This is a genomic window from Heyndrickxia sp. FSL K6-6286, assembly GCF_038630395.1.
Classification (GTDB): Bacteria; Bacillota; Bacilli; order Bacillales; family Bacillaceae_C; genus Heyndrickxia; species Heyndrickxia oleronia.
This window is the reverse complement of sequence record NZ_CP152029.1, coordinates 3,980,741-4,211,426: the sequence shown is the minus strand read 5'-3', so window position 1 is coordinate 4,211,426 and position 230,686 is coordinate 3,980,741. Positions and strand designations below refer to the sequence as shown.

The 230,686-nt window shown below is 37.4% G+C and carries 230 protein-coding genes, 15 tRNA genes, 3 rRNA genes, 2 pseudogenes and 4 other annotated features (2 of these 254 cut by a window edge); of the genes and pseudogenes, 201 read left to right on the top strand and 49 right to left on the bottom strand.

Annotated features, from left to right (window positions below; translation table 11 throughout):
* A protein-coding gene (gene hmpA, locus MHI39_RS21265) for an NO-inducible flavohemoprotein (protein WP_342540137.1) crosses the window boundary here: on the top strand, positions 1 to 673 show its 3' portion. 548 nt of this gene lie to the left of the window's left edge; 673 of the gene's 1,221 nt are visible here — the last part of the coding sequence; its start codon lies beyond the left edge, outside the window; the stop codon is at positions 671 to 673.
* Between the two features lie 226 nt (positions 674 to 899).
* Here the strand turns inward: hmpA and MHI39_RS21260 are convergent, their stop codons facing one another.
* The 3 genes from MHI39_RS21260 to MHI39_RS21250 all read right to left on the bottom strand — a co-directional run bounded on the left by MHI39_RS21260 (position 900) and on the right by MHI39_RS21250 (position 1,441).
* Positions 900 to 1,094 (bottom strand): hypothetical protein, encoded by a 195-nt coding sequence (locus tag MHI39_RS21260; RefSeq protein ID WP_078110555.1) that lies wholly within the window; start codon positions 1,092 to 1,094, stop codon positions 900 to 902.
* Positions 1,095 to 1,162: 68 nt separating this feature from the next.
* Positions 1,163 to 1,288, bottom strand: a complete 126-nt coding sequence (locus MHI39_RS21255; protein ID WP_078110554.1) for a YjcZ family sporulation protein — start codon at positions 1,286 to 1,288, stop codon at positions 1,163 to 1,165.
* 75 nt (positions 1,289 to 1,363) lie between these two features.
* A complete protein-coding gene (locus MHI39_RS21250; protein ID WP_209391946.1) occupies positions 1,364 to 1,441 on the bottom strand; it encodes a YjcZ family sporulation protein in 78 nt (25 codons plus the stop codon).
* Between the two features lie 847 nt (positions 1,442 to 2,288).
* Between MHI39_RS21250 and MHI39_RS21245 the strand changes: the two genes are divergently transcribed.
* The 5 genes from MHI39_RS21245 (at position 2,289) to MHI39_RS21225 (ending at position 6,794) form a co-directional block, all read left to right on the top strand.
* Complete coding sequence (locus MHI39_RS21245; protein WP_342540135.1) at positions 2,289 to 3,272, top strand: arsenic resistance protein; 984 nt, start codon at positions 2,289 to 2,291, stop codon at positions 3,270 to 3,272.
* Between the two features lie 282 nt (positions 3,273 to 3,554).
* Positions 3,555 to 3,995: an SRPBCC family protein gene (locus tag MHI39_RS21240; protein ID WP_058006571.1), complete on the top strand. Its 441-nt coding sequence runs from the start codon at positions 3,555 to 3,557 to the stop codon at positions 3,993 to 3,995.
* A 311-nt stretch (positions 3,996 to 4,306) separates the two neighbouring features.
* Complete coding sequence (locus MHI39_RS21235) at positions 4,307 to 6,037, top strand: LytS/YhcK type 5TM receptor domain-containing protein (protein WP_078110174.1); 1,731 nt, start codon at positions 4,307 to 4,309, stop codon at positions 6,035 to 6,037.
* A gap of 23 nt (positions 6,038 to 6,060) precedes the next feature.
* The gene (locus tag MHI39_RS21230; protein WP_342540134.1) at positions 6,061 to 6,504 is read left to right on the top strand and encodes a response regulator; all 444 of its coding nucleotides are present in this window, start codon (positions 6,061 to 6,063) and stop codon (positions 6,502 to 6,504) included.
* Positions 6,501 to 6,794, top strand: a complete 294-nt coding sequence (locus tag MHI39_RS21225) for a LytTR family DNA-binding domain-containing protein (protein ID WP_342540133.1) — start codon at positions 6,501 to 6,503, stop codon at positions 6,792 to 6,794. The genes MHI39_RS21230 and MHI39_RS21225 overlap by 4 nt, the downstream gene beginning before the upstream one ends.
* Before the next feature lie 81 nt (positions 6,795 to 6,875).
* On the opposite strand, the gene MHI39_RS21220 is transcribed toward MHI39_RS21225, so the two are convergent.
* On the bottom strand, positions 6,876 to 8,312 hold the full coding sequence (locus MHI39_RS21220) for a YfcC family protein (protein WP_236036693.1): 1,437 nt from the start codon (positions 8,310 to 8,312) through the stop codon (positions 6,876 to 6,878).
* Positions 8,313 to 9,430: 1,118 nt separating this feature from the next.
* Here MHI39_RS21220 and MHI39_RS21215 point away from each other — a divergent pair.
* A complete protein-coding gene (locus MHI39_RS21215) occupies positions 9,431 to 9,910 on the top strand; it encodes a GNAT family N-acetyltransferase (protein WP_058006576.1) in 480 nt (159 codons plus the stop codon).
* Between the two features lie 399 nt (positions 9,911 to 10,309).
* On the opposite strand, the gene MHI39_RS21210 is transcribed toward MHI39_RS21215, so the two are convergent.
* The gene (locus MHI39_RS21210) at positions 10,310 to 11,761 is read right to left on the bottom strand and encodes a PLP-dependent aminotransferase family protein (RefSeq protein ID WP_259547630.1); all 1,452 of its coding nucleotides are present in this window, start codon (positions 11,759 to 11,761) and stop codon (positions 10,310 to 10,312) included.
* 130 nt (positions 11,762 to 11,891) lie between these two features.
* On the opposite strand from MHI39_RS21210, the gene MHI39_RS21205 reads away from it, so the two are divergent.
* The 15 genes and pseudogenes from MHI39_RS21205 (at position 11,892) to MHI39_RS21135 (ending at position 23,922) form a co-directional block, all read left to right on the top strand.
* Entirely contained in the window at positions 11,892 to 12,509 is a 618-nt protein-coding gene (locus tag MHI39_RS21205) for a LysE/ArgO family amino acid transporter (protein WP_342540131.1), read from the top strand.
* Between the two features lie 178 nt (positions 12,510 to 12,687).
* Positions 12,688 to 13,602, top strand: coding sequence for a YafY family protein (locus tag MHI39_RS21200; RefSeq protein ID WP_342540130.1), 915 nt, complete (start codon positions 12,688 to 12,690; stop codon positions 13,600 to 13,602).
* A gap of 77 nt (positions 13,603 to 13,679) precedes the next feature.
* A complete protein-coding gene (locus MHI39_RS21195) occupies positions 13,680 to 14,180 on the top strand; it encodes a DinB family protein (RefSeq protein WP_342540129.1) in 501 nt (166 codons plus the stop codon).
* Between the two features lie 350 nt (positions 14,181 to 14,530).
* The gene (locus MHI39_RS21190; RefSeq protein ID WP_342540128.1) at positions 14,531 to 15,034 is read left to right on the top strand and encodes a nucleoside deaminase; all 504 of its coding nucleotides are present in this window, start codon (positions 14,531 to 14,533) and stop codon (positions 15,032 to 15,034) included.
* Between the two features lie 332 nt (positions 15,035 to 15,366).
* Positions 15,367 to 15,945, top strand: coding sequence for an rRNA adenine N-6-methyltransferase family protein (locus MHI39_RS21185; RefSeq protein WP_212944196.1), 579 nt, complete (start codon positions 15,367 to 15,369; stop codon positions 15,943 to 15,945).
* A 1-nt stretch (position 15,946) separates the two neighbouring features.
* Positions 15,947 to 16,264, top strand: a pseudogene (locus tag MHI39_RS21180) (response regulator); the annotation flags it as partial.
* 91 nt (positions 16,265 to 16,355) lie between these two features.
* A complete protein-coding gene (locus MHI39_RS21175) occupies positions 16,356 to 16,781 on the top strand; it encodes a hypothetical protein (protein ID WP_058006585.1) in 426 nt (141 codons plus the stop codon).
* Between the two features lie 160 nt (positions 16,782 to 16,941).
* Entirely contained in the window at positions 16,942 to 17,370 is a 429-nt protein-coding gene (locus tag MHI39_RS21170) for a MerR family transcriptional regulator (RefSeq protein ID WP_071977761.1), read from the top strand.
* 2 nt (positions 17,371 to 17,372) lie between these two features.
* Positions 17,373 to 17,717, top strand: coding sequence for a DUF4260 domain-containing protein (locus tag MHI39_RS21165; RefSeq protein WP_169793008.1), 345 nt, complete (start codon positions 17,373 to 17,375; stop codon positions 17,715 to 17,717).
* A gap of 239 nt (positions 17,718 to 17,956) precedes the next feature.
* Positions 17,957 to 18,421 (top strand): DinB family protein, encoded by a 465-nt coding sequence (locus MHI39_RS21160; RefSeq protein ID WP_259547615.1) that lies wholly within the window; start codon positions 17,957 to 17,959, stop codon positions 18,419 to 18,421.
* 1,298 nt (positions 18,422 to 19,719) lie between these two features.
* On the top strand, positions 19,720 to 20,274 hold the full coding sequence (locus MHI39_RS21155; RefSeq protein WP_071977763.1) for a cysteine hydrolase family protein: 555 nt from the start codon (positions 19,720 to 19,722) through the stop codon (positions 20,272 to 20,274).
* A 376-nt stretch (positions 20,275 to 20,650) separates the two neighbouring features.
* Positions 20,651 to 21,001 carry a metalloregulator ArsR/SmtB family transcription factor gene (locus MHI39_RS21150; RefSeq protein ID WP_278890841.1) on the top strand — a complete coding sequence of 117 codons (351 nt, stop codon included), beginning with the start codon at positions 20,651 to 20,653 and terminating at the stop codon, positions 20,999 to 21,001.
* A 26-nt stretch (positions 21,002 to 21,027) separates the two neighbouring features.
* Positions 21,028 to 22,026, top strand: coding sequence for an NADP-dependent oxidoreductase (locus tag MHI39_RS21145; RefSeq protein ID WP_259547611.1), 999 nt, complete (start codon positions 21,028 to 21,030; stop codon positions 22,024 to 22,026).
* A 218-nt stretch (positions 22,027 to 22,244) separates the two neighbouring features.
* Positions 22,245 to 22,691 carry a GNAT family N-acetyltransferase gene (locus MHI39_RS21140; RefSeq protein ID WP_235849813.1) on the top strand — a complete coding sequence of 149 codons (447 nt, stop codon included), beginning with the start codon at positions 22,245 to 22,247 and terminating at the stop codon, positions 22,689 to 22,691.
* 496 nt (positions 22,692 to 23,187) lie between these two features.
* Positions 23,188 to 23,922, top strand: coding sequence for an SDR family oxidoreductase (locus MHI39_RS21135; protein WP_259547605.1), 735 nt, complete (start codon positions 23,188 to 23,190; stop codon positions 23,920 to 23,922).
* Positions 23,923 to 24,109: 187 nt separating this feature from the next.
* On the opposite strand, the gene MHI39_RS21130 is transcribed toward MHI39_RS21135, so the two are convergent.
* On the bottom strand, positions 24,110 to 24,454 hold the full coding sequence (locus MHI39_RS21130; RefSeq protein WP_071977770.1) for a DUF3889 domain-containing protein: 345 nt from the start codon (positions 24,452 to 24,454) through the stop codon (positions 24,110 to 24,112).
* 568 nt (positions 24,455 to 25,022) lie between these two features.
* Positions 25,023 to 25,280, top strand: a binding site (T-box leader).
* A 53-nt stretch (positions 25,281 to 25,333) separates the two neighbouring features.
* On the opposite strand from MHI39_RS21130, the gene trpS reads away from it, so the two are divergent.
* The 14 genes from trpS to MHI39_RS21060 all read left to right on the top strand — a co-directional run bounded on the left by trpS (position 25,334) and on the right by MHI39_RS21060 (position 39,405).
* A complete protein-coding gene (gene trpS / locus MHI39_RS21125) occupies positions 25,334 to 26,341 on the top strand; it encodes a tryptophan--tRNA ligase (protein WP_259547602.1) in 1,008 nt (335 codons plus the stop codon).
* Between the two features lie 746 nt (positions 26,342 to 27,087).
* Positions 27,088 to 27,987 carry a PhzF family phenazine biosynthesis isomerase gene (locus MHI39_RS21120; protein WP_342540127.1) on the top strand — a complete coding sequence of 300 codons (900 nt, stop codon included), beginning with the start codon at positions 27,088 to 27,090 and terminating at the stop codon, positions 27,985 to 27,987.
* Between the two features lie 372 nt (positions 27,988 to 28,359).
* Positions 28,360 to 28,686, top strand: a complete 327-nt coding sequence (locus MHI39_RS21115; protein WP_342540126.1) for a GNAT family N-acetyltransferase — start codon at positions 28,360 to 28,362, stop codon at positions 28,684 to 28,686.
* Between the two features lie 375 nt (positions 28,687 to 29,061).
* Positions 29,062 to 29,676, top strand: a complete 615-nt coding sequence (locus MHI39_RS21110) for a cysteine peptidase family C39 domain-containing protein (RefSeq protein ID WP_071977569.1) — start codon at positions 29,062 to 29,064, stop codon at positions 29,674 to 29,676.
* 700 nt (positions 29,677 to 30,376) lie between these two features.
* A complete protein-coding gene (locus tag MHI39_RS21105) occupies positions 30,377 to 30,937 on the top strand; it encodes a GNAT family protein (RefSeq protein WP_216386037.1) in 561 nt (186 codons plus the stop codon).
* Positions 30,938 to 30,984: 47 nt separating this feature from the next.
* The gene (locus MHI39_RS21100; protein ID WP_342540125.1) at positions 30,985 to 31,245 is read left to right on the top strand and encodes a hypothetical protein; all 261 of its coding nucleotides are present in this window, start codon (positions 30,985 to 30,987) and stop codon (positions 31,243 to 31,245) included.
* A gap of 281 nt (positions 31,246 to 31,526) precedes the next feature.
* Complete coding sequence (locus MHI39_RS21095) at positions 31,527 to 31,889, top strand: iron chaperone (protein ID WP_071977573.1); 363 nt, start codon at positions 31,527 to 31,529, stop codon at positions 31,887 to 31,889.
* A 196-nt stretch (positions 31,890 to 32,085) separates the two neighbouring features.
* Positions 32,086 to 32,667, top strand: a complete 582-nt coding sequence (locus MHI39_RS21090) for an FAD-dependent oxidoreductase (RefSeq protein WP_342540123.1) — start codon at positions 32,086 to 32,088, stop codon at positions 32,665 to 32,667.
* A 353-nt stretch (positions 32,668 to 33,020) separates the two neighbouring features.
* Positions 33,021 to 34,088 carry a serine hydrolase domain-containing protein gene (locus MHI39_RS21085; protein ID WP_342540122.1) on the top strand — a complete coding sequence of 356 codons (1,068 nt, stop codon included), beginning with the start codon at positions 33,021 to 33,023 and terminating at the stop codon, positions 34,086 to 34,088.
* Positions 34,089 to 34,779: 691 nt separating this feature from the next.
* Positions 34,780 to 35,790 (top strand): DUF3231 family protein, encoded by a 1,011-nt coding sequence (locus MHI39_RS21080; RefSeq protein WP_216386039.1) that lies wholly within the window; start codon positions 34,780 to 34,782, stop codon positions 35,788 to 35,790.
* Between the two features lie 456 nt (positions 35,791 to 36,246).
* Complete coding sequence (locus MHI39_RS21075; protein WP_342540121.1) at positions 36,247 to 36,561, top strand: anthrone oxygenase family protein; 315 nt, start codon at positions 36,247 to 36,249, stop codon at positions 36,559 to 36,561.
* 514 nt (positions 36,562 to 37,075) lie between these two features.
* Positions 37,076 to 38,005: a DNA/RNA non-specific endonuclease gene (locus tag MHI39_RS21070; RefSeq protein WP_216386040.1), complete on the top strand. Its 930-nt coding sequence runs from the start codon at positions 37,076 to 37,078 to the stop codon at positions 38,003 to 38,005.
* Positions 38,006 to 38,392: 387 nt separating this feature from the next.
* The gene (locus tag MHI39_RS21065) at positions 38,393 to 38,536 is read left to right on the top strand and encodes a hypothetical protein (RefSeq protein ID WP_212944231.1); all 144 of its coding nucleotides are present in this window, start codon (positions 38,393 to 38,395) and stop codon (positions 38,534 to 38,536) included.
* A gap of 293 nt (positions 38,537 to 38,829) precedes the next feature.
* Positions 38,830 to 39,405 carry a nucleotidyltransferase family protein gene (locus MHI39_RS21060; RefSeq protein WP_251346054.1) on the top strand — a complete coding sequence of 192 codons (576 nt, stop codon included), beginning with the start codon at positions 38,830 to 38,832 and terminating at the stop codon, positions 39,403 to 39,405.
* A gap of 592 nt (positions 39,406 to 39,997) precedes the next feature.
* Here the strand turns inward: MHI39_RS21060 and MHI39_RS21055 are convergent.
* Entirely contained in the window at positions 39,998 to 40,432 is a 435-nt protein-coding gene (locus tag MHI39_RS21055) for an Lrp/AsnC family transcriptional regulator (RefSeq protein WP_058006238.1), read from the bottom strand.
* A 155-nt stretch (positions 40,433 to 40,587) separates the two neighbouring features.
* Here MHI39_RS21055 and MHI39_RS21050 point away from each other — a divergent pair, with 155 nt between their 5' ends.
* Together MHI39_RS21050 and MHI39_RS21045 are read left to right on the top strand one after the other, a co-directional pair.
* Positions 40,588 to 41,052 (top strand): VOC family protein, encoded by a 465-nt coding sequence (locus tag MHI39_RS21050; protein WP_078111158.1) that lies wholly within the window; start codon positions 40,588 to 40,590, stop codon positions 41,050 to 41,052.
* Positions 41,053 to 41,355: 303 nt separating this feature from the next.
* Entirely contained in the window at positions 41,356 to 41,784 is a 429-nt protein-coding gene (locus MHI39_RS21045; protein ID WP_209391808.1) for an NUDIX hydrolase, read from the top strand.
* 428 nt (positions 41,785 to 42,212) lie between these two features.
* Here MHI39_RS21045 and MHI39_RS21040 read toward each other — a convergent pair whose 3' ends face one another.
* Together MHI39_RS21040 and MHI39_RS21035 are read right to left on the bottom strand one after the other, a co-directional pair.
* Complete coding sequence (locus tag MHI39_RS21040) at positions 42,213 to 42,581, bottom strand: DoxX family protein (protein WP_058006236.1); 369 nt, start codon at positions 42,579 to 42,581, stop codon at positions 42,213 to 42,215.
* A 34-nt stretch (positions 42,582 to 42,615) separates the two neighbouring features.
* Positions 42,616 to 43,341 carry a metalloregulator ArsR/SmtB family transcription factor gene (locus tag MHI39_RS21035; RefSeq protein ID WP_078111157.1) on the bottom strand — a complete coding sequence of 242 codons (726 nt, stop codon included), beginning with the start codon at positions 43,339 to 43,341 and terminating at the stop codon, positions 42,616 to 42,618.
* 369 nt (positions 43,342 to 43,710) lie between these two features.
* On the opposite strand from MHI39_RS21035, the gene MHI39_RS21030 reads away from it, so the two are divergent.
* Positions 43,711 to 43,941, top strand: a complete 231-nt coding sequence (locus MHI39_RS21030) for a hypothetical protein (RefSeq protein WP_078111156.1) — start codon at positions 43,711 to 43,713, stop codon at positions 43,939 to 43,941.
* 249 nt (positions 43,942 to 44,190) lie between these two features.
* Here the strand turns inward: MHI39_RS21030 and MHI39_RS21025 are convergent, their stop codons facing one another.
* The 6 genes from MHI39_RS21025 to MHI39_RS21000 form a co-directional block, all read right to left on the bottom strand.
* Entirely contained in the window at positions 44,191 to 44,583 is a 393-nt protein-coding gene (locus MHI39_RS21025) for a hypothetical protein (RefSeq protein ID WP_342540118.1), read from the bottom strand.
* Between the two features lie 434 nt (positions 44,584 to 45,017).
* Positions 45,018 to 45,452, bottom strand: coding sequence for an EVE domain-containing protein (locus MHI39_RS21020; protein ID WP_342540117.1), 435 nt, complete (start codon positions 45,450 to 45,452; stop codon positions 45,018 to 45,020).
* A 5-nt stretch (positions 45,453 to 45,457) separates the two neighbouring features.
* The gene (locus MHI39_RS21015; RefSeq protein ID WP_058006232.1) at positions 45,458 to 45,850 is read right to left on the bottom strand and encodes a rhodanese-like domain-containing protein; all 393 of its coding nucleotides are present in this window, start codon (positions 45,848 to 45,850) and stop codon (positions 45,458 to 45,460) included.
* 18 nt (positions 45,851 to 45,868) lie between these two features.
* Positions 45,869 to 46,288, bottom strand: a complete 420-nt coding sequence (locus MHI39_RS21010; protein WP_078111153.1) for a MarR family transcriptional regulator — start codon at positions 46,286 to 46,288, stop codon at positions 45,869 to 45,871.
* A gap of 292 nt (positions 46,289 to 46,580) precedes the next feature.
* On the bottom strand, positions 46,581 to 47,666 hold the full coding sequence (locus MHI39_RS21005; RefSeq protein WP_058006230.1) for a nitronate monooxygenase: 1,086 nt from the start codon (positions 47,664 to 47,666) through the stop codon (positions 46,581 to 46,583).
* Between the two features lie 28 nt (positions 47,667 to 47,694).
* The gene (locus MHI39_RS21000; protein ID WP_251346049.1) at positions 47,695 to 48,084 is read right to left on the bottom strand and encodes a tautomerase family protein; all 390 of its coding nucleotides are present in this window, start codon (positions 48,082 to 48,084) and stop codon (positions 47,695 to 47,697) included.
* A gap of 181 nt (positions 48,085 to 48,265) precedes the next feature.
* On the opposite strand from MHI39_RS21000, the gene MHI39_RS20995 reads away from it, so the two are divergent.
* The 14 genes from MHI39_RS20995 (at position 48,266) to MHI39_RS20930 (ending at position 61,682) form a co-directional block, all read left to right on the top strand.
* The gene (locus tag MHI39_RS20995; RefSeq protein ID WP_078111151.1) at positions 48,266 to 49,126 is read left to right on the top strand and encodes a LysR family transcriptional regulator; all 861 of its coding nucleotides are present in this window, start codon (positions 48,266 to 48,268) and stop codon (positions 49,124 to 49,126) included.
* Between the two features lie 309 nt (positions 49,127 to 49,435).
* Positions 49,436 to 50,032 (top strand): hypothetical protein, encoded by a 597-nt coding sequence (locus MHI39_RS20990; protein ID WP_342540113.1) that lies wholly within the window; start codon positions 49,436 to 49,438, stop codon positions 50,030 to 50,032.
* A 299-nt stretch (positions 50,033 to 50,331) separates the two neighbouring features.
* Entirely contained in the window at positions 50,332 to 50,883 is a 552-nt protein-coding gene (locus MHI39_RS20985) for a GNAT family protein (RefSeq protein WP_342540112.1), read from the top strand.
* Between the two features lie 107 nt (positions 50,884 to 50,990).
* Positions 50,991 to 51,341, top strand: a complete 351-nt coding sequence (locus tag MHI39_RS20980) for a VOC family protein (RefSeq protein ID WP_058006223.1) — start codon at positions 50,991 to 50,993, stop codon at positions 51,339 to 51,341.
* A 410-nt stretch (positions 51,342 to 51,751) separates the two neighbouring features.
* Positions 51,752 to 52,297 carry a DUF1572 family protein gene (locus tag MHI39_RS20975; protein WP_342540110.1) on the top strand — a complete coding sequence of 182 codons (546 nt, stop codon included), beginning with the start codon at positions 51,752 to 51,754 and terminating at the stop codon, positions 52,295 to 52,297.
* A gap of 562 nt (positions 52,298 to 52,859) precedes the next feature.
* Positions 52,860 to 53,516: an HAD family hydrolase gene (locus MHI39_RS20970; RefSeq protein WP_071977598.1), complete on the top strand. Its 657-nt coding sequence runs from the start codon at positions 52,860 to 52,862 to the stop codon at positions 53,514 to 53,516.
* A gap of 168 nt (positions 53,517 to 53,684) precedes the next feature.
* Positions 53,685 to 54,221: a hypothetical protein gene (locus tag MHI39_RS20965; RefSeq protein ID WP_342540109.1), complete on the top strand. Its 537-nt coding sequence runs from the start codon at positions 53,685 to 53,687 to the stop codon at positions 54,219 to 54,221.
* A 250-nt stretch (positions 54,222 to 54,471) separates the two neighbouring features.
* The gene (locus MHI39_RS20960) at positions 54,472 to 55,242 is read left to right on the top strand and encodes a putative protein N(5)-glutamine methyltransferase (protein WP_342541473.1); all 771 of its coding nucleotides are present in this window, start codon (positions 54,472 to 54,474) and stop codon (positions 55,240 to 55,242) included.
* Between the two features lie 392 nt (positions 55,243 to 55,634).
* Positions 55,635 to 56,405: a prolipoprotein diacylglyceryl transferase gene (locus MHI39_RS20955; RefSeq protein WP_342540108.1), complete on the top strand. Its 771-nt coding sequence runs from the start codon at positions 55,635 to 55,637 to the stop codon at positions 56,403 to 56,405.
* Between the two features lie 598 nt (positions 56,406 to 57,003).
* Entirely contained in the window at positions 57,004 to 57,330 is a 327-nt protein-coding gene (locus MHI39_RS20950) for a metalloregulator ArsR/SmtB family transcription factor (RefSeq protein ID WP_058006218.1), read from the top strand.
* Entirely contained in the window at positions 57,317 to 58,015 is a 699-nt protein-coding gene (locus MHI39_RS20945; RefSeq protein ID WP_342540107.1) for an SRPBCC domain-containing protein, read from the top strand. Before MHI39_RS20950 ends, MHI39_RS20945 begins: the two co-directional genes overlap by 14 nt.
* A gap of 71 nt (positions 58,016 to 58,086) precedes the next feature.
* Positions 58,087 to 58,656, top strand: coding sequence for a hypothetical protein (locus MHI39_RS20940; protein WP_180211566.1), 570 nt, complete (start codon positions 58,087 to 58,089; stop codon positions 58,654 to 58,656).
* An 878-nt stretch (positions 58,657 to 59,534) separates the two neighbouring features.
* Positions 59,535 to 60,686 (top strand): cation:proton antiporter, encoded by a 1,152-nt coding sequence (locus tag MHI39_RS20935; RefSeq protein WP_058006215.1) that lies wholly within the window; start codon positions 59,535 to 59,537, stop codon positions 60,684 to 60,686.
* Between the two features lie 156 nt (positions 60,687 to 60,842).
* The gene (locus tag MHI39_RS20930) at positions 60,843 to 61,682 is read left to right on the top strand and encodes an alpha/beta fold hydrolase (RefSeq protein ID WP_180211567.1); all 840 of its coding nucleotides are present in this window, start codon (positions 60,843 to 60,845) and stop codon (positions 61,680 to 61,682) included.
* A 54-nt stretch (positions 61,683 to 61,736) separates the two neighbouring features.
* Here the strand turns inward: MHI39_RS20930 and MHI39_RS20925 are convergent, their stop codons facing one another.
* On the bottom strand, positions 61,737 to 61,895 hold the full coding sequence (locus tag MHI39_RS20925) for a hypothetical protein (protein WP_169793009.1): 159 nt from the start codon (positions 61,893 to 61,895) through the stop codon (positions 61,737 to 61,739).
* A gap of 353 nt (positions 61,896 to 62,248) precedes the next feature.
* On the opposite strand from MHI39_RS20925, the gene MHI39_RS20920 reads away from it, so the two are divergent.
* The 7 genes from MHI39_RS20920 to MHI39_RS20890 all read left to right on the top strand — a co-directional run bounded on the left by MHI39_RS20920 (position 62,249) and on the right by MHI39_RS20890 (position 68,084).
* The gene (locus tag MHI39_RS20920; protein WP_342540106.1) at positions 62,249 to 63,094 is read left to right on the top strand and encodes an AraC family transcriptional regulator; all 846 of its coding nucleotides are present in this window, start codon (positions 62,249 to 62,251) and stop codon (positions 63,092 to 63,094) included.
* 300 nt (positions 63,095 to 63,394) lie between these two features.
* Positions 63,395 to 64,423: an ROK family protein gene (locus tag MHI39_RS20915; protein WP_259547555.1), complete on the top strand. Its 1,029-nt coding sequence runs from the start codon at positions 63,395 to 63,397 to the stop codon at positions 64,421 to 64,423.
* A gap of 41 nt (positions 64,424 to 64,464) precedes the next feature.
* Entirely contained in the window at positions 64,465 to 65,691 is a 1,227-nt protein-coding gene (locus MHI39_RS20910) for an MFS transporter (protein ID WP_342540104.1), read from the top strand.
* A 109-nt stretch (positions 65,692 to 65,800) separates the two neighbouring features.
* The gene (locus MHI39_RS20905) at positions 65,801 to 66,604 is read left to right on the top strand and encodes an HAD-IIB family hydrolase (protein WP_342540103.1); all 804 of its coding nucleotides are present in this window, start codon (positions 65,801 to 65,803) and stop codon (positions 66,602 to 66,604) included.
* 51 nt (positions 66,605 to 66,655) lie between these two features.
* Entirely contained in the window at positions 66,656 to 67,231 is a 576-nt protein-coding gene (locus tag MHI39_RS20900; protein ID WP_278892013.1) for a sugar O-acetyltransferase, read from the top strand.
* On the top strand, positions 67,228 to 67,728 hold the full coding sequence (gene dfr, locus MHI39_RS20895) for a DfrD/DfrG/DfrK family trimethoprim-resistant dihydrofolate reductase (protein ID WP_342540102.1): 501 nt from the start codon (positions 67,228 to 67,230) through the stop codon (positions 67,726 to 67,728). The genes MHI39_RS20900 and dfr overlap by 4 nt, the downstream gene beginning before the upstream one ends.
* Before the next feature lie 176 nt (positions 67,729 to 67,904).
* Complete coding sequence (locus tag MHI39_RS20890; RefSeq protein WP_058006662.1) at positions 67,905 to 68,084, top strand: hypothetical protein; 180 nt, start codon at positions 67,905 to 67,907, stop codon at positions 68,082 to 68,084.
* A gap of 131 nt (positions 68,085 to 68,215) precedes the next feature.
* Here MHI39_RS20890 and MHI39_RS20885 read toward each other — a convergent pair whose 3' ends face one another.
* On the bottom strand, positions 68,216 to 68,764 hold the full coding sequence (locus tag MHI39_RS20885; RefSeq protein ID WP_259547546.1) for a copper amine oxidase N-terminal domain-containing protein: 549 nt from the start codon (positions 68,762 to 68,764) through the stop codon (positions 68,216 to 68,218).
* 527 nt (positions 68,765 to 69,291) lie between these two features.
* Between MHI39_RS20885 and MHI39_RS20880 the strand changes: the two genes are divergently transcribed.
* From MHI39_RS20880 to MHI39_RS20870, 3 genes are all read left to right on the top strand, one after another.
* Complete coding sequence (locus MHI39_RS20880) at positions 69,292 to 70,578, top strand: histidine--tRNA ligase (RefSeq protein WP_342540101.1); 1,287 nt, start codon at positions 69,292 to 69,294, stop codon at positions 70,576 to 70,578.
* A 119-nt stretch (positions 70,579 to 70,697) separates the two neighbouring features.
* Positions 70,698 to 71,900 carry a macrolide family glycosyltransferase gene (locus tag MHI39_RS20875; RefSeq protein ID WP_216386055.1) on the top strand — a complete coding sequence of 401 codons (1,203 nt, stop codon included), beginning with the start codon at positions 70,698 to 70,700 and terminating at the stop codon, positions 71,898 to 71,900.
* Between the two features lie 99 nt (positions 71,901 to 71,999).
* The gene (locus MHI39_RS20870) at positions 72,000 to 72,503 is read left to right on the top strand and encodes a GNAT family N-acetyltransferase (protein ID WP_278892017.1); all 504 of its coding nucleotides are present in this window, start codon (positions 72,000 to 72,002) and stop codon (positions 72,501 to 72,503) included.
* Between the two features lie 32 nt (positions 72,504 to 72,535).
* On the opposite strand, the gene MHI39_RS20865 is transcribed toward MHI39_RS20870, so the two are convergent.
* Positions 72,536 to 73,477, bottom strand: a complete 942-nt coding sequence (locus MHI39_RS20865; protein ID WP_342540100.1) for an EamA family transporter — start codon at positions 73,475 to 73,477, stop codon at positions 72,536 to 72,538.
* A gap of 116 nt (positions 73,478 to 73,593) precedes the next feature.
* Here MHI39_RS20865 and MHI39_RS20860 point away from each other — a divergent pair, with 116 nt between their 5' ends.
* The 20 genes from MHI39_RS20860 to MHI39_RS20765 all read left to right on the top strand — a co-directional run bounded on the left by MHI39_RS20860 (position 73,594) and on the right by MHI39_RS20765 (position 90,869).
* Positions 73,594 to 74,478 carry an AraC family transcriptional regulator gene (locus MHI39_RS20860; protein ID WP_342540099.1) on the top strand — a complete coding sequence of 295 codons (885 nt, stop codon included), beginning with the start codon at positions 73,594 to 73,596 and terminating at the stop codon, positions 74,476 to 74,478.
* A 221-nt stretch (positions 74,479 to 74,699) separates the two neighbouring features.
* Positions 74,700 to 75,236, top strand: a complete 537-nt coding sequence (locus MHI39_RS20855) for a sugar O-acetyltransferase (protein WP_342540098.1) — start codon at positions 74,700 to 74,702, stop codon at positions 75,234 to 75,236.
* A gap of 338 nt (positions 75,237 to 75,574) precedes the next feature.
* Positions 75,575 to 75,952 carry a GntR family transcriptional regulator gene (locus MHI39_RS20850; protein ID WP_058006655.1) on the top strand — a complete coding sequence of 126 codons (378 nt, stop codon included), beginning with the start codon at positions 75,575 to 75,577 and terminating at the stop codon, positions 75,950 to 75,952.
* A complete protein-coding gene (locus MHI39_RS20845; RefSeq protein ID WP_342540097.1) occupies positions 75,952 to 76,833 on the top strand; it encodes an ABC transporter ATP-binding protein in 882 nt (293 codons plus the stop codon). Before MHI39_RS20850 ends, MHI39_RS20845 begins: the two co-directional genes overlap by 1 nt.
* Positions 76,814 to 77,422 (top strand): ABC-2 transporter permease, encoded by a 609-nt coding sequence (locus tag MHI39_RS20840; protein ID WP_058006653.1) that lies wholly within the window; start codon positions 76,814 to 76,816, stop codon positions 77,420 to 77,422. Before MHI39_RS20845 ends, MHI39_RS20840 begins: the two co-directional genes overlap by 20 nt.
* A gap of 151 nt (positions 77,423 to 77,573) precedes the next feature.
* A complete protein-coding gene (locus MHI39_RS20835) occupies positions 77,574 to 77,876 on the top strand; it encodes a YfzA family protein (protein ID WP_058006652.1) in 303 nt (100 codons plus the stop codon).
* 93 nt (positions 77,877 to 77,969) lie between these two features.
* The gene (locus MHI39_RS20830) at positions 77,970 to 78,470 is read left to right on the top strand and encodes a DUF2798 domain-containing protein (protein WP_058006672.1); all 501 of its coding nucleotides are present in this window, start codon (positions 77,970 to 77,972) and stop codon (positions 78,468 to 78,470) included.
* 162 nt (positions 78,471 to 78,632) lie between these two features.
* A complete protein-coding gene (locus MHI39_RS20825; protein ID WP_342540096.1) occupies positions 78,633 to 79,736 on the top strand; it encodes a threonine synthase in 1,104 nt (367 codons plus the stop codon).
* An 8-nt stretch (positions 79,737 to 79,744) separates the two neighbouring features.
* Positions 79,745 to 79,867 carry a hypothetical protein gene (locus tag MHI39_RS20820; protein WP_257233915.1) on the top strand — a complete coding sequence of 41 codons (123 nt, stop codon included), beginning with the start codon at positions 79,745 to 79,747 and terminating at the stop codon, positions 79,865 to 79,867.
* Between the two features lie 140 nt (positions 79,868 to 80,007).
* Positions 80,008 to 81,021 (top strand): helix-turn-helix domain-containing protein, encoded by a 1,014-nt coding sequence (locus MHI39_RS20815; RefSeq protein ID WP_342540095.1) that lies wholly within the window; start codon positions 80,008 to 80,010, stop codon positions 81,019 to 81,021.
* Between the two features lie 68 nt (positions 81,022 to 81,089).
* Entirely contained in the window at positions 81,090 to 81,884 is a 795-nt protein-coding gene (locus MHI39_RS20810; RefSeq protein ID WP_058006649.1) for an SDR family oxidoreductase, read from the top strand.
* Positions 81,885 to 82,053: 169 nt separating this feature from the next.
* Complete coding sequence (locus MHI39_RS20805) at positions 82,054 to 82,356, top strand: metalloregulator ArsR/SmtB family transcription factor (RefSeq protein ID WP_058006671.1); 303 nt, start codon at positions 82,054 to 82,056, stop codon at positions 82,354 to 82,356.
* Positions 82,357 to 82,512: 156 nt separating this feature from the next.
* The gene (locus MHI39_RS20800) at positions 82,513 to 83,694 is read left to right on the top strand and encodes an MFS transporter (protein WP_342540094.1); all 1,182 of its coding nucleotides are present in this window, start codon (positions 82,513 to 82,515) and stop codon (positions 83,692 to 83,694) included.
* Positions 83,695 to 83,965: 271 nt separating this feature from the next.
* Complete coding sequence (locus tag MHI39_RS20795; RefSeq protein WP_071977621.1) at positions 83,966 to 84,496, top strand: GNAT family protein; 531 nt, start codon at positions 83,966 to 83,968, stop codon at positions 84,494 to 84,496.
* A gap of 219 nt (positions 84,497 to 84,715) precedes the next feature.
* Positions 84,716 to 85,036, top strand: a complete 321-nt coding sequence (locus tag MHI39_RS20790) for a PTS sugar transporter subunit IIB (protein ID WP_058005716.1) — start codon at positions 84,716 to 84,718, stop codon at positions 85,034 to 85,036.
* Complete coding sequence (locus MHI39_RS20785; RefSeq protein ID WP_212944331.1) at positions 85,036 to 85,356, top strand: PTS lactose/cellobiose transporter subunit IIA; 321 nt, start codon at positions 85,036 to 85,038, stop codon at positions 85,354 to 85,356. Before MHI39_RS20790 ends, MHI39_RS20785 begins: the two co-directional genes overlap by 1 nt.
* Before the next feature lie 12 nt (positions 85,357 to 85,368).
* Complete coding sequence (locus tag MHI39_RS20780) at positions 85,369 to 86,616, top strand: PTS transporter subunit EIIC (protein WP_342540093.1); 1,248 nt, start codon at positions 85,369 to 85,371, stop codon at positions 86,614 to 86,616.
* 5 nt (positions 86,617 to 86,621) lie between these two features.
* Entirely contained in the window at positions 86,622 to 88,073 is a 1,452-nt protein-coding gene (locus MHI39_RS20775) for a glycoside hydrolase family 1 protein (protein WP_342540092.1), read from the top strand.
* Between the two features lie 256 nt (positions 88,074 to 88,329).
* Positions 88,330 to 90,255 (top strand): PRD domain-containing protein, encoded by a 1,926-nt coding sequence (locus MHI39_RS20770; RefSeq protein WP_278892028.1) that lies wholly within the window; start codon positions 88,330 to 88,332, stop codon positions 90,253 to 90,255.
* Positions 90,256 to 90,557: 302 nt separating this feature from the next.
* A complete protein-coding gene (locus MHI39_RS20765; protein WP_342540091.1) occupies positions 90,558 to 90,869 on the top strand; it encodes a hypothetical protein in 312 nt (103 codons plus the stop codon).
* Between the two features lie 242 nt (positions 90,870 to 91,111).
* Here the strand turns inward: MHI39_RS20765 and MHI39_RS20760 are convergent, their stop codons facing one another.
* On the bottom strand, positions 91,112 to 92,713 hold the full coding sequence (locus MHI39_RS20760; protein WP_278892029.1) for an FMN-binding glutamate synthase family protein: 1,602 nt from the start codon (positions 92,711 to 92,713) through the stop codon (positions 91,112 to 91,114).
* 123 nt (positions 92,714 to 92,836) lie between these two features.
* Here MHI39_RS20760 and MHI39_RS20755 point away from each other — a divergent pair, with 123 nt between their 5' ends.
* The 3 genes from MHI39_RS20755 (at position 92,837) to MHI39_RS20745 (ending at position 96,174) form a co-directional block, all read left to right on the top strand.
* Complete coding sequence (locus MHI39_RS20755; protein ID WP_342540090.1) at positions 92,837 to 94,471, top strand: acetolactate synthase large subunit; 1,635 nt, start codon at positions 92,837 to 92,839, stop codon at positions 94,469 to 94,471.
* A gap of 33 nt (positions 94,472 to 94,504) precedes the next feature.
* A complete protein-coding gene (locus tag MHI39_RS20750; RefSeq protein WP_180211587.1) occupies positions 94,505 to 95,932 on the top strand; it encodes an aldehyde dehydrogenase family protein in 1,428 nt (475 codons plus the stop codon).
* 71 nt (positions 95,933 to 96,003) lie between these two features.
* Complete coding sequence (locus MHI39_RS20745; RefSeq protein WP_169846886.1) at positions 96,004 to 96,174, top strand: hypothetical protein; 171 nt, start codon at positions 96,004 to 96,006, stop codon at positions 96,172 to 96,174.
* Positions 96,175 to 96,488: 314 nt separating this feature from the next.
* On the opposite strand, the gene thrB is transcribed toward MHI39_RS20745, so the two are convergent.
* From thrB to MHI39_RS20730, 3 genes are read right to left on the bottom strand one after another with little or no spacing between them, the layout of a single operon-like run.
* The gene (thrB, locus tag MHI39_RS20740; protein WP_278892032.1) at positions 96,489 to 97,409 is read right to left on the bottom strand and encodes a homoserine kinase; all 921 of its coding nucleotides are present in this window, start codon (positions 97,407 to 97,409) and stop codon (positions 96,489 to 96,491) included.
* Positions 97,406 to 98,464, bottom strand: a complete 1,059-nt coding sequence (gene thrC / locus MHI39_RS20735; protein WP_278892034.1) for a threonine synthase — start codon at positions 98,462 to 98,464, stop codon at positions 97,406 to 97,408. The genes thrB and thrC overlap by 4 nt, the downstream gene beginning before the upstream one ends.
* On the bottom strand, positions 98,465 to 99,757 hold the full coding sequence (locus MHI39_RS20730) for a homoserine dehydrogenase (RefSeq protein ID WP_278892035.1): 1,293 nt from the start codon (positions 99,755 to 99,757) through the stop codon (positions 98,465 to 98,467).
* Between the two features lie 366 nt (positions 99,758 to 100,123).
* On the opposite strand from MHI39_RS20730, the gene ilvE reads away from it, so the two are divergent.
* From ilvE to MHI39_RS20680, 10 genes are all read left to right on the top strand, one after another.
* On the top strand, positions 100,124 to 101,026 hold the full coding sequence (gene ilvE, locus MHI39_RS20725; protein WP_278892036.1) for a branched-chain-amino-acid transaminase: 903 nt from the start codon (positions 100,124 to 100,126) through the stop codon (positions 101,024 to 101,026).
* Between the two features lie 25 nt (positions 101,027 to 101,051).
* Positions 101,052 to 102,755, top strand: a complete 1,704-nt coding sequence (gene ilvD / locus MHI39_RS20720) for a dihydroxy-acid dehydratase (protein WP_058005702.1) — start codon at positions 101,052 to 101,054, stop codon at positions 102,753 to 102,755.
* 437 nt (positions 102,756 to 103,192) lie between these two features.
* Positions 103,193 to 104,872, top strand: a complete 1,680-nt coding sequence (gene ilvB, locus MHI39_RS20715; RefSeq protein ID WP_278892041.1) for an acetolactate synthase large subunit — start codon at positions 103,193 to 103,195, stop codon at positions 104,870 to 104,872.
* Positions 104,869 to 105,390: an acetolactate synthase small subunit gene (gene ilvN, locus MHI39_RS20710; protein WP_058005701.1), complete on the top strand. Its 522-nt coding sequence runs from the start codon at positions 104,869 to 104,871 to the stop codon at positions 105,388 to 105,390. Before ilvB ends, ilvN begins: the two co-directional genes overlap by 4 nt.
* A gap of 26 nt (positions 105,391 to 105,416) precedes the next feature.
* On the top strand, positions 105,417 to 106,445 hold the full coding sequence (gene ilvC, locus MHI39_RS20705; RefSeq protein WP_058005700.1) for a ketol-acid reductoisomerase: 1,029 nt from the start codon (positions 105,417 to 105,419) through the stop codon (positions 106,443 to 106,445).
* A complete protein-coding gene (locus MHI39_RS20700) occupies positions 106,432 to 107,973 on the top strand; it encodes a 2-isopropylmalate synthase (protein ID WP_058005699.1) in 1,542 nt (513 codons plus the stop codon). The genes ilvC and MHI39_RS20700 overlap by 14 nt, the downstream gene beginning before the upstream one ends.
* A 52-nt stretch (positions 107,974 to 108,025) precedes the next feature.
* Complete coding sequence (leuB, locus tag MHI39_RS20695) at positions 108,026 to 109,141, top strand: 3-isopropylmalate dehydrogenase (RefSeq protein ID WP_058005698.1); 1,116 nt, start codon at positions 108,026 to 108,028, stop codon at positions 109,139 to 109,141.
* An 11-nt stretch (positions 109,142 to 109,152) separates the two neighbouring features.
* Positions 109,153 to 110,565: a 3-isopropylmalate dehydratase large subunit gene (leuC, locus tag MHI39_RS20690; RefSeq protein WP_058005697.1), complete on the top strand. Its 1,413-nt coding sequence runs from the start codon at positions 109,153 to 109,155 to the stop codon at positions 110,563 to 110,565.
* Positions 110,566 to 110,578: 13 nt separating this feature from the next.
* Positions 110,579 to 111,169, top strand: coding sequence for a 3-isopropylmalate dehydratase small subunit (gene leuD, locus MHI39_RS20685; protein ID WP_180211592.1), 591 nt, complete (start codon positions 110,579 to 110,581; stop codon positions 111,167 to 111,169).
* Between the two features lie 205 nt (positions 111,170 to 111,374).
* On the top strand, positions 111,375 to 112,526 hold the full coding sequence (locus MHI39_RS20680; RefSeq protein WP_278892037.1) for an HAD family hydrolase: 1,152 nt from the start codon (positions 111,375 to 111,377) through the stop codon (positions 112,524 to 112,526).
* Between the two features lie 56 nt (positions 112,527 to 112,582).
* On the opposite strand, the gene MHI39_RS20675 is transcribed toward MHI39_RS20680, so the two are convergent.
* Positions 112,583 to 112,951: a VOC family protein gene (locus MHI39_RS20675; protein ID WP_278892038.1), complete on the bottom strand. Its 369-nt coding sequence runs from the start codon at positions 112,949 to 112,951 to the stop codon at positions 112,583 to 112,585.
* 798 nt (positions 112,952 to 113,749) lie between these two features.
* Between MHI39_RS20675 and MHI39_RS20670 the strand changes: the two genes are divergently transcribed.
* Both MHI39_RS20670 and MHI39_RS20665 read left to right on the top strand, forming a co-directional pair.
* A complete protein-coding gene (locus MHI39_RS20670) occupies positions 113,750 to 114,922 on the top strand; it encodes an IS256 family transposase (protein ID WP_071976245.1) in 1,173 nt (390 codons plus the stop codon).
* 613 nt (positions 114,923 to 115,535) lie between these two features.
* Complete coding sequence (locus MHI39_RS20665; RefSeq protein WP_259547502.1) at positions 115,536 to 115,793, top strand: lipopolysaccharide assembly protein LapA domain-containing protein; 258 nt, start codon at positions 115,536 to 115,538, stop codon at positions 115,791 to 115,793.
* 201 nt (positions 115,794 to 115,994) lie between these two features.
* Here MHI39_RS20665 and MHI39_RS20660 read toward each other — a convergent pair whose 3' ends face one another.
* From MHI39_RS20660 to MHI39_RS20650, 3 genes are all read right to left on the bottom strand, one after another.
* A complete protein-coding gene (locus MHI39_RS20660; protein ID WP_259547498.1) occupies positions 115,995 to 116,486 on the bottom strand; it encodes a GNAT family N-acetyltransferase in 492 nt (163 codons plus the stop codon).
* 167 nt (positions 116,487 to 116,653) lie between these two features.
* Positions 116,654 to 118,279 carry a phosphoglycerate dehydrogenase gene (gene serA, locus MHI39_RS20655; protein WP_212944366.1) on the bottom strand — a complete coding sequence of 542 codons (1,626 nt, stop codon included), beginning with the start codon at positions 118,277 to 118,279 and terminating at the stop codon, positions 116,654 to 116,656.
* Positions 118,272 to 119,426: an alanine--glyoxylate aminotransferase family protein gene (locus tag MHI39_RS20650; protein ID WP_278892229.1), complete on the bottom strand. Its 1,155-nt coding sequence runs from the start codon at positions 119,424 to 119,426 to the stop codon at positions 118,272 to 118,274. The genes serA and MHI39_RS20650 overlap by 8 nt, the downstream gene beginning before the upstream one ends.
* 217 nt (positions 119,427 to 119,643) lie before the next feature.
* Positions 119,644 to 119,857 (bottom strand) — a binding site (T-box leader).
* A 198-nt stretch (positions 119,858 to 120,055) separates the two neighbouring features.
* On the opposite strand from MHI39_RS20650, the gene MHI39_RS20645 reads away from it, so the two are divergent.
* Together MHI39_RS20645 and MHI39_RS20640 are read left to right on the top strand one after the other, a co-directional pair.
* A complete protein-coding gene (locus tag MHI39_RS20645) occupies positions 120,056 to 120,730 on the top strand; it encodes a hypothetical protein (protein WP_259547494.1) in 675 nt (224 codons plus the stop codon).
* 373 nt (positions 120,731 to 121,103) lie between these two features.
* The gene (locus tag MHI39_RS20640; RefSeq protein WP_259547492.1) at positions 121,104 to 121,838 is read left to right on the top strand and encodes a hypothetical protein; all 735 of its coding nucleotides are present in this window, start codon (positions 121,104 to 121,106) and stop codon (positions 121,836 to 121,838) included.
* Between the two features lie 545 nt (positions 121,839 to 122,383).
* Here MHI39_RS20640 and MHI39_RS20635 read toward each other — a convergent pair.
* Positions 122,384 to 124,150, bottom strand: a complete 1,767-nt coding sequence (locus MHI39_RS20635) for a glycoside hydrolase family 13 protein (protein ID WP_278892228.1) — start codon at positions 124,148 to 124,150, stop codon at positions 122,384 to 122,386.
* 279 nt (positions 124,151 to 124,429) lie between these two features.
* Between MHI39_RS20635 and MHI39_RS20630 the strand changes: the two genes are divergently transcribed.
* From MHI39_RS20630 to MHI39_RS20605, 6 genes are all read left to right on the top strand, one after another.
* Positions 124,430 to 125,740 (top strand): maltose ABC transporter substrate-binding protein, encoded by a 1,311-nt coding sequence (locus MHI39_RS20630; protein ID WP_278892227.1) that lies wholly within the window; start codon positions 124,430 to 124,432, stop codon positions 125,738 to 125,740.
* A gap of 82 nt (positions 125,741 to 125,822) precedes the next feature.
* Positions 125,823 to 127,121: a sugar ABC transporter permease gene (locus MHI39_RS20625; RefSeq protein ID WP_342540089.1), complete on the top strand. Its 1,299-nt coding sequence runs from the start codon at positions 125,823 to 125,825 to the stop codon at positions 127,119 to 127,121.
* Positions 127,121 to 127,954: a sugar ABC transporter permease gene (locus tag MHI39_RS20620; protein ID WP_078109959.1), complete on the top strand. Its 834-nt coding sequence runs from the start codon at positions 127,121 to 127,123 to the stop codon at positions 127,952 to 127,954. The genes MHI39_RS20625 and MHI39_RS20620 overlap by 1 nt, the downstream gene beginning before the upstream one ends.
* A gap of 22 nt (positions 127,955 to 127,976) precedes the next feature.
* Positions 127,977 to 129,545 (top strand): alpha-amylase family glycosyl hydrolase, encoded by a 1,569-nt coding sequence (locus tag MHI39_RS20615; protein WP_278892225.1) that lies wholly within the window; start codon positions 127,977 to 127,979, stop codon positions 129,543 to 129,545.
* Positions 129,546 to 129,630: 85 nt separating this feature from the next.
* Positions 129,631 to 130,659: a Gfo/Idh/MocA family oxidoreductase gene (locus MHI39_RS20610; protein ID WP_058005683.1), complete on the top strand. Its 1,029-nt coding sequence runs from the start codon at positions 129,631 to 129,633 to the stop codon at positions 130,657 to 130,659.
* A gap of 53 nt (positions 130,660 to 130,712) precedes the next feature.
* Positions 130,713 to 131,681, top strand: coding sequence for a sugar phosphate isomerase/epimerase (locus MHI39_RS20605; RefSeq protein ID WP_058005682.1), 969 nt, complete (start codon positions 130,713 to 130,715; stop codon positions 131,679 to 131,681).
* Between the two features lie 94 nt (positions 131,682 to 131,775).
* Here MHI39_RS20605 and MHI39_RS20600 read toward each other — a convergent pair whose 3' ends face one another.
* Complete coding sequence (locus MHI39_RS20600) at positions 131,776 to 131,928, bottom strand: hypothetical protein (RefSeq protein WP_169792998.1); 153 nt, start codon at positions 131,926 to 131,928, stop codon at positions 131,776 to 131,778.
* A 358-nt stretch (positions 131,929 to 132,286) separates the two neighbouring features.
* Positions 132,287 to 132,540, top strand: a binding site (T-box leader).
* A gap of 42 nt (positions 132,541 to 132,582) precedes the next feature.
* Positions 132,583 to 132,834 (top strand) — a binding site (T-box leader).
* 116 nt (positions 132,835 to 132,950) lie between these two features.
* Between MHI39_RS20600 and trpE the strand changes: the two genes are divergently transcribed.
* From trpE to trpA, 7 genes are read left to right on the top strand one after another with little or no spacing between them, the layout of a single operon-like run.
* The gene (gene trpE, locus MHI39_RS20595) at positions 132,951 to 134,366 is read left to right on the top strand and encodes an anthranilate synthase component I (protein WP_342540088.1); all 1,416 of its coding nucleotides are present in this window, start codon (positions 132,951 to 132,953) and stop codon (positions 134,364 to 134,366) included.
* Complete coding sequence (locus tag MHI39_RS20590; RefSeq protein WP_278892223.1) at positions 134,341 to 134,940, top strand: aminodeoxychorismate/anthranilate synthase component II; 600 nt, start codon at positions 134,341 to 134,343, stop codon at positions 134,938 to 134,940. Before trpE ends, MHI39_RS20590 begins: the two co-directional genes overlap by 26 nt.
* Positions 134,924 to 135,949 (top strand): anthranilate phosphoribosyltransferase, encoded by a 1,026-nt coding sequence (gene trpD / locus MHI39_RS20585; protein ID WP_278892221.1) that lies wholly within the window; start codon positions 134,924 to 134,926, stop codon positions 135,947 to 135,949. Before MHI39_RS20590 ends, trpD begins: the two co-directional genes overlap by 17 nt.
* Complete coding sequence (trpC, locus tag MHI39_RS20580; RefSeq protein WP_058005678.1) at positions 135,950 to 136,723, top strand: indole-3-glycerol phosphate synthase TrpC; 774 nt, start codon at positions 135,950 to 135,952, stop codon at positions 136,721 to 136,723.
* Between the two features lie 59 nt (positions 136,724 to 136,782).
* Complete coding sequence (locus MHI39_RS20575; RefSeq protein WP_342541472.1) at positions 136,783 to 137,424, top strand: phosphoribosylanthranilate isomerase; 642 nt, start codon at positions 136,783 to 136,785, stop codon at positions 137,422 to 137,424.
* A complete protein-coding gene (gene trpB, locus MHI39_RS20570) occupies positions 137,399 to 138,595 on the top strand; it encodes a tryptophan synthase subunit beta (RefSeq protein WP_278892218.1) in 1,197 nt (398 codons plus the stop codon). Before MHI39_RS20575 ends, trpB begins: the two co-directional genes overlap by 26 nt.
* Positions 138,596 to 138,597: 2 nt before the next feature.
* Positions 138,598 to 139,395, top strand: a complete 798-nt coding sequence (trpA, locus tag MHI39_RS20565) for a tryptophan synthase subunit alpha (protein ID WP_278892217.1) — start codon at positions 138,598 to 138,600, stop codon at positions 139,393 to 139,395.
* Positions 139,396 to 139,541: 146 nt separating this feature from the next.
* On the opposite strand, the gene MHI39_RS20560 is transcribed toward trpA, so the two are convergent.
* The 4 genes from MHI39_RS20560 to MHI39_RS20545 form a co-directional block, all read right to left on the bottom strand.
* Positions 139,542 to 139,703, bottom strand: a complete 162-nt coding sequence (locus MHI39_RS20560) for a hypothetical protein (RefSeq protein ID WP_280619083.1) — start codon at positions 139,701 to 139,703, stop codon at positions 139,542 to 139,544.
* 13 nt (positions 139,704 to 139,716) lie between these two features.
* The gene (locus MHI39_RS20555; RefSeq protein WP_280619085.1) at positions 139,717 to 140,979 is read right to left on the bottom strand and encodes a helix-turn-helix transcriptional regulator; all 1,263 of its coding nucleotides are present in this window, start codon (positions 140,977 to 140,979) and stop codon (positions 139,717 to 139,719) included.
* A 423-nt stretch (positions 140,980 to 141,402) separates the two neighbouring features.
* The gene (locus MHI39_RS20550; protein WP_071977657.1) at positions 141,403 to 141,588 is read right to left on the bottom strand and encodes a YfhD family protein; all 186 of its coding nucleotides are present in this window, start codon (positions 141,586 to 141,588) and stop codon (positions 141,403 to 141,405) included.
* 78 nt (positions 141,589 to 141,666) lie between these two features.
* Complete coding sequence (locus tag MHI39_RS20545; protein ID WP_071977658.1) at positions 141,667 to 141,795, bottom strand: YfhE family protein; 129 nt, start codon at positions 141,793 to 141,795, stop codon at positions 141,667 to 141,669.
* A gap of 223 nt (positions 141,796 to 142,018) precedes the next feature.
* On the opposite strand from MHI39_RS20545, the gene recX reads away from it, so the two are divergent.
* Complete coding sequence (gene recX / locus MHI39_RS20540; protein WP_216386086.1) at positions 142,019 to 142,813, top strand: recombination regulator RecX; 795 nt, start codon at positions 142,019 to 142,021, stop codon at positions 142,811 to 142,813.
* A gap of 18 nt (positions 142,814 to 142,831) precedes the next feature.
* Entirely contained in the window at positions 142,832 to 143,155 is a 324-nt protein-coding gene (locus MHI39_RS20535; protein ID WP_058005671.1) for a YfhH family protein, read from the top strand.
* 55 nt (positions 143,156 to 143,210) lie between these two features.
* Here the strand turns inward: MHI39_RS20535 and MHI39_RS20530 are convergent, their stop codons facing one another.
* The gene (locus tag MHI39_RS20530; RefSeq protein ID WP_173720017.1) at positions 143,211 to 143,375 is read right to left on the bottom strand and encodes a small, acid-soluble spore protein K; all 165 of its coding nucleotides are present in this window, start codon (positions 143,373 to 143,375) and stop codon (positions 143,211 to 143,213) included.
* 115 nt (positions 143,376 to 143,490) lie between these two features.
* A complete protein-coding gene (locus MHI39_RS20525; RefSeq protein ID WP_342540087.1) occupies positions 143,491 to 144,474 on the bottom strand; it encodes a metal-dependent hydrolase in 984 nt (327 codons plus the stop codon).
* A 319-nt stretch (positions 144,475 to 144,793) separates the two neighbouring features.
* Here MHI39_RS20525 and mutY point away from each other — a divergent pair, with 319 nt between their 5' ends.
* Positions 144,794 to 145,885: an A/G-specific adenine glycosylase gene (gene mutY, locus MHI39_RS20520; protein WP_342540086.1), complete on the top strand. Its 1,092-nt coding sequence runs from the start codon at positions 144,794 to 144,796 to the stop codon at positions 145,883 to 145,885.
* A gap of 11 nt (positions 145,886 to 145,896) precedes the next feature.
* On the opposite strand, the gene MHI39_RS20515 is transcribed toward mutY, so the two are convergent.
* Together MHI39_RS20515 and gltB are read right to left on the bottom strand one after the other, a co-directional pair.
* Positions 145,897 to 147,345, bottom strand: coding sequence for a glutamate synthase subunit beta (locus MHI39_RS20515; RefSeq protein WP_342540085.1), 1,449 nt, complete (start codon positions 147,343 to 147,345; stop codon positions 145,897 to 145,899).
* Positions 147,346 to 147,381: 36 nt separating this feature from the next.
* Entirely contained in the window at positions 147,382 to 151,911 is a 4,530-nt protein-coding gene (gltB, locus tag MHI39_RS20510; RefSeq protein ID WP_342540084.1) for a glutamate synthase large subunit, read from the bottom strand.
* Positions 151,912 to 152,038: 127 nt separating this feature from the next.
* Between gltB and MHI39_RS20505 the strand changes: the two genes are divergently transcribed.
* The gene (locus tag MHI39_RS20505) at positions 152,039 to 152,944 is read left to right on the top strand and encodes a LysR family transcriptional regulator (protein ID WP_071975365.1); all 906 of its coding nucleotides are present in this window, start codon (positions 152,039 to 152,041) and stop codon (positions 152,942 to 152,944) included.
* On the opposite strand, the gene MHI39_RS20500 is transcribed toward MHI39_RS20505, so the two are convergent.
* Positions 152,850 to 153,119 carry a hypothetical protein gene (locus MHI39_RS20500; protein WP_342540083.1) on the bottom strand — a complete coding sequence of 90 codons (270 nt, stop codon included), beginning with the start codon at positions 153,117 to 153,119 and terminating at the stop codon, positions 152,850 to 152,852. The genes MHI39_RS20505 and MHI39_RS20500 overlap by 95 nt on opposite strands.
* Before the next feature lie 138 nt (positions 153,120 to 153,257).
* Here MHI39_RS20500 and fabL point away from each other — a divergent pair, with 138 nt between their 5' ends.
* From fabL to MHI39_RS20475, 5 genes are all read left to right on the top strand, one after another.
* Entirely contained in the window at positions 153,258 to 154,007 is a 750-nt protein-coding gene (fabL, locus tag MHI39_RS20495) for an enoyl-[acyl-carrier-protein] reductase FabL (protein WP_058005664.1), read from the top strand.
* 91 nt (positions 154,008 to 154,098) lie between these two features.
* Entirely contained in the window at positions 154,099 to 154,305 is a 207-nt protein-coding gene (locus MHI39_RS20490) for a gamma-type small acid-soluble spore protein (protein WP_342540082.1), read from the top strand.
* A gap of 159 nt (positions 154,306 to 154,464) precedes the next feature.
* Positions 154,465 to 154,731 (top strand): YgaB family protein, encoded by a 267-nt coding sequence (locus tag MHI39_RS20485; protein WP_342540081.1) that lies wholly within the window; start codon positions 154,465 to 154,467, stop codon positions 154,729 to 154,731.
* Between the two features lie 262 nt (positions 154,732 to 154,993).
* Positions 154,994 to 155,524 (top strand): DUF402 domain-containing protein, encoded by a 531-nt coding sequence (locus MHI39_RS20480; RefSeq protein WP_058005661.1) that lies wholly within the window; start codon positions 154,994 to 154,996, stop codon positions 155,522 to 155,524.
* Positions 155,525 to 155,900: 376 nt separating this feature from the next.
* On the top strand, positions 155,901 to 157,649 hold the full coding sequence (locus MHI39_RS20475; protein ID WP_342540080.1) for an ABC transporter ATP-binding protein: 1,749 nt from the start codon (positions 155,901 to 155,903) through the stop codon (positions 157,647 to 157,649).
* A 73-nt stretch (positions 157,650 to 157,722) separates the two neighbouring features.
* Here MHI39_RS20475 and MHI39_RS20470 read toward each other — a convergent pair whose 3' ends face one another.
* Positions 157,723 to 158,805, bottom strand: a complete 1,083-nt coding sequence (locus MHI39_RS20470; protein ID WP_212944405.1) for an aromatic acid exporter family protein — start codon at positions 158,803 to 158,805, stop codon at positions 157,723 to 157,725.
* 193 nt (positions 158,806 to 158,998) lie between these two features.
* A complete protein-coding gene (locus MHI39_RS20465) occupies positions 158,999 to 160,291 on the bottom strand; it encodes a glutamate-1-semialdehyde 2,1-aminomutase (protein WP_071975356.1) in 1,293 nt (430 codons plus the stop codon).
* 155 nt (positions 160,292 to 160,446) lie between these two features.
* On the opposite strand from MHI39_RS20465, the gene MHI39_RS20460 reads away from it, so the two are divergent.
* The 5 genes from MHI39_RS20460 to perR all read left to right on the top strand — a co-directional run bounded on the left by MHI39_RS20460 (position 160,447) and on the right by perR (position 163,817).
* Positions 160,447 to 160,866, top strand: coding sequence for a potassium channel family protein (locus MHI39_RS20460; protein WP_251340443.1), 420 nt, complete (start codon positions 160,447 to 160,449; stop codon positions 160,864 to 160,866).
* A gap of 81 nt (positions 160,867 to 160,947) precedes the next feature.
* A complete protein-coding gene (gene bcp / locus MHI39_RS20455; RefSeq protein WP_342540079.1) occupies positions 160,948 to 161,421 on the top strand; it encodes a thioredoxin-dependent thiol peroxidase in 474 nt (157 codons plus the stop codon).
* 220 nt (positions 161,422 to 161,641) lie between these two features.
* A complete protein-coding gene (locus tag MHI39_RS20450; RefSeq protein ID WP_342540078.1) occupies positions 161,642 to 162,592 on the top strand; it encodes a D-2-hydroxyacid dehydrogenase in 951 nt (316 codons plus the stop codon).
* 1 nt (position 162,593) lies between these two features.
* Entirely contained in the window at positions 162,594 to 163,145 is a 552-nt protein-coding gene (locus tag MHI39_RS20445; protein ID WP_342540077.1) for a cob(I)yrinic acid a,c-diamide adenosyltransferase, read from the top strand.
* Between the two features lie 234 nt (positions 163,146 to 163,379).
* On the top strand, positions 163,380 to 163,817 hold the full coding sequence (perR, locus tag MHI39_RS20440) for a peroxide-responsive transcriptional repressor PerR (protein WP_139254824.1): 438 nt from the start codon (positions 163,380 to 163,382) through the stop codon (positions 163,815 to 163,817).
* 37 nt (positions 163,818 to 163,854) lie between these two features.
* On the opposite strand, the gene MHI39_RS20435 is transcribed toward perR, so the two are convergent.
* Entirely contained in the window at positions 163,855 to 164,223 is a 369-nt protein-coding gene (locus tag MHI39_RS20435) for a YgzB family protein (protein ID WP_071975347.1), read from the bottom strand.
* 161 nt (positions 164,224 to 164,384) lie between these two features.
* Here MHI39_RS20435 and MHI39_RS20430 point away from each other — a divergent pair, with 161 nt between their 5' ends.
* The 21 genes from MHI39_RS20430 to MHI39_RS20330 all read left to right on the top strand — a co-directional run bounded on the left by MHI39_RS20430 (position 164,385) and on the right by MHI39_RS20330 (position 174,084).
* Positions 164,385 to 165,260, top strand: coding sequence for a nucleotidyltransferase-like protein (locus MHI39_RS20430; RefSeq protein WP_212944409.1), 876 nt, complete (start codon positions 164,385 to 164,387; stop codon positions 165,258 to 165,260).
* 238 nt (positions 165,261 to 165,498) lie between these two features.
* A 16S ribosomal RNA gene (locus MHI39_RS20425) occupies positions 165,499 to 167,051 on the top strand.
* A gap of 306 nt (positions 167,052 to 167,357) precedes the next feature.
* Positions 167,358 to 170,300: ribosomal RNA gene (locus tag MHI39_RS20420) — 23S ribosomal RNA — on the top strand.
* A gap of 144 nt (positions 170,301 to 170,444) precedes the next feature.
* A 5S ribosomal RNA gene (rrf, locus tag MHI39_RS20415) occupies positions 170,445 to 170,561 on the top strand.
* The 16S, 23S and 5S rRNA genes sit together here with 15 tRNA genes alongside, the layout of an rRNA operon.
* A gap of 7 nt (positions 170,562 to 170,568) precedes the next feature.
* Positions 170,569 to 170,643 (top strand) — tRNA-Asn (locus tag MHI39_RS20410).
* Positions 170,644 to 170,646: 3 nt separating this feature from the next.
* A tRNA-Ser gene (locus tag MHI39_RS20405) sits at positions 170,647 to 170,739 on the top strand.
* 11 nt (positions 170,740 to 170,750) lie between these two features.
* Positions 170,751 to 170,825, top strand: a tRNA-Glu gene (locus tag MHI39_RS20400).
* 21 nt (positions 170,826 to 170,846) lie between these two features.
* Positions 170,847 to 170,922: transfer RNA gene (locus MHI39_RS20395), tRNA-Val, on the top strand.
* Positions 170,923 to 171,072: 150 nt separating this feature from the next.
* Positions 171,073 to 171,146 (top strand) — tRNA-Met (locus MHI39_RS20390).
* Between the two features lie 37 nt (positions 171,147 to 171,183).
* Positions 171,184 to 171,260: transfer RNA gene (locus tag MHI39_RS20385), tRNA-Asp, on the top strand.
* Between the two features lie 21 nt (positions 171,261 to 171,281).
* A tRNA-Phe gene (locus tag MHI39_RS20380) sits at positions 171,282 to 171,357 on the top strand.
* 7 nt (positions 171,358 to 171,364) lie between these two features.
* A tRNA-Thr gene (locus MHI39_RS20375) sits at positions 171,365 to 171,440 on the top strand.
* Positions 171,441 to 171,453: 13 nt separating this feature from the next.
* Positions 171,454 to 171,538 (top strand) — tRNA-Tyr (locus MHI39_RS20370).
* A 10-nt stretch (positions 171,539 to 171,548) separates the two neighbouring features.
* Positions 171,549 to 171,622, top strand: a tRNA-Trp gene (locus MHI39_RS20365).
* Between the two features lie 2 nt (positions 171,623 to 171,624).
* Positions 171,625 to 171,700: transfer RNA gene (locus MHI39_RS20360), tRNA-His, on the top strand.
* Between the two features lie 37 nt (positions 171,701 to 171,737).
* A tRNA-Gln gene (locus tag MHI39_RS20355) sits at positions 171,738 to 171,809 on the top strand.
* A gap of 3 nt (positions 171,810 to 171,812) precedes the next feature.
* Positions 171,813 to 171,887: transfer RNA gene (locus MHI39_RS20350), tRNA-Gly, on the top strand.
* Positions 171,888 to 171,892: 5 nt separating this feature from the next.
* Positions 171,893 to 171,966: transfer RNA gene (locus MHI39_RS20345), tRNA-Cys, on the top strand.
* A gap of 6 nt (positions 171,967 to 171,972) precedes the next feature.
* Positions 171,973 to 172,054: transfer RNA gene (locus MHI39_RS20340), tRNA-Leu, on the top strand.
* Between the two features lie 158 nt (positions 172,055 to 172,212).
* Positions 172,213 to 173,178 (top strand): tyrosine-type recombinase/integrase, encoded by a 966-nt coding sequence (locus MHI39_RS20335; protein WP_342540076.1) that lies wholly within the window; start codon positions 172,213 to 172,215, stop codon positions 173,176 to 173,178.
* 159 nt (positions 173,179 to 173,337) lie between these two features.
* The gene (locus MHI39_RS20330) at positions 173,338 to 174,084 is read left to right on the top strand and encodes a helix-turn-helix domain-containing protein (protein ID WP_342540075.1); all 747 of its coding nucleotides are present in this window, start codon (positions 173,338 to 173,340) and stop codon (positions 174,082 to 174,084) included.
* Here the strand turns inward: MHI39_RS20330 and MHI39_RS20325 are convergent.
* Complete coding sequence (locus MHI39_RS20325) at positions 174,079 to 174,300, bottom strand: helix-turn-helix transcriptional regulator (protein WP_342540074.1); 222 nt, start codon at positions 174,298 to 174,300, stop codon at positions 174,079 to 174,081. The genes MHI39_RS20330 and MHI39_RS20325 overlap by 6 nt on opposite strands.
* A gap of 267 nt (positions 174,301 to 174,567) precedes the next feature.
* On the opposite strand from MHI39_RS20325, the gene MHI39_RS20320 reads away from it, so the two are divergent.
* From MHI39_RS20320 to MHI39_RS20310, 3 genes are read left to right on the top strand one after another with little or no spacing between them, the layout of a single operon-like run.
* Entirely contained in the window at positions 174,568 to 175,881 is a 1,314-nt protein-coding gene (locus tag MHI39_RS20320) for an FtsK/SpoIIIE domain-containing protein (protein ID WP_342540073.1), read from the top strand.
* Positions 175,817 to 176,407 (top strand): replication-relaxation family protein, encoded by a 591-nt coding sequence (locus tag MHI39_RS20315; protein ID WP_342540072.1) that lies wholly within the window; start codon positions 175,817 to 175,819, stop codon positions 176,405 to 176,407. Before MHI39_RS20320 ends, MHI39_RS20315 begins: the two co-directional genes overlap by 65 nt.
* 12 nt (positions 176,408 to 176,419) lie before the next feature.
* Positions 176,420 to 176,872, top strand: a complete 453-nt coding sequence (locus tag MHI39_RS20310) for a hypothetical protein (RefSeq protein WP_342540071.1) — start codon at positions 176,420 to 176,422, stop codon at positions 176,870 to 176,872.
* Positions 176,873 to 176,890: 18 nt separating this feature from the next.
* Here MHI39_RS20310 and MHI39_RS20305 read toward each other — a convergent pair whose 3' ends face one another.
* Entirely contained in the window at positions 176,891 to 177,124 is a 234-nt protein-coding gene (locus tag MHI39_RS20305; protein ID WP_342540070.1) for a helix-turn-helix transcriptional regulator, read from the bottom strand.
* A gap of 146 nt (positions 177,125 to 177,270) precedes the next feature.
* On the opposite strand from MHI39_RS20305, the gene MHI39_RS20300 reads away from it, so the two are divergent.
* The 12 genes from MHI39_RS20300 to MHI39_RS20245 all read left to right on the top strand — a co-directional run bounded on the left by MHI39_RS20300 (position 177,271) and on the right by MHI39_RS20245 (position 187,398).
* Positions 177,271 to 177,570, top strand: a complete 300-nt coding sequence (locus MHI39_RS20300; protein ID WP_216383857.1) for a hypothetical protein — start codon at positions 177,271 to 177,273, stop codon at positions 177,568 to 177,570.
* 73 nt (positions 177,571 to 177,643) lie between these two features.
* Positions 177,644 to 177,862, top strand: coding sequence for a hypothetical protein (locus tag MHI39_RS20295; protein ID WP_342540069.1), 219 nt, complete (start codon positions 177,644 to 177,646; stop codon positions 177,860 to 177,862).
* Between the two features lie 175 nt (positions 177,863 to 178,037).
* The gene (locus MHI39_RS20290; protein WP_342540068.1) at positions 178,038 to 179,192 is read left to right on the top strand and encodes an AimR family lysis-lysogeny pheromone receptor; all 1,155 of its coding nucleotides are present in this window, start codon (positions 178,038 to 178,040) and stop codon (positions 179,190 to 179,192) included.
* 13 nt (positions 179,193 to 179,205) lie between these two features.
* Entirely contained in the window at positions 179,206 to 179,352 is a 147-nt protein-coding gene (locus MHI39_RS20285) for a hypothetical protein (RefSeq protein ID WP_342540067.1), read from the top strand.
* A gap of 215 nt (positions 179,353 to 179,567) precedes the next feature.
* Positions 179,568 to 180,053, top strand: a complete 486-nt coding sequence (locus MHI39_RS20280) for a hypothetical protein (RefSeq protein ID WP_342540066.1) — start codon at positions 179,568 to 179,570, stop codon at positions 180,051 to 180,053.
* 211 nt (positions 180,054 to 180,264) lie between these two features.
* On the top strand, positions 180,265 to 181,764 hold the full coding sequence (locus MHI39_RS20275) for a ParB/RepB/Spo0J family partition protein (protein WP_342540065.1): 1,500 nt from the start codon (positions 180,265 to 180,267) through the stop codon (positions 181,762 to 181,764).
* A 172-nt stretch (positions 181,765 to 181,936) separates the two neighbouring features.
* On the top strand, positions 181,937 to 182,743 hold the full coding sequence (locus MHI39_RS20270) for a hypothetical protein (protein ID WP_342540064.1): 807 nt from the start codon (positions 181,937 to 181,939) through the stop codon (positions 182,741 to 182,743).
* Between the two features lie 717 nt (positions 182,744 to 183,460).
* Positions 183,461 to 184,480, top strand: a complete 1,020-nt coding sequence (locus tag MHI39_RS20265) for a hypothetical protein (RefSeq protein ID WP_342540063.1) — start codon at positions 183,461 to 183,463, stop codon at positions 184,478 to 184,480.
* Positions 184,477 to 184,713: a hypothetical protein gene (locus MHI39_RS20260; RefSeq protein WP_342540062.1), complete on the top strand. Its 237-nt coding sequence runs from the start codon at positions 184,477 to 184,479 to the stop codon at positions 184,711 to 184,713. The genes MHI39_RS20265 and MHI39_RS20260 overlap by 4 nt, the downstream gene beginning before the upstream one ends.
* A gap of 301 nt (positions 184,714 to 185,014) precedes the next feature.
* A complete protein-coding gene (locus tag MHI39_RS20255; RefSeq protein ID WP_342540061.1) occupies positions 185,015 to 185,938 on the top strand; it encodes a hypothetical protein in 924 nt (307 codons plus the stop codon).
* Between the two features lie 577 nt (positions 185,939 to 186,515).
* Positions 186,516 to 186,749: a hypothetical protein gene (locus MHI39_RS20250; RefSeq protein ID WP_257234373.1), complete on the top strand. Its 234-nt coding sequence runs from the start codon at positions 186,516 to 186,518 to the stop codon at positions 186,747 to 186,749.
* Positions 186,750 to 186,993: 244 nt separating this feature from the next.
* The gene (locus MHI39_RS20245) at positions 186,994 to 187,398 is read left to right on the top strand and encodes a helix-turn-helix domain-containing protein (protein WP_342540060.1); all 405 of its coding nucleotides are present in this window, start codon (positions 186,994 to 186,996) and stop codon (positions 187,396 to 187,398) included.
* A 530-nt stretch (positions 187,399 to 187,928) separates the two neighbouring features.
* Here the strand turns inward: MHI39_RS20245 and MHI39_RS20240 are convergent.
* On the bottom strand, positions 187,929 to 188,480 hold the full coding sequence (locus MHI39_RS20240; RefSeq protein ID WP_342540059.1) for a tyrosine-type recombinase/integrase: 552 nt from the start codon (positions 188,478 to 188,480) through the stop codon (positions 187,929 to 187,931).
* Between the two features lie 363 nt (positions 188,481 to 188,843).
* Here MHI39_RS20240 and MHI39_RS20235 point away from each other — a divergent pair, with 363 nt between their 5' ends.
* The 30 genes from MHI39_RS20235 to MHI39_RS20090 all read left to right on the top strand — a co-directional run bounded on the left by MHI39_RS20235 (position 188,844) and on the right by MHI39_RS20090 (position 208,992).
* Positions 188,844 to 189,047, top strand: a complete 204-nt coding sequence (locus tag MHI39_RS20235; RefSeq protein WP_342540058.1) for a hypothetical protein — start codon at positions 188,844 to 188,846, stop codon at positions 189,045 to 189,047.
* A gap of 102 nt (positions 189,048 to 189,149) precedes the next feature.
* Positions 189,150 to 190,853: a phage terminase large subunit gene (gene terL, locus MHI39_RS20230; RefSeq protein ID WP_342540057.1), complete on the top strand. Its 1,704-nt coding sequence runs from the start codon at positions 189,150 to 189,152 to the stop codon at positions 190,851 to 190,853.
* Positions 190,854 to 190,869: 16 nt separating this feature from the next.
* On the top strand, positions 190,870 to 192,339 hold the full coding sequence (locus MHI39_RS20225; RefSeq protein ID WP_342540056.1) for a phage portal protein: 1,470 nt from the start codon (positions 190,870 to 190,872) through the stop codon (positions 192,337 to 192,339).
* Positions 192,339 to 193,169, top strand: coding sequence for a phage minor capsid protein (locus tag MHI39_RS20220; protein WP_342540055.1), 831 nt, complete (start codon positions 192,339 to 192,341; stop codon positions 193,167 to 193,169). The genes MHI39_RS20225 and MHI39_RS20220 overlap by 1 nt, the downstream gene beginning before the upstream one ends.
* A gap of 75 nt (positions 193,170 to 193,244) precedes the next feature.
* Complete coding sequence (locus MHI39_RS20215; RefSeq protein ID WP_216383883.1) at positions 193,245 to 193,793, top strand: hypothetical protein; 549 nt, start codon at positions 193,245 to 193,247, stop codon at positions 193,791 to 193,793.
* 72 nt (positions 193,794 to 193,865) lie between these two features.
* Entirely contained in the window at positions 193,866 to 194,756 is an 891-nt protein-coding gene (locus tag MHI39_RS20210) for a major capsid protein (RefSeq protein ID WP_216383885.1), read from the top strand.
* 16 nt (positions 194,757 to 194,772) lie between these two features.
* Positions 194,773 to 194,970, top strand: coding sequence for a hypothetical protein (locus MHI39_RS20205; RefSeq protein WP_342540054.1), 198 nt, complete (start codon positions 194,773 to 194,775; stop codon positions 194,968 to 194,970).
* Between the two features lie 17 nt (positions 194,971 to 194,987).
* Positions 194,988 to 195,368 (top strand): hypothetical protein, encoded by a 381-nt coding sequence (locus MHI39_RS20200; RefSeq protein WP_259544473.1) that lies wholly within the window; start codon positions 194,988 to 194,990, stop codon positions 195,366 to 195,368.
* Entirely contained in the window at positions 195,368 to 195,682 is a 315-nt protein-coding gene (locus MHI39_RS20195; protein ID WP_180213897.1) for a hypothetical protein, read from the top strand. Before MHI39_RS20200 ends, MHI39_RS20195 begins: the two co-directional genes overlap by 1 nt.
* Positions 195,682 to 196,101, top strand: coding sequence for a hypothetical protein (locus tag MHI39_RS20190; RefSeq protein WP_180213896.1), 420 nt, complete (start codon positions 195,682 to 195,684; stop codon positions 196,099 to 196,101). The genes MHI39_RS20195 and MHI39_RS20190 overlap by 1 nt, the downstream gene beginning before the upstream one ends.
* A gap of 1 nt (position 196,102) precedes the next feature.
* Positions 196,103 to 196,594 carry a hypothetical protein gene (locus tag MHI39_RS20185; RefSeq protein WP_180213895.1) on the top strand — a complete coding sequence of 164 codons (492 nt, stop codon included), beginning with the start codon at positions 196,103 to 196,105 and terminating at the stop codon, positions 196,592 to 196,594.
* A 6-nt stretch (positions 196,595 to 196,600) separates the two neighbouring features.
* On the top strand, positions 196,601 to 197,665 hold the full coding sequence (locus MHI39_RS20180) for a phage tail sheath subtilisin-like domain-containing protein (protein ID WP_180213894.1): 1,065 nt from the start codon (positions 196,601 to 196,603) through the stop codon (positions 197,663 to 197,665).
* A 68-nt stretch (positions 197,666 to 197,733) separates the two neighbouring features.
* Entirely contained in the window at positions 197,734 to 198,120 is a 387-nt protein-coding gene (locus MHI39_RS20175; protein WP_342540053.1) for a phage tail tube protein, read from the top strand.
* A 59-nt stretch (positions 198,121 to 198,179) separates the two neighbouring features.
* Positions 198,180 to 198,545 carry a hypothetical protein gene (locus tag MHI39_RS20170; RefSeq protein WP_180213892.1) on the top strand — a complete coding sequence of 122 codons (366 nt, stop codon included), beginning with the start codon at positions 198,180 to 198,182 and terminating at the stop codon, positions 198,543 to 198,545.
* A 174-nt stretch (positions 198,546 to 198,719) separates the two neighbouring features.
* Complete coding sequence (locus MHI39_RS20165) at positions 198,720 to 200,642, top strand: phage tail tape measure protein (protein ID WP_342540052.1); 1,923 nt, start codon at positions 198,720 to 198,722, stop codon at positions 200,640 to 200,642.
* Positions 200,642 to 201,295, top strand: coding sequence for a LysM peptidoglycan-binding domain-containing protein (locus MHI39_RS20160; RefSeq protein WP_342540051.1), 654 nt, complete (start codon positions 200,642 to 200,644; stop codon positions 201,293 to 201,295). Before MHI39_RS20165 ends, MHI39_RS20160 begins: the two co-directional genes overlap by 1 nt.
* Positions 201,292 to 202,335: a hypothetical protein gene (locus MHI39_RS20155; protein WP_342540050.1), complete on the top strand. Its 1,044-nt coding sequence runs from the start codon at positions 201,292 to 201,294 to the stop codon at positions 202,333 to 202,335. Before MHI39_RS20160 ends, MHI39_RS20155 begins: the two co-directional genes overlap by 4 nt.
* Complete coding sequence (locus MHI39_RS20150; protein ID WP_342540049.1) at positions 202,332 to 202,742, top strand: DUF2577 family protein; 411 nt, start codon at positions 202,332 to 202,334, stop codon at positions 202,740 to 202,742. The genes MHI39_RS20155 and MHI39_RS20150 overlap by 4 nt, the downstream gene beginning before the upstream one ends.
* A complete protein-coding gene (locus MHI39_RS20145; protein WP_216383906.1) occupies positions 202,742 to 203,167 on the top strand; it encodes a DUF2634 domain-containing protein in 426 nt (141 codons plus the stop codon). The genes MHI39_RS20150 and MHI39_RS20145 overlap by 1 nt, the downstream gene beginning before the upstream one ends.
* Complete coding sequence (locus MHI39_RS20140; protein ID WP_342540048.1) at positions 203,167 to 204,213, top strand: baseplate J/gp47 family protein; 1,047 nt, start codon at positions 203,167 to 203,169, stop codon at positions 204,211 to 204,213. The genes MHI39_RS20145 and MHI39_RS20140 overlap by 1 nt, the downstream gene beginning before the upstream one ends.
* Positions 204,210 to 204,866, top strand: coding sequence for a putative phage tail protein (locus tag MHI39_RS20135; RefSeq protein WP_342540047.1), 657 nt, complete (start codon positions 204,210 to 204,212; stop codon positions 204,864 to 204,866). The genes MHI39_RS20140 and MHI39_RS20135 overlap by 4 nt, the downstream gene beginning before the upstream one ends.
* Complete coding sequence (locus MHI39_RS20130; protein ID WP_342540046.1) at positions 204,863 to 205,156, top strand: hypothetical protein; 294 nt, start codon at positions 204,863 to 204,865, stop codon at positions 205,154 to 205,156. The genes MHI39_RS20135 and MHI39_RS20130 overlap by 4 nt, the downstream gene beginning before the upstream one ends.
* A 2-nt stretch (positions 205,157 to 205,158) precedes the next feature.
* A complete protein-coding gene (locus MHI39_RS20125; RefSeq protein WP_342540045.1) occupies positions 205,159 to 205,725 on the top strand; it encodes a hypothetical protein in 567 nt (188 codons plus the stop codon).
* Positions 205,725 to 207,317 (top strand): hypothetical protein, encoded by a 1,593-nt coding sequence (locus tag MHI39_RS20120; RefSeq protein WP_342540044.1) that lies wholly within the window; start codon positions 205,725 to 205,727, stop codon positions 207,315 to 207,317. Before MHI39_RS20125 ends, MHI39_RS20120 begins: the two co-directional genes overlap by 1 nt.
* Positions 207,317 to 207,490: a hypothetical protein gene (locus MHI39_RS20115; RefSeq protein WP_342540043.1), complete on the top strand. Its 174-nt coding sequence runs from the start codon at positions 207,317 to 207,319 to the stop codon at positions 207,488 to 207,490. Before MHI39_RS20120 ends, MHI39_RS20115 begins: the two co-directional genes overlap by 1 nt.
* Positions 207,490 to 207,642 (top strand): hypothetical protein, encoded by a 153-nt coding sequence (locus MHI39_RS20110; RefSeq protein WP_342540042.1) that lies wholly within the window; start codon positions 207,490 to 207,492, stop codon positions 207,640 to 207,642. Before MHI39_RS20115 ends, MHI39_RS20110 begins: the two co-directional genes overlap by 1 nt.
* Positions 207,635 to 207,793 (top strand): hypothetical protein, encoded by a 159-nt coding sequence (locus MHI39_RS20105; protein WP_342540041.1) that lies wholly within the window; start codon positions 207,635 to 207,637, stop codon positions 207,791 to 207,793. The genes MHI39_RS20110 and MHI39_RS20105 overlap by 8 nt, the downstream gene beginning before the upstream one ends.
* 14 nt (positions 207,794 to 207,807) lie before the next feature.
* A complete protein-coding gene (locus MHI39_RS20100; RefSeq protein WP_180213915.1) occupies positions 207,808 to 208,047 on the top strand; it encodes a BhlA/UviB family holin-like peptide in 240 nt (79 codons plus the stop codon).
* Positions 208,044 to 208,775, top strand: coding sequence for an N-acetylmuramoyl-L-alanine amidase (locus MHI39_RS20095; protein ID WP_342540040.1), 732 nt, complete (start codon positions 208,044 to 208,046; stop codon positions 208,773 to 208,775). Before MHI39_RS20100 ends, MHI39_RS20095 begins: the two co-directional genes overlap by 4 nt.
* 16 nt (positions 208,776 to 208,791) lie before the next feature.
* Complete coding sequence (locus MHI39_RS20090; protein WP_180213913.1) at positions 208,792 to 208,992, top strand: holin; 201 nt, start codon at positions 208,792 to 208,794, stop codon at positions 208,990 to 208,992.
* 52 nt (positions 208,993 to 209,044) lie between these two features.
* On the opposite strand, the gene MHI39_RS20085 is transcribed toward MHI39_RS20090, so the two are convergent.
* Positions 209,045 to 209,305, bottom strand: coding sequence for a hypothetical protein (locus MHI39_RS20085; RefSeq protein WP_259544511.1), 261 nt, complete (start codon positions 209,303 to 209,305; stop codon positions 209,045 to 209,047).
* Between the two features lie 130 nt (positions 209,306 to 209,435).
* Between MHI39_RS20085 and MHI39_RS20080 the strand changes: the two genes are divergently transcribed.
* A complete protein-coding gene (locus tag MHI39_RS20080) occupies positions 209,436 to 209,870 on the top strand; it encodes a hypothetical protein (RefSeq protein ID WP_259544513.1) in 435 nt (144 codons plus the stop codon).
* Positions 209,871 to 210,552: 682 nt separating this feature from the next.
* Here the strand turns inward: MHI39_RS20080 and MHI39_RS20075 are convergent.
* The 3 genes from MHI39_RS20075 to MHI39_RS20065 form a co-directional block, all read right to left on the bottom strand.
* Positions 210,553 to 211,986: a transposase gene (locus MHI39_RS20075; RefSeq protein ID WP_342541471.1), complete on the bottom strand. Its 1,434-nt coding sequence runs from the start codon at positions 211,984 to 211,986 to the stop codon at positions 210,553 to 210,555.
* A 477-nt stretch (positions 211,987 to 212,463) separates the two neighbouring features.
* Positions 212,464 to 212,766 (bottom strand): hypothetical protein, encoded by a 303-nt coding sequence (locus MHI39_RS20070; RefSeq protein ID WP_342540039.1) that lies wholly within the window; start codon positions 212,764 to 212,766, stop codon positions 212,464 to 212,466.
* 232 nt (positions 212,767 to 212,998) lie between these two features.
* Positions 212,999 to 213,889, bottom strand: coding sequence for a helix-turn-helix domain-containing protein (locus MHI39_RS20065; RefSeq protein ID WP_342540038.1), 891 nt, complete (start codon positions 213,887 to 213,889; stop codon positions 212,999 to 213,001).
* A 116-nt stretch (positions 213,890 to 214,005) separates the two neighbouring features.
* Here MHI39_RS20065 and MHI39_RS20060 point away from each other — a divergent pair, with 116 nt between their 5' ends.
* The 3 genes from MHI39_RS20060 to MHI39_RS20050 all read left to right on the top strand — a co-directional run bounded on the left by MHI39_RS20060 (position 214,006) and on the right by MHI39_RS20050 (position 218,365).
* The gene (locus MHI39_RS20060) at positions 214,006 to 214,935 is read left to right on the top strand and encodes an amidohydrolase family protein (RefSeq protein WP_342540037.1); all 930 of its coding nucleotides are present in this window, start codon (positions 214,006 to 214,008) and stop codon (positions 214,933 to 214,935) included.
* A gap of 20 nt (positions 214,936 to 214,955) precedes the next feature.
* Positions 214,956 to 215,204 (top strand): amidohydrolase family protein, encoded by a 249-nt coding sequence (locus MHI39_RS20055; protein ID WP_342540036.1) that lies wholly within the window; start codon positions 214,956 to 214,958, stop codon positions 215,202 to 215,204.
* Positions 215,205 to 216,379: 1,175 nt separating this feature from the next.
* Positions 216,380 to 218,365 (top strand): S9 family peptidase, encoded by a 1,986-nt coding sequence (locus MHI39_RS20050; RefSeq protein ID WP_342541470.1) that lies wholly within the window; start codon positions 216,380 to 216,382, stop codon positions 218,363 to 218,365.
* 2,341 nt (positions 218,366 to 220,706) lie between these two features.
* Here the strand turns inward: MHI39_RS20050 and MHI39_RS20045 are convergent.
* Positions 220,707 to 221,579, bottom strand: a complete 873-nt coding sequence (locus MHI39_RS20045) for an NgoPII family restriction endonuclease (RefSeq protein ID WP_342540035.1) — start codon at positions 221,577 to 221,579, stop codon at positions 220,707 to 220,709.
* A gap of 106 nt (positions 221,580 to 221,685) precedes the next feature.
* Between MHI39_RS20045 and dcm the strand changes: the two genes are divergently transcribed.
* Positions 221,686 to 222,933: a DNA (cytosine-5-)-methyltransferase gene (gene dcm, locus MHI39_RS20040; protein WP_342540034.1), complete on the top strand. Its 1,248-nt coding sequence runs from the start codon at positions 221,686 to 221,688 to the stop codon at positions 222,931 to 222,933.
* 336 nt (positions 222,934 to 223,269) lie between these two features.
* Here the strand turns inward: dcm and MHI39_RS20035 are convergent.
* Positions 223,270 to 223,595 (bottom strand): annotated as a pseudogene (locus MHI39_RS20035) (IS3 family transposase); the annotation flags it as partial.
* A gap of 243 nt (positions 223,596 to 223,838) precedes the next feature.
* Between MHI39_RS20035 and MHI39_RS20030 the strand changes: the two are divergent.
* The 3 genes from MHI39_RS20030 to drmA all read left to right on the top strand — a co-directional run.
* Positions 223,839 to 225,620: an AIPR family protein gene (locus tag MHI39_RS20030; protein ID WP_342540033.1), complete on the top strand. Its 1,782-nt coding sequence runs from the start codon at positions 223,839 to 223,841 to the stop codon at positions 225,618 to 225,620.
* An 867-nt stretch (positions 225,621 to 226,487) separates the two neighbouring features.
* Entirely contained in the window at positions 226,488 to 228,761 is a 2,274-nt protein-coding gene (drmE, locus tag MHI39_RS20025; RefSeq protein ID WP_342540032.1) for a DISARM system-associated protein DrmE, read from the top strand.
* Between the two features lie 18 nt (positions 228,762 to 228,779).
* Positions 228,780 to 230,686, top strand: the 5' portion of a protein-coding gene (drmA, locus tag MHI39_RS20020) for a DISARM system helicase DrmA (protein WP_342540031.1). It continues 1,414 nt past the right edge of the window; only the first 1,907 of its 3,321 coding nucleotides appear in the window; it begins with the start codon at positions 228,780 to 228,782; the stop codon falls past the right edge of the window.

Here is a 230,686-nt window from a genome sequence, read left to right as displayed (position 1 = left end):
AACATATAAACCTGGGCAATATCTTACCATTAAGGCAAAAATTCCAAATGAAAAATATACTCATATTCGTCATTACAGCCTTTCTGAAGCTCCTAATACCAACTATTATCGTATTAGTGTGAAACGAGAGGATGAACATCCGAACACTCCTGAAGGAATTGTCTCGAATTATTTACATAAACAAATTAAAACCAACGACATCCTTCAGTTTTCTGCCCCGGCGGGAGATTTTGTTTTAGATAACAAAAGCACTCCTGTTGTTCTGATTAGTGGTGGTATTGGAATTACTCCCGCTCTTAGTATGTTAAATACTGCTGTAACGGAACAACCTAATCGTAAAATAATATTTTTACACGCAGCGCGGAATAGTAAGTATCATCCTTTTAAAGACCACATTCAGCAATTAGAAAACAATCATCCAAACTTAAAATCCTTAGTTTGTTATGATTCACCAACAAATGAGGATAAACAGGAGAAAAACTTTGATAAGGAAGGATATATTGATTTGGAATTTTTAAAATCTAATGTATCAGACAAAAATGCTGATTTTTATTTTTGTGGTTCTATTCCTTTTATGGATTCTGTTATTAAAATATTAAATGAATGGGGTATACCAGCGGAGCATATTCATTATGAATCCTTTAGTCCAGTGGCTATTTTGGGAGAGGACTAATTAAATATTTAAAGGTTGATTAGTGAGCATTTAAACTAAAGTTGTAAATCACTATTGATTAATTAAGGGAGACAGTCAATCTAACTCGTATTACCAACATCTTTGATAATAATAATGATTATTTTACTATTAGAATCTTATTGACGTGTAAAAGATACTAAGAATTAATGGAGAAAAATCCTGAAACAATGGCCCCTCTCGAATGAGAAGGGCTTTCGAGAATGATTTAAAAAATACGTCTTCTAAAGCGAAATGAAAAGACGAAAATAACTGCTGCAAATGGCATAAATCTTCTTCTGAAACCCGATATCAAGAAGAACCCTCCTGGAGGTGGATCCCCACCAATTACTCCTCGATATACTCTTCCGTCACGCATTCTTACTTCAACTGGTTCTCCTCGATATCTCATCATTGGATTCATTTTGTCACTTCCCTTTTTTTGTATTAAACAAAAGGACAGAGGCTTCTGTCCTTTAGTGGTGTGTTCACTTAATATGACCAATAAGAAGTACCTACAATGATAAGCAAAATAAACAATACAACGATTAATACGAAGGAACTGCCACCACCATATGAGGTTCCGCCATGACTATAACCACCTGCCCCACTCCACATATATACTCACCTCCATATAATAATTTAGAGTTCGTTCTTACATAAGAAGGGTTGTTATTAATCAAATAGAATCAATTAATAACCTCCTCCTACAAAAGAAGTTCCTACAATGATAAGCAAAATAAACAATACTACAATTAAAGCAAACCCCATTCCTGTGCCTCCCATATTCACACCTCCTGTTCATAAACTAGATACTATAATCTATCCACTATTACATTATGTAAATCCTAATATTATGGAATGGACAAACGTAATAAAAAGTAGAAAATCCATGTTTGTCTAATAGATTTAAATCCTATGGAAAAAAGCGTATGCAATAGACATACGCTTTTTTCCGGGAGGTGATCGTTATGGTGGTGGCTGCAGCTAATATATAAATTATGTAGAATTTAATAATCTGCTTGGACGAGTGTATTTGTATTTATAAATTGTAGATTAAACCTATCATTGTCCATAGTAAAAATACCTTCACAATAAAGTCAGACGAGCTAATCCTGGTATATTTATTTCGAGATATTAGTCGAAGTATTTTTGAAAAAATAGATAAACAGTGTGTATCCAATATAAAGTTATCTTATTGGAGAGTAGTAATAATGCAAGAAGTTTTGGTGATACTCCATTTATATTATTTGAGTCAGCATCGAAAACAATGCAAGGTGTTAGAGGAGGTTATTCAACAATGGATTTTCCCGCATTTAGTATAGACAATACTTTTGTTATTAGCATCGTTGAAAAACCTATGATAGAAAATAATTAAAAGATCCCATCTTCATTGAGACGGGTCTCTTAAACTAACAGGAAGGATTAGTTTAATGAGGATATAGATTTCTATGCAATAATTATAACCATTTCTTAGTATCATTTTAATAATATAGGCAAGCTGTTTTAGTGTGTTAGGTACAGTAACCACAGCATTTAGAAATTTCAAGGTATGGTAAACTAAATACACGAATAAAATGCTTTGTTAAAAGGGAATATCGGTAAGAGGGAGTATGCTGTGAAAATTACTAGGGAGACTTTAGAAAATAAGCAAATTTGGATATATGGGGGATCGCTAATTTTTGGAGGGATTATGGGAATCAACAAAGGTATAGGAACTAATTTAGAATGGATGATTTCGCCACTCATCGCTATTCTTATGTATGGAATGTTTGCTCAAATTCCATTTTTAAAATTGCGTGAGGCTATAGCAAATTTCAGATTTATTTCTGCATTATTAATAGGAAATTTTATAGCTGTTCCAATAGTTGTTTGGATTTTAACGGCAATGTTCCCTCAATCACCTCCAATTTTATTAGGGGTTTATTTAGTTTTACTTATTCCATGTATTGACTATGTAATTGTCTTTACTCAACTTGGGAAAGGGAATGAAAAATTAATCTTAGCATCTACACCTATCCTATTTGTCGTACAAATGATATTACTTCCTGTATATCTATGGATATTTATTGGTGAAGAGATGGCAGGAGTTTTTGAAGTAGCTCCATTTCTTGAAGCTTTTCTATTCTTAATAGTTGTTCCCTTAATATTTGCCGTAATTTCTCAAGTATGGGCGAAAAAAAAAGAAATTGGAGTGAAAGTACTAGAGTTTACAACTTGGTTCCCTGTTCCATTTATGGCTTTAGTATTAATTGTGGTCGTTTCCTCTCAAATTGGAAGGGTTTATAGTGATTGGGAATTAATTGTACGAGTCATTCCAATATATATTTTATTTTTAATCATTACACCATTTATATCTAGACTGATCGCCAATATATTTAGATTGGATAAAGGGGCAGGAAGAGCTTTAATATTTAGTACAGGGACTAGAAATTCGCTTGTAGTCCTTCCATTAGCATTAGCTTTACCCGAAAATTGGGCAACCCTAGCTGCTGCTGTGATTGTTACACAAACAATTATTGAATTAATAGGAGAATTAATCTATATAAGAGTTATTCCAAGGTTAATAATTAAAGACCATTCCGAATCTAAAATACAGTAGTTGTTGTGAGTAGTTTGATAGAGAGAACAATTAAAGCTGTATAAAGAAGAAAGGGTCAGCCAGTGAAGAAATGTACTTGGAGTACCGGGTGCATTCCTTTAATAAGGGATGCCCTTTTTGATTATAGGATAGATTAGTAGACGAGCGGTGTTTTCTTAAGTTCAATAATGGAAAAAGGAAGGCTAAATAACAATTAGATATATAAGTTTATGCATTTTTATGTAATAATTATTTTGTGAAATGTAAATTTACTATTTATACATAGTGAAAGTGGGGATCATAATGGCAACGGGAACACATACAGTAGACATTCCAGTAGATGTACAAGCAGTTTGGGATTATGTCAGTGATCTTGAAAAATGGGCGACGTCAGTGCCAGCCTATAAAGAACATAAACTCATCAATGACAAGCAATCTATCTGGACATTTGAAGGTAATGTGAAAGGTATTAAAAAAACAATACAAGCTCAGGTAGATATTACTGAATGGAATGAACCTTCAAATATTAAGTTTGAACTAAAAGGTTTATCAGATAATTTTACAGGAAGCGGTCAATTTACTGCAGAAGATGGTAATGGTAAAACAACAATGACTTGTACGGTGAACGTTCATGCAGGTGGATTAACGGGTGCAGTGTTAACACCAATTATTAAATGGGCTGTTCCAAAAGTAGCATCTCGTTTAACAGAATCTATCGCACGTAAAATAGTAGTATTCTCATAGTTTTCAAAGATTGAAAGCTGAATGATATTGGAGATTTCTTCTAAGTGACGAATGCTATAATAAAAAGTTTCAATAATTAGTGGAAAGGGGCTATCCAAAAGAGGATGGCTTCTTTTTTTAATCCATAATGGAAGCATTTCAAGAATAAGAAAGTGTTCTTTCGTTGAAAATCAATCTATCCTCAATCATTGAGAAGGTAAGAGGTGGTTCTGTTTATTGTTACATAAACGATTTTATTGCTAAGTTTCCTGTAAACCCTTACTATGAAAAAAGAAGTTTATTTAAGAGTGTAGAAGAAACGGAGATTTAACATGTGGGATTTATTATCACAAATGCTTTCACGAATGACGCTCATCATCACGATTGCTTTTCTCTTTACACGGCTGCCTATTTTTAGACAGATGATTTATCGGGATTTAAACATCAAAGGTAGCTTTGTTATGATTATGCTCTTTGGATTATTTGGTGTCATAGGAAATTATACAGCAATCGTCGTCAATCCAGATGCACATGTAATTTCTAACTTATGGAATCCTGAACTTCAAATGGATAATGCCATTGCCGATACACGTAATATAGGCATTATCATTGGTGGCCTGGTTGGAGGCCCAATTGTTGGACTTGGATCAGCATTAATTGCAGGTGGACATCGTTTATTTATGGGGGGATTTATTAGCAATGCCAGTTTTATTGCCTCACTTGTAGGTGGTGGATTAGCTGGACTTTTCGGCCGTAAACTACGTGGAATTGGCTTAATTCGACCTTTACCTATGTTTTTAATTGGTCTTTTGATCCTTATCATTCAAATTCTACTTATCCCATTGATTACTACCCAGCACATGACAGCTTTTCATTTAATTAGCTATACTGGAATTCCGATTATCGTCATCAATAGTATTGGTATCTGGATTTGTGCGATGATTTTTTATAGTGTGATTCAGGCTGAGGAACGAACACGTGCCAACCAAACGGCTACTGCACTATCCATTGCAGACCGGACACTTTCACTTTTCCGTCAAGGGTTAAACGAATCCACGGCATCAAAAGCCGCAAATGTCATCCAACAGTTAACCAATGTCGACCATGTAGCAATTACCCGTGGTATTAGAGAGCTAGCTCATACAGGTGGAAGCAGCAATCCATCTGAGCTTAAATATAGAGAGCAGGTCATTCAAACGGGGAAAATGAAAATCGTTCGATCCTATACGAATGCATTATATCCGCGAAATGCAAATAAGGCGGCGTTTATTGTATTACCATTACTTGTGAAAGATAAAACAATTGGGACGTTAACATTTTATTTTCGCCACCCATTTCTCATGACGTCTGTTGAACGTGAAATGGCAGAAGGACTTAGTAATTTATTTTCTAGTCAATTAGAGCTGGGAGAGGTTGAACGCTATAATCAGTTATTGCAAGATGCCGAAATAAAGGCGCTCCATGCTCAAATTCATCCTCATTTTTTATTCAATGCTCTAAATACAATTGTTGCGCTTTGCCGCATGGATCCTATGCTCGCTCGTAAATTGTTACTTCATTTATCTACCTTTTTAAGAAACAATTTGACAGGACTCACAGACCGTCTTGTACGTATCGAAAAAGAATTGGAAAATGTCCATGCCTATTTCGCATTAGAAGAAGCTCGATTTCCTGATAAATTTGAACTTAGCGTCGAGATGGATCCGAATCTCAGTCATGCTCTTATTCCACCATTTATTCTACAACCGCTTGTAGAAAACGCGATTACCCATGGTGAATTAAAGAACTTGGGGGAGATTGGCAAAATCCACATTAACATTAAGCAACGAACAGAAACGAAACTACAGTTAACGGTGATCGACAATGGAATTGGCGTGCCACCAGAAAGGCTCGTTGATTTAGGCCAGCGTGTTGTTAACTCCACCAAAAACGGAAGTGGGTCGGCACTCTTTAATATTAAGGAACGCCTAACCGCTTTATTTAGCCGGGATGCGACTTTTAACATGGAAAGCAAACAAGGGCAAGGAACTACCGTTTCAATTACATTACCGATACAATTTTAATTACATAGAGAGGTTAGGTAGATATGCTGTATGCGTTTATTGTAGAGGATGAACAATTTGCACGAGAGGAATTAAAATATTTATTAACTGAAACAGGTGATATAGAGATTATTGGCGAGTCCGAAACGATGCACGAAGCTCTATGGGATATTAATGAATGTCAACCTGATGTGGTGTTCCTTGACATCCAGCTGGCTAAAGGAAATGGAATGGAATTGGCGAAACAATTTAAACATATGAAAAAACAACCGATGATTGTATTTGCTACAGCTTATGATGCGTATGCACTTGATGCATTCGATTTGGATGCAATTGATTACATTGTTAAGCCAATTGATGGGGTGAGGCTTCGTAAAACGGTAGACAAATTACTAGTTCATGCACAGTTCCATCGTGGTAAACCGCAACAAGAGGATATACAGCCACAGGGAACAAAAACAATTCCAGTAAAAGACGACGTCGAATGATTATTGTACAAGTTGATGAGATTTATTATATAGGAACAGAAAATCGCCAAACGTATATTAAAACGGCCCAGCATAAATATGAAACAGATCTGTTACTTTATCAAATATTAGAAAAGCTAGGAGATGACTTTTTACAAGTGCATCGAGGGTATATTGTTAATTTAAAACAGGTTTCCGCTATTGAGCCATGGCTTAATCGTGCGTATAATTTAATTTTAAAAGATGGATCAAATGTACCTATCAGTCGCTCCTACGCGAAACATGTTAAACAAAAATTGGGAATTAAATAAGTTGATTGCGTCTTGCCTTCAAAAAATAAAAAATAGCATCCATTCTTTCATTAAAAGGATGGATGCTATTTCTGTAATTTATTAAGACCAGCCAATCATTTGGGCGATAACAAGTGTTACAACCGAAATTCCTGCCCAAATGAGGAACAATGGGAAGAAGAAACGAACCCATTTTTGCCATTGAACACCTGCAATCGCAAGTGCTGCCATGAAGTACCCACTTGTCGGATAAAATATATGGGTGAACCCATCACCAAGTTGATACGCTAGAACAGCAGTTTGTCTCGTCACACCAACCATATCAGCAAGTGGCGCCATTATTGGCATGGTTACAAGTGCTTGTCCACTACCAGACGAAATAATAAAGTTAATAAAAACCTGTACAACATACATACCAACTGCCGCTAATGCAGGTGGCAAATCACCAACGAGCGAACCAAGCGTATGAACCATCGTGTCCATAATGTTACCATCTTCTAGTACAACAGCAACTGCCCGAGCCAGCCCAACTATAAATGCTCCCATTAAAACATCTCTAAAACCTTGATTAAAGGCTTCACAAATTTCGCCTAATTTAAGACCGGCAATCATTCCGACGACAATTCCCATGATGATAAATAGTCCTGCCATTTCAACCATAAACCAACCTTTTGAAATGACACCATATACAAGAATGACGAAGAATACAAGCGCTACAACCGCTGCCCACTTTTGCCTTGCAGTGGCGGAAATAGCTTCAGCTTTTCCCACACTAGTATATAAAGCACGCTTTTCCACATCTTCCTCATATACTAGACTACGTGTTGGATCTTTTTTGATTTTCTTTGCATAACGGATAATGAATAAAATAGCTGCCGTAACTGTCACAATAAAAACGATTAAGCGTAATCCAAGTCCAGAGAAAACAGGCAATCCTGATAATTTTTGTCCAAGCCCTGTATTAATCGGATTTAGAACACCTGCTGTAAAACCAACAACAGTTCCACAAAGTGCAATAGCTGCTGCTGTAATTGAATCATAACCCAGTGCAATAATAAGAGGCATAATAACCGGAATGTAAACAAGTGATAATTCTGCTGTACCAATCAATGTTGCTATAACGGCAAACACGGTTGTTAAGACAGGAATGAGCATAATACTTTTATGCGAGAATTTCCGTGCCAGCTTATCAACAGCGACCTCAATGATTCCAGTACGTCTTAGAACCATAAACATCCCACCAATGATAAACGTGAAGAATACAACCTCACCTGCATCAATCAATCCCCGTGGAATCACCGTTAAAAAGTCTATAATCCCAACAGGTGTTTGTTCAACATGATGAAAGGAATTTGGGTCAATCGTTGTCCGACCTTCCGGACCTGGTACACGTTTAAATTCCCCCGCCGGAATGAAATAGGTGGTAATGGCGGCTAGCGCACTAAAAACAAATAAAATGACATAAATATGTGGCATCTCAAATTTTTTCTTTTTCTTTTTTGGCTCCTGTTCCGTGTTCAGTTGCTCTGTATTTAACATGTTACTCCCCCCGGAATGTGTATGATATTACCAAATAAGTGCAAAAAGTACTAAGTCAATCTTGGTATGTACACATTATAAAAAAGAAAACGCTATCTCGGACGTTTTTGTGACAAAGTGTTCACATATAAAACAAAAGGTACACATTCCGAAACGAACTGCACACTTTACTTGTCATTATGTGAATTTATTTGCACTTGGGAGATGAATGCAAATATTAGGATGAAAGTTTATATGGAGTTGTGAACGGGAACGGGTTCGGGGTAACGAAAGAGTGTGAATGGATCCGCAAAAGAAGAAAAATCGGGGGTTCCGGTAACTAATGTGAGCGAATGGATCCCCAAAGGGAGCAAAACCCGGGTTCAGGGTAACGAAAGAGAGGGAATGGTTCCCCAAAGGGAGCAAAACCAAGGTACAGGGTAACGAAAGAGAGAGAATGGTTCCCCAAAGGGTGCAAAACCCGGGTACAGGGTAACGAAAGAGAGAGAGGGAATGGTTCCCCAAAGGGAGCAAAACCCGAGTACACGGTAACCAAAGTGAGTGGATGGATCCCCAAATGGAGAAAAACATGACCACTGTAACGGGGATATATGAAAACAGAAGTGCAACTAAAAAAAACCTTAATCATTTTGTAAGTAAGGGCTAAAAACCTACTTTTAAGTCTACTTCGACTAAAGGGATAGATTACTTTAACAAGGCATTAACTAAAGAACAGATAAATAATATGAAGTAATTCGATGTACTGATTTAAGGAGGCTCAATTTATATGGTAAATTGGGGGCAAATTAGAGAAAAAGGTAAAAGGCGAATTGTCCTATTGTATGGAATCGTCTTATCAATACCGTTGATACTTGACTATTATATAGTTAAATATCTTCTTAAATCGTTCCGACTAGACTTTACTTTTGTTGAATTTTTGATTGTTTCGATCTTTTGTATTTTTTTAGGTTTCATACTTGCTTTACTTATTTGGCATAGGATGGAGAAAGATTGGTCTAACACCAATTCCTTTTTTAAGAAGCGGGGATAGATTTTTGCCAAGGTGGCAGGTTTTTTGAATAAAGACCTAGAAGAAGTAGTATTAGATGAAATAAATTAGTAGATATGGAGATAAAACTATGAGGATTCGTGAAATTAAAGAAAAGGACAATCAAACAATAGAAAAAATTATTAAGCGTTCTTTGGAATCATTTAACTTAAACATTCCAGGAACAGCCTATTTTGACCCTCAACTAAGCAATCTAACACAATTTTACAAGGAGCAATCAAATGCAAAGTATTGGGTTGCAGTGAATGAAAAGGATGAAGTGTTAGGCGGTGTGGGTATTGCTCCATTTGGACAGAAGACGGGAATTTGTGAGCTGCAAAAGCTTTACATTACCTCCGAAGCTCAAGGCATGGGTTTGTCGAAAGAGCTGATGAAAGTAGCACTCGACTTCGCTAAGGAACATTATACTCACTGTTATTTAGAAACATTGAAGAAACTACAAGTTGCCAATCTCCTTTATATCAAATTAGGTTTTCAACAACTTGAAAAGGCACTAGATGGTTCTGAGCATAGTGCTATGGACGCTTGGTATATAAAGGAATTATCGTAAACTAGTAGAATACATATATGATTTTGCAAGATTACTCTCCAGCTAAATAAAGATTTTTTTGATAGCTGTGGATGGAATATGAGATCTTGTAGCATTACATGGAAATGAGAAAAAACACGATTATAAAAGTAGAATTATAGATCAATTATAGGAGCACTCTTTTTATAAGGGATGCTCTTTTCTTAGGGGAAGTAAATGGACAAGGATTGAAACTTGTTCGAGATATAAAGGTTGTACAATTGATCTTGATTCAAATATTACCTGGCTTTTTACTACTATTCTATTTTTAGAGAAAAATAAAGTGATTATAAATATCAATATGGCAAGATTGTAAAGCTATTGAAGGTAAACAGCTCTTAATACTTAATCGCTAGCTAAAAAAGGCTTCAATAAAAGCCCTTATTTAGCTAGCATTTTTACAATCATAGATAAGCGTTTAAGACCATCGTGTATTTCTGGAAGCGGAGCAAATGAATAGGAAATTCGTAGATATTGTTCAGCATGATGATCATAAACATTTCCTGGGTTTAGTAAAATTCCTTCTGAGAGTGCGATTTCAAATAACTTTCTCATGGGAATTAACGGTAACAAACGCAACCATATGTAAAATCCTCCAGTGGGTTTTTGCCAAACGGCTAGATCGGAAAAATACTTGTTCAAAGTATCTAAAGTAAAATCTCTTCGAATTTTCAGTTGTTCTCTTACTTCATTTAAATGTTTAGAGTAGAATCCGCTTGAAAACCATTCTACAGCAGCCCACTGTGATAAAGAACTAGAACCGTAATCGGTTTGCATTTTAATATCTGCTAAATGCTCAACTACTGGTTCTGGACCAACAATCCATCCAATACGGAGACCAGGACTTAAAGATTTAGATAAACTTCCCAAATAAAGTACAAGGCCATTTTTGTCAAAAGACTTAATTGGTTTTGGTAAATGTTCATCAAACCATAGTTCTCGGTAGACATCATCTTCAATCAAAGGTAGTTGTTCTTGTTGACAAGTATCCAACAATTGTTTCCGCCTGTCCATAGTCATTAACGTACCCGTTGGATTATGAAATGAAGGAATGGTATAGAGTAAAGCAGCTTTTTGTTGTTTTTTATATTGTTTAACAAGCTTGGCTTGAATTCCTTCTTTATCCATAGGGATACCCATTAAACGCATACCTGCTGACTGGAAGACATTTAAAGAATGAAGATAGGATGGTTTTTCTGTTAATACGGTAGAACCCTTATGTAATAAACCAACACTGATAAGCTGTAGAGCTTGTAATGCACCGGATACAATTAAAATAGAAGAAGGAGAAGCATAAATCCCAATTGTCTTTAAATAGTTGGCTATCTGTTCTCTTAATGGCAGCAACCCCTTCGGTTCTTCATATCCATAAGAAATTTCTCTATTTGCCAATTGATGAAATATTTTTTTCATTGCCATGCTCGGAATAAGATTTGGTGATAATTCTCCAGTTCCAAGACGAATGATGTCAGGAATAAATTCAGCTTGATTTATTTCTTGAATCGTTGGCAAATTTGGCTTGTGAGTTCCTACCTTTACATATGAAGTCCAATCGGGAGGAGGCGTGGTTACTAATAAATTCCAAGTATTATTAACCACTCTGGTTCCACTGCCGCTTTTTCCTTCAATTAGTCCTTCAGCTATTAATTCATCATAGGCAGTTACAACTGTACTTCTATTTACTCCTAACTCTTTTGCTAAAGTACGTTGAGGAGGGAGCTTATATCCTATCGTCCATTCACCATTTGTTATTTTTTCCTTAATAAAATCAGTGATCTGCCTATGTAAAGGTACCGACGATGATTTATTTGGTTTCCAATCGGTTGTAAACATCAAAACGTTCTCCTCTTTTTGTTTCAATTATATAACTTGGTTGGTTTGGGTTCCATCCAATTGGTTGGAGACAAAGACAATATTTCAACTACAATTGACCTTGGAGCATAAATCGAAAGGGGAATTTTGTATGATAGAACCATTTATTCATGGGTTTATTCTTTCACTTGGATTAATTCTGCCACTTGGTGTCCAAAATATTTTTATTTTTAACCAGGGCGCTATGCAACCTCGATATATGAATGTATTACCAGTCGTTATAACAGCTTCTCTATGTGACACCCTATTAATTTTAGTATCTGTTTTAGGGGTTTCCTTACTGATTTTAGGTTCATTTTGGTTTAAAGTTATTTTAATTGGGGGAGGTGTTATTTTTTTAGTCTATATGGGATGGACTACATGGAATAGTAAACCAAATAATCAAAGAAATGCAGATGTAAATAGATTTTCTTTAAAGAAACAACTATTATTTGCGGCATCTGTTTCTTTATTAAACCCACATGCAATCATGGACACTGTGGGGGTAATAGGAACAAGCTCAATAAAATACCATGGAGTTGAAAAAGTAATATTTGCTTTTACCTGTATTATGGTTTCATGGCTTTGGTTTATTGGACTTTCACTACTTGGTAGAGTCATAGGGAAAATTGATAAATCTGGAACCTTTTTGTTGGCTCTGAATAAAATATCTGCCATTATCATGTGGGCGGCAGCAGTGTATCTTGTTTTTTCTTTAATTAAGATATAACGGTAAGGGTCATTCAACAGGATATTACGATAGATATTTTCCTACTTTAAAATAAAAGGGGATCATGTACGATAGTAGAAATAAAGTAAAGATATTAAAAATACAAGAGGAAATAAAATGTTCGGTCAGTGGTATGTCAATGGCCGCTTAATCAATGATTGTAGAAAGGAAATAAGAATTGAAATTAGAACGTTTGATATCTATCATATTCAAGCTCTTAAATAATGAAATTTTGTCAGCTTCAAGTTTAGCTGATGAATTCCAAGTATCAACGCGAACGATTTATAGAGATATTGAGGCGATTTGTGCGGCAGGAATACCAGTCGTTTCTTACCAAGGTACTAATGGGGGCTTCGGTATTATAGAAGGATACAAATTTGATAGGAGTTTAATAGGTTCCTATGACATATTGAACCTCGTCACTGTATTAAGTAGCTTGTCAAGTATTTTTGAAGATAAGGAAGTTGAACATACGATAGAAAGATTAAAAATGCTAGATACAAGTGGAAACAATAGAACTTTGTTAGTTGACTTAGATAGCCATAGAGCAGAACCGAATTCTTTAATGGATCTGCGAAAAGCTATTCATGAAAAAAGAGTAATTCGCTTTGATTATGTAAGTAATAAAAATGAATTTACATCACGTGAATTAGAACCTGTTCACCTTCATTATAAGTATCGCAACTGGTATTTATATGGGTATTGCAGAGAACGTCAGAATTATAGAGAATTTAGAGTATCACGTATGATGAGTATAATTTTGACGGAGAAAACGTTTTTTCAAACTCACGAAGGGAAAGAAGATTCAACTTATTTAGTTGACAATCTAGAAGGAGTTGAGGATGTAGTAATTTGGGTTAATTCTAATTCTTTAGCAGGAGTATTAGATCAATTCCAGAATTCTGCAAAAGTCATGAACAGTGATGGAAGTATGACAATTACATTATCTGTTTATCAACCTCTACATGCTAGATGGCTTAAATCAATTCTTTTAAGCTTTGGTAGTGGAGCTAAAGTTATAAAACCTGTGGAACTGCAATCAATTATAAAAGATGAGGCAAAAAAAATAATGAAAATTTATGAAGATATATGACAATCTGCTGTCATATATCTTTTTTTATAATACGAGTATCAAGTTTTGAAACCAAGAAGCTAAGGAGTAGATGTTAAATGAATCATGCAAAAAATATGTATAAGTACCATGTTTGGGCTAATAAGGTGTTATTAGAAAGAATAAAAGAACTACCAAACAATGTCTTATATGAAGAGGTAAGTAGTTCATATCCAAATATTGCTCAAACGTTTAGTCATATCTATGTGGTAGATGTTATGTGGTTACAAGTACTTAAAGGAATGGATATGCAAGAGGCGTTGGAAGCCTCTATGGTAATTCTAGAAAAGGCTAATTCCTATTCATTAGACGAGTTTGTTAAGTATTTTGAAGAACTCGCTTTACAGTACGAAGAATGGATGAATAGCCAAAATGATTTAGAACAAAAAATTAATTTGAACAATCCTTGGTCAGGAGCTAGAGAAACTGCATACTCAGAAATTTTATTTCATGTTGCTAACCATGGTACGTATCATCGAGGTAACATAACAACTATGTTAAGACAACTGGGATACGCTTCGACAATGAATGACTTCTGTTTATATTGGTATCAGAGTTAAGGCAAATTGTACTTCAAATGAAGGATAACTCATTTATGAGAATACAATAATTTAAGTCGATTCCTTAGTGTATAGGAATTCGACTTTTTTAGGTTGAAATTCGCTTGTTGTAAAGATTTCCGAGGTTCTGATGTTACCCCTAATATAAGTTAAACTTCCCCCTACATCACAAATATTTGTTAAAACTATGCCGAATATTTTTAACCTACTTAGAAGAAGTAAGAGTTGGAGATCTAGTGAGGATCAGCAGCTCTTTTTTTATTCATAGAAGCATTTTCTGAAAGAAGGAGATAAATCAATTATAGATAAATTATAAGTAATAGCTAAATTTGTGAGAGGTGAAACTCAATATGGATAAAGATAGATATTATTTAGAAATAGCACTTAAAGAGGCGGAGCAAGCTTTGAAGGGGAATACTTATCCAATTGGAGCTGTTATTGTTGATGAGAGTGATAATTTAATTGCAAAAGGGAGAAATCGCGTTCATTCAAATCAAGATGCGACAGCCCATGCAGAAATCGATGCTATTAGAAATGCTGGTCAAGCCATTTTAAATGCGAAAGTTAAACGAGAAAAATTTACAATATATACAACCTTAGAGCCATGTCCAATGTGCACAGGTGGTATATTGTTCGCAAATATAAAAAAAGTGGTATGGCTATTAAATGATGATTTAGGCTTTGGAGGGTACAGAAAAATAAAAGCAGCAAATGTCTTTGAAGAAAGATTTGATGAAGTCGATATAATTGAGGAACCTTTCGAGGACTTAAAAAAGAGACAAGTGGAGCTAATGGAAAAATGGGCAATCAATCCGAATAATGTAGTTCATTTAAGAAAGGCATTAAATAAGTAATTTATTATGGACTGCTTTGACAGTCCTTTTTGTTATCGTTCTTCAACTTGTTCGTTCAGAAGAATGTTATCATAGTCTCTTGAGATTTTTTTCAATTCTCTCAAATGTAAACAGTTATCTATTAGATTATGTATCCATATTTTCAAGGACAGTATCTCCCTTTATTTTGCTCATCTATTTTTTACAAGAAGATAGACTTTATTCATAAAAAAACTCATATTAGGCACTATGTTTTATCAAAAGTTAAGAATTCTTAAGGATTTTTACTCCTTTTTCTTCAGATTTGGATTTTAAAGTAGGATTATCAATTCAAATCAATGGAGTGATTATCAATGAAGCGATTGTTTTTCCTATTTCAATATATAGTTAATCCTAGAACAGTTGGTGCAATACTTCCTAGTTCCAAATTTCTTGGAGATAAAATGGTAGAAAGAATTAATTTTGCGAAAGCTAAATACATTATCGAGTATGGACCAGGTACCGGTGTATTCACAGAGGAGCTGCTCGAAAAGCGAAACCCAGAGACCATTATTGTATTGGTGGAATACAATAAGGAATTTTACTTACTTTTGAGAGAAAAGTTTAAAATGGAAAAGAACTTATTCATTATAAATGGTTCCGCAGAAGATATTCATAATTATTTAAAGGACTATCATATTCCTTATGCAGACTATGTTATTTCTGGTCTTCCTTTTGCAAGTTTGCCAAAAAACATTTCCCAAAAAATTTTAACAAATACCACTAAAATTTTAAAAAAGGATGGAGAATTCATTACTTTCCAATACACTAAATGTAAAAAGGCTTTTATTGAACAGTTTTTTACTAAAATTCATGTGAATAGAGAGATTAGAAATTTGCCACCAGCCTATGTCTTTAACTGTTCTAATCCACAAAAGAATATGGAGGGATAATATGGAGTCTAAAATTCTTATTGTTGATGATGACAAAGATATTAGAAATCTAATTTCCGTTTATTTAGAAAACGAAGGTATGCGCACTCAAAAGGTTGAAGATGCTATTGAAGCTCTAAAACTATTGGAAAAAAGAGAGTTTGATCTCATTATATTAGATATAATTATGCCGAACATGGATGGAATAGAAGCATGTATGAAGATTAGATAAGAAAGAAATATGCCCATTATTATGCTTTCGGCAAAATCGGAAGCTGTAGATAAAATTCAGGGACTAGCTTCTGGTGCAGACGATTACTTATCCAAACCATTTAATCCCTCCCCATAAGTGGAATGCTGGTGATTACTATGATAAAAAGAGATTTTAATGTTAAACTGTTAGGTATCTTTTTCGGAAATGAGTTGGATTTATGCAAGAATTTACGATTAAAGGCAATCAAGGGTTTATCCGAATGGAACTACAAAAGGCTAGTGATTTTCTACAGAATACAAACCAATGTGGTGGATATGATGCTGAAGGGATTGTTGAAATTAAGAGTGGAAATTATTATGTATTAGGCAAAACCTGGTTTACCACTAGTGAAGTCTATGAATTTTATAAGCAATTAGATCATTGTTATAGGAACCTTAAAGGGAAGGCTATTTTTTGGAATTATGAAGCTTCTCTCAAGATAGAAGTTATATTTTATCAACTTGGTCAGGTCGTTTTAAAGGGTTATTATAAAGAACAAGCATACTTAGATAATGAATTGCTATTTGAAATAGAAAGTGACCAAACTTTTTTACCACCAACAATAGAAGAACTTAAAAGGTTTGTTGAGCATTACGGTCATTAAAAGGGAACATCAAGCAGGGGCATTCCGTTAATAAGGAACGCTCTTTTTTTATTCAAGTAGAGGTAAGTTTAATAGGTAATTCATTTTAATGGGGATTTTTTTACTCTTGACCTTAGAGTTTACTCCAATGTTATGGTGTATGTACTGGAGGGTGGTTAATTTGCAAATCAAAGATTTTGCTAACAAATATTCTATTCAAGCTGATACAATTCGTTATTATGAAAAAGAGAACATATTGAAACCAAAAAGACGTGAAAATGGTTACCGGGAATATGATGAAGAATGTGAAAAACAGCTACAACTTATCATGGTATTAAAGCAATTAGGTTTTACAATAAAAGAGATTCAACAATTACTTATATTAAGAGACGAATCAATATCAACAGAATGTAACAATTCAACAGTATTGTTATTAAATCAAAAAATAATGAAACTTGAGGAAAAAATTCAGTTTTATCAACAAGCATTAAAAGTAGTGCAAACCGTTAAAGAACTAGTAAATGAGGAGAAATATTTAGAAAACAAAGAGGTTATCGAAGATTTGCTAGTAGAATTTTTCAAAAGTATTTATAAGAGGGGAATATCATGACTATTAATCAAATGGTTCGTATTGAAAACGGATTTGCCCTTGCCATTTCTTTTTATATTTATATACAGCTAGACTTTCCAATCTGGTTGTTTTTTGTACTTTTACTCGTTCCTGATATTACAATGATTGGTTATGCAATTAATAATAAAATAGGTGCAAATATTTATAATTTTGGACACAGTTTTATTTTACCCATACTTTTAGCATTAGGTTACTTATACTTTTCAAAGGATTATTTACTAATCATATCTATCATCTGGTTATCTCATATATTTATGGATCGACTATTTGGCTTTGGGTTGAAATATCAAGATTCTTTTAACAAAACACATATACAAAGGCTTTAATTGATTCGTACCTTGATAGAAAATTGTTTGTGTAATCTACATATTTGTTTATACCTAAAAGAGAGCGTTAATCGAAGATGAACTGCACCTTCAATTGTTAAATTAGTGACTAACAATTGGGATGCAGTTCAATGAAGGATTAATGCTTTTTTTTGTTGAATATATTTACCTGAGATTGATTGCGGGAGGAGGAAAATAGAAAAAAGCTTTTTCAATTTATTAAAAGTGAGGGGATGTATATGCCATCTAATTTTTTTGAAGGCGGGTTACATGGGGAAAATGCTCATGCTGATCCGTTGGAGGTGTTTGAGGGTTTACAGTGGGATACAGCTGGGGTAAAACCTGCAAACTGTCCATATTCAGTGTGGCAGGTTCTAAACCATATGATTTTTTGGCAAGATTTTTATCTTACCTACCTTAAGGGAAGTGTACCTGTTCATCCAGAACATGATGAAGACTCATGGCCCGTTGAGATAGCCCCGTCAAATGAAACCGAGTGGAGTGACGCTATTGTTCAATTTAGTAAGGGTCTACAGGAAGCTGAAAACGAAGCAAAAAAAGACTTAAATGAAATGAAGGATACGAAATTGAAAAGGACTCGTGGTGTCATTTTAGCCACGCTTATGACGCACAACAGTTATCATACCGGACAGGTAGCACTGATTCGGCGAATAATTGGAGCATGGCCACCTCCATCTTGGTGATACTTCGTTATAATTTTTAGGTTGAAAGTTAAACAGGGGACGCGTTTATCTAGAAACGTGTCTTTTTTATTTTGGCTTTTTTCTCATACATTTTTGTTATTTAAGAGTAAAGTTTGAATAAATGAGCGGTAATCTAACAGAGCGATTGATTACCGATAAGGAGGAAAAAGGGTGAGCTCGGTAACTAAAGGGAGTGATTGATTACCGAGAAGGAGGAAAAAGGTAGTGCCCGGTAACTAAAGAGGGTGTTTGATTACCGAGAAGGAGAAAAAAGGTAGTGCAGGGTAACAAAAGCGAGTGATTGATTACCTAGAAGGAGAAAAAAGGTAGTGCAGGGTAACAAAAGCGAGTGATTGATTACCGTGAAGGAGGAAAAAGGTAGTGCAGGGTAACAAAAGAGAGTGTTTGATTACCGATAAGGAGGAAAAAGGTTGTCTTCGGTAACCAAAGGGAGTGTTTGAATACCAATAAGGAGGAAAAAGGTTGTCTTCGGTAACCAAAGGGAGTGTTTGAATACCGATAAGGAGGAAAAAGGTAGTGCCCGGTAACTAAAGAGGGTGTTTGATTACCGAGAAGGAGAAAAAAGGTAGTGCAAGGTAACAAAAGCGAGTGATTGATTACCGAGAAAGAGGAAAAAGGTAGTGCAAGGTAACAAAAGCGAGCGATTGAATACCTAGAAGGAGAAAAAAGGTAGTGCAGGGTAACAAAAGCGAGTGATTGATTACTGAGAAGGAGGAAAAAGGTAGTGCAGGGTAACAAAAGCGAGTGATTGATTACCTAGAAGGAGGAAAAAGGTAGTGCCCGGTAACTAAAGAGGGTGTTTGATTACCGAGAAGGAGAAAAAAGGTAGTGCCCGGTAACCAAAGGGAGTGTTTGATTACCGATAAGGAGGAAAAAGGGAGTGGATAATTTTTTCATCATCTATTTTTCATTTTTAAAGTAAACGCTCCTATCCTATTAAAAAATAAGGAATTTATTTTTTATTTGTTAATAATTTAATGTAAATTATCAACTATATATATTATGATTAATTCGTTAGTACAAGGAAGTACCTTATTAAACGAACGAATAAGTTGAACTTTAAACACGATATGGCTGTGAGTATTGTAAATAAAGTAAAGCTTGAAACAGATCAGTGCAAGGAAAAAATATCTCCTTCAGTAGGATTCTTAAAACAGATCTAATTTCTAATATACTCTCTCAATAAGTAGAGGCCATATAATAAAACGTTAAAAATTATACAATGATTCAGTAGAAGGATCTTTCTTTGTAATGCAAAGAAGTTAGGGGGAATTAGTTTGGATAATAAAAATAATGCATTAGTAATTGTAGATGTACAAAGAGCTTTTGATGATAAAAAATGGGGAGAACGAAACAATCTAATGGCAGAGGAAAACATTTGTAGGATACTAGAATTATGGAGGAACAAAGGTTGGCAAGTAATACATATTCAACACAAGTCCGATAATCCTAATTCTGTTTTTCATCCGGACAATGAAGGATTTGCTATAAAAGAATTGGTTGCGCCTATTGAAGGAGAAGTTGTTATAAACAAGAAAGTTAATAGTAGTTTTATTGGTACAAATTTAGAAGAGTTTCTCCGATTAAATGATATTACGACAGTGGTAATAACTGGTTTGACTACCCCACACTGTGTATCTACAACTACAAGAATGAGTGGGAATTTAGGTTTTAATACATATCTTATTTCAGATGCAACAGCAGCGTTTGGTATTACCGACCAAAATGATAACTACTATGATGCCGAGACGATACATAATATCTCCCTAGCAACTTTAAATGAAGAATTTGCTACAATACTTACAACAGAGCAACTTTTAAATAGAGTGTAAGATGAGTAGTTCTTTGTTTAGGTAAGGTGAACTCATATTCCACAATCTGGCCATAACTGTAAATAAAATAGATAAATACCACCTGAATCGAAATATATTAACTATATGATTCAGGATTTTTCTTTTTAGAAGACCTCAAGAGTACTTATCTAGTGTTTATTCGAATGAACGGATCAAGTGGAAGACTAAAGCTGCTTTATTTCTTAGAACAATCATCACTTATAGGCCCATTTTTTAAGCAGTTCCCCTCTAAGTGTATTCGTCTTGATTTACTTTCTCAATATTGCACTTAACCTAACAATAGGATATTGTTGTATTCGGCTATATGGTTTATCAACTTAAACCAATAAACTAACTATTGGAGGTATTATACTGAATGAATAAACAGGACCAACTAAATGTGATCAAAGAGGATTTTATTAATTGTCAAAAAGTATTGTTGGCAATTGGTGACGAAACACGTCAGTCGATCCTGTTAGTTCTAATGGGGACGGATTGTCAAACAGGATTACGTGTAGGTGAAATCACTGAACAAACACATCTTTCTCGACCTGCTGTATCCCATCATCTTAAGGTTTTACGAGATGCCGGTATTGTTTTTATGCGTAAAGAGGGGACAAAGAACTTTTATTATATAAATGTACGTACAGAATTAAGTTTATTAAGAACACTTGTGTTGGATATTGATAAGTTCATGCAAAGCTTTTATGGAAATGATGGAATCTAAACACATATGATTTGGAGGTATAGCTTATGAGAGCAATGGTTATCGATAGGTATGGGAAATTTCCAATGAGATTGGCAGAAATGCCCACACCTGAAATTGGTGAATATGAGGTACTCGCAGAAATTCATGCAGCTAGTATTAATCCGATTGATTTTAAGCTGCGCGATGGGAAAGTAAAATTGCTAGTTAAATATAAAATGCCTCTAATCTTAGGGAATGACTTTTCTGGTGTCGTTGCAAAGGTTGGCGCCAAAGTCACTCGTTTTAAAGTCGGTGACGAAATATATGGCCGTCCACGTAAGAGTAAGATCGGTACTTTTGCTGAATATATCGCTATTCATGAAGATGATATCGCCTTAAAACCTAAAAATTTGAGCTTTGAGGAAGCAGCATCGATTCCATTGGTTGGACTAACCTCCTATCAAGCCCTAACAGACATTTTACAATTACAAAAAGGACAAAAAATCTTAATTCAAGCTGGGGCTGGTGGGGTTGGTACCTTTGCTATTCAACTGGCTAAATTAATGGGAGCCACTGTTGCGACGACTGCCAGTGAAGCAGGGGCTAATTTAGTAAAATCTCTTGGTGCAGATGAAATTATAAATTATAAGACGGAAAAATTTGAAGAGATACTGAAAAATTATGATGCCGTATTTGATACACTTGGGGGCGAGATACTCGAAAAGTCATTTGAAGTGATAAAAAGCGGAGGAAAAATTGTCTCCGTATCGGGATTACCGAATGCTCGCTTCGGTAAAGAATATGGTTCCGGATTTTTTAAAACTATGTTGTTTTCAATGGCAAGTCATAAATTGACTGCGCTTGAAAAAAAGTATAATGTTCAATATACGTTTTTGTTTATGAAACCAAGTGGAGAACAATTACGTATAATCGCAAACTTTATTGAGACTGGTAAAATAAAACCTATCATTGATAGAGTTTTTCCTTTTAAAGATGCTCAAAAAGCGATGGAATATGCGGAGTCAGGAAGGGCGAAAGGGAAAATAATATTAAAAATTAAATAGTTATGAAACGAAGCAAAAAAATGTGCTGAATAATGCTCCATAAAAAAAGCGTATTTTTTGTATGCTTCTACACAATAGAGTGTGAATATTCTAACTTAAACTATTGGGGCATTCCTTTAGTAAGGGATGCTCTTTCTTTATTAAAAGGAATGGGGCGATTTTGTTTAAGATAGATTGAATAAATAAGTTTAAGGAATATTTATAAAGGGGGATTTTACTTGGGTTTTGAGTACTTTATTCTTAATTCAATACCTGCAGTTGATGTTTTAAATGGAATTTTGGAATTACATAAAGATATATTCGGTACTTCTGACGATTTGATTAACAAAATGGCAAGCAAACCTCAATTATTAGTAATTACTGCAATGGATGGCAAAAAAGTTATTGGGTATAAGATTGGATATGCAATTGATAATAATAAATTTTATAGTTGGTTAGGTGGTGTGGATCCTAATTACAGAAAACATGGGATTGCTTCCATGCTAATGGAAAAGCAGCATCAATATTTAAAGGAAAATGGCTATAAGGTTGTTCAAACAAAAACAATGAATAAATGGCGTAATATGTTAATTTTAAACATTAAAAATGGTTTTGATGTAATAGATACTTATACGGATAAAAAAGGCTTACATAAAATTATACTTGAAAAAAATTTACTCAACTAAGATGGTTAGAGCTGAATAACAATAGTTAATCAGCTTTTTTTATGTGCTAAAGGGTTAGTTCATATATTTGCGGATTATTACTAATTTGACATGAATTTAATGCTTATAAAAAAATTACAATTCTCATTTAACTAATCGTTCGTAAACCAATTCTTTTCAAGAGAAGGTATAGTGGGTATTCAAACTATAATTTGGATACCCACTTTTTTTATTTAAGATATTGTCCCAAAAAATGCACCTAAAGCAACGGTTGCTAGGGTTAAAGATTCAGTGAAGATCCACAGCTCTTTTTCTTCTTCATTTAATTGGCTTTGATTCAGAAAGGGATCGAAGTGTTCACATAGGAATTTCATTTACAATTCGCTTAAATTATAATAAAGTTGTAATATTTAGAATAATCCTATTATCTTTCTACTAACAAATAGTCTAATTAAAGAAGGTAATGCTTAACGTCTATAATATCGTTTGTTTATAAATTGTGTGAGGAGTTTTGTAAATGCTTAAAAATAGCAAAATTATAGTAACTGGTGCGGCTTCTGGAATCGGAAAAGAAATTGTTAAGCAATGTTTAAATGAAGGTGCTGTAGTAATAGCATGTGATATTAATGAAGAATCTTTAAATGATATAAAACGATCAATAGATGTCCGAAATGTTTTGCATACATATCAGTTAGATGTAAGTAGGTACGAAGAGGTTTCTAGATTCTTCCAATATATAGAAACAGAACATCCAGAAATAAATGGGTTGGTTAATAACGCTGGAATTTATTTAGCCAAAAATATAGTGGACTATCAAATTGATGAAATTGATAAAGTCCTAGATATAAATGTAAAGGGATTCGTTTATTTTTCGCAAATGTTCGGCAAGAAATTGCTTCAAACTGAGCGGCAGGGGGTGATAGTAAATATGTCTTCAGTCTCAGGTATTGAAGGTAGCTCAGATGCGATATATGGGTTATCAAAAGCTGCCATACTGGGTTTAACTAAGAGCTGTGCAATGAACTTCTCACCGTACATCCGAGTGAATGCGGTTGCTCCTACGATGGTTAATACTCCAATGATGGGCGTCATTCCTGATTGGAGGAAGGAGGAATATATAAGTCACGAACTCATTCATACTCCTGTAATGCCTGAAGATGTTGCTGATACTGTCGTCTTCTTATTATCAGATAAGTCCAAGCATTATACAGGTGCAACATTTGATATTAATAATGGTTGTTATCTAAGATAAATCTAGTTTTTAACAACTCTGTTGTTGATTTTGAGAAAATTAAGCAACTATTTTAAACACCGTTCGAATTGCCAAACGATGATCTGCATTTATTGCAAAGAAATTAAATCATTTTACTATCATCACATATGAGGCCCCTTTTCTAGAACCAAACTAAAGGGGCAGGTTCACTCAACAAGCATTAGCTTTAACCTCTTGTTGTTTCTCTGAATTTAACATCAATTATTTGTTCCGTTTTACTATCAAATAAAATATCGACAAATACACCAAATTCTTTGTTGTTTTGCTTTAACCATAATTTGAATTTTTCTAAAGAGGTATCCCCTTTCTTGTCACTCCCAATATGAAGATAATCAATAATCTTTGCTTGAGGATACTTTTCTTTTGTCTTTTGTATAGCAATTTGGCCCCATTTAGCATAAGAGGGGATAGGTTTCTGTTGTGCATACGTTGTATTGATAAAATTGTTTAGAAAGAAATTATGAGAGCTAAAAATTACAGTTATGAATAAACAAATTAGCAGCTTTTTCAATAAACATCCTCCTTTGATCTTTTTTATCTTGGCTTTAATAAAAACAATTATGCGGAAAGAATGATCACTCCCAAACCTAAGATGGTTAGAGTTGAATAACAAGAGTAAATCAACTTTTTGGCTAGATGAATAATTTTCATTTTCTTGTATTCCACAATCGGGGAAGATTAGTTCAATAGGATTTACTTGAAAATTACAAATGTTACAATTTAGGATGTGTATCTCAATTGGATCGATTTTGTTTAGGAATGATAACATGGCTAAATTATCAAAGGCATACTTTTGCCTAATTGCAGTGTTCTTACAGGAATTATAGTTGTGAGTATGCTTCGTAACGGAGAAATAAATTGGGTAGTAACTGGTACTACATTTATCCTTTCTGTTTTAGTGTTTTTTGCTATATTGCTTACTCGTTTGGAACCCAAAAGAAAAGGCACTAAAAAAACACGGCGTTAGTTAAACAAGAATAAGCCCCTTTGAATTGAGATGGGACTTTTTTAGCTCTTTTTTCTAATTTGACTATTGAATAAATATGTTTATATAATATATACATTAAGATAATAAATACTAATGTCCTATGATGAGGAATAGTAATTAAATATAGCTTCAATACAGAGAGTTAGGGTAGTTGAGAACCTAGCAAGAAGAAATTTAATGAATGGACCTCGAAGGAACAAGGTGAAATCTTTAAAGAGAGTATCTAAGTGGTGGGCTGCACCTTATAGCAGATAGAGTATGTTAGTACTTGATGATGAGTGGTGTAATTTTGTCTATTAATTAATTACACAATTTAGGTGGCAACACGGAAATGATCTCCGTCCTATTAATTTAGGGCGGAGTTTTTTATTTTTTTAAAATAAATATGAAGGAGAGAGAACATTGAAAAAAGAAATTTTGTTAACAGGAGATCGACCTACAGGTAAACTTCATATTGGGCATTATATAGGTTCCTTGAAAAATCGAGTTAAATTACAAGACCAATACAATAGTTTTATAATGATTGCAGATCAACAAGCATTAACTGATAATGCAAGAAACCCTGAAAAAATTAGAAACAGCCTTACTGAAGTAGCGTTAGATTACTTATCAGTAGGTATCGATCCCTCTAAAGTAAATATCTTTATTCAGTCACAAATTCCAGAACTTAATGAATTAACGATGCATTACCTTAATATTGTTACAGTTTCTAGACTTAAAAGAAATCCTACAGTTAAAAATGAAATTAAGGAAAAGAATTTTGAAGAAAGTTTACCTGCTGGATTCCTTATTTACCCAGTTAGTCAAACAGCAGATATTACAGCTTTTAAAGCGACCGTCGTCCCAGCTGGGGAAGATCAAATACCTATGATTGAACAAGCCAGAGAAATTGTTAGGAGCTTTAATTCTATATACAAAAAAGAAGTACTACTCGAACCCAATGTATTACTTCCGGAAAAAGGTTTAGGGAGATTACCTGGTATTGATGGTAAAGCAAAAATGAGTAAATCATTAGGTAATGCAATATACCTTTCGGACTCCCCAGACATTATTAAAAATAAGGTTATGTCAATGTATACAGATCCAAATCATATAAGGATTGAAGATCCAGGAAATGTGGAAAATAATACTGTCTTTTCATACTTAGATGCATTTTGTTTAGATAAATTACATTTAGAAGAAATGAAAGAACATTATAGAAGGGGAGGTTTAGGAGACGTAAAAGTGAAAAAATATTTGAATGATATACTTCAAGCAGAATTAGAACCAATTAGAAATAAAAGAAACTATTATGAACAACATTTAGATTTTGTATTTGAAGTATTGAAGAGAGGCAGTCAAAATGCACGTTTAGTAGCAGCAGAAACACTTTCAGAGGTGAGAGAAGCGATTGGAATTAATTATTTTTAAATAATGGATAAATTTTTTTTGATGGTTTGTGAATACAAAATTAACATATAGTGAATGAATACACTTAATTTGCTACTGAATATAGTGAGAGAAGGGTTTTTTATCAATCTATATTTTCAAGCTCAACATCAACATTCATCCTGGTAACTGAAACTAAATATCTGTTGAAGATAAAAAAACTACATATTTATTGTTAAATACAATAAATATGTTTCATCGCACATAATATGTTACTACATACAAAAAAAGTCTCCTCAAAAGCACTATAATACCAGTGTTTTTGGGGAGCTTTTGATTGTTAAACAGTAAAGTCATGAAAAACTAAACCTTACATCTTATAACAGTCGATGTATCTGAATACTGTTAATCCAACAGAAACAACAATTAATGAAGAAGCCACCATAGCAAATTACCCATAACTTTCCACCCCCCTGAAAAAAGTTTGATGTAACGAATTAAATAATTCTATAAATTCCTCTACAATCCTCCTGTCTATTTTGAATTTTTAGAAAATAATTATAGTTTGATAAAAAAGATTGATCATATAAAACAAAGTTCGGTTATTTAAAAAAATATTGATAATTTATAATCAAGTTTGATTAATATCCGGTTTTTACAGGACTTTTTTCTTTAACTATAGTGGCAATTGAATTTAATAAAGAAAATGATTGTTTATGATGAAATTTCCTTAAATGGTAAAATGAGGATGAAATATTGTTTATATAATTATGGAGGGGGATCTGCTCGTGAAATCGATTAAGGTTTATCATTATGATGCTTTTAGTATAGAGCCCAATAAAGGGAATCCAGCAGGGGTTATTTTAAATGGAGATGACTTAACGGACGAGGAAATGCAGGAAGTTGCTCTAAAAGTAGGGTTTAATGAAACTGCTTTTCCAGTTAAATCTAATATTGCTGACCTTAGGATACGGTATTTTACACCAGGTCACGAAATGAACCTATGTGGACACGCAACAATCGCAACTGTATATGCTTTAAAAACGAGAGGATTATTAGGGGATAAAACAAATTTTACAATCGAAACAAAAGCAGGAGTTTTACCAATAAAGATTGATTCAACTACTGATAATGATACATATATAACTATGAAACAAGCTTCACCACAGTTTAAAGATTTTAAAGGTTCTAAGGAAGACTTAGCTAACTCAATAGGAATAAACAAAGTGGATATTGAAGAGGCATTACCGATTTTATATGGAAGTACAGGTACTTGGACACTTTTAATTCCAATAAAAACACTTGATGCATTTAAGAAAATGAAACCAAATAACAAGTTATTTCCTTCTATATTAAAAGAAATGCCAAAAGCATCAATTCATCCGTTTTGTTTAGAAACCTATGATTCGGATGCCGATATGCACGCCCGACACTTTTCTTCACCTTTCTCAGGTACTATTGAGGATGCAGTTACGGGAACTGCTTCTGGGGTAATGGGTGCATATTTTGCAAAATATATAAAAAGAGATTTTGAAGAATCACTAAACCTTGTTGTAGAGCAGGGGCAGGAAATTGGTAAAAATGGTCGGGTAATGGTACGAGTTTCTAATAATGAAGATAATTATGTCATAGAGATAACTGGAAATGCAGTCTTTGTTAAAGAGTTCGATGTTTTAATAGAAAAATAGTAGTTTGTGAAGTAACTTACTTAGATTATCGGGGGCTTTGGTAAAAGGAGAGAAGGCTGCGGCGATCACCTTTTCTTATTGTGCTATAAGGGCAGCCTAGGTTAACAAGAAAACATTCTGGAATTACTGTGCATTCTATTCGTACAAAATATATTGGCTTGGTTTCAAATTTTCTAAAAGGCTATTTTTGTATGCTCTCTACCTGGAGGATAAATAATTGGTTAATCTTATTTTGGTGTCTAAGGAAAATAAACATATTTTGGAGAATATGTATCAGTTTTATAATTATGATTTTAGCGAATTTACACAGGAAGATATAAATAGGCAAGGATTATATGATGTGGATTTAGAGTATTTCTGGCAAGACCCACGATGGAATCCTTTCTTTATAAATCACGATGGGAAAATTATAGGTTTTCTAGTTGTTTTTTTGAAAACGATGATGTTGACCCTGACCCGACACATGTAATTTATGACTTTATGATTCTTAAGAATTATAGAAGGAATGGACTAGGAAAAGAGGCAGCTTTAGCTTGTAAGAATTACGGATTTGAACAATTAAAATTAAATAGGATGGTCTCATTGCCCGATGTAAACAATATTCCTTCAACTAAAGTGGCTGAACGGATTGGTATGCAGGTGATGAAAACTATAAATAAATGGGGAAAAGAAGTATATGTTTATTCTGTCGCTATTTAAAATCAATATCTTAAAAGAAGTAAGTGAAAAATTACACTATAAACTATAGGTGCTTTCTGAAGAAGAATTAAACAACTTTATTATTCATTTTGAATGTAAACACCCTTATATAAATAGATATTTTATGATCACTTAGCAGATTGTCATTTAAAATAAAGTTCGAAAATGATAAAAAAGGTTGATAATCTGTAATAAAATTTGATTAAAAGTCCTGTATCATATACAGGACTTTTTTGGCGATTAGACCACTTAATGGATAAAATACAATAAATAAATTGGATATTTATGCTAAAATTGAGTGGGATTGTAATGAAATGTTCTTAAACAAAAATAGTCAACTAGAGATATGGAGGCAAAGCAAGGGGGAGAAGTAGTATGTTTATCGTTAGAACAGCTATTTTGTGGATGATTATATCAATTATCATTAATGCATATTTAATGACATTACCCATACCTATTTTTCGAAAAAGAGATTATCCAACTAACTATCTAATTAAACGAAATAATAGAATAGATTTACAAAACAATAGGGAATGTGCAGCATTTTCAACGGCATATGTGTTGCGTCATTTTGGAATGGAGGCCGATGGTGATGAGTTATATACTAATTTCCCTAGTAAAATGAAGTCGGGCAATGTATATCCAAAGGGAATTCGTACGGTGTTAAGAGAAAAGGGATTTAAAACAATCTATTATAAAGGAAATATTAATTCATTAAAGTACGAGGTTAGTAAAGGAATTCCTGTAATTGTTTTTATTAAAGTACATAAAGATCGTAATAATTTGCATTTTGTTCCTGTCGTAGGATATGACACTGAGTATATTTACCTTTCGGAATCATTAAGTCAACTGGTGAATTGTAATGATGATAATAAGAGCTATAATCGAAAAGTTCCCATTAATGAATTTAGGAAATTATGGAATGTGAAAAATGTTAATATGCTTTTTTATAGCAATACATATATTACCGTAGACGTCATACAGAGCTAATATTAATGATGAAGAGTTTTATCTGGATACAAGGTGAAAAAATATCGAAAATTATTGGAATCTTATTAGTTTTCAATAATCTGGAACCGATAAGATCACATTATTGAACAAACGATGCAGTTTAGTTTATAATCATTTACTTAAAAATTACAAAATGTTACAATTGCGGGAATATATTTGAATTGGATCAATTTTGTTTAGGAGTGATAACGTGGCCAGAAAATTCAAAAGCATATTTTTGCCTAATCGCGGGTGTTCTTGCAGGAATTATAGTTGTGAGTATGCTTCGTAACGGAGAAATAAATTGGGTAGTAACTGGTACTGCATTTTCCCTTTCTATATTAGCGTTTTTGGTTATATTGCTTACTCGTTTGGAAATCCAAAAGAAAAGGCATTGAATAAAAGGGTGCAGTAGCTAAAGAGAACATTTTAATTTTTAAGTGACAAAAACTTCTATAAATCAGAAAAATGGCGTGTAAAAGCTGTTCAGTTCGCACGCCATTTCCATTGTCAATTATATGATATGCCCCTCAAAACGGCATCTTTAAACAAGGAGATCATTGAAATGATTGCCTTTTTCTATTCAAAAGTTCTGATTTTATTTTTTGAATATTACGTCATACTAATTTAGATAGAGGATAGATAGAAACTATTAAGCTAGCGGGTAGGATAATTTAATAAATGCTTAGGAGTTGTCAAAATGATTGAACATAAAAAATTTCCGAATTTAGAAACAGATAGGTTGTTATTGCGAAATATAACTAATGAGGATGTTGATTTTATTTATAGGCTTTTTAGTGATGAAAGAGTATGTGAATTTTTATATGATGAAGAAATATATATAAGTAGAAAGGATGCAATAGAGTTTGTTGAGTGGAATCATGATCCAGAAGAAAAGGGACACAATCGTTGGGTATTAGTTAAAAAAGGTGCTAACAAAGAACAAATTGGAACTTGTGGATATGATAATTGGGACAGAATGAACAATATTGCGGAAATAGGCTATGATTTATGGCACGAATTTTGGGGACAAGGATATATGAAAGAAGCATTAATTAGTGCAATTGAAAGTGGATTTAATCATATGAAATTGAATAGAATTAATGCTTATGTTGCTTTAGATAATGTCAACTCTATGAAGTTATTAGAAAAACTTGGATTTGTAAATGAAGGAGTATATAGAGATAAGCATTTATTTAGGGGGAAATATTATGACCATTATTCCTTTTCCTTGTTAAAAAGAGATTGGAACCAACAATAAGGTATATTAAATACCGAACTAACGAACTCAATTAGGGGGGGATGATTATGAAATATGAGAAGGAAGTTCTTTACTTTTATATGATTTTGGTTACAATCGGAACCGTACTTATTGCTTTAACAACACTGAGATATATGTCTAATGTAAATGATTCTAGTGGATACTTAATACTTTTTGGATTAATATTTACGATTAGCTATATCAATTACTTAGAAAAAAAAGCAGGAATAAGTAAAAAAGTCATTTGGATTAGAAATAGTGTGTATACGGTTTTAGTTATTTCTTTAACATATTTCTTATATTTTTAATAGATTCTTATTTAACTAAAGGAGTGTTAATCGAAGAAGGATTAATGCTTTTTTTGTTGAATCTTATAATTGAGCTTTATTAGCAGGGTGACTGAAGCATCATTTTTAAATCAAAAAATTACGGGAGGAGGAATTTAAAATTTTAAAACCTGGTCAAAATAGGCGGTGTGAGATTGTAGTTTGGACAGAAAATACCGATTTTTGGATTACGCCTAAGTCCTATAAATATTAGAGATAATTGTCTCGCGCAATGTAACTATTCCAATTTTAGGAGGAAAAAAATGAATGAGTTTTTAGCAGGGATTGATGATCCTTTTCAAAGAGAAAAAACGGAAGAAGTGTTTAATTGGATAAAACATAAGTATCCACATTTAAAGACTGAAATTAAATGGAATCAGCCGATGTTTACTGATCATGGTACATTCATAATCGGCTTTAGTGTGTCTAAAAAGCATTTAGCCGTTGCCCCTGAAAGTGTAACAATAACCCATGTAGAGGATGATATTGTGAAAGCTGGATACGACTACACCAAGGAGTTGATTCGAATTCCATGGAATAAACCAGTTGAATACTCACTACTAGAGAAAATGATTGAGTTTAATATTTGGGACAAGGCAAATTGTACGACTTTTTGGAGGAAATAAAAGTACAAATATATTTTGAAGCTGTTGTTGCTTTTATGCGAATAGGAAGGGGTTGGCCTAATGAGCATCTTAAAAGATACGTTGTCGATTTTCAAAAAGAGAGAATTATCATTTTTAGAGTGCCATAAAGAATCAGAAAACGTTTATACTTTTTTATTTGAAAAAGATGTTGATTTATCCTGGAAAGCTGGGCAACATGGCTTGTTTAATATTATTCATAGGAAAATTAAAAATCCTACACGACCATTTACTTTTTGCAGCTGCACCATCTGAAAATATTGTAAGAATCACAATAAAAATTGATGAAAATCCAAGTGAGTTTAAAGATGCGATGTTAGAGCTGAAACAGGGAATGAAAATTAGCATGAGTGGGCCAGTAGGGGGCTTTTATTTAAAAGAAAATATTCCATCACTCTTAATTGCCGGTGGTATTGGTATTACACCATTTAGATCATTATTTAAGCAACTAGAAGAGGAAGGGGATAGCATCAGGAAACCAATTCACCTACTCTATATGGATAGCAAAAAGTCATTTTTGTTTAACGAGGAACTTGATGCAATTGCAAACCACCCTTCAATTAGTGTAACTTATCTTGATTCTAGGGATGGCTTATATCAAGAAATAGAAAAGTTCACATCTTTATATGATAACAATAACAATAGCAAATACTTTATTGCAGGACCAACTTCAATGGTAAATTCAATTGCTTCCTATTTGCAAAATAATGGTGTCCTAAAAAGGAATATTAAAAAGGATGTTTTTTACGGTTATAAATAATAATTGAATACTAGAATAGGGATAATCAAGTTATCAAATGAAAGTGGGATTTGTATGAAGAATGGCCTCTTGAAAAAATGATATGCCCAGAGCTGGCCAGCTAAAAAGGACAAAACATTATTCGGAGGTCATACAAAGAATTATAACCAAAATCATAAAATAGCTCAAATGACTTCTAAAACCTTGATAATTGGAAATTGATATTGCCAAACATCATCATGTAGCTAGTGCATAAGATTATCAAGGAATAGAACTTGGTTCTACTTGTTAAAGTTGATTCGGATATTGTGAATTTTTTACATAAGTAACGGGAGGAAGGAATAGAATTAGTATCAAATAATGGGGGGATGTCCGTGCAAACAAAACAAACTGAAAAAGTCATCAGTTCTATTGAAAAATCATTCATAAAACAAGTACAAAAAGACAAAAACTTAAAAAGTGCATTTTTACTTGTACATTCAGAAAAGAAAGGTATCTATTTAAATATCGCAGAAGGGGAAATGAATGTAAATCAGCCAGCATACATGGCAAGCGTAGGAAAAATATTTACTTCCGTTTTGATAAGTATGCTATATGAAAACGGTCAATTATCATTCGAAGACCGTATTACAAAATATTTAGATCAAGAATTAGTCAAACAACTTCATGTATATAAAGGCAAGGATTATACGAATGAGATTAAAATTAAACATCTACTCAATCAAACATCAGGTTTATATGATAATTTCCGTCCATTACTAGAAAAACTTCTGAATGATCCAAATTTTACTATGAGCCCACAAGAGACAATTATTTGGGCAAAAATACATCAAACACCTCATTTTCCTCCAGGTAAAGGTTTTAACTATACCGATACAAACTATCATCTATTAGGATTAATCATAGAAAAAATAACAGGGATACCCTTTCATGTCGCTATGAATCAATATATTTATCAGCCCCTCGGTATGATGAATTCATCTGTACTACACTATTCTCATCCATTAGATGAAGATACCCAATATTTAGCAGACTTTTATATTAATAATAACAACTTAACTAATCACAAAGGATATGCAGGACTCGATTATGCCGGCGGTGGAGTAGTATCTACTGGAGAAGATATGTTGAAGTTCATGAAGGCTTTAACAACCTATCAATTAGTGAAAAAGGAAACGCTTGAGAAAATGATGAATGATAAAGCAAAGTATGGTGTAGGAATTGAATATGGTTATGGAATTATGCAGTTTAAAACAGTTCCACTACTCATGCCGAAACTATTTAATGTCTGGGGACATGCAGGTGCAACAGGAGCCTATTTATTTTATCACCCTAAGATGGATGCTTATTTTATTGGTACTTTTAATGACTTTTCTTATGAAAGAAAAGGTGTCAAATTTATGTTAATGAAAGTAATAAACCAATTGAGAAAGATTAAATGAAAGAAATGCGATTTCATATTCAATCAAAGAGCGCCTTTAGTTGAAGAAAAATTAAACAACTTTAAGGAGCTTTACTGAAACTAATTTTTAGCCGGCTAGTATACTTTAAAACAAAATTCAATAACTTTATTATCACTAAACAGATTGATCATTTAAAATAAAGTTTGAAAAATGATAAAAAAGGTTGATAATCTGTAATAAAATTTGATTAAAAGTCCTGTATCATATACAGGATTTTTTTTATTCCGCAATCGGGTCATTTAATGGATAGATGAGTCTAATAGCTATAATCGAATAGTTCCTATTAACAGATTTAGGAAATTATGGAATACGAAAAATGTTAATATGCTTTTTTATAGCCATACATATATTACCGAAGACGTCATACAGAGCTAATATTAATGACGAAGAGTTTTATCTGGATACAAACACCCAAAGTTATTGTAATGTTATTACTATTCAATAATTTGGGACCAATAAGATTCATTATTGAACCAACGATGCAGGCTGGTGGAAGAGTGATGTTTAACTTGTGTTCAACAATCGGGTCCGTTTAGTGGAATAAGAAAATACAATTTAGTATGAACCATCGCAATTGCTAGGCTCCTATTTTAGAGCCTAACAAACCAATACATATTTAAGGTATTTTATGGGGATGATATTAATAGTATTTCTATGTTGGAGGTAGCTTATGGAGGAAAAAGAAATCCAGATAAGGTTAACTGCAGGTGAGATCAATCAACTTTGGGTACAATTCTTAAATGATAGTTCAAGCATATGTTTCCTCACATATTTCTTAGAAAAAGTGGAGGACAATGAAATTAAACCTATCATTAAATATGCACTAGAGTTATCTCAATCACACATTAAAATAATTACAGCTATATTAACAGAGGAAAAAAATGTAGTTCCTCATGGTTTTAGAATTGAAGAGGATGTAAATTTAACTGCTCCAAGATTATATTCTGACAGTTTTGTGCTTAATTTTATAAACCAGATGTCGAAAGTCGGTCTTACTTTATATGGAGCTTCTGTTGCAGCATCTGTAAGAAATGACATAAGAACTTATTACATGAATTGTCTTACGGAAACAATGGAATTATATAAACGTTCAACGGACTTATTATTATCCAAAGGATTGTTTCATAGATCACCTAACTTACCCAATTTGGAGAAGGTTGAATTTGTGAAAAAACAATGGTTTATGTTAGATGTTTTTGGAGAAAAAAGACCCTTAGTTGCTTCAGAAGTTGATAATTTATTTGCGAATCTGCAAAGAAATGCTCTCGGAGTAGCTACACTTCTTGGTTTTAGCCAGGTTGCAAATGATAAAGATATAAAACAATACTTTTTAAAAGGGATAGAAATTGGGAATAAGCACATTAAATTATTTAGAGGGAAGTTAGAGGAAAGTAAACTCCCTGCACCGATGGGGTGGGAGGCAGAAATAACAAACTCTACCACTCAAACATTTTCCGATAAACTTATGATGTTCATTATATCTGGATTGATTTCCATGAGTATTGGATATTACGGTACAGCTGTCAGTCAAAGTCCCAGAGGGGATATTACTTCAATGTATAACAGGCTATCGTTAGAGGTTCAATTGTATTCTGAGGATGGAGCGAATCTCATGATAAAAAATAGCTGGATGGAACAACCTCCAATGGCATCTGATCGCGATGAATTAATACAAAAATAGAATCAATGATAATCCATATTCAAAGTCCTTCTGCACATAAACAGAGAGGACTTATTTTTTATCATTAGGAAGTAAGCAACTCCCTCCGGAATATTTTCCGAAGGATTTCCTTAAATCATGGGGGATTAGTATAACAAGATTAAGCCCCTCTCCAGTAAGAAGAGGCTTTTTTTCTTATTCGACTAAAGGAGCAGTTTAGCATTCCTGTAGATCATTAAATATCAGGTTTAAAAAAATAAGAGCTCCTCAGTACGATACGAGTAAGAGACCAATCAAACTCCAAACAAAACTGGATATTTAGGTTAATATCGGAATAGTTATTAGTTATTGAGGGAGTTAAAGAAGGAACCTTACCATTTTCTACCGAATTATAAAAGTATTTAAAATAAGGAGATGATTTATAATGTGTGGGATGATGAGATTTGATTAACCAATTAATTCCATATGTAATCTTGTTTGGAGCTATGGGCTCAGGCTTGGTTGCTGGAGTGTTCTTCGCATTTTCTTCATTTTATAACCCATTCTATTTTTAATTGGGAAAGTGCAAATGCCATTCCTATGTTTGCTGGAAGTTTGCTATATTTTGTTGGTAGTTTTCTAGTCACGGTTGTACGCAATGTTCCTCTAAATGATGCATTAGCTCGTGTTGATACTAAGGAGGGAGAAAGTTTAACTTTATGGAAAGATTATCTGTCAAAATGGACGATATGGAACCACATTCGAACATTAGCAAGTTTTGCAGCGATGGTATTATTTATTCTAGCGCTGTAATAAACTAACAGCTAGCATTAATCCAAGAAGGGTTAACACTCTTTTTTTAAGAATGAACGCTTATTTTTGTGGAAATTCATAAGCAACAGACCGTATCTATTCTTCAACAAACGGGGCAGGTTTGTTGAAGAATAATTTTTTGTTCCTGAGTTCTTTATAAAAAACAAAAAGGCGCAATTCGTGAATGGGAATTGTGCCTTTTTCAGTACTAGAACCAATATTACTAAATAACATTTTTTTTAAAACTGATTATTGATAAAATACTATAGGTAAGATTGTAAAAAGCAGTGATTCCGCCATAAGCAATTATAGCTAAATTTTATATTTGAAAAGTATAATGTAATGGACTCTACTAATCTTTATTGGAATTTAACACTACATATTTCGAACTAAGTATCTACTGTAATAAAATTAATATTGTAATATACTATTTTAAATAGGTTAACAATGTTAATCTATGTTTTATTCAAAGATCTCTAGAATGTTTAGTAAAAAAATGATAAGGAGTCCTAAAATGAAAAAGAAAATAAGCTATTTAATCTTACTTCTAGCTGCCATCTTTATAGTTGGTTGTACTAACGTAGAAAATGTATCGAATACTGATGGGAAAGCCGATTCACAAGAAGTAACTACAAAAAATAGTGGAAAAGAAAAAACTACGACTGAGGAAACATCAACTCAATCAAAAGATCAACTGTTCAAAGGTTACAAACTAATTGAAGTTGATGGTGGAGATTTGTCTGGACATCGCGAACCTAACGTCGTCGTTGACATTGGTTTTGGGGACCGAGAGTATTGGTCCTTTACGAATGAGCACGGGCAAGTAGTCCGTGTCATTGCTAACAAAATCGTTCTACAGGATGATCGTACTGAACCTGTAACATCGTCTGGCAGATACTACGCTGATGAGGCAAAAGTTCCTGGTGTCGAAAGAGCAGATTTAGATGAAGGACATATTATTGCAGATTCTCTTGGTGGGGTATCAAATGCTTATAATATTACGCCACAAGATAGTACGCTTAACCGACATGGTGATCAAGCATATATGGAAGACGCTATTCGTAAAGCTGGTGGAGCTACTAATTTTGAAGCAATAATCACATATCCTAATACGGAAACGCAGATTCCATCTCATTACAAGTACACTTACACTTTAAAAGGGAATAAAATTGTAGATGAGTTTGATAACGGAAACCCTGATGAAATAAATAAATCTCTAGGATTAACTGAACGTAAATCAACTAACTCAAATAAGTCAACAAGTTCTAAAAAGTCCAATGCTTTGAATGGCACTGAAGATATTTCTAGTGTAGATACAGATGGAAATGGTCAAGTAACGATTAAAGAAGCCAAAGCAGCAGGTTATAGCATGCCAATAACGAGTGATCACTGGTTATACCCATATATGCAAGATAATGATCACGACGGTATGGTAGGGGAATAAGCACCTAGAACTCAAGGCAAAGAAATTGAATGAAATAAACGGATGACTTTACAGAAACAATCGGGTGCGATTGTTGAAGAAGCGTCGCTATTCTTATTAAACTAAAGGGGCAAGTTAGTTGAATAAGGTAATAGTTGGATTTAGATAGATGTAAGTCAAGGGTTGTTTTATTGGAGAGAAATATTGAGGGTGTAGATTTTTCAAACAAGTAGTAAAAAGACTTTGCAAAAGAAACAATATTTTATTTTACTAAGTTTTTAATGTTTTTACTGATTGATATATGTATAGTTAGCAGTACACTAATAAAGTAATAAGGTTTACTTCAATAAGGTATATTATATTTGTTGAATAGATTCTCTTTAAAGACTAGAAAAGTAGGTGAACAAAATGGGAAAATATCAATTGGATCACAAAGGTCAGGTAGCTGTGACGAAGTTTCATGAAAAACATACACCTGCCAAATTTGATAAAAAGCAGCACCTTGAAAAAATTCGTGCGGAGTATTTGAAAAAGAAGCAAACAGATAAATAATGTGAATGAAAACATAGGAAGACTAAAATCTCCCTATGTTTTTCTTATTCGAAGCTCGTTTTTCAATTGCGATAGTTAAGAAACATTATATTCATCGTAAAATATACTACGCATACAAATAAAATCTATTTGAGCTAACTTTTGTGAAAGAATGTACTTAAAGTAACGGGGGCGATTGTTCAATAAGAGCAGTCGCTTTTTTTATTCGACTATCGGGGCAGTTTAGTGGAAGCAGGTAAAGTTTTTTTATTTGTCGAATAATAGAGATATGAATGAATACCTAGGAGATAAATATGAATATATATGAAGACTTATTAGTAAGGACCATTTCGAGAAGTGAGCCAGTAAATAAAGTTTTACAAACCCTAAAAGATTTAAATTTGCCATTTGAATACTATGTTGGTGCCGGATGTATAACAAATACTATTTGGAATGATATCTCTGGTTATCCGCTTGAATATGGCATTTCTGATATCGATATAGTTTATTATGACGAGGATGATCTGGGATCCGATAGTGAAAAGAAACTAATACAAAAACTGGAAAGTAAACTTTTGGACTATCAATTTGATTTTGACATTAAAAATCAAGCAAGGGTACATCTTTGGTATGAAAGCAAATTTGGCTTTCCCATAAAACCATACCCCTCTCTTGAAGCAGCAATCGATAGCTGGCCAACCACTGCAACTGCTTTGGGAATAAGAATAGAGAAAAATGGTTTACATAAGATTTATGCACCTTACCATTTAGATGATTTATTTTCAATGGTAGTAAGGCCAAATAAATCGCTAGTGACTAAGGAGATTTTCGGAAATAAAGCTAACAAATGGAAAAAAAGGTGGCCGAAGCTCCAGATCGTCCCTTGGTAAACGAAAGTTTCTTAGGATAATGTAATCATGTTTGAGAATGACTGTACTTAAGCTATAGGGTGCTGAAGATCAAGCTGCCAATTTGGTGGCTTTTTCTTATTCGACTCAAGGGGCAGATTAGCTGAAAGAAAATAGAATCAATGAAATAACATATTTCTACTGGCATCTAGGATCGCAAATTTTATATAGAATTCCGTAATCCCCATCTTTTATATCTGGAAAGGGTTAGAAGTATGGCTTCAAAGCCCTGTTTATGAGCCAGTGAGCAAAAAGTGTCGCAACTAATGTGGCGACACTCTTCAAAGAAAAGCTATTCATAAAGCTTAAGGTCATTACTTAACATATAGCTTTGTAATTTACTTTGGAAAGCTCGTGATAACCGAGCGAGCTTCTCTTTTATGAGTAAAATCATATGATTTAATTCCTTTTGCTTGGCTTATAGGTCAACAAATAATTTATAATTCGAAAGTATTTTATACTCATTTACTTAATTTAGTAGTAAGTTAACAGAGCCTTCTCTTAGCTATGTTTTTTCATCATCCAAGTTCATTTGGTTAGCAAAATTGGAATCCCCATATTTTGAGAATGTAGATTATAGTAGAATTCGATTCTCAATCAGGTTTTTCAAGCTGATAAGGGATTTGGATGGACCGAACTTTATGATAGAATCTTGAAATTGCCCAATATCCTCTATGGATGCAGTTTGCACCTTGATCATGTAATTATATTCACCACTAATTCGATACATATCAGTTACAGCGGGAGTTCGTTCGCAAAAATCAACCAGTGCTTGGCATTGCTCTGTCTTAATAAGAAAGAATGCCGTGGTCCCTCGGCCAAGTGCCTGATGACGATATGTTGCCGTATAACCCACAATGATACCTTTCTCCTCCAGCCTTTTTATTCGTTCCCTTACCGAGGGCTGGGACATGGATACCTCTTTACTAATTTGTGAAATGGAGATACGTGCATTTTGTTGTAAAAGGCGCATGATGTGATAGTCAGTCTCATCCATCCAATCTTCCATATATGATTCCTCCTGATGCATATTTTCAAAAATGAAAAAATCTATTGGATTTTCGTTATTTTTGGAAAGTGAAAAGCAATTCGTTCCTTTTTTAATGTATGTATTTTCTCTTTACACTATTCTATACTGAATTCATCAGAAAGGGGAAATGATTTTTGAATAATAAGGGCCTTGCTCATATTGCAATTCAAGCAAAAGATTATCCAGCCACAATCCAATTCTACATTGAAGTATTGGGATTTAAGCGCGGCCATCATTGGAGTCTGCCTTCGTTTCAAATCAAGGAAGCTTCGATGCTGATCTCTCCCGACGGCAGAACATGTCTCGAAGTTTTTGATGACGATGCTGTCATTCCAGCACAAGGGAAGAAAGCACGGACGGAAGAGGAAGTTGCTTACGGAGCTATGCTTCACTTAGCGTTTTATGTGGAAGATGTCGACAAAGCGTTTCAAACGGCACTTGCTCATGGGGCAAAACCTTATGTGGAAGCAGGCAATCTCACTCTCGGAGATCCTCCTCTACTTATCAGAAACGCTCTAGTCCACAGTCCTAATGGGGAGGTTATCGAATTTATTCAGGATGTGGATTTTGATATAGAGTCCTATAGTTCAATGCAGTAGTTCGATAAGCTAGTGGCATAAGTCTTTTTCTCATCCTAGACTGACGCTGTTTGTTTATGAACAACTTCTTTTTTATGCTGGTAACGGGACAACATTCCTGTAATGAATGAGGTCATTTTGTGAAGAAACGTACTTAAACAAAAGGGGGCGTTAGTTAAATAAGAATTATCCTCTATCGAATGAGAAGGGCTTTTTTTCAACTCTTTTTTTCTTATTCGACCAAAGAGGCGGGATATTGAAAGAAGGAATTCCCCTAAAAATGAAGAAGTGATACAATATCTTTTCTTTTGTGGGGGTATAAATATGGAAAAATGGTTTGGTGCAGCAGGGATATGTTTAAATGATAACGCTGAATTACTGATGGTTTTACAAGGAAAACTTGAAGAGAAAAAAACGTGGTCTATTCCATCGGGAGGAAAAGAACACGAAGAAACATTCGAAGAGTGCTGTATTAGAGAAATTAAAGAAGAAACGGGATATTCAGTTGAAATGGTTGAAGAAATTAAGATTAAGAAAATGACTTATGAACATCTCGATATATCTGCTGAAGTCCATTATTTTTTAGTAAATATTGTGGGTGGAAAAAGGAATTTACAAGACCCTGATAATCTTATTTATGATATTGCCTGGAAAACCTTAGACGAAATACAGTCTTTAGAATTAACCTTCCCTGAAGATAGAGATTTTCTTATTAACTACATAAAAGAAGATATACCATCCTATTACCGCTAGAGCGGCCCCTTTCATATTTAACTAAAAAGGGAAATGCTCCTGAAAATTCTTTATTCAATTATAGAATGAATTGATCAGCTTTTTTTGTGCTATATCACAAGTTCAATTTTTCACAACCTAATAAGAAAAAGGCCGAAATACCTTTGAATATTCGGCTTTTTTCTTATTTTAAAATTTTAATTTGTCATTTATTATATAATTCATTAGCGACAGATTCTAACCTGTCTATTTGCTCCCATCGCCATTGATAAATGCTTATATCTCAATTAGGGGTGCAATCAGCTATGCGTATTTACTAGATAATGAACATGTATACAAGAAGTAGAAGATTTCAACAAACGTTCTGATTAACATCTATCCGAGACTTGGTGAATACAATGAACTAAGATGGGCACATACGGACCTCGGGTGTTGGCTATTCACTAATCTTATGAAAAAGGATGTTGCAAATAATCTGCATTTAGGATTACTAAAATGATATTTAAGACAGCAAACATAAGGGCTGGTGCTGTTTTGCCAAACGAATCTTTGACTCTAATATGTGCAAAGCATGCCATGATCATGGTAATTCCAAGCAAGATACCTGCCCATGCGACAGGACCTCCAATCCAGTAACCGATGATCAGTAGGATTGCTCCAATTAATTGAACAAACCCTGTTACGACACGAAACCATTGAGGAAGCTTAATTTGCTTAAATATATCAACCCAATATTTAGCCCCTATGATTTTAGCAACACCTGAGAAAACATAGTATAAAACCAACAAACTTTGAAGAATTACAGAAACTATAATCATCTTGAATTCCTCCTAGTGTTATAGAAAATTTGTTTTACAGTTCATTTAACACTTGTTCAAGTTTATCACCCATTAATACCCATCCTTGTTTGGCACCATGATACGCATGCCCTTGATTTACAAATCCAGTTTGTTCGAGATGTAAGAACGTAGTTCCATCTGCTTCTTTCAATGTCCATGTAACGGTAGTGCTTTCTCCAGCGGTTATCCAAGTGTAAGATAGTTTATTTGGTTGATCAACAACGAGTACTTCGGAGTTGACAATGCCATCCCACAATTTATTCGGCTTAGCTCTGAATTGAAATTTATGTCCTACGATTGGTTTAAAATCATTATCCATTACCCATTTTGCTAGAATATTTGAGTCTGTTAATGCTAACCATACACGGTCAATGGAATAGTTAAACTGAAAATCTAATGAAACTTTATGCATTTCTTCTTCCTCCTGTAATAGTTGGTGTAGAAGCATTATTTTATCATTCCAAAACTTTGTGTAATATGTTACCCAATCTTGAATTTCTTGAAGTGGCAAGGCATTTAGACGATATCTTGTTTCCCTGCCTGCTTTTCGGCTAATGACAAGTCCAGCATCCTTGAGTATGGTCAAATGTTTTGAAACTGCCGTACGGCCCATTTGAAAATTCGTAGTTAGTTCGTGGAGAGGCATTTCTTCTCTATTTGCTAACAAATCCAGTATCTTGCGTCTCGTAGGATCAGCAACAGCGTCGTAAACATCCCTTGTTTCGCTTTTCTCTTTCACTACACCCTCCTCCTAATTTTTTTATTTAATAGGACACCAATTGGTGTCTTAATTTAAATTAATAATACGACACCAAATCGTGTCCAGTCAAAATAAACTTTGTGTGAATTTACTACATTTTTCGACAATTCTATTTAGACGGTTGTTCTAACAAAAATAAAGTAATCTAATAAGTGGATTTTTTGGGGTTAATGGTCTTACGAGGAGATAGAGTAATAGTAATCTGGTTACACAAAATGGGCAGGTTAGTCGAAGAAGGGAAAATAGCTTATTGTGTGGAATTTTTAACATGACTTCAAAAATTGATAATGTAAATTTAGTTAGTGTAGAAAATATTTTAAACTTTTTTATAAGCAAGGAGGGGAAAATATGAGGAAACCATTACTTGGGTTCTCGTTAATGTTATCAGCTTCAATTGGATTAAGTCCTATTATCAACGGTATTATGGAATATGTTTTGAGTTATGACGGATATCATAAGAAATGGCTTATTTTTAATTTTATTACACGCTTTCACTTGCAATATTTAATTTTGTTCTTAATAGGGGTTTGGATAATAGGTTTGTATATCTTATGCAAGGAATATTTTTCAAAGGACTGAATGGTATATACAGCATAGGAGACCTCTCGTAGTGCAAGGGTCTTCTTCTAAAACAAATATATAATAGCGTATTTGCAACTCTTTTGCTTGTTTAGCTAAAGGCACAGTTTAATTTAGATGCTATTATTCACAATCTTTATTATTAAATGACCTTTTCCTCCACACAAAAAGACTGCCACCACATGAAAAAGGAGAATGAATTCATTAGAAATCATCCCCTCAAATAGTTTGAACATGCTTATACTGATATTATTGACTTGCCAAACGTTTTTCAAAATCTGCCTTAAACAACAGAATAGCATCAATATTTACAGCAAAATCGTGGTCACTGATATTAAAATTAGTTGTAAACTCGCCAGACTTCTCACGAACCATAATTGTCGGACGGATATTGTCTCCAATAGCGTCCTTAGTTACAGCACTTCCATAGAAATACCAGTTAGTTTGAGTAGGTACATTTTCTGTATTCTTAGATAAGTCATTTTTTACTAAATCGCATAATTGAACCATAAAATCCTCATTAAGCTTAATGGTTTTTCCATGCTGACCGTCAACAGATATATCCGCATATCCATACCAAATATTCCTACTTGTATATTTTCCGTCATCTGAAGTGTATGTTTCATCAAACAAAATTTTCATTCAATACCCTCCGTTAGTTTAAAATTTCTTCACACTATTATATACCAATTAGAAAATGTAAAGTAGCTTACTGTTAGTCTCACTATACTTGTAAGAGTTAGACAAAGCTAACATCATGGTAGGTTTCATCCTAAAGTTGTGAGATAAAATGGTGTCTAATTGGAATGTATTTTTACGTGAAGCCTGTTATTCATATTTTGGAAAAGCAATATTTGAATTTATGTACTCTACGGGTTGCTGAATTGGTGAAGTAACGAATTGGGTTCAATGATAGATATTGTTCTACTATCGAAAAAAGAGTTAACCATTCATTATCATTATAATGTTTGTCATTATATAATAACCGAGAAGGGTCGATACCTTTTTTTATTGAGGGAGTTTAGTTGAAGAATATAGGGTATTTTAAACAAAAAAAGTAAGGAGATTAGAATATTCTAATCTCCTTTTTCGTTGATCATTCTTTCTGCAATTAGTTTAAAATCCTTTTCACTTATTTCGAAATGGCCAAGTCGAAAAGAATAACCCCAGTTCTTTGCACTCTTAATAAAAGAGAGTTGAGGTATGAATGGTTGAATGGGTATTTCCTTGCAAGAAATATAATCTATATTTCTTCGGAAAGGAAAGAAGTTATTTCCTGATTCAAACTGAAAGATAACATCATCTATAACCCTTCCAATAGCCGTAAATTTCTGATACCGAGCACTATCTTTAAATTTCACTTTTGGGGAATAATAAATAATCCAATCACCAGTATTCATCCTTTTTAAAGGTTCTTGTTTGCCATGACAAAGCTGTGCAAATCCACCCTGAACGGCATTCATTACATGGTCTCGTGATGCAACACCAATCCAATACCTATTCGATTCCACTAGAATTAGCACCCACAGCTATCAGAAATGTGATCATTTTGAGTCAAATCCGTAATAGGAAAGTTCATCTCTTTCCATGCCGCAATTCCACCAGTCAGTTCTTTCACTTGATAGCCACGTTCCAATAAAAATGAGGCTACTTTGGCAGCCGTGTTACACCAAACATCCCAACAGTAAACAATAATTTCCTTATCTTTCGGTATTTCATCTAAACGATCTTGCAGTTCTTGTTGAGGAATAATATGGGCATCCTTAATTGTTAATGTTTTTACATGATCAGGACCATTTCTTACATCAATCAAAAAGTATTTATCAGGATCAGTTGATGCCAATTTCAAATAATCCATAGGGCTAATGGTTGCTTCTAGACGTGCATTAAAATACTCAAGTGCATTCATAAGTAGTTACCTCCAGTTTTATAGAGTAGTCCAAACTTTAATAAGGAGCTCCTTCAATAATTGTTTTTCTTCATCGCTTAAAGGGGCTAAAACTTCCAATTCTGTATGGATTAAAAACTCCCAACGTGAATCCAATACATCTTTTCCTTTATCCGTAATCAATAGACTATAAGATCTTCTGTCATTTGGATTCCTCGTTCTCTCTACATACCCTAAACCTTCTAAGTGGTCAATATGACTAACCATTGTTGTTCGGTCGATTTGTAGGTTTTCAGAAATATCTTTTTGTGAAGAGTAAGGGTTTCCTTCGATAAATAAAAGAACTCCATATTGTCTAGCATTAATTTCAAATGGGGAAAGTCCTTCAACGAAATTCGTTTCCATTTTTTGAAGAACCTTTCCAAGTAAAAAACCATAAGATTGATTCCACTTTTCCAATTATTCATTTACACCTCCAAAATTAATCAGCTTAATATATAATCAGTTTAACTGATTAATTTCCGGAAATCAAGTAATTAAATTCAGTAAAATGACTATTTCACGAAACAAAGCTTCAATCATTCTGTAATTACAAATAAAATTTGGAACAGTGTACATATTCATCCATTGTTAAGTATTAAGTTTATAAGAAACTCGACGCTTCCTTTGTAATAAAGTTGTTTCCGTTATATGGTAATTTGTCATACGCAAAAACCTAGCTTTTGTAGCTAGGTTTTGTAACCATTAGAATTTATTTTGCTTCCATATAACTTAACTTTTTTGCTTCTGCCATAATGTTTTTAATTAATGATTTGACGTTTTGATTCTTGGCTAATCTTGGAGTTTGACCAGACCAAAGTGACATGAAATCTTGATTTTTTTGTGCACTGGAAGTCTTTCTAATATCCTGGGTTAATGTATTTTGAGCTGGGAAATCTGGTAGGAGTGCTTCATGATTCTGCATTTCTAAAATAAATTTATTTTTTATTCCTCTTGCCCATTTACCAGAAAATGAACGAGTTAAAACAGTTTGCTCATCTTTAGCATTAAGAATCGCTTCTTTATGAACTATATTTGCTCCACTTTCGATACAAGTCAAAAAGGCCGTCCCCATTTGTACGCCCATTGCTCCTAAACAAAGTGAAGCCATTAATCCTCTCCCATCCATAATTCCTCCAGCAGCAACAACAGGAATGTTTACATCGTCGACAACTTGTGGAACTAATGACATTAAACCAATCAAACTTTCTTGTGACCCATTCATAAAGCTCCCTCGATGTCCACCAGCTTCACTACCTTGAGCAACAACAATATCCATACCTGCTTTTTCATTTTCAACTGCTTCTCTAACGGTTGTAGCGGTTCCTATTAGAATAATATTTGCCTGTTTTAATTCAGCAATGATTTCATTTGAAGGAATGCCAAATGTAAAGGAACAAATAGGGACCTTTTCTTCAATTACGACCTTAATTTGCTCTATAAATGTTTCATAAACATCTTTATAATTAGGGATTTCCATGTTCTCCTTTTGTTCCAAATTCAATTTCTGACGAATGGGGTTTAAGAACTGGTTTGCTGATTTAATTTCATTCTCTGTCACTTTAAATTCATTAGGAACAAATAAATTAATACCAAAAGGGTTTGATGTTAGTTGCTTTACTTCCTTAATTTGTTCTCGCGTTTGAACTGGGGTCAAATACCCAGCTCCAATCATTCCTAGACCTCCCGTATTTGAAACCTCAGCGACTAATGCAGAAGTAGTTATTCCACCAGCCATTGGAGCTTGTATAATTGGATATTTAACTTTCAATAGTTCTGTCATTTTATTGTTTAACATAATTTTGCACCTCGTCATTCTTTTTACTCTATAATGAGCCTGTTAGAAATTGTGCTTCACCTAGTCCAAAACTCCAGTCGGAATCATTGTTCTCTGTTATAGAAACAATCAAATCTTGTGGTGAGATGTCACATTCAGATTCAAGCTTTTGGGCTAGAAGTGAGTATAAGGCTTCTTTTTGTTTAACGGTTCTTTTTTTACTAACAATACTAATAATTACAAGGTCTTTGCTTCTTTTAAATCCTAATCCTGTATCCTCAATTATGAGTTCATGCTGCGGGTGTTGATGAACGATTTGATAACGGTCACTTTCAGGTACTTGGAAAGCTTCAACCATCGCACGATGAGCCGAATCCAATAATTTTTTTAGCGCTTCTTCACTTCTACCTTCTATCAAATCAAAGCGTAATAATGGCATGTTGTGATCTCCCTTCAAATTGAATAATCTTTAGAATGTCTCTTTTTACAAAGATTACCCCCATTTAAAAATGTAAGATATTTAAATCATATAGCTTTTTTGTTATTTGGTATAATACATAAAAATGATATTTGGTATCACTTTTATTGATAGCTAACTTTAAAAATTAGGAGAGATTATTTTGGATTTGCATACATTAGAAATTTTTCAAGCAGTGGCAAAGTTAGGGAGTATTTCACAGGCAGCAAGAAAACTTCAATACGCACAATCTAATATCACGATGAAAATTCAGCAGTTGGAATCGGATCTTCAAACTACTTTATTTTATAGACATAATCGTGGAACTGCTTTAACAGCCAAGGGGAGCATACTATTAACATACACTGAAAAAATATTTGACCTTATAGAAGAAACAAAAAGTGTAATGAGCGATGATCAAACACCAAAAGGGCCGTTAATGATTGGGTCGATGGAAACAACTGCTGCAGTTCGTTTACCCAACCTGCTTGCAAAGTATCACAAAGACTTTCCAGATGTTGATTTAACGTTAAAAACGGGCTCTACTGTACAAAATATTCAAGGAGTTTTGCAGTATGAACTTGATGGGGCATTTGTGGCTGGACCTATTGAGCACCCCGAGTTGAAAGAAAAGGAATTAATTGATGAGGAATTGGTGATTATTACAGATACCATTCATCCTCCTATTTCTTCCTTTAAAGATATTCAAACAAGGACCTTGCTTGTATTTCATGCGGGATGTTCTTATCGAGAAAAACTTGAACAATGGTTACAGCAAGAAAAGGTAATTCCAAATAAAATAATGGAATTTGGCACTTTAGATGCAATAATTGGCTGTGTAGCAGCTGGACTAGGCATAAGTATGCTTCCACAGAGTGTTGTTTCAAAGCATGTACAAGACGGGATCCTTAGAGAACATTCAATTCCGAATTCATATGGAAAAGTAAAAACAGTATTCATTTATCGAAAAGACAAGTATGTACCTACATCCTTAATAAAATTTATAGATATGATTGGTGAGTAGGTGAGCTGTTTTTATATACTTATAAAAAATAATATTGGGACATCGTCGCTTAAATAATCAGTTTAAGAAATGTTGTACTTCAAGTATGGGGGGCAAGAATTGAAGATCCAGATAGAGATCCGCAGCTCTTTTTTTATTGGACGAAAGGGGCAATTTTATTTGAACAAATTTAATTAGTTTTTATTCAACAATAAGGCTACACAAAATAAGCAGGTATTTTTATATGGGGCATTGAAATAGTTTATATTCAAATAAACGGTCTTAAGTAAATTAGTTTAACAATAAAAAAGGTTTGAAAAGGAGATCCCAATGATTTTAGCGTTTCGAAAAATTGCAGCTCTGTTTCTAGTAGTTTTAATTGTTTTAGTTTCCACAGGGTGTGAAATAAAAAAAACAGACCAACAAGTGAGTAAGGAGTCGGTGTCAACCATAAAAGTTAAGAACTTAGATACCTTTAAGGAAAAAACGATTTCTTATACTAAATCTAGTGAATTACTTCCAAATCCAGCAATAAACAATATAAGCTATAACATCCAAGAATATTACAACAGCAATAAAAAAGAGTATCAGTATGTATTAAATCTTCATAGCAATCCACTAACAGAAGTGCAGAAAGGGATAAATATTATTCCTTACAATGTAATTAAGTTTTCCGTAGGTGCCTTGCAAAACAATGAAACTAATACATTTATAAAATCAGTTTCTTCCCCGATGTTTATAAAATTTAATAACTCATACATAAGTGATGGTTCTTACTATTTATTTAGTGCCAATAAGCCAATAAAAGCAACTGAATTCCAACTTGAGGGTATATTCGTAAATGCAGTTGCTTTTGAGAATAAAAAAGTAGGGGAAGAGACATATCGGTATATTTCAAATTCAAAAGAAAGTTTAATGACTGACTAACCATAAACCGGATTATTAATATTCGGAGGCTTTTCTTTAGTGAGAAGGCATTTTTTAGAGTTACGACTACATAGTAAGGAAGTAGATGTTGTTCAGGCAAGATTCATTATGAGGATTTTCACTGAAACTAAGTGGGTATTCTTTTAACAAGGGATGCTTTTTTGTTTGAAGTAAAGGAGAATGATAGTACAAGAAGGATTCACACTATTTTTGTTGAAGTTATTCATCTAACGGGCAGTTTGTTAAATAATAGACTAATGCGAGTAAATGTTAACTTGAAATAAGGGAGTGTGAGTGAAATGGTGGATTTAAGTCATAAACCACGAATAGAAGGGGAGAAAGTTGTGCTCAGACCTTTTAAGGATGAAGACTTTCCTTTTATAGAGGAATGCTTAAAGGATCCCGAGGTATTAAAACTGACAGGGAGCAGTTCGGATTTTGATAGGGAATCCATTCTCAAATGGTATACAACAAGAAATGAACAAACTGATCGCTTGGATCTAGCTATTGTTGACCAATCGCAGGGCATTTTAGTGGGAGAGGTAGTGGTCAATTTATACGATGAAAATAGTCATAGCATGAACTTTAGGATACTTATTAGTCCAAGGGGAAGAAACCGAGGATTAGGAACGGAAGCAACTAAGCTCGTAATTGACTATGTATTTAAAAATACTACACTTAATCAACTAAATTTAAGCGTTTTTGACTTCAACCCAAGAGCCAAATATGTTTATGAAAAGGTTGGTTTTGAAATAGATAATATTGATGAAAACGACCTAGAGTTTGAAGGAAAATGGATTGACTCTATCAATATGAAATTAACAAGAGAAAATTGGATAAACAGAGAATAGCATGCTTTTTAAGCTAATAAGGGCTTGAATTCAAAGCTGGAGTTATTTAACAAACGGCTAGATGGTGGAATTAAAATTGGGCATCAAAAAAATAGGGGAGTGTGTAGATGAAGGTCAAACGAATTGTTACTAATATTGAGACGAAGGACATCTCTAAAGCAAAGTACTTTTACGGGGAAGTGCTTGGGCTTGATCAACTGATGGATATGGGATTTATTACAACCTATGGATCATATGAGAAAATGGACATTCAGATTAGCTTTCTTTCAGAAGGAGGCTCCGGGACACCAGTTCCCGATTTGTCCATTGAAGTTGATGATCTTGACCATGCATTAACTAGGGTAATAGAAGCGGAGATTCCCATTGAGTATGGGCCAGTTGATGAGCCATGGGGAGTTCGGCGTTTTTATGTAAGGGATCCATTCGGAAAGCTAGTCAATATTCTTACCCATTTATAGAGAATCCGATAACATTCTTATATCCAGCACATTAATTGAAGAAGACAGCACAAAAATAATCATATGTTGAATGGAGATTTAGAAATTATGATCCACCTTCCCATGATCCAGGATCACATTCTAGTGCAGGTGGTTGAGGTTAAAAAGCAACTAATTCATTTTCCTAGGTTGCTTTTTTTTTGCCTTCACACTTCCACTCTATTATCCATCTGGAGTGTATAAACCCATAGATACATATGATTTAAATGATTAAACTTCTTGAAGTGAGATGGGCTTGTGAAAAAAACAATAAAAGTATCGGAGGGGTTAATCGAAGAAGGATTAACGCTTCTTTTGTTGAAGATATTAAGCTAACGGATTATGTTTCATTATGTGGTTGCAGCACATCGAGAAAAAAAGGAGGGATAGGTTTGAGCAGCTTTGAAAAAGAATACCTATCTATTATAATTGGGCAATTAAAACACTTTAAAGAACGGGCAGAAAAGGGGATACATCAATTATCTGAAGATGAATTACACTGGAAGCCGAGTGAAGAGTCCAATAGTATTGCAATCATCATTAAGCATTTAAGTGGGAATATGCACTCTAGATGGGTAGATTTTTTGACCTCTGATGGGGAAAAACCTTATAGAAATAGAGATTTAGAATTTGTAGATAAAAATGAAACGAAAGAATGTCTAATGAAAAGTTGGGAAGAAGGATGGAAATTACTTTTTAATACAATAGAAAATCTTAAACCAGAGGATTTAAATAAAACGGTTACCCTTAGGAAACAGCCTTTAAGTGTTCTTCAAGCAATTCAAACTGAATTGGTTCATATTAGTTATCATTTGGGACAAATTCTTTACATTGGGAAGCAAATAAAGGATAAAGATTGGACTATATTAAGTATTCCTAAGAATGGATCGAAAGAATTTAATGAAAAGGTAGCAACTAAAAAAATGGTGAAAAGTTGAATAGGTTTATTACAGTAACCCTATCTGTGATTTTATTCTCAACAATATTTTCTGGGATTTCATATGTTCCCAGTTCTCAACGGGAACCTAATGTTTATTATTTTGGTTTTTTTGAAACGTTAATTTTAGTTATGATTTATGCTGGACCTGTTTATTCATTTGTAGGACTACCACTTTCAATTTTTATTGATAAGCTAATTGAGAAATCTAATTGCAAGTCAGTCTGGACAAGATATTTTGTTGGACTCGGATTATATTCATTATTTGGTATATTCGTTGGGTTTATTTTTCTTATATTACTTATTCGAAATAATAATATATATCATATGGAAGTTTTTTTATATTCAATATACTGCTTTATCGCATCAAATATTTATTATCATTTGTTACTGTTAATTTCAAATATAACTAGAAAATAAAGAGTTTCAATCACTAACGAGAGGGGACTATGCTTAATTAAGGAGTAAAGTCTTTTTTTCATTGAGGGAGATTGCAAGAAGGAATTGTTTCTTACATTACAGAATACTCCTTATAATAGGAAATAAGCGGGCAGGTGATAATTTTGAGTCAACAACATAGTAAAATCAAGGTTATCTTCTTGGATGCTGGGGGTGTTCTTTTTGAGACTTTTGTAAAAGAAGATGATAGAATTAGGAATTTATTAAAAGAAAGAGGATATCAGATTTCCGAAATCGATGCTGCAATTACGAAGGCAAAGCAAAATGAATGGTCATTTATTACTAATTGGAACCAAGAAGAACAATTTTATAAAAATTATTATGGAACAATTGCTAAAGAACTTGGGGATATTGATCTAACAAATGAATTGTTCTTTTTTACTCATTATGCGCATCATTGCGAGTTATATCCTGAAGTAAAAGCTACACTTGAGGAATTGAGAAAAGACTATCGTTTAGCTGTTATTTCAAATGCAATGCCAAGTATGGATTGGATTTTTGATAGATTAGGTATTCGCAAATACTTTGAGACTATCATTCTTTCTGCATATGTAAACAATGAAAAACCTGAAGAAGGCATTTATAATTACGCTCTTCAAGTTGCAAAAGCTAAAAAAGAGGAAAGTCTTTTTATTGACGATAAAATGGAAAATGTTGAAGGTGCTGAAAGAGTTGGTATAAGAAGTCTTTTTTTAGATAGAAAAAGGCAAGATTTGAAAGAACTACTAAGTGAATATCAATTAATAAAGTTCTCTCGATAAATTCTAATACTCAAATAACAAGCTAATTGATTTTTTTGATTCAGGTGGTTAGCTCATTAAGCTAGTTTTTCTTTGATCAATGAACAGAGTATAAAGTTTCTTTTTTATATGTGGACAATGTAATTTATTCTAACAATCAAGGACTCTTAGATTAATAGGAGGCGTCTCATGACACATGAAGTTTTAGATGAACAAACAGAGTCACAATTAAAAGTATTGGGTGAGATGAGTAAAATTTGTGAAGCACTTGAAATCGAATTCTGGTTACGTGGAGGGTGGGCCATTGATTTTCTGCTAGGCAAAATTACTCGGTCACATGATGATATTGATTTAGTCACTTGGATACAGAATAGAGAACGCTTAGAAAAAGAACTTGTAAAAGTAGGCTATGAGCAAATTCCTGTTAAAAAGGAATTTCAAAATAGGCAGTCTGATTTCAAAAAGGGTAATGTGGAAGTCACATATTGTTATATCACGCATTCCGTTGATGGGAATCTTATATTGAACGGGTTGCATGAATGGATTTGGCGAAAAGATTCCTTGTTAACCCAAAGTTTCATGTTGCATGGGATATTAGCAAATGTCTTAAATCCAAAACAGCTTTTGGAAGAAAAAGAAGTATATGAACAAATTGGTCGACCATATCGACAAAAGGATGCAGAAAGTAAAAAGATATTATACCGTTTAATATCGGATTTTAAGTAGAGAATGTATTTAAAGCAATGAGGCCATTTTTTAAATAAAAATTGCTATTAATCTAGTCTAATAGAGAAGGTTTCATATGAAAACTATATAAAAAGTTTCTAAAAGGGTTGCCGCATATAAGTAGCACCCTTTTTTACTAAATGGGCAGGAAAGAAGGATATTCATCATTTTTATCGTATTTAATGAGTAATTAAGAAGAAAAAGGGTGATAGCTATAGGTAAAAAGCAAAATATAATAGTGGATGATCAAATCTTAGAATCTATTGTCAGCAAGCTACGGAGTGCCGGTTGTGTTTTTGCAGAAGAGGAGACTCAACTGCTTATTTCAGAGGCACATTTTTTACCGGACCTTTTAAAAAAGGTAGAGATGCGCACTAAGGGAATCCCTCTTGAATATGTCGTTGGGTGGGCAATGTTCTGTGGTTTACGAATAGAAGTGGAAAAGGGAGTTTTTATTCCTCGGCGTCGTACTGAATTTCTTGTTCATCAAGCTGAAAAATTAGCTTGTGTTGGTGATATTATCGTTGATCTTTGCTGTGGATCAGGGGCTATAGGTGCGGCTCTGGCAGCTGCTCTTAAAGAAATTACTTTATATAGTTCTGACATTGATCCCATTGCAACCCAATGTGCAAAGAGAAACGTATCAAAATTCGGTGGAAATGTTCTTAAAGGTGACTTGTTTAATGCATTACCAGAAGTGCTAAGAGGTCGAATAAATATTTTGGTTGCTAATGTTCCATACGTTCCCACTCTAGCAATAGAACGCTTACCATCTGAGGCTCGTGTTCATGAACCCAATATTGCTTTAAACGGGGGAGATGATGGCTTGACTATCTTACGAAGAGTGGTGGAAGAAGCTCCCTATTGGCTTGAACAGGGAGGGAACTTATTGATAGAGACCAGTGAAATGCAAGCACCTTATGCTTATGAAATTTTTACTAGTGTTGGATTAACAACAAAAGTAGTAAAGGAAGAAGAACTGGATGCAACAGTTGTCATTGGAACCAAATCATTACTTTGAATGTTTCGGCATCTGCGTGTTGAATGGAAACATAACAAAGAAGATTGTAGTTAAGTGAAAAGGAGGATGAGATGAAGAACTATTGAGGGTCAATAGCTCTTTTTTTTTTTGACTAAAAGTGCAGTAGTGTTGAAGAGTGGTATTTGTTGTCATTGCTAAATATAGTTATATGCATATAAAGCGGTGGGGATTTTGTAGATTAGAGATAAAGTTTGATAAAAACAAGCCATTACTATACTATGTTTCTGAAAGTAGTTTTTTTATTCTGATAAATTAAGTGTAAAATTGTATATGGTTAATAGGAAATAAAGAGATAAATTAGGTTTATGTAACAGAAAACAAATAATTTCTAAAAACTTGAACCAAAAAATAATTTTTTAGGAGGAGAGGACATGTACAATGAGCTTCTTAAAATTGGGCCAGTAACTATTTATGGGTATGGATTAATGATTGCGCTTGGTATATTTTTTGCATACCGACTCCTTGTTCATCGAGCCACAAACCGTCCATTTGAATTATCGCATATTTTTTCACTAACCGTGTGGGGACTAGTTGGTGGATTCATTGGAGCAAAACTGTTGTATTGGATTACTCAATTTCCAAATATTATTAGTCATCCTAGCATCCTTCTGAACTTTGGGGAAGGATTTGTTGTATACGGAGGAATTATTGGCGGTATTTTGGCTGGTTTAGTGTATTGCAAAATGAAAAATATTAAATTCCTACAGCACCTGGACCTTTTTGTACCTTCCATTGCATTAGCACAGGGGTTTGGAAGAATCGGCTGTTTGCTCGCAGGTTGTTGTTATGGTGAAGAAACACACAGCTTTCTGGGAATGACCTTTCACCACTCTGACATTGCTCCGAATGATGTTAAATTAATACCCACTCAAATCATGGAGAGTGTGTTTAGCTTTGCTCTCTGCATCCTTTTGCTTTATTTGGCGAAAAGAACGAAAAAACCCGGACTCGTTTCCTGCATCTATTTGATTCTTTACAGTTCCGGAAGATTTGTTATTGAGTTTTTCAGAGGAGATATTATTCGAGGTCAAGTGGGGGTACTTTCAACCTCGCAATTTATTGCACTCATTATTGTACTCGTAACCGGCATCTTCCTAGTCATGTCACATAACCAAAATAGATTTATCGGTAAAAATGTATAAATGTTAGAATTGACCTAAAAACCAAAGCCTCTTATCCGTAGTGGACAGGAGGCTTGGTTTGATGATTGATATTCTATCGGATTTGGTTTAATGAAGGAATTACTAAAAGTAACCGAGGAATTAAATAAAACGGCCATTAGTTATTTTCTAATTTAAAACGGTCCTGCCCCTGGTGGAGGTAGGTTATTTCTTTGGTCATAAGGGTTTTTTTCAAGGTCTTTGTCCATTCTCTTTTTAGTATTAGAACTATTTGAAAAGAAAACTATTGGAAGTACAATCAGTATTCCCAATAATACATATAACCACCACATTGATGACTCAACCTCCTTTAAATTTATAATAACACAAGTAATGATTAAATAATTATAATTTTCTAAAAATAAACATCCGGTGTATTACATTTACATCCATTAATATTTTATGATTATAACAACAGGATGAAACCTAACTGTTGAAACAGAAAGGAGAACATTTTTCGAGAGGGGCGGTTTGGTTATAAAATATATTCAACTTTTCAGAAAAATATTGACAATTATTCCTTTTATTTTTATACTACATATAACCTAATGGTTATATGATGAAGGTGAGGGTATGATAGGTGCCAGATATTTATCGAGCTTTAGGTGATTCAACACGAAGGCGTATATTAAGTATGCTAAAACAAGGAAATAAAACTCAAAAGGAGATAGTCGATGCATTTGATATCTCTCAGCCTGCGATTAAGAAGCATTTGACTATTTTATTGGAGGAAAGAATGATCTCAGAAAGGTTGAATGGGAAATATCGTATCTATTCATTAAATCTCAGCATACTCCAATCGGCTTACCAAGAAATGCTTCATTACATTGGGGAACTACTTGATGAACAGCTCATAAGTTTAAAAAATTATGTGGAAAAAGGAGAATTTCAAAATGAAGATGACTGAGGAATCTGTAGTGAGAGAAATTGTCGTTCATGCCCCTTTAGAGCAAGTTTGGGATGCGTTGACAAAGTCTGAGCATTTAAACCGTTGGTATACCAAAAATGCTGAGATTGAATTTCGAATAGGTGGAAGAGGCTATATGGAACATGGCTGGGGGGCAACATCTGAAGGGGTATTTACAGAAATAGATCCAATGAAACGCTTTGTACTTCAGAGCCTTGATGGGGATTTTACGACTATTACTTCTTTAAAAGAAGTTGAAAGTGGGATTCAGGTAAGTATTGAATATCAGGCTTCTTTTATTAGTCAGATGAACCCAGCTACAAAGGAAAATATGTTGTTTCGAACAGCTCAATTTTTAGAAAATCTAAAGAGTGTCTATGAAACTGGAATTGATAATCGCTCAAAATATTGGAAAACATGGATTGGTATTGCACATACAACCAACGAGAAAAATAAAGGTACAAAGGTTTTACAGGTGAAGGAAGGTTCGGTAGCAGAGGCTGCTGGAATTAAGCCTGATGATATTATTATAGAAATGGATGGAAATGAAATTGAAGGATATGAATCATTTGAACGAACATTAAATCAAAGCACTGTCGATTGCGTAGTTGCTATGACCATCGTAAGACAAAGTGAACAGCTTCAGATAAACTGTCTTTTAGATAGATATCCAGTGCCTTATTAAAAATCAATGAAGGTTTATGGAAATAATGGAGAGGTATACAAAGTAAGCCTTTTAAAATAGAGGTGGATGTTATGAAGAAAGGAAACCAACCATTTGTTATTGCTATTTCGGGAGTTTCTGGTGGAGGGAAAACAACTATAGCCAAACATTTAAATGATAGATTATCTAATTCTGAAACACTATTTTTTGATGACTATGATTTTGATGGTCCCAATGACATTATTCATTGGGTTGATAATGGGGCTAATTATGATGAGTGGAATTTAGATCCGTTCATTAAAGATATAAAGAAATTACTCTCTGAGCCTTTAGATTTCATTGTACTTGATTATCCATTTGCGTATAAGCACTCTAAAACTAGTCAATTGATTGATTTGGCTGTGTATATTGATACTCCATTGGATATTGCAATGGCACGTAGAGTAATAAGAGATTTTAAAAATAGCTCCCATGAAAGAATCTTGAATGAGTTGGAAAACTATATATCACAAGGAAGACGGGGCTATCTTGAAATGCTAAAGACAATTAAACCTAATTCAGACATCATTGTGGATGGAACATTTTCGATATCTAGAATTGTAAATGAAATATATGATGAAATTTTAAGGCTCTTTTCTAAAACATTGTTGTCATTCAAGTGAAGTTTTAAGAAATAAATATCAGCTGAAGACCGCTCCACCTTTCATTTCATTGAGAAAAGAGCTACAAACTTTATAAGAATCGCTGAATCTTATATTAGGTGTAAAAGCCCAACTACATGTTTTAGTTTTACATCCAATAAAGTATTCAGAGCGGTCTTATAGAAGTTTCAGATCTTTTCTCGTGAAATGAAAGGGACTAGCTCTGTGAAGAGGTATTTTGTTCCTTCACTGCATTCAAACACTCTCTTTGGTTCCCCGTACACACTCCTTTTTCATCTTCAGGTAATCAATCACTCAATATGGTTCCCGTACACATGCAATTTTCATCTTCAGGGTAATCAATCACTCAGTATAGTTACCGTACACACTCCTTTTTCATCTTCAGGGTAATTAATCGCTCAGTATGGTTACCGTACACATGCAAATTTCACTTTCACGGTAATCAATCACTCTGTATGGTTCCCGTACACATGCAATTTTCCCCTTCAGGGTAATCAATCACTCTCTTTGGTTACCATACAGACGCAAATTTCTCCATCAGGGTAATCAATCATTCTGTATAGTTACCATACAGACGCAATATCCTCCTTCACGGTATTCATACGCTCTCTTAGTTACCTCATATTGATTCAAACTTTACTTCTTAATGATTGTCGACTATATATAACTGTTTTGATTCCGTCGATATCTGGTTAATGAAAATATTAAAAGAATTTTCCTGCTTTTCAGCTTTGAATATGTTACAATGTAAATAATTAAATACAACGTACTTGGAGGAGCCTGTCACTAAGGGACTACTATGTCTTTTAGTAACAGGCTCTTTTTGTATTTTTGGTTAGATTTTAACCAATCTTATAAAAAGAAAGGTGGTCAAAAGGGTGGTAATATTACAATTAGCCATTATTTTAATTGCATCAAAGATAGCTGGGAGTCTGAGTGTAAGATTAGGGCAGCCATCTGTTCTTGGAAAACTTTTAATTGGAATTGTTCTGGGTCCATCGGTATTAGGGTTAGTAAATGAGACAGAAACATTAGCTGAATTTAGTCAAATAGGTGTTATTTTATTAATGTTTATTGCTGGATTAGAGACTGATTTAGAAGAATTCAAACGGACAGGAAAAGCATCCACTTTTGTAGGTTTTGGAGGGATTATTGTTCCCCTTGTTTTAGGTTATTTTGCGGGAATCATTTTAAATCTAACTACGATGGAATCATGGTTTTTAGGTTTATTGCTTTCGGCGACAAGTGTGAGTATATCCGTTCAAGCACTTAAAGAAATGAACAAATTAAAAACACCTGAAGGAACGACAATATTAGGAGCTGCCGTCATTGATGATGTTGTTGTCATCATTGCTTTGGCCTTCTTAATGAGTTTTGCTGGGGGAGATGTTCATTTAACGACTGTTATTTTAAAGAAAGTTGTATTCTTTGCAGCAGCTATTCTTATTGGTTGGAAGGTAGTTCCTTGGTTTTTGAAGAGGTTCTCATCATTAAAAGTAACAGAAACGGTCATTTCGTCTGCATTAATTATCTGTTTTATTTATGCCTATTTTGCGGAATATACAGGGGTTGCAGCAATCATTGGGGCTTATATTGCTGGTGTAGCCATAAGTGTAACTAACTTCAAACACGAGGTTTTTGAGAAGGTTGAAACGATTAGTTATTCCATTTTCGTTCCGGTGTTTTTTACCTCAATTGGTGTCACAGCACAATTTACAGGTATTACGAAAAATCTAGGTATAATAATCATTCTGAGTATATTAGCAATTTTAACAAAGTTAATTGGCGCTTCTATTGGTGCTAAGCTAGCTGGATTTGGGTGGAATAGCTCATTGGGGATAGGCTCAGCAATGGTTTCTCGTGGGGAAGTGGCATTAATTATTGCATCTATTGGCTTAGAATCAAAGTTATTAAGTCAAGATATGTTTGCTGTCATTGTTGTGGTTGTGCTTGTGACCACCATTGTTACCCCGCCAATGATGAAATTGTTTTTTAAATCACATCCTAAAAAAGAATCGAATATCGCTTAACAAATGATCACATCATTCATTTCTAACTAAGTGAAGGTCCTATACAATGAAAGTGAGTTAATTATCAGGGGCGTTTATCCAAGAAGGATAAACGCTTTTTTTGTTGAAGTTACTAAATGAACAAATCAAGGTAGTAGGAGAAAATGAGGGAGAAAAATGTGGAAGCGAGATATTATTGAAACAAATAGAGGGAAATTTGAAGTGTTCGTTTCTGGTAGTGGAAATCCTTTGTGCGTCACTCATCTATATTGTTCATATGATGAACGTGGAAATACTTTTGCCAATCCATTTACAACTGATTACAAAGTATTCTTAATAAATCATCGTGGTTGTGGTAATTCTGTTAAAGCCGATAGTGAAAATCAATATAGTATGGATGAATCCGTGAAAGATTTAGAAGCTATCCGATTTGCCTTAGGATATGATAAATGGGGATTTGCTGGGCATTCCACAGGAGGGATGCTCGCACTTAAATATGCCATACTTGCACCATCATCATTAACAAAGATAATTGCAGGAGGAACGTCCGCTAGTAAAGAATATAGCTCAGATCCGAAGTGTATTTATTCCAGAAGGAATCCTAACTTTACTCGCATAATGGAGATTATGAACCAACTGAATGATCCGCTTACCCCAGCAGAAATTCGAAAACAATTAGGATATGAATGGGATTTAATGTCCTTTTATTCAGAGGAAAAACTTAAAGAGGCGTTAAAAATTCCTAACAGTGGTAAGACTGTGGGTGTTCGTCTAAACCATTTTATTGAGAAAGAAATTCCTACATATGACATAAGAGATGAGCTAGTAAACATTACAATCCCAAGTTATATTTATGCTAGTGAGCATGATGTAGAATGTCCTTATAAATATGGGGTAGAGATTGCAAATTTAAATCCCAATGCCAAACTAACAACATTTCAGCATAGTAATCATCATCCTTTTGTTGAAGAAGCTGATAAATTTAAGAAGTTCGTTAAGTCGACTTGCGTTCAGTAGACTGATATGAAATAGACAGTGGATAGGGGTGGAAAAAGCCACTTGAAGTGGCTTTTAATCGCGCATTGCTCCTGCTTCTCGAGATGTCATTGCACCTTGTCCTTGGCTTACATCTTTTTGAATTTCTTGTTTTACCTTTTGTTTATCTGTTCCAGCAAATTCTGGTTTCATAATAGAACCCATATTTTGTTTACCTTGTTGATTCTGTTGCATACTGAGATCACCTCGGATTATTATTTAACCTTATTATTTACAAAGAAATTGGTTCTATGAGATGTTATTTAAAGTAAAGTGGCATACGAATCATTCTTTGGGTAATCTCTCCTTTATTAGATTGGTAAATCATTTCAAGTCTTTGATGTGATTCCATTGCTTTTTATAAAAAAGGAGGACTGTAAAAATCAATACAAATGTTTAGGGGGCTTCATTTTATAGGAAACGATCAGAAGGAAAAATAGCTTATCCTTCTATTAAATGTCGTAGTTATTTACCAACATTTTTAGGCATGAAATGTCGGGTAGTATGATTATTCATGTTTTACAGTATAGTTGAAAGGGAGTAAGGCTATGGATTGGCTACATAGAATGAATAATGCATTAGATTATATTGAAAGTAATTTGGATGAAGAGATTGATTATAAAAAAATTGCAAAGGCTGCTAACTGCTCTGAGTTTCATTTTTCAAGAATGTTCTCTTCCATCTCAGGGATATCGCTTTCTGAATATATTAGAAGAAGGCGATTAACACTCGCTGCATTTGAAATTCAAACAAGTGATATTCGGATCATCGATGTGGCAATAAAATATGGTTATGTTTCTTCTGATACTTTCTCGCGTGCTTTTCAAAAAATGCATGGAGTAACCCCATCTAATGCGCGTAATAAAGGTGTCCAGTTGAAAGCCTTTCCGAAAATTTCCTTTCAAATTTCTATTAAAGGAGATACCGAGATGGATTACAGAATTGAAAAGCTAGATTTTGAATTAAGAATTGTAGGAAAAGGTAAACCAGTAAAGACTAGCAGAGCATTTAAAACAATTCCTACGCTTTGGAACACTGCAAAAAAAGATGGATTCATGCAAGAATTAAAAGATATGTCATGGGAACATCCAAAATGCACGCTTGAAAGCCTTTTGGGGGTTTGTGGAAAAGAGGCAGCTATTACAGATGAAGAGTTTACCTACTTTATGGGTGTGAGATACGATGGGGAACCCCCGGCCGATATGGAAACACTCATTATTCCAGCAAGTACATGGGCTGTTTTTCCGAACATAGTGGATGCATGGAAACGTTTATATTCTGAATGGGTTCCAACTTCTGAGTACGAACTGGCAAATTTACCGTGTATAGAATGTTATTACGGCCCGAAGCATAAACCACGACATGAACTTTGGGTCCCTGTTTTACCAAAGTAAAATATATACATTTGTAAGATACCGTTTATTTGTAAAGGAAAAAGCCCAATTCTCAAATTTAGCTTCTGAGGAGATTGGGGCTTTTTATATTTGGATTTTGTTAAGGATTTAAATCCGGATTTTCTAAACGGTTCATCTATTTTACTAACGAAGCACTTTTTATAATGATGCGTACAGATTTTATAATCAGAAAGTTGCTAAAAGTTCAATTTAATATTGTTATTAAAAAACGAATATGATATATTGTCACCAATACTTATTAAAGTTCTTTAATAAGTATTTAGTTAGGTGGTGAAATTAGTGAGTGACCTTTTTGCAACACCAAAATCGATGAAGAAGCTTATCCTTCGTGGTATTCGTTCGACTCTTTTAGACCTTGGAAGTGCGACTAAACTTGAGCTCAGCCACGCTTTAGATATTAGTTTTCCAACGATAAGCAAGTTTTTAGCGCAAATGGAGAAGGATGGGGAAATTATTTCGGTGGGTTTTGATGCTTCTAGTGGCGGGAGAAAGGCGAAAAGATATAGATACAATCCGGAGCATATGCTAGGTCTCGCCATTTTCTTAGAGAAGACAGAGACGAATTATGCAATTTTCAATTGTGTCGGTGAAATAAAGAAACTTGGAAAAGCACCAAGTGTATTAGTTGATGATGGGCTGAATTTATTAACAAAGTGCATTGAAAATATAATGACTTCCTATCCCAAAATCAGTTCGGTCGCAATCGGAGTTCCAGGTTCAGTTGATAGTGGTCGGATTTTTCATATACCTGGTTACATGCAATTTCAAAATTTTGACTTGAAAGGATACTATGAGGATTATTTTTCTTTACCTGTTGTAGTAGAGAATGATATGAATGCCGCTGTTCTCGGATTTCACCATCATAAGGGGATCAAAGAAAATCAATCACTAGTATATTTGTATTCTGGTCAAAATGGTCCGGGAGCGGGAATTATGATTAATGGGGATGTAGTAAGAGGTAGCACTTTTTTCTCTGGAGAGGTTTCATACATCCCACAGTATAATGATCGAAATTTTGGTCAGGTGTTAGAAAAGAAAAGTGGATCAAGAATGATTGCCGCGGATGATGAAATAGACGCAATCAGTAGATTAATAGCCTCATTTGTAGCGATTATTAACCCTCATACGATCATCTTTTGTAATGATGAAGTTGAAAAGAAAGTATTGGAAAAAATCACGAAAGTCAGTTCGCAATATATCCCATCAGAACATCTACCAGAGTTAACAGTGAGTGAGTGGAAACAGGACTATTTATTTGGATTACAAAGTCTTGGAATTGATCTTATGATGAACAGAATAAGCAAATAAAACAAAAGGAAACGCAAAAATATGTAATGGTGAGGTGTAGGATGGCAACATTCCTTTTGGTCATTATTTATTTGGCATTTATCAGCTTAGGTTTACCAGATTCATTGCTGGGGGTAGCGTGGCCCGTGATGCAATCGGATTTTGATGCGCCACTTGATACAGCGGGATTCCTTTTTATGACAATTGCTGGAGGGACGATTATTTCCAGTTTAGTGAGTGGAAAGATCCTTAGACGGTTTGGAACAGGAAAAGTTACCTTAATCAGTTGCTTGTTGACTGCTTGTGCTTTGCTAGGATTTTATTTTTCCCCATCAATTATTTGGTTATTTATATGTGCCGTCCCTCTTGGATTAGGTGCTGGAGCGGTTGATGCAGGGTTAAACAATTTTGTTGCTATACATTATAAAGCACACCATATGAGCTGGTTACATTGTTTTTGGGGAGTCGGAGCGACAGTGGGGCCACTTATTATCGCTCAATTTATTTCCGGACAAAATTCATGGAGAAATGGATATTTTGCCATTTCCGGCATTCAGTTTACGTTAGTTGTCATCCTGTTCCTTTCTTTGCCCTTATGGAACAGAGTGATCAAAAATAGGAATATCACTCTAAATAAGGATTCAGATGGAGATAAAAATTTTGAGGATGATACAAAAAATCTAAAACCTTTACAAATCAAAGGAGTTAAACTGGCATTGATCTCTTTCTTATTTTATTGTGCGGTTGAATCAACAGTTGGTCTTTGGGGGAGTAGTTTTCTAGTAAATGTAAAACACTTACCTGCAGCGGTTGCTGCCCAATGGGTTTCTCTATATTATGGAGGAATTACTGTTGGTCGATTTATTACAGGATTTATTACCTTTAAAATGAATAATGCGACTCTCATTCGACTAGGGCAAATCATTGCCTTAATTGGTGCCATACTTTTATCCCTGCCCTTTCCATCTATTTTCTCACTTATCGGTATGATTTTGGTTGGCTTTGGTTTAGCACCAATCTTTCCATGTATGTTGCATGAAACCCCCACTCGATTTGGGAAAAAGCAATCCCAGATAATTATGGGCTATCAAATGGCAGTTGCTTATACTGGTAGTACTTTTATGCCGCCGCTTCTTGGTTTCCTTGCATCTCATTCAACAATCGGGATCTTCCCGTTTTGTATTTTGTTTTTTGTTATAGCAATGCTTTTAAGCTCAGAAAAATTAAATATCTATTTGAAAAAGAAAGGCACTTTTCTCAAACATGATGCTAGTCAGGTAAAGCTATAACTAATCATTATCGATTGAAAATTTGTTAACCACCTCCATTTCACTGAGAAAATAGTAAGTAAATGATAGGAGAAATGAGCATCTAAAACAAAAAGGGGAGAGAGCTTTAATGATTAAATTAGTGTTATCTGACATGGACGGGACATTCCTTAATAATGATGGAGAATTTAACCGGGAGCTGTATAAAGATGTAAAAAAGATAATGAGTGAAAAAGGAGTTGTTTTTGCCCCTGTTACTGGGAAGCAATGCGAGCGCATAGAAGAATTATTTGGTGATGATGCAGACGATTTATGGATTTTAGGTGATAGTGCAACACGAATCAAACATAATAAAAAATTTGTTTATGAATCTCTTATTAATAACACATTAGGATTGGAAATAATAAGTTGTCTTGAAAAAATAAGTCTGAACCATACAATCATTGCTTGCACTAGAAGTGGTGCAATGATTAAAAATAACATCCCTCCAACAGAAGCAGCCATTGTTAGAAAATCCTATGCGCAAGTAAAACAGGTATCGGAATTTAATGAGATAACAGAGGATTTTGTTAAGATTACCATTCATGATCCTGCTCTTGGTTGTTTTGAAACGAGGGAAAAATTATCCCAGTTTTTTGACCGAGCATATATGGTTGCTTCGGAGCCTGCATGGATTGATATAGCTAATGTCAATGTTCATAAGGGTACTACAGTGGCACATTTACAACGCTTATTAAATGTTACTTTTGAAGAAACAATGGTATTCGGAGATGGTCATAATGATATTGAGCTTATGTCATGTGGCTTGTATAGCTTTGCAGTTCGAAATGCAGTTCAAGAAGTAAAGGAAGCAGCAAATTTTATTACTCGATCGAATGAAGAGGATGCGGTAATGCGAACTATCATTCAAATATTGGCTTTACAAGGAAATTAACGAGTTACGTAACTACTTTCGCATAAAAATTAACTAAGGACGAGGATACCTATGAAAACAGAGAAAGAAAAAATGCTAGCTGGGGAAATGTACAATCCCGCTGACCCAGTTTTATTACAGGAACGTGATGAAGCAAGACGAAAGGTTAGAATATATAATCAAACCCTTGAAACAGAAGGAGAAAAACGAACGCAATTACTAAAGGAATTACTCGGTTCAACTGGTGAAAATATATATATGGAGCCAAATATAAGATTTGATTATGGTTATAACACGCATGTTGGAGAAAACTTTTTTGCAAATTTTGACTGTACCATCCTAGATGTTTGTAAAGTCCAGGTTGGGGATAATTGTATGTTTGGACCTGGGGTGCACATTTATACGGCCACACATCCACTGAATCCAATTGAACGAAATTCGGGTAAAGAGTACGCAAAACCTATTACGATTGGTAATAATGTATGGGTTGGTGGAAGTGCCGTAATAAATCCAGGAGTGACGATAGGTGATAATGTTGTCATTGCATCAGGTGCAGTAGTTACTAAAGATGTACCAGATAATGTAGTAGTCGGTGGTAATCCAGCAAAAGTAATTAAGCAGATTATCGGGAGCGGTTGTGGCATATGAAAATTTCTTTAATTGTAGCGATGGATAAAAATAGAGTCATTGGTTATAAGAATGATATTCCATGGAGAATACCGCGGGATTGGGAATATGTTAAAAATACTACAAAAGGACATCCAATCATATTAGGTCGGAAAAATTTCGAATCGATTGGCAGGGCTTTATCGCATAGAAGAAATATTATTTTGACCAGGGATAAAAATGTCACATTTGCTAATTGTGAAATGGCCTATTCAATGAATGATGTTTTTGAGATGTGTAAAAACGAAGAAGAGATTTTTATCTTCGGGGGAGAACAGATCTATAAATTATTCTTACCTTATGTTAGGAAAATGTACATAACAAAAATTGATCATGAATTTGAAGGAGATACCTTTTTTCCAGAAGTTAATTATGATGAATGGAAAGAAGTATCTGTTGAAAAAGGCGTAAAGGATGATAAAAATCCATATCATTATTTTTTTCATATTTATGAACGAAATATCGCTACTGAGATTTAAATTTTTAGGGGATTTGATTTTACTTTGTGAATAAGGATAGGTTGTAGGAGGTTTGAACAAATAAGCATTCTACCTGTACCTCAAAAAATTCTGAACTAATTTAAAGAAAACAGCTTTTCCCCATCTATTATGTTCTACAAGGATGAAGTTTCAATAGCTACAGGGGGCACATATATATGAATTTACTTTGGAAGGGTTTATTATTTGGTATAGCAATATTTATTTTCTTTGTGATATGGGATTATATAAAGGAAGGTGAAATTGATTGGTCTGATAGCATTATTCGGTCTATTATTTATGCGGTAGTTTACATCCTAATTACAGCTTTAATGGATAAAAACGAGAAAGTAAACTAAGAAGCCCCGAATTCACTATTAAGATCAGTAGACTAGAAGAAGGAAAGAAACCCACTGCTTGTATCAGAGTCCTGTTTGATATGAAGTAGTGGGAAATGGGGGAAGATGGAAAATCTGCAATAGTGATAGTTTTATTTTGTTATATGAATAATATTATTAGAAATCTTTAGGTTTAAACTGAACGCATCTGCCATGTAGCGGATTGGTACATAAAGTGTATTATTTTTTACAAAGGGACCTTCATAGATATCCTTAATCAGTTCACAAAGATCTGTTTCACTAACGCATTTGATTTTTGCATCATATATTTGAATATCGTCAGGACTATATTCTTTTCCAATTCTTTTTATTATCGAATAGCCTCTATTTTTATTTCCCCAAATAGTGACTCGTTTGCTTGCTCCATCAATTTCATAATATTGATAAAGGTCTAATTCATCTACAAGAGCGTATGAGATTGTGTATCCTAATTTGTTTGTAATGGCTCTTAGTGGGACGTAGCTCCTTCCTTTGATGACTTGAACATTTGCATTAACTTTTTTCCCATTTATAGATAATGTATATTTTGATGCAGATGTTAGTGTCGACGCATTCGCAATTTGTTTCTCTACACCCCAAAACATTAATGAAATGGTTATTAAAATGGATATAGTAACAAAAGATAACATTCTACTAATCATTTTCTAGCCCCCTTTTTGCAAAAAATAACTCCCATATTTTAATTCATTAATCCAATTGCTGTTTATAATATTCTAATAATTCTGTGATGTATAATCAACTTCATATTCTAAATCAGTCCTAAATACTCATTTTTACCTAATAGCCATTTAAAGAGCTGTGTAAAACAACCTTTCATCCCAAGTTGACTGTAGTACTATCGTTTAATTTAGCAGAATGTTGTTGAAAATAATCATGTAGTATAGTATATTATTGGAAATTAGAGGTGGGTATCATGCGTTCATTTCAGTTAATTATGCTGTTCTCACAATTACATCATCATATCAAGTAGCCTTGCTAACCGATTTTAAAAATCGTAAATAGGAAGGCTATTTATCATTCAACCGTATTTGATTAAGTTTAACACTTAAATCAAGTGCGGTTTTTTCGTTTTTTTTAGGAATGTTGCTATGTAGATAAGTTTTAACTTATCTTCTTCATTCCATGGAGGAAAGAGCTATACACTTATTAAAATTTGGAGGTTAAGATGATGAAGAAAATGGATTATCAAAATGTGAAGGGAACTCAAGATTATTTACCTAATGCTGAAGTGGTCCGAAGAAATATTCGACAAATTTTAGAAGAGGTATTTATACAATATGGATGTCAACCACTGGAAACACCAATATTAAATTATACTGAATTGCTTGCTTCGAAATATGGCGGAGGCGCTGAAATATTAGAGGAAATGTACACGTTAACTGATCGAGGTGAAAGAGAGTTAGCATTACGATACGATCTTACTATTCCGTTTGCAAAAGTTGTTGCTATGAACCCATCATTAAAGATGCCTTTTAAAAGATATGAAATTGGTAAAGTATTTAGAGATGGACCTATAAAAACAGGGAGGTTTCGAGAATTTACACAATGTGATGTTGATATTGTAGGAGTAGATTGGCAAGTAGCAGAAGCTGAATTAATGATGATGGCTTTGGATGTATTCAATAAACTTGAATTAAAGGTAACTATTCAGTATAACAATCGAAAATTGCTAACTGGTATGCTTGAAGTATTTGGTATAGAGGTTGAAAAAATGAACAAGGTTGTGTTAATTCTAGATAAGCTCGAAAAAGTAGGGTTGGCTGCTGTTATTTCTGAACTTAGTGAACAGGGATTATCAAGTTCAACGATTCATTTAATAAATCAATTTTTAACTGATGAAAATAATACAAGTTTTAGCTATTTTGAATCCTATTCCAATCAAAATGAAAAAGTAAGGCAAGGCTTAAATGAATTAAAAGAGCTCGAATCCTATCTAGAATTTCTTAAAGTAGAGAAATTATGTGTATTTAATCCTTTTTTAGCAAGGGGATTAGAGATTTACACAGGTACTATTTATGAAATATTCTTAACGGACCAGTCGATTAAATCCAGTATCGGAAGTGGTGGCAGATATGATAATGCAATTGGTGGATTGATAGGAACAAATGAGAGCTTTTCAACGGTGGGAATCTCATTCGGCCTTGATGTTATTTATACGGCTATACGTACATCTACGGAAGAAATGAAGGAAAATCCATATGTGGATTATTATATTATTCCATTAGGAACTCAAAAAGAATCCTTATTAGTAGCCAATTATTTAAGAAAACAAGGCTATAAAGTCGAATATGAGATGAGTAACAAAAAACTAGGTAAAGCCCTTGAAAAAGCAAATAAAGAGAAGATTCGCTATGTGATCATTATTGGAGAGAATGAAGTGGAAAATAATCAATTTAAAATCAAGGATATGTTTACAGGTGATGAAAAAATAGTATCTTATCAGTACAGGGATTGAAAAAGTGTTTCCGTAGCTATGATGACTGAATAAGGCTCTTTTCTAAGAGAATTGAAGGTTTTCAATTTAGAAAAGAGCTAAATCAAGATAACGAACTGTAATGTAAGGAGTGTGTATAAATGGCACGTGTTTTATTTATTAATGGTGGATCAGAAGGACATGTGAATCCAACGATTGGAGTTGTGCAAGAACTTATTTCACGTGGGGAAGATGTCGTGTATTTTACAATAGAAGCTTATCGGGAGCGCATTGAGAAGACAGGAGCTACTGTAAGAACATTTGACGGTGACAAGTTTATTAAAGCCTTTATTTCGGGTGGACGAAGGTTTTTACTCGAAAGAATCAATGGTCTATTGCGTACAGCGGACATCATTATACCTAGTGTGCTTGAGCAAATAGAAGGTGAGCAGTTTGATTATATGATCCACGATTCGATGTTTGGGTGTGGACGTTTGCTCGCACAAATCCTTAAACTCCCTGCCATTAATTCCTGTACTTCTTTTGCCGAAACAAAAGCAGGATTCGATCAAATGCTGGAGCAACTTTCAGAAAATATCCCTACAGATATACTTAAAACGCTAAATGATGAATTTCAACATCTGACCACTAATATTAAAGACAAATATAATGTTCAAATCCATTCGCCCTATGAAGTATTTTGTAATCCTGCACCACTTACAATGGTTTATACAACGAGGGAGTTCCAACCTCTTGCAGAAACATTTGACGAAACTTATCAATTTGTTGGCCCATCCATCTCTATCCGACCAACACAAGAAAGCTTCGACATGAGTGCTATAAAGGGAAAAAGCCTCATTTACATTTCACTTGGTACGATCATGAACCATGCAATTGACTTTTATAAGCTTTGTATCCAAGCATTGGGGAACACGGATCATCATGTTGTCATGTCAATTGGCGAGAAAACTCAAATAGCTGAGTTAGGCGAGATTCCTAAAAACTTCATCGTCAAACAATATGTTCCGCAAACTGAGGTGCTAAAAAACACTAAATTATTTATCACCCATGGTGGAATGAATAGTGCACATGAAGGTCTCTATTATGGGGTACCGCTCATTGTCATCCCACAAAGTGCGGATCAACCGATCATTGCCGAGCAAGTTGTCAAAATCGGAGCAGGAATTAAATTAAATATGCAAAGCTTGACCGAAGATCAACTACGTGATGCTGTAGATCAAGTATTAAATAATCCTTCCTTCCAAAGCATGGCTGCAAATACTAGTGAATCCTTTCAAGCATCGGGTGGATATCGCCAAGCTGTTGAAGAGATTTTCAAATTTAAAAGTAAATATGGGATTTAAAAAAGTTATTGAGCGGGAGAGTAAATAAACGCGTAATAAAGGAAATTCTTGCTTCCATATAGAAAGAGTAACAAACACGTTGTGAAGGGATGAAAAAATATGGAGGCAAGTAACCAAATCATTCAGATTAAGCCTTGGGCAGAAGAAGATCTTAATTTACTATTTCAAATTAATTCTCCAGAAATGATGCAGCACCTCGGAGGTCCAGAGAGTGAAGAGCAGATTTTGAAACGTCATAAACGATATTTAGAATTAGGTGATAGGGGGCGTATGTTTTCCGTTATTGTATTGCCAGAGTACGAACATGTTGGTTCTGTAGGTTATTGGGAAACTACTTGGAACGGAGAAAGTATCTATGAAACTGGATGGAGCATCCTACCAGGCTATCAAGGAAAAGGAATTGCTACAAATGCAGTGAAATTAGCCATTGATGAGGCAGCTTCTATGAACAAGCATAAATACATACATGCTTTCCCTTCCATTGATAATCCTGCATCAAATGCAATTTGTCGGAAGCTTCATTTTCAATTACTATCTGAATGTGAATTCGAATACCCTCCAGGAAATTTTATGAGCTGCAATAATTGGCGCTTGAGTCTATGATCGTTAAGATAAAAATGAGGCCCTTTAATAGATTAACTATAAAGGGTCTCCTTCTTTTTTTGAGATTGCCTTTTTGGCGAAGAAGCATTTTTATTTAAAGCCAATAATAGGATCATACCTATGATACAAGCTGTACCTACCCATTGGAAAACTCCAAAAGGCTCTTTTAACCAAAAGACAGTCGTTAGTACAGCAGCTAAAGGCTCGATGCTGCCTAAAAGACTAGACTCTTTAGGTGATAGACTTTGTAAGCTTTTTATATAAAACCAAAATGCGATCATTGTACCGAATATGATGACAAAAACTAAGTATGAATATGCTTCAAGGGTTAAATGAGAAAAGTCCATTTGCCAAGGTGGGTGAATAAAGCTTAATGCAAAGCCTCCGATAATCATCGCCCAGCCAACAATGACAAGGGAATCATACTTTTTCAGTAAAGGAATAGCGAATAAAGTGTAAAATGCCAACGCTAGTCCTGATAAAATCCCCCAAATGATTGCAGGTGTCGGAACGGATAATTGTGATAGTGAAGCGTTTGTTAATAAGAAAAAGCAACCAATTAATGCGAGTAACACGGTATATATATCTTGCCGTGTTAGAGTAGCCTGTTTGCGTAAAATTAAGTAAATGATAATGATGACAGGAGCTAAGTATTGCAATAGCGTAGCCACGGCAGCATTCCCATGTTTAATGGAGGCCATATAGGTATATTGAACCGCGAGCATACCAATTAAACCGAAAATGATCAGCTGTACTGCTGTCCTCTTAATTTTCCAAACCGTTACTACTTGAGAACGGTCCTTCCCAATTAATTGAATCACTAATAGTAATCCACCAGCTATCAGTAGTCGTGTTGAAACAAGCCAATTCACATCAATCCCATATTGTTGAAACAGCTTTTTTGCTACCGTACCACCAATTCCCCAAAATATTGCTCCTGTTATCACAAGAAATAAGCCTTTACCTCTGTTCATAGTTATTTTCCACCTTTAAATATAAAAATCGTGTTGTACTATAGTAATAATAAGTGGTATTTCCTTAAAAAAATATCTAAATTGAATATAAAAGTATCAATATATTGAGGTGATTATTGATGATTAAACATTTCACGGTAGATCAAAGTTATAAAGAGTTAACCGAGCATCGTACATTATTGTTACCGATTGCCTGTTATGAAACGGCAATTAACCAAAATATAAATGGACATATCCCCCTCCATTGGCATGATGAAATTCAATTTGTCTTGATCATCAGAGGAGAAGCTGTCTTTCAAATAAATGAAGAAAAAATAATCGTCCAAGAAGGTGAGGGACTATTTATCAATAGTGGCTGTCTGCACATGGCTGAGGAGATTAATCATTCTGGATGTGTTTATATCTGCTTAAATGTTTCACCTCATTTCGTCTTAGCTCAAGATCTCTATGCAACCTATGTAGCTCCGTATATTCAAGCAACAAATTTAACGTATGTTCACCTAGACACAAAGGAAGAATGGGGGAAAAACATTTTAGAGGCGATTATCAAAATCAATCATTTGATGCAAAAAAAGTCCCCATATTATGAAATTGACATCACGGTACAATTAACTTTGATGTGGCAAAACTTAATCATAAACGGTTTCCAATTAAAGTACGAACAGTCAGAAATGATAAGGAACAAGCGAATGAAGCAAATGCTAAATTGGATTCATCAACACTACACAGAGAAAGTCATGCTAAAAGATATAGCACGAGCTGGGCAATTGAGCCGTTCCGAATGCTGTCGCTATTTTCAACGGTATTTAAAGAAAACCCCATCAAATTATCTTACGGATTATCGAATTCAGAAGAGTAAAGCTCTATTACAGCAACCAGATTCAAATGTCACGGATGTTGCTTTTCAAGTAGGATTTAACAGCACAAGTTATTTTATCGAGAAATTTAAAAAGTCGATGAACATGACACCTCTAACATTTAAGAAAAATAAAAATGACTAATATTTAAGAAACAGTCGTTCTTAAAATTGACAGATTATTCAATAATAGAAGGACAAAATAGGGCATCCATATAATAAATAATTAAGCATATTATTATGGGGTGTTCTATATGAAATTGGAGGACAAAAAGTAAAAGAAAAAGTATTTATTAATCATATTGAACGCCATTTTTGATTTGTAGGGTAATGTGCTTGAAAGAAATACGAAGGTGGTTTTAGGAGATGAATGATAAAGAAAAAATCTATTATGAACGAGGGACAGAGGAATTAAAAAGGAAGAGTAATCGTGCACATCAACTTGTTCGGAAACTGAATAATATGGACGTTGATGAGGATTTACAGAAGATAGAAATCATAAATGAATTATTCGGTAGTGTTGGTGAAAGCCCTAGTATTGAACATAATTTTCATTGTGACCTAGGTTACAACATTCATGTCGGTCATCAATTTTATGCTGGGTACAACTGTACTATTTTAGATATGGCTGAAGTGAGAATCGGTGATCATTTTATGATAGGACCGAATGTTGGAATATATACGGCGGGTCATTCGATTGAACCAAAAGGGAGAAATAAAAGTGGATATGCCATACCGATTAGAATCGGAAATGATGTATGGATAGGTGGAAGCTGTGTGATTTTAGCAGGGGTTACCATTGGGGACAATTCCATTGTTGCTGCAGGCTCTGTTGTGACAAAGGATGTTCCTGCTAATACAATAGTTGCAGGTAATCCAGCGAAAATATTAAGAAACATTTAAATGTATATTTATCTAATTAATGAAGTGCTTTACTTACGATAGAGTAGAGCATTTTTTATTTTCTAGGCTCTTTTCTCAAACATATTTAAGTAAAGTTATAACGAATCAATATCATCTGAGGATTTACGGAGAGGCTTTTTAAAAGCAACAAACTATATGAAAACAGTATTTTCTAAACAGATGGCGCTTGCCAGAATTGGAGCCATTTTCGGAAGAAAAAATTGTATGGTAAATATTTTTACTATTTTTCCAAATTATGTTGAAAATGAAATAAACTTTGTGTATATTGTATATAATGTATGTATCGATATATATATAATTTGTGAAGAGGTTTTGTCATGCAAATCATCATTTCGAATCGTTCAAAGCAACCCATATATGAACAAATTTATACCCAATTTAAAGATCATATTCTTGCGAATAGATTGAAAGCGGGACACCATTTGCCTTCCATGCGCCAATTAGCTAAGGAGTTGAATGTAAGTCTCATTACGACAAAGCGTGCTTATGAAGAATTGGAGAAGAATGGTTTTATTTATTCAGTGGTTGGGAAAGGCTCGTTTGTATCGGATCAGAATAATGAAATGATTAAAGAAGGAAAAATGAAGGCGATTGAAGAGCAATTGGTGACAGCCATTAAAAATAGTAAGGAAATTGGTGTCACTCTAACAGAACTAAAAGAATTGCTTACCATCTTATATAGGGAGGAAGAATGATGGAAAATGTGATTGAAATTCAGAATGTTCATAAATCATTCGAAGGTTTTCAGCTGAAGGATCTAACATTGACCGTAAAAAAAGGATTTGTCACGGGGTTTATCGGAGGAAATGGTGTAGGGAAATCCACAACGATTAAGCTGATCATGAATTTATTGCAGCCTGATAGTGGAACGATTTCTGTATTTGGTTTGAATTATAAGGAGCATGAAAAAGAAATCAAGCAGCGCATTGGTTTTGTATATGACGAAAATGTTTTTTATGATCATTTAACATTAGCTGAAATGAAAGAGATTGTGAAACGGTCCTATGTAAATTGGGATGATCATCTTTTCAATGATTATGTGAAAACATTTAACTTGCCGCTTATGAAAAAAATTAAGTCATTTTCCAAAGGAATGATGATGAAAGCCTCGCTATCTATTGCTTTATCCCATCATGCGGAATTAATTATTATGGATGAACCTACGTCTGGATTAGACCCAATTTTTCGTCGAGAGCTGTTGGATATCCTTCATCAGCTTATGCAAGATGGAACTAAGACAATCTTTTTTTCGACCCATATTACAACGGATTTAGACACAATTGCAGATTATATCACTTTTATTCATCAAGGAGAGCATATTTTTACAAAGGAATTGTATCAAATTGAAGAGGAGTACGCGATTGTTAAGGGAGGACTGGATTTATTAGATCGAGAGACAGAAAAGGAATTTATATCTATCCGAAAATCAAATTATGGGTTTGAGGCATTAACAGCAAATAAAGCAAGGACAGAAGAGGTATTTGGTGAAATGGTGTTAATTGAAAAACCAACTCTTGAAGATATTATGTACTACACAAAGAAAGGGGCTGAACAGTATGTTCAATTTAATACGTAAAGATCTAACCTTACAGAAAAAAACATTAGCGCTGTTATTACTTGGTTTATGTATTTATTTATTTTTAGATGCCTCCCCCCTCTGGGTAGGGATTGTCTTTAGTATTGCTATTTCGATGAATGCCATATCGATGGATGAAAAGTCTTCCATCCATATGCTCATCAATTCTCTACCATATACGCGGAAAGAAATTGTCAGTTCAAAGTATATTGTTATGGTTCTCTTTACGCTGATGGTAGCTGCAACCATTTTTATAGGAAATTTAATCATTCATGGTGAACTCTTTGAATGGAAAGACATCTTGCTAATGATTGGAATTGTGATGGTGGCTATTTCATTAATGTTGCCATTCTGTTATAAGTTCAAAAGTAATTACTTGTTTATCGCTACTATTATAGGATTCGGCGTGTATTTGTTAGTGATAAATTTTGTCATTCAAAACTTGAACGATAGAATTAGAGAGTCGGTTCATATGCTACTAACTTTAGGAAATACTCAGCTTTATGTCTTGATTGGCTTATTGGTTATAATTTTATATATAGGTTCATGGCTACTATCGATTCGTATTTATAGAAATAAAGTGTTTTAAAAGGCCTTTTTCTCAAACATTAATGATATTAACGATTTACTGAGAAAAGAACTGCAAACTCCTGGGTGGAAAAGCCCGCAGCTGGGCCTTTACAAAAGCAACAAACGATAAGAAAACAACCTTTGAAAAAGTTAGTAAGGGAGTCTAGGAAATGAGAGAAATACGGATAAAAGGGAGAACCAAACAAGATCGTAGTTGGATGATTTCTATTGGGGCATACGTGGGTTTGCAGATCATTTTTCTTATCATTGACAATTCTTCATGGTCACCAGGCTTCAATAAAGGGGCATTTTTTAATAGACTAACAAATTCTAAGTTTTTTACGGAATGGTTCACTCCATATGACATCGTCCAATTTAATATATTTACAGTGGTCTTTTCGATCACTTTGCTTCCAGCTGCATTAATAGGTGCAGTGAAATACTTTTATGCTAGGAAGAAAACAGTCAGTTAACTGAATTAAAACCTATTTCACAAAATGTTCACTTACGAGGCAATTTTTCCATCCTTATAATACAAGAGGTATACAAAAGAAGGGATGATGAAATTGCCAACAACAAAGAAAGAAAGCTTACAATTTGGTTTACTCATGTGTTTTGGAATGGTTTTAGTTATGACTATGTATAATTTTTTCCTTAATGGTACCTTTGGTCAAATAACTTTTATTGAAGGAATTTTAGATTTCCTGGTGGGGTTTATTATTGCCTTTATCCTTGACTGGTTTCTCGTTGGACCTCTTGCTAAAAAAATTGCCTTGCAATTAACCGCCAATACAACAAAAAAGATCTATACAGTATTAACAATTTCGATATGTATGGTTATTGGAATGGCGTTTTTTATGTCCATTTACGGAATGATTATGTCTAATTTAAAAAATGGATTTGATTCCAACACAGTAATCACTGATTATTTATCTGTTTATGGTAAAAATATAATCGTTGCCTTGCCGTTACAACTTATTATTATGGGCCCAATCGTGCGTTATATTTTTACGAAGTATATTAAATCTGATAAAAATAAATATGGAAACATACACAGCATTTCATGACTATTTAAGGTTATGATTGCAATAGACTACTGCGTTATCCTAAATGGATAACGCTTTTAATTTACACCTTGGGACAGGTACTACATAATAGTTATATAATTTTTACTTTATTAAAATGAAAATCTCTACTTAAAATAAAAACAGTTGAAAGGATTATCAATGATGGAACAATTTATTTGTAACAGCTGTGCAAAAAAGTATGATATTAAACCCACTTTATGGAAGTGTGAGTGTGGTGGCGTATTTAATATTGTAAAAGAGACACCAAGAATAAATAAATTAGCCTGGAACAACTATCCGAACTCGTTATGGCGTTATGTTGAAACGATGCCATTCGCAAAAGATTCGAATACGTGGAAATCGATTACAATGGGTGAAGGCCAATCTCCATTGATCGTTTTAGACCCCCTAGAGCCAAATACATATGTAAAAGTCGAATATATGATGCCTACACTATCTTTTAAAGATCGAGGGGCTGCTGTCTTAATGACTAAGGCGAAGGAGTTAGGGGTTTCAAAAGTGATTGCCGATAGCAGTGGAAATGCTGGGACGGCGATTGCAGCCTATGCAGCCCGTTGTCATATTGCCTGCGATATTTATTTAAGCGATGAAACCTCACCGAAAAAGATTGCGCAAATAAAAGCACATGGAGCAAATATTAAAGCCATTCATGGTACACGAGAGGACGTAGCGGCTGCAGCACAAAAAGCAGTAAATGAAGAAAAGGTTTTTTATGCAAGTCATGTGTATAATCCTTACTTCTATGAAGGAACTAAAACCTATGCCTATGAAATTTATGAGCAATTATCAGGGGCACCTGATTCATTAATCATTCCTGTTGGAAATGGTACTCTTTTACTTGGTGCATTTTATGGTTTTAAAGAGCTATTGGAAAACGGATTGATAGATAAAATGCCGAAAATGATTGCAGTCCAAGCGGCAAACTGTGCACCTCTTATTCATGCTTATGAAAATGGGAGGGACGTCGCTGCATCGGTTACGAATCAAGGGACTCTAGCCGAAGGAATTGCGATTGCAGCACCTGCACGTTCAAAACAAATTTTAGAAGCGGTACGTGAAACATGCGGAATATTTATTGATATAGAAGAAGCTGAAATTTTGAATGCACGACAAATGCTAGCTGCCAAAGGCTTTTATGTAGAAGTCACATCAGCAGTAAACTATGCAGCTTACTTAAAATATAAGAAGCAACCAGAAGAAAAAATCGTCATCCCACTTTGTGGTGCGGGAATAAAATCTAATTAAATAGGAAAATGGGAAATTTTTTAGTCCAATGGATGGACAATGATTATTTGCCATTTTTATTTAATGAAGCTGCCTATACAAACGGCAGCTTTGTTCCGCTAACTGGTACCCATCCGAATGAATTGGCGTAATTAGCAAGTGGTTTGTCGCTCTATGCTAGTTACAGAGCGATATCGGATTGGTATGATAATCATTGTCCCTTCGGATAAGACAAGACTTAATGATAAAGTATAAACAAGTGAATCTAGATAGCTAAAGGAGGGCGATATGTATGACTTCACAAACACGCATTAAAATTCCAGCTGGATTTTGGACTGGGTTACGTCAATTAGGGATGAATCCCCACGATGTGGTTCGCAAAGCGAGTCTGCCGCTTACGATTATTAATAAACCAGTTGTCTCTACCACCCAGTATTTCGCCATCTGGCAGGCGTATTCTGACCTTATCGGCGACACTGCCAAAGGAATCATGATGCTTCCAACCGTCTTTGAAACGGCTCAGTATCCACCGGCTGTCTTAGCAACTTACCATGCTCGTGACTACCGGGACGCTTTAAACCGAATGGTTCGGTATAAACAAATGTGCCCTCCTGAAAGCTTATGTATCAAAGAGGAAGGTGAGAATTGCACGATCGAACTGAAATGGTTATCTACGGAGGAAGCTGGACCACCAATACTTGTTGGTGTCACGCTAGCATTTCTACTAGAGCTAGGACGCCGGGGTACAGGTCAGCCTATAGTAGCAAAGCATGTTGAATTTTCACACGAAATGGGCAATGTACAAATACTTGAGGAATACTTTGGCTGCCGGATCCGGGTCGGTGCAAATTGTAATCGATTGACGCTGCATCGAAGAGATCTAGATCGCCCCTTTGTCTCGTATAATGCGGAGCTGTTGGAGATTCTGACTCCCGTACTGGATCAATCATTAGAAGAGCAGAAAAACATATACTCAACCGCTGAGAAGGCAAAGTGGATGATTAAACGTAGTTTAACAGGAGGGCACACCGACATTCAGACGATCGCGAGCGAGCTGGGGATGAGCAATCGTACTTTGCAACGCCGGCTTGCTGATGAAGGCACGAACTTTAAGCAATTGTTGACACAAGCTCGACATGAGCTAGCACGTGAGTATTTGGCAGACCCATTGCTTGATATTAAAGAAGTCGCATTCCTGGTTGGATATGAAGACCAAAACTCATTTTACCGTGCCTTCCGCCATTGGGAAGGGAATACCCCTTTACATTGGCGTGCAGAGCACTTAGGGACAAATCGAATAAATTAAACTTTGACAAAATTATCCCCTTTCATAAAAAGGGAAATCTAAATAAGTAAAGTAAAGGAGAATATTTTATGGATATGCAGCTAAAAGGTAAAACAGCCTTAGTAACAGGATCAACGAAGGGCATAGGGAAGGCAATTGCCATTGAACTTGCCAAAGAAGGGGTGAATGTATTAATTAATGGACGAAATTTTGATGAGGTAGAACGAACAGTAAATGAGATGAAGGCAGAGTTTCCTGATACTTTTCCTCAAAATGCGGCTGCTGATATCGTTGATAAAAAACAAAGAGAAGCTTTATTTGATAAATATCCACAAATTGATATTTTAGTGAACAATATGGGGATTTATGAAATCATGCAATATGACGACATAGATGATGAAGTATGGGAAAAGTACTTTCGGACAAATGTACTTGCAGCGAATGGATTATCTAAATTTTATTTACCGAAAATGTTGGAAAATAATGATGGCCGGATTATCTTTATTGCGAGTGAAGAAGCCATTATGCCTTCAGGTCAAATGCCCCAGTATTGTATGACAAAATCAATGCTTTTATCATTATCAAAAAGTTTATCTAAATTAACGGTTGGAACAGAAGTGACAGTTAATACAATCATGCCAGGACCAACCCTCTCGGAAAACGTGCAGCAAATTATTGAGGGAATATACGCTAATGAAGATATGACTTTTTCCGAGAAAGAGAAAGCTTTTATGGCAACAAACCTACCTCAATCAGAAATACAGCGATTTATTAGACCCATTGAAATAGGGAGACTAGCTACATTTGTATGTAGTCCTTATGCATCGGCATTTAAAGGTTCCCCAATCCGTATGGATGGTGGTATGGTACCAACTATTTATTAACATAGCTCTAATGCAAATATTTAATATCGATTGACGATTGGATATTAGTAGGTTGCAAAAAGAATCGACTATGTCCATTTGGGGTAGTCAGAATAATAGGCTAATAATAAGGACATTTTATAAAACAAAATACATTGACATATCGAAATATCGCGATATAATGAGTTGTATGGAACCAATTGAAATCTTTAAAGCCTTATCAAATGAATCAAGGTTGCAAATTTTGCAATGGCTAAAGGAGCCTGATCGTCATTTTATACCCCATGAAGGGATTGATATGAACACAATAGGGGTATGTGTTAGCCAAATAACAGATAAATTAAAAATGACGCAATCAACTGCCTCCCAATATCTCTCTATACTTTTAAGAGCTGGTCTGATTAAGGCAGAACGAATAGGCAAGTTTACTTATTACAAAAGAGATGAAGACGCGATTAGCAAAATTGCTGACTTATTAAAAAAGGAAATTTAAAAGTACACGGAATGCTTTAGAAGCAAAAATAAACATCTGAGGATGTTTATTTTTACAGAAAACATATCGATATATCGCGATGTGTATTTTTTTAAAACAAACATATCGTTATTTTGCGATATGTTGATATGATGAATGATTAAGGAGTGATAGAAGGTGTCTAACACATGGAAAATTTATATTTTAGCCATTATTAGTTTTTTGGTAGGAACGTCAGAGTATATAATTTCCGGGATTCTGGATAATATTGCTCAAACACTGGGGATCACCTTATCTGCTGCTGGCCAGTTAATTACGATTTTTTCACTTGTTTATGCTATTTTTACACCGATTCTCATGGCAGTAACAGCAAGTATAGACAGACGTAAATTAATGATATATTCTCTAGGTCTATTTGTTTTAGGAAATATTCTTGCTTATGTCTTGCCTGGATATGGATGGTTTATTGTTGCGAGAGTCATTATGGCATTGGGAGCAGGAATGGTTGTTGTAACGGCATTAAACATTGCAGCCAAAATCGCATCGGAAGGGAAGCAAGCGAGTGCAATTGCTACAGTAGTCATGGGATTTACAGCATCACTAATTATTGGTGTTCCGCTAGGAAGAATGACCGCTGAAGCATTTGGTTGGAAATCTGTATTTGGTGGAATCGCTCTTTTGGGATTAATAGCAATGGTGGTGATGTTCTTTACCCTTCCACATACTGAAGGAGATAAGCCTGTACCTTTAGCTCAACAGCTCTCTTTATTGCGAAAACGAAAAGTTCTGCTTGGATTAGCCATCACGTTCTTCTGGCTCGGGGGATACTCTATTGCCTATACTTATATATCACCCTATCTTCTGACCATTTCGGGGATAAGCGACAAGTTGTTAAGTGGCGTTTTGCTTATATTTGGAATCGCTAGTTTGGTAGGATCAAAGTTCGGAGGCTATAGCACGGATCGATGGGGAGTAGCCTTTACTCTCGTTGGTGGCATGGGATTACATATTATCATGCTGCTGCTACTATCTATCGTAACCCACTCGTATGTCGGAGTACTAATCATTCTAATATTCTGGTCTTTTGCCGCATGGTCTACAGGTCCGACACAACAATATCACTTAGCCACAATTGAACCAGAGTTATCGGGTGTATTGCTTGGTATTAATCAGTCAATGATGCAATTAGCTATGGCTGTAGGTGCAGGAGTAGGTGGAATCTTTGTTGAAAAGGTCTCACTAGCTTCCATAACCTGGATTGGGGCATTAGGTGTTGCGTTCGCGATTATTGTTTCTTTGATAGCTTTCAAATCAAATGCTAAACAGAAATTAGCGAATGTAAAAGCATTGAATGAGTAATGCAATTCTTTAGTCTTTAGCGGAATAGATATACTGTTCATTTTGGGCATAGGATTTCATAAAGAGGGTTCTAAATGGATAAAAATTACAAGATGAAGAATACAATTTTGAGGAAAAGGGTGCGTTTCTTTAAAGAAATGCACCTTTTTTAAGGAGGAAAAGCGTCATTAATTACCGTATATAATTAATAACCTTTCGTTGATTTCTTCTTTAGTTAAAGTCCTAAAAATTAGTTTTTAATAGAGGTACATAAAAATTGGAGGTTATAAGTATGTTCTCATCTAAAAGGATCAAATTACGGAAAGTGGAAAAAGGGGATACTGAAAAATATCACTCTTGGCGAAACGATACAGATGTCATGTTTTCTACAAACCCTTCATTAGACGTATATTCACTTGATGATACTAGAGAGTTTGTGGAAAATGTTCTTATTCATTCTGATTCATCGAAAAGCTATATGATTATTGAAAAAGAAAATGAGGTATCCATCGGGATTACATCATTAATAAATATAGATTATAAAAATAGAAATGCTGAATGTATTATTGATATTGGTGAAAAGGAGTACTGGGGCCAAGGATATGGTACGGAGGCATTAAGTATCCTATTAAATTATGCATTCCAGGAACTTAATTTACATAGAGTATCATTAAGAGTTTTTTCCTTTAATGAAAAGGCGATTAAATTATACAAAAACTTAGGATTTAAAGAGGAAGGGAATAGTCGTCAGTCCTTATATAGAAATGGACAATGGCATGATATTTTACATATGGGGATCTTAAAAGAAGAGTTTATCAATTAAATAGGTGTTCACTTTGGAAGACTTTACTTCAATATGGAGTGGAGTCTTTTTTTATGGCTCTTTTTTAAAAAGTCTGCTATTTAAGTAGAGTTTTAACAAATAATCTTTCATTTCACTAACTACTGTTTATTGTACTTTCCTATTAGTAGGAAAGAAAAATAAATGTAAGGGCTTTAATAAGTTGATATCATTTAAAACAAATAAGAGGAGGGAAACATTATGACAAAAAAAGTTCTTTTAGTATGTGGAGCAGGAGCATCTTCTGGTTTTATGGCGGCAGCTGCTAGAAAGGCTACTAAGAAATTAGGTTTAGATATTGAATTTAAAGCAAAAAGTGAATCTGAAATTGGTGAACATTTAAATGATACCGATTTACTATTAGTTGCACCGCATTTGAAATACATGATTGATGATGTAAAAAGCGCATGTGAAAAAGCAGGTGTTAAATACGGTATTATTCCCCAAAAAGTATATGGATCTTTGGATGGCCAAGGGTTAGTTAAGGTTGCAGAAGAAATTTTACAAGGTGGTAATGAATAATGGAACAAGTAAATAAAGAAGAATTAGCATTAATTTCAATGAACGTAATCTTACATGCGGGTAATGCTCGTGATTATGTTTTTCAAGCCGTAGATAAAGCTTCTAATGGAGATTTCAATCAAGCAGATGAACTTATGAAAAAAGCAGATGAGGAGATCGTTATCGCTCATAAAGCTCAAACCAATACTCTGCAAAAAGAAGCAGAAGGTATTGAGATTCCGTTTTCGCCATTATTTGGACATGCTCAAGATACATTAATGACTGTTAAATCAGAAATGAACATCATGAGGGAAATTATAAAGCTTTACAAAAAAATCTAGGGGGTGAGAAAGATGGATAAATTTATGTCCTGGATGACGGATAGTTTTGCTCCGAAGGTCAATAAGATAGCAAAAAACGCTTGGGTTGCATCGATTCAAGACGCTATCTTGACAGCCATGCCAATGATTTTTATCGGTTCATTTGCAACTATTTTGTCAATCGTTAAGGATTTTTGGAAGGGCTTTCCTGACTTTTCGATGATTAGCACTTTTTCATTCGGTTTATTCTCAATATTTTTAGCTTATTTAATACCAGAATCCATAATGAACCATAAAGGCCATAAGGGTGTTTCAAAACAAGCAGGTCTTGCTGGTTTGGCATTTTTCTTAATGTTAGTATATCCCCAAATTACTGCAGACGGTCATATTAAGTTTGATTTAAATACATTTGGTACCGGTGGGATGATTGCTGCTCTAATTGCCGGATTGTTTGTAGGTTTTGTTATGAATCTCTTCTCAAAATGGAAATTTATTGGTGAAGATTCACCGATTCCAGACTTTGTTGCGGTTTGGTTTAACACGCTAATTCCTATCATCGTTATTTTATTAATTGGTTGGATTTTTACATTTGAAATGAATATCAACGTATATGATGTCGTAAATTCAATCTTTTCGCCATTAATTAATCTAGGTCAAAGTTTCTGGGGATTTGTATTGATTTTCTTCCTTGGTTTTTCATTCTTATACACATTTGGAATTTCAAGCTGGGTTTTATATCCAGTTCAAACCGCTATCGCATTACCAGCTATTGCGGAAAACCAAGCAAACTTTGCAGCTGGTAAGGCTGTCACAAATATTTTCACGGTTGAGACAGGTTCCTTATTTCTTATCGGTGGTGGGGGAGCCACATTAGCTCTCTGTATCATGTTAGCATTTATGGCTAAATCGCAACGTTTAAGAATGATAGGAAAAGCATCGCTTGTTCCTTCGATTTTCAATATTAATGAGCCAATTGTATTTGGGGCGCCAATCGCCTTCAACCCTATTTTGATGATTCCAATGTGGATTAATGGACTACTAGGACCGATTCTAACTTGGTTTGTGATGAAAGTTGGTTTGGTACCAATTCCACATGAGCCATTTCAACTTTGGTATTTACCAGGTCCAATTCAAAACTGGATTATTACAGCATCAATTATTGGGCTGATTTACTTTATTGTATTATTTGTCCTTTCATGGATCGTCTATTATCCATTTTTCAAAATTTATGACAAACAAGCGGTTAAACAAGATGCAGAATTAGCAGAGGAAGGAGAATAATAATTATGAGACAAAATAAATATGCAAGTTTTCCAAAGGACTTCTTATGGGGTGGAGCTATCGCTGCAAGTCAAGCAGATGGTGCTTTCAGTGAAGACGGTAAAAAGCCCAATTCATCAGATGTTCAACCATATCTCAAAGGAATGTCAAATGAAGAAATTCAAGAGTTGGAAAAGCAAGGAATGACATTGGATGAAGTAAAAAAGAATTTGACTGATACGAAGCATTACTTTCCTAAACGCCATGGAATAGATTTCTATCATACCTATGAAAATGATTTGGAATTACTAGCAGAGATGGGCTTTAAAACGTTTAGAACTTCGATTGATTGGTCAAGAGTATTCCCTAACGGGGATGAAACTGAACCGAATGAAGCAGCTTTACAGCATTACTGCAAAATGATCGATAAGATGAAGTCCCTTGGAATTGAACCAATCATCACCATGTTACATTATGAAACACCGATTAATATTACATTACAGTATGGTGGTTGGAAGAACAAAGCAGTCATTGATATGTTTGAACGTTACGGTAAGGTATTATTAGATCGTTTTGGCGATAGAGTAAAGTATTGGATTGTTGTGAATCAAATAAACATGATTCAGATTGAACCATTTTTGTCTTTAGGTATATGCAGAGATCAATATGATCATATTGAAGAGGCTGAATATCAGGCTGTTCACAATCAAATGGTAGCTTCAGCTAAAATTCAAAAGTATGCTAAAACATTACATTATGACTTAGAAATCGGGACTATGGTTGCTGATATGACAGTATATCCATATTCATGTAAGCCAGATGACATTGTGTTGGCGATGCAGCATAATCGTATGCAATACTTCTTTACTGATGTACAATTCCGAGGAGAATATCCGAAATATGCTGTAAATTATTTTAATGAAAATAATATTCATCTTGATATTACCGAAGAAGAGACAAAACTGTTAAGGGATCATACGATGGATTATCTTGCCATTTCTTATTATTTCTCACAAATGGTTGATTCGACAAAGAATGTGAATAAAGCTGATTCAACTTCAGTGAACCCAAATTTAGATGCGAATCCATGGGGATGGAATGTCGATCCACAAGGACTATTTAATACACTATCTCAATATTGGGATCGTTATCAAAAACCAATCATTATTGCTGAAAACGGATTTGGTATGTATGATACGGTCGAAGAAGGAAAGATTCATGATGATTATCGTATATCCTATTTAAGTGACCATATTGAGCAAGTTGGTCGTGCCATTCATGATGGTGCGAATGTCATTGCCTATTGTGCATGGGGTCCAATTGATATAGTGAGTTGTTCTTCACAACAAATGTCAAAACGTTATGGTTTTATCTATGTTGATCTAGATGATGAAGGGAAAGGATCAGCTAAGAGAATGAAGAAAGATAGTTTTTACTGGTACAAACAAGTGATATCAACGAATGGATCAGAAATTTAATAAGGCTGTTTTCGTTTAGTTTGTTGCTTTTGTAAAAGCCCAACTACCTGCTTTTACTACCAATAAAGGATTCTAGCGGGTCTTATGGAGATTGCAGCTTTTTTCTCAGTAAAACGAAACTTGTAGCCATCCCCAGTCGATATTTATTCGTTATAACTTTACTTAAATAGCAATAATGTTTGAGAAAAGAGCCTTTCAATAAACATAAAGAGGAAGCTGGAGTCCTTCCTCTTTTTACTATACAAGGAATGATTTGATGAACAAAACTGATATGTTACTCGATTATCTTAAAAGACATTCTGGAAATGAATTTATATCTGCTAAAACATTAGCTGAATCATTAGGGGTAACCGACAGAACCATTCGTCACTATGTTAAGTCGATTAATGAAAAACAGCCTCATCTGATTGAATCAAGCAGAGTCGGATATAGATTAAGTAATAATATGGCTACTATTCAATATCCAGAGACAAATGATCATATGGACAATCGCCGTTTTTATATTTTAAGACGACTGATTAAGAGTTCTGACCGTGGCTTAGACTTATTTGATTTAGCGGATACTTTGTACGTTTCAGATGCTACCATACGTTCTGATATAATGAATCTCAATCGTTTAGTAACGACACATAATTTACAGATCATCCAACAAAATAATCGTTATGTTCTTACTGGTGATGAAAAGAGTCGCAGAAAATTGATGATCGATTTAATTGATTTTTCTAAACCAACTAAAACATCAATTGAAGAAGAGGTTCAACGATTCCTTGGACCTATATCACTACAAGAGTTAATGGAGTTAAGTAAGAACAGCTTTGATAAGCATAGTATTCATCCAAACACCTACTTCTTTAAGAATTTCATTATCCATTTAGCTATTGCTATTGAGCGTGCAACGGATAATGAACAATTAGAACAAAGTTCATTTCCTATTCAAAATCGAAATGCAACGAGTTATAAAATCATTAATGAAATTGCAGAAAATCTTAATAAAAAATATGCTATCCAGTTTTCGCAAGCCGATAAGGACGAGTTGGCCATCCTGTTTATTGGTCATATAAAAGATGATGAGCTTTCAATGGATAACTATGCAAGCATGAAAGTATCGAAAGCATTAGACCATGCTATTCAGGAAATAAGTGAAGTTTATATGCTTGATTTTACAAATAATCATTTTAAAACTCGCTTATTAGTGCATGTGCAAAACTTGTATAATCGTCTAAGTCAAAATAAATATACAAGAAACATGAGTGTACTGAACATTCGGATCAAATATCCAATAATATTTGATATAGCCGTATATCTAGCTTCAGTATTAGCGAATGATTTGAACGTTGAAATTAATGATGATGAAATTGCTTTTATTGCCCTACACATTGGGACCTTCTTAAATAGTCAAAATGATGGAAATAACAAAATCAATACGGTTATTATTACACCAGCCTATCTGAGCCAACAAGCAGAAATTGAAAAGTGTATTGAAAAGCATTTTGAAGATGAATTATTTATTAGTGGGATTTATGAAGATGTTAGTGAGTTGAATTCGCTAATGTCCAATGATTTAGTCATAACCACTCAAAGCACTGAACATATAAGAAATCGAATGGGAATGGTTAACACGGAATTCGTAAATATTCATGAATTTATAACAAAACACGATATTGCCTTGATCAGCCGTGCGATTGAAAAAATTAAACATAATAATTATACGAACTTTCTCAAAGACAAGATTCCCGAATTAATTAGTGAGAAGTTTTTTGTTACGATAAGTGATGATTTTTCTAGAGAACAAATCATGGAGACTATTGCAGAGAGCTTTCAAGAGGAAGATTATGTTGATTCGGATTACTTGAAAAAATTAAATGAGCGGGAAAAAGTTTCTTCTACTGCCTATCCAAGTGGTGTAGCCATTCCTCATACAATGAAGTTTGAAGCAAAAAGGACAGGCTTAATGATATTAAAACCTGTCAATCAAGTAGAGTGGGATCGTATTAAGGTTAAACTAATTATTGGGCTTGCTGTTAACAAGGATGATTCACATATGTTTAATAAAATATTTCCGCGAATCATTGAATTGGCTGCAGAGCCGTATAATATTCAATATCTATCTGGAACAAATACTAGAAATGAATTTATTGATCGTTTAATTGAATTAATGGTGAGAGATTATTTTCCAGAATAGATCAAACAGAAATTGTTTCATACTTAGATAGGCGATTCTTCCATAGGAAGAATCGCTTTTTTAGTGTAGCAGTAGAGGATCTTTGCTCACTTGTAGTGTGTCGGATTTATTGTTAGAAATACAGAATTATCAGAAATTATTTTAGGTTATTGTCGTATATATGAATAAGATATATGAATAAGTAAATCTTTTAAGGGGGGATAAAAGTAAAAAGGTTTTTATATAATTTTGTTTGTACCGTTGTTGTTGGAATTATTATTTATTCAGGCATGAAGTATCAAGCTTATTTAAAGAAAGAGGCAATGGTTACTATTAATTTAACGCCAGTCATATGGTTTGCAACAATATTTCCAATTATTATTGGTATGTTGTTACGATTACCTAAATTGATTATCCAGATGATAGAAAGAAAGAGTTGGACGTTTGATTGGGTTACAGTAATTTCTATTGGAATACCAGCTCTGTATATAGCATTGTTACAATACTTTCCATACAGCTCTTTAGGAATGTATATACCCTTTGCAAGAAATTTTATCATTATCGATAATTATGTATTAACAATGACTGGAGGAATTGTCTTTGGTTATGTTTTATTAGCCAGTATTAAAAAATGATTGTTTTTACATAATTACTAAAACTAATTTTTGGTAATTATGGAACTGTTTAAAGAGAGGGATAAAGTTGTGGAATATAAATGAAGCAGGATTTATCATTCCAGATGGTTTATTTAGCTACAAGATTCGACTCTCATTATAGCGAGGATTTTATAAAAATTGAAAACCTCCGCTTGTCAAAATGGAGGTTTTTCATTCAAAATTTTATTAAGAATACACAATTTCGAAAAGGTAAACATTGATTAACCTACATCAATTCTATCCTGAACATCCTTAAGAATCATTTCAAGTGATGTGACAATTCCTTTATCATCCTTATACATAATATGCTTTGGTTTAAAATGGACAGGTGAATCTAAACCGGCTGCGGCAGAGATGCGAAATAGCCCTTTTCTTAGTGTGACAAGAAAATTCACGACACGGAATTTCTTTTCATCGATCACAAGTGCTTTTTGTAGGTCAGGATCGGTTGTTGCAACGCCTACCGGGCAGGCATTTGATTGGCATTTCAATGTTTGGATGCATCCAACGGTAATCATAAAGCCGCGGGCAATATTAACAAGATCAGCACCCATTGCTAATGCGATGGCAATTCGGTCAGGTGTAAATAATTTTCCTGAGGCGATAATCTTCACACGATCACGTACCCCATATTTTTGCAATGTAGAAACGAGGATAGGCAATGCTGATTTAATCGGCAAACCAACACTATCAATTAGCTCTTGATAGGAAGCCCCAGTACCACCTTCTCCACCATCAACTGTAATAAAGTCAGGACCCTTACCCGTTTCTTTCATATATTTGGCTAATTCCTCGACACTGTCATTTCCACCAATAACAATTTTCATTCCGACAGGCATGCCTGTTACCTCGCGAATTTTTTCAATAAACTCACACATAGTTGGTACATCACTAAACTGATGAAAACGATTAGGGCTATCGACAGATTTATAAGGCTCTACCTTTCGAATTTCCGCGATTTCCGGGTTCACTTTTTCTGCATCGATATGGCCGCCACGTGTTTTTGCCCCTTGAGCGAGCTTAAGCTCAAATGCTTTAATTTCAGGTATTTCACTTTTGCGTTTTAATTCATCCCAATCGACTTCCCCATTTTTATCGCGGATCCCGAATAAGCCAGGACCAATCTGCATGATAATATCCACTCCACCTTCAAGATGATAGGGAGATAAGCCGCCTTCGCCTGTGTTCATCCACGTCCCTTTTGCTAATCCAAGTCCTTTGGATAATGCAGTGATTGCATGCTTTCCAAGTGCACCATAGCTCATTGCGGACATGCCAATTAATCCTTTTAATACAAAAGGGTATTTCGTATTTGGTCCAATGACAACCGCATCATCATCATGCAATAAATAAGCAGATGTTTCTTCATCCTCCCATTTTTCCTCCCGTTGTGAAAAAAGGGGGTCCTTCATTAATATGTATCTTTTAGTGAGAACCTTTGTGTCCTCATCCATTTTGATCTCTTCTGTCAATTTAGGAAACATATCATTTTTTACATAGAATCCTTCTTCGTCGAAGTCACGCTTTGAACCGAAGCCAACGACATCACGCTTATATTTTGCGCTTTTTACGATATGTTCATAGTCATCTCTCGAAAATGGTTTTCCTTCAGTATCACTATTGAACCAATACTGACGCATTTCGGGACCAATTTTTTCAAAGAAATAACGAATTCTTCCGAGTGCCGGATAGTTTCTTAAGATGGAATGACTTTTTTGGTTACGATCAAACAATAAGAAATAGATAAGAAAAATGATTAAACCGATGAGTAGCAATGCAATAACAATAAAACCAATGATGATTAAAATATCTGCAAGTTTCATTACGTCCGCCTCCTCTAACAATATTCATTACACGAAATGAAAAATATATGCATTGGCTGAACGTCACATAAATTTAAATGGGATTGGAAAGCTACTAAAAAACAATCAAGGAGGTACATATTCTTGAAAGCTTCCGATCTATTTGTTCAATGCTTAGAAAATGAGGGAGTGGAATATATTTTTGGAATACCTGGAGAGGAAAATACGGATTTAATTGATTCTCTTATAGGTTCGAATATTGAATTTATCGTTGTGCATCATGAACAGGCAGCTGCATTTATGGCGGATATTTATGGTCGTTTAACAGGAAAAGTGGGCGTTTGTTTAGCAACATTAGGACCTGGTGCGACCAATTTATTAACTGGAATTGGGGATGCTTATCTCGATCACGCTCCAGTTGTGGCAATTACAGGACAGGCTGGTCTTGAGCGTATCCATAAGGAATCACATCAATACGTTGATATTATCGGGGTTTTCAAAGAAGTAACAAAATGGAATCAACAAATAAGAGTACCACATACCATTCCTGAAATTATCCGAAAGGCCTTTAAAACAGCAGTTCTTGAAAAGCCGGGTGCTGTTCATATTGAATTACCTGAGGATATTGCCATGATGGACACAGAAGGTGAGCCATTACCAGTTACACCTCTTCCGATATCTCGACCAGCAGAAAGTGCAATTAAACAGGCCGCAGAAGCAATTAATCGATCAAAACGTCCAATTATTCTAGCTGGAAACGGGGTTATTCGTGATGGAGCAGTAGAGAGCCTTCGCGCATTTGCTGAAGCAAAAAATATTCCTGTAGTGAATACGTTTATGGCTAAGGGGGTCTTGCCATCTGATCACCCGCTTACCTTGTATACAGTTGGAATGCAGGCAAAGGACTATGTTTTATGTGGCTTTGATTTAGCCGATCTGATTATTACGGTTGGCTATGATTTTGTTGAATATTCACCTAAATATTGGAATGATGAAGCAATGAATCCAATCATTCATTTGGATAGTTTACCTGCTGAAGTCGATGCGTTTTATCCAGTCCAAGTGGAGCTAGTTGGAAATGTGAAGGAAGGATTAGATGAATTAAGTACATATGTGGAAAAAAAGGAATTATGGGAAAAGGTAAAACAATTAAAATCCCAATTAGATGAAAAACTTCATGCGAAAGACACGATTTCCGGAAGCCCGGTTAAACCGCAAAGAATACTGGCAGACTTAAAAAAGGCGGAAAAAGGAGAAGCTATCGTAATTTCAGATGTTGGTGCACATAAACTGTGGATTGCTCGAATGTTTCAACCTGAAAAACCAAATCACACAATTATCTCCAATGGTTGGGCGTCTATGGGGATTGCGGTTCCTGGTGCCATTGCAGCAAAATTAGCCAATCCAGACAAGCCAGTAATTGCTGTAACAGGCGATGGAGGGTTTCTTATGAATGGTGTTGAAATAGCAACAGCCAAACGACTTGGACTTGCCATTGTGATTATTATTTTTCACGATTCAAAATTTGGCTTGATTGAATGGAAGCAACTGAATAAATTTAATCGATCTAATGAGATTGAATTTACTGATCCAGACTTTTTAGAATTCGCAAAGAGCTTTGATGTGCAAGGTATAAAGGTAAAGCATTCAGATGAATTGTTACCTGCTTTAGAAAAAGCGATGCCTAGTGAAGAAATTGTCATCATTGATGTGGATGTGGACTACTCAGAAAATGTGGAGCTATCAAAAACACTTGGAAATTATATTTGTAAATTATAAATTCGTTGATCGTAAATCGAGGAGGAAAAGAACATGAAGAAAAAATGGTCCTTGTGGATAGGTGGTCATTGGAGGGATGCGAAAGCGTATGAACCATTATATAATCCTCATACAGATGAGGAGCTTGCAGAGATTGGGCAGGCTGAACCAGCAGATGCGGTAGAAGCAATTGTAGAGGCACATGCAGCTTTTCAAAAGTTTCGAACAGTCCCGGCACATGCAAGAGCAAAAATTTTATATAAAGCGGCAGAAATAATGGAAGCACGCAGTGAGGAATGTGCGAAAGTCATTGCTTTAGAAGCAGCCAAATCAATAAGAAATGCGCGTGAGGAAATGAATCGAACGGTTCAAACCTATCGTTTTGCCGCGGAAGCAGCCAAAAGTAATTATGGAGAACAAATCCCAATGGATGCTGCTGAGGGTGGGGAAAATCGCTTTGGCTTTACGATTCATACTCCCATGGGTGTAGTAACGGCAATTACTCCATTTAATTTTCCGTTTAATCTTGTTGCCCATAAAGTAGGTCCTGCCATTGCAGCTGGCAATACGATAGTTCTTAAACCTGCGGAACAAACGCCATTAAGCTCTTTATTACTTGCTGAAATTTTTAAAGAAGCAGGGCTGCCAGATGGCGTATTAAATATTATTCCCGGAAAAGGCGAAGTACTCAGTGAAGCATTGACCACACATCCATATGTTAAAAATGTGACATTCACAGGTAGTGTTGAAGTAGGACATATAATTCACCGACAGGCTGGCTTTAGAAAATTGACATTGGAACTAGGGTCAAATTCTCCTTTTATTATTGATGAAGGGGTGGATATTGATAAAGTTATCGAACGCAGTGTGTTGGGTTCATTTTCTTATAATGGTCAAGTTTGCATATCGATACAACGAATCTATGTTCATCGAACATTATACAAGTCTTTCTTGGAGAAATTTATCGCACGGACAAAACAGCTTGTGATTGGATCACCACTCGATGAGAATGTAAATATCACAGCCGTAATCTCTAAGAAATCCTTGAATCGGTTACAAACCTGGATTAATGAGGCTGTACAGTCTGGTGCAAAGGTAGAATGTGGTGGAACAGTAGAGGGGAATGTCCTGACTCCAACCGTTTTAACGAATGTCTCACGTGATTCGAAAGTATTCCGAAATGAAATTTTCGGTCCAGTCGTTTGTATTTTTCCATTTGACACCTTAGAGGAAGCGATTAATGATGCAAATGATTCGATATATGGGCTCAATTCTGGGATTATGACTAATAATATGGAGCATGCTTTTTATGCGGCTGAACACCTTGAAACAGGTGGAGTTATCATCAACGATATTCCTACTTTCCGTATTGATAATATGCCATATGGTGGTTGGAAAGATAGTGGAGTTGGGCGAGAAGGGATAAAGTATGCGATGAAAGAAATGATGGAGGAAAAGTTTATTAGCTTTAAAACAAAGTAAGTTGTATGTATAGATAATCCATTTATGGCAAGTATGTAGATGATTCGAAAGGAAAGGAGGGAACTGGCAAGATGGAAGTTGATATGAGTGTAGAAGAAGTATTACGCGAAATTCAGCAATTGCATATGAACGGGAATTCATTAGGTAAGAAAAGTATTAAAAAGTCCCACCCGCAATTAATGCGAAGTGCACTATATTATTTTCCAGATTGGGATAGTGCCATAGATAAATCTATTTCCTAAGAATCACTACATACTTGTAGGTTGTCTTATTCGTATAATAAGACAACCTTTTTTTCGTGCGAAAGTTGGATTGATTCGTGCGAATCATATCGGAATTTGTGTGAATCAAGGAGTGAAATTGGGATTCGCGCCAAACGTAGTCCGTTTCGTGCGAATCCGGCATAAGTTCGTGCGAATATTCCGGAATTCGTGCGAATCGGGCAAAGAAAAAAGTGATTCGCGCCAAACAAAGTCCGTTTCGTGCGAATCACCAAAATATCGTGCGAATGTCAGCCTAATTCGCGCGAATCACGAAAATGTATTGCTAACTCCACTTATATTAATTGCCTGTTTCCAGGAAAAGATGGAACTTTAGTCACACCACTGGAGTCTGGCTGTAGAATTTCATATTGATAATCATTAAATGTTTGCGAAATGACCTTTGCAATGGCTTCTCCTTTATTTTTTGGAACGAAGGAGATGATTGTAGGACCTGCCCCACTTAGGATGGTTCCGTAAACTCCGAGTTCATGACCTAATGCTGTAATTTTGGCTAGATCCGGAACGAGTGCTGCCCGGTAGGGTTGATGGAAAATATCCCTTTCCATCATTCGTCCGGCCAGTTCCCAGTTGTTTTGAAAAATAGCAGCGATAAGAACATTACTAATGCTACTCCCTTCGATTGCTTTACTGAAGGCAAGAGTTTCAGGGAGAACCGATCTTGCTTCTTTTGTTTTTAACTCGAATGAAGGAATCATTGCGATGATATCTATTTCTGGAGTAGGACCAATGATCGTTTCTGTTGATTCATTCGAATGAGTAGATACAGTTAGTCCACCCCATAAGGAGGAAGTAGCATTATCCGGATGACCTTCGAAGCTACTTGCAAAATGACCTTTCTCTGATCGACCTAATTCAAGCTCAAGAATAATGTCAGCTATTTCTATCCCGGCAACAATTGCAGCTGCGCTGCTTCCGAGTCCTCTTGCAAGTGGGATTTCACTTTGCATAGAGATGGTTAGTGGGGGCAGTTCTTTTTTGTAAAAATCACTGACATATTTCGCTGCATTATAAATAATATTTTCCTCGATGTCTGGTAATGGAACCTCATTGTTTATAAAATGGATATCCCATTGGTCCGAAAGTTGGGCACTCACATATAAATATCGATTAATCGCTAGCCCGATGGAATCAAAACCTGGACCCAAATTGGAGGTACTGCCTGGAACTTTTAAATAAAATGGTTCGTTCTTCATCGTGCCACCTGCTTTAGATGGTTTAGTAATTCATCCTTATTTGCTTTAAGTGTTTCAGGTTGGATTTTTAATTGATCCATCGCAGTAGCCGGATCCTTTAGTCCATTTCCTGTTAGGACAGCGACGATTTTACTACCTTTCTTAATTTCTCCTGATTTGATTTGTTTTTTTATTCCGGCAAGGGAGGCACAAGATGCGGGTTCGGCAAAAATCCCTTCTAATCCTGCTAGTTCTCGATAGCTTTCTAGTATTTCTTCATCGGTAACACTATCAATTTTCCCATTGGATTCATTGGCTGCTTCCACTGCTAGATTCCAGCTTGCCGGATTACCAATTCGAATCGCAGTCGCAATCGTTTCTGGATTTTCAATCACTTTATTTTGTACGATGGCTGCTGAGCCCTCGGCTTCAAATCCACGCATTTCTGGAAGCGAGTAGCCCTTCTTTTGGTGAAATTCTTTAAAGCCTTTCCAGTAGGCAGAGATGTTTCCGGCATTCCCTACAGGAATGGATAAAATGTCTGGTGCTTCTCCTAATTGTTCGCAAATCTCGAATGCTGCTGTCTTTTGACCTTCAAGGCGAAACGGATTGACGGAGTTGACTAATGAATATTCGGAATGCTTGGAAGTATGTATGACCATTTCTAGAGCATGATCAAAATTTCCCTCAATTTCATAAATTTTAGCGCCATACATAATGGATTGCGCTAATTTTCCAAGTGCAATTTTCCCTTTTGGAATAACAATTAAACAGTCAAGTCCAGCTCTTGTACTGTATGCAGCGGCCGCAGCAGCCGTATTTCCTGTAGAGGCACAAATGACTCCACGGCTGCCACTTTCCTTTGCTTTTGCAACGGCTAATACCATTCCGCGATCTTTAAAACTGCCTGTAGGATTCGCGCCTTCATACTTTACATAGATTTCTACCTGCCATTTCTCTGATAATACTTTTAAAGGGATCAACGGTGTATTCCCTTCCATTAGACTTAGGCTTGGTGTATTTTCAGTGATAGGTAAATAGTCTTTATATTGATTAATGAGCCCTTGCCAATACATTTAATTCATCCCCTCTACGCGATAATTGCTCTTCACATCGATGACTACATCTAAATCTGTTAATAGTTGATAGATTTGTTCAAATCGTTGTTGATTGGTTGTGTGTGTGATAATGACGACCTCTGCTAATTTCTTAGATACAATTGGTTCTTGAATAACCTTCTGCAAGCTCATTTCCTGCTCGTTGAATAGACCTGTTATTTTAGACAATGCCCCTGGTTCGTCCTTTACATGAAGACGAAGGAAATATTGACTTTCAATGGAGTCAGCCGGCTTTAGCTTCTTTTCATTTTGAGGTAGGAAAATATGCTGACCATTGATTCCGTGTTTCATATTTTTGGCGACAGAGATTAGATCCGAAACAACCGCGATCGCCGTTGGGAGTTCCCCAGCACCAGGACCGTAAAACATGGTTTCTCCTACTGAATGACCATAAACATAGATCGCATTATACTCATTATCTACTGAAGCAAGTGGGTGATTAGTAGGTAATAATGTTGGAGCGACTCGGACATCAATCTCTCCATTGTCTAGCTCTGCAATCCCAACTAATTTAATGGTATACCCCAGTTTTTTACTATAAAGGATATCTTCTTCAGCCACATGGGTAATTCCTTCAACGACAACATCTTCTAAAGTTACAGGAATTGAGTAGGCTAAATGACTTAAAATGACCATTTTTCTTGCTGCATCCAATCCCTCTACATCTGAGGAAGGATCACTTTCGGCAAAGCCAAGTGATTGTGCCTCCTGCAAGACTTCTTCATAGCTTACCGAATGATGACTCATTTTACTTAAAATATAATTAGTTGTTCCATTTACAATCCCGATTAATTTTTTTATTCGATCTGCTGCAAGACCATCTGTTAGCCCTCTTAAAATCGGAATACCACCACCAACGCTTGCTTCATAATACAGATCACAGCCCTGATTTGCAGCAGCTTGTAGTAATTCACTACCATGTAGGGCCATTAAGTCCTTATTAGCGGTGATGACGTGTTTTTTATTTTTTAAAGCAGTATGGATATGTTTTCTCGATTCTTCAATTCCACCCATGACTTCTATCACTATATCAATCTCAGGATTATCTACTATATCACTCGGTTCAGTTGTTAATAATTGATTATATTGATCGATTTTTCGAATTTTATCTGGATCTTTTACAAGGATTTTATTAATTAGAATTTGTGTGCCTGTTTGCTGCCTAAATTTTTCTTGCTCATTTGTTAGTAGGTGCACGACACCAGTTCCGACTGTTCCAAATCCTAATAATCCAACTGATAGTTTATCCAAATCCTCCACTCCATTCTTGTTTGCTTTCTTTTGGAAATTTCAATCAATCCATTTTAGAAAAACATTTGTATTCGTATAACGGACATTATAATCCTTTTTCAGGTCTTTGCTCAAGCCTATTTTAAAAATTTATCTATTTTTCTTATAAATATCATTTCGTTTTTTTAACTCTAGAATATTCACAAAAAATTTATAAAAGAAGGAAAGTGATAGTGATAGGGATGTAAGCGTTTACCAATTGACAGTTAAATCTAAATAGTCAAAAAACTTTCTGAAAAGGGGTTGACCGGTATATTTTAAAGGCGTATGATTGTCAACAATTAAATCATTTTTCTAAAGATTCATAATTGAAAGGGTTGAGTAGTCTTGGCAGACCAGTGGATTTTTTTAAATGACCGTTTTGTAAAAAAAGAGGAGGCAGTTGTCTCTGTTTATGATCATGGTTTCCTATATGGTGATGGTGTGTTCGAAGGGATTCGAATGTATAGTGGGAATGTTTTTCGCTTAGACGATCATATAAAACGGTTATACGAATCAGCACACTCAATCACTCTAAAAATTCCTTATGATCAGGAAGAATTAAAACAATTGATTATTGAAACATTGCGAAAAAATGAGTTTCAAGATGCTTATATCCGTGTAGTTATTTCAAGGGGCGTCGGTGACTTAGGTTTAAGCCCTTTTACTTGTAAGCATCCAGGAGTCATTATTATAGCGGAACCACTCGCATTATTTCCAAAAGAGTTATATGAAAGTGGCATTGAAGTTGTCTCCGTCGCTAGTCGACGAAACCGTTCAGATGTTTTAGATCCTAAGGTGAAATCTTTGAATTACTTAAATAATATATTAGTGAAAATTGAGGCTAGCTTAGCGGGTGCAAGTGAAGCATTGATGATGAATGACCAAGGTTATGTTGCAGAGGGCTCAGGCGATAATATCTTCATTGTAAAAGACAATGTCATTAAAACACCGCCAGGATATGTTGGGACGCTCGAAGGGATTACGAGAAACGTCATCATTGAACTTGCTAAACAACTAGGATTTGAAATTCGTGAAGATGTATTTACAAGGCATGATGTTTATATAGCTGATGAAGTGTTTTTAACGGGAACAGCTGCTGAAGTCATTGCTGTCGTAAAAGTAGATGGCAGAAACATTGCTGACGGCCAGCCTGGTCCGGTAACGAACAAATTACTTGAGGCTTTTAGAAATGTAGTTACCGTCGATGGAACAAAGGTGTATGAAACGGATCAGATTCAAGTTAGTTAATGGAAAGGGGTTGAGGTGAAGCAACATGCGAAGTGACATGATAAAAAAGGGAATAGATCGTGCTCCCCACCGAAGCTTGCTATATGCAGCTGGGGTAAAAACGAAGGACTTACATAAGCCATTTATCGGTGTGTGTAATTCCTATGTAGATATTATTCCTGGACATAAGCATTTAAATAAGTTTGCAGAGGTTGTAAAGGAAGCGATTTGGGAAGCTGGTGGTGTTCCTTTTGAATTCAATACCATCGGAGTCGATGATGGTATTGCGATGGGACATATCGGAATGAGATATTCACTTCCAAGTCGAGAGCTAATTGCTGATAGTGCAGAAACTGTAATCAATGCCCATTGGTTCGATGGTGTTTTCTACATCCCTAACTGTGACAAAATAACACCAGGAATGTTAATGGCTGCAGCGAGAACGAATATTCCTTCCGTATTTGTATCCGGAGGTCCAATGGAAGCAGGAAAAACAGCTGATGGAAAAAATCTTTCTCTTACTTCTGTTTTTGAAGGGGTAGGAGCATATAAATCAGGAAAAATCGATGAAGAAGAATTACTTGCGCTTGAAACGAGTGCTTGTCCAACATGTGGTTCATGCTCGGGAATGTTTACAGCAAACTCAATGAACTCACTAATGGAAATTCTGGGGCTAACCCCTCCGGGAAATGCAACCATTGTTGCAACCTCGGATGAGAGACACAGGATCATTCGTGAAGCTGTCGGTCATTTAATGAATTGTATTGAAAAGGATATAAAGCCGCGTGACATTATTACGAAAGAGGCAATTGATGATGCCTTTGCACTAGATATGGCAATGGGAGGATCCACCAATACGGTATTACATACATTGGCGATTGCCCATGAAGCAGGGATTGAATACGATTTAGATCAAATTAATGAGGTAGCAAAACGAGTACCTTATTTAGCAAAAATCAGTCCTGCCTCAGATTACTCGATGCAAGATGTACATCGTGCAGGTGGTATTAGTGCCATTATCAATGAGCTTTGCAAAATCGATGGAGCCATTCATCGCTCAAGAATAACCATTACAGGTAAGAGTACTTATGAAAATGTCAAGGATGCAGTCATACACGATCAAGATGTGATTCGTCCGATTGAAAATGCGTATAGTCCAGTTGGCGGTCTTTCCATTTTAAAAGGAAATCTTGCTCCAGATGGAGGAGTAATCAAGGTAGGTGCCGTCGATCCATCTATAAAAACATTCCTCGGTGAGGCGATTGTATTCGAATCACAGGAGGAAGCACAGGAAGGAATCGATAATGGATTAGTTCGTGAAGGGCATGTCGTGGTTATTAGATATGAAGGACCAAAGGGTGGTCCGGGGATGCCTGAGATGCTAGCACCAACCTCATCAATAGCTGGAAGAGGATTATCGACCAGTGTCGCATTAATTACAGATGGAAGATTTTCTGGTGCGACACGGGGGATATCCGTCGGCCATATTTCACCAGAGGCGGCTGAAGGTGGTCCGATTGCTTTCATCAAAAATGGGGATCAAATATTAATCGATTTAATTAATCGAAAGATAGAAGTTATGTTATCAGATGCAGAGCTTGAACGAAGAAGATTAAATTGGGATCCTCCAGAACCAAAGATTACTACTGGTTATTTAGCAAGATATGCAGCATTAGTAACATCTGCAAATACTGGAGGAGTATTGAAAATAAAATCACCGCAAAAAACGTTGACGAGGACAAATGGTTAAGACCAGATACTTACAGAGAGTCGGGAGCGCTGAAAACCGATAGTATCCCTTACCATTACTCACCTCTAAGTGCTAATCTGAACGGGTACAAGTAGGAATAGCCGAGTGTTTACTTTAACACTCGTTATCAAAAGCAACGCTAGTAAAGAGGGGAAAAGGATTTTAGTCAAATTACTAACCTTTCACTTTATAAAACTAGTCGCTGTAAAAGGTGTTATTCGTAAGGATAACATAAAGTTGGGTGGTACCATGGAAAGAAGTCTTTTCATCCCTTCATAATTGGTAGATTTTTTTATGCCATATTTTTGAGGATGAATGGGCTTTTTTTGTTAGATTCTTTTCTTGCAAGTTTGCTATCCCAGTTTTGTTAAACAAATGAATGTAAATTAGGAGGGAAAAAGGTGCAGGCTAAAGCGTTTTCGGATGATCAATTGGTGATGGAGGAAATTAACGGAGCAGACTTACTCATTCAATTAATCATCAATGAAGGAGTAGACGTGTTATTTGGTTACCCAGGTGGAGCAGTTCTAACAATCTATGATGCCTTATATGGAAAAAGCATTAAACATATTCTATCGCGACATGAGCAAGGATCGATTCATGCAGCGGAAGGATATGCACGTGTGACAGGAAAACCTGGCGTCGTCATTGCAACTTCAGGACCGGGTGCAACAAATTTAGTGACCGGTATTACTGACGCCATGATGGATTCTTTGCCTCTGGTCGTCTTTACAGGACAGGTAGCAAGTACAGTGATTGGGTCTGATGCCTTTCAAGAGGCAGATGTGATCGGAATAACAACACCGATTACGAAACATAACTATCAAGTTCGTGATATAAAGGATCTTCCAAGAATCGTGAAGGAAGCTTTCCATATCGCATCGACAGGGAGGCCTGGGCCAGTAGTCATTGATATTCCAAAGGATATTTGTTCACAAAAAATCAAGCTATCAACCGATGTTGAACTGCAATTACCAGGTTATCAACCGAATTACAGTCCCAACGTCTTACAAATAAAGAAACTAGTAGAGGCACTGGCTAAGGCGAAAAAACCGGTTATTTTAGCCGGAGCCGGTATATTGCATTCTGGTGCAAATGAATTACTTTTCGAATTTGCAACTAATAACCAAATACCAGTCACTAATACTTTACTAGGCTTAGGAAGTTTTCCTGCTGAGCATCCTTTATTTTTAGGAATGGCGGGGATGCATGGAACATATACAGCCAATATGGCACTGTATGAAACGGATTTACTTATTAATATCGGGGCACGGTTTGATGATCGCTTAACTGGAAAATTAGAGCACTTTGCACCACATGCGATGATTGCCCACATTGATATTGATGCAGCTGAAATTGGTAAAAATGTCGAAACGCATGTTCCAATTGTTGCAGATGCGAAGGAAGCATTAGTAAAGCTATTGGAAGAAGACATACCACAATTAGAAATCGAGCAATGGAACGAGAAGCTATCCCAAAATAAAGAGCAATTCCCTTTATGGTATAGCGAGAGTGGAGAGGAAATGTCTCCGCAACGATTAATCGAGCTCGTCCATCAATATACAGAGGGAAATGCAATTATTACCACCGATGTTGGTCAGCATCAAATGTGGGCGGCACAATATTATCATTTTTCTAAGCCAAATCGTTGGGTCACTTCGGGGGGCTTAGGAACAATGGGCTTTGGGTTTCCAGCAGCCATTGGTGCACAGTTAGCAAATCTAGACCAAACCGTTGTCGCAATTGTTGGTGATGGAGGTTTCCAAATGACTCTTCAGGAATTGGCCGTAGTGAAGGAGCATCATTTGCCGATAAAAGTGGTGATTGTCAATAATTATTCACTTGGTATGGTACGACAATGGCAGGAAACCTTTTATGAAGAGCGTTATTCCTATTCAAAGATTCCCGTACAACCAGATTTTATTAAACTGGCAGAAAGCTATGGAATTAAAGGAGTACGTGTAACGAATGAAGAGGAGGCTGCAAGGGTTTTCGCTGAATGTTTAACAGATGATTCACCGGTTGTCATTGACTGCCGTGTAAAACAAGAAGAAAATGTGTATCCAATGATCGCTCCTGGTAAGGGATTACATGAAATGATCGGGGTGAAACCATGAAACGGGTAGTAACTGCAACAGTGTTAAATCAAAGCGGTGTGCTAAATCGTGTGACAGGAGTGCTATCAAAACGGCAATTCAATATTGATAGCATCACCGTTGGTCGAACAGAGAATGAAGGAATTTCAAGAATGACCATTGTTGTAAATGTAGAAGATGAAAAGCAGGTTGAGCAGCTAACGAAGCAATTAAATAAATTAATCGATGTATTGAAGGTTGCAGATATTACTGATCAAGCCATTGTCGCTAGAGAACTTGCGTTAATCAAGGTACTAAGCACCCCTCAAACAAGAAGTGAAATTGGCGGTATCGTCGAACCCTTTAGAGCATCGATTATTGATGTTAGCAAGGAAAGCATTACCATCCAGGTGACTGGTGATACAGAAAAAATCGAAGCATTAATTGATCTATTAAGACCTTATGGAATTAAGGAAATGGTTCGCACTGGTTTAACGGCCTTCTTAAGAGGCTCTCAAAAGCCAGTAACTGAACTAACTTCCTATTCCCTATTAAAATAATTAACGATTAAAGGAGAAGATGAAAAATGGCAAAAGTATATTATGATTCAGATATTCAAGATGAGGTTTTAAGAAATAAAAAAATCGCGATCATTGGTTATGGCTCACAAGGTCATGCACATGCACAAAACTTACGTGAAAGTGGATTTGATGTGGTAGTAGGATTACGTAAGGGAAAATCATGGGAGCAAGCTGAACAGGATGGTTTTGCAGTGAAATCTGTTAAAGAAGCAAGTGAAGAAGCCGATGTCATTATGGTTCTTTTACCTGATGAAAGACAAACTCAAGTATATAAAGAAGAAATTGAACCCGTACTATATCCGGGCAAAGCAATTGCTTTTGCACATGGCTTTAATGTTCATTTTAATCAAATCGTTCCTCCAGAAAATGTAGATGTGTTCTTAGTAGCACCAAAAGGACCTGGACATTTAGTACGTAGAACATATGTTGAGGGTGCAGGCGTTCCAGCTCTTATCGGAATTTACCAAGACGTAACTGGCGAAGCAAAAGACGTGGCACTTGCTTATTCCAAAGGAATCGGTGGTTCTCGAGCAGGGGTTCTCGAAACGACGTTTAAGGAAGAAACTGAAACTGATTTATTTGGTGAGCAGGCAGTCCTTTGCGGTGGATTAACATCACTTATTAAAGCAGGATTTGAAACATTGACAGAAGCAGGATACCAGCCTGAAGTTGCATATTTTGAATGTCTTCATGAAATGAAATTGATTGTTGATTTGATTTATGAAGGAGGACTAAAAGGAATGCGCTATTCGATTTCAGATACAGCACAATGGGGTGACTTTGTTTCTGGACCAAGAGTAGTGAATGAAGATACGAAAAAACGGATGGGAGAATTGTTAAAGGAAATTCAATCTGGTCAATTTGCTAAAGGTTGGGTATTAGAAAATCAAGCGAATCGTCCTGTATTTAATGCGATTAATGCAAGTGAAAATCAGCATCCAATTGAAGTAGTTGGCGAGGAATTACGTAAGCTCATGCCATTTGTTAAGAAGGAGAAGAAAGAAGAGGAAGTGGCAGCATATGCAAAAAATTAACATTTTTGATACGACCCTTCGAGATGGCGAACAGTCTGCAGGAGTGAACTTAAATGCGATAGAAAAGCTTGAAATTGCCAAACAGCTCGAACGACTTGGAGTAGATATTATGGAGGCGGGATTTCCCGCTTCCTCCCAAGGAGATTTTCTAGCAGTACAATCAATCGCAAGATCGATCCGTAATAGTTCAATCACTGGATTAGCAAGAGCGAATAAACGGGATATTGATATTGCTTGGGATGCATTAAAGGATTCTGAGGAGCCGAGAATTCACATTTTTCTTGCAACTTCCCCGATTCATATGACCTATAAATTAAGAAAAACCCCTGATGAAGTATTGGAGTCAGCAGTTGAGGCTGTAAAATACGCCAAACAAAGATTTTCCCACGTACAATGGTCTGCTGAGGATGCAAGTCGGTCAGATAAATGGTTTCTAGTAAAAATTATTAGTGAAGTCATTCAAGCTGGTGCAACAGTTATTAATCTACCTGATACAGTCGGTTATAGTACACCGAAGGAGTATGGCGAGCTTTTCTCGTTTATTCGGGAAAATGTTCCTTCTATTGATAAGGTGATTCTGTCAGCACATTGTCATGATGATTTAGGGATGGCAACCGCAAATTCACTGGCTGCTATTGAAAATGGTGTACGGCAAATAGAAGGCACGATTAATGGTATTGGTGAAAGAGCTGGAAATGCTGCATTAGAGGAAATAGCGGTAGCTCTTCATATTCGCCAAGATTATTACCAGGCAAAAACAGGATTAAAGCTAGATGAAATTAAACATACGAGTCAGCTAATTAGTAAATTAACGGGAATGGTCGTTCCAGGAAATAAAGCAGTTGTTGGTGCAAATGCATTTGCTCATGAATCAGGAATTCATCAAGACGGTGTGTTAAAGGAAGCATCTACCTATGAAATTATTACTCCTGAACTCATTGGAGTCGCATCGAATAACTTAGTTCTCGGAAAGCATTCTGGAAGACATGCGTTTAAGCAAAAAGCCTTGGAATTAGGATTTGAGCTGACACCGGAAAAGCTGAAAGATGCGTTTGATTCATTTAAAGCATTAACGGATCGAAAGAAAGAAGTGACCGAGGATGACCTATTTGCGATTCTTACGGATAAACAGACTGAACAAATTGATGTGAAAACCTATGAGCTGCAAAGTGTTCAGGTGCAATATGGTACAAATAATATCCCAACAGCTACCGTAGTTGTGAAGTCTCCAAATGGTAGTGTCCTAGAAGAGGCAGGAACCGGTGCAGGTAGTGTGGAGGCAATCTATAATACATTATCACGAATGATTGATGGTCCGGTAGAGTTAAAAGATTATAAGCTTCATTCGCTTGGTTCTGGAAGAGATGCATTAGCCGATGCCTTTGTTAAGGTCCAGTATAGTGGAGTTGAATCCGGTGGAAGAGGCTCGGCACAGGATGTCTTAGAGGCGTCAGCAAAGGCCTATTTAAATGCGATTAATCGAGTCATTGTTCATGAAGAATATAAAAAGGAAAAATTACAAGTTTAGATGATAACTCCAAACTATTAAACTTTTACAAAAATCAAAGGAGGCAAGGTTTATGAATAAAAGAATCGCAGTTTTACCTGGTGATGGAATTGGCTCTGAGGTGATGAATGGTGCTGTTCGAGTCCTTCAAGCCATATCTGATTGTTTCGATCATGAGTTTAGTTTCGAGGAAGGTTTAATAGGTGGTGCAGCAATCGATGATTGCGGCCAGCCCCTTCCAGAATCTACTTTAGCCTTATGTAGGGAGAGTGATGCGATTCTTTTAGGAGCGGTTGGTGGGCCCAAATGGGATTCCACTTCACATGCTGTCAGACCAGAGCAAGGACTACTTGGACTAAGAAAGGAATTAGGTCTTTTTGCAAACCTACGTCCCGTTACAGCCTATGAACCGCTCATCCATGCCTCCACATTGAAAAAGGAAGTTATTGAAAACGTAGATTTATTAATTGTTAGAGAGTTAACTGGTGGACTTTATTTTGGAAAACCAAGTGAAAGACGTGGAGAAAACAAAGAATTAGTTGTTGATACATTAGTCTATAACGTTTTTGAGATTGAAAGAGTGGTAGAAAAAGCATTTCAATTAGCACAAAAGCGGAGAGGAATACTAACATCCGTCGATAAAGCGAATGTACTGGAATCGAGTCGAATGTGGCGTGAAGTAGTTAATCGCATCGAAAAAAAATACCCAGATGTAACAGTCAACCATATGTTAGTCGACTCGGCGTCTATGCAACTTATTTATCGTCCGGAACAGTTTGATGTAATCGTTACAGAAAATTTATTCGGAGATATTTTAAGTGATGAAGCCTCTATGATTACTGGTTCACTAGGGATGCTTCCGTCGGCAAGTTTACGAAGTGATTTAGTCGGATTATATGAACCTGTTCATGGGTCTGCCCCTGATATCGCTGGGAAAAATTTAGCCAATCCGTTAGGCATGATCTTATCGACAGCCTTAATGCTTAAATTTTCATTTGGCCTAGATAAGGAAGCACATATTATTGAGGAAGCGGTCATGAAGGTATTGAATGAAGGGTATCACACAGGTGATTTAAATCTACAACATGGAAAACAGGTTGGGACAACAGAAATGGTTCAAAAAGTCATTGATGCTATTAATGAAAATCAAGCAATCTCAGGTATTTTGACTACCTATATTTGTGGTTAGGGGGGGATTTGATGCATCCGAAAACAATTATCGAAAAAATATGGGAACAGCATTTGATACATCAGGAGGAAGGAAAACCAGATTTACTTTATATTGATTTGCATTTAGTACATGAAGTAACATCTCCACAAGCATTTGAGGGACTACGACTCAATCAGCGAACTGTCAGACGACCGGATCTAACCTTTGCAACAGTCGATCATAATGTATCTACTACGAAGCTTCGTGTCTCCAATGATCCTATTGCCAAAAAACAAATGAGCACATTGGAGAAAAATTGTGAGGAATTTAAGATCCCATTAGCTGGCATTGATCATCCTGATCAAGGGATTGTTCATGTGATTGGTCCTGAACTAGGTTTGACCACTCCTGGAAAAACAATTGTATGTGGCGATAGTCATACTTCTACACATGGTGCATTTGGTGCCATCGCTTTTGGAATCGGCACAAGTGAAGTGGAACATGTTCTTGCTACTCAAACTCTATGGCAAAGGCGACCGAAAACATTACAAATTAAAGTAAATGGCAAGCTAGGTCTTGGTGTGACAGCGAAAGATTTAATTTTAGCGATCATAGGTAAATTCGGTATCGATGTTGGCACAGGATATATTGCTGAATATACAGGTGAAGCCATACGGAATATGTCAATGGAGGAGCGGATGACAATCTGTAATATGTCCATTGAAGCTGGAGCAAGAGCAGGTTTAATCAGCCCAGATGAAACAACCATTTCTTATTTAAATGGTAGAAAGTATGCACCGAAGGGAACAGAATTTGAAAAAGCAGCTGAATATTGGTTAAGTCTAGCCACAGATGAAGGTGCTGAATATGACCGCACGATTGAAATTGATGCAAATGAAATTGCGCCACAAGTGACATGGGGGACTAATCCATCCATGTGCTTATCTGTAAATGATTTACTACCATCAACTGACACCATCACAGATAAAAGTGAGAAGGAATCGGTCGAAAAGGCCCTTCAATATATGGGACTTACCGGTGGTACACCTATAGAGGAGATTGAAATACAGCATGTCTTTATTGGCTCATGTACGAACTCTCGTCTGAGTGATTTACGTCATGCGGCTGAAGTGATTAAGGGGCATCATGTGCATGAGAATGTAAGAGCATTAGTTGTACCAGGCTCACAAACGGTTAAAGCACTTGCTGAGGCGGAAGGTTTGGATAAAATCTTTATCGAAGCAGGCTTTGAGTGGCGGGAATCGGGCTGTAGTATGTGTTTAGCAATGAATGATGATGTTGTGCCCCCAGGGGAAAGATGTGCATCCACTTCCAATCGGAATTTTGAAGGACGACAAGGAAATGGATCAAGAACACATCTTGTAAGCCCAGCTATGGCTGCAGCAGCTGCGATTCATGGACGATTTGTTGATGTGAGAAAAATGGAAAAGGTCTACCAATAGGAGGTGAATATTTGTGCAGCCATTTCAAACATTTCAAGGATTAGTTGTACCACTTGATCGAACGAATGTCGATACAGATCAAATTATCCCAAAACAATTTCTCAAACGCATTGAAAGACAAGGCTTTGGAGAATGTCTCTTTTACCATTGGCGTTTTAATGAAAATGGCGAGGAAATAAAAGAGTTTCCTCTGAATCAAGAAAAATATAAAGGTGCGCAAATACTTGTAGCTGGACCGAATTTTGGCTGTGGATCATCCCGCGAGCATGCTCCATGGGCCCTTCAGGATTACGGGTTTAAAGTCATTATTGCTCCAAGCTTTGCTGATATTTTTTATAATAATTGTTTGAAAAATGGTCTTTTACCTATTCAATTAAATCTTGAAACGGTCAAATCACTAATAGACAAAGCGAATGAGGCAACTATTGAGTTAACGGTTGATTTAGAAAATGAACGACTAACCTATGATGATCAGGTCATCTATTTTGAAATGGATCCATATCAGAAGGAAACACTTTTAAAAGGCTTGGATGATATTGCAATCACGATGATGCTTGAAGACAAAATTGCAAGCTATGAGGAAAAATGTAAAGGAATTAGCTAATAATTGAATCACTGCAACCGCAGTGATTTTTTGTGGATGGATATAATATACTATGGTTCTGTGATACACTAAAATAAGAAAGTGCAAGCTCCTAGATCTTCCTAACAACCAGGGGGAAACGACCATTGCTAGCTGGTTATTAATTTGAAGAGCTAGAGCTTGGAGCTGGATTTTATACGTTTACCTTAAATAAAGGGGGATGAGTATGATTCGAACTATATTATTTGATGTTGATGGTGTTTTACTAAGTGAAGAACGGTATTTCGATGCGTCCGCATTAACTGTTTGGGAGCTTTTACATAGTAAAAATTATTTAGGATTAGAATCAGATCAATTTAAAATTGTATTAAACGATGAAGAAATAACAAGCATTAGGAATACCGTTTTTCAAAATGACCAGGTGCTTAAGTTTTTTAAGTCAAAAGGATTAAATGCAAATTGGGATATGATTTATTTAACCTTTAGCTTTCAACTAATTCATCTTTTAGAGCAAGTGGTGGGTGAAGAAAAAGAGAATATCTCCAAGTGGTTAACTTCAGAAATTGATCGTAGCGTATTACTTGAAATACAAGAAAGCTTAGCTCAGTATAAAGCAACGATTAATTATGACGAATTTATTAGCGAGTTTCAAAATGCAAAGGCAAATAGCAAGGAAGATTTATTTGACTATTTAAATGTATTGGTTGAACAGAAATTTGGAATCAAGACTAATTTATTTAGTGAAAAGAATCATCTTTGGTCGGTTTGTGAGCATGTATCACAAGAATGGTATGTTGGGGACGAAAATGTACTTTCCTCAACAGGGAGACCATCTGTTCAGTTAGGGAAGAAGGGTTTTCTTTCTGACGAAAAGACATTAGCAAAGCCTGAGCAAATTGGGCAGCTTTTTCAGGAGTTGACTGATGCTGGCTTGCAAATTGGGATTGGAACAGGAAGACCGGATCTTGAAACCATTAAGCCTTTCGAGTATTTGAACTGGCTAAACTATTTTGATCGGAATCATATTGTCACAGCCGATGAAGTTCTTGAAGCAGAGAAACAGCATCCAAGCTATGCCCCTTTATCTAAGCCGAATCCATATACATTTATCCAAGCAGAGAAGGGGAAACAAACTCCGGTTGCATCGTGCTTAAAGCTAGATCTTCCATTAGAAAATGGGGATCAAATATTAGTGGTCGGTGATTCCTTAGCCGATCTATTAGCGGCAAGAGACATGGGCTGCCGATTCGCAGCGGTACTAACAGGATTATCTGGGAAGGAAGCAAGAAAGGAATTTGAAGAACATCAAGCCGAATTTATTCTCGACTCCGTGTTGGATGTAAAGGAAATTGTTTTGGAAAATGTTCGTAAGGGATAAATATTTCCTGTTTAAATGGAGCTGTTCATAAAATTGAACAGCTCCTTCATTTATACTTATAGCCACTCTAATAGTTCAATTCGATTACCAAAAGGGTCATTCACATAGATTCGATTGGCCCCAGGTAGTTGAGTATCTACGGTGAATTTAATTGAGTGCTTAGTTAAATGCTGTTTTAGCTCCTCAAGATTTTCTATCTCAAATGCAGGATGTGCTTTTTTAGCAGGGGAAAAAGGGTCTTCGATGCCGATATGTATTTGATAATGATCAAATCCAAACCATACACCCCCACGTTTTTTTAATTCCTCGGGCTTTTCAATTTCTTGAAGTCCTAGTATTCTCCCAAAAAATTCTCTTGCTTCCTGCTCACAGCCTTTCGGTGCAGCTAGTTGTACATGGTCAATTGTTTTAAATGCAAAAGTCATATTAAAACCCCCTTCGTTACCCTCATTGTATTTGAAGTAGAGTAATAAGAAAATACTGAAATGATTATACTTTTAGTTAAGTTTTTCTTATGAAGTGAACAGCATTAAATGCATGTTTTAATGGATTGGAACAGCATGTACGGGGGATGTTTAGTAGAATTTACAGGGGTACGGATATAATAGGGAAGCAAGTTATTGCATTTTGGTAATAGGGTATCTCATGAACTCGGTAACCAATGGGCGTGGTTGATTCCCGTGAAGGGGGATATTCCGTGTCCAGGGTAACTAAAGAACGTGATAGATTCCCCTGTCGGAGGATATTCCGTGTCTAGGGTAACCAAAAAGCGTGATAGATTCCCCAGGCGGAGGATATTCCGTGTGCAGGGTAACTAAAGAACGTGATAGATTCCCCTGTCGGAGGATATTCCGTGTCTAGGGTAACCAAAGAACGTGTAAGATTCCCCAGAAGGAGGATATTATGTGTGCAGGGTAACCAAAGAGCGTGATAGATTCCCCAGGCGGAGGATATTCCGTGTGCAGGGTAACCAAAGAGCGTGATAGATTCCCCTGATGGGGGATATTCCGTGTTCAGAGTAACCAAAGTGTGTGATAGATTCCCCTAATGGGGGATATTTCGTGTTTAGGGTAACCAAAGTGAGAGTTAGCTTCCCCTGGTGGAGGAAATTCGATTAAGTCCGTATAATTGTGTAAAAAAAAATGCAAAAAAAAATGAGTCATTTTATTCACTCTTGGCAACACTGTTTTCAACCACGATAAACAATGAAAAGAGGAATAAATATGACTCAAGTACAGTTTAACCTAAATTTGGATGTTTTAAAAGAAGCCATTGTAAATTCCAACCTTGATATGGTTATAAAATCAGCGGTTGTCTTAGTACTAAACGAATTTATGGAAAAAGAAAGGGATGACTATTTAAAGGCTGCACCTTATGAACGAGCTGTTGAACGCCGTGACTATCGCAACGGTTATTATGAACGTGATCTTATGATGAGCATCGGTACCTTAACACTTAAGGTACCACGGACACGCAACGGGGAATTCTCAACTACCGTTTTTGAAAAATATGCCCGTTGTGACCAGGCATTGGTCCTCTCTATGCTGGAAATGGTCATCAATGGTGTTTCAACTAGGAATGTTACCAATATTGTCGAACAGCTTTGCGGCAAGAACATTTCCAAGTCGTTTGTATCATCACTTACACAAAAGCTTGATCCCATTGTGAACGAGTGGGCTAAGAGACCCTTAAATACAACATACTACCCTTTCGTATTCGTTGACGCTATGTATATAAAGGTGCGCGAGCACCAAAGCGTTGTTTCCAAGGCTGTTTATATTGCCACTGCCATTACTGAGAAGAATACACGTGAAATAATTGGCTTGAGTGTTGACCATGCGGAAAGTTATGAGAGTTGGGGGCAGTTCTTCCAACAGCTAAAATCACGGGGCCTTCAATCTCCCAAACTAATCATCTCTGATGCCCATCAAGGTCTCCAAAAAGCGATACAGCGTGAATTTATTGGGACAGCTTGGCAAAGATGTAATGTCCATTTTAAGCGAAATATCTTTGATAAACTTCCCAAAAAGAGCTCGGCTGAAATCAAGACAATGATCAAACGCGTATTTGAAGCAGTAACCATTGATGATATCCGTCTGTTTAAAGATGAGCTAATGAGTAGGTTCGGGACAGAGCCAAAGTTTGAAAAAGCACTCTCTATATTAGATGAGGGGTTCGAAGATACCATCCAGTATATGATCTTTCCCGAAAGTATCCGATGCCACATCCGTAGTACCAATTCCCTTGAACGGTTGAACCAAGAAGTCCGTAGAAGAGAAAGGGTCATACGTATTTTTCCAAACACCCAATCGGCTTTTCGCTTGATTGGAGCTGTTCTAATGCAATATCAGGATACGGTTTACGCTAAGAGAAAAGCACTTATGGGTGGAAGATAGAACAGATTATTTTCAGCTAAACTTCCATCATGGATGATCACATATCCGGTAAGGGATGTCAAATTGAAAACCATTTGACATCCCTTACCGGATATGAAGTTCAAAATCCATGGAAGTTTCGCAAAAAAAATAAAAGGGTTAAGGTTGAAAGTACTTGCCAGTGATTTTACACAAAAACCAGGACTTGACTGGAAATTCTGTGAGCAGGGTAACGAAAGAGCGAGTTAGCTTCCCCAGAAGGAGGAAATAACCTGTCCAGGGTAACGAAAGAGCGTGTTTGATTACTCTGATGGAGGAAACTCTGTGTCCAGGGTAACGAAAGAGCATGTTAGCTTCCCCTGGAGGAGGAAATAACGTGTGCAGGGTAACTAAAGTGTATGTTAGATTCCCCAGAAGGAGGAACCAATGTGTGCAGGGTAACTAAAGTACGTGTTTGATTACTCTGAAGGAGGAAATAACGTGTCTAGGGTAACCAAAGAGTGAGTTAGCTTCCCATGAAGGAAGATAAGCACAAACAATGAATCAACCTTCTCCCAAAGGATGCTGTGAAAGCTAGCATTTTGGACTATCCTTTGATAATATTTAATTTAAAAACTTATGATGGAGGTGGATTATGAAAAAACAATGGAACCTATTATTTGCACTCGTTGTCGTCTTAATTATTGCCATTTTTTCTGTGATCAATGTCGAACCGGTAACGGTAAATTATTTATTTGGTAAAGCCGAGTGGCCATTAATTCTTGTCATTATTGGATCTGTTTTACTGGGAGCAATATTGGTGGGGTTAATTGGTATGATGAAAATTTATCAGCTTCAAAGAGCCTTAAAAAAAGTAGGTCATAATGATATAAATGATGATTTAGAGCGGTAGAATCGGATTGCTGTTAAGCAAACCTATAAAAAGTTGAACGGAATCGTATGTTACATAAGGAAGAACAGCAGATTACGTATGCATAAAAAAGTAAAAAAAGGGTTGTCTATTTAGGCGTTAGAAATAGCTTTTGGACAACCCTGTTGTTTTTTATTTCTCTAAATAATATCGGCAGCGTTCGTGAATCGAAGAGAATTTATATTACAATTCCTTCACTAAATTAAACCAAGTCTCACCTGCATGTGTCGAAACAGATTTACCTTCATTAACGAAACCATTGGCTTCATAAAAAGGAATTAAATCATCTAAGCAGGTTAAAGTTATTCCGCTTCTTTGACTTTTTTTACAAGCTTCTTCTAGCTTATCTAACAGACTAGTAGCAATTCCTTGCCCTCTATAATCAGGGTGAACGACAAGGCTAAGAATACTTTGGAAGCCCTCATTTGTAGGATTGGGATGAGTATTCTCAAAGAGATCATCCGTCAAATAACGATGATTTATCACTGGACCTACAACATATCCCATTATTTTATCCTGTTCATCTCTCGCAACAATAAACGTATCAGGTATATTCTTAATTCGTTCTCTCATTGCTTTTTCCGTAGCCGCTTCATCAGGTCTGAATCCTAAATTCTCGATATGCATGAGCTCTTTTAAATCATTTAAACCGGGTTTGGTGTAATGAATATTCATTATGAAATCTCCTTCGTAACTAGTTTATTCATTATAAAAATACTTAGGATATTTTCTCAATATTTTGTTACTAAGTGAACAGCAAACAATTATCACAATTCTTTTTCTTAATTACTGTAATTAAAGAAACACGAGTAATTGAAGTCCTCGTGTCGATTTTACAAAATTTATAAATGCAATGCTTTCTCTACACTTAACTCTTCCTCATAGGATAGCTCCAAAATTTGTACATCCTCTAGTCCAGAGATTGAGTGGAGAGCATGTGTGACTTCTTGTTCGATCTTTTTATCAAGAGTGAGGATCATGATTGCTTCTCCACCTATCGCTGCACGCCCTACCTGCATTGTTCCGATATTAATAGAATAACTGCCCAATATCGATCCAACCTGACCAATCATTCCTGGAATGTCCTGATGTTTTATATAGAGGAGATGTTGCTCAGGGCGTACATCTACACGATAGTTATTAATATTAACAATTCGAGCACCATATCCATTTAGGACCGTCGCACCGATATTGACCTTTTTATCTCCTTTATATAAAACTAGTTCCATATAGTTGGCGAAGCCTTTATTTGTAGCATTTCTTTGGACATTATAGGAAAGCCCATGTTCCTTTAATAAGTGAATGGCATTGATTAAATTAACTGAATCACTTAAATGATAGGAGAGTATGCCTTTTACCATATATCTCGTTAAGAGACTCGTATCTTCTTCGACTAGATCTCCGTAATAGGCGATATCAATTTTTTCTGGTGCTTTCTTCAGTAATTGTATGGCGATTTCAGCTAGTTGTTCACCAAGCTGAAGATACGGTTTCATTTTTTGTTGGGTTTCTCCAGACATTTGTGGAGCATTAACTGCGTGACGAATCGTTTGCGATTCGAAAATATTGATAATCTCATCACTTACTTCTTTTGCGACTTTTTCTTGAGCTTCTTCTGTAGATGCTCCGAGATGTGGGGTGACAATGATGTTTGGATGTTGGAGTAAATCTAAGTTAGTAGGAGGCTCTTGCGTAAATACATCTAAGGCAGCACCAGCAACATGACCGCTTTGTATGGCACGGATTAAGGCAGCTTCATCAATAATTCCACCACGGGCACAATTAATGATTCGTACTCCCCGTTTTGTTTTTTGTAAAAACTCATCGTTAACTAGGTTTCGTGTTTCTTTAATGAGTGGGGTGTGGACAGTGATAAAGTCAGACTGAATGGCAATTTCATTAATGCTTGCCTTAACGATACCAAGCTTTTTGGCGCGTTCCTCAGTTAGATAAGGATCATACCCTAATATCTTCATTTGGAAGCTTTTTGCCCGTTTCGCCACTTCCGTTCCAATCTTCCCCATCCCAATAATACCAAGTGTTTTTTCATATAGCTCAACCCCTTTAAAAGCATTTCGATTCCACTCACCGTTTGACATGGATTGATAGGCATGTGGGATTCTACGAGCTAATGAAAGTAGCATCGCTAAGGTATGTTCACAGGCAGCAATGGTGTTCGCACCAGGTGCATTAATGACAATAATTCCTTTTCTAGTGGCTGCCTCAACATCAATATTGTCGACACCAACACCTGCACGTGCAATGATCTGTAAGCGGTGGGCTGAATGAATCAGCTCCTTCGAAACGATTGTTTGACTACGGACAATCAGGGCATCATAATTTCCGATGATTTCCCTAAGCTCAGCACTGGATAGCTGATCCTTTTTATCTACTAAAATAGATGGATGCTCATATAAGCTCTGCAATCCCTGAACATTGATAGAGTCTGTTACTAGTATTTTATACATAGTCAATCCAAACCTCCTCGGCCTTTTTCGTTGCTTGCCCAAACACATTTCTACCTTCTATTGTATAAATGGTCATTTCTAGGCCTGTCAGAACTTTTAAAATATCAAAAGGGGTGCAATAGCCCATATGACCAATTCGGAAGATTTCTCCCTTTAATTTCTTTTGTCCTCCAGCAATGGTGATGGAGTACTTATCTTGAAGGGTCTTTTTGATTTGATTTGCTTTTCCATTTAAAGGTTTAACTGAAGTGACAGTAGGGGAAGCATGCTCATCTGAAACCAGTAATGGCAGCTCGAGTGCTTTGATCCCTTCGCGAACCATTGTTTTTAGAAGCTGATGTCTCTGAATCACTTGCTCTAAGCCTTCTTCTTCAATCATGTAGCAAACCTCAAGTGCTCCGGCTATTAGTGAAACGGCAGGTGTAAATGGTGTTGATTTTTCCTTATCATAGGATGCAAAATAGCGATTTAAATCTAAATAGAACCGTTTAGATGGACAGGATTGAATCCTTTCTCTTGCGATTTGATTGACAGCAATAAAGGCCAGGCCAGGTGGTAGCATTAAGGCTTTTTGCGAGCCGGAAACAAGAATATCAATATTCCATGCGGCCATATCCACTGGTACGGCACCAATGCAACTGACACCATCAACAATAAATAATGCATCTGTTATTCGCTTGGTCACAGCGCCTAACTCCTTAATGGGGTTTAGAACACCGGTGGATGTTTCACAATAAGTAGCAAATACCGCCTTACAATCCTTATGAGCATATAAAAAATTCTCCAATTGGTCTGGAGTGCATATTTCACCCCATGGAATCGTTAAACGATGTACGATCGCACCAAAGGTTTCACAAATCGTGGCAAAGCGTTCTCCAAAGGCACCAGTTACAATTACAACGACTGGATCATTCTCTTCAATAATATTAGCTGCAGCGGCTTCTAATGCGGATGTCCCACTACCTGTTAGTACGAGGACGGGATCCTTTGAACCGAAGATCGGCATGAGTCTTGTGGAGACCTCTTCTAGTAATTGTGCAAACGCTTGACCTCTATGACCAATCATAGGTTGATTCATAGCGAGCTTTACACGCTCAGGGATTGGAGTGGGGCCTGGAGTAAATAAGTATTGCTGGTTTAGTAACATGTTTTCTCATTCCTTTCATGATCATTTTCTAGCAAAGTAAGGCTGTTTTCGTATAAGAGTGTGGCTTTTATAAAGTGTTCTTATGAAGTTTGCAGCTCTTTTTTCAGTGGAATGTAGGGATTGTCGGTCATGAACCTTTTTAGCTACATAGCAACAAGGTTTAAGAAAAGAGCTTAAAAATAAAAGCCCCTCATAATCAGCCGATTTTCAGCCAATTATGAGGGACGATCATCCGTGGTGCCACCCTCTTTTATTACTATGTACATAGTAACCTTCATGAAAATAACGGCATCATACCGTGATAGCCTACTTGAATGGTTCAGCTATCCAGTTCAGAAGTGCTCGGCATTATGAAGCAAAAGTATCGGTTTGCAGCAACCACCGACTCTCTAAAAACTCTTCCTTCACACCATCTTCATCGAAACTTTTAGAAAAATGATATTGTTTAAAATACTTTACCAAATTCCTTTATTCATGTAAAGGATTAAAATTAGATTTTTTTATCCTTTATCACACCTGTCTGTAACCATTTCATGTATCGATCGTATATTAGATAAGGGATTTAACGATGTTAATCTATTTTTATTCGTTCAACATTACCTTAATAGCTAGAAAAAAGGGGGAGAGAGATGAAAAAATTATATTTCATCATTCCATTTCTTGTGCTATTAACTGCTTGTAGCCCATCTCATATTGTCATCGATTGGGTTGATTTTATGCAGATCACTGGAAAACACTATACTGGATCTCAACAATTAGTTATTTCAAAGCAAACATTAGTAAAGGATAAGATCGGCGAAGTAAGATTTGAAGTAAATGAGCATGTGAAAAATCCTAAATATAAAATAAAAGAGGGGGGTGCCGCTTATTTATCAAAAGGAACAGACGTCTATTCGATTGAAGGATATCCTGATCATTCAATCGTTGCGGTTAAAGATAAAACAAAGATCCATGGGTATAAGCTATACAGTACCGATAATGCCGAAACCCTAGATGTGAAAACCATGGATAAAGTTCAAAGAATAGAGGTATATCTGTCTGATGGGGCAAAACCGATGAAACAATTAAAAACTTTAACTGGAGAAGAGGTTAAGCAGTTCTTGAAAATTCTTGAAGATGGGACAGTAAAATCAGCCTATTCACCTGATACATCCACTAAAGATCCTCAAATGTTTGATTTTGTATGTTATACAGCTGCACCGATTGCCTATCGTGATACTGTATTTTTCGATGGAGAGGTCTATTATTGGTATTCGCCCGAATTAACGATTTTAGATGATGGGATCGTGAACTATTTGAAATAGTCATGTGTTTTTCGGGGCAGGGGATGTGTTCAAAACAATTATGTTTTTTTCATTAAACAAGTTAATATCCTGCAGTCTTTAGTATGTTTTTTTAATTTTTTTAATTTTTTATTAAAGAATATCCCGAATAAATAATGCAGTTTAATCTAATTATTTAATACAACCGGAAGAACCACATTATCACTAATCATTTTTACACAATCTGTATCATTAATTATTTTTACTACCCTACCTATCTCCCTAAGTGTATAGTTATTTCTTTCTATGTCATTGACCAAATCAGTATATTTAACATTTTCAAAAAAGCCCACCATTGATGCCTATATTTGGTATATTTAGTTATATAGTTATATAGTGAAAGGAGCTGCATGATTTGATTAATAGCAATCCAGCAATAGCTTTACATGAAATCTTACTAAACCTTAAAAATTCAACTCACAATTATTCGAAATTTAATGGTGCCTGGTCACATGTATTTGAACTAGAAACAAGGGATACAATCAATTTACTTTCCAAAATACGTTTAGTTTTCGATTTATATGAAAAAACAAGAAAGCTTGTTGAAACAAATCCCCGATTAAACAAGGAAAGAAATATTATGTTTTTAGATAAAGTTGGACTAGGTATATCTGAAGTGAATTTCAATGGAGACATGAGTAATTTCCATAAATACATTTCCGACGAAGTTTTAACAGCATTAAGCTACATGGCTGATCATATTGGTTTAGTTTTTGAAATTGATGAGAACTCCCAACTTAATGAAGAGGAAATAGTATCATTAATAGGTGAAATTGAACTATTAATTTCAAATATTATTGATTCTTCTCTTCCGAAAGATGTCCAAGCATTACTCGTTAAAAATTTAAATCTTATAAAAGAGTCCTTATTGGAATTTAAATTCTATGGAGTGGATGGACTTCGAGTAGCAGTCGAGCAAAGCATTGGTTCACTTGTTCTAAGTGAAAATATTTTGGAACCACAAAAAGAAAATGCAACCCTGCAAGGCTTTATGGGATTTATGTTTAAGTTAAAAGGATTATTTGACACTATAAATGCAGGTAAAGATTTAATAGCACCTATCATAAAGCATTTTTTAACACGTTCATAAAATGCAAGTAAATATTATGTCTTTATTTCGTAGAGAGAACATCTAAAAGGTGATCTTTTTAATGTTTGGCACAACAAATTTTATATATTTTTGTGGTCTTAATCTAAATGTGTTCCTACCTTTGGGACTGGTACTTTAGAACAATGCTGTTCAATAAAATCAACTTTTCAATTGCACAATTGCTCTATATAAAATTAGTGATAAATGTATTTCTTAGTTGCAGTTTGTGCTACAAACACTGTTTAAAATTATATCTAATTCCAAATGTATTTAAGCTGTCAAGTAATGATTCAGGTTTATATTTACTCTAATATTCACCTTTAAGGGTTTTCTGATAAACTTTTGAAGAGTGAAAGTATGGAGAGATTTATTGATAAAGGCATAGATATGGTTAAATGTGGACCCAGTGAAATATCTTTTCTGCGTTTTTTTGGCACTCATTGTTATCGAATAGAGGATAAAATTCACCAGTATGCAAGAAGTTCCGCTACGCAGGTTAAAACACTCTAGGAAAGCCTTAAGCAAGACTTTCCCAGAGTGTTTTTTTACAGTTTTCTTGATTGTAAAATAGTAAATCCTAAACTAGGCAAACTAAGTTCCTCTACATCGCTAGTCAATTGTTTCTCGTTATTCCATAGGTTCGTCACTTCATCATTTTTTGCCAAAAAAGGAATCTTGATTTGAATAGATTGCTCACTATTATTGATGGCAATGAAAATCGATTCATTCTTGCTTCTTTTTTCATAAATAATATGGTTGGTTTCTGTGTTACTTTCAATAATATGAAATTCACCTTTATTCCCTAGTGCTGGGACATTTTTTCGTAAGCTGATCAGCTTTTGGACAAATTCAAAGAGTTCTAAATCCTGTTCTTGTTTATCCCAGATCATGCATTTACGGCAACCAGGATCTTGTCCGCCTGTCATTCCGATTTCGTCGCCATAATAGATACATGGACTTCCAATGAACGTTAATTGAAATAAAAAAAGCAGCTTAAGTCGATCCTTGTTTTCATTAGCGATCGTTAATATTCGCGGTGTATCATGACTTCCGAGTAAATTGAATGAAACCTCGTTTACATTGTTAGGATAAGAATGTAAAACATGAGATATTCTTTGCGCGAATACGTCAGCATTGATGGTCCCTTTTGCAAAAAAATCGAGGGCACTTTGTGTGAAGGGATAGTTCATGACGGCATCAAACTGATCCCCTTGAAGCCATGGCATCGAGTCATGCCAAATTTCGCCTAATATATAGGCATCGGGTTTAACTGACTTTACCGTTTTTCGAAATTCACGCCAGAAGCTGTGATCTACTTCATTGGCTACATCTAGACGCCAGCCATCGATATCAAATTCCTCAATCCAATAACGGGCAACGTTAAGAAGATATTCTTTCACCTCAGCATTTTCTGTATTTAGCTTCGGCATTTGCTCTGTAAATGCGAATGTATCATAATTTGGCCTCGGCTTTGTGATAATAGGGAAGTCTCTTATATGAAACCAATCCTTATATTTAGAATGCTCCTGATTTTTCAATACATCCTGGAAGGGTGGAAAATAATATCCGCTATGATTAAAGACAGCATCCAACATCACTTTGATTCCGTGCTGATGACATACGTCAACGAGTCTTTTAAAAGTAGCTTTATCACCAAACTGCGGGTCAATCTCCATATAATCAATGGTGTCATATTTGTGGTTAGAGTAGGCTTTGAATATAGGGGTGAAATAAAGACCTGTGATACCTAATTCAACGATGTGATCAATATGTTGAATGATTCCCTCAAAATCACCTCCAAAAAAATTATCCCACTTAGGTTCTGTACTTCCCCATGGAAGGGTATTTTCCGGATTGATCCTGGGATCTCCATTTGCAAACCGTTCTGGGAAAATTTGATACCACACTGTATCTTTCACCCAATCGGGAGCATGAAAAACATCTGCCTTATTTAAAAAAGGGAAGCAAAAGAAGTAAGAAGTATCGTCAGTAGGGATCTGATCAAAAAAACCTTTCTCTCCATAAACCATCGTTTCATTTCCACTCATCAGTTCAAAACCGTAGCGCATCCTTCTAAATTCAGGAGCGACTTCAACAAACCAATAGTCAAACAATTGATCGCTCCCACTTATCGTCATGTGTTTTGTAGAAAAGATCCAACCGTCTTCATTCCATGTATATGGATCCCCAAAGATAAGATTCACTTTTTCAATATCGTTCTTTTTCGTTCGTATACGAATATGAAGTGTTTTGTCATTGTAAGCATAGGCATAATTGTTTTTTGGTCGGTGATAAATGGATTCAATATTCATAATGCTACCTCCCTTTAACGGTATATGAAACTATAATAATAAAAAAATATCATATGAGATAATTTAATGCAAACGGTTGCTTTTAGAATTTTCAAAATGTATAATAATTTCATGCAACCGTTTTCATTAGAAAAGGAGGGAAAATAAACGTAAAAGTGGTATTATCATATTATTTTTTTAGTTATTTCAAAAATAGTAGAACAGTGCACGATTTTACATCGAAAACAACAAAGCTTTTCGAAATTTAAGCGAAGAAACATTTAATCGAGGGGGATGAAAATGAAGCTTAAAAAGACAATGGGAATAATCGCTTCTAGTATTCTATTGGTGGGACTCCTAGCTGGCTGCACCCAGCCAAAGGGAAAGGAAAAAGCAAGCAAAGAGGTTGAAGAGAATGCAGAAGTAAAGGAAATTAAACCGGAGGAGGGAGCCAGTCTTATTCTTTGGGATAATGGCGGTGCGGAAGCAGAATGGGCCAATTACGTCGCTGAGGAATTTGAAAAGAAATATAATGTTCCTGTTGAAGTTCAAGAGGTCAGCCATACGGATGCAGCTGGTAAATTAGAAACAGATGGTCCAGCAGGACTTGGAGCAGATGTCTTCAACGCAGCCCATGATCATTTAGGTACTCTCGTTTCAGGTGGATTAGTATATGATAATTATTTTGCAGATGACTACAAAAAAGACTATATGGATGCTGCTGTAAAAGGGACATCGTTCATAGATAAAGATGGAGAATTGAAGATGTACGGTTTTCCAATTGCGATTGAAACCTATGCACTCTACTACAATAAAGATATTGTGAAGAAAGTTCCGGAAACATGGGATGAATTATTTGAGCAGGGAAAACAATTTCAAGAGGGATCAACGAAAAAGGATCGTAAATATGGATTAATGATGGAACCAGGGAATTTCTATTACACATATGCATTCATGGCAGGATATGGCGGATATATTTTCGGAAATGACAATACCAATCCAGAAGAAATAGGGATCAATTCCGAAGGGGCAATCAAATCTGGTGAATTGATGAAAAAAATTCATAGCGAGCTACTCCCTCTAAAGAAGGAAGATATTACTGGTGATGTGATTTCTTCATTCTTTAATGAAAATAAACTAGCATTTAGGATCTCAGGACCATGGGATGTGAAGAATCATAAGGATGCTGGAATTAATTTAGGTATCGCCCCACTCCCTAAGCTGGATAATGGAGAAACACCTAAATCTTTCTCTGGAATTAAAGCATACTACGTAAACTCCTACAGTAAATATCCAGAAGCAGCCACACTTTTAGCCCAATTTGCATCAAGTGAAGAGATGCTTTTAAAGCGTTATGAGATGACAGGGCAATTACCACCTAAGAATTCACTCCTTGAAAATGACACAATCAAACAAGATGAAGTCTCAATGGCATTTTTAGAACAAGCTCAAAATGCTGTTCCTATGCCAAATATCCCTGAAATGCAAGCGGTATGGGGACCAATGGAAACAGCTTATACGGCTATATGGAATGATGGTATGGATCCGAAAAAAGCATTAGATGCTGCATACGAACAAATAGAGGATGCCATTTCTACTCAGAAAAAGTAGTCATATGAATAGCCGATATCCTTTGAACATGGGGTATTGGCTTTGTTTCTTACTTGGATTACCCAAAAGGAGATGGTATAGGATGAAATCACATGCCAAGATTAGTACAATCCTCTCTCTTTTATTTATGGGATTGGGACAAATCTATAATCGGCAATACATGAAGGGCTTATTATTCATATGTTTAGAGATTTATATCGTTGTATTTTGGTCATTACCATTTCGAAACGCAATGTGGGGGCTAACGACCCTTGGGGAAACCACCCAAAAAAGGATTGGCTTTAAAATTCAACCAGGTGATCATTCCATATTTTTAATGATTGAAGGCATCATTTTTCTCATATGTGGATTGTTATTGATTTGGGTCTATTATTTAAATATTCGTGATGCAAGGAGAGTAGGAATAGCAAGGGATTTAGGCCAAAGGCCGAATCATTTTAAAGAAACCTTACATGTGATCGCAGAAAAAGGATTTCCTTATTTATTGCTTACCCCTTCAATTATATTTACATCGTTTTTGACCATATTACCGCTATTATTCGGTATTGCTATAGCCTTTACCAATTATTCGGGACCAAACCATCTACCACCTGCTGCCCTTGTTGATTGGGTTGGTTTTCAAACATTTATTGATCTTTTTAATTTGAAAACATGGAATCGCACCTTTTTAGGAGTATTTGAATGGACGATCATCTGGGCCATTCTCGCAACAGTGACTACTTTTTTTACAGGGTTACTTTTTGCTGTTTTATTAAATTCAAAAGGAATACGATTCAGAGCTTTTTGGAGAAGTATTTATATTCTTCCTTGGGCCATTCCTGCATTTGTCTCTATCTTGATAATGAGAAATCTATTTAATGGGGAGTTTGGGCCAATTAATCAATACTTAGAAGCTATCGGCTTGGCGGGAATTCCTTGGCTTAGTGATCCGTTTTGGGCAAAATTTACTCTTGTTCTCGTCAATATTTGGTTTGGATTTCCTTTCTGGATGGTCTTAATGAGTGGGGTTATGACGGGAATCGATAAAGAACTATATGAAGCGGCGGAAGTAGATGGCGCTAGTCCGAGACAGCGTTTTTGGCGAATTACGATGCCAATCGTCATGTTTTCGACCGCTCCGTTACTCATTATGCAATTTGCGGGAAATTTTAATAATTTTAATATGATTTATTTGCTGACACAGGGGGGACCTGTAAATGTTGATTATAGCTATGCTGGTTCAACGGATATTTTAATTTCATGGATTTACAAGCTTACGTTGGATCAAAGTCAATTTAATATGGCATCTGTCGTATCCATCCTCATATTTATTGTGATCGCATCGATATCCGTCTGGAACTTTAGACGAACGAGAGCATTTAAAGAGGAGGATATGATGTAGTGAACAGAAAAACAAAAGAGAAATGGATTAGTGTTGGTAAACATATCATTTTAGTGCTAGTGGCTATATTTACTGTTTACCCAGTGGTATGGGTTTTTATTGGCTCGTTAAATCCCGGGGATTCCCTTTTTAATACCTCTCTATTTCCTAAGTCACTCACTTTCAAACATTATGTTGAGTTATTTCAGGATACACAATATTTCAATTGGTATAAAAATACATTAAAAATTGCCATTTGGAATATGATCATTTCGACATTTTTGGTTGTTACTGCTGCGTATGCCTTTAGCCGTTTTCGCTTTCCGGGACGGAAGGAAGGCTTAATGACGATGTTAGTTTTGCAAATGTTCCCAGGGTTTATGGGGATGATTGCTATCTATATTCTCCTGTTGCAACTAGGGTTACTAGACAATCATTGGGGGCTTATTTTGGTCTATGCTGGTGGTTCAATTCCTTTTAATGCATGGCTTGTGAAAGGGTATTTTGATTCGATGCCAAAAAGCTTGGAAGAAGCCGCGAAAATGGATGGGGCGGGTCATGTGACGATTTTCTTTCGCGTGATGATGCCGTTATCTGTTCCAATTCTTGTTTTTGTTGCCGTTTCAAATTTTATTGGACCATGGATGGATTTTATCTTTGCTCGGCTTGTCCTACGGTCTAATGAAAATAAAACTCTAGCCATTGGCCTTTTTGAAATGGTCACTGGACGGGGGAATACGGAATTTACTACGTTTGCTGCTGGGGCAGTATTGGTGGCCATACCGATTACTATTCTATTTATGATTTTCCAAAAGTATATGGTAGAAGGTCTAAAAGCAGGAGCGAATAAATAATCTTTCTAGTTGGGAGGTTCTCATGAAAAAAATACGAATAGGATTACTATTCTTGTTTTTACTCGTAGCGGGTTGTGATTCGCAGGTCACCTCGAATAAAGAGAGCAAGAAAATGTCCTGGTCAATCGATCAAAATGTCGTTAAGGATTCGAAACATCGTGTGTTCTATGAGATTTTTGTTCGCTCCTTTGCTGATAGTAATGGGGATGGAATAGGGGATTTAAATGGTGTCACACAGCAGTTGGACTATTTAAAGGAATTAGGGATTGGCGGCATTTGGCTCATGCCTATTCAACCATCCCCTAGTTACCATGGATATGATGTGACTGATTATTATGATGTAAATCAAGACTATGGCACATTAGCGGATATGAAAAGGTTAGTGGAAGAGGCCCATAAAAGGGATATAAAAATAGTGATGGATTTAGTCATGAATCATACATCAAATAAGCATCCGTGGTTTCAAAAGGCCTTAACCGGTGATCCAGTTTATCGAGATTTCTATGTGTGGAGTGATGAACAGACAAATACGAATGAGCTGGGAGATTGGAATCAAAAAATTTGGCACGGAGAATCGGAGTCGAAGTATGAAGGGATATTTTGGGACGGGATGCCTGATTTAAATTATCATAACCCTGCGGTAATGGAGGAAATGAAAAAAATCGGTAGCTTCTGGTTAAAAGAGGTTGATGTAGATGGATTTCGTTTAGATGCAGCGAAATATTTATTTAGTTCGCATCAAGTGAAGGATCACCATGATAAAAATGCGGCATTATGGGAGGAATTTAAACAATCTACCCAAAAGGCTAAATCTGATTCATTTTTAGTAGGCGAGATATGGGATACCCCAGCCATTGTAGGAACCTATCTTCATGGGTTGGATTCAGGATTTAATTTTGATTTGTCATCGAAAATTCTATCATCGGTGAAACAGGAAAAGGATGCAGGGATTGCTTCTAGCCTTGAAAGAACGAGGGCATATTTTCAAAATGTATCAAATGAATTTGTAGATAGCATTTTTATTACGAATCATGATATGAATCGGGTCATGAGTGAGGTGGCTGGAAATCAAGATCAAGCAAAAATGGCTGCTTCATTGTTATTCACATTGCCTGGAAATCCGTACGTTTACTATGGAGAAGAGATAGGGTTAGAAGGAAAAAAACCGGATGAAAACATTCGTGAACCGATGATATGGTCTGAAATTAAGGATGATTCATTGAATACGACATGGATCAAGCGAAAATATAGTAAAAATGCAAAACAACTGGCTGTTTCTGTACAAAAAAGTGATAAGAATTCTCTATATAACCACTATAAAACGATGATTTCTGTTCGAAAAGGACGATCCGCTTTATTAGCTGGAGAAATCAAGGGATCCGATGTTCGCAAACAAGGATTAGTCTCCTTTGAACGTATGAATGAAGATGAATCCCTATTGGTTCTTCATAATATAACAAGCAAGAAAATGACGATTACGATTCCGAAAGAGTGGAAGGATGTTTATTTTTCTAGTCAATCATATGAAAAGCAGGACCAGAAGCTGATATTAGCCCCTTATTCGACAATCATCTTTGAAAAAGAAATATAAAGGGCTTTTAGGAAAGTTGAAGCTTGATTTAAACATTTCCTAATGAGCATTAGATAAATGTGAACATAAAAGGGAGGAAGCGAAATTGAGAAAAGTAAAGGTTGGGATTATTGGTTGTGGGAGCATTGCTACACATCGCCATTTACCAGAATATATGTTGAATGATCATGTCGAAATCGTGGCTGTTTGCGATAGTGTGGAGGAGCGAGCGAAGGAAAAAGGAAGGAAGTATAATGCAAACGTTTATACGGATTATAAGGAATTACTCTCGGATTCGAATATTGAGGCAGTAAGCGTTTGTACCCCCAACTACTTACATGCGCCAATTACCATTGCAGCACTGAATGCAGGGAAGCATGTTCTTTGTGAAAAACCAATGGCTACTTCGAAGGAAGAGGCATTAGCCATGATCGAGGCAGATGAAAGAAACAATCGAAAACTAATGATTGCCCATAATCAAAGATTTGTTGAATCACATGTCCAAGCGAAAAAAATCATCGATTCAGGGGAAATCGGAAAAATATATAGCTTTAGAACGGCCTTTGGACATGGTGGTCCAGAAGGCTGGAGTGTTGATGGGGCGGATAGTTGGTTCTTTCAGAAAGAGAAAGCCTTTATTGGAGCTATGGGAGATTTAGGCGTTCATAAAACGGATTTACTGCGTTATCTACTTAACGAAGAAATCGTAGAGGTAGCTGCCTTTGTAGAGACAAGTTCAAAGCAGGATTCCACTGTGGATGACAATGCGGTCTGTATTTTGAAGACGGAAACGGGAATCATCGGAACACTTGCTGCAAGCTGGTCCTATGTCGCAAAGGAAGACAATTCGACGATTATTTATGGTGAAAAGGCTGTTCTTCGATTAGAGGATGATCCAGACTATTCATTAATCGTTCAATATAAAAATGGAAAAACAGATAAGCATAAGCTAGGTGAAATTCAGTCAAATGAAAATGGTGGACAACATAATTCCCATGTCATTGACCAATTTATAAATTGTATTGTCGAGGATAAGGAAGTGCCAATTGATGGATATGAAGGGATGAAATCATTAAATGTGATATTGGCATCTCTCGAATCATATGAAACGAAGAAAATCGTATCAATAGAGTAGGTTAGAGGATTAAAAAATACTCAATTTAATTATAGAAAGTGTGGAGATTATTCATGAAACTTGGTGTGTTTACTGTATTATTTGCTGAAAAGAGCTTTACCGATATGCTGGATTATGTGAAGGATGCCGGCTTAAAAGCGGTTGAAATTGGCACAGGGGGCTATCCAGGAGATGCCCATTGTAAAGTGGATGAATTGCTTGAAAATGAAGGGAAGAGAGAGGTCTATTTACATGAGCTGAAATCAAGAGGATTAGAAATTAGTGCATTTAGTTGTCACGGAAATCCTATTTCACCGAATAAAGAATTCGCCCAACAGAGTCATGAGGATCTCAAAAAAACCATCCAATTAGCATCGCTTATGGGTGTTCCCGTAGTCAATGCGTTTTCTGGAACAGCAGGCGATCATGAAGGAGCAATATATCCGAACTGGCCTATCGCGCCATGGCCGAATGAATTTTCAGAAGTTCTAAAATGGCAATGGGAGGAAAAGCTTATTCCTTATTGGAAGGAGATGGGACAGTTTGCAAAGGATCATCAAGTAAAAATTGGTCTTGAACTACACGGTGGGTTTTTAGTTCATACTCCTTATACGTTACTTAAATTACGTGAGGCGACCTGTGATGCCATCGGAGCCAATCTAGACCCAAGTCATCTTTGGTGGCAAGGAATTGATCCCGTAGGTGCGATTAAAATACTGGCAAAAGAAAATGCGATCCATCATTTCCATGCGAAGGATACATATATTGATCAGGATCATGTGAATATGTATGGTCTGACCGATATGCAGCCTTATGATGAAGTAAGAACCAGAGCATGGTCTTTCCGCTCCGTTGGTTGTGGGCACAGCTTGCATGAATGGTCCAATATCATAAGTGCCCTGCGCACATATGGCTATGACCATGTCGTAAGCATTGAGCATGAAGACCCGATTATGTCTATTGAAGAAGGATTTACACGTGCAGTAACTAATCTCAAAGCCGTACTAATTGAAGAAACACCAGCCAATATGTGGTGGGTATAGTGAAGGAGGGGGTCAGACCCCCTCATACAAATCCTTTTTTTATGCGCTTTTCTAAGGCATTTTGGCTTGTATTGGTGCCATAGGAAAGCGTGTTTTATTCATCCTCTTCGTCCTCCTGATAATGTTCATTGAGATAGGAGTTTTCTCTTGAGGCGAAATTTACATTTTGTAGGCTCATCTCAGGTTCTAGCCCGTACAGTTCTTTTTTTTCATGCGCTTTTTTTGAAGTAATTTCTTCTACTGACATTTGAATCACCACCCTTATGAATGAATTTGCCTGTATTCTTCTCTTATGAAGGGATTATTATTAAAAAAAATATTGTAAATGGTTATGGAAGATAACATATGACTAAACATCTATATTAGTGAAAGACAGTTTTTCAAAAAGAAGATGAAATGTCCTTCATATGCGAAATTTTTACCAAAAATTTCGATCATTCGAGTGAAACATTCAGGGATCATCAGAAGCTCTCGCCACCTGCCTTTCAACATGATAAGCGATGAACAATGCTGTTTTTCAATATTTCCTGGGTGGTAAAAAAATTTATAAAAATTCCTTGACATATAAAAACAACCGTAATAATATAATAAACAATAAATTTAAATAAACGGCGTTGACGAAGAGTAGTAATTTATATGAACTCTATTAGAGAGCTGGTGGTTGGTGAGAACCAGTGAGAACATGTAAATGAATGGACTTCTGAGCTTCCAAACCGAAAATCTAATGGAGCAGTAGGCTTTGGCGAATGTCTTATCGTTACAAGAGACGGATATTAAGCTTGAATTTCAAGCTCGATATTGTCAAAGTGAGCTGTTTGTCAGCTAATAAAGGTGGTACCACGGGTTCCTCGTCCTTTTGGATGAGGGACCCTTTTGTATTTTTATAACAATAAAATAAATAAAAAAATCGTTGAATAAGAGGAGTACGTTTCATTTAAATCGTTACAGAGAGCTGGTGCAGGTGTGAATCCAGTACGAGGGGTGAAACGGAATGGACTTATGAGAGGTTTCTTGAAAATGAAGTAGGGAAACACGGCTTCCACCGTTAACAGGATAGGGTATCGGATCGTGAGTATCCCGTACCTGATCACGAGGAAGGGATCAGAATTTCCCTTCGAAAAGAGGTGGCACCACGATGAGAATCGTCCTCTATAAACACAGATTTCTTGTGTTTATAGAGGGCGATTTTTTTTATTTCAAAAAGTGACCGAGTATGTCTAGTTTCAGCGTCTAACAGCTTTATGAATTTTTCTTATAGGAGGAATAGTGATGAAGATTACAGGTTATAAGATCGAACATATAAACGCGGATACCCTTACTCCCATTGCTGTGTTCAATCGCATTCAGGGGAGAAAGAAATTTTTATTGGAAAGCTCATTAAAGCACGAAGAGAATGGTCGGTACTCATTTATTGGGATGAATCCATATATGGAGTTTATTGCAAGAGGGAGTCAAGTTGCGATTATCAATCAGCAAAAGGAAGTTATGAAGGAGGAGACGGGAAAACCGCTTGAGTTATTAAAAAAGTATATTCCGGGAGAAGAATTATCCATACTGAATATCCCATTTATCGGGGGAGCAGTTGGCTATATCGGCTATGATGCCATTCGAGAGTATGAAAACATTGGAGAAGTGATCAATGATGAGGTAGAAATGCCGGATATCCATTTTATGTTTTATCAAGATATTCTTGTGTTTGATCATCTGGCACAAACGATTTCGATGATTGCTTTAAATCTGTATGAAAGTAGAACAGATCAGGAGCTGGTAAAAAGCATCACTGACTTAAAAGCTTTCATTACGGAGTCACATTCAGAAAAAGCTTTGAAGCTAGAGGCATCGAATGTATCGTTTACCCCATTAATGAAAAAAGCGGAATTTATGAAATTAGTTGAGGTGGCGAAGGAACATATTCTTCAAGGAGATATTTTTCAACTGGTTCTTTCGCAAAGAATGATCGGAAATATTGACCATGATTCTTTTCAATTTTATCGCAAGCTACGCAATGCGAATCCATCGCCATATATGTTTTATCTCGATTTTGAAGATTATGTGGTTCTTGGTGCCTCGCCGGAAAGCCTAATCAAAACAAAGGGAAAGCAATTAATTACCAATCCGATTGCGGGAACTCGGCCAAGAGGGAATACGAAGGCTCATGATCAAACATTAGAAAATGAATTGTTAAGCGATGAAAAGGAGCTAGCAGAACATCAGATGCTCGTGGATTTAAGTCGAAATGATATCGGGAAAATTTGTGAACCAGGAAGTATTTCGATTCCCAAATATATGATAGTCGAGAGATATCAGCATGTGATGCATATTGTTTCCGAGGTTAAAGGAACGATGAGGGCAGAGTTTTCTGGGATTGATGCATTGATTGCCTGTTTACCAGCAGGAACGGTATCTGGGGCACCGAAAATTCGCGCGATGCAAATCATCAATGATTTAGAAAAAAGAAAGCGAGGCGTGTACGCAGGGGCGATCGGCTATATCAACGTGAATGGGGATCTTGACTTTGCCCTAGCGATCCGCACATTAGTGATTAAAAATGGAAAGGCCATTTTACAGGCAGGTGCGGGCATCGTTTATGATTCTGATCCAGAAAAGGAATATGAAGAGACGCTGAATAAGGCGAAATCACTTTTGGAGGTGAATAATCATGATTATCTTGCTAGACAATTATGATTCATTTACGTATAACCTTTATCAATATTTATTGGAGCTCGGGGAAACAGTAGAGGTTTTTCGAAATGATCGAATCACTGTCGAAGAAATTAGGGATATGCAGCCGAAAGCGATCATTCTTTCTCCTGGACCTGGGGTACCCGATCAAGCCGGTATTTGTATGGATGTCATTAAGAAATTGCATCAACAAATCCCTATTTTAGGTGTTTGTTTAGGACATCAGGCAATCGGTGCTGCCTTCGGTGCAAGGATTGTTCAGGCAAGGGAAATTAAGCATGGAAAAACATCGAGAATTCTTCATACAGGTGAAGGAATCTTTCAATATATGACCCAGCCACTTGAGGTGATGAGGTATCACTCATTGGTGATTGAAAAAGCAAGTTTACCAGGACAGCTAGATATTTTAGCTACATCAATGGATGATCAAGAAATTATGGCCATTAAGCATACTATCTTCCCTTTATATGGCATCCAATTCCATCCAGAATCGATTGGAACAAAAGCAGGGAAAGAAATGATCAAAAACTTTTTAGTCGAAATCAGAAAGGAGCATTCATATGAAAGCATATCTTGAAAAGATGATGGATCATCAGAGCTTATCCTTTGAGGAGATGACAAATGCCGCAAACTATTTACTTGATGAAGCTATTTCCGATAGTGAAATGGGAGCCTTTTTAGCGACGCTGAAGGTAAAGGGAGAAACCGCTGAGGAAATCGCCGGACTCGTTCAAGTGATAAGAGATAAATCGTTGAAAATTCAGCTTGATATCGATCATGTGATGGACAATTGTGGTACAGGTGGGGATGGCTCACAAAGCTTTAATATTAGCACTACCTCTGCCTTTGTTATTGCAGGTGCAGGGATAAAAATTGCCAAACACGGGAATCGCAGTGTTTCTAGTCGTACAGGGAGTGCCGACGTTTTGGAAAGCTTAGGAATTTCGTTAAATTTCCGAGCAGAACAAATTAAAGAGATTCTTGAAGAAAACGGGATTGCCTTTTTATTTGCCCCCAATCTTCATCCGAGCTTAAAGCGGATTATGAAAATACGCAAGGATTTAAAAATCCCAACAGTATTCAATCTAATTGGGCCATTAACGAATCCAGTCGATTTGGATACCCAGTTATTAGGCATCTACCGTCGTGACATGTTAGAGATGATGGCAAGCGTTCTTCATCGTTTAGGAAGAAAAAGAGCCCTTATCCTTAATGGTGCAGGCTATATGGATGAAGCCTCATTATCAGGAGAAAATCACTTGGTTCTTTTAGATCATGGAGATATTATTCCTTTTACATTGAAGCCAGAGGATGTCGGCTTGCCACATTATGAAAATAGTGAAATTCGCGGTGGCAGTTCTGTTGAAAATGCATCTATCCTCATGAGTGTATTAAATGGAGAAAAGGGAGCCTACAGGGATACGGTTATTTTCAATGCAGGACTTGCGATTTTTGCCAATGGATTAGCTCAAACGGTGCAAGAAGGAATAGCCCTTGCAAGAGAGAGTATTGATTCAGGAGCAGCCTTGAAAAAATTAAACTATCTTATTGATTATAGCCAAAGAGCGAAGGAGGAAGTGATGTAGATGACGATTCTAGATGAAATTATTTTTGAGAAGGAAAAGGAAGTTAGCTTTTTAAAAAAGTACTATCAAAAAAACGAAAGGATCAGCCAGAAATCCGTTGCATCCATCTATGATTCCTTTCGAAGTGGAAAGCAAATGAATATCATTGCAGAAATCAAAAGGGCATCTCCCTCAAAAGGAAATATTAACATCGATGTCGATCCCATTGCACAGGCAAAACAATATCAGGAACTAGGGGCGAATGCTATTTCTGTATTGACTGATGGAAGTTTTTTTAAAGGATCGATGAATGATTTACAGGCAATTAGAGAGGTCGTCGATTTACCTATATTGTGCAAGGATTTTATGATTGATTTGATCCAAATCGACCGTGCCAAGGAATTTGGTGCCAATATTATTTTGCTGATTGTCGCTGCTTTATCCAAGCAAAGGTTAGAGGAGTTATATCGCTATGCGAAGTCCTTACATTTAGATGTTTTAGTCGAAGTCCATAATGAAGAGGAATTAGAAACAGCCCTGCAAATTGGTGCCAATATTATTGGTATTAACAATAGGAACTTAAAAACATTTGCGGTTGATTTGGCTGTAACTGAACGATTGGCAAAACGAATCGACCGAGATGAGGTACTAATCATTGGTGAGAGTGGAATAAAAAATAAGCAGGATGTAGAACGGATGAAAAAGGCAGGAGCGAAAGGAATTCTTGTTGGTGAAACATTAATGAGTAGCCCGGATTTATCTACTACTTTTCAGCAATTACAAATTCCGCTTTGATTTAGGATTTCCTCTATACGAAAACTATCTTAAATAAAAGGAGGCAACTGACTTTGCAGGTGAAGATTTGTGGAATTAAAAGCTTGGATGCGGCAATGAGTGCTGTAGAAGCAGGTGCCGATTTGATCGGCTTTGTCTTTGCGGATAGTAAGCGAAGAATTTCTCCGAGCCAAGCCAAGCAAATAGCCGATCATATCCCGTCAGATGTAAAAAAAGTAGGCGTTTTTGTCAATGAGGATGCCGAGAAGATGACTGAAATCGCTGAATATGTTGGACTCGATTTCATCCAATTACATGGAGATGAAACACCGGAAGATGCGATGACCCTTAATCGTCCGATTATCAAGGCATTCTCTATTGATCGAATAGTTGAAATAGAAAGTTTTCCATGCGATTACTATTTAATAGATAGTCCGAGTGGACGGTACCGGGGAGGAACAGGACTCCCTTTTAACTGGGAAAAACTTCATCACACTCCGCTTAATAAGGATCAATTGATTCTTGCAGGGGGATTGAATGAAGAAAATGTTGCGGAGGCGATCGCAATCGTAAACCCCGCATTGCTCGATGTCTCTAGTGGTGTGGAAACCAATGGGGAAAAGGATCCAGAGAAAATTCGGTCATTTATAGAGGAAGCAAAACGAGCGTTTCAATACTTAAAGGAGAGTGAAGGAAATGACAACATATACACAACCAAATGAAAAAGGACATTTCGGAATGTTTGGTGGCAGATTTGTTCCGGAAACATTGATGCCAGCTGTATTGGAGCTGGAGACGGCTTATGAAGAGGCAATAAAGGATCCGCAATTTTTGCAACAAGTTGATTATTATTTTAAGCAGTACATTGGTCGGGAAACACCATTGTACTATGCTGAAAATTTATCAAAACAATTAGGTGGTCCAAACATTTACTTAAAACGAGAAGATTTGAATCATACAGGTGCACATAAAATCAATAATGCGATTGGTCAGGCTCTTTTAACACAACGGATGGGAAAGAAGAAGGTAGTGGCAGAAACGGGTGCCGGTCAGCATGGGGTTGCAACGGCAACTGCCTGTGCCTTGCTTGGACTTGAATGTGTAGTATTCATGGGTGCTGAAGATATTCAAAGACAAAAATTAAATGTGTTCCGCATGGAACTATTAGGTGCAGAAGTAAGAAGTGTCGAGCAAGGGAGCGGAACATTAAAGGATGCGGTCAATGAGGCATTAAGATACTGGGTCACACATGTTGAGGATACCCATTATATACTAGGTTCTGTTGTTGGACCCCATCCATTTCCGAAAATTGTTCGTGACTTTCAAAGTGTCATAGGAAGTGAAACACGTAGACAAATACAAGAACAAACAGGAAAACTTCCTGATGCAGTAGTGGCTTGTATTGGAGGGGGCAGTAATTCAATCGGAATGTTCTACCCGTTTGTTAATGATTCCGATGTCAAGCTTTATGGCGTAGAAGCAGGAGGATCAGGCGTCGATACGGGAAAACACGCGGCAACATTAACAGATGGGAAGATCGGGGTACTCCATGGAACGATGACGTATTTATTGCAGGATGATCATGGACAAATTCAAGAAGCCCACTCCATTTCAGCCGGTCTGGATTATCCAGGTGTAGGACCTGAACATAGCTATTTGAAGGAATTAGGCAGGGTGCACTATACAGCAATTACCGATGTAGAAGCATTAGAAGCGTTTGAGCTTTTAACAAAAACAGAAGGGATCATTCCAGCATTAGAAAGCTCGCATGCTGTCGCCTATGCAACTAAATTAGCTAAAGAAATGTCTGCTGATGAAACACTTGTCATCTGTCTTTCCGGCAGAGGGGATAAAGATGTAGAAACCATTAAAAAAATTAAAGGAGGGCTGTAAGAATGGGCATTGAAAAATTAAATCAAGCGTTTCAAACTGTTCTTGAAAAAGGGGATAAGGCATTTGTTCCATATATTATGGCAGGTGATGGAGGGCTTGAAAAACTAAATGAACAAATTGATTTTTTTGAAGAAAGTGGGGCAACTGCCTTAGAATTAGGCATTCCATTTTCCGATCCGGTTGCTGATGGGCCAACTATTCAGGAGGCAGGTATTCGCGCATTAAAGGTAGGAACAACCTTGCAAGCGGTTCTTGAGCAGCTGAAATTAAATAAAAGCACCAGGACTATTCCGATTGTGATTATGACCTATATGAATCCTATTTATGTATTTGGGATAAAAGAGTTTGCAAGAGAATGTGAGCATGCAGGTGTCGATGGTGTGATTATTCCGGATTTACCGATGGAAGAGGAGGAAATTCTAGCAGATTCCTTGAAGGATCATCAAATCGCCTTAATCCGTCTAGCAGCATTAACGAGTTCAAAAGAAAGGGCGAAGGAAATTGCGAGTGGAACCCAAGGCTTTTTATACGCTGTAACAGTAACTGGTATAACGGGGGCAAGGGCCTCTTATAGTGAAAATATTGGTTCCTATTTAAAAGAATTAAAGGAACTATCAGGTGCTCCTGTTTTAGCTGGATTTGGTGTTTCTACTCCTGAGCATGTCGTAGAGCTAGGACAATATTGCGACGGTGTCGTTGTCGGTAGTAGAATCATTGAGCTTCTGCAGAAGAACGATCGAGACAGTATAAAAAAACTGATAGACGCTGCTAAAAAAACATCTTTAATCTTGAAAAATTAGACGATCGTTTTTATGTAAGAAGAGGGGGGAACTATGATTCGTTCCCCCTCTTTATAGTAGGCTTTTTTCTCAGTGAAAAACTCGTCGATCTTTAACCTATTTTTATTGGTTAAAAGATGATTGGTTATGAAAAGAGCCTTTTAGTACTATAGTTTATCTATAATTCCCTTTGGTAGATTGATAGGTGGCCAAAAATCCCCAATTGCATGATCAACAGGGTGGAAAAGTTCCACAGTATTCGGTACCACTACTGCTACTATGATTAGAACGATAAAAATCCATTTAACTAGCGTCATTCTTTTTTTCAAAAGAAAACCCTCCTTAAAGTTCTAAAATTTTTTCATAGACGGAATTTGCCTTAGCGAAAGAGAGCGCAGCCTCCTTAAATCTCTTTTTCTTCTGGTAATATTCTCCGAGTTTTTTTGAATAAACGATAATGGATTGATTCTGCTTTCTTTCTTCGAAATAAGGAATCGCTATATTCAATATAAAATCCTCGAAGCCTTCAGGGTAGCCCCTTACAATATACTGGAAAAAGGTTAATTCAATATAGTGCTCTTTTTGTTGATCAATGGACTCAATGAGGGAAAAACCATGATCCAGCCAAATATTTACCTCGTGAATAAAGCCAATCTTATAGTATTCATTGATGATGTTAATAATTATTTGGAGTTGGTCATTTGTTTTCTGTTTATCTAATTCTTCATAACTATTCAGATAATGTGTAATCGCCTCCTTTGATTTACCTTGACGAGATTTTAACAATCCTAAATTATGTTCAATTTTATCGATTAAATCTGTATAGCTAATAGATTTTGCTAACTGTTTGGCAATCGTGTAATGATGTTCAGAATCGCTATATTCTTGCATTTTACTATAAACCACTCCAAGTAGCATATGACAATCTGTACAGCGCTTCATTTGATAGGTTTGTTGAAAAAGTGATAATGCTTCTTCAATGTAGAAAACCGATAATGTGTTTTTGTTGATTCGACCAAGGGTCAGTCCATACATATAATATAGGTCGGCTTTTTCATCAAGTAAATTTGCATCAATCGCAAATAAGTAATTTTTTGCATTATTAAATAGACTAGCTGCCTCAGCGAATTGATTTGTGTAGTAGAGATAGTTTCCGTGGAATTTTTGAAATGAGAATTTTAAGTCATCAGCCATTTCAAAGTGAAAAGGTTTAACCATTTCGATTAATTCTTTTGCTTTTTCAAGCTGTTTTTGTATTAGGTAATATCTGATTAAGTATACATGATAGGTTAGAATAAGTTGGAAGTCCACACTATCAGAAAGTTTGCTTGAAATTTTCTCGAAAATGGCAGAGGATTCCTCTTGATCATTTTGTAATAAAGAAGGTTTCCATTTATTCAAGAGCTGAGTTAATTCTTCGTTCGGATACGTCATAAATGGAATTTCAAGCCGGTCACATAATTGACTTAGCATTTCGATAGGAGGTGTATGACCATTATTTTCAATAGATGCTAGATACGATAGTGCGGTAATGCCATCAGATAATTCCTCAGGACTAAGTCCTCTTAAAAGACGATAAAATCGAATTCTTGTCCCAATATGCATAATAAAGACTCCTAGCTAATACATTATTTTAATTTTGAAAATTCAGTATCGTTTTGTCTATTATGTAAGATTTTTGTAAATATTTCAAGAAACTAACTTATGGAAAATTATTTTCGTTTAAAAAAATATCCACAATGATATACACATATTAAATACGATTAAATAAAGGTTCTAAAAGGAATTCCACAAGTTTGACAGCTTATCCACATAAGTTATTAACAGCCTTATCCACAACATTTAAGAGGGGTAATCTATTGATTTGAAGGGGGTTTTAAAAAACTATACACAAAATTAGTAGAGTTGTGGAAAACTAGGGGGTCTGACCCCACAACGCTAGTTCTTTTATGGAAAAGGTTGATTTTATCAGGGTTTTCTTAGTGGGGGTCTGACCCCCATAGGAAAAGCAGGGGAGGCCCCTGCTTTTTACATTTTTTTGTTTTTTGCTCGTTTTTCGGCTGCTTGGGATCGAGCTTGTGCTTCTCGATCGTTTTGGTCAGCTAGTTCTTCGGAAAACTCTACGTCTTTACCGTCATATTTTAAATTTTTAGGAACTTGGGGAAGTTTTGCTTTATTTTTGTCACGTGTTTTTTGCTTATGTGCTCTACCCATTTTTAGTGCCCCCTTCAAATATAAAATTGTACGGAATGTTTTCCGTTTCTATAGATTGTGTAAAATTCTTTGGTTTTATCAAGAATTTTTTTGTCTGTCTTGGATATATCCACCTGCACGATCGGCAATTTTAAATTCATGGGCATAGTTAATGGCTTGCATACTCGATAAATTACTTTTTGTTTTAACACGTTTATCTTTCGACATCTCATTTCACCCTTTCACTGATCTTTTTAAGAATGTTGAACATGGCATTTCTGACTAGCTCCAGTGCCTTTACCCTTAATAGGACTTCCGAGAAAATCAATAAAGCTGATTTCCTACTCAACAAGGCGCTGTGCTTTTCTATACAGTATTACCTTAATCATGGCAAACATACGGAATAGAATGGTAAAATGAGATGGAATTCAAATAAAGAGGGATGCTTTCTATGCCAATTATTACGAAAATATCCGTACAAAAGAATAATGTTGAACGGTATAATATCTTTCTTGATGGGAACTACTCCTTTAGTGTGGATGAAGAAGTATTAGCACGATTTCAGTTAATGAAGGGGAAGGAACTATCTGAATTAGATATTACTGAAATCAACTATGAGGATGAGATCCGTAAGGGTGTTAATAGTGCCATACATTATCTTTCCTTTCGCATGCGTTCTGAAAGGGAAGTTAGGGATTATTTAAAGCAAAAAGAATATCCTGAACCTGCGATTCAAGAGGTTATCCATAAATTATATCAATTGAAATATATAAATGATGTAGAGTTTGCTATTGCCTTTGTTCGAACACAAGTCAATACAACGAAAAAAGGGCCAAGTGTTTTAAAACGGGAGTTAAAGGAGAAAGGGATTTCTGAAACGAATATTGACATAGCGATGAAGGAATATCCAATGGATGCTCAGCTTTCCCATGCGACAGCACTGATTGAAAAAACAATCAAGCAGAACCAGAAGCTTTCCGAGAGAAGTTTAAAGCAAAAAATTGAACAGAATTTACTGAGAAAAGGTTTTTCGGGAGAAATGATCCAAATGGCCATGAATGAGGTAACGATCGAAAAGGATGAGGATCAGGAATGGCATGCGATCATTGAGCAAGGAATGAAGGCCCATCGGAAATTCCAAAAGTATAGTGGCTATGAATATGAGCAAAAAATGAAACAGACCTTATATCGAAAAGGATTTTCAATCGAATTAATCGACCGATTTATCAATGAATATGAAAAGTGAATAGGTGGGAAACAACTCATGGAGCAAGAAAAAAGATACAGTCAAATGACAGAGTATGAATTAAGACAGGAAATATCTTTATTAACCGAAAAGGCCAGGAAGGCAGAGCAGCTTGGTATTGTAAATGAATATGCCGTTTTAGAAAGAAAGATCGTAATGGCCAAAGCCTATTTATTGAATCCTAAAGACTTTATTCCGGGAGAACTCTATGAAATAGAAGGAGATCCAGGAAGCTACTTCAAAATCGATTATATTAACGGTGTTTTTGCATGGGGCTATCGCTTAGCTGGCCAAAAGGAAGAAGAGGCACTTCCGATATCTGTTTTAAAGAAACTAAAATAATTTAAAGGTCAGCTCTTTACGATAAAGGAGCTGACCTTTTGTGTTTTACATGGTATTAGACGTCGCTATCTCTTCTACTTGATGCCTTCATTCTTTCCTGTGGGTGCGTGTTGATGGATCCATCTGCACGTGTGGAAGCAAATTCTGCTTTTGCTCTTGGTTCACCTTCAAATTTATTATCATTTCCATAAGGAAAGCCTTTTGCTTTATTTCTCATTATGGTAATCCCCCTTCGAAGGTTTTATAAAAAGGGATGTAAAAACTTATAGACAGCCCTATCCATTATTATTTTCCTTCATTAAACCATTATAACTAGAAGGTTCATCCACTTCCTATCAAGTTCTTGTGGCTATATCTAATTTCTTTCTCAGCTTTTCTTTACTATAGATCCAGCCAGTATAGGAACCCGTAATGTCCAGATCATCCTTCATTTGCACGATGGCAACAAATGGGTAATGTCCTTTACTTCGGTAGCGCAAATCAATAAATTGTACTTCGTAGCCGGTATTTAGCTCCTTAATGACCCAACGATAAATCGGGGAAAAGGATAAAAAGGCTGAGATGTTTTTGTCTTTTTTTGCTTGGTCGATGATGTTATTTTCAGGGATAGGTATACGATCAAATTCATCTAGTATCGTAACCTCATGTTTATATGCACTTCCGACAAAAAATTGATCTTTTGTGCTAACAACGATTCTCCATTTAAAAAATCTCATAGTGGGGGCGATGATGATTTTTTCAGCATCCGGGATGAGCTTTAATACGGCTTTTTTAACTAACCATTGCTCAGCAAATCTCGTTAAATAATAGATAATAATGATGCTGTAAACAACGATGAAGGTGATCCCAGGATTTGCTCCGAACGCCCAAATAATCAATCCAATGACATGAATAATAAAAATGAAAGGATCAAAGGTATTGATGATGCCTAATGCAACCCATTTGGAGGAAAACGGTCGCAGGGCTTGTGTTCCGTATGCATTGAAAATATCAACAAATACATGGAGAAAAACGGCTAGAAACGCCCAGAGCCACAGATGAAATAAATTGGCTCCTTGAAAGATAAAACTTCCACAAATCGTTATGAGCAAGGACCACAAAATGATAGCTGGTATCGAATGGGTTGCCCCGCGATGATTGCGAATGTAAACAGCATTATTGCGAAATTTTAAAAATGTATCGATGTCAGGAATTTGTGATCCTATAATTGTGGCAAAAAGGATACTATGTGAATTAAGAGTGTTCTCGGTTACAACTGGGTCCAGAGTGGCTAATCCACCCAGTGCAAACCCCATAACAAGATGTGTACCTGTATCCAAAACTAACTTCCCCCTTAAAAGGTTGGCAAATCATTATCCAAAATTTGTACTGCAGAAAGTAAATGTATCAGCGTATGAATTATTGTTAAAACATGATATGGTAAAAAGGTGTGATTTGCAATGGACATTCCGTGAAGTAAGCAATTTGTAATCGAATCTTAATATTCCGTTTTTATTGTTTCGGATTTTACACGGAAGTCATTATTTCCTATTACTTTTCCCCATAAGAAGGGGAAATAACATAATTTTATTAGAGGTTGTTATGAAGCTCTTACATGTTCATGGTGATAACCTTTACGATAGATTGCTGGAGGACTATATGGTAAGTACGATTGAAAAGATAAATAAGCAAGAATTCCAAAATGATTTATTAAATTGGTATAAGGAAGAGCAGCGTGACCTCCCTTGGAGGAAGGATCAAGATCCTTATAAAGTCTGGGTTTCGGAAATTATGCTACAGCAAACAAGAGTGGATACTGTTATACCCTATTTTAATCGTTTTATTGAGAAATTTCCAACCATAGAAGCGCTCGCAGATGCTGATGAAGAAAGTGTGTTAAAGGCTTGGGAAGGTTTAGGATACTATTCCCGGGTTAGAAATTTGCAAGCAGCTGTGAGAGAAGTCAAGGAAAATTATAATAGTAAAGTACCGAATACACCTGAGGAAATCAAGTCATTAAAAGGGGTTGGCCCTTATACTGCAGGTGCTATTTTAAGTATTGCCTATGGTGTTCCCGAGCCTGCTGTCGATGGGAATGTCATGCGAGTATTCTCAAGAATTCTAACGATTTGGGATGATATCGCAAAGGCTTCTTCAAGAAAGGTGTTTGAACAAGCCGTTCGCGAGCTCATTTCACATGACAATCCATCTTATTTCAATCAAGCCTTGATGGAATTAGGTGCATTGATTTGTACTCCTACCTCCCCGGCGTGTCTCCTTTGTCCAGTAAGAGAGCATTGCCTAGCTTTTGAAGAAGGAGTTCAAAATGAATTGCCAGTGAAAACGAAGAAAAAAAGCATGAAGCATATTGAACTAATTGCTGCGGTGCTAAAGGATCAGGAAGGGAAGTATCTCATCCATAAACGGCCAAGTGAAGGGCTACTAGCAAATTTATGGGAGTTTCCAAATGTAGAAAAAAGTCAGCTAGTCAAACCGAAAGATGTCCTTCATGATTTCTTGAAAAAGGATTTCCAAGTGGATATCCAATTGGAAAAAGAAACATTGACTACCATTCCACATGTTTTTTCCCATTTAACATGGAATATTGACGTATACTCAGGGGAAATCCTTGGACAAGTAGAACAGAAAGAGGACTTAAAGCTTGTGACAAAAGAAGAATTAACTCAATATGCCTTCCCGGTATCCCATCAAAAAATGTGGAAGGCGTATCAGGAGATGGTTAGGGCATAAAACAGATGGTATCAAACCGTCTGTTTTATTTCCTTTGAAGCTAAGTAGCGATCGATTTCGATGGCTGCTTTTTTTCCTTCTTGAATGGCCCAAACGATTAAGCTTTGTCCTCTTCGCGCATCACCAGCTGCAAATACCCCATCTTGAGAGGTTTGAAAGCTATTTGTTACTGTGGCGATTCGTTTTTGTGATCGTTGAATGGTTGGGAAAATATCCTCTTTTACGCCTTCAAACCCAATCGCAATCAGGACTAGATCGGCATCCCAAAAATTATCCGTTTGATCTAATGCAGTATTTGGCTGGAAGGAAACCGTACGTAGTCCAATCACCTCATCTTTGTCATTTCCGACAAAGGATTGCGTTTGGATAAAATATTGACGTGGATCTTCACCAAATATCGTTAAAGCTTCTTCATATGCATAATCAAGGGAAAAGATCGCAGGGTTTTCTGGCCAAGGATTACCTGGTTGTCTTTCTAATGGTAACTGACCATGCTTGCCAAATTGCACCACACTTTTACAGCCTTGTCTGATCGCTGTTGCTACACAGTCAGCCCCTGTATCACCACCACCGATGACAATCACCTTTTTTCCTTCGGCTGTCATATCACAAGCAACATCTGGATCTAAATAATGCTTAGTGCTGGTAGTTAAGTAATCCATCGCATGGTAGATTCCTTTTAACTGTCTACCTTCAATCGGCAATTCGCGAGGTTGTTCAGCGCCGATACAGAGGAGAACCGTGTCAAAATTTTGCTCTAATTCCTCGATAGACAGATCGATACCAACATGTATATTGGCTCGAAATTCAATTCCTTCCTGCTTTAAGAGCTCAATTCTTCTTTCAACATATTTTTTATCAATTTTCATATTTGGAATACCATACATGAGAAGACCGCCAAATCGATCTTCCCGTTCAAAAACAGTAACTGAATGCCCTAATTGGTTGAGATCATCGGCAGCCGTCAGTCCCGCCGGACCAGAACCGATGACCGCGATTTTATGTCCTGTTTTTCTTAACGGCTTCCGAGGCTTCACCCAACCTTCTAAAAAGGCCCGATCAATAATTGCTTTTTCAATACTTTTGATGGTTACAGGTTCACTAGGGACTCCTGCCGTACAAGATCCTTCACAGGGAGCTGGGCAGGCACGAGCAGTAAATTCAGGAAAGTTATTGGTTTTGGCTAAGCGTTGATAGGCCTCATACCATTTTCCTTGATGAACGAGCATATTCCATTCAGGAATAAGATTATATAATGGACATCCACTCGTACCTGTTGAAAGAATGGTCCCCATCTGACAAAAAGGAGTCCCACAGTCCATACAACGGGATGCTTGTTGTTTTAGCTTTTTCTCAGTGAAGGGCTGCTGATATTCGCTCCAGTCATTGACCCGTTCAACTGGAGGGCGTTCCTTCGCATTCCTTCTCTTGATATCGATAAATTCTGTTGATTGACTCATTTTCCTTCACTCCTTTATCACGTTCTGTTGTCATTCTTATAGAGAGACGCCCATTGTCGGATGATCTGCTGTGATGGTTTTTCCGTCTTTTTTTAGATTGAAGGCGGTGAGACTTGCTTCATTATCAGGCATTCCTTTTTGTTTTAAATGATGGATTAAATCGATCATTTTTTTGTATTCATTTGGAATCACCTTAATAAATTGATGACGGAGCTTATCCCATTGCTTTAGGATAATTTTTGCTTTTTGACTTCCGGTTAATTGATAATGCTTTTGGATCATACGATACAACTCAATGAACTCTTCATTTGATTGAATGGACTCTATATTAATCATTTCGAAATTCATATGTTTCATAACGGCTGACTGAGATTCTGAGAAAATATAGGCGCTTCCACCTGACATCCCTGCGCCAAAGTTTTTTCCAATGCTTCCAAGGATGACAACCTTTCCGCCTGTCATATATTCACAGCCGTGATCACCGACACCCTCAACGACCGCATGCACCCCACTATTGCGAACGCAAAATCTTTGTCCTGCTGTTCCATTAATATAAGCTTCTCCTGAGGTGGCGCCAAAAAATGCCGTGTTACCGATAATCGCTTGGTCGCCTGCTGCCTTCCACGTGCTAGTTGGTTTAATGACGATCGAACCGCCAGAAAGTCCTTTGCCGACATAATCATTGGCATCCCCTTCAAGGGTTAGGGACACTCCTTTTGGAATAAAAGCACCAAAGCTTTGCCCTGCTGAACCGTTAAAGGATAGCTGGAGAGTATGGGGAGGTAATCCAGAATTTCCCCAAAGCTTCGTCACATAATGTCCTAGTAGTGTTCCAACTGCCCGATCGGTATTTTTAATATCAAAGTGGAAATGAACCGGCTGCTGCTTTTCTATATATGGCTGTAGAAGTGGCAGAAGGGTGTGCTGATCCATTCTTTTTTCAAGTTCATGATTTTGTGCAGTTGTACATGTATGAGAATCTTGCTGATTTTGATGTAAAAGCTTATCTAAGTTGATATGTTTTGCTTTCCAATGCTCTTGGACCTCTTGTTTAGGCTGGAGGAGCTGCGTTTGTCCGACGATTTCCGTTAAGCTTCGATAGCCACATTCAGCTAAAATTTCACGAATTTCTTCCGCAATAAACGTCAGGTAATTGACAATATGGTCGGGATTTCCCATGAATTTTTCCCGTAGCTTTGGATTTTGTGTTGCAATACCAACTGGACATGTATCTAAATGACAGGCCCGCATCATTAAGCATCCGAGAACGACTAAAGGAGCTGTCGCAAAGCCGTATTCTTCCGCACCTAAGCATGCAGCGATAACGACATCTTTTCCAGTCATTAGCTTTCCATCTGTTTCGAGGGTTACTCGGTCACGTAAACCATTTAGAAGGAGGGTTTGGTGTGTTTCCGCAAGACCGATTTCCCAAGGAATACCCGCATGTTTAATGCTTGTTTTCGGAGAGGCACCTGTTCCTCCGTCATGGCCACTAATCAAGATCGTATCTGCAAGCCCTTTAGCTACACCGGCAGCTATCGTTCCAACACCCGCTTTAGCCACTAATTTAACACTGATTTTTGCATGAGGATTGGCACTTTTTAAATCATAAATAAGCTGTGCAAGATCCTCAATCGAATAAATATCATGATGGGGAGGAGGGGAAATCAAGCCGACTCCTGGAGTAGAGCCTCTTACTTCAGCAATCCATGGATACACCTTTGTCCCTGGTAATTGTCCGCCTTCACCTGGTTTTGCCCCTTGGGCCATCTTAATTTGGATTTCCTCTGCTTGGGTTAAATAATAGCTAGTGACCCCGAATCTTCCTGAGGCGACCTGCTTGATGGCACTTCTTTTAAAATCACCATTTTGTTCGATGAAGGAGCGTTCCAGCTCTTCGCCACCTTCACCACTATTGCTTTTTCCGCCAATTCGATTCATGGCAATTGCTAGCGCTTCATGTGCTTCCTTGCTTAATGAGCCATAGGACATCGCACCTGTTTTAAAGCGTTTGAAGATTGTTTCAATAGGCTCGACTTCTTCGATTGGAATCCTGCCTCGATCACTTTTTATTTCAAGTAAGCTGCGAATCGTAGTAAATGGACTTTTTTCATGCATAGCAACAAATTTCTTATACGTATTTTTATCATTCATCCTTGCCGCACGCTGCAATGTGTGAATACTAAGAGGATTAAATTGGTGATGCTCACCCTCGCTTCTCCACTGTAATTCGCTACCAGAGTCAAGTGTATGGTCATGAGAAGTCATTTCAAAAACGGCATTTGCATGACGCTTCATGGATTCCTGTGAGATTTCTGTTAGACCAATCCCACTAATGGATGAAACCGTTCCACTGAAATATTTAGAAATAACCTCTTCCGAGATGCCAAGTGCCTCAAAGGTTTGCGCTCCACGATAACTCTGTATCGATGAGATTCCGACTTTAGACATGATTTTAATGACACCATTTTTCAATGCTTGGATATAATTTTGCCATGCTTGCTTTAAAGGAAGCGGAATATGCTTTTCACTCACTAATTGTTTAATCGTTTCATAAGCGAGATAGGGATGGATAGCATCTGCTCCGTATCCAATCAGGGCAGCCATATGATGTGGATCTCTCGGTTCTCCGGAATCAATGATGATGCTCGCCTTTGTTCTTACTCCTTTACTGATTAAATAATGATGGAGACAAGAGGTAGCAAGCAAGGATGGAAGCGGCACTTGGTCTTGATTAGACGGACGATCCGTGAGAATAATCAGCTTGCACCCTTCATTAATCGCGGATAATGCTTCTGTGCATATACGATTCAATGCTTCTTCTAATCCACTGCTTTGGGTAAAATTTATTAGAATTTCTTTAGATTGCAGTGATGAATGCTTTAATGCTATAAACGATGCAGGATCGATAAAAGGATGCTCTAGTTTCAGATGTTTTTCGTCTGAAAGACTTTGATCCAATAAATCGATCTGGGGTCCAAGCCAAGTGACGGTTGAAATCACACATTCTTCTCTTAGTGCATCAATCGGCGGATTGGTTACTTGGGAGAAGCTTTGCTTGAAATAGTGAAACAATAGCATCGGTCTCTCTGATAATACAGCCAGTGGTGTATCAATCCCCATTGAACCTGTAGGCTCCTTCGCATCATTAGACATAGGTAGAAGCATTTTCATCACTTCCTCGTACGTATAGCCAAACATTTTTTGCAGAAAAATCGCTTCACTCGGTTCAAATTTTGACGATGCTGGTAGTTTATTTCCCTTATTTTTTAACGGAATGACCTGTTGATTGATATATCTTTGATACGGTTTTTCTTTACTTATGAAGGTTTTTAATTCATCGCTTTTTAGTAGCTTTCCTTTTTCGGTATCGATAAATAGTAATTCTCCTGGCTTCAAATGACGCTTTTCCTTAATATTGTCATCTTCTATATCGATGACACCAACCTCTGATGCAAAGATAATCCGATCATCACCTGTAATATAGTATCGCCCTGGACGTAATCCATTTCGATCTAAAACGGCACCTATTTGTTTTCCGTTCGAAAAGCCTAGTGCCATTGGTCCATCCCACGGCTCCATTAATAAGCTATGATATTCGTAAAATGCTTTAAGCTCCGCTGGCATCTCATCATCTAGCTCCCATGGTTCAGGAACCATCATCATGATTGCATGGGGGAGGGACCATCCATTTAATAATAAAAACTCTAAAGCATTGTCGAACATCGCAGAGTCACTGCCGTTTTCTTGAATGATTGGTGCGACTTCAGGATGTCCAGTCATTTTAGCGTTAAACCAGTTTTTGTTTCCTTTAATCGTATTAATTTCTCCATTATGTGCGATCATCCGATTCGGGTGGGCACGCTCCCAGCTTGGGAACGTATTTGTACTGAAGCGCGAGTGAACTAGGGCTAATGCTGATGTAAAAGCGTGATTCGTAAGGTCAGTATAAAATGAAGTTAATTGTTCGGCTGAAAGTAATCCTTTATAAACAATGGTTTGGTTTGAAAGACTGGAAAAATATAATTGATCTGCAAATTTCTTTTCCATTGTTCTTCTTAATAGATACAGCTGATATAAAAACGCTTTTTCACTCATGGTATTCGCTTTTTTAATAAATAATTGTTTGATCACAGGTTGAGTTGATTTTGCGACTTCACCTAGAATGTCTGGAGATACAGGAACTTCACGTTCTCCAATAAAGGAAAGGTTTAACGTTGAGGCCTCGTGTTTGAATGCTTCAATGATTTGCTCTTGGATCTTTTTATTTGTAGGTAAGAATAGCATTCCGACTGCGTATTCACCTTTTTGAGGGAGAGTAAATGGGCAGACTTCCTTGAAAAATTGATCAGGAATTTGCAAAAGAATTCCTGCACCATCGCTTGTTAGGTTATCACTGCTTTTACCAGCGCGGTGATCAAGTCTTTGGAGCATAAGAAGTGCTGAAGAGACGATATCGTGAGAGGGGCGCCCTTGAATATCTGCATAAAAACCTATACCACAAGAATCATGTTCAAAATCCTGGCGATATAGTCCACCGTGATGTTTTTCATTTTGTCTCATCATAGTCTACATCCTTCCGTTACTATATCTAAATAGTTTGATAATAAAAAATTTTACTTTAATTCATTCGATCTTTACAATATATTATTAAGAACATATTTATCTCAAAATTAGATTGGTGGGGAAATGGATGGAATTACGCCAAATCATTTATTTTATAGAAGTGGCTAAGCGGGAGCATGTAACGAGAGCGGCAGAAAATCTCCATGTTGCTCAGTCTGCCATTAGTCGTCAGATCGCATTACTTGAAAGTGAATTGGGCACCCCCCTGTTTGAAAGAGAAGGTCGCAATGTGAAATTAACACATATGGGGAAGGTGTTTTTGGAGCATGCCGAGAGAATTGTGATTGAAATGGATAAAGCGAAAGAAAGAGTGGAAGAGTTTTTAAATCCTGAAAAGGGAGTGATTCATCTAGGGTTTTCCTCCAGCTTGTCCGTGCATACCTTTACAAGGGTTTTTACTCAGTTTAGAGAGGAGCATCCGAATTTACATTTTCAATTACTTCAAGGGACGAAGAAATATTTAATGCAGAAAATTGAAAAGGGAGACATTGATATTGCGTTCATTGCTCCAGTGGTGACTGATCACCCAATTGTAAAGGGAGATACTTTTTTTACGGAGAAGCTGTTGCTGCTGCTGCCAGAAAATCATTATTTATGCTCGGAACCGATTGTTCGGATTGGCCAATTGGCAGGAGAACGATTTGTTACCTTTCGATCGGATTCATCGATTCGGCGGACGATCGATAAGGCATGCAATCAGGCGGGATTTGAACCGATTATTGCCTTTGAAGGCGAAGATATGGATACGATAAAGGGACTTGTTTCTGCAGGATTAGGAATTGGGATATTGCCAGAGCTTGCTTTCTCTTACAATTTGCCAAAGGATGTTCGCACTGTCGAAATCGAAGATCCTTCTTTTATTCGATCGGTAGGCGTTATCACCCCCAAAAAAAGAGAGCTTGCCCCTTCGGAAAAGCTCCTCTATGGATTTTTAAAATCCTTTTATGATCGACTGTATCGTTTTCAATTATAATTGGCTTTTGACGTCTTTCGATTTCCTCAATGATTTCTTTATAGATGGTTTGACCTTCAGCATTTAAATAAGGAAGAATTTGCTGAAAGGAATGATGAAAATGTTCAACTTCGGAATTATTCCAGTCGGTGATCGACATCATGGATAACTCGGTCATATCGCGAATAACGGTCATTTTACCTTCCTCCTAAAAGAGATATTATCTATAGGATGATACAATCATTGTTTGTTATTCATTTTATCTATACAATATTAAAGAAAGTGGACGTGTCTTCATAAGACACCAAGTGAACTAAAGAAAGGTGATTCAAATATGACGAATAAAGTGGCATTAGTTACAGGGAGTAGTCGTGGAGTTGGGAAAGCGATCGCGATTGCCCTTGCAAAAGAAGGATATGATATTGTCATCAATTATGCACGCAGTAAATCTGCTGCACTTGAAACCGTAGAGGAAGTTGAAAAGTTAGGCAGAAAGGCATTGCTAGTGAAAGCCAATGTTGGGGATGTTGCGAAAATTAAAAAGATGTTTGAAGAAATTCGTGAAACCTTTGGACGTCTTGATGTGTTTATTAACAATGCCGCTTCAGGTGTACTGCGCCCAGCGATGGAGCTTGAAGAGTCACATTGGGATTGGACAATGAATATTAATAGCAAGGCATTATTATTCTGTGCACAGGAAGCTGCCAAGCTAATGGAGGAAAATGGCGGAGGAAAAATCGTTAGCTTAAGCTCTCTTGGATCGATTCGTTATTTAGAGAATTACACGACCGTAGGGGTATCAAAAGCAGCGGTTGAAGCTTTAACAAGATATTTATCTGTGGAACTTGCAGCGAAAAACATCGTTGTGAATGCTGTTTCAGGTGGGGCGATTGACACTGAAGCATTAAAGCATTTTCCAAATCGTGCAGAATTGCTTGAAGATGCGCGTTTAAATACTCCGGCAGGACGAATGGTTGAAATCGATGATATGGTAAAAGTAGTGAAATTTTTAGTTTCCGATGATTCGTTTATGATTAGAGGACAAACGATCATTGTTGATGGCGGTCGTTCATTACTCGTATAATTTATTCGACTTTTTTTAAAAATTTTTCTCGAAAAAATGAGCATAACTCCCTCCACGTTTGGTTACATTAATGAGCGTGGAGGTGATAACAATGGCAAACCAAACAAACAAAACAACTTCTGGTACAAACGCTAGCCAAGTTAGACAACAAAACGCTCAATCTGCAAAAGGCGCTGCTGGACAAGGTCAATTCGGTACTGAGTTCGGAAGTGAAACAGATGCACAACAAGTAAGAAAACAAAACCAACAAGCTGAATCTCGTAAATCACAAAATGCTGGAAATTTTGGCCAACAATAAATAAAGTAATGAAAAGGGCATCCTAACTCGGGGATGTCCTTTTTAACTTTATGTGCCATTCGACAAAACGATAGGGATTATGACAGAACTAGTCAAAGGAATTTTTACATAAAAAAAGAAATAAATAGTTTAGAGAGAAGGGAAGGAAGGTATCTGTGAATGAAGGAATTTAATGAACTAATACAAGACCAAATGAAAACGATGGAACAATTGCTATACCTTCAAAATGAAATTGAACGCTGTCAGGAAATTGAACAGGAACTAAGCAAGCTTCAGGAAGAAACGAAAGTGGATCAAATAAAAAAGGAAATTAATGAGATGAAAAAAGAGCTGAATGAAATTCATAAAATATTTGAATCACAAACAGATGAGGTGATTCGAAAATATCAAGGCTTGAAAGAAGCCCCAGAAGAGGCTCTTACCTGAAGGTAGGGGTTTTTTCTATTGTTGTAGTTTTAACCAATAGTTATCTGCTTAACTCATCAGAACTAGCTGAATCCTAAAAAAACCGACATAATTTTATCGATGATAAATGCGATACATATAAGAGTCTTTTGTTTTAAATTTTCTTAAAAAACGTTATAATAATAGAATATTAATAAGGGATTTTTAGGAATTAGACAGAAAACAGATACTTTGATTTATTTGAACGGATACAAATTTTATAAAGAAAGTAGGGAGAAAAGGTATGGGCATTCCCATTGAAGGTGATACGATACAAATACATAGCTATAAACATAACGGATACATACATCGAATATGGGAAGAGACGACAGTATTAAAAGGATCGAAGTCCCTTGTGATTGGTGGGAATGATCGGACTATTGTAACGGAATCGGATGGTCGCACATGGATTACCCGTGAACCAGCTATTTGCTATTTTCATTCGGATCATTGGTTTAATATTATTGGAATGATTCGAGAGGATGGAATATACTATTACTGTAACCTAGGTTCACCATTTGTGTATGATAAAGAGGCGTTAAAATACATCGATTATGATCTAGATATTAAAGTCTTTCCTGATATGACTTATACGCTTTTAGATGAAGATGAGTATGAATACCATCGGAAACAAATGGGATATCCTGATGTCATTGACCATATTTTAAAGCGAAATGTGGACAACTTGGTAAGATGGATACGCCAAAGAAAAGGCCCATTTGCACCCGATTTTATTGATATTTGGTACGAACGCTATCTAACCTACCGTAGATGAAATCATCTAGCTACTAATTGCAAATCATTTATTTTAATTTAATAAAATCGATTAGTTACCTGTTGGTAGTTACAAGCCACAGGTTTTTTTCGTGAACCGGCAGCAGATAATAAGGTGAGCGGGGGGCGAGTGGGGGTCAGACCCCTAAACGTCGTTTCAAATAAAGAAAAGGTTTATAGCTCAAGCTTTTAACAAGTGGGGTCAGACCCCCAAGCGACATTTCCAGGAAAGACAAGGGTTCGTAGCTCTAGAGTTTAACAAAAGGGGTCAGACCCCCAAACGCAATTTCCAGTAAAGACAAGCTTTACTACCTCTAGGTTTTAATAAATGGGGTCAGACCCCCACAGCGAGATTTTTCAGAAAGGGAGGGGATTTTATGAGTAGTACAAAGAGATATATGAAGTTTGTTAAGCCGTATACGGGTCAGATTATTGGGACGTTGATTATTGGTTTGATAAAGTTTGCGATTCCGCTGCTTATTCCCGTTATTATTCAGTATGTGATTGATGATATTGTGACGAATCAGCATTTGTCAGTTGATGAGAAAACGTCGAAGCTTTTGATCACGATGTCGATTATGTTAGGTGTGTTTGTTGTTTTAAGGCCGCCGATTGAATTTTACAGACAGTATTTTGCTCAATGGACATCAAGCAAGATTTTATATGATATTCGGGATCGCTTATTTACGCATTTGCAGAAATTAAGCTTTAAATTTTACTCTAATACGCGTGCAGGGGAAGTAATCTCCAGAGTGATTAATGATGTCGAGCAGACAAAGGACTTTGTTATTACCGGCTTAATGAATGTATGGCTGGATGCGGCGACAATCATCATTGCGGTTTCGATTATGTTTACGATGGATGTTCCGCTAACCCTCGTTTCGCTCATTGTGTTTCCACTGTATGCGATATCGGTTAAATATTTCTTCGGCAATTTACGTAAATTTACAAGGGTTCGTTCCCAAGCACTTGCTGAAGTGCAAGGGTATTTACACGAGCGGGTGCAGGGGATGCCTGTTATTAAAAGCTTTGCTATTGAAGATACCGAGCAGGAACGCTTTCGCGTACATAATTCGAATTTTCTCGATAAAGCCTTGCAGCATACGCGATGGACAGCGAAGGCATTTTCTGTTGTTAACACATTGACAGATATTGCTCCATTAATTGTCATTGGTTTTGCAGGATACCAAGCGATCCATGGGAATTTATCGATTGGGACAATGGCAGCATTCATTGCATATATCGATCGTTTATATAGCCCACTACGTCGATTAGTGAACTCTGGTACGACATTAACGCAATCTATTGCTTCAATGGACCGCGTCTTTGAAATAATGGATGAAAAATATGATATCGATGATGCGCCAGATGCGATTGAATGTAAAAATGTTAAAGGGGATATTTCATTTGAGCATGTGAACTTTGCTTATAATGAAAAGGAATTATCTGTCCTTAAGGATATCCAATTACATGTTCGTGCCGGTGAAACGATCGCGTTAGTCGGGATGAGTGGTGGAGGTAAATCTTCATTAGTCAGTTTGATTCCCCGTTTCTATGACGTAACGAGTGGGAAAATCCTTTTAGATGGCACTGACATTCGCGATTTTAAAGTAAGAAGTCTTCGCGATAAAATTGGGATGGTCTTACAGGATAATATTTTATTCAGTGAATCAGTTCGATTGAATATTTTACTAGGTAAACCAGATGCGACAGAGGAAGAGATCATACAGGCAGCGAAAGCGGCAAATGCCCATGAGTTTATCATGAATCTTCCAGAAGGATATGACACAAAGGTTGGGGAAAGAGGGGTGAAGCTTTCCGGTGGTCAGAAGCAGCGGATTGCGATTGCTCGTGTATTTTTGAAAAACCCTCCTATATTAATTTTGGATGAAGCCACATCTGCACTGGATTTAGAAAGTGAGCATTTAATTCAGGAGGCATTGGAAAAACTGGCTAAGGATCGGACGACATTTATTGTTGCCCATCGGCTTTCCACTATTACCCATGCCGATCGCATTGTCCTCATAGAGCATGGGGAAATTGTTGAGATTGGCCCGCATGAAGAATTAATGGAAAAACAAGGGCATTATTTTAACCTATTCCAGGTACAACAATTAGATTCTTAATGTATACCTTCAAATAATGGTACAAAAAAAGGGAGGTTCTGCTGTTAGTCAACAGCTGAACCTCCCTTTCCTTCTATTCCTCAAACTCTTCTTGAATCGACACTTCATTATCCTCTTTATGATAATTTTTAAAGCTATCGATTAAAATGCTGAGATGCTTTAATTGTTCTTGGTAGTCCATCATGGCGGAGAGAAGTCTCATAAAATGATATGATTGATTATCACATTCATGTTTTTCATCTTCAATCTCTTTTATATAGAGCTTCATTAAATCCTCATGGTACGTATTTAAATTTTCTTCATCGTATAGATCATTTTGTTTTACTTTTCCAAGAAACTGGAATAATAATTTCTGGTGTTCATTTATTAAGAAATCCAGACGATCATGAAGCTGAATTTGGATTTCTTCAGGTAACTTGACGATATCATATTCATATCGATGCAGTAATTTTAGAATATCAAAGCAATCCTGTGATGCGGTCACCATCTGGCGATAAATAACCGTTTTTCTTTTCTTTTCAGGCGTGCTCTTTTTAAAATAACGTCTTTCCTCATTAAACAATGTATAAAACTGATTAACCTTTACTAAACGATCTCTAATCTTTTCAATTTCTATTTTCATTACATGATGTTCTGAATCATGGCTTAATATTAAGCGAATCAGTGTAAAAATATCTTCTGTTAAGTTAGACATGCGATGGAAGAGCTTTGTTTCATATTTTGGCGGTAAGAAAATTAAATTTACAATAAACGCCGAAAGAATTCCAATGAGAATCGTTGCAAAGCGCAACCATGCAAACTCGAGAAAATGCTCACCAGGTGATTCAAGGATAACAATCATGGTCACAAGTCCTAAGCTAATACTATTTTCAAGCTTTAGCCTCAACATAATCATAATCGTTATTAATGCTGCAAGCCCCACGATTATATAATTGTTTTCAAAAATTAAACCGAAGGCAACTGCAACAACAGCTCCGATGACATTCCCTTGTACCTGCTCCACAATCGATAAATAGGATCGATAAATGGTCGGTTTAATGGCGAAAATCGCAGCAATTCCTGCAAATACAGGGGAAGTCATTCCTACCAGCTTTGCAATATACAATGCCAAGACGATGGCAATTCCCGTTTTAAAAATGCGGGCACCTAGCTTCATATCAGTGATGATTCCTTTCGTAAATATCTTTTCATTAAGATAACATATTAATACCAAATTAGTAATATACAATGTCCTAGAAAGAATATCAAGAGAAAATTGTACGGAAGGAGGAAATCTTTTTTTAGAGGGGTGTTTAAAGTGAAAGGGGTCTGACCCCATCCTTTATGTGGTGTCAGACCCCTGAGAGAGATTAGTTGTTCAATTTTGAAAAAGCAATGTCAACTGCTTTGATTGTTTCCAGAATATCTTGCTCTGTATGTGCGGTCGTAATAAACCATGCTTCATATTTTGATGGAGCTAGATTAATGCCTTGCTCAAGCATGAGCTTGAAGAATTTTGCGAACATCTCACCATCGGTTGCTTCGGCTTGTTTATAGTTCTCAACCTTTTCAGTGGTGAAATAAATCGTTAAGGCACCTTTTAAACGGTTAATTGTAATCGGTGTTTGATGTTTTTGCGCCGCATCCAAAATACCTTTTTCAAGAATCGCCCCTAAGCGATCTAATTCATCATAGACGCCCTCTTGTTTTAATACTTCTAAACAAGCAATTCCCGCTAACATGGATGCAGGGTTACCAGCCATCGTTCCTGCTTGATACGCTGGTCCAAGCGGAGCCACCTTTTCCATAATTTCCTTTTTACCGCCATACGCACCAATTGGTAGTCCACCACCAATGATTTTACCCATAGCTGTTAAATCTGGCGTCACACCTAATAAATTTTGTGCCCCACCATACATGAAGCGGAAGGCTGTAATGACTTCATCATAAATGACAAGTGCTCCTGCCTCATGAGTTAATTCATTGACTTGCTCTAAAAATCCAGGCTTCGGCTCAACAATCCCAAAGTTGCCGACAATTGGTTCAACTAGTACGGCTGCAACTTCATTGCCCCATTTATTTAAGGCTTCCTTAAATGGCTCAATATCATTGAATGGAACTGTAATAACTTCCTTCGCAATATTTTTAGTCACACCTGCTGAATCGGGCATTCCTAATTGAGAAGGACCAGAGCCTGCCGCAACAAGCACTAAGTCAGAATGGCCATGATAACAGCCTTCAAATTTGATGATTTTATCACGTCCAGTGAAGGCACGAGCCACACGGATCGTTGTCATGACTGCCTCTGTTCCAGAGTTAACAAAGCGAACCTTATCGAGTGCAGGCATTGCCTCTTTTAGCATTTTGGCAAATTTCACTTCAAATGGAGTAGGCGTCCCGTATAATACCCCATTTTCAGCGGCTGTTTTGATTGCTTCTGTAATATGTGGGTGTGCATGACCGGTAATAATGGGTCCATATGCAGCGAGATAGTCAATATATTTATTATCATCGACATCCCAGAAATAAGCACCCTGTGCACGCTTCATCGCAACGGGTGAACCACCACCGACTGCTTTATACGAGCGGGAGGGACTATTTACGCCACCAACGATGTGCTCAAGTGCTTCTGTATGTAAACGTTCTGATTGTGAAAAGTTCATTTTTTTTCTTGCCTCCTAATTTCGATCCATCATATCTATTGTAGTACCTTCTTTTTGACGTGTCCAATCAGCATAAAGATTTCATATAAGGAAATGTGTCCGAGTAGAATAGAATGACAAGCTAAAATGTGAATGAAAAGCTGAGGAGACTTTGTATGATCTATGTACTGATGATAGCAGTAATTGTCTGCATAAGTATGAGCTTACGAACATTATTTTTCCCTTCGAAATTAAAGTATAAGCTTGTATCCTTTGAGAACTTTCTCTTTTTAGGATACACCTATAGTGTGATTATGATTGGATTTGGCTTGCTATTTATGCTGCTTGAACTAAAAGGATTTCACGTCATTGTCGAACAAGGTGCCTTATTTTCTGGAAGTTATGTTGAAAAACTAGGCTCAGCGATGTATTTGAGTGCGATTACTTTATTTTCCGTTGGCTATGGAGATATTGTCCCGGTTGGAATCGGAAGACTATTAGTCATCTTAGAGGCATTGATTGGCTATACGATACCTGCTGCTTTTGTCGTCAAATCCTTCATTGATTTTGAGCATAATAGTGAATGGAAGAAGTAAATGATTTGGATATCTCATCATTTTTAGGTAAGGTTGTAAGAAAGGAAGGGAATGAACTCCCGAAAAAATAGGAGGATTTATATGACTACACAAATAGGAAATAAAGCACCTGATTTTACTTTGAAAGCAAATAACGGCGAAACCGTTCGTTTATCTGATTTTATCGGGAAAAAACATGTCGTTCTTTATTTTTATCCAAAGGATATGACCCCTGGGTGTACAACAGAGGCATGTGATTTCCGTGATTATCATGAAAGCTTTGTCGATCTTGATGCCGTTATTTTAGGTGTCAGTCCTGACCCTGTTACCCAGCATCAAAAATTTATCGATAAGCATGGGCTTCCTTTTCTGTTATTAGAGGATAGTGATCATAAGGTAGCTGAGGACTATGATGTATGGAAGCTAAAGAAAAACTTCGGAAAAGAATATATGGGGATTGAACGATCCACATTTATTATTAATAAGGAAGGAATCCTTGTGAAGGAATGGAGAAAGGTGAAAGTGGCAGGACATGTGGAGGATGCCCTTTCGTATATTAAGACTGAGCTAGCATAATTGGGTCAGCCTATTTTGCTTGTTAAAGGCTACTGTCCATTCAAAGCAGTCGAATTTACATACCTTATATTAGGGCATACCTCCTCAGAAAAAATAGATCTTGGACCGAGTGATTCGGTCCTTTTTTCTTGCTCTGTAAGAGGGAGAAATAATTATGATATGATAAAAATAAAAGCTCTTTTCGCCTATTGAAAAAGAGTGAAATCAAGGGGTGGATGGAATGAAGTGTGTATTTACCTTTGAACCGTTAGAACAATTGAAAACTGATTTAGTTGCCTCGTTTCCAGCTGTTCAGTTCTGCTTTTATGAGAACGTGACACTTGCGGAGCAGGAAATGAAAAGCGCAGAAATCATTGTTACCTATGGTGAGGACTTAGTGGATGAGCATATTTACCAAGCAGAGAAGTTAAAATGGATTATGGTCACCTCAGCAGGATTAGAGAGAATGCCGTTAAAAGCGATTAAAGAAAAAAATATTTTAGTGACAAATGCACGTGGAATTCACAAAATACCAATGGCGGAGTTTACATTAGGGATCATTCTCAGCCACGCAAAGGGATTTCAACGATTATGGGACAATCAAAAGGAAGCTGTTTGGGATAAGCAAACCCCATTAACAGAGATCCATGAACAATCGTTGCTAATTGTTGGTGCTGGTGCCATTGGTCAAGAAATTGCTCGCTTGGCAAAACCGTTTGGGATGAAGATTATTGGTGTGAATAGTCGTGGGAATGCGATAGATCATTTTGATGAGATGTACACATTAGAAACGATCCACTCTATTCTTGGTAGCGTCGATTACATCGTTTCGATATTACCAAGCACGGAAGAAACAATTCATTTTTATCAGCCAAGCGATTTCGAAAGCATGAAGCAATCTGCTGTATTTATCAATATTGGTCGGGGAGATGTCGTCCAAGAAGAGGTATTAATGACGGCCTTGAACAATCAAGAAATAAGCCATGCCTATTTAGATGTATTTGAGGTGGAACCATTACCTAAGAGTCACCCATTTTGGAAAATGAATAATGTGACAGTTACCCCACATATCTCAAGTACAACCGTGAATTATTTACCGCGCGCATTAGAAATATTTCGAAAAAATTTACATACATATATGAATAACGACCATGATTTTATTAATGTTATCGATCCGGAAAGGGGATACTAAAATGAGGATTTACACGAAATCTGGTGATAAAGGTACGACATCCCTTGTCTATGGACAGCGAATTCCGAAAAATGATATCCGGGTGGAAGCATACGGAACCTGTGATGAAGCCAATTCGATGATTGGCCTTGCCATCAGTCATTTGAAACATGCCACTTTCCCTGGCAAGGATGAAGTAATCGAAGTATTTCACAAGGTTCAAACGGCGATTTTTCATGTCGGGGCAGAGCTTGCTACGCCAGAGGGAAAAGAAGTGAAATGGAAGTTAAAGGATGAAGATATTCAAGAATTAGAGCATACTATAGATAAATGGGATGCAAGTCTCGATCCATTAAAGAACTTTATCCTTCCGGGTGGACATCCAGCCGGTGCCGCCATGCATTGTGCACGTACGATCGTCAGAAGAGCAGAAAGATGTGCGGTTGAAATAGAACGGACGAATCCTCTAGTATTGGCTTATTTAAATCGCCTTTCCGACTTATTATTTGTTGCGGCAAGATATATAAATAATGGTTTAGGAGAGGAAGAAATGACTCTACATCAAGGGTTATAACAATTGAATGGATTGACAAAAATGCTTGTTCCTTAGTAAACTAATTATAAACATTTTAAAATAAGAATGTCTCCTTTTTGATAGTTGATGGCTTTTTGGAAAGGTATTTATTCTCATTCATTTTTTCTTTCATAAAACCAACTATTAAAAGGACTGTCAGTTAACTGTACAATTCTAAACCGTTTTGAATGGTTTCATATGACTTAATTACTATTAGAAAAGAGGTGCATGACGGTGTCTGAACATCAAATCAAAGAAGCAATTGAAACTTTGAAAGAAACTGGAGTTCGTATCACGCCTCAACGTCATGCGATATTGGAGTATTTAATACAATCCATGTCACATCCTACAGCCGATGACATTTATAAAGCACTCGAAGGAAAATTTCCAAATATGAGTGTGGCTACCGTATACAATAATTTACGTGTATTCCGTGAAGTTGGTCTTGTAAAGGAACTAACATATGGGGATGCATCCAGTCGCTTTGATTTTGTCACAACTAGTCACTATCATATTATTTGTGAAGATTGCGGAAAAATCGTTGACTTCCATTATCCTGGACTAGACGAGGTAGAGCAGCTTGCATCACATGTCACTGGTTTTAAGGTGAGTCATCATCGCATGGAAATCTACGGCACGTGCCCAGAATGCTCGAAAAAAGAAGTACATTAAAAAAGAATTGTTCGATGGATCATCGAACAATTCTTTTTTAGTTTGATTGGTTCTTTTGTGGTTTTTTACGATTGTAATTTTCATCAAAATCTTTGCCTTCTAGATTAGGATCCAAAGTGAGCGGTTCGCGGCAGTGCATACACATATCCACTCGACCGAGAATTTTAGTCGGTTTATTGCAGTTTGGACAAACCACTTGTACCGCTTTCGTTGATAACATACCTATCCAGAAGTATACGACAGTGCTGGCAATAATACTTAATAAACCTAAAACCATGAAAATCGTCATGACGATTGGATGCGTTCGGAAAAAGATTCCAAAGTACATAATAATAAATCCGACGAATATGAGACTTAACGCAAATGTGCGTATCTTATTGATTTTATTTGAATATTTTTTAGCCATGGTCGAACCTCCTAGATGTAATATACCATAAAAGCGGTAAAAGTGGACATAAGGCTCAAAGGTGTTTGTGACGATCTGAAAAACAACTTTTCAATTAGCAGGAAATTTATTATCATTGTCGAAGTAATATTCTTATCTAGAAACTTTGGAGGAATTTAATTATGGAGGATATCCTTCGCCCCATTTATCAAGAACGGGCAAGTCAAACCAATACCTTATCCGTACTTATTATAGAAAAAAGGCAAAATGAATGTACAGTCACAGATACATTCGATGCGATTTTATTAATGATTGTAAAAGAGGCAGAAACTCCTGTATTTATAAAGCACTATATTTATGAACAAAAAAAGGCTGCTCTTCATATTGTAAGAGAGGATCAATTGAAAGAGTGGTTACTATTAGGATCCAATCGAAAAATTGTTGAATGGATCACGCATGGAAAAGTATTATTTGATCGAAATGAATATATGGCCAACCTAAAGGGTGAACTAAGAGACTTTCCTTTTTCAGAAAGAAAATTAAAAGCGGGCTTAGAATTTGCGAAGCTTATTCGTAGATATATTGATGGCAAAGCCTTCTTTGACAATGATCAATATCTTGATGCCTACAATCATGTCGTTCATGCCCTACATCATTTGGCGAGACTTGCGGTAATCGAAAACGGATTTCATCCGGAAATAACCGTATGGAACCAGGTGAAGCAAATTGAACCAGAAATCTTTAAGCTCTATGAAGAATTAATTACAAGTGATGAATCAATTGAAAAAAGACTAGAGCTCCTATTCTTAGCCAGTGAGTTTTTAATTCACTCTAGAACGAAGGTTTATGCCTCACATTTACTTGCGGTCATGCAAGAAAAGGAACGCTGGACCATTAATGAATTGCTCTGCAATCCTGACTTAGAAAATTACGGGGTGGATCTAGGTATTTTACTAGAGTTTCTAACGGAGAAACATTTTATTAATGAAATAAAGGTAGAAACGAAGGGACCACGTATTTATCATCGCTATTATGAGGTCGGAAAAAAATTATCGTAAAATATTAAAAAAGTTGTTGACGAGAAGTGAAATACTTGTTATATTAATAAGCGTCGCTGCTAAACAACAAAACTTAGCAGTGACGAAAAAAACAAAAAAAGTTATTGACAAAAAATAAATAACTTGATATGATAATAAAGTCGCTGTTGAGAAAACAGTGAGAGATTGATCTTTGAAAACTGAACAAAACGAAACGTCAATGAATTACTTTTATTTATAAAGAGCTATATCAAACATCTTTTTGGAGAGTTTGATCCTGGCTCAGGACGAACGCTGGCGGCGTGCCTAATACATGCAAGTCGAGCGAACTTGATGGGAGCTTGCTCCCTGAGAGTTAGCGGCGGACGGGTGAGTAACACGTGGGTAACCTGCCTGTAAGACTGGGATAACTCCGGGAAACCGGGGCTAATACCGGATAACTTTTTTCTTCGCATGAGGGAGAATTGAAAGATGGCCTCGGCTATCACTTACAGATGGACCCGCGGCGCATTAGCTAGTTGGTGAGGTAACGGCTCACCAAGGCGACGATGCGTAGCCGACTTGAGAGGGTGATCGGCCACACTGGGACTGAGACACGGCCCAGACTCCTACGGGAGGCAGCAGTAGGGAATCTTCCGCAATGGACGAAAGTCTGACGGAGCAACGCCGCGTGAGTGATGAAGGTTTTCGGATCGTAAAACTCTGTTGTTAGGGAAGAACAAGTATCGTTCGAATAGGGCGGTACCTTGACGGTACCTAACCAGAAAGCCACGGCTAACTACGTGCCAGCAGCCGCGGTAATACGTAGGTGGCAAGCGTTGTCCGGAATTATTGGGCGTAAAGCGCGCGCAGGCGGTTTCTTAAGTCTGATGTGAAATCTTGCGGCTCAACCGCAAGCGGCCATTGGAAACTGGGAGACTTGAGTGCAGAAGAGGAGAGTGGAATTCCACGTGTAGCGGTGAAATGCGTAGAGATGTGGAGGAACACCAGTGGCGAAGGCGACTCTCTGGTCTGTAACTGACGCTGAGGCGCGAAAGCGTGGGGAGCGAACAGGATTAGATACCCTGGTAGTCCACGCCGTAAACGATGAGTGCTAAGTGTTAGAGGGTTTCCGCCCTTTAGTGCTGCAGCTAACGCATTAAGCACTCCGCCTGGGGAGTACGGCCGCAAGGCTGAAACTCAAAGGAATTGACGGGGGCCCGCACAAGCGGTGGAGCATGTGGTTTAATTCGAAGCAACGCGAAGAACCTTACCAGGTCTTGACATCCTCTTGACCTCCCTAGAGATAGGGATTTCCCTTCGGGGACAGGAGTGACAGGTGGTGCATGGTTGTCGTCAGCTCGTGTCGTGAGATGTTGGGTTAAGTCCCGCAACGAGCGCAACCCTTGACCTTAGTTGCCAGCATTCAGTTGGGCACTCTAAGGTGACTGCCGGTGACAAACCGGAGGAAGGTGGGGATGACGTCAAATCATCATGCCCCTTATGACCTGGGCTACACACGTGCTACAATGGATGGTACAAAGGGCTGCAAGACCGCGAGGTTTAGCCAATCCCATAAAACCATTCTCAGTTCGGATTGTAGGCTGCAACTCGCCTACATGAAGCCGGAATCGCTAGTAATCGCGGATCAGCATGCCGCGGTGAATACGTTCCCGGGCCTTGTACACACCGCCCGTCACACCACGAGAGTTTGTAACACCCGAAGTCGGTGAGGTAACCTTTTGGAGCCAGCCGCCGAAGGTGGGACAGATGATTGGGGTGAAGTCGTAACAAGGTAGCCGTATCGGAAGGTGCGGCTGGATCACCTCCTTTCTAAGGAATATGGAAAACCACTTACGTGGTTCAGACGTCTTCTGTTTTGTTCAGTTTTGAAAGGTTAATCCTTTCAGTTTAATAGAGGTGAATTAGAAGCGAGAAGGTCGAGGAAGCAAGCGAACGAGCACCGGAACGTATAAACATACGTGAGGATGTGAGTGAGTGCGCTGACGAAGAGATTCGAAGCTTATCATTCGCCGGATTGTTCCTTGAAAACTAGATAATATTAAGAAGTAACCAAGTAATAACCGAGAATCGCCACTTTATGGATGAATCCATTAAGTAGTTTTAAATAACCTTTTAGGTTAAGTTAGTAAGGGCGCACGGTGAATGCCTTGGCACTAGGAGCCGATGAAGGACGGGACTAACACCGATATGCTTCGGGGAGCTGTAAGCGAGCTTTGATCCGGAGATTTCCGAATGGGGGAACCCACTGCCCGTAATGGGGTAGTATCCTTACTTGAATACATAGAGTAAGGAAGGCAGACCCGGGGAACTGAAACATCTAAGTACCCGGAGGAAGAGAAAGCAATTGCGATTTCCTGAGTAGCGGCGAGCGAAACGGAAGAAGCCCAAACCAAGAGGCTTGCCTCTTGGGGTTGTAGGACACTCTATACGGAGTTACAAAGGAACGGAGTAAATGAAGAGGTCTGGAAAGGCCCGTCAAAGAAGGTAACAACCCTGTAGTTGAAACTTCGTTCCCTCCAGAGTGGATCCTGAGTACGGCGGGACACGTGAAATCCCGTCGGAAGCAGGGAGGACCATCTCCCAAGGCTAAATACTCCCTAGTGACCGATAGTGAACCAGTACCGTGAGGGAAAGGTGAAAAGCACCCCGGAAGGGGAGTGAAAGAGAACCTGAAACCGTGTGCCTACAAGTAGTTAGAGCTCTATGCTTTATGCAGAGTGATAGCGTGCCTTTTGTAGAATGAACCGGCGAGTTACGATTTCATGCAAGGTTAAGCTGAAGAGGCGGAGCCGCAGCGAAAGCGAGTCTGAATAGGGCGATAGAGTATGAGGTCGTAGACCCGAAACCAGGTGATCTACCCATGTCCAGGGTGAAGGTAAGGTAACACTTACTGGAGGCCCGAACCCACGCACGTTGAAAAGTGCGGGGATGAGGTGTGGGTAGCGGAGAAATTCCAATCGAACTTGGAGATAGCTGGTTCTCTCCGAAATAGCTTTAGGGCTAGCCTTAAGGTAAGAGTCTTGGAGGTAGAGCACTGTTTGGACTAGGGGCCCTCATCGGGTTACCGAATTCAGACAAACTCCGAATGCCAATGACTTATCCTTAGGAGTCAGACTGCGAGTGATAAGATCCGTAGTCAAGAGGGAAACAGCCCAGACCACCAGCTAAGGTCCCAAAGTATACGTTAAGTGGAAAAGGATGTGGAGTTGCTTAGACAACCAGGATGTTGGCTTAGAAGCAGCCACCATTTAAAGAGTGCGTAATAGCTCACTGGTCGAGTGACTCTGCGCCGAAAATGTACCGGGGCTAAACGTATCACCGAAGCTGTGGATGGACACCTTGTGGTGTCCGTGGTAGGAGAGCGTTCTAAGGGCTGCGAAGCTAGACCGTAAGGACTGGTGGAGCGCTTAGAAGTGAGAATGCCGGTATGAGTAGCGAAAGAAGGGTGAGAATCCCTTCCACCGAATGCCTAAGGTTTCCTGAGGAAGGCTCGTCCGCTCAGGGTTAGTCGGGACCTAAGCCGAGGCCGAAAGGCGTAGGCGATGGACAACAGGTTGATATTCCTGTACCACCTCTTCACCGTTTGAACGATGGGGGGACGCAGGAGGATAGGGTAAGCGCACTGCTGGAATAGTGCGTCCAAGCAGTTAGAGGGGTGACGAGGCAAATCCCGTCACCATGTACCTTGAGCTGTGATGGCGAGGGAAATTTAGTACCGAAGTTCCTGATTCCACACTGCCTAGAAAATCCTCTAGTGAGGTGAAAGGTGCCCGTACCGCAAACCGACACAGGTAGGCGAGGAGAGAATCCTAAGGTGAGCGAGAGAACTCTCGTTAAGGAACTCGGCAAAATGACCCCGTAACTTCGGGAGAAGGGGTGCTCTGTTAGGGTGCAAGCCCGAGAGAGCCGCAGTGAATAGGCCCAGGCGACTGTTTAGCAAAAACACAGGTCTCTGCGAAGCCGTAAGGCGAAGTATAGGGGCTGACGCCTGCCCGGTGCTGGAAGGTTAAGAGGAGAGGTTAGTCGCAAGACGAAGCTTTGAATTGAAGCCCCAGTAAACGGCGGCCGTAACTATAACGGTCCTAAGGTAGCGAAATTCCTTGTCAGGTAAGTTCTGACCCGCACGAAAGGCGCAACGATCTGGGCACTGTCTCAACGAGAGACTCGGTGAAATTATAGTACCTGTGAAGATGCAGGTTACCCGCGACAGGACGGAAAGACCCCGTGGAGCTTTACTGCAGCTTGATATTGAATTTTGGTACAGCTTGTACAGGATAGGTAGGAGCCTTTGAAACCGGAGCGCCAGCTTCGGTGGAGGCATCGGTGGGATACTACCCTGGCTGTATTGAAATTCTAACCCGCACCCCTGAATCGGGGTGGGAGACAGTGTCAGGCAGGCAGTTTGACTGGGGCGGTCGCCTCCTAAAAGGTAACGGAGGCGCCCAAAGGTTCCCTCAGAATGGTTGGAAATCATTCGCAGAGTGTAAAGGCACAAGGGAGCTTGACTGCGAGACCTACAAGTCGAGCAGGGACGAAAGTCGGGCTTAGTGATCCGGTGGTTCCGCATGGAAGGGCCATCGCTCAACGGATAAAAGCTACCCCGGGGATAACAGGCTTATCTCCCCCAAGAGTCCACATCGACGGGGAGGTTTGGCACCTCGATGTCGGCTCATCGCATCCTGGGGCTGTAGTCGGTCCCAAGGGTTGGGCTGTTCGCCCATTAAAGCGGTACGCGAGCTGGGTTCAGAACGTCGTGAGACAGTTCGGTCCCTATCCGTCGTGGGCGTAGGAAATTTGAGAGGAGCTGTCCTTAGTACGAGAGGACCGGGATGGACGCACCGCTGGTGTACCAGTTGTCTTGCCAAAGGCATCGCTGGGTAGCTATGTGCGGAAGGGATAAGTGCTGAAAGCATCTAAGCATGAAGCCCCCCTCAAGATGAGATTTCCCTTAGTTTATCTAAATAAGATCCCTGAAAGATGATCAGGTTGATAGGTTCGAGGTGGAAGTGTGGCGACACATGGAGCTGACGAATACTAATAGATCGAAGACTTAACCAAATAGATTTAAGGTTATGAACCGTTACTTCTTGATATATCTAGTTTTGAGGGAATAAATTAAAAATTTCTCTTGAAATTTGGTTAAAAATCATTATAATTAATAATGTCTTAATCAAATACTGCTTAGGCAGTAAGAATTACATATCCGGTAACTATGGCGAGAAGGTCACACCCGTTCCCATCCCGAACACGGAAGTTAAGCTTCTCAGCGCCGATGGTAGTTGGGGGCTCTCCCCCTGCAAGAGTAGGACGTTGCCGGGTTACTTATTCCGCAGTAGCTCAGTGGTAGAGCTATCGGCTGTTAACCGATCGGTCGTAGGTTCGAATCCTACCTGCGGAGCCATAAGGAGAGCTGTCCGAGTGGCCGAAGGAGCACGATTGGAAATCGTGTAGACGGTTAAGAGCTGTCTCAAGGGTTCAAATCCCTTGCTCTCCGCCATAATTAACTTTGGCCCGTTGGTCAAGCGGTTAAGACACCGCCCTTTCACGGCGGTAACACGGGTTCGAATCCCGTACGGGTCACCATTTAATTATATTACAAATATTGGAGGATTAGCTCAGCTGGGAGAGCACCTGCCTTACAAGCAGGGGGTCGGCGGTTCGATCCCGTCATCCTCCACCATATTATTATCGCGGGGTGGAGCAACGAGCGTTACTTCTATGAATTAACAGCGAGTTGTACCGATTGAGAGGCTACTTGAATAAGCATTCTGAAATCGGGACAGTCCAAAGATATACATGATTGGTCTTATAAAGGTTTTATTATTATCGTCGCGGGGTGGAGCAGTCTGGTAGCTCGTCGGGCTCATAACCCGAAGGTCGCAGGTTCAAATCCTGCCTCCGCAATTAATGAAAATACTTTCAAGTACTCTTGAAAATATTTGGTCCGGTAGTTCAGTTGGTTAGAATGCCTGCCTGTCACGCAGGAGGTCGCGGGTTCGAGTCCCGTCCGGACCGCCATTATACATAAGAATATGTAAAGGCTCGGTAGCTCAGTCGGTAGAGCAATGGACTGAAAATCCATGTGTCGGCGGTTCGATTCCGTCCCGAGCCACCATTCTTTTGCCGGCCTAGCTCAATTGGTAGAGCAACTGACTTGTAATCAGTAGGTTGGGGGTTCAAGTCCTCTGGCCGGCACCATTTTTTATTTTGTGGAGGGGTAGCGAAGTGGCTAAACGCGGCGGACTGTAAATCCGCTCCCTCCGGGTTCGGCGGTTCGAATCCGTCCCCCTCCACCATTTAAAAAACAGGGGCATAGTTTAAAGGTAGAACTAAGGTCTCCAAAACCTTCAGTGTGGGTTCGATTCCTACTGCCCCTGCCATGGCGGATGTGGCGAAGTGGTTAACGCATCGGATTGTGGTTCCGACATTCGTGGGTTCGATTCCCATCATCCGCCCCATTACTTTATAAATAATTAAAATTTTAAATAGTATTAATGGGCTATAGCCAAGTGGTAAGGCAACGGACTTTGACTCCGTCACTCGTTGGTTCGAATCCAGCTAGCCCAGTACGCGGAAGTAGTTCAGTGGTAGAACACCACCTTGCCAAGGTGGGGGTCGCGGGTTCGAATCCCGTCTTCCGCTCCAAGTATGGCGGCATAGCCAAGTGGTAAGGCAGAGGTCTGCAAAACCTTTACCACCGGTTCGAATCCGGTTGCCGCCTCCATATTATGCCGGTGTGGCGGAATTGGCAGACGCGCACGACTCAAAATCGTGTTCCTTCGGGAGTACCAGTTCGACCCTGGTCACCGGTATCAAAATACACGGTACAATTCCCGTGATATCAACGTTCTCTACCTCGTTAGGGAGCGTTTTTTGTTTGTCCGATTTACACGACCCCTCGCAAAATATCGTGCGCGGCGAATCGTGTGCGTAGGTATCGCTTATACATTTTCGAAAAGGAGCGATATTTATGGCGCGTCGTCGCAATGATCTTACTCACACCGAATTAAAAGTCGTAGCTGCCGACATTATCCCCGATAGATTCGACTTTGACGAATTATTTAAGTTATTCCTCCAAGACGCAAATTTGCGCAATTTACGATCCCATACGATTACATACTATCAGAACGAATTATTATCGTTCAGAAAAGCGCTAAATGAGCTGGAAATCGATACGACGCCAGCGAAAATTACAACGGAACACATAAACGAATTCATAGCGTATTTAAAGGACGTCAAAGGACTTAAAATTGTTTCGATTAACACTCGGTTGCGTGCGGTAAGGGCGTTCTTCAATTTCGCGTATAAGCACGAATACATAGCAAAGAATCCATGTAATACCGTTAAACTTTTACGTGAAAGGCGGAAAGTTATAGAAACGTTTACCCGCGATCAAATTAACAAATTACTCAATGCGCCGGACTTAAAGACGTTCACGGGAGTCCGTGATTATACGATACTACTGATTTTGCTCGAGACTGGAATTCGCGCGTCTGAACTAATTGGAATTGAGACGGATGATATTCAATGGGAGGATTCTATGATCCTTATTCGAAATACGAAAGGTCATCGGGAGCGCCTAGTACCGTTTCAATCTAAGATGAAAACGCAGTTAAAGAAATATTTAAAAATTCGAGGGCAATGCGAAACAGATGCGTTATTTGTAACGATTGACGGAACTCCGTTGTCAAAACGGCAACTTCAAAATCGAGTTACATATTACGGAGAGAAAGCGAAGATAAAAAACGTTCGATGTAGTTGCCACACAATTCGCCATACGTTCGCAAAGTTTTGCGTAAAACAAGGCGCCGGCATATTTGAATTGCAACAAATACTCGGACACACATCGATGGAAATGGTTCGAATTTATGTAAATCTATATAGCGACGATGTTAAAGAGAAACATAAAAATTTTTCACCCTTAAAATATCTATAAAAATACAAAAAAAGAGCGCTGATTGCTGCGAACAATCAAACGCCCGGTCAATATACTCTACGATTATTATACTTAAAAATTAGGTGTATCGCAAGTCTTATTTAAGTGCGCCAATTTTCGGTATAAGCGGGCTGCGCTCTTAAAGGAGCCGAATTTATCATGCCCAAAAATAGAATCGATATTATTGCGTCAACTGAAACTTTCGAAAATCTATCACCGTTTGAATCGGTGGCAGAACTGAACGAAGCAATCCGTCACTATAAGCGTGTATTTGCCGATGAATTAACTCGGACAGACATTGCGGTATTGGAACTTCTTCAACGCTACTCATGCCGTTATTTAGGCGTGTCCTTCCTTCGAAAAAATAAGATAGCCGAGGCATTAGGTAAGTCCCGGCGTACTATCATCAGAGTTTGTAATAAGTTGGCGCAACTAGGAATCGTACGGCAATACGAAATGAAGCGAGCAACAGATATGCAGCAAACGAGTAATGCGATCGTGATTCAGCCAGTAATTTCGGAGCCTGTCGCACAAGACCCTCCCAAAGATACTGACGCCATGTCACCCATAAAACAACCCCAAGCTATAAAACAAAATCTTATAAATAAACGTACTGAAAGACCGTTCAAGCCTGCGTGGATTCCAGAAGCATTTTTTGATTTACTACATGCGCACTATGACGAAGTTAAGGAAATTACGGAATACTGGCGTGGTGTCTATGCGTCTACATACGGTATGAACTTGACGTCCGATGACAAGGAGCGGATTGCTATCGAATCTTTCTTCGAAATGAAGTCTCGACGTAGGAAGCTTCGGAAACCAATCGCCTATTTTATTGGCGTAGTTAAACGTAAAGCCAAACGAGTTCACATTACAAACTTATTCAATTCAGTGTTTGAATTATAGTCCAAAATAATCGTCAGGTAAGTCGTGTCCTAGTGTTTTTAATGCCCGTTTAATTTTAGAAATCGTTGAGATTTTTGGGCGATAATCGTCCTCATTACATAATCGAGATACGGTCATATCGCCGACTTTAGCTTTTTTAGCGAGCTCCGTTTGCGTTATACCGTGACGATCAAGATATTTTCCTAATTTACTTCTGCTTTTACCGAGTCCAAACATCACACATACCTCGCTTTAGTTTTTAGCAACAGTCTGTCCACATTTACCAAAAGTTATACACGGTGAAAATTTGGTAATATCGGACAATCGGTGAGGAGTAACATATATCATACCGATTAAAATTCCCGAACTTGCTACGACTACCGAGACGGTCGCAGACCGATGAAAAGACTCCTGAATTGCTAATCTATAAGGGTTCTTGAGGAGAATTTACAGTCGTTTATGTCGGGACTATCCTAAAGGATAAAAGGAAATGAGGTGGAGTCGTTGTTACTTGAAGTTGTTTCGTCTGTATTGATGGGAGGAGTACTTGCAGGAACGTATGCGTATCAATTGGGAGCAGGAGGTAATGATACAAAAAACATTTGCAGGATCGCAGAAAATGCCGGACTTGTTGCTAGGGACGGGACAAAAATACGTATTCACCGAAGGAAACAAACGAAAGGTTACTCGGAATACGTGTATCAAATGCCGCAGGGCTTGTCGTCTAAACAGTTTCAGGATAATATAGACCGATTTCAAGACGGACTTAATACTAAGAAGAAAATACTCGATGTCTCAATTACTGATATTAAATCCATCGACTGGAAAAGTGACGTGATGGCTCAAGTACGCAATTTGTTCACCGAAAAAATAAAGTTGCGTAAGGAGGTTACGATTGATTTTGACGGCATGTTAATTTTTCGAGTGTATAAAACGCCATTGCCGGATGTAGTACCTTTTGACAATTCACTTTTTGACAAATGTACTGGTTGGAACATTCCGTTAGGGGTAAGCCGATTCAAATTCGAGGTCCACGACTTCGAGGACGGACATTTAATTATCAGTGGATCCACTCGGTATGGTAAATCGGTGTTTTTGAAGAACATCATCACGTCTCTTATTCATCGTAAACCTAACGAGGTTACTTTCCACTTAATCGACTTAAAGGGTGGTCTTACGTTTTCTCGATTTGCAAACGCACGTCAAGTAAAAACAGTCGCAACTAATGTAGATGAAACGCTCGAATCCCTTAAGGTATTGCTGACCGATATTGAACAGAAACAAGCTGACTTCTTGCGAAATGGATGGGAGGACGTTCGTGAAGCGCGGATTAAAGACCGTACGTTTATCGTTGTCGATGAAGCCGCACAACTCGCTAGTGCTGGTATAACTGACGCGGCAGAAAAGAAAAAACGGATTGAGTGCGAAACGATTCTCGCTAAAATAGCGCAAGTAGGTGCTGGATTAGGTTATCGCTTAATTTTTTGCACGCAATACCCTACAGCAGACACATTACCTCGACAGATTAAACAGAATGTTGACTCTCGTTTATGTTTCCGATTACAAACAACGAAGGCATCCGAAGTGGTGCTCGATTCCCCAGGTGCGGAAAAGTTACCTAAGATAAGAGGACGCGGAATTTATCAAACACCTGACGGTAAAAAGATTGTTCAGACTCCTTTTATTCAAAACGACTTTATTGAGCGGACTATCGCACCGCATATAATCATCAAACCTCGAAAGGATGAGCTACATGCACAAGATGATTCGGAAGGAACAAAGGCAATTCGAAATTCTCTCATCGTTAGCAAAGCTTGACTATCTTACAAGGTCCCAAATTCAAACCCTCCATAAATTAGGTTCAAACAGAAATGCTTCAAGAGTTATGAGTGAGTTGAGTGATTATGTTTCATACTTTCGAGATAATCAACACGTTTATTACTTGAATAAAGAAGGGCGTGAGTTGGTTGGGTGTACTAAGGTTCGAAAGAGAACAATTCAAGCAAGGCATTATATTATGAGAAATTCACTATACATTGCCTTCGGTTGCCCGGCTAGTTGGGAATCAGAAATGCGTCTCGAAATTCCAAAACAAGTTAAAGTCGTTTGTGATGCCTTATTTAAAGTAGGTGATCGTTACAATATAGTCGAAATCGATCATACTCAGAAGATGAGCGTAAATAAAGTGAAGATGAATAAATACAGAAAGTTGATAGACTTAGGTGCGTTTAGTAAATCACCCAAGTTTGTTTGGATGACTACAACAGAGTATCGACGTAAGCAGATTGAAAAAATTTGCGAAGGGTTAGTATTTCAAGTTTTTACTGCTCAAGACTTTTTATAGGAGGCGGTTAAAATGACGAAGGTTAAAACGGTGGGATCATTAAAAGACTTTATGACGGGGCAACATCGATTTCATGCCGAAATAAAGAAAGCGAATAGAAAATTAAAAACCCACGGCATTAAGATTGCGCTAACTGGCATTGCGGGCGGGTTAGCGTTCAACTTAACACACGTAGGTGCATCTAATTTAGCGTATGCTGCAGGGCCTGCTGAGTATGTCAAAAGTAAAGCTAAGGAGCAAATTGTGGATGCATTTATGCCGTTAGTTGACCTTGTTCAAGCACTAGCATACCCTATAGCAGCGGTTATGTTATCGGGCGGTGCGTTGTTATTTATGATTAATCAAAAAGACAAAGCAATTTCTCTAATACAAAACGCATCAATCGGATATATACTAGTCCAACTAATGCCTTTATTCCTGAAAATACTAGTAGGGTTAGGTACTTCTGTAGGTATAATATTTTGAAATAAAAAGGCGTCGGCATCATTGACCGGCGCTTTCTTCGTCCACTAAGGTTATTATCTCATTGATATCGTTAATGTCTAACGCGTCTGCTATACTCTCTAGTGCTTCCTTTGGGTATCGTTTTGTTTTGTTGTTTACAAGCTCACTGACAGTTCTTTCAGTCAACCCCGACATCATAGCGAGCTGTTTTTGGTCTATTTTTCTGTCAGTTAGAATCTTCCTTAGTTTTACTTCGATTATCCTGCCCATCATCCCCAACCTCCATTTTTCTATAAGTACATTATATCGCTTTTAAAATAATTACGCAAAATGTAATTTTAAGTGTTGACAATTACGCTAAACGTAATTATACTAAAGATACAAGTTACGCTAAACGTAATTTAAAGGAGGTGAGGTTGTTGATTACTCGTTCATATGTTTTATCAATAAGTTCCGCAAATGAAGAACTAGAGCCTAGAATCGAAAAGGATGCAATTATCATCGACGGCGACTTTTTATTGGAAAGGAATGATCCGGAGTGGACGTTTTATAAATTTACGGACAAGCTTTCCGACGGTACTCCGGTTGTAGACTTGGACCTAGCGGAAAGGTTTGACGCAGTATTTTATTTACCTGAAAATGTCGACCTAGAATGGCTAATGTCCGCAACTCTACTTGAAATAATACGAAGATTCTCGAAAGGGGCGTATGAAAATTGATTACCTTATTTGTTGCAATCGCGATGTTTTGCGTAGGTCTATTCGTCGGTCTTGACCGAAGTGGTGCGTTGAAATGATTATCGAATATACAATTAGTTTCACTAAGTTATCCGAAGGCTACAACGTTAAATTAGGCGATGAGTTTTACGAAATTAGTTCACGTAATTTTGAAAAGATAACCGGTGTCAGTGGCGTGACATTCGGAAATGCAAAGGTAGCACTCGTACAAGTTCGGCGGATTAAAATTTGCGGTAAGAAGGTATCGAAGGGGATCGACTGGATTAGTGCATAAACGGTCAGCGCGGGAACTCTTACGTTCGGTCAGCATTGGTAACTGTCCGAGCAAGGAGTCTTAAACGATACACGGCGTCCTTTGGAGCGGCAAGTAGCGGCAACTACTCCGTTGTGAACGACGCCGGGACAAGCTATCACCGTGCTATCGGTCTAATAAGGGGATGATCGAGGTTATGTTAAGAAAATTGATGTATTCGTTGATGGAGCGAGACGATAAAGATATAAAGCAGAAAGATTTGGCGGAAGTAATTGAAGTAGACCGAAGTCAGTTATCACATTTCTTCAACTATAAGAAAGAACTGACATTCTCCGCGTGGTTATTGGCTATTAGATTCTTAAAGCCCGAAAAAGAAGACGAAATCGTGGAAATACTCGCTGCAACGATGATCCGCGATGAGGCTAGACAAAATTGTAGAATGCTTATGGAATATGCTTCAACAAGTAGGAAGCTCGATTTGTTAAAGTTACTTATCACCTCCCAGAAAAAAGCAAACAAAGAAAATAAGATATGGTCAAACTTTTATGAAATTGCTTATAAATTCCAACAACGAAATGCATCAAATGAAGATTTACTTGTTGAGTTGGAGTCACTAAAACCGACAACACAAGAAATGCGAGCCTTTTCAAACATCCTTAAGTCGTTAATTTTCTATATGTTGAAAGAATATAAATGTATGTTTCGATTAGCAAGAATTGCAGAAAAACAAGTGAAAGAAATAAAAAACAAATTCATCCGAGATAGTTACATGGCTAGAATAGGCGAAATATTTGCCAGAGGGTACCTTTATTTAAAAAACGACGTAAGAAAGTCTCGTTTTTATGCGAACATGGTCCTAAATTCAAAGTTTTTAAATCAGTCATATAAAGCTCATACACTCCACTTGCTGGGTACTTCCTATCTACTTGAGGACTTCGATATGAGTGTTGAGTACTTTAATAGATATAAAGAAGTATTGACTGCTGGCGGAAGAAATGAACTAGCAAAAGAAACTGACGAAAAAGACATATTCTTCGCTAAAGTTCTATGGGATAAGAACGTTTCACCGAGTGATACCAGCGACCCACTTGAAAGGATGCACTACTACGCTAAAGGAGGTGATGTAAATGCCGTAATGAAATTAAGTGCAAAGGTTTCTGACGACGACCCGTTTGCGTTGTGTTACCTCGGCATAGCACTTAATGACGCGGAGTTGTTGTTGCTATCTATTGCTAGATTCATAGAAACAGGTGATAAATATTTTGCCGAGCTGCCGAAACGCTACATAGAAGAAATGCATCATGAACACATTGTATCGGCGGAGATACTTTACAACATCAAAATCGCGTAGGGAGAGTGTTCGAATGAAGAAATTAGTAGCAGGGTTACTGGTTGCGGGAGTTTTAGTTGGGCTAAGTGTAACTAAAGAAAAGCCTAATGAAAGTTCTGAAAATGTAAAACCTTTGAGTAGTCCAGGTAATGGAGGAATCGGAGGAAATGCAACAGGATGAGAAGCGCGGGTTTATCTCGCGTTTTTCTTATAAAAAGCAAAAAAAAATCTAAAAAACTATTGAAAGTTCATTAGAAATATCCGATAATAAGAGAGATAGTCTGAAATTACATAAAAATAACCTAATTATACTATACTTGTATTTTATCACCGTTTGGCTAATAAGTCAACGGTTTTATATAAAAGATTTTTAAATTGACGGAGGGGATTGCGAAGATGGAACAAGTTAAGCCGTTACCAAACGACAAACGATTTTTACTCGAGGGTAATAACTACGAAATGTACAATCTTGACCTCATGCGTAAGGTGTTTCCGAGGATTATCGCCGAACATGACGCTAAGTATCAACGTAAGCAAAGGAAACCGCAAATTCGCGACATCGTGACGTTGTATTTTTATCTGCTTTCGTATGTTGACGGTAAGCACACGTTAGAAGATGGTTCAACGAGCGTTCGGTTTGGCGCAAGTTTTCCTCCTAAGAGCCAAATGTGTCAGGCGCTAGGAATCGCGGAGAGTCGAATAAAACCTCTCGTAGACATACTGGAAGCAAACGGTCTAATCAGCGAAACGAGGGACGTATGGGTCGGTACGAAGCGATATAAATGGTACTTCATGTCGTTCTGCCCGCGGATAAGTGATGACGGTTATGTGGTGGATGGTAACGGAGAGCGTATCATGCCAGACAAAAGCCTATATAAATAGTAACGGCACCTAATGATGGTATCGAAACATTCACCTGACGAGTGCTTGCATACCTTAATCTGATGTCTTTCTAAACATACCAAGTTAAACACACCAACGTAAAGATACCAACAAAACATTGCGCCAATAGAAAAGCACTATTGTCGCTGCGCTTTTATTCTATGCGAAAGTAATAGACTATTAAAACCTATCGCGAAAGGGAGATGTACTAATGAATCAGCTAAAAATCGCACTTGACCAAATTATCCGTAATGAGAATCAACCACGCAAGATATTCAATGAAGAAAGTATCGCAGAATTGGCAGAATCTATTAAAAAGGATGGGCTGCAGTCGCCTATCATGGTGCGACCATTAAACGGTAAATACGAAATAGTACAAGGTGAACGGCGCTACCGAGCTGCGCAAGTTGTTGGGTTATCTGAAATCGACGCTTTCGTTAAGGAGTTATCGGATGAGGATGCGTTCCACTTGGCCGTGATCGAAAACATTCAACGGGAACAATTAACACCAATCGAGGAAGCTAGGGCTTTTCTATGGTATTCACATAAAGGACTGACTCAAGAAGAGATAGCGCAAAAAGTAAAAAAGACACGTGATTATGTCGCTTCAAAATTACGATTATTAAGTTTATCTGATTCTGTTCAAGCTATGATTGAACGAGGAGACATTAAAGAAGGTCATGCTAAACAATTACTGAGATTAAAGAACATTTTGGAAAGATTATGTACAGAAACGTACGCTCCTGTGATGCCAAAAAGAAGTTTATTTGAATTATTTCAAGATAAATTTACGAGGCATTTTTGGGATAAGAAGCCTATTACAGTAAATGACGTTAAAAAATGGGTGGACGAGTGGCACTTTCTTTTAGTATTCTCAACGATTAGACAATCAATAGGCTTTGAATCTGCTGCCATTTGTATAAAGAGCAACGAAACAAAGTTACCTATAAATCTGTCAGTTGGTAATGTTTGCTTTTTATATGGATGTCACATAAATAACATCACAGATAGCGATATAGATTTCGCTATTGACTTCGAACAAGGATTATTAAAGCATTCGTATGATAAAGAGTTTAGAAAGTGGAATATTGAAAAGTTTTACGATTCGGTGAGATTTAAAGAAAATCCAATATCAAATGAAACGCTTGAGTGGGTGAATCCATCCCATTACGTTTTTGTAATGCTTACGGATAGCGCAAGAAGCGGAGAGCGAGACGGTGATGGATTCTTAATTATAAAGGATGACGAAGATTTGTACCGTCGCTTAGTAGATGAATTTAATAGCGAACACGATTTCAGACAGGAGTTTGGAGTAGTATTATTTGGATTTTACACAAATCATTCAACCTTAGAAATTGATCCACAAAGGATAAAGGAATTTTATTTGTGGCAAGACTTCATGAAAGAGCGTGGATTTAAGGATTTCTATGAAAGTATGAAAATTACAGACGAAGAATTAGAGTCAGACTATCGCTCGACCTTAAACTTACGCCTTCTTATTGAGCAGGTATATAAGTTAAATGATGAAGAAGGTCAGGAACGTATGAGTGAAATTGACTTAGCGAAAATGTTAATTATTAATTTTCGTGAGGATACCGGACAAACTGTGGATATAGATACTGCAATAGGTTCTGTTAGGAAAGCGTTAGAATTGGATATATCACAAGAAGAAGTCCGAAAACTGCTAGATGAGGCAGATGTTGAGCAATAAAATTGTGTCACGTGACACAATTTGAAGGTACTTAGTGATTGTTTAGGTGGGGCGAATTCCCTATCTAAACTTTCATCACTAGTGTACCGTTTTGCCTGAGTTTGTGGCTTATACGATATAAGAAGCTTACTTTTGCGCGTTAGTACGGACTATATTACGAGGGGGAATCGAAATGGACGAAACAATCAAACGTTATGTCTACGACCGCGTGACCGAAGAATTGGAGCGAGTGATCGGCGAATATCGGTTCGACGGAGAAGGTTTCTGCAATCATGTCCGCCAGTGGCAACGTAATGATCTTCGAGAATTCCGTGACTGGCTTGACGGTGCGCTCGCCGTAACTACCGAAACGGTACTTTTGGATATTCCTAAGTTAACGTGGCGGGAAATAAAAGTTATACCGCGAAAGTTTAAGTCGTGCGCCTGCTGTGGTCGGATATTCTACGACTTGAGTCGGAACGGCCGTACCAACGTTTGCCACTACGAGACATACCAATGGTGGAATCAGTCGAAACGGCGTTACCAATTCCGTTATAAGGCTGGACGCCCAATGTCCGTATGTGAAGTCGAAAGGGACGACGGGGCAACAGTCGGCGGGCAGGCTACGGGCTACCGTTATACAACGCGTATGAGGATGGAGCGCCAAATGATCGTATGGACATCGTTTCAGCCGGACAACGACGCGGAGGAAGCGTTTATACGCAAGATTGAACTGGCGGCGAGTCCTTACGCAATTAACGGTCGCTACAAGCCTGCGATGGTCAATGCGGCTGAATGGCCGTCAAATGGCGCTAACAAGCCGGAAAACTACTATGCGAACGTTAAAGAAGTGCTAGAGGCGGAGAAACAGTCGGCCATGACCGACAAATATAACGTGTATGACCTTACGTGGGACGAAGTAGTGGCGCGAGGGTTGGATCGCTATTTTGACGAGAAAATATTTTATGAAAAACAGAGAATTAGCGTAAAAACCGCATAAACAAACAAGAAATATAGTCTTATATATGGGAGGTCCGCCAAATGGTAGGGCTTTTATTTTTGTGTAATTATATTTGTGTCTAAAATACGAACAAGTGTGTTACATTTTGATTACAAATACAGTATGATACCATATTTTCCTTAATTAGTTACCTATATAGACGCCGGAAGGACTCGTTAATTGTTGCGGGTTTTTATTTTGTGTAAGATGGCTTACTTTTGAGTGGTTTTGCGGCTTACATTATGGGGATTAGTTATCTTGTCTTATATAAGCTTACTATTTTACGAAATGTCTGGGTTAAATAAAAGGAGAATGGTATTTTTTGTCCTCCCAGTTGTCTATTCCTTATGAAACCGTGGTTTCAAAAATAATATATTTTTCCTATTGCGTTTTGGTGGTTTAGTTACCTATATAAACGCCGAGAGGCTTACTTTTCCCTTCTTCCGGGCTATCCAAATTTGGACACCCCGTATCTCTGCCTAACCTCTCGTTAATTTTTTCGATAATTCCCATTCCGTCGATCCTGTCGACGTCCGCACTTTCATGATTGTCTGGCTTATATATGAGAATATTTTTGAATATACGTACTATTTTTTGCCCACAGTTGTCTATACCTTATAGATGAAAAAATTTAATAGTTTGGTATTTAAGGGGTTTCCGTTATGTGCGGAGCCTCTTTTTTTAATACAAAAATTTAAATGAAAAGGGGAATGTTAAATGGATTTAAAACTACGATTATTTGAGGAAGTTTTATTTGAAATCAAGGACGGCAGCACCGAGCAGACCTTCGTACCCAAACACCCGAAGTTAAGACGAACAATATTCGGGTTGATACACACGTTATCTACTATCGGAAGTTACAAGGAACTGGAACTCTTAAACTCCGCCGTCGGTATCGCGTGGGAGGCGCTAGACAGCTTTGAACTTGCGGAAGGAGCCAACTGGACTGATGTAATTGAGGGACGCGACCGTCATAATCTAAACCGCGTTGTCAAGGCGATTATTGCGAAATTGGAGCACGAATTAGTTGCCGAAGCAAATCCTAATACACATCGTATGTACGACCCGCTAACTGGCGGAAAGCAATATGTAACTATCAATTTCGACTCGCTCGACCGTCCGATTTATAACGAAAACGGCGAGGTGGTCGGTACATTAGGCGATGAAGTATCGGAGTCCTATTTTGCGCCAAAACCGCAGACCTACGCTAATCCATTCGTTGAGTGGTTCCGTGAGAATCGCCACGAGTTTTTAACCCGTCGACAAAACGAATTCATCGACGGTCTGTCAACGGGCTTACAAAGTAAAGAAAGCGATTATGTCGACGTTAACGACTTCGAACAGCTTGCCGGCATGCAACGGAACGACCTCGATCATATGAAGAAACGTATACGTGAGCGTACGTTGAAAGCCTGGGAGCAACACAAGGCGGGCAAGCCGGAACTAACACGCCGTGGCGCATACCTACTCGGTAAAATTGCGGAATTGAACGAGTTTATTGCGATTGCTGAATCGGATGACGACCTAGCGACGCAAAATCAACGTTTGTCCGCGTGGATTAAGTCGAAAGAATTGGAACATGCCGAGGACCCGACGGACCTCATAAGTGACGTGCTGGCGGGCGATATAACGGCGACTAAAGCGTTCGCAGACTTCATGAAGGGCGAGACAAAGGCGATTGATTCTGCGGTGTTGTACGAATTTATGACGCTATTAAGACGGAGGTCGACCGATTGAAACGCGAGATTGCTAGCCTGTCAACAGCCGTCGAGCCGCGTCCGATAGATTATGAGAAACGAGCAAGAAATGCGGAGCGAAAACGTAAGTACGAGGATTTCAAGCGCGAGCAACCGTGCAAAGTGTATAACAAAGACGGCGAGTTGGTGCGGACGATGACTTCGAATATGAAGGAATACAAAGTCGTGGAGTTGAATGCGTTTGGGATGGTGTATGATGTGCGGGAAAATTAATTTAATTTAAATTTATATGACGAAAAATTAACAATAGGGGGTTGTATTTTGTCTAATTAGTCCGCTATATAGACGCCGAAAGGGAAATTTTATTAAAAATAGCTTACTTTTATACGTTTAGTTATCTATGCCTTATGTAGGGAGGTAAAAAATCTTTTTTTATTTTATCTCTAAAAAACTTTTATTCAATATTTATCCACTATCAACTATATCAAATTAAAAAGCAAATGTAAAGCATCGGCCTCGGACTTTTTCCGGGGCTTTTTTACGTTGCAGAAAAAACGACAAAGGGGTAGATCGAATGAAACACGTAATTGAATTGGAAGGAAAGTGGTTCGGTGACGACGGTGAGGAATTAAAACATATTCCAAAAACACGCAAGGTTGAGCACTTATTAAACTCGGCTGGAGAAGTAGTCGCGAAACGCTGCGGAGGTTTATGCGGAGAAATGTTGCCGTTGGATAATTTCCGGATATGTAATAGAGGTTTCGCTAAAAGGCAGTCTTATTGCGTTAAGTGTAAATCAGTAAGTAGTAAGGCGCATGAACAGGGATTAAATATTTACGGCGGGGAAAAACGCCCTATTAAACCAAGGTCAAAGCGTGTATTTGATGAAAAAGGAAAATGTATACGTAAAAAGTGCCCAATGTGCGAAGTGTGGAAGGATAGGTGTGAATACCGTATTGATTTATGTAACCAAGCAGACGGGTTATCGACACAATGCATTAGTTGTAAAAACTTGATTGCACGCAGAGGTCGGGAACGAAACCCAGAAAAATACAAAACATATGGCCACAACCGCCGTGCCAAAGAAAAAGCGCTTCCTGGCGAATTATCGGATGAGCAGTGGAAAGCTACATTGGATTTCTTCGGCGATGCCTGCGCTTTGACTGGCGAGTCAGATGGATTACACCTCGAACACGCAATCCCTATCGCGATAGGTCAAGGTGGAACTGTTGATTGGAACTGCTATCCGTTGGTAAGCTCACTAAATGCCTCGAAATCTGCATCCAATCTATTCGAGTGGGCGGGAGGACGTGATGACGTAGATAAGCCGAAGTTTAATAGATTAATAACATTCCTAGCTGATAAGTGCGGACTCACAGTCGACGAGTACCGTGCTTTTTATTATTGGTGCTTCGCTAATCCACGCTTAACTGTCGAGGAGATTGAGGCGGACGGTGATGTCGATTCATTAACGTTATGGAAACGGAGTCGAACGTAAAATACCTAATAACGGACGTAATAGAAGATAGAAGGGGAACACGGAGCAGGTAATAATTTGATCGGAGCTCGGCGGTGTTTCCCGAACTATTACGTTAAATTAACGGGAGGTAAATCGATATGACAAACGAATTTTATTACTGCTACAGCCTAAACTTACACAAACACTTGCAGGCGAACGGTCAGCGTTATATTTGCACCGGCCTTAATGATAGCACGATGGTTAAGTTTTGGCAGTACCGTAGAACCGATAAATTACACGAACTTTTACGAGAGTGGGCGGAAAACAAGCCTGCTTAATTTATATACAAACGTTAAATTGAAATCGTATAAACGGAGGATGATTTTACATGGAAAATAAGTACCCTTACGAAATAACCGAGTATTATTCGCCAGCATTAAATAGCCTAAAACGCATCTATACGCAGCATCCGGACTTCAACGGTAATGTTCGTTTAATCTACGAATTGCTATTCGACCACTTTAATCCGAACTACGGTTACGCATGGCCAACTATTCCGCAATTAGCGATAGAGTCCGGTCTAGGCGAGTCGACAGTTAAGCGATGTATCGCGACGTTGGTTAAGTTGGAATTAATTAAGAAGCAACCGTCGTCAGTCGCGAATAACAACGTGTACGTACCGTTAAAGCCTGTTACAACTATCGAAGAATTAATCGCTAAGTTTCCGGAAGTAAAGCCGCATATGGAGACGAGAATCGCTCGGATAAAAGAACGTGAGGCAACCGACAAGCAACGATTAGGAGCGAAGAAACAGACGGAAGTAGACCCGTTTGATCCTGAATGGCTATAGTTCGGTTCATTTTGATACGTAGTACGGTTCATTATGATACGTAGGTGAGTCCATTTTGATACGTTAAATAAATATACCGAAATAAATATACTAAATAAAAATACACTGCGCCGATAAAAAAGCATATCGACGCTATCTATTAATTTATATATCTTGATCGGCAGAAGTAAGTTACAAAGTAACCAAACAAAGATACACCTACAGGTCAAAATGATACGTAGGTATTAATGAAGGAGGTAAAACAATGGCTTTGAAATCATTAGGTGCCGAGCACTATCTCGCTATACAGTGGTTAGCGCAGCCGAAGAAAGGCGGTAAAACGTATAAAGAGATCGCAGAAATCTGCGGTGTACACGTCAATACCTTGGATAATTGGCGCAGAGACGACTTATTTATACGTGAGTTAAAGCGTGAAATGGTACGCAACACCCTTGATAAACTGCCGGCTGTACTCGATGCGGTTCCGGACATTATCGTACGTGATGGTAACGCGGCAATGTTTAAGACGTTATTACAGGCGCATGATATGTTGACGGAAAAGCACGAAGTTAATACGGAGTCGACTGGCGGTAAGAGTATCGAGGATATTAGAGCGAAGTTGGAACGCTACAAGGCGGAATCCACAACGGAAGATACCGACGACATATAATAGTAGAAACTCGTAACGTGAGTGTGTAACGGTGTGGATTGCGAACATAACCCGCCGTTTACACCCGTTGCAAGCCCTCGGCGGACACCCGACCGAAATTTTCAGACCGACCGTAACCGACCCGATAAACTGGCGGAAATTGGCAACGGATTATGCAACGTTTTATACATTCGCTATTCACTACGATTGTATAAACACAACGTAAGAATGCGGGTTGAAGGACTGCATAAATGTATACGGAAATGTAACGTAATGAATGACGGTGCGAGCGTTGATTTAACAGGCCCCGGGGCTATCTTCGAATGATACACAAGAGGTTTCTGTTACATTCGATATTCATCGTTGTGCATACGATATAAACGATAAACAATTGTGAATGTTTTGATAACGGAGGTGCCCGGGCAGGGGGGGCGCCCCGAAATTTCGCCCCATTTAGTGCGTCTTAAATCCGAAAAACAAATTTTTATTTCGACTTTTTAATCGTAACTTGTCCGTCGGTTTTACGCAACAAAAAAACGCCCGTTAAGGCGTTAAAGGTTGATATTGACGTATACTTCGTCGATCATATCTTGATTTATTCCGATGTAACGTAGCGTATCTTTTTGCGATGAGTGGTTAAATATCGATTGCAACAGCGTTATGTCAGTACCGTTTTTGTAAGCGTGGTAACCAAACGATTTTCGCAATGAATGGGTCCCGAGCGCGCCAATCTTATCGGCTACACCTGCTCGGTCGGCGGCGTCGTTAAGTATACGCCAAGCTGCGATACGACTAATCGGTTTATTATCACCTTTTCGAGACTTGAACAAATACTCGTCATCGTCTGCGGTAGCTGGAACAATCTCGCTTACTGCATTTTTAATCGAATGATTAAATACGAAACGTTTCGGCTTGCTAGTTTTCGTTTCTTGCACGACGATGGAGTCCTTGTCGCGTACGTCACCTACCTTAATCTTAAGTATATCGGAGATACGCAAACCTGAATTAATGCCGAATATAAACAATAATTGATCGCGCCCGTGAAGCGCTTTTTTTATTGCATTTATGTGCTTAATATTGCGGATTGGCTGGACTTCATTCATCGAATACAACTCCATTCAGATATGTTACATTCATTTTAACGCCAAATTTATCCAAAGTCAATGAAATTTTATAATTTTACAAGCGCTAGGCGAACGGCGCTTTGCCGGTTGGGGCTTCGTACCAACATACGTCCAGCTTCGGGACTTCCTCCGGAGCCGATTCGCAATCTATGAAAGTGAAGGCGTTAACTGGCGCAGGAATGACCGTGCGTGACGGCGTGTTATCCGGATACTAATGTTGAGGGTTAACAGTATAGTCAGGCGTTTCGCTGCCGTTAAATGCGACCTATAAAGTAGTCCGCCATAATGGCGGGCTTTTTATTTTGAAATTAAACCGGCGAAAGCCGAAAGGAGACGATGAACATGGCGGCAAATAACGCGCGCGAATTTGGTGTTACTGTTGACGAAAAAGGGACGGCAATTGACGTAAGGAAGGCGAAAAGGAATCTAACGGTTAAAATCGACGTAGACATTTCCGAAGCACTCACCGGACTAAAGGCGCTACAACGTGAAGCGAAGAAAGCGACGCAAGTATTACGGGAGTTAGAAGAACTTATTTCGAAATAAAGTGAAAGGAGGCGATCGACTATCGCATGGGTTAACGGAAAATGGCTTAACCGTCAGGAGCGCCAGGAATTAATCGATAGTACAACCGAGTTGATTGACAAAATGCTCGAAGCGGAGTCCAGAGGCGAATTATTGCCGTCCGACTATGACGAACTTGACGAATTGGTTGACCACTTAACGCGACTGAAACGAATACATCGTGCCGAGGTCGATCTCCTTTATTTTGCACTCGAATATTTCAGTCAAACGCACAACGAAGATAATGCCGGAAATTGGGATGATTTCGAATTAGAGTCGACCGACGATGCTGCGGAGTTCCACAAAGAGATATGCGCAAGCATTGACGAAGTATCTAACGTTACCAAAAACGCAAAAATCGTACGAGCAGCACCGCGTTCACACGGTAAGTCGTCTTACTTATCAAAGGCGGCTCCATTGCGTGAGGTTGCCTATCGCAAGCGTAAATACATCATCATAATCTCGGAAACTCCTACGGTTTCAGTCGCTAACCTAGAATGGATTGCCGGTCAGTTAAAAACTAACGAAAAGTTACGTGAAGATTTTGGACCACTACTATCGCCAAAACAACAAATGAATCCGAAAGACAATAGCTCTGAATTTATCGCATGGGAACCGGATAGTGCTGATAATAAAAAGCAATTAACACTTGTTCAAGCCGTATCTACAGGTCAAGCGCTACGTGGAAGGACTTGGAATGGTGGACGTCCAGATTTAATTATCGCGGACGACTTAGAAGATGCGCGTCCAGGCGGAAACGCATCTACGAGAGAGCAAAGAGAGGCCTTGCGAAATTGGTTTTCACAAGCAGTTATGCCACTAGGCGATCCGAAGGGTAAGCGAACGGCATTTATCGTAATGGGAACCGTTGTCCATGAATCTAGTTTACTTAATGATTTGTTAAAAAATCGACCGGACTTCAAGTCCAAAAAATATAAAGCTCTAATCGAGGACCCCGACCGTATGGATTTGTGGGACGAGTGTAGGTCGATATATTTAAGTGACCAAATTCCGATAAATGAGCGAGAACAGAAAGCGCTAGAATTTTACGAAGCGCATAAAACGGAAATGGACGAAGGGGCAGTCGTATTATGGCCGGAAGTTCAGCCGTTGTGGAAATTGATGGCGTGGAAATGGGCTAACGGATCCAAAGCGTTTAATACCGAGTATCAGAACGAGCCTCGCGATGAGGAATCGCAAATATTCGTTCCTGAGAAGTTTCGCTACTTCGACGAATCCGATTTATTCGATGCACAAGGTAATCCAACACCGTTAGAGTATTATGGCTATTGGGATATTGCTGCAGGTAAAAGTTCGAGATCAGACTATAACGCGATAGTCACAATAGGTCGTGATCGAAGAACGGGTGTTATTTATATTATCGACGCTTGGGCTAAAAAGTGCAAAGCAAATGAAGCGCTAAAAGTTGCGGTCGACAAAATAAAACTGTACCAGCATCGAAGATTTGGCGTAGAGACTATCGGTATCGGGTTCGACATGCATAGGCAGCTACAAGAGAGGCTTATGAAAGAGAATGTATTGGTTACAAGGTTACACGAAATAAAGAGTCATTCAAGTAAAAAAGAAAAGCGAATAGAATCACTCGAGCCGTTAACCGAAAACGGCTTTTTGCGTTTCAATAAACATCAAAGTTTACTACTCGAACAGCTTGAGCAATTCCCGTCCGGTCAACATGACGATTTACCCGACGCGCTTTCCGGTGCTGTAGATTTAACAGGTGGGTTAAGGAGACGGAGAGCTTTTATGAGAAAACCACCAGGCATATAAAAACGGAGGTGAGATTTTGCCAATCTTTGAAATAGGGAGTTACTTCCCACCTAGTGAAGAACAAGGACGAATTGATCGTTATAGAAGAAACAAACATATCTTTAAAGGGAATCATGGACTTGTCTTTAATCAAGAAAAATTAAACGAAAAACAAGCCCACTCAATTTACATTAGTACAAACTTGGCGAAATTAATCTGTATAAAGTCTGCGGACTTCCTTTTCGGTGAACCGCCGATATATAGTGCTGGGAAAAATGATGATTCAAACGAGCAAAAAGCCATAGAAAGACTTGTAATTGATAATGATTTAAATACAACGAATGTTGAATCGGCGATCGGAAACTCCTATCGGGGTGATTCATTTTATAAAATACGGTGGGGTCAAAAGTATGGCGGATTACTTTCCAAAGACATAGACCCATTTAGAGTAATTATTGAATCGCAGAAAGCGGAGTACGTCTTTATTGAAACTATACCCGGTGATACAAAAACAATCTACGCTTACCATATAGCCTTTCCTCAAGTAGTTGAAGAAACCGGCGACCAAGAGTGGATTTTAAAAGTAGAGTCGCACTATCCCGGAAAAATCGTTTATTCCGAGTATAAAATGACACCGATTAAGACTTCAAAGATTGAAAACGAAGTAATCACTTGGAAGATTGAATCAGAGCACGAAGGTTCAAAGTCAGAGGTCGAAACAGGTGTCCCATTTCCATTAGTTGTTCATGTACCTAATTACACTACTGACGACGACTGCCTCGGAATCGATGATATTAGCGAAAGCGAATCACTTTTCGATGAAATCAATAATCGATTAAGTAAAATCGCGGAAATACTCGACAAACATAGTGATCCCGCAATGGTGGTTCCGGTTGGAAGTCTCGATATTGATGAACGCGGCAATCCGGTTTTTCGTACCGGTAGGGATAAGGTTTTTGAGGCGGAGAAAAATGATTTACTCCCGCAATACATTACGTGGAACGGTCAATTAGAGGCAGCATTCAAGGAATTAGATAAATTAGTCGATCAAGTTTTACTAGTTTCGGAGATACCACCGGTAGCTCTCGGTAAGGACAACAGTGGCACAAGCGGAGCTTCGGGTCTTTCGATTAAGTGGCGTATGAACTCGCTACTATCGAAGATTAATAGAAAACGACAGTACTATGATAAGGCGTTAAGACAGGTTCTTTTAATCGCGCAAATGTTAGAGCACTCCAAAGTAGGCAAGGAAAAGCTTGGCTATGATATTACGATTCCGAAAATCAAGTTTAGAGACGGCTTACCTGACGACGAAATGGAACAAGCTACGATCGCTCAAGTACGGACTGGCGGAAAGCCTACACAGTCACAACTTGGCGCAATAATGGAAGTCAATGGGTTTACCGAGGAGCAAGCACGCATTGAGTTGGAGCGCATTCGCGAGGAAGAACGAGCCGATTCATTCGTAGATACGACCGTATTTAATAACGTTGAGGTTGAAGAATAATGACGCAGCCTCCAAAACCGAATTACGACTATGAAGTTAATAGACTCGTCGGTGCATACGAAAAAGCAATCGAAGAAATTCTGCGAGAGTTAAATCGCTTGGACTTGAATAATTTTTCACGCGCCAACCAACTAGCAACCTTAAAATCTATCGGCGAAATTTTAAACGAATTGAACGTCGAAGCCGGCGAACTAGCGAGGGCAAGTATCGAGAAGGCAGTAAAAGACGGCATTATCAGCGCAATAATGTCGTTGGGAATTGCTGAAACGGTACAAGCCGCGGAAACACTCGTCAAATTCAACCGAATTAATAAGGAGTTAGTTGCCGCAGCGGTCGCTGATACACAATCGGACCTATTGGCGGTTACTAGGAACGTCGATAACAAGGTACGGGCAACAGTTCGTCGAGTTAGTGCGGAAGTGTTACGAAGCAATTTAACGAAAGGAGTCAATGCGACCCAATCGTTAAGGCGAGATATTACCGCAGAACTTCGTAAACAACTAGGCGAGTCTGTTAATACCGGTATAATCGATGCGGCGGGAAGGCGTTGGCGTCCGTCAAAATATGTAAATGTACTCGTACGTACGAAAATGATGGAAGCTCATAAAGAATCGACTATAAATGAGGCTTTAAGTCGTGACGTTATGTATGGCGTTATCAGTCGACACGGGGCGAAAGATGCTTGCGGAAAATGGGAAGGAAAAGTCGTCAAATTAACACCGGATGCACCCGGAAATTATGTTTATATCAACGACATACCTCGTAACGAGCTTTTCCATCCATGCTGCAGGCACACAGTTAGTCCGATTCGTAACCCAGAACGCGCTTGACCTAGCGTATGTCATTAAACTGCGCAAATATTCGAGGCGTTGCTCGTTAAACACGAATAAAGGAGAGTATTAATCATGTCTGAAAATCAACAAATAGAAACTAATAATCCGTCTGACGAGACGAAAAAAACGGAGGAAGTCACGAAAGAACATATGATTCCGAAAAGTCGTTTTGACGAAGTGAATCAGAAGTATAAAGACGTACAATCACAACTAGACCAATTACTTACCGATAAAATTGCGGCTGAAACAAAGGCAAAAGAAGAAAGCGGAGAGTATCGGGAGTTGTACGAGAGAACTACGAAAGAATTTGGCGAATTTAAATCCCAGTTCGAAAGTGTTGAGTCTCGCGCAAAGGAACTTGAATCAGTAGTTAATACGCTACTACAAACGAAACTAAGCGGTATTCCCGAAGAGTTTCACGACTTGATACCGGAAAATCTAACACCGGAAGCGAAACTCGACTGGATTAACAAAGCTGAAACAAAAGGCTTATTCAAGGAATCAAAAGTCGAGCAACCGGTAGGCGGTCCGACTAATCCTTCGAATAAACAAAAAATAGACCTTGATAAGTTAGACACAGGGCAGTTACTTCGCATGGGTCTTGAACAAAGCAAGAAATAGAAAGTGTTCTACGTAAAAATCGTAGGATGCTTTTTTATTTTACAAAAAAATTACTTAGGGAGTGTTTTATTTATGGCATTAACATTGATCGAATCAGCGAAACTTAGTCAAGATATGTTAAAACGAGGAGTTATTGAAGAATACGCAAAAAACTCCGCAGCTTTAGAGATTTTACCATTTATTGAGGTAGCGGGAAATTCGTTTGCGTATAACCGTGAGGGAACTTTACCGAATATCGATTTCCGTGAAGTTAACAAGGGCTATACTGAAAGCTCGGGTACAGTGAACAACCAAACTGCTAACCTAGCAATTATGGGTGGAGACGTTGACGTTGACCGTTTTATTGCACAAACACGTAGTAATATTAACGATCAAAGAGCTATTCAAATTCAACTAAAGACAAAGGCACTTGCTAAGTTCTTCGATAAGAATTTCATTGACGGTGACGTAGCAGTAAATCCTTTAGGTTTCGACGGCTTAAACAAACTTACTACAGAGATTGTTTCTGCGGGAGAAAACGGTAATCCACTTACTTTAACAATGCTTGACGAATTGTTAGACGCAGTAGATGGCGGACCAAATGCACTATTCATGTCTAAAGAAATGAGACGTCAAGTTAAAGCGTTAATTCAACAACACAACGGTTATATCGAAAACGAATATGATGCGTTCGGACGTCCGGTTATGACTTACGGTGGAGTACCGATTCGTATTATCGGCGACGGTATTTTAGGATTCGACGAAACTCAAGGTACTTCGACTGATACTGGATCAATTTACGCACTTCGAATTGACGAAGCGGATGGAGTAGCGGGTATTACTAACGGCGGCGTAAACACTGAGGATTTAGGGGAATTACAAGAAAAGCCAGCATACCGTACACGTATTGAGTTCTACGCAGGCTTAGTCGTTCAAAACTCAAAATCTTCCGCACGTCTAAAAGGTGTTCAAAAATTTAGTTAAGGAGGTTTTATAACAAATGGAATTTACGATAAAAACTCCTAACGACTATTATAACGGGGTTACAGAGGGTGTCCAATTCAATAACGGAGTTGGGCGCACTAATAACGAAAATGTCCGAAATATTCTAGTTAACGATTATCATTACGAAGATGTAACGCCAAAACAAACGGAGGAAAAGGCGCCTAAGAAACCGCGCAAAACCTCCGGAAAATAAAAAACGGAGGTGTTCTTATGGCGGTAACTATCGCAGGGGCTGACGCTTATATTTACGCAAATGTTATCGATATAGAGGATTGGCAAGACTCGGACATGGAGCGAAAGCAGCGGTTACTTAACGTGGCTGAACGTACATTGACTAACCGGTACAAACCATATGTAATTCCCGATGATGCGGTTTACGAGTTCGTACCGGTGCTTGCTGCCGCCTTTAACGATACGAACAAACTACAACAATACGGAGTGAAACAATTCTCCGTCAAAAGTATCTCTTTTACCTTCGGCTCCGGTAAAACTGATTTACTCGATCTCATTCCGAATAGTGTACTCGATTTGATTGGCGAAGCAAATGGCGTTAACTTGACGAAGCGAAGAATCGGAAGGAGTGTACGCTAATGCCGATCATTCCGTTAAAGCAGATTATCACAGTGATAAGAAAGGGCGAACCCGACCGTTGGGGTAATTCTACCGAGGAAACATTCGTCTTAAAATGTCGTGTTGATGAGGGGAGCAAACTCGTACGCAATACGTTAGGGCAGGAAGTTGTAGCTGGGATGGAGATTACCCTCGATAAACTCGCGGATATCCGGTACACGGACGAGATAGAGTATACCGACGAGCTAAACCGGACAATCAAAAAGGCGCCAATCAAAATCGAAGTAATTCGTTGGATTAGCGGAAAACCAAAGTTAACGGTGGTGTATGTGTAATGGCGAAAGAATTTACGCTAGATTTACAGCCGTTAGAAAACTTGATTAAAAAGTCACCTTTAGCCGCAGCGGCCGGAGGTAAACAAGCGTTAGACGATATTAAAGACGATTGGGTTAGGCAGTCGCGTGATATTGCGCCATTGGATAGCCGTAACCTTCACGACCAAATTGACGGAAAAGTGGAGGGTAACGGATTTAAGTCCGAAGTAGTAATATCAGCTAATGCAAAAGCAAAAAGCGGCACTGGCGACTTTAATTATGCTTACTACATTCATGAACAAGACGCAGGAGGCAAACAATTAAGGCACCCTGGAACAGTAAAAAAATTCTTAGATGAGTCAGCAGACGAACGTCTTGAAGAATGGCAGCGATGGCTTGAGGACGGAATAGCAGAGGCTTTGAAAAGGGAGGGGTGGTAATTTGGCGGACTTAGTAAATGAGTTAGAATCCATATCGGATTATGTCCAAACAGTTTTAACTGACGTTAAAGTAATAAATTACCTTCCAAAAACTTACAAACCTAAAGAAGTAACTATCCGTTTTCTTTCCAGCGACCCCGTCAACGAATCACAATTCTACTACCGACTAGACCATTCGATTCAAATAGTTTATTTCGACGTTAATGAATTAGGTTGTATTTCAAAAATGAACCATTTAGAAAGAAAATTTAATGATGATTTAGTTATCCCTTTAAAGGGAACTAACGAGACTCGGTACTTGCGTATCGGGTCTTTTTCGTTGTCGCAACCCTTCGAGAGTGACAGCGGAATGTTCGCATGTATCGGCGTATTGGACGTTACTATACGCGAACCAAGAACGCAACCCCAATACGACAAAATTGGCGAAATCGTCACCGAAATCACAACGGATGATGAGACGACCACAGTTAAAACAAATTGTCATAAGGAGTGATTGTGAATGGCTGCAGGATCATGGGACCCGACCTCTTTGCCTATTCGTCCAGGGATTTATATCAATTTCGTAGAAGTAGCACTCGCGCAAATAACGGGAGGAGCACGCGGAATTGTAGGTATACCATTGTTTGAATACGGAACTGCGGAAGCAGGTAAGTTCTACACTTTCGAAAATGAAAGGGAAGCTACCGACGTGCTTGGAACGCAATACAACGACGTTGTTATTCGAGCGCTGCAAGGCGGAGCAAAAGAAGTTTTAGTGTATACAGTTCCAACTAACGCAGATTCCGAACAACAATACATCGATATGCGAGACGCTTTTGAGGCTCGTCAGTTTAACGTATTCGTATATGCCGATGAGGTATCAGCAACGGAACAAGATAACACGCTAGCTTGGTGCAAACGTAACCGCGAAGAAGGAAAGCACTTTATGGTAATTTTCGGGGGTAGTACGGCAGACGATCAAGACCCGACAGTCGGAAACGCACGATCAATTCGATTGATGGACGATTATGCCGTCAACTTAATTACCGGGGTTGTTCTATCGGATGGTAGTGAGCTTAATTCGTCTCAATACGCTTCCTACATTGCGGGTTTAATCGCGGGTACTCCGATTAACAAGTCGATTACTTACGAAGTCTTACCGGTTGTTGACGTAACAAGACGATTACGTAATAGCGAAATTAACGCTGCGCTAATTAGCGGATCACTTGTACTCGTAAATGATGGACGCAAGGTTAAGGTCGAGCAGGGAATTGTGACGAACTCTAACGAAAGTAAACGGAAAAAGATACGTAACATCCGTGCTAGACAAGCGGTTGCTACTGACATACCAGCGACAGCTTGCGATAACTATATCGGAAAAATTGACAACAACGATGACGGACAGGCGGCGTTAATTAGCGCGATCAAGGCTTATCTTGAAACACTCGAAACTAATAACGTCTTAACAGACTTGTACGTCGGCTTAGATAAACAACGACCATCAGTTGGAGATTCGGTTTTCCTAGAAGTCAGTTATACGGAAATCGACTCAATGGAACGCATCTTCTTAACAATCAACATTTAAGGGACGGTGAATGAATAATGGTATTAGATGCCACAAGGACTATTAGCGGAAGTTACGGAACAGTCTGGATGGACGGTAGATGGCTTACAAATTTTAACTCTGCCGAAGCGATGGGCGAACTTGATAAAGAGGAAATTAAACGCGCTGGAACACGAATAGTTGGACACAAAGTAGTTGGTATAACATGGAGTGGCACTTTAAAAGGTCTAAAGGTTACTTCGGAACTGACAGAATTAATTAGTCAAGTTGCGGATGATACTAAAGCTCCTTTTGTAACTGAATTGATACTAAAATTAGCTGACCCCGAAGCATATGGATTCGAACGAGTCCGTCTCAAAGGTGTACAGTTCGATAGAATTGATTTAATAAGATTTGAAGCGGGGAGCGTTGTCGAACAAGAACTCCCGTTTACTTTTAGCGGTATGGAATGGTTAGACAAAATAGTAGGTGTTTAATGGCGGGTCTTGGACCCGTCTTTTTATTTTCGAAAAATTAACCTGGGAGGTTTTTATATATGGCGGATTTATTACAAGCATTACTTGATGCGGAAATGAACGAAGAAAAAAAGGTAACAATCGCAAGGTTTGGTGATTTTATCATTAAACCTGTTGACGGAAAAACAATAGGACGTCTTAATCAACAAGCTACACACGGCGGTACGCTAGATGAGCAAGTTTTCGGTGGGAATCTTATTGCTACTGCGGTTAAAAATGTGGACTTTAACAATGAGGCTTTAAAAGCAAAGTACAGCGCTTCCGACGCAGGCGATTGCGTTCAGAAGGCTTTATATGCCGGAGAAATTGCGAAATTAGTAAAAGAAATCATGGACCTAAGCGGATTTGCTGATTTCGACAAACAGGTTGAAGAAGCAAAAAACTAATAAAAGCCGGAGGAGAGGCGTGGATATTACACGTTATTTTCCAAAGGCATCATATTCCACCGGATGAAGTTTACCAAAAGCCTCGAAGATTTCGTGCTCTAATGTATGCTTCGGAGCTTTTGGAGCAAGAGGCAATAGAAAAGCAACGAAATAAATGACGGAAGGAGGTAGCGTATGGCTTATGATTTAGTCGCCAGGTTGCGTTTAAACGACCTTAACTTTACAAGCGGAATGCGTAGGGCTAGTCGTTCTATGCAAGGGCTTAAATCCGGAGCGGGTGAAGTCATTAAGCAACTAGGGTTAGTTACGGGTGCGGCAGCAGGTGTGGTGACGGCATTTTCATCTGTCAATAAAGCGATAGATTTTGAGGCTCAATTATCGTCAATTAAAGCATTAACGGGTGCTACAAGTAAGGAAATGGCGCAAATGTCGCAATTAGCGCTAGAAATGGGCGCAGCAACTAAATATAATGCGCTTGAGGCGGCGCAAGGTATCGAAGAATTACTAAAGGCGGGTTTAACTCCGGCAACCGTTCAAGCTGGCGGTCTTGAAGCAGCGTTAAACCTTGCAACAGCCGGAGGTTTAGGACTTGCAGACGCAGCGGAAATTATGTCGACGGCTTTGAATGCTTACAAGGCGGACGCTCTAAAGGCTTCGCAAGTGTCGGACATTCTTGCCGGTACAGCTAACGCGTCAGCCACTTCGGTTGAGGAATTGCGTTACTCTTTGGCTCAAGTTTCGGCGGTTGCGTCGGGCATAGGAATGTCATTCAAAGACACAAATATCGCGCTTGGTTTATTCGCAAACAACGGACTTAAAGGTTCGGACGCGGGTACTTCATTAAAGACTATGCTATCGAATTTACAACCGCAGACAAAAGCGCAAGTCGAGGCGTTTATGGACTTAGGGTTAATGGCGAGAGACGGATCGGTCGCCTTTTACGACGCGCAGGGAAATCTAAAGAGTCTAGGGGATATTGCAGGCATCCTTCAAAACTCGATGAAAGGCTTGACCGCACAACAACGTATGGCACGGATGGAGACTATCTTCGGTTCAGATGCAATAAGAGCCGCAAATATTCTCTATAAAGAAGGTGCTGACGGTGTTAAGAATTTTAATGCGGAAATGTCCAAAGTTACAGCATTAGACGTCGCTAAGGAGAAAATGAATAACGCTGCGGGCGCAATAGAACAATTCCAAGGTGCAATCGAAACGTTGCAAATAGCGGCACTCACTCCGATGCTACCAGTAATTAAAGAGGCAGCTAACAACGTTGCTAATTTTATTGAAAACCTCAAGCCGGAGCAAATAACAGCGTGGGGCAACAATATTAAGTCAGCATTTCAAACGGCTATTACGATGGCAACTAATATTTACACCTTCATTAGCTCGAATTGGGGAACTATCACAAATGTAGTTGTAGGATTGACTACTGCGATCATCGCATTCAAAGCGGGGATGGCTGCGTTATCGATAATCGGAACTATTAATGCTCTAATGGTAGGGTTCCGCACAGGAACACTTGCGGCTACTGCGGCTCAACTAGGACTAAACGCGGCAATGTTGGCTAATCCAATGACTTGGGTAGTTGCTGGAATCGCGGCTTTAATCGCGGCGGGCGTACTTTTATGGAAAAACTGGGACACTGTTAGCGAAAAGATGGACAATGCTTGGAACATGATTAAACGTGGTGCTGCCTCGGCAATCAACTTCCTTATCGACGGTATTAATGAATTAATTAACTTAATCAACAAGATACCAGGCGTAAATATTCCTATCGTACCGAAGGTCGATTGGGGCGCAGCTAATGACGCGGTAAGTAAGGCAACGCAGTCGAACATTAAAGTCGGTACAAATGGAGTACAAGCTAAAGCATACGCTGCGGGTCTTTCAGTTGTTCCGAATGATGGTCCAGTGTATGTGCATAAGGGAGAACGTATATTAAATCCCGAAGAAGCAAAAGCGTATAATTCAAGTTCGGGCGGAGGCGTCAACGTTCAAATCGCTAGTCTTACAGTTCGCGAGGATGCCGACATCGACAAAATCGCGGAAGCACTTTACATGAAAATAAACGGAGCATTGGAGGCGGGTGCGTAATGGCTGTCGAGTTTTGGTTGTCGTACAACAATGGCGCAGAAAAGTTACGGTTTCCCGTCAACCCAGCGACGTTAACTGTAAATTCACCGTTTGGTAACACGGACGTTAACGTTATGCATTTCGGCGAGTTTACGGTAATTGGCGAGCGTGGCTCCGCAGAGTTTTCGTTCGAATCATTCTTTCCGAGTTATTACAACCCAGTTTACTGCGAATACTCCGACTTCCCAACACCCTCCGAATGTATCAGTACGATTGAGCGTTGGCGTGACGAGCGCAAGCCGTTGCGTTTCATTGTAACAGGTTCGAACGTAAACTATGCGGTTACTATACGAGAATTCAGCTATGAGGTTCAGCGGGCGGGCAATCCGGGCGATGTTTTTTATTCGCTATCGCTAAAAGAGTATCGCTTTTTAGATACGAGCGCAACTGCGAAAAACGTAACGGAAAAGCCGAAACCTGCGAATAAGCAACGTCCACCCGTCGTAAACAAAGGCACGACGAAGCAGGAGAAAACGTACACCATTAAATACGGCGATACACTTTCGAAAGTATTCGGAAAGGATTGGCGAAAAGTTTACGAAGCAAATCGGAAGGTCATCGGCAATAATCCGAACATAATTAAACCCGGTCAAAAGTTGGTGTTGCCGTCATGACGCAAAAGTTACGAGTTATTTACTATCACAACGGAATGGTTCGGGACCTTGCCGGAAGGGTAAAGGACGTTGAAATCAGCGGCGATACGGCTCAAGCATTTCGTAGTTGCTCAATTTCGCTGAACAACACGTCGGATGGGCGCAAGTATGCGATTCCGTTTAAGAACGGCGGCGAGGTTCGCGTTCATTATGGAAATACTGAAATATTTCGCGGCATCTTATTCGCTACTTCAATCGACTCGACTGGCGCGCAATCCCTGACGGCTCACGATCCGAATGTTTACTTAACGAAGAATAGCGACACTGTACGATTTGTCGGTAAAACAGCCACGCAAATACTTTCGACGCTTTGCGGTAAATACGGCATTGCTGTCGGCAATCTAGCGAACACACGCCATGTCATTCCTCGTTTTATTGTGCGCGGTAAAACGCTATACGACATCGTTGTTACGGCGTTGACTGAAACGCAAAAAGCAACGGGCAAGCGGTATCGTTTTCGCAACGTAGCGGGAAAGCTTGAACTTGTCGAAGTTACCACCCAGGTTAAACGGTTAGTTCTCGAAAATAAGCGAAACATCATTGACGCATCCTTTTCGGAGTCTATCGAGGACGTGAAAACACGCGTCAAACTAACGGGCGGAGACGAAGAAAAGCCGGTCACATTCGAAGTAAGTTCGCCAAGTGCTTCGCAGTATGGCGTCATGCAACACTACGAGCATAAGAGCGACGTCAAGTCTGCGAAGGAGTTAAAACCGTTAGCCGATGCTTTACTTGCCGAAATGTCAAAGCCATCGCAAGAATTTAGCGTAACAGCAATCGGAGATATAGAAGTAGTAAGCGCCACAACCGTTGTAGTCGACGAATCTATGACGGGCATCAAGGGCGCTTTTTATGTTGCGTCAGACTCGCACACGTTTTCGGCTGACGGGACGCACACTATGTCGTTATCACTATCGCGCGAACTAGAATTACCGCAGATTGAATACGATCCACCGGAAGAACCAAAACCGAAAAAGAAGAAGGAGGCGAATAAGAAATGACGAAATGGATTAATCGCGAAGGTAACGTATACGCGAAGATTGGTCAGATGATTCGCGAAACAGGCTATTCAAAGCCGGTAAACATCGAACTCGCAACGGTTGTCGAAGCGCCTCCTAATCTACGTCTAAAACTCGACGCGGACGGTTTGGTGCTAGAGAAGGAAGATTTAATAGTTGCGCAATCTTTAACGAAGCATGAGAGAAAAGTATCGCTTAAAAGTTCGAGCATCGGCGGTGCCACAACGCCTGCTGGCGAAGGTCCGCATACGCACGGCTACGAATCTATCGATATTCAAGAAGGTATATTGACGTTTGAGGACGAACTAGCGGTTGGCGACCGCGTTATCGTCGTGTGCTTAGACGAAGACATGATTTATGTCGTACTAGATAGGGCGGTGTGGTACTAATGGCTGACTTAATGCCGAATAATCAACCGGAATTACTTGACGCATACTTAGACGCGGAAGCAAATGCGCAGCCGGAGCCATCGTTGACTTATCGGATTAACTTCGACCAAAGCAGGCTCGGCGGAATGATTGACGAAATTGACGCGATTAAACAATACGTTGTCAAGGCGTTGCTCACACATCGCGCATATTTTCATATTTACTCGGACGACTATGGATGCGAACTCGAATCGTTACTCGGTAGCGACGTAACCGAGTCGTTTATCCAATCGGAATTACCACGTATGGTACGCGAGGCAATCATTTACGATGATCGAATAGTTGATGTAACGAACGTAACGGCGGAACGCAGAGGCGACGCCGTTTTTATTGTGGCTACCGTTGAGTCAATCTACGGAGAAGTCACGCAGGAGGTGTCGATTTAATGGCGTATGAAACTCGAACAGCGTCCGAAATATTGGACGAAATGAAGTCGTCGGTACGTGACGATGTTGACAAACGAGAAGGCTCGGTCGTACACGACATGCTTGCGCCGCCAGCGGAACAAATCGAATTGCTAGATTACGAGTTGGAGGCGATTTATCTTAACGGATTCGCAGATACGGCGGACTTACCTTATTTAATTCGAAGGGCTGCCGAATGGGGCGTCGACTGGAAAGACGCGGTTAAGGCGCGCGGGCAAGTTACAATTACCGGCACAAACGACGTAGTAGTTCCGGCTGGCTTTCGCGTGTATACGGATTCGGGCATTTACTTTCAAACTGTCGCAGACGTAACGATAACTAACGACACAGCAACGGTCGAAGCCGAGGCGGTCGTCGGTGGTATAGCCGGCAATATAGGAATCGGAGAGATAACGCAATTTGTAAACACGGTAGCGGGCGTCGCTAGCGTTACTAACAACGACGTATTCACAGGTGGTATTGACGCGGAAACAAGGGAATCGTTACTCGCGCGATACCTGCTTAAAGTCCGCAAGCCGATTACGTCGGGCAACATTTATCACTACGAAAAGTGGGCGACGGACGTCGACGGCGTAGCTACCGCGAAAGTATTCCCACTATTCGATGGACCTGGCACGGTCAAAGTCGTTGTAATAGCGGCAGATGGTCGCGCTCCATCACCGGACGTTATCGAAAATGTAGCGGAACATATCGCAGTTGAGCGTCCGATTGGCGCAACAGTAACGGTTGTTCCAGTTACTGAAGTAGCCGTAAATATTAGCGCGAAACTAACGCTAGATGGCGACTTAGTGCCAGCGGACATACTAGACGCAGTTAAAGCGTCCATCAGTGCGTATCTACTTACGGCGGCACATTCGGGCATTGTGCGTTATTCGCGAGTTGGCGAAGCGTTGCTCGAAGTAGATGGCGTACTAGATTACGAGTCACTAAAAGTAAATGACGCGACAGCAAACGTACAAATCGCAGAGGACGCAGTAGCGGTAGTCGGCGAGGTGGTATTGACATGACTGTAAAACGCGACTTAATGGACGCATTACCGCGATACTACGACGACAGTCCCGAAGTTGATGCGATTATGTCGGCAAATGCGGAGGAAATCGATAAAACTCGTACGAAGGCGCGAGCAACTACCGATCAATTTTACGTACACACAGCAACGAAAGGACTCGCCGACTGGGAGCGCGTACTCGGTCTAGCGCCAATGCCAAACAGCTCGCTTGAGTTCCGACGTAATCGCATCCTCGCACGATTAAACGGCACGGCGCCGGCTACAGTCGCATATCTGACGGACGTTGTAAACGCATGTCTCGTCGACAAATCGGCGCGAATCATCGAATATAACAGCGAGTATCGATTCGAAGCGACCGTACCACTCGGCGAAGACAGTCCGATAGATACGAAGGAAATATACGACGCGGTAAACGAAGTCAAGCCGGCACACTTGGCGTTCGATTTAGTCGGCGAGATTCGCGACGTCATTACGATTGTCGAAGCGGACTACACCTTCGAAGTGCCGTATCGAATCTGCAATATGTTCCGCACGGATGACGCGCCGGGCGTGGCGGCACGAGCAACGGCAACACTTGGCGTTCAAGAATACGGATTCGTCGTGAACTATCCGATATGCGGCGAATTTTACGCAGGGGAGGCGATTTCATGATAACCGATTTATACCTCGACCAAACGCTCGACTTTCTGCGCGACTTGCCGAAGTCAGCGAAAGTGACGATTAACGGCACGGAAACCGAGCACGACATATTCCGAACATTAGTCGAAGGACAAACGATAAAGCATTTCGTGTACTTGTCGAATGAAACTGGCGTCATTTCAAGCGCCAAGCTAATCGACGCACAACAACGCGACTTGCAGACGAAAACGTATAACGTAACAAAGGGGCCGGACGGCTTTACGATCGTATTTGTGACCGAATTAAAAATCGAGGAGGCGTAAGGATGGCGATAATCAATCCGTATAAGAAAACCGTTTGGTTCGACCACATCGTCGACCCTACTAACGGTCAAGTGATTCAGGAGGGCACGCGGTTTAACGCCGAACGTGCGAACAATATCGAGGACGGCGTTTACGACCTCTACGAGCGCGATTTAATTCAAGAACGCGAAATCAAACGGCTACAAGTTCAATTGGACTTAATTGGTCGTGCGCCGGGTAATAGCGGAGCATTCGTCGATACGTTGGACGGTTATACGAATAAGATGACGTATCAAACTGCGGTAGCTGATGTAACCGAAGCGGTAACGGCGGGGGCAACGACGTTAAAAGTCGATAATGTCGACGGATTCGTCGCGTTAACACAAGTGACTATTTACGACGATGTTTCGCATGAGGACGTGCTAATAACGGCGGTCAATGCGGACTCAATCGAGGTGCAAGCGTTGACTAATTCGTATAAACGCGGCGCAGTAATTACGAGGGCAAACGTAGTGGTAGATACGACATATAAACTAATGCTGAACGGTTCGTGGGGAACATTTACCGTTTCAGCTAGTGAGGTGAGATGATGGTTAAATTAAATGAAGTAGCTGCCGGTGCTATAATAAAATTTGCAGGCAGAGATTGGGTTCTATTAAATCCCAGTGAAGGCTATCTGATGGCGAAAACATCTTTAATTACGAGAAACGTGTATTCAAATAACGATGAAATTTATTTCGCACCACAAAGACCGGGCAGTTTGGCTTATTACCTAAATAATGATTACTATAATTCGCTAAATTCGCAAGAAAGATCTGTAATTAAGTCAAGAACTTGGGGAATTAGTTTAATATCTAGCGCTGAAGGAGGGTACGGTCAAAACACACCTACACTAAATAACTCTCAAATGAGATCAAAAGAGCTGGAAAAAACCGTTTCAGCTCCAATTGGAATACTTTCTATTTCGGAGTGGTGGAAATACTCCGACTTATACCTAAGAAGTGGCGGAATGAATTTTAAGGACAACAGTTTCATGTGGTTAATAACCCCGTACTCCGTAGACACTGGACTATCAGGTTATTACTGGGCGATAGGGTTTTATTCTTCGGGAGAGAAAGCTAGGGCATACTTTAGTGCTACCCAAACTGCAAGGGTTACTCCGACTCTCACTTTAGACCCAAATGTAACAATTTTAAACGGTGCTGTGACTTATAATTTTATTCCTACATTAACGCTAAACTCGCCGACCGACAACGTAACGCTATACGAAACTAACACGTTAAACATCGAAGGCTACGCGGCAGACGCCGACAACGGTAACATCGTAAACGCCCGTTATCAATTAAACGGCGGCACAATTCGCGCGCTTGCGACGGGTATCTCGACAGGTTCGAATACCATTCCGTTCAATAAGCAACTTACGTTCAGAGGCGGAAAGCTATACGATGGCGACACGGCAGTAACCGACGAACTAGCGGAAGGCGTCGCGCACCAACTTAAAGTATGGTCGGAAGATGACCAAGGCGGAAAGTCGCCGGAACAATTGCGCAACTTTTACGTCGTGCCAAACCGACCGCCAGCGCTAACAATTGACCCATTCGCAACTAAGTCCGATTTAATCAACGCCGACAAGGTTACGATTAGCGGAACGGCAAGCGATCCCGACGGCAATACCGTAGTCGTTTCGTATAAGTTGAACAAAGGCATGTCGACGGAAGTTTATCGCGGCAAGGACGGCGCTTGGACATTCGACTTATCGCTGAAAGACCTCATAGCTGGCGAAAACACCGTCGCAATCGAAGTCGTCGACTCGTACAATTCGAAAACGTCGAAAACGCTGAAACTGAATAAAAATCGCGTCGCAACGCCTTTGCTTACGTCCGAGGTACGGTACAAAATCGACCCTCCGAGCGGAACTGCAAAAGGCGTTTTATTATGGGTACAACGTGACGTCGGTTTGACGGTAACGGCGGACATTAGCATGGGCTTAAAGAACGAGCAGGAAACGTACGAAGCGATGACGCTAACTAACACGGCGCCAGTATCGTCGGGCGTAGTTGAGGACGAATTTGTATTCGAAGCGAGCGCCGAAAAGGACAACATCATGCTGAAACTTACGCTTAGTCGCGAATCAGCGGACGTCAACGATGCTATTACGCTAATATCGGGGGTGCTTAGTTAATGACGCTATTACGCAGAAAACGCTTGCCGGACGGTTCGTTCGGTGAGCTCGAAAAAGTATTCGAAGGGGAAACCGACGCCGAAAAGGTCGAGCAGCTTAAGCGCGATTTAGACGACGCCATTATCGAATTGTCGTTGGTAATTGCGATGCAACAGAAGGAGGGCGGCGCGTAATGTTTACGGAAAGTTCAGTCGTAGTGAAAGCGTGGGTACGCAAGATTAACGAAGGGGCGGTGTCAGTCGATGACGTTCCGGCTCTTTTTAATTTGCGCGACGTTGTTATTAGTCTATTGGATAATTCGAAAGGGGATGCGGAGAATGTTTAACGAAAATAGCGTATTAGTAAAAGTATGGTTTACGGCAGTATTAGGCGGTGCTTACACTTACGATCAAGTGCCGGACTTATCGAACCTGCGCGATGAGGTCGGAAAGAAATTGACGCAAATGGGCTACGACATTTCGTCGTCCGCAGCGTAGGAGGCGGAAGGTCAATGGAGGATAAATTCGTAGAGTATTTCATAGCGAACGGACCTTTCGCGGTATTGTTCGTCGGGCTACTTATTTTCGTAATGCGGACGAATAAGGAGCGCGAAGCACGGCAAGAGGAAACGAACAAAGAACGCGAAGGTCGGTTGCACGAATTGCTCGATAAATTCAGTGACAAATACGACGTAGTTATCGAGGAATTGCGCGACATTAAAAATAAAATTGGCGGAGGCGGTAAGGAATGAAAATAGCAATCGACGCGGGGCACGGCTATAATACGCCAGGCAAACGCACGCCCGACGGCTCAATGCGCGAATGGGAGTTCAATAACGCGGTGGCACTACTCGTTAAGCCTTTGCTTGAAGCGTACAAAGGCGTCACGGTTAAACTGACGCACGACACGACCGGCAAAACCGATGTTCCACTAAAGACACGCACCGACACGGCGAACGCTTGGGGCGCCGACGTACTGGTTTCGATTCATGCCAACGCAGCTGGCAACGGTTGGTCGACCGCACACGGAATAGAGACTTTCGTTTATACGTCAATCAAAGCCGGCACTGCAACGTATAAGCTTGCCGAAAACGTAAACACAGCGATTGTTAAGACGACAGGACTTGCGAATCGCGGCGTCAAACAAGGCGACTTGCACATGGTCCGCGAAACTCACATGCCGGCAATTCTCGTCGAGTGCGGCTTCATGTCGAACAAAACGGAAGCGGCATTGTTAAAGTCGGCGGACTACCGGAAGAAGGTCGCGCAAGCAATCGTCGACGGATTGGCGAAGACTTACGGGCTAACGAAAGGGGCGACGGAAGTGGCGAACACAAACGATAGCAAGCCGAGCGCATGGGCGAAAGAGTCGTGGACGAAAGCAACGAAAGCTGGCGTAGTAGACGGCGCGCGTCCACAAGACGGCTTAACACGCGAAGAATTTACGGTAATACTTGATCGTTTAGGACTATTAAAATAACGGAGGGTGATCGGATATGAAACGATTTAAAAATTACGGATTATGGGTCGCGGTGGCGGCATTAGTCGGAATGATTCTAGCGGACGCGGGCTTCAACATTACGCCGGAGAAATACGACGGTTATGTGACGTCAATCTTAACGGTATTAGTACTTGCGGGCATCGTGAGCAATCCGTCGAAGGGTAAAGGCTTTACGGACAAAGACGACGAAAAATAGACGCAACAACAACGCCTCGACTACGGTCGGGGCGCCTTTTTTCGTTTAATACTTAAATGTCATACTTTAATAATTCGTTCATCATTTTTTCTGTGCTGGACTCTTTCCCGTACTCAATTTTAGTTATTAAGCTACTAATTTTTTTGCGTAACTCACTTTCGTAATGTTGTAAGGACCCGTCCATTTGACTTATATTTCCGTTAACTCCGTAGACTCTACCTTCCTTAAGTCCATTAAGTAAGTAATTAATTTCACTTAGCTCTTGATCGAAACGACCGCGAATATCTATTACCTTTTCCTTTTTCTCCCCCACTGTTTCCACCTCCTAGAAATACAAACTTATTATAGCAATTTTGATTTGTAATTAACAGAAAGAAAATTGAAACTAATCAGCAACTTAATCGTATAACATGGTACAATTAGGAAAAAGGACGGTGTTATTAATGGGACTTAAAGATATTTTCAAGGATTCATTAAAAAGACGTGTTCCACTCGACATTTTGTCGGGCGGCAATTCACTAAACCTTACGGAGAAAAGACTAGCAGCTGGAATACGTCAGGCGATCATGATCGAAGGTAAAGAGCGGGGAGAAGTTACGATCCAGATTCCGTTTCTATCGAAGAATGTTTGGTTACTTGACGGCATCGAATGGGAAGAATCCGCAAAACGTAGCGCGGGTAAGGCAGCTACAGGCGCAATTGTCGGTGGAGTTTTAACGGGTGGTGTTGGTGCTATCGCCGGGGCTGCAATCGGAGGGCGGCGCCGCGACAACTCGAAGGCTTTCGTTTATTTAATCAATCCGGAAACAAACGAAGAAGTCGCAATACATATTCGATGCGACGAAAAGCAATATCGCGAAATATCGTCATTCATGTGACCCTAGCGGAGTAATATCCGTTGGGGTCTTTTTTTTGTTTATATCGTATCTATACTTAGATTAAAGCCACATACTGCGGTGAATTTTTGCGTAAAGTTCCGAGTTTCTTCCTATTAATATAGGCGTGACAAAGTAGGACATGCGTCTTTTATTTCTATTGCATTCGATAGCTTGTCCGTGTACAATATGCGTATAAGCGATACAATCGTATGCTATAAATTTTCCGACAAATACTAACGATTACATATATACGTTGATATCACCGTGTCTCTACACGTATAGGGAACCGTGATATTTTTCCGCACGACTCAAAATCGTGTTCCTTCGGGAGTACCAGTTCGACCCTGGTCACCGGTATCAAAATAGTGGAAGACCCTGAAATACATTAAATATAATGTGTTTCAGGGTCTTTTTCTTTGTATTGTTTTTATATTCAATCATTTAGTGATTAAATACTTTGTTTATATTTAAGGTATTTGTTGAGTGAATAAGTGTCGGTTCGACTGCTTTGATTTTCCTCATCATTTTAATTCCATCTAAATCGGAATTAAAATGTCACACCCGAGTATAAATCTTTTCCCCAAGTCAAGACCATGAAAAGTGTGATGGTCTTGTTGGCAGAACAACATATGTTGTTACAAGTATAGCTGAGGCTATTTGTGTTTAGCTAACCTCAACTAGCCTAAGCAAGGCAATAAAGATCATTTTTCACCCAAGAAATCTCCCTTCCATATATTGCTTTCCCTAAAAAAGTGAAGCTATGAAGCTTGTGTTTATAAAGAGGAATATTTAACTTATATCCAACCTTTTTTCCAATATTGACACTTGAATTAATATCTCTCATTAATGAGGTCCCACAGTTTTCACATGTAAAGCTACGTATATGGGGATCTCTTTTTCTCATATATCCGCAAACACAGCATTCTTTGGTAGTGTTATATTCATCAGATATTAAAAAATACTTACCACGTTTAGTTGCAACCCATTTTAAGATGCTACGGAATTTACCGATTTGTTCTTGGTTCAACATACTTCTTTTCATATTTTTGAAGGGAGCATGTTTATTGGTAGGAGTATAGTCACCAATGATAACTAGATCGTATCTATCGTACAAAGCATGGGCAATAGAATACAACGCTGTCTTAATTTGTTCTCGACGTTTGTTGTATGCTCTATTCACTGCAGAGTTTAATTTATTCCAACGTGGACTGTGAGTTGTATAAGAATTTCCATATTTGCTTTTTTTCGTTTTGTATTGTTTTACGCAAATATCTCGTTTGGCTTTTAGTTGATCTATTTTTTTATCCCAATAATTAATCATTAAAAGCTTCTTAAATTCAATAGAATTACCTTCATCGTCTACACCAACAAAGAAGTTTTTATGGTTAGGATCTAAGGAAATCCATTTTATATTATCTGGAAAATCGCGTTCCTGTTTAATTAATGAAGGTTTTTGAGGTAAGGGTTCATTTATCTTTTTAGATCTAATGCACTGAACTCGAAAGTTTGACATTGCTTTTTTATATTCAATTTCTGTTTTTGAGCAGCGTTCTATGGTGAAGATTGCAAAGAACTTATCGCCTTGTTGCTTGCAAAGGCTAAACGTTTTTAATCCTTCTCCATTACCTAACTCTAATTTTTCTTTCAACTTCCCAATAATAGAAGGATTTTTTTTACCTTTTTGCTTTGGTAATCCAGGTACTTTGCCTAATGAAATAGAAACTGCTTTTCCTTCTTTTTGAATTTCCCAGCCTTTGTTTGGCTCATCAAAAACAAGACTAAACCATTTTTTTCTCCAGCTCCTATGTTTAGGATATCTAGTATCTCCTTTAAAAAAGCTCTTATATGCTTTAAACAATCTTGTAGATGGTTCCTTTAACACAGAAGAGAAGACGGAGTTTAAGAATGGATGACTCTTTTTTAAAGAAACTCCGTAGTTACGCAGGTTTCTCCCCTCTAAAAGTTTTAAAGAATTATTATTTTCATAGTAATCCTTTTGGCAAGCATCTAATAGTTGATTATATAGCCAATTGCAAATTTTGCTCTGGCCATCAAGTATCAGTTCATCCTTTTTGGAAAACTCAATTTGGATCTTCTTGGTGTAGGTTAGACTCATAATTTTCACCTCCCACTAAAGAGAACATTTGTTCTATTGGTTTTATATTAACAAAAGTTGTGTGAAGTGTTCAACCTTTAAATTATGTTATTATCAATACTTTTTACACGAAGGAAGTGAATATCCTACTTGTGATAACCAAATTAGTGGAAAGTTGGATTATAAAAGTAAAAATTTAAAAAGTTAAAGATTTATAGGGGCTAAAAAGCAGGCAGAAAGCGTGTTCAATAAAAAATTTGTAGTTTCGCAGAATTTCACTGCAGGGTCTCGACAGGTACATATCAAGTTCGATTGTGGTGTTAGCGCACAACATCCTGAATTAAAGGATAGCCACTAGCTATTTTCAGAGAGCAAACTAAAAAATACAAAAGAAAGTGGAGCAAAACGACTGGTTTTCCTCCACTTTCTTTATACTAATAGGATAGTTCCAACTTTTAAATAATATTCAAACTAAAAACTGTATTGGAATATGTAATTCTAGCATTTAGAGTATATCTTACTTTCAATACCAAATAATTTCATATCATGTACTCCTAATTTCCCAGCTAAAAAATTTACATCTTGATTGAGAGTTTTTATTTCCTTTTCAATTTTATTTATTTTTATTAGAGTATCTTCAGATTGTTTTACTTCTTCTGAATCAAGAAACTGTTTTATTTTATAAAGTTCTTCACTAACAGTGTCAAAACGTTTATCAAATTGTTTTTCTAAAGAGTCAAAGCGTTTTTCTATACTTGATTTTAGTTCTGTAATTGCTAAAAGGATTTCTTTGTTTTCCATAAATATTTCCACCTTTTTATTAATATGAAATATAATTTTTTTCTACATTAAGTAGCTAGTTAATCTTGTAAGGTATTCTATTGCTGAAGATTTTTTAATTTCACTTTTCTAAACTCCTTGCTGTATCTATAAATTACAAAGTTTTAGAATAAGATGTCAATAGGCGTTGCTCATATTAGAACTATTTTTTGATTTGTTTTACAAGAAAATAAAAGTTAGGATTTTATTGTTATTATACAATTTGCAATAGGTATTGCTCGATATTATACGCCATCTTAGTAGAATTCAGATCATTTAATAATTGAATAGCTTGTTTTATTTTTGCAATGCCTTCTTCTTTGTTGCCAGTTCTGATGTCGTAGGCACCCTTTAACTCTAATAAATGTACTCTTTCCATTAAGTTGCTTTCGGGAATGGTAATCGTCTCAAGATACGATATAAACTCACTAAATTCCTTTTGAAATGTAAATTCTTCGTGAAATCGATTCACAGGACCAAGCAAATAGATAATGGTATTAAAAAGCACAGCTGTAATCGCATCATTCACCTTTTTATAGTCTCTAAATCGAGCACTTTTCTCATAAGCGGTTCTGGATAGCATAATGACCATATCTGGCTGGAGTAATAGTAACGTTCCATTATACAGTGATAATTCATAATAACCCCAGACCTCTACCCGAAATAAATAATCGGATAGAAGGCTTAAATCATACTCCTGTATTCGATCGATGGTATATTGTGTATCTACTATACTTTCATATACCTCTATTAATAGAGCATTAAAATGATAAGTTTCTACACCGTATTGCTTCCACTTCTTTAACGCCTTGTTTTTTAGCTGCTTAAGTTGTTTCACGTCCCTATTTAAATAAGCAGTTCGCGCTGTTTTAAAAAATTGTTCAAGTTTATCAGGCTGAAAATCTTGATGTATGTATAAGAACTCATCAAAGTTCATTATTAACTTATCCAATAATCTTGCCATGAGACCAAGAGTTATATCAGAATCCCCACGTTCAAATTTTGATAAAAAAGAAACAGAACAGATGTTTTCTGCTAATTCCTTTAAAGTTATTCCTTTTTGTTTTCGTATCAATCTTAGTGTTTTACCGTATTCCTCCGCCACTTAACTTCCCCCTGAAAGATAAGAATTCCACTATATGATAATTTTAAAAATCCATTGTTTAGCTGAGTATACAATAAAGTCAGAAAAATGAATATATCATTTAGGAGGGTACAAAAATGGGAAAATTATTAATTAAAAATGGAATGATTATCGATGTGGAAAATGGAGTATCTTTTATAGGAGCAATTGAAGTAGAAGGAAATAAGATAAAAAGAATCATGAAGCAGGATGAAGTGTTACCTGAGGGCATAGAGACGATTGATGCTAAAGGAAAATATATTATTCCGGGTCTAATCGATATGCATTGTCATATTAATGAGAGATTCGCACCCCATTTTGTAGCTTCAGGGATAACGACAGTACGAAATGCAGCAGGTAATGTCAACTTACTTCAAAACTTAATTGATAAACCTGATCATGCGCCGACACCAAGAGTGTACGCATCAGATAGAATGATTGACGGTACACCTGGACAATGGGGTCCAACAAGTTATGGTAATTTTGTAACAGATGACCCAGAAGAGGCAAGGAAAGAAGTTCGTAGACAAGTTGAAGTGGGAGCGAAATTTATTAAACTGTATGGTTGGATAAAAAGAGACGTTATGGAAGCGGCAGTCGATGAGGCGAAGAAATATAACTTAGAAGTAGCCTGTGATTTAATGAATTCAAAGGAGTTAACTATTTTAGATGCAGCTGAGTTAGGGGTAAATTGGATTGAACATATATCTGGTTTTGCACAAGAGATGTACAAAGGTTGGAATCCATTAGTAGACCAAGAGGAATGGAGTCATATCGATTGGGATAACCCAGATCAAGAAAAAATAAAGGGAATTTGTGAGAAAATTCTGGGATACAATGTAAAACTATGCCCAACAATGGTAGTTTTTGATCAATCTATGAAATATCCTGACATCTGGTCACCTAAAAATCATGTAGTAGAATCCACATTAAATGTAAATTACCTTATGCAATACTGGAAAGATAATGCGGAATATGTAGAGTCTATAAAATCCAGAACTGCAATTATAAATAATTTACCGAAATAGAGGCTCTACAAGCAGCAACAGTGAATGCGGCTAAGTCTATTCAACTAGATTACATTGGAACACTCCAAGAAGGAAAAATTGCTGACCTAGTCATCTTAAACAAGAATCCATTAGAAAATATTAAACATACCCAGGATATTAATTTGATCGTTAAAGGTGGAAAAGTATACAGTCAAGAGGAAATTCTAAGTAGTATACCAAGTGAAGAAGAAGTTAATAAATCAATGCAAGCTTTTATCGAGGAATGGGAAGAGGCAAGTGTAAAATAAGTATTGGGATTATTAATATGGAAATTTCTTTAGTGATGATATGTTAGAAAAACATAAAACTTTTTCGCCTTTAACTAATTTATATATTTTGATGTAGGAATTATAATCGTCTTAGCTATAATTAAATGTTGTAAGAAAAATAAAAGTAGTTTTGATTAAGAGGTTAATACATGGAGAACTTGGTACATTATATTTATACTTGCCTGGGTGTAATAGTCGGTATATATATTTTTATTACAAAAAGGGATTCTCGAAAATCACTTTTAATGATCTTGTTATCTTTAATTGCTTTTTACAGTAGTGCATATGTGTTGTATTTTTTAACTAAGCCAATTAATTTAATTTGCACAGGATTAATACTTGTTCTTTGGATTATTGTACTCCGACTAGTTAAAAAGTTTAATTCAAATAAAGAGCAATTTTTCTGGAATATTTGTGTAATCTATGTAGCAATCTATCATATCTTGCATTATATCTTCGACCCGACTGCTCACAAAAATATAATGTATGCTTTTGTGTTTGTTATCTATACAAATGTTGGTATTCTTTTACTTGGTTTGTATTATTTTTTAAGAGTTTACAAAAAATAATTTTTCTTGAATAGTTCCTTTTTAGACCTTCAACCCTGAAGGTCTTTTTCATATTTGTAATTAATATTTCGGTTAAAGATTGTAAAAGTAGAGCATGACTTAAATTAACAAATCGATGAATTATAATAAGAAGCGGATTCAATATGAGTAAGGGAAAACTCTTATCTATGTTAGTGTTACTATCGTTGAACAGAACGAACAAAGACAGGTAAAATCTATTGAAGAGAGAGCCCACGTAGAGAAATATTATATGCGTGAAGGAGATATCATTATCATTAATAATTTTTCACGACTTGATAGAAGTACAAAGGATTTATTTGAATTGGTAGAGTAGTATGGGGAACTGATTTACAGAATATGCACCACAAACTTTCTCCTTATGAAAGCCTTAAAAGGTAGCAAAATAAAAAGAATTAATGCAAAATTTGATATAATGTGACTATAAGACTAGGATAATTTTGGTCATGCAGAAAAGAAAATATTTAATCTGATCAACTTTGATTATGTAGAAAGTACTCAAGATCAAGAAATGATAAATTAATTTTTTGATTATGACTATTTGTTGATAGTTACGAGGGGGGATTAATAAAAATGAATGAAAAAACATATCTGAGTATAGAAGAAATTATTTCATTACCAACCTTATCAGGTACAAACATAAGTGATAATGGCAAAAACGTAGCATTTGTGAAGAAGACAGCTAACTGGAAAGACAATAAGTATAGGAATCATGTGTGGATATATGAAAAAGATAAGGGGCAGTGTTACCCATTAACAACTAAAGATATTGATAGTACATACCCATTATGGTCTCCAGATTCTAGAGATATCGCATACCTTAGCCCAGTTGGTGACGGGGAAAATAAGAAAAATCAGATCTTTGTTAAGTCAATAGATGGTTATAGTGGGGTTCAAATTACTGATGAGAAAGAAGGGGTCAGTCAATTCAAATGGGAGCCTACTGGCAAGGGGGTTTATTATGTAGCACAGTCAAAAGAATCGGAGGAGATAAAGAAACATAAGGAACGATATGGTGATTTCCATCATATAGGTAAGGAATACCAAAATAATTGTTTATATTACATTGGAATAGAAAAAGTAATACAAAATGATAAATATGAACCCAAAAATAGCGTTGTTTATCAACTAACTGATGATAAGGATTTTCATATCCTTGAATTTGATGTTTCAAATGATGGGAAAAAGGTAGTATTTATGGCTACACCAAGCCCAAATATGGGAGATTATATTAATGGAGATCTATACATACTAGATATTAAAGCTGGAGAGCTACAAAAGCTGAATATAGATAAGTTGTTGGGAGGGAGTGTTTGTTTTTCTCCTGAAGGCAGCAAGATATGTTACTCAGCAAGCATAAGGGAGAAGGATTATTATAAGTCCCATATTCAAGACAGTACACTAGAGATATTTGATATTAATAATGGGGAGCTAACTCGACCTTTAATAGATTTTGATAGTACGGTTATTCCATTACGGTGGACAGCTAAAGGAATTTTAATTAGATGGCAGAATAAAACTAATTATCTTATTGGATTGTTATCTGAGGATGGCATTGTGGAAATGCTAAGCGAAAGAGAAGATAGCTTTATAGCAGATGCTTCTATAACAAGGGATGGAAATTATTTAGCTTATAATAAGGCTATAACAAATGAAATCTTTGAAATCTATTTAGACAATAAAAAAATAACGAATGAAAATAGCTTTTTTAATGGAAGGCTTAGAAGTAACAGGGAAATAATTGGATGGCAAAATAGTGAAGGGCATGAAATAGAGGGAGTTTTATCAACCCCAGTAGAGTTTGACGCAAATAAAAAGTATCCATTATTAGTGGTAATCCATCGTGGTCCTGCTTGGGCATCCTTTCCCATATTTTCAGACTGTTTTAATGAGAAATATCCTATTGAACAGTTTATCGAAAAAGGCTTTATCGTTTTAGAACCAAACTACAGGGGAAGTTCTGGTTATGGTAATGAATTCTTAAAAGCAAACTATAGAAAACTGGGAATTGCTAACTACGATGATGTTATATCTGGGGTGGATATACTAGTTGACAAAGGGATGGCAGATAAAGATAGAGTAGGGGTTATGGGATGGAGCAACGGGGGATATATATCAGCTTTCTGTTCTACGTTTAGTAGTAGATTTAAAGCTATTTCAGTTGGAGGTGGAATTACTAATTGGAGTACCCATTATGTAAATACAGATATCCCTTACTTTATTAGGATGTATTTAGGAAATAATCCATGGAATGATCCAGATATATATACTAAAACATCACCAATGACATATATTAAATCAGCCTGTACTCCCACTTTAATCCAACATGGCGAAAAGGATGCAAGAGTGCCAACTCCAAATGCATATGAGCTATATCAAGGATTAAGGGATATGGAAGTTGAAACAGAATTAATAATATTTAAAGGAATGGCATATAGTTCTGACCAGCCAGGAATTAATGTGGCTATTATGAAGCAGAATTTGATGTGGTTTTCACACTATATTCTTGGAGAAAGTATGAAAGATTTTAGGATTTTTATGATTTCCATGTGAAGTTCCACTGTCTATTACTCTAGCAACTACATTGATTTACAATTTTATAGCAGCGTTATGGTATTACGCCCCTTTTACCTTTGTAAGGGTAAGGAAATTGAGATGAAGTTGCTATATATTCAATGCTATTTAGAAGAGTATTTAATATTTATTAAAAATATTTGCTCCTTATCACATACAAGGTATTATTAGTAGAAATAAAATAATGAATGGTCTTATGATTATTATAGTGTGCCAAAAAAGGACATACTAAAAGCATCAATTATCCTTGTTATATCAAGGCTTATGATGAAAAAAGTATTTTCGTTATTAGATATACATGGTTCAAAATCGTGTTCCTTCGGAAGTACCAATTCGCCCCTTGTCATCGGTATTAAAATAGAAGAAGGCCCGGAAATAAATTAAATATAAATATGTATTTCAGGGGCTTTTTCTTTAATGTTAATAACACCTTTTTAATGTGATTGCTTTCAGAAGAGACTAAGATGTTTTTTAATGACATAACAAAAAAGGATTCATTTGGAAAAATGAATCCTTCATTATTTTCTTCGGGATGATACTAAGAATAAATTTGTTATTGGTTTATTTGATACAATAAAAGATCTTTTGTAATTAGGATATTTATTAACAATCTCTTCATAAGTACCCGTATCCTTAATGAACTCTGGTTTGTATATAAAACATTTTGTGTGTTGTATTTGTGTAAATATAGTATCAGTGTGCACCCTATCTGTTCTTTTAAAGGGTTTATTACAAACCATACAATGAGGTTGTACCTTATCAACCACCGAAATATCACCTCCTTCTATCCCTAATATACATCATAAGCACTTTGAATGTTTGATAAAATATTCTTAGCAAGTCATTTGGGCGATAGTAAAAAAATGATTTCCCTTAGGGGTAAATGGATAGGACACATTTTTTGGACAGAACTTTTTAAAGGTCAAGTAGAGATCAACTAATACATTGATAGCATAATTACTCAATGTCTATTTAAAATACAATCAATAGAAGAAGCTTTACTAAGTTCCCAAAGTTTTAGTATACCCTTGATGAAGAAAATGAAATAGAATTTTTAAAGCTTCCATTAAAACGCTTAATGACATGTGAATATATGCAACCGAAAGACACATTAAAAAATGTCTCAATCGTGGGTAACACAGAGCTTGAACCTCTTATACTTATCATGGATAAATGGGGATGATTTGTGGTCAGATTCTGTAAGGAAAAGCTTGTTTGCTGAAATCAAAGTCTTACGATAGTTCTCCAGATTTATGGTCTTTTATTTATTGATTTGTGAATCTTCAAGAGGAAGAGATTAATAAGTTTGGTGTAAATTCAACTTATGGAATACGTAATATTTATAATTTAATATCCAAAATTCACATAAAAGATAATTTAATAAGAACAACCATTCCTTTAATGTAAAAGGAATACCATATTTATGCTGAGAGAAATGAAGTAGCAAAAATCATTAGAGTTGGGGGATAAATTATTACTTAAAAGAGCAGGATAATGAATTTGATTCGTTTGCAATACAAACTTTATACGAAGATAAGCTACTTGTTTTGTTCCTAGGAAGCTAGCAATAATATTTTCATTTCATATGGATATTATGGGAACGGAAATTGAATGCAGAGTCAGAAAGAAAATTTGGAAGAATATACAAGTTTTAACTAGTTATAAATGAATATAGAAAATTAACAAGAAAATATCGAAATCAATAATCCCGTTGGGTGGATTATTTTATAGTAAACAAAATTAACCCTGTTTACTCCAATCTCAAGTTTATAAGCTTCAACTGCTTAACGCGTGCTTATTTAGATTTCCTGTAAATTTTTACAGTTGTTAAAGCATAGATTTTTGGAGGCTTTCTAGTATATTAAGAAGAAGATAAGAGTACGAAAATATTATTATCGCACTCTTATTAAGTTACATAAATGTCAGATATGCAAACTAGTCAACATGTTGCGTAAGAGAACACAACAAGATAAATAGAGTACACCAAAATGTAACACTTTCTTGCATTGTTCACCTAACCAGTGTTTTTTTTTTCGGATTAGCAATGTCCTCTAGCGAAACAAAAACAATTAGAGCGCCCTTAAATGGAATAAATTAGGATCTTATTAAAAAACTATGCTTCTTCAACTAACGCAAAGTTAATTGAACAAAAAATAGTGACCTTACATTCAAACAAATTGATTTTAGTCCATCATTTTATTTTGCATTCTTCGGAAAGCTACTATTATGTAATTTAATTTATTAATCCTAAAATATTTTGTTCAAGGTTTTCTTTATATGCATTAACTTACTCGTGTTAATCAGAATTAATATATATATATTAATCAGTCCAACCTTCGAATAGAATTGCCTCAAGGTTTTCACTTGGATTATTTGGATTGGGGATGTATATTTCAGTTTTCTTCAGTTTTCCACTAGTGAAATGTGGCGAAAAATCAGGTTGTACTTCAAGTGCATTATAATCGTCAACTAGCATAACCACAAATATTTTTGATGCATCAGAAGGAATATCATCTCTTGTAATATATTTACTGAATACTTTATGTGGATGTTCTAATTCGTACATTCCTCGAACTCGTAGATTTGAAAGTTTTAATGGATCAATTCCTTTCGCACGAGCCAATTCTTTAGAAGCAATTAATGTTGCATTTGTGCTCGCTACTGCATCCCTAATCTCATCAATCAGATTTAAATAGGTTGAGCGGTCAGCTACCATTGTATTACCGTAAGCAAACCAAAGTGAAATAAGTTTGTTATTTTGAGTGTTTAAATTCCCAGCAACGTATATTACCCCTTTTCTCTCCCACTCTTCCTCGTTAATATCTCTAGGTAAGTTCTGACTATCTGGATAGATATAATCTTTTGGATACGAACTGTTTAACGCTAGAGAAGAATAGCTCTGATTATTTAGTTTTTTCGGTTCAACACCAACTCCACCCCTAATAATAAAATCAGGGAAGTTAGAAGAATTACCTGTCCAACTTAGATATTCATTGTATTTCCTCATTTTTTCATGTTCGTACTGGTATTGACTAGCACCTGTGCAAAACATATCTTTTACGAAAAATTCAAGGCTATCTCCTGCAGCATTTGCTGTACCGTTTGACCGAAAAATAGGTGTGAGGATACATGAATTCCTGTCGAGAATGTTCTTTAAAGCTACTAAAACATTTGTTGTAGGTAATTGTGCCATTTCATTTCTCCTTCTGTTTTTTCCTTTATTTTCTCATAGTAATAAAGACTGGCCAAATTCAAGCTATTATGGTAAGATGCTATATATTGAAAAGGAGTGATTTCTTATGGTAGATGTTGAAAGAGAAAAAAGAACTTTTGTGTCTTCGCTTACTTTCACACCCGAAGAAGTACAAAATATTTTGTTCCAGAAAATTCATGAAGAAAACGAACTTGTTCAAACAAATATCACTGAACAAGACAGATTAGAAGAAAAAGAAATGTTAAAAAAGCTGCATTATGTCGAAGGAGCAACGAATATTGTTTCGTTATTTTCGGGTGCGGGCGGCTTAGATTTAGGAGTAGAACTTTCTAGTATGGTCATTCAATTTGGAGAAGAAAAAGCATACAGAGCTTTTGAAAATAAAGAAGACTATTTGAAATTACGTAATAAAGTGAAATGTAATTTTGTTTATTCAAATGATATGTTTACCGCTGCTAATATAAGTTATGTTAATAACTTTGCTCCTACTGTTACTAAAGTCGCAAAGGATATTCGTAAAGTAGCAGAATTCCCAAAATGTAACCTCATGCTCGGCGGATTTCCATGTCCCGGTTTTAGTAGTTCCGGTCCTCGATTACTCGACGATCCACGGAACTTTCTATACGTTCATTATATTCGTGCCTTAGTGCAAAGCACACCTGAATTTTTTGTTGCAGAGAACGTAAAAGGTCTTATGACGATGGCGAGAGGACAAGTTCTTAGTCAAATGATAGAGGACTTTAAAGCTGCGGGTTATTATGTTACTGCTCATTTAGTAAATTCTCGCGATTATGGTGTTCCACAACTTCGCGAACGAGTATTTATTGTTGGAATTCGCAATGATATTTATAAAAAATATGATTTTGAATATGAAGTTCCCGAACCAACTCATGGAGAAGGGAAACTACCATATGTCACTCTGAAAGATACAATTAGTGATTTACCGCTAAATGCTAAAGATGTTTACGAAGGCTCGTTTTCAAGTATGTATATGAGCCGTAATCGTAAAAAGAACTGGAACGAGCAAAGTTTTACTATTCAAGCGAGCGGTAGACAAGCTCCCATGCACCCCCACGGTGATCCTATGAAAAAAATCGGAAAAGATTCTTGGGAATTTCAAGGTGATTTCAATCGTCGTTTATCAGTTCGTGAAGTCGCCCGAATTCAAACCTTTCCTGACTGGTTCGAGTTTTCAAATGGTAATAAAGAAAATGTTACTAATAACCATAAACTTAATGAACAATACAAGCAAGTTGGCAATGCAGTGCCGGTCATACTAGCTGAGAAAATGGTTCGTCCAATTATTAAGTTTTTATATGAAAAAATTATTTAAGTAAGAATTAAATTCAAAATCATATATATTTATCAATGCTCATTCCAATTTATTGGGATGAGTTTTTGATAACCTACAGAATGGAGATAATAGTTTGCAGAGAGTGATTAATCAAAGTCATTTTGTTTCCATACAGTCTCTATCTATCAACATAGCCATACTTTAATGTTCATTATTACCATATTTGACTTTGAATTTTACAAAACGTTTCAAGCTAAACTGCCTCGAAAATTTTAAGTAGTCCAAATGGAACACTTTTTAGAAGTATGGATCTAGTTCAATATCTTGTGCACCAAAAACGTAATAAAGAAACTGAAGCAAAACTGGCAATCTTCCATAAGGGAGGTATTTCTTTTGAATGATAGAGTAACTCCTGCACAACGTATCAATCGCTGAGCCCGTTTTAGACTCACTTTAAATCCTTGAGCTATTAAGGTTTGGTGTATTTTAGATGCCCCAGAACGTCTCAAAGTGCTTGACATGATGAATTTCTTTATGAACATCAATGAACTCGAAGAATTCTGTATCGCTTATTTTCTCGCGAATATGGTCATAGCCTTTTTTAAGATTTCATTCTTCTCTTTTAAACGAAGCATTTCTTTTTGCATTTGCTTCAAATCATTGTGTGTTTTTTTTTCATCTACGGTCGCAATGGGGGAATAAGCCAACGCGAAGCTAGGAAAGGCTACACTACATACACAAAGCCACACTTACACCGACAAGCACCAATTCAAGCAAGCGAGGCACCCCTACCCCACCACGGGGGACGGGGGGCAAGGACAACCGCAAAAGGCCTCCACTAAATTTTTATAATATTTTTTAAACTCAAAAGTTTTCTGACAATATTATATAGATATGGTAAAATAGTACTTTGTAATTAGATATAAAATATAGGAGGGAAAAACTTGTTAGAGAAAATATCTACCGATTATCAAGGATTATTTAACTCATATTATCAAAGAATAAATGAAGAAGTAGATGATTTAAAGATAGAGTTCGGTTATGAAAAGAGGAGTCAATCTTTTGCCCATTGGTATTTAAATAATGTCGAGGGACTAAATGTAAACATCGTTGAAGAATCAATAACTGATGGTCATAATGATTGGGGAATTGATGCAGTAATCATTGATGATGAAAATGAAATCGTAAACCTATATCAATTTAAATTTCCAGATAAAGAGGAGAATATCACTAAGAAAATATCACAAGAAGATATTGCAAGTTTTTTGAGAGGATATAATATTTGTTCAAGTGGTAAGGTTCCAGCTAATGCTAATGAAGATTTAAAGTTGAAGGTTGCTGAAATCGATGAAAGTAATATCTTCTCTTTCAAGTTAACTTTTGTATCGTACACTGATAATTTAAGTGAAACTGCAGAAATTACGCTACATTCTGAACTTGAAAAGATAAAAGGGACAGGAAACAATCTGGAGTGGGTTTTATTAGATAAGAAGGATCTTACGGGTATTCTATATGAGAGGAGTAAGTTACAACAAGAATACACAGTGGAGTTAAAGCAATTTGGTACGAGCACTGGTGTGTTAATGGATGAGGATTCCACCACCTATACTATTTATGCATCTCTACTTGAGTTAGCTGATCTATGTGAACGATACCAAAGTGTTATTTTTGACGAAAACGTAAGACTATTTCACGGTATTGACAATAGGTTTAACAAAGGAATAATAGAAACAGCAACTGGTTCAGATGTAGGTCATTTTCATCTTTACAATAATGGTATAGTCATTGTTTCTCCTAAAGTTCAAAATTCGGATTTAAAAAAGGTTATTAAAATAAAAAATCCGATGGTAGTAAATGGATGTCAGACTTTGAATAGTTTACTGGAAGCGAAACGGCGCGGAAATCTGAAAGAGGGGCTAGTCCAAGTAACCATTATTGATATCAAGGACGCCGCAATAAAACAAAATATATCAATATATCTTAATTCACAAACTGAAATAAAAGATAGTTATCTGATATCGAACTTGCCTATCATTAGGACATTGGAAGAAGATTTAAAAAGGTTAGGGTATTTTTTTGAGAGACAGGCTAATAATCTTGAGTTATTAAAGAAACGTCTTAGTAGAAAAGAAAAGACTCAATTACTAGGGGTGAATAACAATAAAGCTATTGAACTAGATTTAGCTATTCAGTTGCAAGCTAGTTTTTATGAAGGGTTAGCCCCGGTAGCAAAGTTAAATAAAGCTAAGTTATTTGAAAGGAAAAATTTAGAGATTATCCTTAAAAATATAAATGCTACCAGAGTAGCATTTGCATTCGAAGTCTATAATAAAATGATGGGAAGGATTAGTGAATACAGGAGTTACAGAAGAAACAGAAAAAATAAGAATATACTCAAGTACCTTAATATTAAGGCTAAAGAGATCAATGATTATTCATTTTTAAATACTGGGGATTTTTTCCTGATATCTACTTTTTCTGTAATTAGTCAAAAAAGGTATGGAAAATTACCTATAATAGGTGAAAAAGGAAAAGTAGATTTCACAAAGTGGTCCGATCAAGTGTTGAATGCATTTGATGACATCTTTAGAGAAAGTGTACAAATTATGTTTAAATGCCTAACAGAGGATTCAAGTGGAAAACAGATTGCTACTTTAACTAAAAGTCAAGCATTCCATAAGGCACTAATTCAAAAGGTAAATGAAAGATATTCATCTGGTAAATAATTAGATTAACGAGGAAACATTTTATTAAAGAAAGTGATTATCAAATATATATAGACGATCAAATTCGCTGACCACTCGAATTATAATAGTTTGGTATAATAAGGAATGGTGTAATGTAGATAATAAATTTTCTGTCATTCAATGTAATTGAATTATTAAAAGCAGCAACAATAATGGAGAAGGACAGAGGATTTATTAAAAATGATTGATCGCTTTGGAAAGTATCACCTAATGGTATTAGTTCAATTATCGTATTAAGTGTTTCAGTAAGTACCATAATTCACTGTTGAACAAACGTTAATATCTCGATATCTCACCATTAATTTACTGATAAAACAAAAAGGAATCACGACTCAAAATCTTGTTCCTTCGGGAGTACCAGTTCACCTTGGACCGGTATTAACTCATCGCTTAACAATGTGATGAAATCAACGTTTCTTACACTTATAAGGAAGATAGATATTTGTAACTGCCACGTAGAAATGTACACTTTATTATCCAATAATGCTAAATTCGAATAAAAAATTTTTTCCAGTAGAGCCGTGCACTTTATTTGGAGAGGCAGGCATGATAACCCCACTTCGGATGAACTGGATTCCTTGATACATTTGGCTTCGCGGCTCATAATCATGTCCGCAGAGGCTCTAAGTAAAGTGACACAATGCATGAACAAACTTCTAGTAAAGTGTTTACTCCTGATAAACAAAAAATGTAAAAAGTTATCAGGCGGTTACGATATTCCATATTTTTAAAGAATATATTTATATTATGACAATTATCTATATATAATGACAATATCAATAACTCTAAAATTTTAGTGGTATAATTAGGTAAGAGTTCACTTCGAAAGAAATAGAGGAGATTCATATGAATGTTATATTAGATGAAGGGATGAAACTCGAAAACGTTAATAGATTGAGTAACTGGATTCTTGAAAAGAAAAACACTTGTGTTATTTCTGATGATTCTAATTTATTTCTGCAATTAATAATTCAAAATGCCTTAGACTTTGAATTTAATTTTAAAATGAAAGAAAATCCTAGTATTAGAACTAGAGTTTTAATTATAACAAGGGATAATTCAATGGTTGAAAGTTTACAAAATATAAGTATAAATACTAATCAAATTATTGAATATAGTAATCAATATGGAAAACACCTTAGAGATAAAGGGGTGTTTTGCGATATTGATAGCAAAAAATTTAGTTTTGTTTATTGGAATTATTACCTAAGATTATACTTCAATGACAATATTCCTTCTGAGATCCCCTTAAATTATGTTTTTCCAATAGCAAAAGGGCGTAAAGATTTTCATACTTTTTCAAGAGGGGAAAGAAATAAATTTGGAAGATATGATAATTCTCTTCCGCCATTTTTTGTTTTTAGCGATGTACTGAGCACAGCATATGACAAAGAATTAAATTTTGATTATATATTTATCGATGGAGCGTCCATAAAGAAACAAATTTCACATAGTTCTTTAACTTCCCCGAGTTTAATTTTTTTTGATAATAGTTTTGATTTTAGACTACCATATGTTTTAAACCATGAAACTAAGTTATTTTCTTTTGAATCAATACAAAGTGAAAAAATAAGAATTAAGTGCGTAGATGCAGAATTTGATGAAACTTTGGAGATAGCATTTGATAAATCCCAAAAGCTAAAAAGCAAAGGATTTTCAAATATTGATTTAAAGGTAATAATCAAAATATTACATAATGTTATTAGAACTTGTTTAGATGGGGTGGAATATGATTTCTTAGCAAAATATGATTCTAAATTTGATAGGATTAAAGATTTACTTGATGAACTAAAGGAAAGTGATAATCGATTCAGCGATCAGGATTTTGAAGACGTTATAAAGTTAATTGAGGATATTTATAATAAACACAACTTAGATTCCAGTTGTCCAAAATACGATAAAATTGAAGAATTATTAGATTCCTTATTAGCTAGGGGTGAAAAGATTTTAATAATAGTGTCTAGCAAAATTGACAGTTTAGGTTTGAAAGAAAAATTATCACGTAAATTGAGAAAAGATATAAATGAATTAAATGATATAGGTATAGAGATTGTAACATTTTCTAATAGTTTAAAGATGGAAATAATGGATTTTGATCATGTTTTAGTAACATCGGCCATTAGATTTAGTGATTTAGTAGTATTATCAAAAAAATTGGGAAGAAGAGTCACAGTAATACTATATCAGTTGGAATTGAGAGAACTAAAATCCAAACTATTACAATTATCGTCACATGAAAATTCTCTTTTCAGTTTAGGTTTAAGTAATGATAAAGAGCTAATTTACAAAAAAATTTATAGTAAGTTGAAAAATGCTGATACACGAGGTAAAAATGTACAATTAGATATAGAACTGTCGAAATTTTTAGAAGCAATAGAGTCGGGAACTATTGATTATTCTGTCAGATTACATAAATCCTATAAGGGTGAAAATGCTACAAAAGTAATATTAGCATCCTTTGAAGATGGAAGTAGAATGTTTTTACGTCCAGGGGCGTTAGTTCAGTTTAGGGACATATCAAATAAGAAGATTGAAAAAAAATATGTACGTGAATTAAAAAATAAAAATGAAATTATTCTGATTGATGGGGATGCTAGGGAGGATTTATACAAGATTTTTATACAAAGTGTAAATAGAAAATCAAACACATTAAGACATTACGAGGTTATACAAAAGTGGCGTCATTTGTATGAAGATAAATTCATATTTCTAAAACTTGATGATAATCAGTTGTTCGAAAGAATGAAAAAAAAAGGATGGAACAAAACGACACAAGGTATTTTAAAAAATTGGAGAAGTGGATATAGTTTTGGTCCAAGAGATAAAAAAGATATTAAGGTTTTAGGTGAGGCTTTAGGTATAAAGGAATTTATTGTTGAGATAGATTTTTATTATAACTCTATGAGATATATACGAGGTGAAAGAAGAGCTACTGCCAAATTATTAAATAAAATTATTTATTATAGTAATCACAAAATTAATGTGGAAGATTCAGTATTGTTGGAAAGGTATAATCTTACCTTAGATGAGGTAAAAGAAGCAATTACAATAAAAAAGGTAAGGAATATCTCAGAGAATTTTTATTTTGTAAAGCCATCTGAAATTGGACTGCTATTTTAAATACTAGAGGTGATATATATGAGTAGTAAAATTTACTCTGAAGTTAGGAGCATTATAGTTAATGAGCTTCAACGTGATTTATATGGACCTAATTATGATGAAATGGATATTTTGAAAGAAGCACCTTCTCAAGCATATTTAACTGGGATTTTGTATCCACAAGATGCGGAGAATAATGAGGAGGAAGAATTAGCCGATATTCTTCTTACAGAAAAAAATGATAATGAGAATTTAGAAAATCATGATGATGATGAAGAAATTGAAAAAGAAAACATTAATACAAATCTTGTAACTAATAAACGACAAAATTCGCTAGGTATTAAATGTTATGTTACCAATAAAATTGATAAGATCAAAGCTCTAGTTAGATGGGGAGAATATGAAAAGTCTACAAAATATGATGATGAGAAGAAGAAAAATGTCCCAATATGGACAAGGAAAGTTATTACACATCCTATTGATATTGATTTAAGGCAAGATTATTTCAGGAAAGAGTTATCAAATAAGATATTTTTAATAGCTAGTAAAATTCAAATCAAAAATACAAATAATTATTTAGTCTCTGTTTTTATATTAAATAAAAATGTTGATAAAACTAATATGAAGACTATATATCAGGTAAGTCTAAAATTATCTGATTATGAAAATAGACGTATTTTCATAAGTGAAAATACTGTAAGGCACGATCAAACTGATTTTCAGGAGTTTTTATATAGAAATAAACCGATATTTGCAAAAGGATTCGGATGTGCCGTTGAGTGGTCAAATTATAATTCACAAAGTGCAGGGGTTTTAAAGACAGCATTTATTCCGACCCATGAAGTTGAGGGTATGAGTACAGAATTAGCTGTTGATCCAAATTTGACAGAATTACCGCCTAATTATTTTTCAATAAAGCAATTTGCAACAGAAAGTAACAAAGAGAACCTTATTAAGAAATTGACGAATTTGGCAAATAGATATGAACGCTGGATTGAGAAGCTCCCTATTAATTTGATTGAAGATAAAAAATCAGCCGTAGAGGCTATTAATAAATGTAAATTTTCATTAACAAGAATAAAAGAAGGAATTGAAATACTTTCTAATAATGAAAATGCATTTAAAGCTTTTAAATTTATGAATGAAGTAATGCATACTCAAGCCAGTATGAAAAACTTTTCCAAAAACAATTTAAAGACAACATTGTTAGAAGAATTGGAAAAAGAGAATTTTGCTTGGAGGCCCTTCCAGTTAGCTTTTATTCTTTTAAATATAAAGGGGATTGTATCCCCAGAATCTAAGGATAGAGAAATTGTAGATTTATTGTGGTTTCCAACAGGTGGAGGAAAAACGGAAGCTTATTTAGGAATTATTTCATTTTTATTAGGTTATCGGCGTTTAACAAATGATATATCCTCTGAATATGAGAAAGATGGAGGGGTAACTGTAATCCTTAGATATACATTAAGATTACTAACTACACAACAACGTGATCGCCTAATGAGATTAATAGCTGCGGCAGAGTATATTAGGGCAATAAATCCTCATTTATATGGAAGTAGTGAATTCTCAATTGGATTTTGGGTTGGGAGCAATGTCACTGCTAACAAATTTGATGATTTGAAAGTAAATAATTACAATGAAGTTTGGCAGGTAGAAAATGAATATAGAAAGATAAAAAAGCAAGTTATTGAGTGTCCATGTTGTGGAACAAAGGATCCAGATTATAGGTTCCTTCCAAACTCACATCCTTCTACATCGAAAACAGGGGTAGAAATTCGCTGTAAAAATAAATCATGTTATTATTCTGGACATCATATTCCCGCTTATTTAATTGATGAAGAAATTTACAGAAAAGCACCATCAATAATTATTTCAACTGTCGATAAGTTTGCTAGACTTCCTTGGGATGAGAAAACAGCTACATTATTTGGAAAGGTAAGTAG

Bases quoted from the DNA above. Each gene is read 5' to 3' on its own strand.
- MHI39_RS21260 (WP_078110555.1), bottom strand. From the start codon at position 1,094: ATGAATCCAATGATGAGATATCGAGGAGAACCAGTTGAAGTAAGAATG.
- MHI39_RS21255 (WP_078110554.1), bottom strand. From the start codon at position 1,288: ATGTGGAGTGGGGCAGGTGGTTATAGTCATGGCGGAACCTCATATGGT.
- MHI39_RS21250 (WP_209391946.1), bottom strand. From the start codon at position 1,441: ATGGGGTTTGCTTTAATTGTAGTATTGTTTATTTTGCTTATCATTGTA.
- MHI39_RS21240 (WP_058006571.1), top strand. From the start codon at position 3,555: ATGGCAACGGGAACACATACAGTAGACATTCCAGTAGATGTACAAGCA.
- MHI39_RS21235 (WP_078110174.1), top strand. From the start codon at position 4,307: ATGTGGGATTTATTATCACAAATGCTTTCACGAATGACGCTCATCATC.
- MHI39_RS21230 (WP_342540134.1), top strand. From the start codon at position 6,061: ATGCTGTATGCGTTTATTGTAGAGGATGAACAATTTGCACGAGAGGAA.
- MHI39_RS21225 (WP_342540133.1), top strand. From the start codon at position 6,501: ATGATTATTGTACAAGTTGATGAGATTTATTATATAGGAACAGAAAAT.
- MHI39_RS21220 (WP_236036693.1), bottom strand. From the start codon at position 8,312: ATGTTAAATACAGAGCAACTGAACACGGAACAGGAGCCAAAAAAGAAA.
- MHI39_RS21215 (WP_058006576.1), top strand. From the start codon at position 9,431: ATGAGGATTCGTGAAATTAAAGAAAAGGACAATCAAACAATAGAAAAA.
- MHI39_RS21210 (WP_259547630.1), bottom strand. From the start codon at position 11,761: ATGTTTACAACCGATTGGAAACCAAATAAATCATCGTCGGTACCTTTA.
- MHI39_RS21205 (WP_342540131.1), top strand. From the start codon at position 11,892: ATGATAGAACCATTTATTCATGGGTTTATTCTTTCACTTGGATTAATT.
- MHI39_RS21195 (WP_342540129.1), top strand. From the start codon at position 13,680: ATGAATCATGCAAAAAATATGTATAAGTACCATGTTTGGGCTAATAAG.
- MHI39_RS21190 (WP_342540128.1), top strand. From the start codon at position 14,531: ATGGATAAAGATAGATATTATTTAGAAATAGCACTTAAAGAGGCGGAG.
- MHI39_RS21185 (WP_212944196.1), top strand. From the start codon at position 15,367: ATGAAGCGATTGTTTTTCCTATTTCAATATATAGTTAATCCTAGAACA.
- MHI39_RS21175 (WP_058006585.1), top strand. From the start codon at position 16,356: ATGCAAGAATTTACGATTAAAGGCAATCAAGGGTTTATCCGAATGGAA.
- MHI39_RS21160 (WP_259547615.1), top strand. From the start codon at position 17,957: ATGCCATCTAATTTTTTTGAAGGCGGGTTACATGGGGAAAATGCTCAT.
- MHI39_RS21150 (WP_278890841.1), top strand. From the start codon at position 20,651: ATGAATAAACAGGACCAACTAAATGTGATCAAAGAGGATTTTATTAAT.
- MHI39_RS21145 (WP_259547611.1), top strand. From the start codon at position 21,028: ATGAGAGCAATGGTTATCGATAGGTATGGGAAATTTCCAATGAGATTG.
- MHI39_RS21135 (WP_259547605.1), top strand. From the start codon at position 23,188: ATGCTTAAAAATAGCAAAATTATAGTAACTGGTGCGGCTTCTGGAATC.
- MHI39_RS21115 (WP_342540126.1), top strand. From the start codon at position 28,360: ATGGAATCCTTTCTTTATAAATCACGATGGGAAAATTATAGGTTTTCT.
- MHI39_RS21110 (WP_071977569.1), top strand. From the start codon at position 29,062: ATGTTTATCGTTAGAACAGCTATTTTGTGGATGATTATATCAATTATC.
- MHI39_RS21105 (WP_216386037.1), top strand. From the start codon at position 30,377: ATGATTGAACATAAAAAATTTCCGAATTTAGAAACAGATAGGTTGTTA.
- MHI39_RS21100 (WP_342540125.1), top strand. From the start codon at position 30,985: ATGAAATATGAGAAGGAAGTTCTTTACTTTTATATGATTTTGGTTACA.
- MHI39_RS21095 (WP_071977573.1), top strand. From the start codon at position 31,527: ATGAATGAGTTTTTAGCAGGGATTGATGATCCTTTTCAAAGAGAAAAA.
- MHI39_RS21090 (WP_342540123.1), top strand. From the start codon at position 32,086: ATGGCTTGTTTAATATTATTCATAGGAAAATTAAAAATCCTACACGAC.
- MHI39_RS21080 (WP_216386039.1), top strand. From the start codon at position 34,780: ATGGAGGAAAAAGAAATCCAGATAAGGTTAACTGCAGGTGAGATCAAT.
- MHI39_RS21070 (WP_216386040.1), top strand. From the start codon at position 37,076: ATGAAAAAGAAAATAAGCTATTTAATCTTACTTCTAGCTGCCATCTTT.
- MHI39_RS21065 (WP_212944231.1), top strand. From the start codon at position 38,393: ATGGGAAAATATCAATTGGATCACAAAGGTCAGGTAGCTGTGACGAAG.
- MHI39_RS21060 (WP_251346054.1), top strand. From the start codon at position 38,830: ATGAATATATATGAAGACTTATTAGTAAGGACCATTTCGAGAAGTGAG.
- MHI39_RS21055 (WP_058006238.1), bottom strand. From the start codon at position 40,432: ATGGAAGATTGGATGGATGAGACTGACTATCACATCATGCGCCTTTTA.
- MHI39_RS21045 (WP_209391808.1), top strand. From the start codon at position 41,356: ATGGAAAAATGGTTTGGTGCAGCAGGGATATGTTTAAATGATAACGCT.
- MHI39_RS21040 (WP_058006236.1), bottom strand. From the start codon at position 42,581: ATGATTATAGTTTCTGTAATTCTTCAAAGTTTGTTGGTTTTATACTAT.
- MHI39_RS21030 (WP_078111156.1), top strand. From the start codon at position 43,711: ATGAGGAAACCATTACTTGGGTTCTCGTTAATGTTATCAGCTTCAATT.
- MHI39_RS21025 (WP_342540118.1), bottom strand. From the start codon at position 44,583: ATGAAAATTTTGTTTGATGAAACATACACTTCAGATGACGGAAAATAT.
- MHI39_RS21015 (WP_058006232.1), bottom strand. From the start codon at position 45,850: ATGAATGCACTTGAGTATTTTAATGCACGTCTAGAAGCAACCATTAGC.
- MHI39_RS21005 (WP_058006230.1), bottom strand. From the start codon at position 47,666: ATGTTAAACAATAAAATGACAGAACTATTGAAAGTTAAATATCCAATT.
- MHI39_RS21000 (WP_251346049.1), bottom strand. From the start codon at position 48,084: ATGCCATTATTACGCTTTGATTTGATAGAAGGTAGAAGTGAAGAAGCG.
- MHI39_RS20990 (WP_342540113.1), top strand. From the start codon at position 49,436: ATGATTTTAGCGTTTCGAAAAATTGCAGCTCTGTTTCTAGTAGTTTTA.
- MHI39_RS20985 (WP_342540112.1), top strand. From the start codon at position 50,332: ATGGTGGATTTAAGTCATAAACCACGAATAGAAGGGGAGAAAGTTGTG.
- MHI39_RS20980 (WP_058006223.1), top strand. From the start codon at position 50,991: ATGAAGGTCAAACGAATTGTTACTAATATTGAGACGAAGGACATCTCT.
- MHI39_RS20965 (WP_342540109.1), top strand. From the start codon at position 53,685: ATGACACATGAAGTTTTAGATGAACAAACAGAGTCACAATTAAAAGTA.
- MHI39_RS20955 (WP_342540108.1), top strand. From the start codon at position 55,635: ATGTACAATGAGCTTCTTAAAATTGGGCCAGTAACTATTTATGGGTAT.
- MHI39_RS20945 (WP_342540107.1), top strand. From the start codon at position 57,317: ATGAAGATGACTGAGGAATCTGTAGTGAGAGAAATTGTCGTTCATGCC.
- MHI39_RS20940 (WP_180211566.1), top strand. From the start codon at position 58,087: ATGAAGAAAGGAAACCAACCATTTGTTATTGCTATTTCGGGAGTTTCT.
- MHI39_RS20930 (WP_180211567.1), top strand. From the start codon at position 60,843: ATGTGGAAGCGAGATATTATTGAAACAAATAGAGGGAAATTTGAAGTG.
- MHI39_RS20925 (WP_169793009.1), bottom strand. From the start codon at position 61,895: ATGCAACAGAATCAACAAGGTAAACAAAATATGGGTTCTATTATGAAA.
- MHI39_RS20920 (WP_342540106.1), top strand. From the start codon at position 62,249: ATGGATTGGCTACATAGAATGAATAATGCATTAGATTATATTGAAAGT.
- MHI39_RS20910 (WP_342540104.1), top strand. From the start codon at position 64,465: ATGGCAACATTCCTTTTGGTCATTATTTATTTGGCATTTATCAGCTTA.
- MHI39_RS20905 (WP_342540103.1), top strand. From the start codon at position 65,801: ATGATTAAATTAGTGTTATCTGACATGGACGGGACATTCCTTAATAAT.
- MHI39_RS20900 (WP_278892013.1), top strand. From the start codon at position 66,656: ATGAAAACAGAGAAAGAAAAAATGCTAGCTGGGGAAATGTACAATCCC.
- dfr (WP_342540102.1), top strand. From the start codon at position 67,228: ATGAAAATTTCTTTAATTGTAGCGATGGATAAAAATAGAGTCATTGGT.
- MHI39_RS20890 (WP_058006662.1), top strand. From the start codon at position 67,905: ATGAATTTACTTTGGAAGGGTTTATTATTTGGTATAGCAATATTTATT.
- MHI39_RS20885 (WP_259547546.1), bottom strand. From the start codon at position 68,764: ATGATTAGTAGAATGTTATCTTTTGTTACTATATCCATTTTAATAACC.
- MHI39_RS20880 (WP_342540101.1), top strand. From the start codon at position 69,292: ATGAAGAAAATGGATTATCAAAATGTGAAGGGAACTCAAGATTATTTA.
- MHI39_RS20875 (WP_216386055.1), top strand. From the start codon at position 70,698: ATGGCACGTGTTTTATTTATTAATGGTGGATCAGAAGGACATGTGAAT.
- MHI39_RS20870 (WP_278892017.1), top strand. From the start codon at position 72,000: ATGGAGGCAAGTAACCAAATCATTCAGATTAAGCCTTGGGCAGAAGAA.
- MHI39_RS20865 (WP_342540100.1), bottom strand. From the start codon at position 73,477: ATGAACAGAGGTAAAGGCTTATTTCTTGTGATAACAGGAGCAATATTT.
- MHI39_RS20855 (WP_342540098.1), top strand. From the start codon at position 74,700: ATGAATGATAAAGAAAAAATCTATTATGAACGAGGGACAGAGGAATTA.
- MHI39_RS20850 (WP_058006655.1), top strand. From the start codon at position 75,575: ATGCAAATCATCATTTCGAATCGTTCAAAGCAACCCATATATGAACAA.
- MHI39_RS20845 (WP_342540097.1), top strand. From the start codon at position 75,952: ATGGAAAATGTGATTGAAATTCAGAATGTTCATAAATCATTCGAAGGT.
- MHI39_RS20840 (WP_058006653.1), top strand. From the start codon at position 76,814: ATGTTCAATTTAATACGTAAAGATCTAACCTTACAGAAAAAAACATTA.
- MHI39_RS20835 (WP_058006652.1), top strand. From the start codon at position 77,574: ATGAGAGAAATACGGATAAAAGGGAGAACCAAACAAGATCGTAGTTGG.
- MHI39_RS20825 (WP_342540096.1), top strand. From the start codon at position 78,633: ATGGAACAATTTATTTGTAACAGCTGTGCAAAAAAGTATGATATTAAA.
- MHI39_RS20820 (WP_257233915.1), top strand. From the start codon at position 79,745: ATGGGAAATTTTTTAGTCCAATGGATGGACAATGATTATTTGCCATTT.
- MHI39_RS20815 (WP_342540095.1), top strand. From the start codon at position 80,008: ATGACTTCACAAACACGCATTAAAATTCCAGCTGGATTTTGGACTGGG.
- MHI39_RS20810 (WP_058006649.1), top strand. From the start codon at position 81,090: ATGGATATGCAGCTAAAAGGTAAAACAGCCTTAGTAACAGGATCAACG.
- MHI39_RS20805 (WP_058006671.1), top strand. From the start codon at position 82,054: ATGGAACCAATTGAAATCTTTAAAGCCTTATCAAATGAATCAAGGTTG.
- MHI39_RS20795 (WP_071977621.1), top strand. From the start codon at position 83,966: ATGTTCTCATCTAAAAGGATCAAATTACGGAAAGTGGAAAAAGGGGAT.
- MHI39_RS20790 (WP_058005716.1), top strand. From the start codon at position 84,716: ATGACAAAAAAAGTTCTTTTAGTATGTGGAGCAGGAGCATCTTCTGGT.
- MHI39_RS20785 (WP_212944331.1), top strand. From the start codon at position 85,036: ATGGAACAAGTAAATAAAGAAGAATTAGCATTAATTTCAATGAACGTA.
- MHI39_RS20780 (WP_342540093.1), top strand. From the start codon at position 85,369: ATGGATAAATTTATGTCCTGGATGACGGATAGTTTTGCTCCGAAGGTC.
- MHI39_RS20775 (WP_342540092.1), top strand. From the start codon at position 86,622: ATGAGACAAAATAAATATGCAAGTTTTCCAAAGGACTTCTTATGGGGT.
- MHI39_RS20770 (WP_278892028.1), top strand. From the start codon at position 88,330: ATGAACAAAACTGATATGTTACTCGATTATCTTAAAAGACATTCTGGA.
- MHI39_RS20765 (WP_342540091.1), top strand. From the start codon at position 90,558: ATGGTTACTATTAATTTAACGCCAGTCATATGGTTTGCAACAATATTT.
- MHI39_RS20760 (WP_278892029.1), bottom strand. From the start codon at position 92,713: ATGAAACTTGCAGATATTTTAATCATCATTGGTTTTATTGTTATTGCA.
- MHI39_RS20750 (WP_180211587.1), top strand. From the start codon at position 94,505: ATGAAGAAAAAATGGTCCTTGTGGATAGGTGGTCATTGGAGGGATGCG.
- MHI39_RS20745 (WP_169846886.1), top strand. From the start codon at position 96,004: ATGGAAGTTGATATGAGTGTAGAAGAAGTATTACGCGAAATTCAGCAA.
- thrB (WP_278892032.1), bottom strand. From the start codon at position 97,409: ATGAAGAACGAACCATTTTATTTAAAAGTTCCAGGCAGTACCTCCAAT.
- thrC (WP_278892034.1), bottom strand. From the start codon at position 98,464: ATGTATTGGCAAGGGCTCATTAATCAATATAAAGACTATTTACCTATC.
- ilvD (WP_058005702.1), top strand. From the start codon at position 101,052: ATGCGAAGTGACATGATAAAAAAGGGAATAGATCGTGCTCCCCACCGA.
- ilvB (WP_278892041.1), top strand. From the start codon at position 103,193: ATGGAGGAAATTAACGGAGCAGACTTACTCATTCAATTAATCATCAAT.
- ilvN (WP_058005701.1), top strand. From the start codon at position 104,869: ATGAAACGGGTAGTAACTGCAACAGTGTTAAATCAAAGCGGTGTGCTA.
- ilvC (WP_058005700.1), top strand. From the start codon at position 105,417: ATGGCAAAAGTATATTATGATTCAGATATTCAAGATGAGGTTTTAAGA.
- MHI39_RS20700 (WP_058005699.1), top strand. From the start codon at position 106,432: ATGCAAAAAATTAACATTTTTGATACGACCCTTCGAGATGGCGAACAG.
- leuB (WP_058005698.1), top strand. From the start codon at position 108,026: ATGAATAAAAGAATCGCAGTTTTACCTGGTGATGGAATTGGCTCTGAG.
- leuC (WP_058005697.1), top strand. From the start codon at position 109,153: ATGCATCCGAAAACAATTATCGAAAAAATATGGGAACAGCATTTGATA.
- MHI39_RS20680 (WP_278892037.1), top strand. From the start codon at position 111,375: ATGATTCGAACTATATTATTTGATGTTGATGGTGTTTTACTAAGTGAA.
- MHI39_RS20675 (WP_278892038.1), bottom strand. From the start codon at position 112,951: ATGACTTTTGCATTTAAAACAATTGACCATGTACAACTAGCTGCACCG.
- MHI39_RS20670 (WP_071976245.1), top strand. From the start codon at position 113,750: ATGACTCAAGTACAGTTTAACCTAAATTTGGATGTTTTAAAAGAAGCC.
- MHI39_RS20665 (WP_259547502.1), top strand. From the start codon at position 115,536: ATGAAAAAACAATGGAACCTATTATTTGCACTCGTTGTCGTCTTAATT.
- MHI39_RS20660 (WP_259547498.1), bottom strand. From the start codon at position 116,486: ATGAATATTCATTACACCAAACCCGGTTTAAATGATTTAAAAGAGCTC.
- serA (WP_212944366.1), bottom strand. From the start codon at position 118,279: ATGTATAAAATACTAGTAACAGACTCTATCAATGTTCAGGGATTGCAG.
- MHI39_RS20650 (WP_278892229.1), bottom strand. From the start codon at position 119,426: ATGTTACTAAACCAGCAATACTTATTTACTCCAGGCCCCACTCCAATC.
- MHI39_RS20645 (WP_259547494.1), top strand. From the start codon at position 120,056: ATGAAAAAATTATATTTCATCATTCCATTTCTTGTGCTATTAACTGCT.
- MHI39_RS20635 (WP_278892228.1), bottom strand. From the start codon at position 124,150: ATGAATATTGAATCCATTTATCACCGACCAAAAAACAATTATGCCTAT.
- MHI39_RS20630 (WP_278892227.1), top strand. From the start codon at position 124,430: ATGAAGCTTAAAAAGACAATGGGAATAATCGCTTCTAGTATTCTATTG.
- MHI39_RS20625 (WP_342540089.1), top strand. From the start codon at position 125,823: ATGAAATCACATGCCAAGATTAGTACAATCCTCTCTCTTTTATTTATG.
- MHI39_RS20615 (WP_278892225.1), top strand. From the start codon at position 127,977: ATGAAAAAAATACGAATAGGATTACTATTCTTGTTTTTACTCGTAGCG.
- MHI39_RS20605 (WP_058005682.1), top strand. From the start codon at position 130,713: ATGAAACTTGGTGTGTTTACTGTATTATTTGCTGAAAAGAGCTTTACC.
- MHI39_RS20600 (WP_169792998.1), bottom strand. From the start codon at position 131,928: ATGTCAGTAGAAGAAATTACTTCAAAAAAAGCGCATGAAAAAAAAGAA.
- trpE (WP_342540088.1), top strand. From the start codon at position 132,951: ATGAAGATTACAGGTTATAAGATCGAACATATAAACGCGGATACCCTT.
- MHI39_RS20590 (WP_278892223.1), top strand. From the start codon at position 134,341: ATGATTATCTTGCTAGACAATTATGATTCATTTACGTATAACCTTTAT.
- trpD (WP_278892221.1), top strand. From the start codon at position 134,924: ATGAAAGCATATCTTGAAAAGATGATGGATCATCAGAGCTTATCCTTT.
- trpC (WP_058005678.1), top strand. From the start codon at position 135,950: ATGACGATTCTAGATGAAATTATTTTTGAGAAGGAAAAGGAAGTTAGC.
- trpB (WP_278892218.1), top strand. From the start codon at position 137,399: ATGACAACATATACACAACCAAATGAAAAAGGACATTTCGGAATGTTT.
- trpA (WP_278892217.1), top strand. From the start codon at position 138,598: ATGGGCATTGAAAAATTAAATCAAGCGTTTCAAACTGTTCTTGAAAAA.
- MHI39_RS20555 (WP_280619085.1), bottom strand. From the start codon at position 140,979: ATGCATATTGGGACAAGAATTCGATTTTATCGTCTTTTAAGAGGACTT.
- MHI39_RS20550 (WP_071977657.1), bottom strand. From the start codon at position 141,588: ATGGGTAGAGCACATAAGCAAAAAACACGTGACAAAAATAAAGCAAAA.
- MHI39_RS20545 (WP_071977658.1), bottom strand. From the start codon at position 141,795: ATGTCGAAAGATAAACGTGTTAAAACAAAAAGTAATTTATCGAGTATG.
- recX (WP_216386086.1), top strand. From the start codon at position 142,019: ATGCCAATTATTACGAAAATATCCGTACAAAAGAATAATGTTGAACGG.
- MHI39_RS20535 (WP_058005671.1), top strand. From the start codon at position 142,832: ATGGAGCAAGAAAAAAGATACAGTCAAATGACAGAGTATGAATTAAGA.
- mutY (WP_342540086.1), top strand. From the start codon at position 144,794: ATGGTAAGTACGATTGAAAAGATAAATAAGCAAGAATTCCAAAATGAT.
- MHI39_RS20515 (WP_342540085.1), bottom strand. From the start codon at position 147,345: ATGAGTCAATCAACAGAATTTATCGATATCAAGAGAAGGAATGCGAAG.
- gltB (WP_342540084.1), bottom strand. From the start codon at position 151,911: ATGATGAGACAAAATGAAAAACATCACGGTGGACTATATCGCCAGGAT.
- MHI39_RS20505 (WP_071975365.1), top strand. From the start codon at position 152,039: ATGGAATTACGCCAAATCATTTATTTTATAGAAGTGGCTAAGCGGGAG.
- MHI39_RS20500 (WP_342540083.1), bottom strand. From the start codon at position 153,119: ATGACCGTTATTCGCGATATGACCGAGTTATCCATGATGTCGATCACC.
- fabL (WP_058005664.1), top strand. From the start codon at position 153,258: ATGACGAATAAAGTGGCATTAGTTACAGGGAGTAGTCGTGGAGTTGGG.
- MHI39_RS20490 (WP_342540082.1), top strand. From the start codon at position 154,099: ATGGCAAACCAAACAAACAAAACAACTTCTGGTACAAACGCTAGCCAA.
- MHI39_RS20485 (WP_342540081.1), top strand. From the start codon at position 154,465: ATGAAGGAATTTAATGAACTAATACAAGACCAAATGAAAACGATGGAA.
- MHI39_RS20480 (WP_058005661.1), top strand. From the start codon at position 154,994: ATGGGCATTCCCATTGAAGGTGATACGATACAAATACATAGCTATAAA.
- MHI39_RS20475 (WP_342540080.1), top strand. From the start codon at position 155,901: ATGAGTAGTACAAAGAGATATATGAAGTTTGTTAAGCCGTATACGGGT.
- MHI39_RS20470 (WP_212944405.1), bottom strand. From the start codon at position 158,805: ATGAAGCTAGGTGCCCGCATTTTTAAAACGGGAATTGCCATCGTCTTG.
- MHI39_RS20465 (WP_071975356.1), bottom strand. From the start codon at position 160,291: ATGAACTTTTCACAATCAGAACGTTTACATACAGAAGCACTTGAGCAC.
- MHI39_RS20460 (WP_251340443.1), top strand. From the start codon at position 160,447: ATGATCTATGTACTGATGATAGCAGTAATTGTCTGCATAAGTATGAGC.
- bcp (WP_342540079.1), top strand. From the start codon at position 160,948: ATGACTACACAAATAGGAAATAAAGCACCTGATTTTACTTTGAAAGCA.
- MHI39_RS20450 (WP_342540078.1), top strand. From the start codon at position 161,642: ATGAAGTGTGTATTTACCTTTGAACCGTTAGAACAATTGAAAACTGAT.
- MHI39_RS20445 (WP_342540077.1), top strand. From the start codon at position 162,594: ATGAGGATTTACACGAAATCTGGTGATAAAGGTACGACATCCCTTGTC.
- MHI39_RS20435 (WP_071975347.1), bottom strand. From the start codon at position 164,223: ATGGCTAAAAAATATTCAAATAAAATCAATAAGATACGCACATTTGCG.
- MHI39_RS20430 (WP_212944409.1), top strand. From the start codon at position 164,385: ATGGAGGATATCCTTCGCCCCATTTATCAAGAACGGGCAAGTCAAACC.
- MHI39_RS20335 (WP_342540076.1), top strand. From the start codon at position 172,213: ATGGCGCGTCGTCGCAATGATCTTACTCACACCGAATTAAAAGTCGTA.
- MHI39_RS20330 (WP_342540075.1), top strand. From the start codon at position 173,338: ATGCCCAAAAATAGAATCGATATTATTGCGTCAACTGAAACTTTCGAA.
- MHI39_RS20325 (WP_342540074.1), bottom strand. From the start codon at position 174,300: ATGTTTGGACTCGGTAAAAGCAGAAGTAAATTAGGAAAATATCTTGAT.
- MHI39_RS20315 (WP_342540072.1), top strand. From the start codon at position 175,817: ATGCACAAGATGATTCGGAAGGAACAAAGGCAATTCGAAATTCTCTCA.
- MHI39_RS20310 (WP_342540071.1), top strand. From the start codon at position 176,420: ATGACGAAGGTTAAAACGGTGGGATCATTAAAAGACTTTATGACGGGG.
- MHI39_RS20305 (WP_342540070.1), bottom strand. From the start codon at position 177,124: ATGATGGGCAGGATAATCGAAGTAAAACTAAGGAAGATTCTAACTGAC.
- MHI39_RS20295 (WP_342540069.1), top strand. From the start codon at position 177,644: ATGATTATCGAATATACAATTAGTTTCACTAAGTTATCCGAAGGCTAC.
- MHI39_RS20290 (WP_342540068.1), top strand. From the start codon at position 178,038: ATGTTAAGAAAATTGATGTATTCGTTGATGGAGCGAGACGATAAAGAT.
- MHI39_RS20285 (WP_342540067.1), top strand. From the start codon at position 179,206: ATGAAGAAATTAGTAGCAGGGTTACTGGTTGCGGGAGTTTTAGTTGGG.
- MHI39_RS20280 (WP_342540066.1), top strand. From the start codon at position 179,568: ATGGAACAAGTTAAGCCGTTACCAAACGACAAACGATTTTTACTCGAG.
- MHI39_RS20275 (WP_342540065.1), top strand. From the start codon at position 180,265: ATGAATCAGCTAAAAATCGCACTTGACCAAATTATCCGTAATGAGAAT.
- MHI39_RS20270 (WP_342540064.1), top strand. From the start codon at position 181,937: ATGGACGAAACAATCAAACGTTATGTCTACGACCGCGTGACCGAAGAA.
- MHI39_RS20265 (WP_342540063.1), top strand. From the start codon at position 183,461: ATGGATTTAAAACTACGATTATTTGAGGAAGTTTTATTTGAAATCAAG.
- MHI39_RS20255 (WP_342540061.1), top strand. From the start codon at position 185,015: ATGAAACACGTAATTGAATTGGAAGGAAAGTGGTTCGGTGACGACGGT.
- MHI39_RS20245 (WP_342540060.1), top strand. From the start codon at position 186,994: ATGGCTTTGAAATCATTAGGTGCCGAGCACTATCTCGCTATACAGTGG.
- MHI39_RS20240 (WP_342540059.1), bottom strand. From the start codon at position 188,480: ATGAATGAAGTCCAGCCAATCCGCAATATTAAGCACATAAATGCAATA.
- MHI39_RS20235 (WP_342540058.1), top strand. From the start codon at position 188,844: ATGGCGGCAAATAACGCGCGCGAATTTGGTGTTACTGTTGACGAAAAA.
- terL (WP_342540057.1), top strand. From the start codon at position 189,150: ATGCTCGAAGCGGAGTCCAGAGGCGAATTATTGCCGTCCGACTATGAC.
- MHI39_RS20220 (WP_342540055.1), top strand. From the start codon at position 192,339: ATGACGCAGCCTCCAAAACCGAATTACGACTATGAAGTTAATAGACTC.
- MHI39_RS20215 (WP_216383883.1), top strand. From the start codon at position 193,245: ATGTCTGAAAATCAACAAATAGAAACTAATAATCCGTCTGACGAGACG.
- MHI39_RS20210 (WP_216383885.1), top strand. From the start codon at position 193,866: ATGGCATTAACATTGATCGAATCAGCGAAACTTAGTCAAGATATGTTA.
- MHI39_RS20205 (WP_342540054.1), top strand. From the start codon at position 194,773: ATGGAATTTACGATAAAAACTCCTAACGACTATTATAACGGGGTTACA.
- MHI39_RS20200 (WP_259544473.1), top strand. From the start codon at position 194,988: ATGGCGGTAACTATCGCAGGGGCTGACGCTTATATTTACGCAAATGTT.
- MHI39_RS20195 (WP_180213897.1), top strand. From the start codon at position 195,368: ATGCCGATCATTCCGTTAAAGCAGATTATCACAGTGATAAGAAAGGGC.
- MHI39_RS20190 (WP_180213896.1), top strand. From the start codon at position 195,682: ATGGCGAAAGAATTTACGCTAGATTTACAGCCGTTAGAAAACTTGATT.
- MHI39_RS20180 (WP_180213894.1), top strand. From the start codon at position 196,601: ATGGCTGCAGGATCATGGGACCCGACCTCTTTGCCTATTCGTCCAGGG.
- MHI39_RS20175 (WP_342540053.1), top strand. From the start codon at position 197,734: ATGGACGGTAGATGGCTTACAAATTTTAACTCTGCCGAAGCGATGGGC.
- MHI39_RS20170 (WP_180213892.1), top strand. From the start codon at position 198,180: ATGGCGGATTTATTACAAGCATTACTTGATGCGGAAATGAACGAAGAA.
- MHI39_RS20165 (WP_342540052.1), top strand. From the start codon at position 198,720: ATGGCTTATGATTTAGTCGCCAGGTTGCGTTTAAACGACCTTAACTTT.
- MHI39_RS20160 (WP_342540051.1), top strand. From the start codon at position 200,642: ATGGCTGTCGAGTTTTGGTTGTCGTACAACAATGGCGCAGAAAAGTTA.
- MHI39_RS20155 (WP_342540050.1), top strand. From the start codon at position 201,292: ATGACGCAAAAGTTACGAGTTATTTACTATCACAACGGAATGGTTCGG.
- MHI39_RS20150 (WP_342540049.1), top strand. From the start codon at position 202,332: ATGACGAAATGGATTAATCGCGAAGGTAACGTATACGCGAAGATTGGT.
- MHI39_RS20145 (WP_216383906.1), top strand. From the start codon at position 202,742: ATGGCTGACTTAATGCCGAATAATCAACCGGAATTACTTGACGCATAC.
- MHI39_RS20140 (WP_342540048.1), top strand. From the start codon at position 203,167: ATGGCGTATGAAACTCGAACAGCGTCCGAAATATTGGACGAAATGAAG.
- MHI39_RS20135 (WP_342540047.1), top strand. From the start codon at position 204,210: ATGACTGTAAAACGCGACTTAATGGACGCATTACCGCGATACTACGAC.
- MHI39_RS20130 (WP_342540046.1), top strand. From the start codon at position 204,863: ATGATAACCGATTTATACCTCGACCAAACGCTCGACTTTCTGCGCGAC.
- MHI39_RS20125 (WP_342540045.1), top strand. From the start codon at position 205,159: ATGGCGATAATCAATCCGTATAAGAAAACCGTTTGGTTCGACCACATC.
- MHI39_RS20120 (WP_342540044.1), top strand. From the start codon at position 205,725: ATGGTTAAATTAAATGAAGTAGCTGCCGGTGCTATAATAAAATTTGCA.
- MHI39_RS20115 (WP_342540043.1), top strand. From the start codon at position 207,317: ATGACGCTATTACGCAGAAAACGCTTGCCGGACGGTTCGTTCGGTGAG.
- MHI39_RS20110 (WP_342540042.1), top strand. From the start codon at position 207,490: ATGTTTACGGAAAGTTCAGTCGTAGTGAAAGCGTGGGTACGCAAGATT.
- MHI39_RS20105 (WP_342540041.1), top strand. From the start codon at position 207,635: ATGTTTAACGAAAATAGCGTATTAGTAAAAGTATGGTTTACGGCAGTA.
- MHI39_RS20100 (WP_180213915.1), top strand. From the start codon at position 207,808: ATGGAGGATAAATTCGTAGAGTATTTCATAGCGAACGGACCTTTCGCG.
- MHI39_RS20095 (WP_342540040.1), top strand. From the start codon at position 208,044: ATGAAAATAGCAATCGACGCGGGGCACGGCTATAATACGCCAGGCAAA.
- MHI39_RS20090 (WP_180213913.1), top strand. From the start codon at position 208,792: ATGAAACGATTTAAAAATTACGGATTATGGGTCGCGGTGGCGGCATTA.
- MHI39_RS20080 (WP_259544513.1), top strand. From the start codon at position 209,436: ATGGGACTTAAAGATATTTTCAAGGATTCATTAAAAAGACGTGTTCCA.
- MHI39_RS20075 (WP_342541471.1), bottom strand. From the start codon at position 211,986: ATGAGTCTAACCTACACCAAGAAGATCCAAATTGAGTTTTCCAAAAAG.
- MHI39_RS20070 (WP_342540039.1), bottom strand. From the start codon at position 212,766: ATGGAAAACAAAGAAATCCTTTTAGCAATTACAGAACTAAAATCAAGT.
- MHI39_RS20060 (WP_342540037.1), top strand. From the start codon at position 214,006: ATGGGAAAATTATTAATTAAAAATGGAATGATTATCGATGTGGAAAAT.
- MHI39_RS20045 (WP_342540035.1), bottom strand. From the start codon at position 221,579: ATGGCACAATTACCTACAACAAATGTTTTAGTAGCTTTAAAGAACATT.
- dcm (WP_342540034.1), top strand. From the start codon at position 221,686: ATGGTAGATGTTGAAAGAGAAAAAAGAACTTTTGTGTCTTCGCTTACT.
- drmE (WP_342540032.1), top strand. From the start codon at position 226,488: ATGAATGTTATATTAGATGAAGGGATGAAACTCGAAAACGTTAATAGA.